We start from the raw sequence: 230,686 nt of genomic DNA, 5'->3' as shown, positions 1-230,686 counted from the left end.
CGCCTCGGCCGAGTCGTCATCACGGGTCTCGGTGTAGTCGTCTCGCATGGTGTCTCACCTCGTTCAAGTTCGTGCGCCGGCCCTCGGCCCGATCACGCGGCCTGGTCAGGTGGGGCCACCGCGCCGGGGCTCACCGTCGGTGAGCAGGCGACCGTGCGCTCGTACTCGGGGCCGAAGCGCCGCTTCAAACGGCGACGACGGTTCATGACGGCCAGGCCGATCCCGATCAGGACCAGCACTACCACCACCACGACGATGGCGATGATCACTCCTGTGGACATCGGGCCATCCAAGGTTCGGTGGCCTGCGCCGTGTCGCAGATCTGCGCTTCTCCGATGTCCCGAGATGGAAACGTCCCGTTCCGAGCGTCCGTCAGCAGGCCCGTGACCCGGCTCAGCCTCTCAGCGAGGTGAGGGCCTCCTCGACCAACGCCCTCGCCCGGGTCACCGTCGCCGTCAGCGACTCGCGGGTACGTGGCCGTCCGCCCCCGAAGGTCCGTCAGCTCGCCGGTCGGGTCAGCCAGTAACTGCCCGAGTCCCCGGCGCCGGTTCCGGGCCGGTCGCGAAGAGGGCCAACAGGCCCGAAATCTCCCGACCGGCCTCGGCGGAGTGCCGGAAGCGGCCGCCCGGCGGGATCTCGTAGTGGTTGCGCCGTCCCGTGCGCGAGCGCACCAGATACCCGGCGGTCTCCAGATCGGCCACGATCGCCTGCACCGTCCGCTCGGTCACCTCACATGCTGTGGCGACGTCGCGCAGCCGGATGCTGGGGTCCCGGGCGATCATGAGGAGCACCCGGGCGTGGTTGGTGAGGAAGGTCCACTCCGGTCGGCTCCGGTTGTCGTCGCGGCTCATACCTCCATCATGCGCCGCACACTTCGGGCGTTCAAAGACGCGAAAAGCTGTTCGCGAATCCCTTGACGTACGACGAACGCGGGGTCACGATCGAAGGGGTCCATCCCTGCCGTACACCCGTACGAGGGAGCCTTCATGCCCTCCCCCAGACAACGCAGCGACCCGGCCCGGGCCGCCATGCGGACCCCGCCGTCCACCGGGCCGCATCCGCCCACGCCGGGGACCACTCACCCGCTCGGGCTCCATGCCACCGCCGTGGTCCCGCCGCTGCCCACCACCACGGACGGGGCCGGCGCGGTCGTCGTCCGCGGCGAGATCGACCAGGACTGTGCGGGGGAACTGCGTGTGATCCTGCTGCGCGCCCTGCACGCTCATCCGGGCGGGCTCGAACTCGACCTCACCCAGGTCACGTTCCTCGACTGCGCCGGGCTCAACACCCTCCTCCGGGTGCGGCATGAGGCCCGCGAGGTCCTCGGCCGGCCGTTCACCGTCCGCGCCGCCAGCCCGCAGGCCGAGCGTCTGCTCCGGCTCACCGAGACCCGGGCCCTCTTCCTCGTCCCCACCCCTCCGAACGGGCGCGTGCCCACCCGTGCCCCCGGACTGCGACGCACCGGTTGAGCCACGGCCCTCCTTCGGTCCGGAGCCCACCGCGGTCAAGGATCCACCGGACCGGGACAGGGCCGCGGCGCGCCCGAACCCTCCCGGCGCGACGACGGTCCCGACCCCGCGTCCCCGGGACCTCTCACGCCGTTCCCGCTGCCCGCCAGGCGGGTGTTCCGAGGTTCGGCCTCCTGACCGCTTGGATATCCCTTGCCCGTGAGCAGGTCCCGCGTCGATGACGCTCTTCCGGAGTTGGAGGCCTTCGCCCGTGCCGCGCGGGCGCGAAGGCCCGACAGTGGCACCTGGTGCGAGGCGTGGACCGTCCGCGACATCGTCGCCCACCAGACGGGCACCGCCGAAGAACTGGCCCGGGTACTCGCGGCCCACATGGCCGGCACGCCCGTCGAGACGAGGGGCTTCCACCGCGAGGCCCCCTACCGGGCCATGTCCGACTCCGAGCTCTGGTCGGCCTTCCTCGCCCGCTGTGAACAGCTCGTCGAGACCGCGGCGGCCGCTGCGGGCGACCTGTCGCCGGAGACCGAGGTGACCTGGACCGGCCGGACCGTGACGCCCGCCTTCTTCGCGGAACACATGCGCGAAGAGCTGGTGCTCCACCGCTGGGACCTGACCGGTGACGACAGCACGGCCGTGCGGGCACTGAACGAGTCGTGGATCACGGAGCACAGCGTGACCACCGTGGGTGTGCCGCTGCTGGCCCGGGGCTTCTCCGGCCTCGAACTCGGCCCTGACGGCCGGGTGGAGGGACGACTGCGCGTCCCGGGCACCGACGACGTCCTGGTCACCGCGGACGCGGTCGGCACCAGCATCGGGTTCGCCACCCCCGAGGGACCGGCCACCGTGGAGAGCGACGCGGCCACCCGCCTCCTGCTTCTCTGGGGCCGACGCCCCGCGGATCCCTCGCGCTGGCACAGCGACGCCGGGCCCGAGACCCTCCGCCGCGTGCGGGCCCTTCTGAGCGGGTACTGATCGGGGCGGCGACCATCTCGGGGGAACCGGCCGGCCGTCACGCGGGGGGCAGGCCCGTGCACACCTTCCGCCGAAGCGGGGAGGTCGCGCCCGGGGCGCGGTGACATCGCCGGTCGTCGCGACGAGGTGGTCCCCGACCATGGTCGTTGGTCGGGGACCGTCCCCGTCGCCGTTCGTCAGGCGGGGGTCTCAGCGGTGGCGGTCAGGACCGCGCGGCCGAGGGTGTGGCCGGACATCGTGAAGCCGAGGAGGGCCGGGGTGGCTTCCGCCGGGACACCGATGGACTCGACATCGAGGGCGTGCACCACGACGAAGTAGCGGTGGGGGCCGTGCCCGGCCGGCGGAGCGGCGCCGATGAAGCGGGCCACGCGGGCGTCGTTGGGCAGCTGGTAGGCGCCCTCGGGCAGGCCCGAGCCGGTGTCGTCACCGGCGCCCTCGGGCAGCTCGGTGACGGTGGCGGGGATGTCGGCGACCGCCCAGTGCCAGAACCCGGACCCGGTGGGGGCGTCGGGGTCGTAGACCGTGACGGCGTAGCTCCTGGTGCCTTCCGGTGCGCCGCTCCAGGACAGCTGCGGGGAGAGGTCCTTGCCGCCGGGGACGCCGAAGATGCCGGAGAACTGCTCGGGCGACCAGGCGGCGCCGTCGCTGATGGTGGTGCTGGTAACGGTGAAGGAGACCGCCTCGGGGAGGCGGGCGAAGGGGTCGTTGGCGCTCGTCACGTCGTTCCTTTCAAGGCCGTGCTGTGGGGTGGCGGTGATGCGGCGGACGGAGGGCTCGCGGTGCCGCCTTCGTCCAGCAAGGTCGACCCTAACATCAATAATCGATTATTCATCGGATCGTCTATGATGGGGACATGGCCCGGACGACCCACACCTCGACCCCGTCGGGAAAGCAGATGCTCTCCGAGCAGGTCTACGCACACCTGCGGGAGGCGATCATGCGCGGGGACTTCGCACCCGGTGACGCCCTCAAACCGCAGGACCTCGCCGTGGAGCAGGGCGTGAGCCTGGCCGTCGTGCGCGAGGCGCTCGTGCGCGTGGTCGGCGATGGCCTCGCCGACCGGCTGCCCAACCGTGGCTTCGCCGTCCCGGCCTTCTCCGACCGCCGCTGGCAGGAGATCGCCGAGGCCCGCCGGACCATCGAACCGGTCGTGCTGCGGATGTCCGTCGAGCGCGGCGACCTCGACTGGGAGGCGCGCGTCCGGGCCGCCCATCACCGTCTGACCCGCACCCCGGCGTACGTGCCGGAGGAGGGCGAGTACTACTGCGCCGCCTGGTCCGAAGCCCACCGGGCCTTCCACCGCACTCTGCTGGAGGGCTGCGGCAACCCCGTCCTGCTGGAGACCTTCGACCGGATGTGGACCGCGAGCGAGCTGGCTCGCCGCTGGTCGGCGCACGGCAATCCCCACCGGGACGGCGTTGGCGAGCACCGCCGGCTGGAGGAGGCGGCGCTGGCCCGCGACGCCGACACCGCGGCCGAAGTACTGGCCCAGCACCTCACCCTGACCGTGGCCGGACTGACCGGCCGCACCCACCACGAACCCACGGAGGAAGCCTGATGCGCCTCGCCAACCCGACCGAACGACCGCACCTGACCACCGACATCGGAGCCACGGCATGACTTCCCTCGAGGCGAGCGCGGGCCGCCACTGCCACAACGTCGTCAATCCCCTGCACTCATGCGTGTACTTCGCGCCGGAGCTGGAGGACGAACTCGCGGCGCTCGGGCTGGAGCGCGGAGCCATGGCCTACTTCGCGGGCCGCGCGGCCCCGCTCGGGGCAGTCGGCGCGGGCACCGTGACGGCGACGTTCTACAACTTCAACCACGCGCGTGTCGCGCGGTACATCCCCGCGGCGTGGGCCATCAGCACGCCGGAGGCGGTGCTCACGGCCCGGCTGCGCGGCGCGCACGGCACACTGCGGCGGCTGCTCGGGGAGCAGGCCCTCGCGTCGAAGGAGATGGCCGAGGCGGCCGGGCTGGCCCTGCGCGCCACCGAAGCGTGCCGCCGAGAGGCGCGGCCGCTGTACGCCGCCAACGCCGACCTCCCCGTGCCGGAGGAACCGCACCTGGCGCTGTGGCACGCCGCGACGCTGCTGCGCGAGCACCGGGGTGACGGTCACCTCGCCGCCCTGGCGGTCGCCGGCCTGTCCGGGATCGAGGCGCTGGTCCTGCACAACGCCACCGGCAAGGCACCGACGTCCGCGCTGTTCATGCGGACCCGCGGATGGTCCGCGGAGCAGTGGGCCGCCGCCCGGGAGCAGTTGCGCGAGCGCGGCCTGCTGGACGGGGCGGGGGATCTCACGGAGTCGGGCGCGGCCCTGCGCGACGAGACCGAGGTGCTCACCGACCGCCTCGACGCCGCCCCGTACGACCACCTCGGCCCGGTCGCCACCAAGCGCCTCACCGAGCTGGCCGAAGGCTTCACCAGAACCCTCAGGGCGGCGGGCGCCTTCCGCGCGGTGCACTTCGGCAAGGGCTGAGCACCGGGCCCACCAGAGCGTCCTTCGCGCCGTCGGGTACTCGGCGGGCAGCTCAACGAGTGCCACGCCGCACCGCCCGCGCCGCTGCCCCACCGCCAGAAGCTCCCGGACCAGCGGCCTGATCGGGGTCGTGACACCCGCCAGGTGGGCTGAGGTCGGGCCTGGACGGCGGACCGGCACCCGCGGACCGGGGCGGGCGGCCCGCCGGCTCCGGTCCGCGGGCGGTGTCGGCCAGCAGTCGGACCAGCTCGGTGGGAAGGTACAGCTGCCGGGCGATCCATCGCGTGTCGTATCCCTGGATCACGAAGACCCACGCGGTGTAGAGGGCGTTGAGGCTGGGGGCCTGCGGGCCGTGCAGCAGCGGGCGGACCGCCTCCACGGGGAAGCCCTCCAGGGTGCGGGCGGTGAACCAGGGCCCGTCCGTCACCCGTTCCGCTGCCCGCTCGGCTCGCGGCACCGGTTGCCGAGGACTTCGGAGCCGGTGCCGGATCAGTCCGAGCACGCCGAGGACCGAGGCGGCCGCGCCGACCAGCGCACCGCCGACCACCGGCCGTTCCCGCACCGGAACCGTGCTCAGCACAACCAGCTCCAGCACTGCCGCCGCGACGGCGACGACCGCAGCCGCACCCTCGCGGGTCCGCGGGCGCGGTACCGCCCTCAGCCGGGCCATGTCCTCCCCTTTCCGTACGTGCCGGCCCGGGTGCCGAGTGGCGGCAGGGGGCCGTGGCGAGAGCGTCAGTCGTGCGGCCGGGCGGCGGCCTCGGTGATGCGGCGCGCGGCGGACAGCGGCAGGTCGGCGTAGCGGGCGAGCCAGCTGGCGCGGTGGCCCTGACGGGCGAGGAGGTACGCGAGGTGTACCCGGGGGTCGTACGCGGAGGCCGGGGTGTTCTCCGTGCCGGACCGGGGACAGGTGCCGGGGTCGTCCAGCCGGTAGGCCCGTTCCAGGCCGTCGTGCAGGGCCAGGGTGACGCGCGGGCAGGTGTGCGCCGGCCTGCGTGCGGCGCGTGTCCGGTGCTGCGACCAAGGTTCTTGACGCATCGTCAGATTCATGGCTGGGTGTGCCCTTCCTTCCTCGGGTGAGGTGGTGAGGGGTTTCCGGTCGGGGGGCGGCAGCCGCCTGCCCTGCGCGCACACCGCGGCGGACCGCGATGGCGTCGGGCCATCCGGACACGTCAGGGGTGCGGAGGGGGAAGGTGGCTACCGCGAGCCCGCGGAAAGCGGGGAGAGGCGCGGGAGGGGCCGATGACGGCCCGGCGTACTGCAACTCGCATCCATGCCTCTCGCCTCCTCGCGGTCGGGGCGCACAGAGGTGTGCGCCGTAGCGACACGGCAAGGAGCGGACCGGTTCCCCTGCGACCGGTTCACCCCAACTCGTCAGAGCTTTGGCACTTCACGGCGTGATCCAACTCCGAAGGAGCGGAAGCCACTTGGGATCAACCCTTAATTCGGGAAGATCTGTCCTGAACCTGGGCGTCTCTCGACGTCGTGGGGTCAGTGGCCTGTGTCCGTGAAGACGCCTCACCGAACGAGGTGCCTTTCAAAACCTCGACAAGACTAGACCCTCTCCGGTCGCACGCTTGCCGTCTTTGCCGAATCTTGACACCAGTGGTCGCGCCGCACGATGCGGCACGGAGCTCCAACACGATGCGAAAGTGGCTGCTGGGAAGGGTGATTACCGGCGAACAGCAGTGCCCGCCACAGCTGTCCCTCCGCCCCGAGGACGGCGTGCAGGTCCGGCTTGACAGTGTGTGAAGAGCGTGCGCCATACTGTGCGACGCGACACCTCGTTCGGTGAGGCGTCTGCACGGATACAGGCCACTGACCCCACGACGTCGAGAGACGCCCAGGATCAGGACAGGTCTCCTCGGATTAAGGGGTGACCCCAAGTGGCTTCCCGCCCATGGAGGGTGGGGATACGCCGTGCAGTGCCGAAACTCTTACGTGAGGGGTGCCGTCCAAGGGGTAGCGCCGGCCGGGCTCGGTTTCGTGCTGCCCTGGACGGGTGGCGACTTCGCCACCCGTGTGGAGAGCGCACCACCGTGCGCGGTTTCAGGAGGAGGTGGTCGGGATGGAACCTGGCAGTAGTCCCAGTGCCCGATCCGCTTTCGCACAGGATGTCCCGCACGCCTGAGCGGTAACCGTCCAATCGGTCCAACTACCTGACTGATCAACCTGGTTCGACGTCCAGCGGCAGGCTGCCCGACTGCTCTTCGGGCCGGTCCGGCCTGCCCGGACGTCCCCTCATCCGTGCCGTTCCGCTTCGCGGTCGTCGTGGGTGCGGTCCCTGCTGCCCGCTCTCCCCTGTCGGTCCCCGTGGCCGCTGTCCGACGCGCCCGAACGCCGGGCGTGGCCCCAGCCTGCTCGCAGGCACGCTCAGATGAGGAAGTGACATGGCTTTCAACTCCACTCGCCAGGCCCCGGAGCGGGATCCCGGCCCCGGCGACACGTCAACGGCCGCCGTGGCCGGCTCGGCGGTGATGGACAGCGCGCACGTCGGTGACATCGTCGGCGCGCTCGGCACGATCAGGCAGGACGACACCGGTCGGCGCAGAACCTGGTGGGAGCGGCTGCGCACGCTGCTGGTGATCATGGGCCCCGGCCTGATCGTGATGGTCGGTGACAACGACGCGGGTGGCGTGGCCACCTACGCCCAGGCCGGTCAGAACTACGGCATGAAGCTGGTCTGGACGCTGGTCCTGCTGATCCCGGTGCTCTACGTCAACCAGGAGATGGTGGTCCGGCTCGGCGCGGTCTCCGGGGTGGGCCACGCCCGGCTGATCTTCGAACGGTTCGGCCGGTTCTGGGGCATGTTCAGTGTGGCCGACCTCTTCCTGGTCAACTCGCTCACCATCGTCACCGAGTTCATCGGCGTCGCCCTCGCGCTGAACTACTTCGGCATCCCCAAGTACGTCTCGGTCCCGCTGGCCGCGGTCCTGCTGTTCGCGGTGGTGGCGGGCGGCTCCTTCCGCCGCTGGGAGCGGTTCCTCTTCGCGCTCATCGCGCTCAACGTGGTCATGTTCCCGATGGCGCTGATGGCGCACCCCAAGGCGGGCGAGACCGCGGCCGGCTTCGTGCCGCAGTTCCCCGGCGGCCTCAACTCCACCCTCCTGCTCATCATCGTCGCGATCGTCGGCACCACCGTCGCCCCCTGGCAGCTGTTCTTCCAGCAGTCCAACGTGGTCGACAAGCGGATCACCCCGCGCTGGATCAAGTACGAGCGGGCCGACCTGTGGATCGGCATCGCCGTCGTGATGATCGGCGCCGTCGCGATCATGGCCACCGCGGCCTTCGTCTTCCAGGGCACCGACCTGTTCGGCCAGTTCAGCGACGCCGGTGGGGTCGCCGACGGCCTCAAGCAGCACGGCAGCCACGCACTCGGCGCGCTGTTCGCGATCGTCCTGCTGGACGCGGCCCTGGTCGGCGCCAACGCGGTCAGCCTCGCCACCACCTACACCCTCGGCGACACCTTCAAGCGGCGGCACTCGCTGCACTGGAAGATCTCCGAGGCGCCCGTCTTCTACGTCGGCTACGCCATCCTGATCGCCATCTCCGCCACGATCATGCTGGTCTCCGACGCCCACCTGCAGGGGTTGATCACCCAGGGGGTCCAGGCGCTCGCCGGCGTCCTGCTGCCCTCGGCCACCGTGTTCCTGGTGCTGCTCTGCAACGACCGCCCCGTGCTCGGCCCCTGGGTCAACACCGTCAAGCAGAACATCGTCGCCGGCGTCATCGTCTGGATCCTCGTCCTGCTCTCCCTCGCGCTGACCGCCGCGACCTTCTTCCCGGACCTGACCACCGCCCAACTGGAGATCGGCTTCGCCGTCGGCGCGGTCCTGGGCCTCATCGGCGGAGGACTGGTGGTGCTGCGCTCCCGCGGGTCCGCGGCGTCGGCCGAAGCCGCGTTCGCCGGAGTCGACCTGACCAACGTCGAGGAGCTCACCGCCCCCGCACTGACCAAGGCCGACCGCAGGGCACGGATCGAGGCCGAGAAGATGGCCTGGCGCACCCCCGCGCTGGAGAGCCTGACCAGGCCGCCGTTCTCCCCGCTGCGCAAGGCCGGGCTGCTCACCCTTCGCGGCTACCTGCTGATCGCCGTGATCCTGGTGATCGTCAAGGTCGTCCAGATGTACACCGCCTGACCCCGCCGGGGGCGGGGGGGGGGGGGGGGGGCCCCCCCCCCCCCCCCCCCCCGGCCCCGGCGGTGCCGACCAGTACTCGAATCTCGCTCCCCGTGGGAGGTAACCCATGGCCACCTCGGCCGCTCGGCGCCCATCGCCCGAACACCGGGTGCTCGTCCTGGTGGGCTTCAACGGCAGCCCCCGGGGAGAACGCGCGCTCGCGTACGCGGCCGGCCACGCCGCCCGGACCGGAGCCGAACTCCTGCTCCTGGCCGCGGACGAGGACCCGGCGCTGTGGCCCACCCACGCGCGGCAACGCGACCAACGGCTCCGAACCCTGGTGGGCCGGGCCGAGGCCGCCCTGGCCGGGCTGGACGTCAACTGGCGCATGCGGATCAGTGGTGCCGCTCCGAGCGCGGCGCTCCGCGAGTCCGCGCGGGAGTACCGGGCCGACCTGATCGTCGTCGGCGCCTCCACGACCCGCTGGCGCCGGCTGCTCTCCCGTCAGGTGGGCGCCACCCTCGCACGCGACGCCCCGGCGCCGCTCCTGGTCGTGCCCTGATCCGCGACCACCGACGCGACAACCGTGCCACCCGCGCACGCGGTGGCCCGCGCCGGGCAGTCACGACACGACACCGGGCGAGAGACCGCGGCCGGCCGCACGGCCCCTGCTCGCTGGCGTTCAGTGGCGGTGACTGTGGTCCGGCAAGCTGGGGTCGCCGGGGTGCTCGTAGCCGGGTGCGAGGTGGACGAGGGCCGCGCGCCGCCGCGCGAGCCAGTCGTCGAAGGCACTGCCGCGGGCGGCGGTGAGCAGGTCGGCCCGGATGGTGGCGCGGACGGCCCGGTAGGAGAGGGTGTGGGCCGGCTCGACGCGGTCGAGGATCGCGACGTGCCAGCCGAACACGGTACGCACCGGGCCGATCCGCTCCCCCGGTCCGACCGCGAAGACGGCGTCCTCGAAGGCGCCGGCGAACTGGCCGCGGCTGACGGTCTCCGGCGGGCCGAGAGCACCGGCGGCCACGGCCGCCGCCTGCCGGGAGGTGGGGCGCACGGCCTGCCGCAGGGTGCGGCTCTCCGGGCGGGTCCACCGGTCGGGGTTGGCGTGGTAGTAACGCCGCAGCTCGGTCTCCTCGACCGTGACACCGCTGGTGACGCGGGTGAACAGGTCGCGGGCGGCGCCGGCGAGGGTGTGCTGTGTGAACGGGTCGGCGCCCGACACCACCAACTGCCCCGCCTCGTGGCGGATGAGGGTTTCGGCGGCCAGGAGCCCGGCCACCCAGCGGCGCAGCCGGGTTGCGGCCGGGGTGCCGTCCTCGGGCAGCCTGGGGCCGAACGGTCCGCTGCGGAGCGCGTCGAGCCGCGCGTCCAGTTCGTCGGTGGTGATGGTGTGGTCGCCGACGGTGGCGACGATCGGCCGGGCGGTCATCGCGCGCCGCCCGTGGCGGTGGGCCGGGGCCGCGCGGGTGACGGACCGCGGTCCGGGCTGCCGGGGTCCGCGACGGTGATCGAGGCGGTCGGCGTGTAGCGGAGTCGGCCGAAGTACATCACCTTCACCAGGGCCCACCACTGCCCCGGGGCCGCGCCGGGTGGCGCGGTGATGCGGTAGCGGAGGGTGCGGTCGCCCCCCGCGGCCACGGCGAACGGCTGGGTCCAGGGCGTACTGAAGGGCCACAGGGCGTAGGGGCTGATGAGCTGGGCCTCGCCGTGGACGTCGCCGGCGGCCGGGTTGTGCAGGGACACGGTGAGTTCGCCGCCCTCGCCGGGGTGCAGCGTGAGTGCGGTGGTCAGCAGGGTGACCGTCAGTTCCGCTGCCCCGCCGGGCTGCGCGGGGCCGTCGACGGGTTGTTCGGGGAGGACGAGGCGGGCCTTGCGGGTGATCTTGTCGATGGACAGCGCCAGCGCCTGCTCGCGGGCCGTGTCCCGGATGGGGCGGTCCGGTTCCGAACCCGGCAGCGCCAGGTGCTCGGCCGACGAGGCGGCGCGGCCGACCGGGATGTGGTCGACGGTGACGATGTCCTCGTGCGCCTGCCCCTGGGTGTCGGTGGTGCGAACGGCGACGAAGTACCGCCCGCCGGGCCCGCTCGGTTGCAGGCGGACCGCGAAGCGCAGGTGTGCGCCGGGAGCGAGGGCGTACATCCGGGTGGGAGGGGTGGCGCTCCAGCCTGGAGGGACGGCGATCTCGACCGTTCCGGCGGATTCCTGGCGGGTCCGGGAGGAGGCGAGGGTGACCTCGATGTCGTACGGGCCGGCGCCGGTGACCGCGGTGGGCGAGGCCTGGATGGTCGTCATCTGGTAGCCCATCGGTGCCGCGCCCTTGTTGTGTTGCCAGTACGGCGCGTAGACCGGTTGGGCCGGCTCGGCGGCGGGTGCCAGGTCACGGGCCGGGCTGCTCGGCGAGGTACTGCCCGAGGGGTGGGGCAGCCCGGGAGCCGGGGTCGCGGCGACGGTGCGGATCTCGAAGGCACCGAGATCGAGGGCGAGTTGGCCGCCGCTGACGGCCACGGCCCGCCGCGCGGGACCGGTGTCCGGTGACGTGTCGGCTTCGAGGACGTCGGCGAGGGCGGCCCGGGAGAGCGGCCGGAAGAAGGCCAACCGTGCCCTGGTGGGACGGCCGTTGGATTCGTAGGCGCGGATCACGATGCCGTCCGCGGGGTCCTGCTCGGTGCCCGCCATCGACGCGATCGGGTTGCCGCGCGGTTTGAGCGCGGTCACCACCACGCTGTCGCCGTCGGCCGACAGCAGGTCGGCGCGCGGCGGGAGGGTACCCGGGTGCGGCGTCTCCTGCCGGGTGGTGAACGGGTTGTTGTAAGCGTGACCGCGCCGCGCCAGGCCCGCCCGCCGCCAGTCGCCGCGGTGGCCGACCAGGGCGTAGTGGAAGGTCTGGCTCCAGTGGTTGGTCTGGAAGTTCGCCCCGTCGGGCAGGTGGCGGCGTGGTGGGTCGATCCAGGTGCCCGACGGCCAGCCGGTGGAGGAGCGCAGCAGGCCCAGGTAGAGATCGCCCGAGGGGTCGACGGTGTAGCCGGGCAGACCGCGGTTGAGCAGGGCGAAGCCGTACGGCTCCACCTGGCCGGTGGTGCCGTCGAGTTCGCCGGGCTGGACGACCTCGATGCGGGGCGCGCGTCGCAGGTCGGCGGCGAGGTCGTGCAGGGCGGCCCGGGTGTCGGCGGGGGTGCGGCCGGCGACGATCAGGACCGGTAGGGCGCGCGGATCGCGCAGGTCGGCGTTGGGGATCCAGGTGTCGGCCAGGGCCTTGGCGGCCGGGACCCAGACCCGTGCGCCGCGGGCGCGGGCGAGCTGACGGGTCAGTTCGGCCCGGTAGCCGGGCCCGGCCGCGTCCAGGACGGCGGCGGTGAAGTGGTTCTCCTGCGGTGTTCCAAGGGCGATGCGCACGTCGGGGAGGTTGGAGTCCACGTCCAGACTGCCGTACCGGGGGCCGTCGTGGGTCGAGGTGGTGGCCGTGACGCCGGTCGCCACCAGCGCGGTGACCGCCTCCCGCGCCGGGGCGCCGTAGGCGGTGACGTCCGGCACGACGAGTTCGGCGACGCTGACCGCCCGCGCGGCGCGCGGCGCCGCGCCGGCGGCGCCGGCCAGCGTGACGGTGAGGGTGGTCCCGATCTCCACCCAGTTGTAGGCGGGGTAGTCGAGCGTCCAGGGCACCTGGGCGTAGTCGACGTTGGGGAAACCGAAGCCGCGTCCCACCACCGCGTCGCCGACCTCGGCGACCGGCATGCCACCGGTGACGGCCGGCTGGAAGCGGACCCGCAGCAGGCGGTTGGTGCCGGTGAAGCCGTCGATCCGGGTGCTGACGTCGATCCGGTCGATGCCGTCCCACAGGGTGATCCGCTGGGTGTAGCGGCACTGGTCGAAGTCGGCGCGCACGGTGATGCGCCGGCCGATCGGGCACTGCTCGGCCACGACGTCCGCGCGGTACCGCGCGCTGCGGGCGACCGGGCCGCCCTTGGGGACGGTCACCCAGGGACCGCCGGCGGGGGCGCCCGGACCGTCCTGGTACTCGTCGTAGGCCAGCAGTTCGTTGGCGTACCCGCCGGGGCGCAGCATCTGCTTGTCCGCCGTCTTGTCGTACAAGGAGCTGATCGCGCCGCCGTGTTCGGGATCCACGGCGAGGCGGTAGTACTCGTTCTCGATCTGCCGGCCGTCCAGTGGCGTCCAGTGCCCTTCGCGCGGCGCGGGCCGGGCGGCGGTGACGTGGTAGGTGGCGTAGCCGGTGGCGGGCACGTCGTGGGCGATGAACGACAGTCGGGCGGAGGCGATGGTGCCGTCCGGATGGCGGGTGAGCCGGTCGGTGTGGTGCGGCACCGGGTGCCCGGCCGGGTCGCACAGGGCGAGCCCGGCCGGGCCGGGGGCCGGGAAGCCCACGGTGGCCCGGGCGAGGTCGGTGCGCCGCCAGGCCATCGGGTTGAACACCAGGAGCGGTGTGCCGGGGCCGCGGGTGTCCGCGTGGGCGGCGATGAACGCCTGCGCGCCGGTCAGGGCGGTGCGGCCGAGTTCCAGGGCCTCGCGCCAGCCGCCGAGCAGGTCGAGGTAGACCTGGTCGCTCTCGGAGCCGGTGATCGCGTCATGGTGGGCGCCGAAGCAGAGTTGGCGCCAGGCCTTGTCGAGCGCCACGCCCGGGTACCGGGCGCCCAACAGGGCGGCGACGGTGGCGAACCGCTCGGCGGCGAGCAGGGTGTTCTCGGCCTCCCGCTGGGCCTGCTTGGTGTCGATGTAGGTGATGTCCTTGCCGGTGAAGATGGGGTTCATGTCCCGGGTCTGCGGCGAGAGCGCGGTGCCGGAGTCGGCCAGGTCGCGGCGGACCGCGTCGAAGAAGTCGCCGGCCACCGCGGTGACGAACTTCGGCCAGACGTACCTGGCGGCCCAGGAACGGTGGATGCGGGTGATCCAGCGGTTCGGCGGCGCGTAGTCGGTGCCGACCGGCAGCAGGCAGTTCTTGCTGGCGGCCACCGACTTGAGGTCGCGGAACAGCTCGTAGCTGGCGGCCTCGGCCGTCTCCAGGTCCTTGGCGGTGTCCATCCACCAGCCCGCCGAGTAGTGGTTGGGCATGTAGCTGGTCAGCAGGGACGTGCCGCTGGGGGCGATCCAGTCGAACTCACTGCGGAACTGCATCCGACGGTTGTCGCCGACGCTGGCCTTGGGACCCCACTCGTGGTAGGGGCCGCGGGCCCAGGAACTGGAGGTGTGGCCGGCGTCCGCCATGATCCCCGGGAACTGCGGGTCGTGCCCGAAGACGTCCAACTGCCAGGCGGTGCGGGGCGATCCGCCCAGGACGTCACGCTGGTAGCCCATCCCGTACACCGCGCTGCGAATGGTCAGCTCCACGCTGGTCAGGTTGGTGCTGGGCTCGTTGTAGAGGCCGCCGACGAACTCCAGCCGCCGCTCGGCCAGTAGCTGACGCACGTAGGCCCGGTCCTCCGGGCAGCTGTCCCAGAACGGCTTCAGGTAGTCCAGCTCGGCCAGCACGAACTTGTAGTCCGGGTCACGACGGGCCATGTCCAGATGCGCCCGCATCAACGTCAGGCCCGGCCGCTGGAACCCGGCGTTCTCCCAGGACTCGGTGATGGCGCCCTGGGTGTTCCACCACACCGGGTCGTAGTGGAAGTGCGAGACCATGTACATGGTCCAGCCGGGCTCGGCGGCCGTGATCCGCACCGACTGCGTGTCGACGACGTCCCCGGTCGCCGCCCTGACCTCGGCCCGCAGCACCGCACCGTCCGCCCGCGCCACGGAGTGCACCACGCCGACCTCGACGGTCTCCTGCCCGCCCGGCGGCAGGTCACGGACCAAGGCCGGCTGCGGCGTACGGATCCCGTCGCCGGCCAGGCTGACCGTGGCCGGCTCGCCCGCCCCGAGCGCCCGGGTGCCGATGTTGGCCACGCTCACGTGGACCACCTGACGCGGTGCCTCGGGCGGCCCCAGGAACAGTTCGGTGGACGCCACCGCGGTCACCTTCAACGCCGCGCCGACCACCGCCGGCTGGGCACTGACGGCGATCAGCTTCAGCGCCCGGTCGTCGGGCAGCACCAGCCCCCGCGCCTCCCGACCGGGATCGCACGGGATCACCTGGAGGAACAGCCGCACCCGTGGCGCGCAGTCGCCCGAGGCCTGGTGACGGTGCGTCGTCTCGACCGCCACCGCCTCCAGGAACCGCGGGGCATTGGCCCAGTCCGACAACCGCAACGGCACCTGGACTCCCCCGCCGTCCGCGTATCGCAGCTCGGCCATCGCGGCGGCATCGCCGCCCGAGGCCGCGCCGATCAGATACAGCAGCGCGTACCGTCCCGCCGGGAGCGCGATCGTCTGCCCCCGGGCGGCGAGGAAGTTCTTGCCACCCGCCCGGTAGGAGGGGAAGACGAACGGCACACCGGCGACCGACGTCCGCTCCGAGGGCAGTTCCTCGGCCGGATAGGACCAGCCGAATCCGTCGAAGTCCGCTGCCGCCCGGTCCCCGTCGTACGAAGCGCCCTCGATGTCGTACGCCAGCGGCACCGGTACCGCCTCGGGCACCGTGACATCCGCGTGCGCCGCGACGGTGGAGCCACCCTCCAGGCCGACCACGGCCGCCGACACCACCGCCAGTGACGACAGGAACCTCCGACGGCTCACCCGGGCCACCTCCCCGCTCAGTTGTCCGGTCACGACACCTCTCCCGGTCCGGCTCCGGCGGTCGGACCCGCCACTGCTCCGATGCTCCGAGCCAAGATGCCAGCCCGCGGTGCTGGTCACCGCCCTGGACATGGCCGATCCGATTAAGTAGGCCGATCCGACCTATGCGCGATCGTTGAGGGGCCGTCAGCTGTCGTGCGGACGTCCCCGGGGCGTCGGGACGGGGTTGCCAGGCCCCCGCGGGTGCTCGGCCCGGCCCGACCGGCCACCACCGTGCACGCCGATATCAGCTGAACCACGCTCCCCAGGTGGCAGGCTGGGTACATGTGCGGTCGCTTCGTCTCCACCACCGGGCCCCAGGACCTCGTCACCCTCTTCGGTGTGACCCGCTGGGATCCGGCCGACACCCTCGACCCCAGCTGGAACGCCGCGCCCACCGACCGGATCTGGGCGGTCCTGGAAAGGGTGGACCACGACAGCGGCGAACTCGCGCGCCAACTGCGGCCACTGCGCTGGGGCCTGGTGCCGTCCTGGGCGAAGGACCCCAGTGTCGGGGCGCGGATGATCAACGCGCGGGCCGAGACCGTCCACGAGAAGCCCGCCTTCCGCAAGGCCTTCACGACCCGGCGGTGCCTCCTGCCGGCCGACGGCTACTACGAGTGGGTCGCCGTCCCGGCCGCTGAGGGGAAGAAGGCGTACAAGCAGCCGTACTTCGTCGCGCCGGCCGACAGCAGCCTGATGGCGATGGCGGGGCTGTACGAGTTCTGGCGCGACCCCACCCGCCCCGACGACGACCCCCTCGCCTGGCTGACCAGCACCACGATCATCACCACCCAGGCCACCGACGACGCCGGACGCGTCCACGACCGCATGCCGCTCGCCATCGACAGCAGGGACTTCGACGCCTGGCTCGACCCCGACCTCACCGACCCCGCCCAGCTCCGCCCGCTCCTCCACACCCCCGCCGACGGCCACCTCACCGTCCGTCCGGTCTCGATCGCCGTCAACAGCGTCCGCAACAACGGCCCGGCACTGCTGACGGAGGATCCCGACGCGCCGCCCCTGACCTGACGCACCCGCTGGCGGCCCCGGCCGTCGTGGACCAGCACGACACGAACCCGCCCCCGGGCAGGCGCTGTGGACGTCGCCCTGTCGGAGTGCCGCACAAAGTCAGGACCGGCGGTGGCGGCCGGAGCTGGCCGCCACCGCCGGTCGTGGGTGGTTCGTCGGTGAGCGCCACGGGCACCCGGCGGTGCCCGTCCGGCTCCTGTCGCGACGCTGGATCACGCTTCGCCGGTCACGGGGAAGGTGGTGACCGAGCGCGTCCTCGATCCGTCGGAACGTCCATGGGCTGCGGCCCCTCGACCGCAGCCCATGGACGTCGGGACCATCACTGCTCCGGCCTTCCGGAGCAGGCTTGATCAGTCCTCGTAGTCCCCGTGGTCGTGGTCGCCCTCGTGGTCGCCCTCGTGGCCACCCTCGTAGCCACCCTCGCGGCCGCCCCCGTAGCCGCCCTCGTGGTCACGGCCCACCCGGAAGCTGGCCAGCACTCCGTTCTTGACGAAGACATCGCCGACGCAGTGCGGCTCCACGCCGTCGGCGGAGCTGTGGGGCCCGACGGTGGCGATCGGAGCGCCGTTGTCACAGACCGCCCCGTTGAAGACCTCGATGGTCCTGTGGCTGTCGTTGCGGATGTTCAGGCTTCTGGCACCGAGGCCGCTGACCACGGTGACGCAGTCGCCCGCGCGGGACGAGTACGACCGCTCGTTGATGTGGACCCGGCCCTCCTCGTGGTGCCGACGGTGGTGGCGGTGCTCGCCGCCACCACCCTCGTTGCCCTTGCCCTCGTTGCCCTTCCCGTCGTTGCCGAAGGGCGCCAGTGCGAACGGCTCCTGTGCAGGAGTGGCCGCCTGCTGGACGACCGGGGCGGCCTGGGCCGCCTGGGTCATCGGCTGGGAGGCAGCCGAGGAGTAGGTGAGGCCGGTCACGGCCAGGGCCGCGGCAGCGCCGACGGCCGCGGTGATGGCGGTGGCTCGGGTGATCTCCATGGAACTTCTCCTGTCTCTGTCGGCTGGGACCGCCGACCCGTGACTTGAACGTACTGAGGGCGGTCATATCGGGCATATCGAAGGACTGGCACCGGGGAGCCGAACGGGGCATCAGAGTGGGTTCTGTCGTATCTGATGAGTTGTCAGATTTATACGACCATAGGCACATTGACGGAGCATTGACCCGTCCAGGTGATTACTGACGCCTACTCATCCTTTCGGCAGCGGGCACCTGGAACTGCCGGGGCGATGAGATGGGTCGCCGTCAGAGGCCGGCGCACCCTGGCTTCGACGGGTCGGGGACGGAGCGCCGTGCGCCGTCCCCGACCTCCCGATGCGCCTCCGGTCGGGAGAGCCGCCGTCAGCACACGAACATCCGGCTCAACGCCTCCCGCACCAGAACCTCGGCGAGTGTCGCTCGCCGCCGGCGAGCGGAGACGGGCGCGCGGGCAGCCCCGCGTCGTCCTCGAGGTCGACCATCCCGGGCCGGGCCCCGAGCAGACGGCCACTCAGCTCGCGGCCTGCGCACCCTACCGGGATGCCACCGTGACCGGGTCGTCGGACCTCACCGCCCCGGGCTCCGGCACGGTGAGGCAGAGGCCGACGCAGGCCAGCCTGCCCAGCTGAGCACCGGGGCCCGGTGCTCACGCGCGACGGTGCGCATCAGGGCCGGGTCCGGCGGGCAGCGCACCGTGGGCCAGGGTGGGCACGACGCAGCACGGGGTCGGCACCTGACGCTCCAGCAGGCCGTACCGCGGCGGCTCGTCGCTGAACGTGACGGGACGGCCGAGCAGGGTCGACACCCGACATCGGCGAGCCGTCGTGGCCGGCGGGCAACGGGTTGTCCCTGGTGGGCCACTGGGCCACCGAGGTGTACTGGATGTACGTGCGGCCGCCGAACTCGGTGCAGTCGTTGGGGATCCGGCTCACCTCGACGCCGAACCCGTTGTTCGCGTTGTGCTGGTAGTCGAAGAGCTGGGCGGCCTGACCGCCGGTGGGCATGACCCATCGTGGTGGATTGTTCGAGTTCGACCGGACCTGGTTGACCGAGGCCGAACGTGACCGGTGTGGCGGGTGTGGTCCGCACTGACGCCGGCCCGGCGGATTCTGGATCGGGGGGGGGTGCTGGGTCAGCGACTTCCGGCGCGGACGGCGGTGACCGCCACCGTGGACTACCGCATGGTGAAGCTTCCGCCGGCCGCGTCCACGGCCGCGCCGATGCCGGCCAGCACCTCCGCCAGGGCGGACTGTCGGACCTGGGCGAGAGCGCCGCTGGTCGGCAGCAGGTCCAGCCACTCGTCCCGGGTGTACGGGTGCTCCCACTCGAAGCGCCACACCTCGGGCGGGCCGAAGGCACCGGCGGCCCGGATCCCGTCCTCGGCCCGGGCGCTCAGGCCCGTGTAGGCGTCCGGCCCTGGCGCCGCCGGGCGCTGGGCGAGCAGCGAGTCGGGGATCACCCGTCGGTAGACGGTGGCGAAGGCCTCGGCCAACTCGGTCGGCGGTTGGTCGATGTTCCAGAACGCGGCCAACCGGCCGTTGGGGCGCAGCACCTCGGCGGCCTTCGCGGCGCCCGCGACCGGATCGCCCAGTGCCAGGCCTGGGCAGCGGTCACCGCGTCGAAAGTCCGGCCGGCCGACTTCCAGCACTCGAAGGCGGAGACCTCGACGTCCACGCCGTGCTCGCGCGCCCAGCCGGCCATGCGCTCGTCGACCTCGACGCCGAGCACCGTGCAGCCGGCCGCCTGGAACTGGCGGGCGGCGATCCCGGTGCCGCAGCCGACGTCGAGGACCTCGGCACCCGGGTGGTCGGTGATGATCGCCGCGATGAGTTCCTGCGGGTAGCCGGGGCGGGCGCGGTCGTAGCGCCCGGCTGCGGCAGAGCCGCCCGCGCGGCGTCCCGCTGCTGACCGAGGCCACCGCCATGGTCTCCGGCGACCTGACCGCCGAACGCGAGCTCGGCCGGATCGCCCCCACTGCCGACCCGGCGACCCTCGCCCCCGCCCTGATCGGCGCCGGCCACCTCCTCTTCGCCGACCGCACCAGCACCCCACCGACGCCCGACGACGTCCAGCGCGTGGTGACGGCGGCCCTCGCGGGCGTGCTGCGGGAGGGGTAGCGGTCGGGCCGGCGCGGTGGTGGTGCGGTCGCGAGCAGGTCGCACCCGCCGGCTGCGGCACCTCGCCAGGTCGGCTACGTTGGTAAAGCACCTGGCCACGGGGGAACAACAAGCCGTAACCCACCGGGATGCTCCATGACCGGCCTGACCGTCATCCTGCTGCTCGTGGTCCTGGCCACGGCCGTGGCGACCGGTGCCCGCCGCTGGAGCCTGCCCGCCCCCTCGCTCCTCGTCATCGCCGGCCTCCTCGTCGGGCTGATGCCCTGGGTCCCCGAGGTCCGCCTGCCGCCGCACGTCATCAGCGTGCTGGTGCTGCCGCCGCTGCTCTACGCCTCGGCCGGGGAGATCTCCGTCCGCGACGTGCGCAGCGTGTGGCGGCCCGTGACCGGCCTGGTCTTCGGCCTGGTCCTCGCGTCGGCCATCACCGTCGGATACGTCGCGCGAGCGATCACTCCCCTCACCGCCGCGACCGCGTTCATCCTCGGCTCCGTCCTGGCCAGTACCGACCCCGTGGCCGTCACCGCGCTCGGCCGGCGCCTGTCCCTGCCACCGCGCGTGCAGGCCATGGTGCAGGCGGAGAGCCTGTTCAACGACGCCACGTCCCTGGTCCTGTACAAGGTCGCCGTGGCCACCGCGGTCTCCGGCAGCGCCATCACCGTGTCGGGGACCGTCGAGCAGTTCCTGATCCTCGCCGGCGGAGGAGCCCTCATCGGCGCGGCGGTCGCCGGGGTGGTGACGCTCATCCGCAGACGGACCGAGGACCCCGTGCTGGAGACCGTCATCGCCCTGATCACCCCCTACGCCTCGTACGTCATCGCGGAACAGTCACACACCTCCGGCGTGACCGCCGTCATCGTCGCCGGGGTCGTCCTCGGCAGCACCGGCCACAGGCTCAGCAACGCCCCCATCCGCCTCCAGATCCACGCCGTCTACGACACCGTGACCTTCGTACTGGAGAGCGTCGTCTTCGCCCTCATCGGCCTCGAACTCCCCTCCGCCATCCGCCACCTCGCACACGACGAGCGGGGCTGGCCGCTGTGGGTGCCACTGATCGCCTTCACCGTGCTGGCGATCCGGCTGCTGTGGATCTTCCCGCTGTCCGCCCTCATCCACCGCCGGCACAGGGAGGGCGACAGTCGCCTCTCCTGGCGGGTACCCGCCGTCCTGTCCTGGGCGGGCACCCGAGGCGTCATGCCGCTGGCCGCCGCGCTCTCCATCCCCCTGGTCACCAACACGGGGGCACCACTGCCCCATCGAGCGCTCATCCTCATGCTGACCACCGGGACCATCGCGCTCACCGTGATCTTCCAGGGCTTCACCCTCGCCCCCGTCGTCCGCCGCTCGGGCATCGCCCTCGAGCCGGAACACACCGCCCGCGAGGAATCCCAGACCCGCAGGCACATCGCCCACACCGCTCTCGAAGAGCTCAAACAGCTCGGTGACCTGGATCAACTCTCCGATCTGGGCGCCGCCGCCGAAGCCGCCCTGACACAGGCCCGCCGCCACCTGGAAGCCCGCATCCACCAGACCGAGGACGCCCACCACAACGACCCGGACGCCCGACCCGCCGACGCCTACCGCGAGATACGCCGGACACTCATCACCATCGAGGCGACCGAACTCCAGCACCTCTACGAGGCGAACAAGATCAGCAATGCCACCCGGCGCCGGATCCAGCGCGAACTCGACCTCGAGGAAGCCAGCCTCCGCGCCCGCGACTGACCCCGGACCCCGTCCTCGTGTCGTCGCTTCCCAGCGGTGTGCCGTTCCTCGGGCCGGCCCGAGGGCCGATCGGGTCAGGCTCCGCCCTCAGCGCAGGGTGCGGGCCTCGGCCTCGACGTCGTAGTCGTACATCCAGGGCATGCCGAGGATCGGGGCCTTGCCCGCGGCCATGAGTTCGACGTTGAACCGGGAGCCCTGCTGGAACCGGGCCGCACGATCGCGCCGCAGCGTCTGGTAGCGCACCAGGACGTGGGGCACGTCGACGGTCCTCACCCCCTCCAGCAGCGTGGCCAGTCCCATCCCGTCCTCAATGGCCTGGTTGGCGCCCTGGCCCATGTACGGCAGCATCGGGTGGGCCGCGTCGCCGAGCAGCGCCAACCGCCCTCGCGTCCACTGCCGCAGGGATTCCCGGTCGTAGATGCCCCACCGGAAGGTCGCGTCGACCTGCGAGACGACCTCGCCCGCCAGCGGATCCCAGCCGTCTCCGTAGCCGGCGGTCAGCTGCCGCGGGTCACCCGGTGCCGACCAGGACTCACGCATCTGCTCGTCGGCCACGCCGAATGCCACGAAGTTCAGCAGCTCACCCCTGCGTACGGGGTAGACCAGCAGGTTCCTGGTGCTGTCGCTCCAGAACCGCACGGCGCCGTCGGGCCAGTCGGGCACTCGCTCCGCGGGCATCACGCCACGGTAGGCCGCGAGACCGGAGAACACCGGGTCGCGGGGCTCCACGACGTACTGCTGCAGCACCGAATGGATGCCGTCGGCGCCGATCACGACATCGCCCTCGGCAGTCTCCCCGTTCTCGAAGGTCACCACGGCACGGTCGTCGTCCTGCGCGAACGCCACACACCGGTGATCGATGTGCAACGCGTCACCCGGAAGACCTGAGACAAGCAGGTTCACCATGTCCGCGCGGTACATGCCGAACATGGTGTACCCGTCGGCTCCGCCGAGTGGCACCGAGGAGACCTCGGTGCCGTCAGCACGGCAGACGGTGAACCCGGTGAAGTGCGCCCCGAACCGGGTGATCTCGTCGTGGAGCCCGAGCCGCTCGAGCACCCGCAGACTGTTGGGCGCGAGCATGAAGCCCGCCCCGACCTCGCTGAACCGTTGGGCCTGTTCGTACACATCCGCCTGGATGCCCTTGGCCCGGAGGGCCACCGCCGCGGCCAGACCGCCGATGCCACCGCCGACGATCACCACGCGCACTCCGGCCATCGGGACTCCTCGCACCTTCACCCAGGCTCGGCTACCTACCAGGACATGCTGAGCGACCGCTGCGCGGCAAGGCGCCATTGCGCCGGAGGCAGCATGTCGCCGACCGCGAGGCCCGCGCGTCGCCCCCGGCTCGGCGCCCCGCGGGCGGCGGGCCAGAGTCACCGGCACCGCAGCAGGACCGACTCCCCCGCGCTTCCCCGTCCACCACGACGTCCGCACGACCCCGCACCCGGACCTACGGCCTGCCGCCGGGGCATCCCGCCACTTTGACGCCACTCTGGTGTCGCGGGTCAGTCCGCAGCCGCGTCCTGCACCTCCCACCCCCTCCTGGAGTTCTCGATGTCCGAAGCGATCACCTTCTCCCGCTACGGCGGCCCGGACGTGCTCACCCTGACCGAGGTCGACACCCCCGAGCCGGGGTCCGGCCAGGTCCGGATCAGGGTCCGGGCCGTCGGCGTCAACCTGATCGACCTGAAGATCCGTTCCGGGACGATGGCCGACGTCAGACCGGTGGAGTTCCCGGTGCTGCCGGGCTGGGACGTGGCCGGCGTCGTCGACGAGGTCGGCGCGGACGCCACCGCCCTGGTCGGCGACGAGGTCTTCGGGGTGGCCTCCGTCGGCGGCTACAGCGAGTACGCGCTGCTGGAGCAGCCGGTCGCCAAGCCGCGGGAGGTCTCCTTCGAGACCGCGGCCGGCCTGGTGACCGTGGGCGAGACCGCCTACCGCGGCCTGCACCATCTGGGTGCCAAGGCGGGCGACACCCTGCTGATCCACGGCGCGGGCGGCAGCGTCGGCACCATCGCCGTCCAGCTGGCCGCCGCCCGGGGCATCACCGTGGTCGGCACCGTCGGGGCGCAGGAGATCGAGCGCGTCTCCGAACTCGGCGCCACCGCGGTCCGCTACGGCGAGGGCTGGGTGGAACGGGTCAGGACGGCCGCCCCGCAGGGAGTGGACTACGTCCTCGACTGCTCCGGCGCGGGGGTGCTGGCGGACTCCGTCACCCTGGTCGGCGACGCGGCCCGGGTGATCACCATCGCCGACACGGCCGCCGCGCAGCACGGAGTGCGTTTCACCGGCGACGATCCGACCGACCGGTTCTGGCAGGCCCTCCCGCAGCTGGCCGAGCTGATCGCCGCCGGCAGGCTCGAGATCCCGATCGCCGGGACCTACCCGCTGGCCGACGCCGCGCGGGCCCACGCCGACATCGAGGCCCGCCGTGCCCGCGGCAAGGTCATCCTGCTGCCCTGACTCCGGGCCACCTCCCCACCCGCGCCGAACGGGCGAGGAGGCTCGAAGGGCCCCGGCGGCCCCGGGGCGGCGCCCACCGGGACCGCAGCCGGCGCCCGTACCTCAGCCGAGTGACGCGGTGGCGAGCTTGGCGGCGAATCCGAGGAACAGCGACCCGACGCCGGCGGTCATCGACGCCGCCAGCCGCTTGCGCCGGCGGAACACCGCGGCCAGGCGGTCGCCACCGAGGATGAGCGCGCTCAGGTAGGCCAGGGAGAAGATCTGCACGATCGCCCCGAGCAGGGCGAACGCCTCGGCCGGGTGGGCGGCGTGCGGATCGACGAACTGGGTGAAGAACGCCAGGAAGAACAGGATCGCCTTCGGGTTGAGCAGGCTGACGATCAGGGCCTTGTGGAAGGGACGTTCGACGCCGGCCTCGGGCCGGGCCTCGGCCGGTAGTCCGGTGCGGCGGCTGCGCAGCGCGCGTATCGCCGAGCGCAGCATGCCGATGCCCAGGTAGGTGAGGTAGCCGGCGCCGAAATACTTGATCACGTCGAAGGCCGCGGGCGAGCGTGCCAGCAGCGAGGCCGCGCCGAGCGCGGTGACGGTGATCAGCGTCGTGTCGCCGAGGAACACCCCGAAGGCCGCCCGGTAGCCGACCCGCACCCCCCTGCGGGCCGCCACCGAGAGCACGTACAGCGAGTTCGGTCCTGGCAGCAGGACGATCAGCAGCGCACCCAGCGCGTACTCGGGGAGGTTGAGGGTGCCGAACATGTCGAGGCCTTTCGGGTCGCCGTCTTCTTGATCACCAAGTGTCACAGTGGCCCGGCGAAACCTGAAGGGGTGATCACGGGCGCTCCGGCCGCACCACCGGAAGTGCGGCGCACTTCGGTGGTGCGGGCGGCGTGCCGATCGGGCCGGCTCCCAGGACCTCGCACCGCGGTGCGAGGTCCTGGGGTACCCGACTCGTGGGCGAAGGGGCGGGAGCGGCAGGACTGCGGTCATCCGTGCTGGCCGGGCTGGTAGTCGCCGGCGGGCTGGCGGACCATGACGTTCCCGCGGTTGAAGGCGTTGATGAGGGCGATGGTGCACACCAGGGCCGCGAGCTGGTCCTCGTCGTAGTACCTGGCGGCGTTCGCCCAGGCCTCGTCCGTCACCCCGCCGGCCGCGTCGGCGAGGCGGGTGCCCTGCTCCGCCAGCTCCAGGGCGGCGCGCTCGGCGTCGGTGAACACCGTGGCCTCCCGCCAGGCGGCGACCAGGTTGAGGCGCGTCGAGGTCTCCCCGGCGTGCGCGGCGTCCTTGGTGTGCATGTCGACGCAGAAGCCGCAGCCGTTGATCTGACTGGCGCGCAGCTTCACCAGTTCCCGCGTCGCGACCGGCAGGGTCGACTCCGCGAGCACCTTGTCCGCCGCGACGAGGTGCTTGCCGAACCTGGCCGTGACCCGGTTGGTGAGGACGTTCAGTCGGGCTTCCATCGTGTGCTCCTTGTCGTTGTCCGCTGGTGCCCTCTAAGACAGGGCACCCCGGCAGGCTGTGACAGGAGTGGATGTGACGTGCGTCTCCCCGTCGGGTGCCGACAACCTGCTGACCGCGGCGGCACGGGCGGGCCCGCCTCCGCTACCCTGCTGAACGCCGTACGGATCTTCGGAGTTGACGAGGACGGAGCTCGGCCGGAAGTCTCGGTAAACGGGCTGGAGGGAGGGGTTCCATGCCGGAACCAGCAGGTGTGGCGGACGCGGCCGGCTACCGGCCGCTGCTGTTCTCCATCGCTTACGGGATGACCGGATCCGTGGGCGATGCCGAGGACATCGTCCAGGACGCCTTCCTCGGCCTGACCCGGGCGCACCAGGCGGGGACCGCGATCGCCGACCTGAAGGCGTACCTGACCACGACGGTGACGCGGCTGGGCATCAACCACCTGCGTTCGGCGCGGGTACGGCGGGAGACGTACGTGGGCGACTGGCTGCCCGAGCCGGTCGTCGTCTCCGGAGACCGGCCGGGACCGGCCGAGCACGCCGAGCTGACCGACTCGCTGTCGATGGCCTTCCTCGTGCTGCTGGAGGCCCTCTCCCCGGTGGAACGGGCCGTGTTCATGCTGCGCGAGGCCTTCGGGTACGGCTACCCGGACGTGGCAGGGATCACCGGCAAGTCCGAGGCGAACTGCCGGCAGATCTTCGCCCGCGCCAGGAAGCGCATCGCCCCCGGAGGGCGGCCGGTCGACGGCGCACCGGCGCGGCGGGCGGAGGGCGAGCAGCTCGCCCGTAGGTTCTTCGAGGCCAGCGCGGGCGGCGACCTGGGCGCGCTGCTCGGCATGCTCGCACCCGACGTGGTGTTCCACGGGGACGGCGGCGGCAAGGCCCGGGCGATCGGGAAGTCGCTGGCCGACCCGCGGCGCGTCGCACAGCTGCTGGTCGGCGGGTTCCGCCGGATCCGGATGCTCGGTGTCTCCCCCCGGCCGGCCTGGGTCAACGGCCGGCCGGGCGCAGTGATGTACGACGCGGAAGGGCGCGTGGCCAGCGTGCTCGAACTCGACATCGCTGACGGCCTGATCCGGGCGATCCGCTCCGTTTCCAACCCCGACAAGCTCGGCCACCTCGGACCGGTGTCCGAGGTGGCCCGGCTGCCGCAGAGGTGACCCGCCCTCACTTCGCCGTCAGTGGCTCCACAGAGGCCCGCACCGCTGGAGCCCGCAGTGGCAACGCGTTGCTCTCCGCACCTTCGCGCGCCTCCGCTCCCGGGGTGCCGGCCGGCGAGTTCCAGGCGACCCGGCCGGTTCCGTCCGCCGCATCGTTCAGCCGTCCCCTCGGGGTGGGCGGTGCTCGACATCGCGCAGGACCGGAATCGGCGGCCGCGCGGGCGGCGGCCCGGTTCAGGGGCGGGTGGTGTCCTGCCGCGTCACCAGCTCCAGGAACCGCGTGCCCGCCTCGGTGACGTCGGCCGGGGTCCACTCCAGCGCGGGGGCGCCGATGGTGACCTCGGCCATCGCCAGCCCGGGTGCGGCGTCCCGCCATCGCGAGACGAACCAGGTGCCCTCCTGCTCGGCCAGCGCGAGGTGGGCGGCGTTCAGGGCCTGTGCGGAGTGCGGGAGCCAGAGCTGGAACTCGTTGGTCTGCGGCCGCGCGGGATTGATCCGGGCGCCGGGCAGCGCGCCGAGAGCGGGGGCGAGCGACCTGGCCTGCCGCACGTAGTCGGGCAGCCGGGGCAGGACGGTGTCCAGACCGTACAGCGCGGCAACGGCGGCGGGCCACTGCTGGTAGAGGGTACCGCCGTGGCGGTGGCGCCAGGCACGGGCGTACCCGGCCAGCCCGGCGTCACCGACCAGCGCGGCACCACTGAGCCCGTGCAGGTCCTTGTAGAAGGACACGTACGTGCTGTCGGCCAGACCCGCGATGACGTCGAGTGGCTTGCCGAAGTGTTCTGTCGTGCTCCACAGCCGGGCACCGTCGACGTGCACCCGCGCGCCGGTCGCCCGCGCGGCAGCGGCCAGCTCGGCCAGCTCGTCCCAGGTCGGCAGCAGGTAACCGGCGTCCCGCAACGGGAGTTCGACCGTCAGTGTGCCGAACGGCTCGCCCAGGGAGGCAAGTTCGGCGGGTGTGGGGATGCGGTGCTCGGTGGTGGGCCACAGGCCGCGCAGGCCGGTCAGCTGGTTGTAGGCCTGCCGCTCGTGGACCTCCAGGTGGCTGAGCGGATGCAGGGCCACCGCACGGCGGCCGGTCAGCTCGGCGCCGTAGCGCAGCGCGACCTGCTGGGCCATCGTGCCGGTCGGGAAGAAGACCGCCTCCTCGGCGCCGAGCAGGCCGGCGACCCGTTCCTCCAGCCCGCGCACCGGGCCGTCCGTGCCGTAGACGTCGGGCTGGACGTCCAAGCCTTCCAGGTCGGCGAGTTGGGCCAGTCGCTCACGCATGGTGGCCATCCGCTCGCCGGAGAGCAGGCGCTGGCTGGTACGGCTGGCGGCGAACCGTCGCTCCGCCGTGGTCCGGGAGTTGTCCATCCGGCGATTCTCGGCGGACCGCTCCGCTGTGGCCAACCGGTTTTCGGGGCGACGGTCCGGACGCCGTCGTCGAGCGCGCCCAGGCGAGGGGCGGGCAGTGGTCAGCGGCTGGACGCCCGGTGCCCACGTGCCCGGCGGGCGGTGAGGCGGTGCGCAAAGGGCTCAGGGCGTTGATCTCCGGGAGGGGGAATGACCTGCTGGCGGCGGGCAGCGAGTCGAGGTCCGGTGACCCGTCACGCGGTCACCGCCCCCGGTGTCCCGGGAGGTGCGCCGGGCCGCCATCCGGCCGGCATGGCCCTCCGGTGTGCCACATCGCGAGCGCTACAAAAGGTGCCCATATGGATACTGAACGTATGCGCATCGAATATGACCCCGCCTCGATTCGGCCATCAGCTGGTCGCGGCGGACCTCCGCAACGGCCATTGCCTCGGGGTCGTCGAAGTCGCAGGCGAGGAAGGCAGCGATCTGGGCGATGGACCGGGCGTGCCGTACCGTCCACTCGAACTCCTCGCCACCCGAGCCGGGTTGGCCTTGCAGCGAGGCCAGGGCCTGCCGGGCACTGACCGCCGGGCACTGACCGCCGGCCACTGCCGCTCCGCCAACGGTCCGCCCATGTAACGGAGGGCGCATGTAACGGAAGGCGCACCCCGGCCACGGCTTCGGGACCTCGGCGGAGCCCAGGAGGGCTCACGGCGTGTCACACAGGAGCGGCGCGATACGAAGCAGCGCCCACCGCGCTACCGTCCCGCTACCGGAATTCGACCCGGCGCTACTCCACCGATACTCCGGAAAAGAAGAATGGCTGCCCGCCGGGACATTCCGGAGGGCAGCCGTTCTGGTATTTCCGCGGTCAGTGCGGTCTGCTCAGTCGCAGTTGAATCCGCGGGTGCCGGAGACGATGGTCGTCCCCTGCGGATTCTTCATGACGAAGGTCGCCTGACCGCATCCGCCGCGAGCCTGGTAGACCGGGCCGGCGTATTCCCTGTAATTCCCGTGGTCAGTGGTGCACGGAACGCCGATGTAGTTGGAGCAGAGGGTGATGCCCATGTACTTGGACTCCTGCGAGTAGCTGCCCTCGGCGAAGAGGATGCCGCAGGTGGGAGTGTCGGACGAGTACTGACTGCCCGGGCCGCCCTTGCTGTACAGGTACAGGGTGGCCATCGGGACGCCCTTGCTGTCCTTGAACTGCTCCGCTTCGCCGATGTTCGTGTAGCCACCGCAGAGGGTGGCCGCGTGGGCCGCCGCCGGGACGCCGATGACCGAACCGATCGCGATCACCAGCGGCGCGAGCATCTTGAGGATGCGAGTCTTCATTCTGTTGTTCCCCGTCTCTGAAGCCGTGTCACCCGGCGGATGACGGCTTGAGTTTGGCGACGTTGAAACTCGGTGTCAAGTGCGGGAAAAGTTCGACTGAGTACCGCTATTGTTTCCTCGCCCGGCGGCCGACCGCCGCGGCGTCGAATTGTCCCGTTCATGGGACCCAAATAGCCCTCAGAGGTATCAGTGCAACACATAGTGAGGGCGGGGCCACCGCCCCGCCGCTCCTCACGCCTGCGCCGCCGGACGTATCCGGTGCTCGCGCTGGCCGGCCTGCTCGCCTCCGTGCTGCCCGGCACGGTGGCGCGGGCCGATTCGCCGTCCATCACCGCGGCCGCCGGCGCGCCCGCCGGCGCGGTGCCCGCCGCCACCGACCGGGTGGCCGCGCCGGACAAGACACTGGCCAAGGGCTGGCAGACCTCCGCGGACCGCGCGGTCACGGTCTCCGGCGACGGGCAGGGCCTGCACGTACTGGCCGCCGACAGCAGCCAGGCCTACGCCTGGCGAACGGTGGCCACGCTCGAAGAGCCGGGCTTCGACACCGACCAGTGGATCGGCAACTCCTGCGTGACCGGTTCCGGTCAGCGCGCCGTGGTGGTCTACGCCCCGCGGGAGTTCACCAACGACCAGCAGCTGATGCGGCGCGGCGGCTTCGCCGCGATCGTGGACCTGACCAGTGGCCAGGTCACCAAGCTACCCGAGCAGGTCTCGCTGGCCTACTACGACCCGGGCTGTGGCACCGGCGAGAGCGCGGTGCTGAGCCAGAGCGACGACCACGACGCCCAGACCCGGCTGCTGACCGTCGACACCACGACGGGCAAGGTCACTCAACAGGTCACCGCGGCAGGGCAGTTCACCTCACCGGTGCCGGTCGGCGGCAGCATCGTGGCCGCCCAGGCCGGCACGCTCACCAAGTTCGACGCCGCGGGCCACGCCAGCAGCGTGGCCGCCACCACCGGCTCCGCGTTCGACCTGCACCCGGACTCCGCCGGTGGCCTCGACTACCTGGACGCGGCGGACGGCACCACCCGGGTGCACTCGTTGACCGCCGGCAAGCAGACCACCGTCGCCTCCGGCGCGCTGGGCACCGTCCAGCTCCACGCGGGCAGCGACGGCCGGGTGTTCCTCACCGGCAAGCCGCAACTGAAGACCAAGCTGCCCACGGGGATGACGCAGCTCCCGGTCGCCCCGGACGCCACCGTCTCGACGCACGGCGCGCTCGCCGTGGACACGGCCGTCTCCACCGACGTGCTGGCCCACACCCAGAACCCGCTCGCCCCCGAGCCGCGTGGCCAGCAGCCGGCCCAGGTGAAGATCCACACCGAGGTACCGGCCACCAAGCAGTCGGTGGACTTCAGCGTGGCCCCGAGCCCGGCCAAGGCGGGTGGCACCGACACACCGTCACCAGCACTGGCCGCGCCCTCCGCCACCGCCCCGGCGTCGTCCGCGGCGGCAGCGCCACGGGCCGCGACGGCACCGCGAAGCGCGGCAACGGCGGCGGTTCCCAGCGGCTCGCCGACCTCGACCATCGACGACGATCGGGGCTGCGCGATTCCGCGCAACGACCCGGCGGAGCAGGCACTGCAGCCCACGCCCAACCAGGTCGAGTGGGCGGCCGACATGGCCATCCGGGGCGACCTGACCAGCAACTGGCTGAACCAGGGCGGCTGGCGCAGCGCCGACGGCCTGGGCACGGTCAACCCCCAGGGCATGTTCCCACTGCCCGCGCTGACCGGCGGTGGCCGAATCCCCGCCCAGGTCCTGCTCGGCATCATGGCGCAGGAGTCCAACCTCTGGCAGGCCTCCTCGCACGCGGAACCCGGCGAGACCGGTAACCCGCTGGTCGGCAACTTCTACGGCAGCCTGCCGTACGACCCGAACTACCCCGATCTGGTGTGGCAGATCGACTGGAACACGGTCGACTGCGGTTACGGCATCGGCCAGCAGACCGACGGCATGCACTCCGGCAACTGGCTGCGCACCGGCGACAAGGTGTGGCCGGCCGCCCAGCAGAAGGCCGTCGCACTGGACTACGCCTCCAACATCGCGGTCGCGGCGCAGACGCTGGCCGACAAGTGGAACGAGCTGCACTCGCCCTCGCTGCCGGCACCGATCACGATCAACAACGACGACCCGTCCAAGATCGAGAACTGGTTCGCCGCGGCCTGGGACTACAACGAGGGCTTCAACTCCTACAGCGCCACCGGTCCTTGGGGGCTGGGCTGGGGCAACAACCCGGCCAACCCGATCTACGACCAGAACCGGCTGCCGTTCCTCGACAACAACCACTACGCGGACGCCGCCAGCCCGCAGAAGTGGCCGTACGAGGAGAAGGTGCTCGGCTGGGCCGCCTGGCCGATCAACACCGGGCTCTCGTTCGACGACACCGGCAAGCCCAACAACGGCAACACGGCGGGCTACTCGGCCGCGTGGTGGATCAACTCGGCGGACCGGGAGACCGTGAAGCCCCCGCTGTCGGCGTTCTGCAACAGCACCAACGGGTGCGACTCGACCAACCCGCCGAAGTGCACCGTGCTGAGCTGCTTCCAGAGCCTGTGGTACACCAAGGCGGCCACCTGGAAGGACTGCAGCACCGACTGCGGCAACGAGTACCTCACGTACAAGACCCTGCGGGTCGAACCGGGCAACGGCAGCATCGACCCACCGGACTGCGCCAGCTCGGGTCTGCCCAGCGGCTCCCTGGTCATCGACTCGGTGAGCGGCGCCGTACCACCGATGGCGGGGCCCTGCACGAAGTGGTGGACCGACGCCGGCACGCTCGGCTTCACCTTCCTGGCCGACTCGTCCAACCACTACGAGGCCAAGGAGGACCTGCACCAGATCGGCGGCGGCTTCGGCGCGCACTTCTGGTTCGCGCACACGCGCAACGATGACCACAACGGCGCCTGGATGCAGGTGAGCGGCGCCTACAAGCTCAACAGGAGCATCAACGCCTGGACCAGAGTGATGGTGCACGTGCCCGACACCGGTGCCACCACCGGCCAGGCGACCTACACCGTCCACCTGGGCAACGGCACGGTGGAGTCCCGCGTGGTCGACCAGCACTGGAACATGAACCGCTGGGTCGACCTCGGGGTGTTCGACTTCGTCCCGGGCTCGGACTTCCAGGGTGCGGTGCTCACCAACACCGCCGAGAACGGCACCGCCGACGACGACATCGCCTGGGACGCCATGGCGTTCAAGCCACTGCCCGCGAAGCCCAAGGACTTCGTGGTCGCGATGGGCGACTCGTACTCCTCGGGTGAGGGGACCGGCACCTACTATCTCAACACCGACGTCGACGGCGGCAAGACCTCGGCCGACCTCTGCCACCGCTCGCCGTACTCCTGGTCCCGCCAGTCCACGTTGGCCGACTCCAGCCAGACCATCGGCGCCCGCGCGGACGACCCGAACAACACGGACATGGACTACCAGTTCATCGCCTGCTCGGGAGCCCGTACCCAGAACCTGCTCTCCGTCTACTCTCCCAAGAACGCCTTCGGACTCGCCGGACAGGACGAGAACGGCGAACTGCCGCAGATGGACCAGGGCTACCTGGACGACAACACCACGCTGGTCACGCTCTCGGTCGGGGGCAACGACTCGCGCTTCGTCGGCGTCCTCGAGCAGTGCATCAAGAGCCTGGTCTACGACGACTGCTCCGACACGACGATGGACGGGGACACCTCCTCGCTGGCGACGGCGGAGCCCGCTCTGATCAACGGAAAGGTGCGGCAGTCGATCACCGAGGTGCTGAGCGAGATCCATGTGCGGGCGCCGAACGCCAAGATCCTCCTGATGGGCTACCCGCCACTCTTCTCCGCCCTGGGGACCTGCATCCTCCCCAAGATCACCACAGCCGTGATCGGCGCCTACGGCATCCCGGGCGTGGGTGGTGTCCTCGGGTCGGTCGCCACGGTCGCCGAGATCCTGGCGAGTCGGTACATCGTCCCCGACGCCGCCTGGATGGACCAGACGGGGACGACGCTCGACGCCTCGATGAAGGCCGCCGCGGCGACGGCGAGTGCGGACGGGATCAACGTCACCTTCTCCGATCCGTCGTCGGCCTTCGCCGGCCAGGCCGTCTGCGGGAGCCCGCAGACGATCAACGACCTGGTCACGTCGGACTCGCCGGGAGAGAACGGAAAGATCCCCTCCCAGCAGTCCTTCCACCCGACCGTCGCGGGGGCGGCCAACTACGCCAAGGCGGCGGACGCCACGCTCCGCACCATGAGGATGTGACGGTAGGAGAACAGGAGACCGGCGACTGCCGGAGACCCGCCGCCGCGGCGATCACCGGCCCTCAGGGGCCGATCGCCGCGGCGGTTCCCGTCACCCGCGTCACGCGACCAGGGCCGCCGGCCGGCTGGTGGAGGTAGCCGGCCATCTCCAACTTCCGTGCCACGTCGGGGTGGTGCTCGTGACGTGCGCCGATCCGGAGTCCTGACACCTTCGAGTCACGCCGGCTCAGCGGGCCGGTGCCGGCTCGGCCCGCGTTCCCACCGCGCTGCGGTCCAGGAGCAGCAGGGCGAGGTCGTCGGCCTGGCAACGGATCTCCGGGATGGCGGTGGTCTCCAGCAGCTTGCCGCGCCGGAGCGACCCCAGCGTCCACAGCGGTGCCGGCGCCCGGTCGCCCGCGGGGCGCAGCTGGCCGTGGGCGGTGGTGTCGAAGCCGCCGCCGACGGGGGCGGGCGTGCCGAGGCCGGCGTCGAGCAGGCCGGTGACCAGGGGGTCGTCGATCCGGGTGAGGTCGGCTTCGGAGCCGGTGCAGTTCAGCACCGCCCCCACCCGCAGCCGGCGGCCGTTGTCCAACCGGACCTCGACGACATCACCGGGGGTGCCGGTGGCAGTCTCGGCGTCGGCCACGGTGCCCCGGCCGATGCTGACCAGACCCGCGTCCACGGCGGTGCGCAGGGCCCTGGTGCTGACTGGCGGGATCCGGTGGCGGTGGGTCTCCCAGAGCCGGAGGTCCTGGGCCAGCAGCCGAGCCTGGTCGGCGGGTGGAAGCTGTTGCCACAGGGCGCTGGTGACAGGGCGGAGGCTGTCGACCCCCACCCGCCAGTCCCCGTGGACGCGGCGGCAGTGGGCGATCTGGCGCAGCACCGCCCGGCGCAGCCCGACCAGTCCCGAGCGGGCGTCGAGCTCCGGGGCGGCCGGGACGACGAGCGGGGTGGTGGCGTGCGGTTGGGGGACCAGGCCGTGCCGCGACAGCGCGTGCACGATTCGTCCGGGACGCTGCAGGCTGAGCGCCATGTCGACCATGGTCAGGCCGGTGCCGACGAGCAGGACGTCGCGGTCCTCGGGGACCGTGGTCAGGGCGCCGGGTGCCCAGGGGTCGGCCAGGAGCATCCCCGAGGCGCGCAGCGCCGGCGGTGCCCAGGCCAGACCGGGCGCGAAGTTGCCCAGGGCCAGCACCGCGGCGTCGACGTCGAGTGTCCGGCCGCCGCGGAGCCGCAGGCTCAGCGGCGCGGGGCCCGACTTCGGCCGGTGGGTGATGCCGACGACGCGGTCGGGCACCCGGACCAGGTCGGGGGTGTCACCGCGGTCGCTCGCCGCTTGAAGGCTCTCGGCGAGGTAGCGACCGAAGAGGCTCCGGGGCACGAAGTCGTGCTCGCCGCCGCGGTCGCCGAGCCAGCGCACGAAGTGGCCGGGGTCGTCCCGGTGGGCGCTCATCCCGCCGGCCGGGACGTTCAGCAGGTGGTGCGGAGCGTCGGTGCCGAACGCCAGTCCCCGGCCCGCGGGTTCGGGGTCGATGAGCCAGATCCGGGTCGGCCCCGGCCGGCCGGTGGCCATGTTGCGGAGTAGGCGCAGCACCGTCAGGGTGCCGGCGGCTCCCGCGCCCACCACTGCGATGTCGTGAGAGGTGCGGCTGTGGTTCACAGGGAGTGCGTCCTTGTCCAAGCGGCTGCCCGCGGCCGGAAGGGGGTTCACTGCTCGCCCTCGGGCGCGCGGTAGATTCGGCGGATGCTGGTGCCCAGCCGGGCGATGTCCGCGCCGTAGACGTGGATCGAGATCGCCTTGGTCGAACAGGAGTTGCGCACCCGGTGGATGTCGCCGGGCGGCGCGAAGGCGGCGACCGCGCCGGTGGGGTTCACCACCTCTTCGGTCGGGATCAACCGGGACGTCCGTCCGTCGGTCATCAGCCGGTAGCGGCGTTCGCGCTCCTGCCCCTCGTGGACACCGGTGACGCACCAGGAGACGTGGTCGTGGATCTGGGTCCGCTGGCCCGGCAGCCAGACCAGCGCGACGATCGAGAAGCTGCCGTCCGGCTCGGCGTGCAGCACGTGCTGCCGGTAGCTGTCGGGGTCGCCCTCGCGCTGCTCGGCGGTGAGCAGATCCGCGGTGCCGAGGACGGGGGCGAGTGACTCACCGACCAGATGGGCCGTCAACTCCGGTGGCAGGCCGCGCTGGATGACCTCACGGATCCCGACGACGAGGTCGTCGATCCGCGCCGTGACCCTGGCGACGACTGCGCCGGACGCAGTGGGAGACGTCATACCGCCAACATCGGGCCGACCGTGCTGTCATGTCCAACAATGAATCATGACCCCCTTGCCAAGCAGGGCTTATGAATCGGGTGGCGCGCTGGCGAGTTGACCGGGGAGCACGGCATTGGTCACACTCCGTCGCGAGTTCGGCACGTCCCGTTGCATAAGCAGAAGTTGGGCCCCGGAGAACCGGCCGGCATCCTCGGGACAGCGCGACGTCGCGCGCCCACCGATCGGAACTCGGACTCGCGGTGACGCGGATCAAAGGATGAACTGCTCGACCGCGTTCGCGAAACCCTCCTCCTCGTTGCTCGTCGTGACCCGCCGCGCCGCGCGCTGAACCTCGGGACTGGCGTTGCCCATCGCGATGGACAGTCCCGAGTGCGCGAACATCAGCACGTCGTTGGGCATGTCGCCGATGGTGGCGATCTGGTCGGAGGAGATCCGGAGCTTGGCGGACCAGTACTTGACGACACCGCCCTTGTTGGCCTGCGGATGGGTCACATCGAGGTAGTAGGGCTGGGAGCGGGCGGCCGAGACACGATCGCCGAACCGCGCGCGAGCCGCGACCGCGGCCGCCTCGACGACCTGGTGGTCGCCGCTGACCCCGACGATCTTGGCGACGTCCTGCTCGAGCCCGTCGAAGCCGGGAACGAGCGTGGGCGTGAACCGCACGGTCCAGCTCTCGCGGTCCACGTGCGGCCCCGTCACGTCGCGGACGTACCAGTCAGCGCCCCGGTAGATCCAGACGCTCAGGCCGAACGACTCCATCAGCGCGACGGCCGGGGGCACCACCTCGGCGGGAAGGACCCGCTGCTCGACGACGGTCATGTCCGGCTCGACGATGAGACCACCGTTGAAGGCGGCGAGTTCGGTGGTCAGGGCGAGCGGATCGACGAGCATGGACATGCCGCGTGGCGGCCTCCCGCTGGTCACCGCGAAGAGGATGCCAGCGCCGTGGAGCTTGTGGACCGCCTGGACGGCGCGGTCGGTCAGGACCTTGTCACCCGTGACCAGGGTGCCGTCGACGTCGGCGAGGAGCAGGCGGATCGTTGGGGTCGGCATGGCGCCTCCATGAACTCCGGTCGCGGCCGGCCCGGGCGGGGAGCGGCAACGACAGCGGGCGCGTGCCGCTTCATTATCCCCCGTGTTCCCTTCGCCGGCCCCGGATCACAGCCGGGCCCCTGTGCCGCGGGCCCGTCAGGCATCACCCACGGCATTCAGATCGACTGCAAACATGCAGCGGCTCCAAGTTTTTCGTGGGCCGGCCAGGGTCGAGGACAGGCCGAGGACATCGCGGCGACGATCGGCCACGCGGAAACGGGTGGACGGCGCGGACGCGAGAAGGCCGCCACCACGGCCACTCCCCCAACCGATCACCGACCCCGAGCAGACCACACGCCTCGACGTACGTCGCGTATCAGGCACCGCTGCAGGTTCACGATGTCCAGGGTCTGCTCCACCACCCACCGCTTCGGCTGGGGCACGAAGCCCGTGTCGGCCGCGTTCCGCTCGACGATCTCCACGTCGATGCCCAGCGAGGCGCTGTGGGAGACGACCGTGGTCCTGGAGCCCTGGTCGATCAGGGCCTTGCTGAGGTGGCCGCGCCGCGGCGCGGACCCCGGCCGTACGGTCAGGGCTGATCCGCGGTCAGACGGCTCGGCGGGCGGCCCGGAGCCTGCGAGCTGCGGATTGGGTCGCTCTGCCGCAGTGAGGGTACAGTCACAGGCAGTGCTGATCCTGGGGGGTGCGGTGACAGGGCTAGAGATCGCGGTGGGGTATCTGTTCGCGTGGGCGGTGCGCAAGTCCAAGCGGGTGGCCGGCCGGGCGGACGCGGAGGTCGACCGGGGGCTGGATGCGGGGATAGACAAGCTCCACGACCTGGTCAGTCGCAAGCTGGGGCAGGATCCGGCACTGCACAAACTGACCGAGGAAGCCGAAGCGGGCCAGGAGCAGCCCAGTGACCGCACCCGGCGGCGTGTGCAGCTCGCGCTGGAAGACGCAGCAGAGCAGGACCCCGGTTTCGCCGAAGCCCTGGAGCGGGCGGTGAGGCACCTGCAGGCCCAGACCCCCACCGCCGGTGGGGTGTCGGCGGGAGACGGCGGTCAGGCCGTGGGCGGGAACGTGAACATCCGCGCCGATCACGGCTCTGCTGCCGCGTGGACCATTGCGGGCAACGTCACCCTCGGTGGCCCGGCGCAGCCGGAGGCGGGAAACCCTACGCCGCCGGGTCCGCAACAGGGCTGAGCGCACCCGGCACCCCGCAGAGCCGTTCCGATCCTGGTCGAAGCACCAGCATCACCGCCGACCACGGCGGCATCGCTGCCGGTACCGCGCAGATCAACATCTACCCCGCGCCTCCGACTGGCGACAGGCACGGGAAGGTGGTGAGCGTGCCGCTTGGTGAAGTCACGGACGCGTATGCGGTCGAGCACCTCGGAGTGCGGCAAAGCACCGCCACAGCCAGCGACAACACCGGCGTGCTGCCGCCCTACATCCGCCGGAACCACGACGAGGTACTGGAAGGCGCCGTACAGGAGGCGCAGGCCAGCAGTGTCATGCGCGTGCTGGTCGGCGGTTCCGGCTGCGGCAAGACGCGCGCTCTCCTGATGTCGCTGCGCTCCCTGCGATCGGAGCCGGAGTGGCGGCTGTGGCACCCCCGCTCCGCCGAGCAACTCCGCGACACGCTCGCGCGGGACCAGGTGGCGCCGCACACCGTGATCTGGCTGAACGAGTCCGACCGCTACCTCCTCGCAGAACCGGGCGAGCAGGCCGGCGAAGAACTGCGCCGCCTTCTCGCCGAGGGCCCCAGGCCGGTACTCGTACTCGGGACCCTGCGGACCGACCACCACCACCAGCTGACCGCCCGCCCCGCTCCCGCGGCCCCTGACCCCCATGCCCAGGCCCGTGAACTGCTGGCCGGCCGGTGCATCACTGTTCCGGACGAATTCAGCGATGCCGACCTGCGGCGGGCAGCGGAGCCTGCCACCGATGACGGAAGGCTGGCCGAGGCACTGCGGCACGGTGGGCGGCGGATCACCCAGTACCTGGCCGGTGGCCCCACCGAAGCCTTGAACGAGCCCGTGCCGGAGCCGCCGTCGGACAGCGCGCCATGGCTGCGGGAAGCGGCCGAAGGACTTGCCGTAAAGGTGTATCAGCAGTGGAACGCCGAGTGGGAGCGGCGACGTCTGCACCTTTCCTCTTCCTCGCTTGCCGTGCGCTTCCACAACGCCGCCGCAGGTCGCTTCGACCACTGGGCCGAAATCCGCAAGGCCCCGCCCGGGATGGATCCACCGCCCCTCCAACTGGCCGACCAGTTGGAGAAGATCGTGGATGTGTACAAGTCCGTCCCGTCCGGTCGGCTGGTGGTGCTCGGTGAGGCAGGGGCGGGCAAGACGGTCCTGGCCCTTCGCTTCGTCCTCGGCTTGCTGCATCCCCCGAACCCCGACCGCGGCGACCACGTACCAGTGATCTTCAGCTTCGGTTCGTGGGACCCGACCACCACCTCGCTGCGCGAGTGGATGTGCAACCAACTGGTGCGCGACTACCCCGACCTGGCAGCTCCAACCGCGGACGGCAGGAGCCTGGCCCGCGCCCTGGTCGACGCGGACCGGATCCTGCCGGTACTCGACGGGTTCGACGAGATCGCACGCCATCTACGGGATGAGGCGCTCCAAGTACTCAACGACACGAGCATGCCGCTGCTGCTCACCAGCCGCCCCAAGGAGTACGGCAAGGCACGGACCGTGCTCAGCGCCGCCGCCGGCATTCAACTGGACGGCCTCGCCCCGCGCGACTTCGCCGACTACCTGCGCCGCACCAGCCAACCGGCCGCAGGCGGAGGCCTGCACAGCACCGTGTGGGAACCGGTCCTGGCCCAGCTGGGCGAACGGCCGCGCAGCCCGGGCGCGAAGAACGTCGCCCTGGCGCTGACCACTCCGCTGATGGTCACCCTGGCCCGCACCGTCTACAGCGACGCCCCCGGGGTCCACAGCGACACCCCCGGACCCGACCCGCAGGATCTACTGGACACCACCCGGTTCCCGACCCCCGAAGACGTGCAGAGCCATCTCCTGGCCGCATTCGTCCCCGCCGCCTACCGCCAACCACTGACCGGCTCAGGCACCGGCCGCCGCCGGCGCCGGCACTGGGACCCCGAACGGGCCGAGCACTGGCTCGGCTACCTCGCCCGGCACCTCGTCCAGCGGGACAAACACGACCTCGCCTGGTGGGAACTGGGCACCACCATGAGCCTGCCGTCGCGCACGCTCCTCATCGGGTTCCTCGGGGCACTTGCCTTCGGGGTCACGACCGCGATCGGGAACCTGCCCGTGGACCTGGTCGCGACCTCGCACGGGCTCGGGTTCGCGCTCGTGCGAGGACTCGTGGTCGGGCTCCTGCACGGCCTGGCGGCCGGAACGGTCTGCGGGCTCGCGCACTGGTTCGCATCCAGACGAGAGGACCTCAAACCGTCGCCGGTACGCCTGCGGATCCGCGGCGGGACCGGCAAGGCCCGGGGCAGGGTCCTGCGCGGGTTCGTGATCGGTCTGGGGGCCGGGCTCACGGCGGCGCTCGGACTGGTACTCATCGACCGGGTCGTGGTCGCCGCGCTCGGCCTCGACGACGGCCTCGGGGGCGGGGTCTCGGGCGTGCTCACGTTCGTTCCCGGTGTCGGTCTCGGGGCCGGGCTCGTGCTCGGGCTCATCGCCCTGCTGGAAGCTCCCATCGCGCCCGAATCCGCCGTCCGGCCCACCGACGTGCTGGACACGAACCGCAGGAACGTGGTCGGCCGTCTACTCGTGTGGGCGCTCGTGTTCGGCCCCGTGCCCGGGTTCATCGACGGGCTCACGCACGGGCCGGTGCGCGGAATCGAGTTCGGGCTCGTATTCGGGCTCGAGGGCGCGTTCGCCGGCGGGCTCGGGTACGGGCTCGTCCTGACCGCATGGGGCCAGTGGGCGGCCCTGTGCCGCATCTGGCTGCCGCTGACCGGGCGGCTGCCGTGGGCACTGGTCGCCTTCCTGGACGACGCCCACGAACGAGGAGTGCTGCGCCAGGCCGGCGCGATGTACCAGTTCCGCCACGCTCGGGTCGAGGGCCACCTGAGCCGCGCCTTCCAGGAACGTAACGAACCTCGCCGACCGGGTTCGCCAGACACGGCCGGTGCCGCACCTGGCCCGCGACCAGGGGACCGTCTCGCGCCCGGGGATACCCACCAGTCGTCTGCCACTGCGAATCACGACTGAAGAGCCGATGGAAGGTGGATCATGATTTCCAGGCGCAGCACGGGAAGGGCAAGGGCGCGGATCACCCTTGGGGTCGCGACGGCTGTCGGGGCCGCGGGCGGAATCGTGGGAGTCCTCGGAACCGGAACCGCGGCTGCGCAAACGGTTTCCCCCACACTGTCGTACACATGTGTGTTTCCGTACATCGGCGCCCAGCACCTCTCGGTGAGCATGAACGCGGACGTCCCGAGCTCGGTCACCGTCGGTGAGCCCAGCCCGAAATTCGGCATCTCAGCCGTGACGACGGCGCCCAACGGCCTCGCGCAGGGGCTCGGCTTCTTCGGGGTGAGGATCATCGAGGGCACGGGCCAAGCCAGCATCACCGTGACCGCGCCGCAGGGCGACATCCCCGTCAGCGTGCCGGCCACCATCGCCAAGACCGCCCTCCCGCCATCCGGTCCGTTCGACATCGCGGCATCCGGCACCGCGCCATCACTCACCTTCAGCCAGCCGGGCAACGGGAAGATCACCGTCGGCGGCATCTCCCTGCACCTCATCACCGAGGATGCGAGCGGCAACCCGACCTTCGTGGGCAGCATCGATGTGTCGTGCACGCTGGACGGCGGGCAGAACAACGTCGCAGCGTCGTTCGCCATCACGCAGCCCCTCCAGACGCCCGCCCCGCCCCCTCCGACGCCCCTCCCACCCGGCCCGACGCCCGGCCCCCACACCTCGACGCCCGGCCCGGGACCGGTGCCATCGCCCGCCCCGACGCAGAGCACCGCAGGGTCCTTGACGCCGACGCCCCCCAGGCCCACAACGGCCAGCCCGAGCAGCTCGACCAGCTCGACCAGCTCGACCGTGTCCGGACCCCCGACTGGTCCGACCTCCACCGACCCCGTGCCGGGTCCGACCAGACCCCCGATCCGCCCTACGCCCGGTGGCCTGGGCACGACGGCCATCGCCCTGCTGGTTACGGGCGTTCTCGTCGCGGGCGCCGCAGCCTTCCGCTTCGGCTCACGGCTGAGGAACCGTCGCCGCACCGGCGACAGCGGCTGAGCCGGCAGATGGCACCCGGTGCCCGTGCACCGGACAGGCGACCGGGCAGCCCAAATGAGACACCGTCCGCGCAGGTCGGTCCTCCCGACCGAGCAAGCTCACATGTGTTCGTTGGGGGCAACGCTGTTGCGTTCAGCGACGGAACGTGGAGCGAACCCGGTTTCGAACATCACGACATCGATGCGGAACGCAACAGGTCTGTGCGATGGCCGGGTGCTTGCCGGCGTTCGGGCCGTACGTGCTGGTCGGGTTCTTGCGGCTGCGGGCCTTGACGCGCAGTCTGCCGGGCGGGCAGAAGGTCACGAAGGACACCCGACTTCGACAGCGGTGGGCACACGGGGTTCGGCACACGGCTGACCTATGGCAATGTAGTTGACCTCGCACGGCCACACGAGGGCGGCGGTGCAGGTTTGCTGACAAAGGCTGCGCCGGTCCAGAGCTGCGCTGCGGGTCTCCAGGCGGCGGGTCAACCGCCGTACGTGACCAGGTCCGAGGTGACGGTCGGCAGGGCGTCGAGAAGTTCGCTCTGCTGGCCGGTCAGCTCGCCGTCGGCGCAGGCCTTGTCCTGCTTGCGTAGCCAGACCCCGGGCCGGAACACGGGATCCGCCTCGCCGCCGGTGCGGTTGGCCGCGCCGGTGACCAGACGGCTCGCCGCGGCGGAACGTGCTGTACCGGATCAGCGCGCCGAAGCGCTGACATCGTCGCGGGGCCGACGAAGGGAGGTCTGACTCACTTCCAGATGATCCCGTTGCTGCCGTCCTGGGTAAGGCTCTGGGGGATGACGTTGGCCGGGTAGGTCGGGTGTAGTTGGAAGTAGCCAACGATGCCCACTGGCGAGGTAGCGTCGCACACGCCGTCGGTGTGGATGCAGAACCGCTCGACCGGGATGCTGCCGAAGTTGACGGGGCCGGCACCGGGGGAGGTGAACCCGAGGGCACTCAAACCCTTTGGGATCTTGGCCCAGATGCCCGTGTCAGGCTGCATCGGGTCGGCGTAGAGCATGCCGTCGACCTGCGAGCTGGGGATGTCGGTGCCGTTCGCGATCGTCTGGAGCACCTCGTCCGCGACCTGCCCGCCCTGCGAGTAGCCGGTGATCGTCAGGCGCGCGTTCGGGTGGGCGTGGTAGGTGTCCTCCGCCACCCTCAACGCGTTCTGGTAGCCCTGCTGCACGCTGGAGTCGAAGCTCGGTGCGGCGATGCTGTCGAGGTGCAGGCCGTCGGTGCCGATGAGCGAGCCGTTGGTGCCGATGAACGGGCCGGCGGTGGCCGGATAGCACACCGGAACGTAGCTGCCAGCCGGGAGCTGACTGTTCACAGCGTCGTAGGAGGAGGTGCACCAGGGTGCGGGCAGTGCAGCACCGGTCCCGCCGATCTCGATGTAGTAGTGCTCCGCGCCGGCCGCGTGCGCGGCGGCGGGCGCCAGGACGGTGGTGAGCGTCATCGCCGCAGCCGACGCGGCGACGGCCGTGGCGCGGCGGATGAGGCTGGTTGCCTTCACGTGATCTGCTTCTCCACTCAGCTGTGTTGGAAACGGGCCGGGTTCACCAAATCGCTCGCCAAGTATGGCCAGTCAGAAGGTAGTTGTGGAAGCTCTTTCTAGAAAAAGAGTTCTGCTCCTGGCCTCGATTCGTCAACCACCGGTGCCCGGTGATTGTCTCGGCGGTTCGCCCGTGATGTCCCCGATGCCTTCGGGGCGGGCCGTCGCATGACGTTGCGGTGACGCCGGGGTTCCACGGACCCGGGACTGCTCTCCTTCCTGCCCGTCGAGGTGATGGTCGGCGGTCAGGTGACGGTGGGGGGCGGTGAGCCGCTGCCGTGCGAGAACGAACACGGTGACCCAGGGCCAGGTGCGTTCGATTCACAAGACTTCGGCCCGACACCCCCGGGGCGGCTGCTCCAGCCCACCCGCTGAACTCACTCTGACCAGCGCAAACAGATCTGGTTCCCTGCGAAGCCGCAGGGAACCAGAACACGTTCCGCAATGCGATGAGGCTGGTCAAACCGACATTCCGTCACGGCAGCTGTAGATCGTGACCTTAGCGGGTCTGCGCTGGTCGGCCGGGGTCGGAGTCCGTGGGGCGTCGGTGGCTGCCGTGATCATGACGGGTTGTGACGCGCGATCATGACACGGCGGCCTCGGCCACCACAGCGCCTGAGCGGTGCCGGGATCGGCTCGGGGATCTGATGGGGCGGGTGGCCGGCTGCTTCCCGCGGCGGGAGACCCGCGCGACGTTCCGCGAGCTGACCGAGGGTCTGCTGATGGAGTTGGAGGACGTGAACTGCTGGACCCTGGCGGAGGCGGTCGGGCACAGCGGGCCGCACCGGTTCCAGCACCTGCTGTCCCGAGCGTCCTGGGACGACCAGCAGGTCCTGGACCAAGCCGCCGCCTGGGCGGTCCAGGCTCTGGACGACGGCGAGGGGGTGCTGATCGCGGACGAGACCGGGGACGCGAAGTCCTCCACCGACGCGGTCGGGGCAGGTCCACAGTACTCCGGCTCCCTGGGCGGCGTCGGCCTATGCCAGGTGGCCGTCCACCTCTCCTTCGCCAGCGGCCTCGGGCACACGGTCGTCGACCGGGCCCTGCATCTGCCCCGGGGCTGGGCAGAGGACGACGAGCGCCGTGAACTGGCCGGCGTCCCCGACGAGGTGGCCTTCACCACCAAGCCCGCCCTGGCCGCCGCGATGCTCACCCGAGCCGTGGCCGAGCAGCAGGTACGGGCCGGCTTCTGTCACGCAGCGTGGCCGGTCACACAACCTGAGCCAGCCCCCCAAACCGGGATCTACAGGCCACGGGGGAAGGGGATCAGTGACAAAGCCTGTCAATGGACTCCCCCAACCGGCGGATCGCTGTGGTCGCTCCGTGGCTCAAGGTCCTATCATCCGGTATGTGCGAGTTGACCCCAGAAGGTTTGAGAGCCGTCTCCAAGGGTTCCTAGAGACGGCCGAAGACGGTGTCTATCTGATCGTCGCAACTCTACTGATTCTGCTCGCGGTACTGCTGACCGTGGGAGTCTTCACCGACCTCGTCCACGAACTCAGGAGTGTGGGTTCCTACGACGCAGCGACACTGTCCGCGCTGGACAGCAGCCTGGTGCTGTTCATCGTGGCGGAGCTGCTGCACACCGTCCGCCTCACCATCAGGAACCGCACACTCGACGCGGAACCCTTTCTCATCGTCGGCCTGATCGCCAGCATCCGCAAGGTACTGATTGTGACCGCCTCGCCAGATAAGACGTTCAACTGGAACGTTCAGGGAATCGAATTTCTGGTCCTGGCAGGGCTCCTGAGCGTCTTGGTACTGGCACTCTACTGCTGGCGGCGCGCCACGAGACCGGAAAGCTTTCGTACCCTCGAATGATCAGCTGGATCCACCTGTCGGTGACCCAGCATGAAGAGCTCCCAGAGGGCGTTTGATGTGAACGGATTGCCCTTTATGCCCTGGCAAGTTCCTCGCCAGGCCGGTGTGGCTTCGTCTGTTATGCGCTTGGCGAGATTCTCGATCGAGGCGATGTGGATCACGACTTCGAAGACTGGGAGAGTCTCGTAGTCGCGACGAGCCGGCGATGCATCGTGATCCATCCCAGACTTCGTTCGACTACCCAGCGCCTTTTCACGACATGGAAGCCGCGGACGTCGGATTTTCTTGTTTCACTGGCTCACGCCACAGGGTTGGCGCGAGGAGGCCGGAGGGTGGCGTTCCACCGCTCTTGGGCAGTTCTAATCAGTCCTGGCTTTCGCCCGGATGCGTGTCGTGGTGAATACGGCGAGGGCGACTGCGAACAGTGTGATGATGAGGCCGCCGAGGACAAGGCTGGAGCGGGCGCCTAGGGTTTGCGCGGTCCAGCCAGCTGTGAGGGAACCCAAGGGAGTGCCACCCAGCAGGGCGAGAAGGTACAGCGATAGGACACGGCCTCGCATCGTGGGAGAGGCATGGTATTGGATAAGGACGTTGGCAGTGGTGGTCATGATAGCTGCAGAGAAGCCGACGAGAACAAGCACCACCGCGAAGGCGCCTATGGTGGGCATGAGTCCGACGGCTGTTTCAAGGAGTCCGAACACTATGGTGCAGCGCAGCAGATCCTGGGTGGTGGGAACGGTGCGGCCGCGAGCCTTTTGCAGTGCGCCAAGAAGTCCGCCGAACCCAAATGCACTGACCAATGCCCCGAAAGTGGCGGCATCGGCGCGAAACACTTTCTCTGCCATAAGTGGAATGGTGACTTGGAAGTTGAGGCCGATGGTACCGACTACGCCGGCGATGATGACCGGCAAGAGCAGGCTCGGATTGATCCGGATATGATGCAAAGCTGCTCTGAGGGGTGTCGTTTCCGGCTGGGGGCGGGTCTCGTGGCGTCGCAGGGCGGCCAGTCCGGCCACGACCACGAGGTAGGTGGCGGCGTTGATCAGGAAGACGGGGCCGGTGTCGATTGCGACGATGGCTACGCCTGCGAGGGCGGGGCCCAGGATACGTGCGGTGTTGAACTGAGCAGAGTTGAGGGAGACTGCGGGCAAGATACGGTCACGGCCAACCAGTAAACCGATAAGGGCGTGGCGGGCTGGGCTGTCCAGGGCAGTGACCGTACCGAGGGCGAATGCGAGGGCGTAGACGTGCCATAGGTGTATCGATCCGGTTGCGGTCAGGATTCCCAATAGCAGTGCCTGCAAGCCCAGGAGGCTTTGTGTGATTAGCAGCAGTCGGTGTTTGGGATAGCGGTCGGCAAGGATTCCGCCATAGAGTCCGAGTAGAGTCTGTGGCAGAAACTGCAGGGCGGTCACGATGCCGAGAGCAACGCCGTTGTTATGGGTGAGGCGGAGGACCAACCAGCCCTGGGCGGTCCGCTGCATCCATGTACCTACGTTGGACACCAGTTGTCCGGTGAGGTAGCGGCGAAAGGCGCTGTTTCTCAGTACGTGCGTGGCATACGGCCCACACGAGGTTGCAGTGGGGTTGTCCGCATCCGCACTGGCCGGGGCCGGGACGGTGCCCCGGTTACGCGGCCGCGGCCGGCTTCTCACAGGGTTCCCTGTCCGGCGCGCGTGAGTCCGAGGGGGTGGGGCAGGGCGACGTAGGTGGCGTGACGGTCGGCTTGGCGTGCCCAGCGCAGCAGTAGGTTGGCTTTGGCGGGCAAAGGGGCCCCTGCGAGCAGAGCGCGGAGCTGCGGTGGGTTGCCCTCGTGCCGGGAGAATGCGTCGAGGTGATCGCGGACTTGTTCCCACAAGACCGGCTCCAGTCCAGGGTGCACGTCGGCCAGGGCCGCGAGCACCTCAGCCACATGGTTGACCAGTAGACAGTAGGCGACACGGTTCCAGCCTCGTGCAGTGTCGTAGGTGAGTGGCTCCCGGACGTCTGCGGGCATTTTGGCCAGGGCGCGTTGGTGGTGTTCGGGCAGTAGCTTGACTCCTTCTAAATCACGGAAGATCATCTGGGTCGGTGTGCCGTCTGCGCTCACTCCCACGACTACGTTTTGCAAGTGGGGTTCCAAAACGACGCCGTGGTGGAAGTAGGCGGCCAGGACAGGTGGCATCAGCAGGCCAAGGTAGGCGTCCCACCAGATTGAGAGGTCACCGTTGCCACGGGCCAACAGACTGGCGACCTGGGCGGTACTGGAGTGGTGTTCGTCGGCGACTGCGGCTGCGAGTAAGGGCGTCACGCCGGGCAGGAGGTGGGGGCGTAGGCCTTCTCTCACAATCACTCCGAAACCTTCCACGACGTCTGGATCACCCTGCAGGTTAAGGGTTCGGTAGCCGTGTTCGCCCAACAGCTCACAGCCGGGGTAGCGGAGGGCCAGTTCCGAGAAGACGGGCTGGAGGATCTGGTTCAGCGCGACTGCGCCAGATAGTTCGTAACGGGCGTTTTTGCGCACACAGTTGGTGATCCGGATATTGAGGCTGAACTTCAAGAACACGTCCAGGGTCGGCGTGTACAGCGTTCGCACCGAGGCCGTTGGCGTGAACCATGGGCCGTGGGTTCCCAGATCCACCAGTTCGCCTCGGTCTAACGCCCGACGCACCGACCGGTGTTCTCGCAGCATCTGGTACTGCCACGGATGCACGGGCAGGACGCAGGCATCCGTGCCTGGCGAGGGATGTAGGTGGTCCAGCAGCCGGTGATCCCCTTCCCCGGCTACCAGTTCCGGGCGTACCGCGAGATAGCGCAACGGAAACCGCCTTCCGGTCTCCGGCCCGAAGGCCAGCCACTGACGGGCATCTCCGATGCGGGCCTTGGGAGTGGGGTGGAATCGATGCCCGAAGATCAGTGACTGCTCGGAGTCCAGGTACGGATCCCTTGACGGCTTCAGCCGGAGGCGCTGGGTTGCAGCGATGTGGATCGCTTCTCGGCTACTGGCTACCTGGTCCAGGAACTCCTCGTTGACTACACCGGTGAGCAGTTCGAGCTCGTCACGGATGTAGCCAGCCAGTTCGCGCCAGCCGATCTGCGTCCACTGCACGCCGTCATGTCGCTGAACCGGTCCGAGGAAGCGGTGGGCGCCGATCATGGATACCCGGCGCACGGCCACACGCAACAGGACGTCACACCTGGGCAGGCGCACCGTCAAATGGTCGTCGGATACAGAGGTTTGAAGCTCGGGGGCACTCACTTCGCGCACCAGGCAGTTGAGCAGGGTGTGCGCAGTGACGAGATCCGCCGCTCTGGCGGGATCCATCGTGGTCGAGGCGGCGAGGTGCGGCCCGCTCACGTCACACCACTCTCGTCGCTCCGACCGTCAGGCATGGACGCCGTCCGCTTGACGGTGATCCTCGGCGAACAGGTTCTTGCCGGCCGCTGCTGCGCGTACACGGGGTTGGGGATATCGACCCACCGTGCGGGGCGTGGGTCGTCTGCCAGCCGCATCGCGGTGGTGGCTTTGAGCGGCCAGACGGCACCGAAGAACGCTTCGGCATCGCTGTTGGCAGGCAACGCGGCGAAAGCGCGGCGAGCCACCTTCGCGACCGCCGCCCACAATGTGCCGGGCTCGACGCCTCGCGTTCGTGCTAGCACGGTGACCAGTTCGCTGAATGTCCCGCTGAGCAGTGATCCGAAAAGCTTCGCCCGCAGGGCTGGCACGTCTTTGCCGACCCGGTCACCTGTCAATGTTGGCAACGCGATGCCATTGGCTGACAGACGGGCCGGATTCAGCCGCACCCCGTCAACATCACGGTACAGGACCCGGACCGGCCTCCCCCCGTGCAACACGACCAAAGTGTTCTGGCCATGTGCTTCCAACGCAATGCCCTGGGACATCAAAGTCAGCGCAGGTGGCAGCACCAACTCAGTTAGCTCCGTGAGCCAATGCACCGGGTCTTCAGTCACCCAAGCCGCGTCCGTGGCATAGACCGCGGTGAGCGGCACCACGGTCTCCCCCGCCGCAAGGTCCTGCTCGGTCGAGCGGCGCACCATGGCCGCCAGGCTCGCGCATGGCCGGCCGTCGATGCGCACCGCGCCGCCGCCCACCTCACTCAGCACACGCAACCGGTTACTGTAGCCCACCTTGTCGATGATCCCAGTCAGAAACTCGGACAGTACCGGCCCGTCGACGACCTCGGCTGGTGACAAGTTGCGTCGGCGGCTGGTGATCTGCACGTCCAAGGCTGTCTTGATGTGACAGCCTCGCAGGGTGTGCTTGGGAGCCAGGGTTCGTAGCGACAGCAACGGCCGGGCGGCAATCGTATGCCCCGTGACCACAAGTTCGGGATAGCCGCCCACAACATGATCACGCTGCCAGGGATGCACCGGGACCAGGACCGTTTCGCCTTCGCGCAACTCCTCTGGCCACACTCCGCTGCCCAGCCACTGGGAAACCGGCACGGCCAGCAAAGCAAGGTCAACGGTCGGATGATACTCGGGGGCGTATGCCAACACCTCCGCTACCGACATACCCATGCGAGTACGGCAGCAGGGATGTTGTGGATGACCGTCGCGGACGGCTTGCTCCGCGCCCACCGAGTCAGTGACGGACCCGCTGCTGTCCCCAGCGGTGCGTGCCAAGGCCAGGTTCACGACGCTGTTCTCCAGTTCCGCGGTCAGCCGTCGCGCCCCCGGAGTGCTCAGCCCCAGCGTCGCCAGCAACTGGGAGGGATGGCCCACGGGCCCATCCGGCCCCGCCAGCACAAACCCCGGGGGGACCTGGGCGAATCGCGCGGCAGCGCTCGCAGGCCCAGCCACCTGGCCACCGTCCGTGACCATCACCACCAACGTGTCCCCGAGATAATGACGCCCCTCGATCCCCGGCAACGGTTCCCGGGCGAACGCTCCCCACAAGCGAGCCAGCACAGCGGATCGAGCCACGTCGAGTGCGGCGTGGAAGGGCTCCACCAAGTCTGGACGGACGGCCCGCAGCTGCTCGACGGCACTCTGAGATGACATCGTCAGCGTCCTCTCACGTTCCCATGTTTCTCAGTCGCATGCCGCATTCCAGGAGTGCGATCCGTCCGACACCGACTACGTGTACACCTGGCGCGCCCAGGCCGATGGCATCCGCTGTGGATCTACTTGGAGGAGGCCAAGGCCGCCGTACTGGATCACGGCCGGGGGAGTCCGCGCGGACCGTACCAAGCAGCTGATTACCATGACCTACGGCTGCCGTGACAAGCCTGAGCCGGCCCGCTGCGGATCGCTCTGCCTACCTGACTCTTGCGGCCCAGCAGCATCCGCGTAGTCTCGTCGCAGGCGGGCACGGCCTCCTCCTGCCAGAAGGTCTGCTCTGCTGACTCCAGTCTGATCCTCGGACCGGCAACGCGCACAGCGGGCCTATGCGGGTCAGCCACCGGAAGACCTGGCGTCGGCAGGCGACAGCGCCGTCGAAGCGGCGCGCTCCTTGGAGCGTCCCGCGCTTCAGGGCTGCATGGAAGGACTCGCAGGCGGCGTTGTCCGCGCTGGTCCCGACGGCGCCCATGGACTGGGCCACTCCCAATTCGGCGCACAGTTCGGCGAATTCACAGGATCCGTATTGCTTGGACCCGTGGTCGCTGTGGAAGACCGCGCCAGCGAGGCTGCCGCGGGTGTCGGCCGCCATTTTCAGCGCGTCGCCGACCGGCGAGGTGCGCATGTGGTCGGCGATCGACCAGCCCGCGACACGGCGGGAGAAGCAGTCGATGACGGTGGCGAGGTAGAGATAGCGGCTCGTCACCAGGTCATCTCGGAGGCGAAAGACTTCGTCGCCTTCCGCAGGATGTCGCGCTCGGTAGCCAACGTCGCGTTGTCCTTGCGCACCGCCTTCAGGTCCGCTCGCAGGGTCGCCATCTCGGCCCGGAGCTCGTCCTGGGTCTGCGCGTCGTCCACCCGATGATCTTTCGCGGTCGTGCTGGTCGCGCCACCGGTCCGGTGGTCAGCGCGGATCCAGTTCCGCAGCGTCTCCGGATTCACGCCAAGATCGCGGGCGGCTTGCACGATCGTGAGGTCGGGATCCGAGTGATACAGCGCGACCGCGTCGGCCTTGAACTCGGACGAATAGACCTTCATCACCATAGGTGGATCCTTCACTCCGCCCCTCCTCGGGGCCGATCATAAGGTGTCTACTCACCAGGGGGAGGGCCCGTCGTTCAAGGCGGTCGCTGACGACTTGAACGTCAACCACGAGACGTTGCGCGCGTGGGTGCGTGAGGCCGAGGGGGCAGGCACCCCGGGCGGCGGGTCGCAGGCCGAGAGTGCGGAGGCGGAGCTGGCTCGGCTGCGCGCGGAGAACGCGCGTCTCCTCAAGCACGGCAACTGTAGATCGTGACCTTAGCGGGTCTGCGCTGGTCGGCCGGGGTCGGAGTCCGTGGGTGCCCGGGACTACGACTGGGCCATGCTGGAGGTGGTCGCCGACGACACTCCCGACGTAGAAGACAACGCCGGTGTCTCGGTCCTGCTGGCCCGCCGCCACCGCTACACCAGCACCGTGTCGTTCTTCCGCTGCTGGTCACCGGCCCCGGTCCCACTGGCGAAACTCGTGTGGGTGGTGTGCTGCAGATGGAAGATCGAGGAGGACTTCCAGACCGCCAAGACCACGACCGGCCTGGACAAGGGCCGAGTCACCACCTGGACCTCCTGGCACCGCTGCAGCAGCCGCACTGGTCGCCTACGCCTACCTCGCCGTCACCGCCGCCCTCGAACGTGACGCCCCGGACGGGCAAAGGCCCGACCTCATCCCCGTCACCTGCCACGAACTTCTGCACCTACTCAGACTGCTGATCCTGCCCGCACCCCGACGCGACACCGCACATGTCCTGCACTGGTCCACCTGGCGCAGACGCCACCAGCACCGAGCCCGCCAAGCCCACCAGCGATGGCACGCCTACGCGGACACGGCACCATGACCAGCAGGAACACCATCAACGTCACGATCTACAGCTGCCGTGTCCGTCGGGTTGACCAGCCTCATTCGGTCGGTTGACCTCACTGCCGCCGATGCGGCGGGAGCCCGACTCCCGCCGCATCCACGTCACCCGCTTCGGACCCTCGCCCTCCGCAGTCCACCCCTGGCGACCCGTCAGCCCTGGTGCTTGAACGACTCCAGGTATCCCAGGGTCGGCGAGCCGACACCGGAGACGTCGTTGTAGCCGGGCGTGGCCTTGAGCGTGTAGTCCGTTCCGAGGGTGAAGAGCCGGCCCTGCCGCACGCCGTTCTTGACGCCGTCGTCGTAGGCCACGGCCTTCGTCCGGCCGCCCGCATCGTCGGTGACCGTGTGGAAGGCCCGCTTGCCCAACGACTGGTACTTGGCGTAGATCTCCGGGTTCGCGAAGCCGATCGGGAAGCCCAGTGCCTGTTCGGCGTCGGTCTGTTCCCCGGCGAACAGCGGGCAGGCGATGCTGGTGCCGCCGTAGCCCTGCTCGGCGAAGCCGGTGGTGCCGTCGGGCAGTTTCTGCGTGAAGCCGACCATCGTCGTCAACAGCAGGTCGCCCTCCATGGCCACGTCCGGCACCTCGCGCATCGGCTGGCTCGCCGGCTGTCCGGTCAGCAACGTGTCGGCGAGCGAGTCCGGCACGACGCCCTTCTGGTACCACGGCTGGGCGAAGTAGTCACTGGTGCCGCCGCCACTGCCGAAGCTGAACGTGCCGGGCAGGCTCGACCAGGCGGTACCGTTCTGCAGCGTCGCTTCGGAGTCGCCCATGCCGGTCTCGAACTCGTAGTTCCGGCCCTTGCCGATCGCGATGGCCGTCGCACCGACCGCCGTCACCCACGGGATCGAGGGTTGGAAGGTGGTCTGCGGTTCGGAGGAGTAGGTGTCGCAGTTGACGCCGCTGCCCACGATCGCCGGGGCGTCGTCGGCGCAGTCGCCGGAGGCGAAGTAGAAGCCGATGCCCTCGGCCGCGCCCTCCTCGAACACCTGGACGTAGGCGTTGATGAGTGCCGGGGAGGTGTTGCCGTTGGTGTCGTAGAGGTCCTCGGTGTACGAGTCGGAGACGATGTCGGCGAGGTGGTTGTCGACGATGTCGGACTCGGCGGCGATGAAGTCGACGTCGTTGCAGGAGTTCGCGCCCACGTAGTCGATCTTCGCCTCGGGCGCCATGGTGTGCACCTCCTCGACGTCGAGCGACTCCTCGGGCGTCCAATCACCGCAGGCGGACTGGTCGTAGAAGTGGGCCGGGGTGCTCAGGTCGGTGAACTGTCCCGGCTTGAACTGCGGAAAGTCGTTGTACCTGTCGAACGTGTCCACATCGGACCCGATGGTCGGCGAGCCGTAGGCGTCCACGATGGCGACCGTGGCGCCCGCGCCGCTCAGGCCGCTCTGCGGGACCTGGTACGCGCCGCGCAGCTGGTTGGGCAGGTAGCCGCACATGGGGCTGGGCTGGTGGGCACCGTAGGCCTTGGGCAGGTCCTTCGGCGCGCTCTGGTCGTAGTAGGCCGTGCACGGCGTCACGCCGATGTACGGTGCGCCGTTCGGGCCCGTGACGAGCTTGGCGCCGGCGCTCGGGGCGACGGCCGGGGTCGAGGCCGGCTTGTTGACGTGTGGCGCGTCGTCGAGTCCTTCGACGCCGAGCACCGCGTCGGCCACGGAGTCCGGGACGATCGCCGGGTGCTGCGGCGCGTAGTAGGTGTGGCCGTCGACGCCGTAGTCGTGCAGCGGAGTGCCGAACGCCGCCGTCATCTGCGCGGCCGTACCGGTGGCGGCGACGTACTGTTCCGTGGACGAGGTGATCTTCAGCCCGGAACCGGTGAGCCAGGCGCGCACTGCGGCGGACTGCGCGGCGGACGGGCCGAAGCGGGCGCTCTGCTGAGCCGGTGTCAGGTAGTGGTGGTACTCCGGCCCGTTCGGGGACGAGACCGCCTGAGCGTAGGCGGCCAGGCCGCTCGGGTCCTGGCCGCTCAGCAGGACCTCGACGGAGATCCCGCTGCTCGCCGGGACGGCACCCTGGTCGGCCCGTGCCGTCGCCCAGGACGGCTGGCTGCCGGCCAGGACGGCGGGCCCAGGGTGTGCCGATGCGGCCGCGACGTGTGCTGCCGCGCCGCTCAGGGCGAGCGCCAACGCGGCGGACACGGCCGTGCGGCGGCGGCGCGCCATTCGGTGGGGCATGCTGCTCCTTCGCGCTGAAGTGGGGGGTGCCTTCCGTGCAGAACAGGGCCTTGCGCTGAGAGGGGCGGTGCCTTAAGACATGTGAAATATCACATGTGCGGCATGCTATTGTATGGGCCGCAAGGAGTCCAGGGTGCCGTCCAGCACCGGACGGGGCCGGGCGCGCGCAAGAGCCGGTCCTGTGCGACTCCGACGGTCGCGGCCACGCGGGTGCGGGAAGACCATGGGCGGCGGCATCATGGCCAGCACAAGGACCCGAGGAGGGTGCCGGGCCATGAACACCCCACTGACCACCGATCGACTCATCATCCGGGGCTGGACCGCCGAGGACGCCGAGGACGCGCTGACGATCTACGGCACCCGTGACGTCGCCCGCTGGCTCACCCCGGTGATGGAGCAGGTCGGGGACCTGGCCGCGATGCGCTCGGTGCTGCAGGCCTGGGCCGAGGCACAACCGAACCTGCCACCCCCGCGCGGCCGTTGGGCCGTCCAGCGCAAGGCGGACGGCACGGTCGTGGGCGGCCTCGGCATCCGGCTGCTGCCCCCGTACGAGGACGACCTGGAGATGAGCTGGCAGCTGGCCCCGGACGCGTGGGGCCAGGGCTACGGCACCGAGGCCGCCCACGCACTGGCCGCCTGGGCCTTCACCCAGGACACCGACGAGCTCTTCGCGGTCGCCCGGCCCGGCAACACCCGGGCCATCGCGATGGCCCGGCGGTTGGGCATGCAGTGGGTCGGCGAGACCAACAAGTACTACGGGCTGAGCCTGCAGGTGTACCGGCTGCGGCCGGGCGACCTCGCCGGCGGGCCGACCTAGCCGGACCCTTCGGGCAATCGCCTCGAACGACGGCCGAACTCGACCACTCGTACCGGCAACTGCCGTACGTGGAAGCGGACTTCGCCTGGCTATGCGCCTCGGCCGAGGAGTACCCACGACCAGTACGACGGCCGTGGGTCTGCCGCGCGGTGGCGTGCGACGGGATGCGTTCGCCGGACCGTCACGCTTCCGGGACGAGTTCCACCCGCCTTCACCCGGCGGGCGGATGCTCCGTGGAGGGCCTGCCCTTCCACGCCCTGCCGCGGGGCACCACCACGGCGCCGGCGCTCCACCCAGCGCGCCGTTCTCGTCCTCGGGTGCGCGTTCCCCGAGAATCGCGGATAGTGGAGGTGTGGGAGTGGTCCGCCTCTGGTGCACCAAGTGCACGGGGCAAAAGGATGGTCCGCTTCCACACGAACGGCATATTCGTGTTGCTGGTTCGAGCCTCGCCGATCCGGTGGATCGGTAGGCGGATCCGGCGGCATGGCGATGCGAGAAAGGACACCATGATGAGCGCTTATCGTGGAGGCTTCGGCCGTGGTGGCCGTGGCGGTGGCGGCGGCTACGGCGGCCGTGGCGGCGGCTACGGAGGCGGCTATGGAGGCTACGGAGGAGGCTACGGCTTCGGTCGTGGGTTCGGCCGTGGCTACGGCCGAGGATTCGGGCGCGGCGGCGGTTGGGGCTGGTGGTAGTAGCAGTACCAGCTGTACCTGTCTAGCCTGAATGGCTCCCAAATCTCCGGGGACCGGCGGTACGCCGCCGGCCCCTTCGCCTTGATCGGGGGATATCCGTGGAGGAAGCGCCGCCTTCGGATCCTTCGATGGACGGGCTCAGCGCCGAGGGACCGGTCACCGCGTCACCCACCGTCCCGTTGCGTGAGGCGTTCCGACGCTTCTGGCCGTGGGTACGCCCGGACGCGCGATGGCTGCCGGTCAGTGCGGGCCTGCTCGTCGCGGGCGCGTTCGGTGAGGTGGCGTCGGTCTGGCTGTTCAAGGACCTGATCGACGACGTCCTCGTCCCGCGACACCTCGCCGCCTTCTGGCCGCTCGCCACGGCCATGGTCGGCGTCACCGCCGTGGCCGCACTGTTCACCTTCACCGGCGGCTACACCGCCACCAGGATCGCCGAACGGTACATCCTGCGGCTGCGCACGGCCACCGTCGCCCACTTGCACACCCTGCCCCCGGACACCCTGGAGAGCCGCTGGCGCGGGGACCTGGTGGCCCGGCTCACCTCGGACATCTCCACCATCGAGCAGCTGGTCGCCTCCGGCCTGATCGAGGGGGGCGCGGCGCTGCTCAGTCTGGTGCTGTTCTCCGCGGCGGCGGTGTACCTGAGCTGGCCACTGACCCTCGCGGCCCTGGTCGTGGCTCCCCTGTTCTGGTTCTCCACGCGCTTCTTCGGGCGCCGGATCCTGCGGCGGGAACGGCAGGTCCAACGGCGGGCCGGCGGTGTCACGGCCCTGCTGGAGGAGACCCTGCGCAACTCCGTCATCACCCGCACCTGCGGCCAGGAGGTCCGCGAGGTCGAGCGCGTGCGCCGGGAGGGCGAGGCCCTGCTCGACTCCGAACTCGCCGCCGCGCGCGTGGCCGGCCTCTACCCCCCGTGGCTCAACCTCCTCCAGATGATCGCCGGACTGACCGTCGTGGGCGTCGGCGCGGTCGAACTGGACCGCGGAATGCTGAGCCTGGGCGGCCTGCTCGCCTTCGCCGCCTTCATGGCACAGCTGTTCGAGCCGGCCCAGCAGCTCTCCGGGCTCGCCCCGGTCGCCGGCGCTGCCGGCGCCTCGGCCGAACGCGTTCTGGAACTCCTGGACATGCGCAGCCCGGTCCATGAGAGCCCCACCGCGCACGACGCCGGCACTGTCCACGGACGGGTGTCCTTCGACGGCGTCCGCGCCAGCTATCCGGGCAGTCCCGACCGACCGGTACTGACCGACGTCACCTTCGACATCCGCCCCGGCGAGGTCCTGGCCGTCATGGGACCGAGCGGCTCGGGGAAGTCCACCCTCGCCAAGCTCCTGGTCCGCTTCCTCGACCCGGACATCGGCACCGTACGCCTCGACGGCCACGACCTCAGGGAGCTGACCCTCACCTCAGTGCGCCAGGCCGTCACCCTGCTGCCCCAGCAGGCGCCCCTCTTCCACGCCACGATCCGCGACAACATCGCCTACGGCAGGCCGGAGGCCTCCCAGGCCGAGATCGAGCGCGCCGCCCGCAACGCCGGCGCCCACGACTTCGTCATGGCACTGCCGCACGGCTACCACACCAGGATCGGCACCGACGGCTTCCAACTCTCCGGCGGACAGAGCCAGCGCATCGCCATCGCCCGCGCCTTCCTGCGCGGCACACCCGTCCTGGTCCTCGACGAACCCACCGCCGGCCTCGATCCCCAGGCCGCCGAACACGTGATCATCCCGCTGCGCCACCTCATGGCGGGACGCACCACCGTGCTGATCACCCACGACGAGGCCTTCGCCCGCATGGCCGACCACGTCCTCACCCTGAAACCGGCGAACACCGCACCGTGCCTGGACGGGGACACCGTCCCGCCCGGGACGTCCGGCGCGGACGGGGCGTGACACCGCACGCCATCACCGGGCGAGCCGCCACCACCGAGGGTGTCCGAAGGACCGCGTGGGTCCGAGGGCGCCTACGTGGGGAGGGGTTGTTCGGCCCAGATGGTCTTGCCGGTGCCGGTATGGCGCGACCCCCAGCGTTCGGTGAGCTGGGCGACCAGCATCAGGCCGCGTCCGCCCTCGTCGAAGATGCGGGCGCGGCGCAGGTGCGGCGCGGTGCTGCTGGCGTCGGAGACCTCGCAGATCAGGGCCCGTTCCTTGATCAGCCGCAGCTGGATGGGCTGGGCCGCGTAGCGGATCGCGTTGGTCACCAGTTCGCTGACCACGAGTTCGGTGACGAAGACCAGCTCCTCCAGGCCCCAGGCACGGAGTTGGGCCGCCGCCTGGGCGCGGGCCTTGGCGACGACGGCCGGATCGGGGCGGATGTCCCAGGCCGCCACATGACTGCTGCCCAGGGCGCGGGTCCGGGCGATGAGCAGCGCGACGTCGTCGGCGAGTTGATCATCGAGCAGCGCCTTCAGGATGTTGTCGCAGGTGGTTTCCAGTGAGGGGGCTGAGTCCGCGAGGGCCGTGCGCAGAGCGTGCCGGGCCGCGTCGACGTCGCGGTGGCGGGCATCGACCAGGCCGTTGGTGTACAGCGCCAGGAGGCTTCCCTCGGGGAGTTCGCGTTCCATGGACTCGAAGGGCACGCTGCCCAGGCCGAGGGGCGGGCCGGTGGGCAGGTCCAGGACTTCCACCTCGCCGTCGGGGGTGGCCAGGGCGGGAGGGGGGTGGCCGGCGCTGGCGAGCGAGCAGGTGCGGGAGATGGGGTCGTAGACCGCGTACAGGCAGGTGGCTCCGAGTTCTCCGAAGGGTGCCTCGGCTTCCGGTTCGGGTTCGGTGCTGAGCCGGGCGACCAGGTCGTCCAGGTGCGCGAGCAGTTCGTCCGGGGCCAGGTCGACGTCGGCGAGGGTGCGGACGGCGGTGCGCAGGCGTCCCATGGCGGCGGAGGCGTGGATGCCGTGGCCGACCACGTCGCCGACGACGAGGGCGACGCGGGCACCGGAGAGCGGGATCACGTCGAACCAGTCGCCGCCGATGCCGACCTTCGTGTCGGCGGGCAGGTAGCGACCGGCGACGTCGAGGGCGGCCTGTTCGAGGATCCGGTGCGGCAGCAGGCTGTGCTGGAGGGCCAGGGCCGTGGTGCGTTCGCGGGTGTAGCGACGGGCGTTGTCGATGCAGACCGCGGCGCGGGCCGCCAGTTCCTCGGCGGCCCGCAGGTCGTCCGGCCCGTACGGTGCCGCGAAGGGGGCGAGTCGGGTGAAGAGGACGACGCCGAGATTGGTGCCGCGGGCGTGCAGCGGCACCGCCATCAGTGAGTGCGGCTGGTGCTGGTTCACCCAGGCGGCGCGCTTCGAGTCGTGGGCCAGCCAGCGCACGACCTCCAGTCCGCTGACCCGGTCGACGATGCCGCGACCGGTGGCCAGGCAGCGGGCGACCGGCGAGAACTGCGCGTAGCGGCTCGTCTCACCGACCGCGACGATCTCCTCCGCGTCGGATCGGATGGCCGCACGGCGCAGTTCCAGCGGGCGGTCGAGCGGGATCGGCGGGGGCTCCTCACCGCGCAGTGTGGCGTCGAGCAGATCGACCGAGACGAAGTTCGCGACGGTGGGCACGGCCACGTCGGCCAGCTCCTGGGCGGTGCGGAGCACGTCCAGGGTGCTGCCGATCCGCTTGCTGGCCTCGTTGAGCAGCGCGAGGTGCTCGCGGGCCGTGTACTGCTCGGAGAAGTCGAGCGCGGCCAGTTGCACGCCGGTCACCGACCCGAGCGAGTCGGTCAGCGGGGTGAGGTGGACGATCCAGGCGTGCGCCCGCGGTTCTCCCGGAACCTTGACGTAGTTCACGAGGTACTCGGGCTCGCCGGTCGCCAGCACCCTGTCAACGCACCGCTCGGGCTCCTGGAAGGCCGGATCGGCCATGTGATCGGTGATCCGCAGCCCGCGCAGTTCCTGCTCGGAGGCGGCCATCTGCCTGGCCATGGCCTCGTTGACCCGCAGGAACCGACCCTCGGTGTCGAAGATCGCCAGGGCGAACGGTGACTTGTCGAACGACCGGTGGATCAGCGGGTCCGTCCCACGGTCCGCGGGCTCCCGCTCCGCTCGGACCTGCAAAAGCCAGTGGGCCGGCCCGTCACCCCAGGCCAGCGGCTGAGCCCGCAACGAGCACTTCACCGCACTGCCGTCCCGGTGGCGGAGCACCACCCGTCCGGCCCAGCCCTCCCGTCGGCCGAACCGCTCCCCGGCGGCCGGCGGGAGCGGCGAGGAGAGCAACTCCGCCGCGGGCCGGCCGACGACCTCGGCGGCGGAGTACCCGAGCAACTGCTCCGCCCCGGCGCCCCAGCCAGCCACCAGCCCGTCCGCGGTCGCCACGGCCACCACGGGGAAGGAGTCACCTCCGGGGCTGCTCGACGGCTCGCCCATGGTTCCACCTCGCCTTCGGGTACCCACTGGTTCAAGGATCTCTCGGGTGCACGGCCAGTTCGCGTCAGGCCCAGGGGGAACGGGTTCGCGGGCCCCGGGCGGCGGAGGTCACGGCTGGGGGTGCTCGGGGGCGACTGTGAGGGGCTGGGCGCGGGCGATGAGGAGGGCGACGTCGTCGGGGTCGGCGGGGCGGCGGAGTTCGTGGAGGAGCCGGTCGCAGGTCTGTTCCAGGGAGGGGTCGGGTGTGTCGAGCAGGTGGAGGAGGGTTTCCAGTCGTTCGTCGATGGCGTGGTGGCGGGTTTCGACCAGGCCGTCGGTGTAGAGGACCAGCTGGTCGCCGGGGTCCAGGCTGAAGGTGGTGGTCTCGAAGGGGACCTGGCCGACTCCGAGCGGGGTGCCGGTGGGCAGGTCGAGGAGTTCGGGGTGCCTGCCTCGGCGCACGAGGACGGGGGGCAGGTGGCCGGCGGTGGCGATGCGGCACTCGGCGCGGTGTGGGTCGTAGACGGCGTAGACGCAGGTGGCGATGTAGTGCTCCAGTCCTGAAGTGATCTTGTCGAGGTGCTGGAGCACCTGGGAGGGGTCGAGGTCGAGGTCGGCGAAGGCACTGGTGGCGGCGCGCAGGCGGCCCATGGTGGCGGCGGCGTCGATGCCGCTGCCCATCACGTCGCCCACGACGAGCGCGGTCCTGTCACCGTCGAGCGGGAGGACGTCGTACCAGTCGCCACCGACCTCGTAGCTGGCCTGTGCGGGCCGGTACCGGGAGGCGACCTCCAGACCGGGAAGGCGCGGTGGGTGGTCCGGGAGCAGGCTGCGCTGCAGGGTCTCGACGGCGTTGCGCACGCTCTGGTGGGAGCGGGCGTTGTCGATGCACACGGCGGCGCGGGCGGCCAGCTCGGTGGCGAGGGCGAGATCGTCCTCGTCGAAGGGCACCGGGTTGCGGGCACGGGTGAGACCGAGGAAGCCGAGGATGCGGCCGCGGGCGGTGAGCGGGACCAACACGTAGGAGTGCACGCCGGCGCGGGCCAGCACACGCGCGGTGTGCTCGTCGCGGGCGATGCGGACCAGGTCGGTGGCGTCCACGTGGGAGACCAGGATCGGGCGGCCGGTGCGCACGCACTGGGCGGCCAGGTGGTCGGCGTCGTAGGCCAGGATCCGGCCGGGTGGATCGGCCGCCTGGAGGGCTTCGGTGGGGTAGGCGGCCTTGACCGCGAGGGCGCGGAAGAGCGCGGGGCCCTCCGAGGGGGCCGGGGGATGCTCGTCCAGGACGGAGTCGAGGACGTCGACCGCGACCACGTCGGCGAGTTCGGGGACGGTGACCTCGGCCAGTTCCCGGGCGGTCTGGTCCACTTCCAGGGTAGTGCCGATACGGGCGGTGCCGTCGGCGATCACGGCCAGGCGCCGCCTGGCCCGGGCGGCCTCCATGGCCGCCTGGTGCCGGTCGGTGACGTCCACCACCAGGTCGGCCACCCCGAGGACACGTCCCTGGGGATCTTCCAGCCGGTAGAACGAGAGCGACCAGGCGTGTTCGTTGCCCGGATCGGTGGGGCTGCGGCCGACGACGGTGTACTGGTCGACCATCGGGACACCGGACCGGAGGACCCTCCACATGGCCGCCTCGGGCTCCTCGAACTTCGCGGCGGTCATGACCTCTCGGTAGTGCCGGCCGAGGTGCTCCCTCGCGGGGACGCCGTGCATCCGCTCCAGGGCCGGGTTGACGGACACGTATCGCAGCTCGGTGTCGAGGATCGCCAGCCCGATGGGGGACTGGGAGATCAGCCGGGTGGACAACGCGAGGTCCCGCTCGACCTCGCGCAGCGTCGGGGAGTCGGTGGCCAGCCCGAGGGCGTAGACGTCGCCGTGGTCGTCCAGCAACCGCATGTTGCGCAGCTCCACCTGCCGCGTGGTGCCGTCCTTGTGCCGGATGGGGAACGCGCCGCTCCAGCTCCGGCCGGTCTCGATGACCTCGGCGAACGCCTTGAGCACCAAGTCCCAGTCCTGTTCGTGGACGAGCAGTGGCGCCGCGTACTGGCCGAGCGCCTCCTCGGCGGTGTAGCCGTACAGATCCTCGGCCTGCGGGCTCCACAGGACGATCCGCCCACCGGCATCCAGCAGGACCGCGGCCACACCCAGGAGGTCCATCAACCCGCTCGGCTGCGCTGGTCTTCCTTCCGGCCGACCGGCGTCAGCCGGACGCCCTCCGGCTGCGCCCACCGCAGGCACTCCTTCCACCTGTCGGACCACGCTGGCTACCCCGCTCGCCCCGGATCCGTGGCCTGTCCACCTGTCTGTAGCTGCCCCTCGTCGAGTGAGTGCTCCGGCTTCCATAGTCCCCCTGGATCAGCCGACCGCACTGCGCGCGCCGAGTGTTCGGACAGGTCCGTGGGGACGGCTGATACGTTCGGCGCCCCGCTGCCGCCCCGGTCGGACCCCGCACTCGGGTCTCGGCGACGGTGGCGCCGAAGAGGATCCACTCCCCCACTCTCCCGGCGGTCGGCGGCGCGCGCAGCCCAGGCGGCGGACCGGTGACACCCGGGAGCCGTCGGTAACAGGCAGTCCGGGTTCGCCGGTGGGTGCGCTGTCCTCTCATCGGCGGAACGGGCGTGGCCGGGCCGGGCCGGTGAGGGCTGCCGGGCCGAGCGTTCCGGTGCCGTAGCGGGCGATGGCCTTGTCGAGGACCGGCTCCAAGCGGCGGCGGTCCTCGATGCCCCGGTCGAGGGTGAGCTGCACGTAGCCGCGGGCGGCGGGGGTGAGCTGGACGACCCGGGCGGTCACCGCGCGGACGCGCGCGCGTTGCAGGCCCAGGGCGGTGTGGATGCCGTAGAGGGCGTCCCGCAGGACAGGGGTGTGGCCGGTCGGCTCGGCCAAGGTCCGCGCGCGACTGGTGTGGGAGCGGTCGGCGTAGCTGACCTGCAGCTCGACCTGGCGCGCGACCTGGTGGGAGGCGCGCAGCCGGGTACCGAGGTCGGTGGCGAGGGCGAGCAGGGTGCGGCGCACGTCGTCGGGATCGAGGACGTCGTGGTCGAAGCGGTGGCCGGCGGCGATGCTGGCGGGCGGCCCGGTGGGGGTGATGCGGCGGGGGTCGGTGCCGTGGGCACGGTCGTGCAGGAGGCGGCCGGTCGAGGCGCCGGCGATCCGCTGGAGGGTGGCCGGCGGGAGGTCGCCGAGGTCGCCGATGGTGGTGATGCCGTAACGGGCCAGGGTGCGGGCGAGGACGGGGCCGACGCCGGGCAGCGCCTGGACGGGCCGGCCGCGGAGGAAGGCGGTGTCGGTGTCGGGATCGTCGCCGAGGATCAGTGTCTCGCCGGGTCGGCAGGTCTGGGCGGTGAGGGTGGCGAGCAGACGGGTGTCGCCCCCGCCGATCGCGGTGTGCAGGCCGTAGCGGGCCAGCAGGCGGGTCTGCAGCAGGTCGGCGAGTTCGGCCGGGGTGCGGCGGAAGTAGCGCTGGGCTCCCGTGACGTCCATGAGCGCCGAGTCGGGCGGAAGGGCCTGGACCACGGGCGAGACGTCTTCGAGCACGGTGAACAGCTCGCGGTAGGTCTCGAAGCTGGGCCTCGCGAAACGCAGGTACAGGATCGCGGTCACCCGGCGCTCCCCGGGCTCGCGTGCCAGAGCCGGCCGGCCCCCGAGCCGGTGGGTGCGCCGGCTGGTTCCTCGGAGCGACGGACCGGGGCCGGGCCGGCGGCGAGCAGGCGGCGGACGGCCGCGGTGCCGCCGGTGCGGTGCGCGTCGGCGACGTCGACGAGGTTCCAGGCGTGGGAGCCGACGAGGGTGACGGACTTGCCGCGTCGGGAGACGGTGCCGCGGGCGAGCAGCAGGAAGTGGTGGAAGAGCGGGTAGGCGGCCTGTTCGTGGCTGGTGTCGAAGTAGGCGAGGTCGATCTGGCCGCCGCGGCTGCCGTCGTCCAGGGAGACGAAGATCGTGCGTCGGCCGCTCTTCATCGGCGGGGTCTGGATCGCCACCTTGGCGCCGGCGACCAGCACGGTGTCCCCGGCGCGCTGCTTCTGCAGCAGGTGGGAGGGGGTGACGCCGAGTTCGGCGAGCAGCGGGTGGTAGGGCTCCATGAGGTGGCGGCTGGCGTCCATGCCGATCACCTCCAGCTCGGCCTGCGTCGTCTCCCGTTCGGTCATCTCGGGAAGCCCGGTGCCGCCGGGCAGTGCGGTGGGAGGCATCAGGGGCGGTTGCGTGGAGCCGGCGTGGGCGCGGTGCCGGCGGTGGAGTTCGTCGATCCGCAGGAGCAGTTCGCGCCGGTTGGCGCCGTCGGCGATGGGGTCGAGGGCGCCGATGCGGGCGAGGCGTTCGGCGATGGGGTGGGAGGGGTGGGCGCGGGTCCAGAAGTCGGCGAGGTCGGCGTAGGGGCGGCGGGTGGCGATGCGTCGGGCCTGTTCGGTGGTGATGCCGTGGACGTCGGCCAGGGAGATCCGCAGTCCGAAGCGGCCGTCGGGGAGGGGTTCGGTGCGGTAGTGGTCGGCGGAGTGCTGGACGTCGAGGCCGAGGATCGGCACGCCGCGGCGGCGGGCGTCGGCGAGGACGAGCCGCTTGGGGTACATGCCGGGGTCGTGCTCCAGGAGGCCGGCGTAGAAGGCGGCCGGGTGGTGGGCCTTCAGCCAGGCGGACTGCAGGGTGGGCAGGGCGAAGGCGACTGCGTGGCTCTTCGCGAAGCCGTAGGCGCCCATGTCCTTGAGCATCCGCCAGACCTCGTCGACCACCGCGGGTGAGTAGCCGGACGCGGCCGCGCGCCGGCGGTACCAGGCCTCCAGCGCCGGGAGCCGCTCCGGCTTGGCGAGGGCGCGGCGGGCCTCCTCCCCCATCGCGAGGTCGGAGCGGGTCATCGTCGCGAACAGGCCGATCACCTGCTCGTTGAAGATGACCACGCCGTAGGTGGGGCGCAGCCAGCCCTCCACGTCCGGGTGCGGGTAGCGGACCGGCTTCTCGCCGTGCCGACCCAGCAGGAACGGTTTGATCATGTCGGCCTGTACCGGCCCGGGGCGGAACAGGGAGATCTCGGCGATGAGGTCCTCGAAGCAGGTCGGCTGCAGCCGGCCGAGCAGGTCCTTCTGGCCGGGTGACTCCAGCTGGAAGACGCCGATCGACTCGCCTTCGCGCAGCAGTTCGTACGCCCGCGGGTCGGTGAGCGGGACCTGCTCGCGATCGTCGAGGTCGATGCGGTGGCCGGTGGTGCGCTCGATCTCCCCGACCGCGTAGGCCATCGAGGACTGCATGCGAACGCCGAGCACGTCGAGCTTGAGCAGGCCGAGGTCTTCGACGTCCTCCTTGTCGAACTGGGTCGCGGGGAAGCCCTCGCCGGCGGTCGGCACCACCGGGGTGCGCCGCAGGAGGGTGGCGTCGGAGAGGATCACGCCGCACGGGTGCATGGCGGTGCCGCGCGGGAGCGCGTCCAGGCCCTCCACCAGGTCCCACAGCGGCCCGTACCGGTGGGCCGCCGCGGCCACCTGTCGCAGCTCCGGCAGTTCGGCCAGCGCGGTCCTCACCGAGCGGGCGGTGATGTGCGGGAAGGCCTTGGCCAGGTTGCCGACCTCGTCCGGGGGCAGGCCGAGCGCGAGTCCGGCGTCGCGGATCGCCCAACGCACCCGGTAGGTCTCCGGCATGGACAGCGTGCACACGCGCTCGGTGCCGAACCGGTCGAGGATCCGGCGGTAGACGTCCAGGCGCCGGGCGGACTCCACGTCGATGTCGATGTCCGGCAGCGAGCGGCGGCGCAGGTTGAGGAACCGCTCCATGATCAGCCCGTGGTCCAGGGGGTTGGCGAAGCTGATCCCGAGCAGGTGCACCACGAGGGAGCCGGCGCCGGAGCCACGGGCCTGCACCCGGACCCCCATCTCGCGGACGTCGTCGACGACCTGGGCGACGGTCAGGAAGTAGGTGGGCCAGCCCAGGGTCTGGATGACCCGCAGCTCCTCCTCCAGCCGGGCCCGCATCGTCGGGCTGCGGTCGTAGCCGTGGCGGGCCATCGCCGCCTCGCACCGCTCGCGCAACACCCGGGCGCTGGTGCCGGGGGCGGCGCCGAGCTGGTCCTCCTCCGGGAAGTGCACCCGCCCCAGGCCCAGGTCGGCCTCCGGATCCAGACGGCACTCGCCCGCGGTGCGCGCGGTGGCGGCCAGCAGGTGCGCCGCTCCCCCGCTCTCCCGGCCGGCCGCCCGGGCGATCTCCTCCGCGAGCTCGGCCATCTCGGGCGCGTCCTTCAGCGAGCGCTCACCGTTGTCGACGTGTCCGGGCCGGATCGGCACCAGCAGACGGGCCGAGTCCAGGACGTCCGCGACCGGTGCCTGCCCGGGGTGGGTGTAGCGCACGGCGTTGGTGAGCACCGCGAGCAGATCCAGGTCGGCGGCCAGCCCGACCGTGCGGGCGGCCAGACGGAGCGAACCCGGGCCGGTGCCGGTACGGCGGTGGTGGACGGCCTCCAGGCGCAGGTGGGACCCGTAGATGTCGCGCCAGGGGCTGAGCAGGTCGGTGGCCCTGTCCGGGCGGCCCTGGGCGAGGGCGCGGACGGGTTCCGAGGCGGGGCCGAGCAGCGCGGTCAGGCCTTCGGCGTGCTGGTGGAGGGCCGGCCAGGGAACGATCGGCTGGCCGCCGCCGGCAGCGGCCCGAGCAGCCCAGCCGGCGGTGATCAGCGCGCACAGGTTCGCCCAGCCGGTCCGGTCACGGGCCAGCAGGGTGATCCGCGGGGCGGCCTCGTCCACGAACGCCCCGCCGCGCACCGGCGTCCGCGGCCGGGCTCCCGCTGCCGCGCCCGGCGGCAGCTGGAGGCGGGGCACGGCCAGGTCCGCGCCGAACACCGGCCGGATGCCCGCCTTCGCGCAGGCCTTCGCGAACCGCACCGCACCGGCAACGGTGTCACGGTCGGTGAGCGCCAGCGCGTCCAGGCCCAACTCCGCGGCTCGCGCGGCCAACTGCTCCGGCAGAGCGGCCCCGTAGCGCACCGAGTAGCCGGAAGCGACATGCAGGTGGGTAAACACGCAGGTCGTCTCCTCACTACCGCGCCCCCTCCGCCATGTCCGGTTCCCCTCCGTCCTTCCAGCGTAGCGCCTATTCGATAATGTGTTCGACTGGATTTCGATCACATAGCGTTCCCGACGACACGAACCGACAGCGGAAGGACGGGACGGGGAGGGGGGAGGTGGACGCAGCGCGGCGTCGATGGCGGCCGACTTCCCTCCGTCGGCCCGGTGGCTCCATCGGCGGTTCGCCTGAACGTGGAGCCCGGCTCCAACTCCGCTGTTGTGCCGGGTGCTCAGCCGGTGGAGGTGACCGGGCGCGTCGTCCCCGCGAGGTGCTGGGCCAGTCGTTCGAGCGCGGGCAGCACTCGCGGGCCCAGCGCGGCCACGGTCATCGCGGTGGCGACCCCGGCCCAGGCCACCGGCCCGAGGGGTGTGCAGCCGAAGAACTGGCTGACCAGCGGGGTCTCGATCAACCCGACCAGGACGGCCGCGGAGCCCAGGACCGTCACCAGCACGAGCGGGCTGTGCCGTCGCCCGGTCACCGTCTGGGTGAGCTGGGCACCCACCACTCCGCACAGGGCCATCGTGCTGGTCCGCCGTGCGGAGCCCGGGGTGAGCTTGCCGATCAGCCAGGCCGTGCTCCCACCGAGCGCGGTGACGACGCCGCGGTGGCGGATCTGCCGCGTCAGGGGATCGCCGAGGACCGCGACCCCCACGGGGACGCTGTCGGCCAGGGCCGACTCGCTGTTCGGGCCCTCCTCGGTGGTCTCCTCCCTGGGGGTGACCGCGACGGCCATCGCCGGAAACATGTCGGTGAGCAGGTTGACCAGCAGAATCTGCCGGGTGGACAGCGGCGAGGCCCCGGCCAGCAGGGTCCCGAGGACGGAGAAGCCGATCTCGCCCGCGTTGCCGCCGATCAGGACGCTGATCGCGTCCGCCACGCTGCGCCACAGGGCCCGGCCCTCGGCCACGGCGTCGACCAGCATCGACAGGTCTTCGCTGGTGATCACCAGGTCGGCCGCGTTCCGGGCCGCCGCCGAGCCGCGCACGGCGATGCCGACGCCGACATCGGCGGCGCGGATGGCGGCGGCGTCATTGGCGCCGTCCCCGACCATGGCCACCACCCGACCGGCCGCCTTCAGAGCCTCCACCACGTGCAGCTTCTGCTCCGGGGCTACCCTGGCCACCACCCCGCAGTCGCGCAGGAGGCGGGCCCGGCCGCCGCGGTCCTGGGCGGCCAGCTCATCGCCGGTGACCACCGCCGTGTCGGCCGGCCAGCCGAGTTGGACGGCCACCGCGCGGGCCGTCCGCGGGTGGTCGCCGGTGAGCATGACGGGCCGCACACCGGCGTCCCGGAGATGGGCCACCAGCGGAGCGGAGCTGGGGCGCGGGGTGTCGGCCAGCGCGACGTAGCCGAACAGGTCCAGGTCCATCGGCGGTCGGCCGAGTACGTCGGCGGCCTCCTCGGTGTCGGACAGGCGGCGGCCGGCCACCGCCAGCACCCGCAGGCCGTCCGCGGCCAGGGACTGCGCGAGGTCGTCGCCGGTGGCGCCCCTGCAGCCGGTCAGCACGACCTCGGGCGCGCCCTTCACCACGAGCTCGCGGCTCCCGTCCGGGTCGGCCCCGACGGCGGCGGCGTAGCCGCGGCTGGCTTCGAAGGGCTGCACCTCGACGGGAGTCCAGGGCGATCCGGGCGGCGTCGAGGCGATGATCGCCTCGTCGGTGGAGTGCGCATGGATGCCCGCCTCCTGCTCGGGAGTGCGGCAGCTCAGCGCGGCGGCCTGGAGCAGCGGGGCCGCATCGGCGGCGTCGGCCGGGTACTCCGTGCCGTCCGCGGCCGTCACGCGCACCACGTGCAGGCGGTTCTCGGTCAGTGTGCCGGTCTTGTCGAAGCAGACGGTGTCCATCCGGCCGAGCGCCTCCAGGGCGCGCGGCGTGCGCACCAGAACGCCGATCCGGCCGAGCCGCCGGGTCGCGGACAGCTGCGCGACGGTCGCCACCAGTGGCAGGCCCTCCGGAACGGCGGCCACCGCGACCGCGAGACCACCGCGGACCGCCTCCCGCACCGGTCGGCCGCGCAGCAGCGACAGACCGGTCACGGTGGCGCCGCCGAGCAGGGTGAACGGAAGCATCCGGCCGGTGAGTTCGTGCAGTCTGGCCTGGACGCCGGGCGCCGGGCGCGCGTGGGAGGCCAGATGCGCCGCCCGTCCCGCCTCGGTGTCGTCGCCGGTGCCCACCACGACGGCCTGGCCGTGGCCGGCCACCACTGTGGTGCCCTCGAAGACCATGCAGTGGCGGTCGGTCACGGGGGCCTGGGGGGTGGCGTCCACCTGCTTGGTGGTGGGCAGCGATTCGCCGGTCAGCGAGGACTCGTCCACCTCCAGGTCGTCGGAGAGCAGCAGCCGGGCGTCGGCGGGTACCACGTCGCCGGTGTAGAGCTCGATCACCTCGCCCGGGGCCAGCCGCCCTGCCTCCACCGTCCTGGTCCCACCCTCCTCGAAGTCGGCTACCTTGCGGGCTTTTTGACGCTGGCTCAGCCTCAGCCCGGAGAGCGCGTACTCGGCCCGCAGACGCTGGACCCCGCCGACGAGGGCGTTCACACCCATGGCACCGAGCACCATCAGCGCGTCCACGCTCGAGCCGAGCAGCGCGGAGGCGGTTGCGCCGACGAGGAGCAACGGCGTCAGCGGGTCACGGAGTTCGACGCGCACGGCGTTGAGCAGGCGCACGGCGAGGCGCTCGGGCGCGAAGACCGGATGCCGCACCACCTTCCCGACCGCCTCCCGGACACTCGCGAGTACGCTCGGCTCCGCGGCCCTGGCCTCGGCCCGCAATCGAGCCAGGGCCTCCTGCGGTTCCAGCGCGTGCCAGGGAACCCGGGCGGGCGGGTGCGGCGCGCGATCGGCACCGACCCGAAGTGCCGCCCGCCAGCCCGAGACGAGGGAGGCGGCAGCGGCGGCGTTGACCGGGCTGAGCCGGAACCCGAGCGGGAAGGTGAGGTGTTCGGAGCGCGCCCCGCGGGTCACCACCAACAACCCGGCGAGTGCCGCACCCGCCTCGGCGAAGACCTTCGCGTGCTCACCGACCTCACGGGCGGTGGGAATCGCCGCCAGCAGCCGCCACGCCCCGGCCAGCCCGTGCAGCAGCAGCACGTCCGCGCCCCACACCACCGCGCTGCTGTCGTCGGTGAGCGAGACGGCGATGTCGCTGCACAGCAGGCCGGCCAGCACCTCTCGGCTCTCCGCGCTGAGCTGCTGCTCCGTCGCGGCATGACCGCACGGAACATGGGCCACCGTCAGGACGGTCCGGCCGCGCCGCCGGAGTTCTCGAACCACATCGGCCAAGGACCGTTCCGCGCCCACGAGTTCGTCCGCGAGCGGCCCGAAGTCACCGAGCGTGCCGTCGTCCTGCACCACGACGTGGAGACCGGCCCGCCGGGCCGCGTCCAACGCCGCCTCGGCCAGCGGATCCAGCTCCCAGCCGACCAGGACGGTGCCGATGTCCCTGCCCCGCTCGGAGGCGACCATCAACCCGGTCTCCGAGCCGCGCTGGTCCGGCACCGGGCTCAGGCCGAGCCCCTCGCCGGACTCCAGGGCCGCGGTCGCGGCCTGCCACAACCGGTCGTGGTCCCAGTCGGGCCGGTTGGAGTTGACGTCCAGGACCGTACGCCGGGTGCTGCGCAACGCCGCGGGGTGGAGCAGCACCGTGTCGACGAGCTCCAACTGCCGCAACCGGTCGAGGTTGCGGACCAGGACACCCTCGCGGGCCAGCTCGGTGCCCAGGGCCGCGGCGAAGGCCGCCGGTCCGTAGCGGGCGGCCTTGGGGTTGCCGGCCATCAGCGCTTCCGCCGCCTCGTGCACGTCCCGGGAGAAGAGCAGCGTGCCGACGGCGCCGAGCAGCGCGCCGGTGACCGCCTGGCCCCGGAACTCCTCGGCCGGGTAGCGGCGGATCGCCGGGCGGGCGACCTGCCGGCCGGTCAGGCTCAGCCGCTCCGGCGCGCAAACCGTGTCGTGCGCGGCGTCGAAGGCGGCGGCCCGGGCGACGGCCTCGGCCAGTTGGCCGACCCGCAGCGCGGCGTCCAGGACCAGCGCGGTGGGGGACTGCCCGACGCCGTGGGCGGCCGCGTTGACGGCGGCCAGCACGAGATCGGTGGCCGACCGGCCGAGACGGCGCCGCAGCGCCATGCGAATCCGCGGGTCCTCGCGCAACAGCGTGACCCCCGCGGTCACCAGGTGCGGTGTGCTCCTCAGCTGGACGGCCCGCGCGGCAACCGCGGTGGTGACGCCCACCGCGTCACACGCCAGGGCCAGCGCCCCGGACCGGATGCCGCCCGTGTGGCCCGGGTGCGCGGGCTCCAGCACATCCTCGTCCGGTCGCTCCAGCTTCTGACCGGCCGCCAGCTCGGTCGCCCGCTCCACCACCCGGTCGGTGACCGCGTCCTGGGTCATCCGCACCACCAGCCGGGCCAATCCGCCGTCCCAGTAGGCGGCCAGCACATCCGGGCGCTGCGTCAGACCGGACGCCACGCGCCTGGCCGCCGCCTCGACGCTACGCACGGTCGTCCCCGGACTCGGACGCAGCGGGAGCTGCACCCGCGATCCGGCACGCCAGTAGCCCTGTGCGGGCGACATCGTGTTCAGCCCGACCCGGCCGACCCGCACCGCCGCCGTGGCGCCTCGCGCGGTGGTGCGGACACCCACGTGCGCGGCACCGACCGCCAGCCGCACGACGCTACCGGCCGTCGGGAGGACCCGGCGGGCCTGCGAGGGAACTCCCAGCGCGACACCCAGTCCCGCTGCGGGCAGCCTGCTCAGCAAGCGCAGCATCTCTCTCACCCTCGCGAATGTCGGGAATCCGCGTCCTCCCGCTGTCGCCGACGATCCAGCGGCGCCCGGCGACCCTTCGGTCGCCCGCCTCCCGGCCCAGCCCTCGGAGGCGGACCGACCGGCCCACCGGCCGTGCGCGCCCTGGCTCCACCAGTACCAGTGTCACCCGTTCCGCTCACCCGCGCCTGCGCCGGCCGGACCGTCCGCGGCGTTCCCCCGACCGTGGATGTGGCTGTGCGGCGCGGTGCGTCAGGTGTACAGGGCTGCGGTGCGCGGGTCGATGGGGATGTCGATGACGGTGGTGGTCCGCGTGGCGAGAGCGGTGCGGACGGCGTCGACCACGCTGTCGGGCCCGTCGGCGCGCAGGCCGGTGCAGCCGTATCCCCGGGCGTGGTGGGTGACGTCGATGCCGGGGAGGTCGTAGGAGGGTGGGTGGTGGGCGCCGAAGGTGAGGGAGAGGTCTTTCATCGCGGCGTACTCGCCGTTGTCGAGCACGATGACGATCAGCCGCAGGCCCAGCCGGGCGGCTGTCCAGAGGGCCTGGATCGAGTACTGGGCCGAGCCGTCGCCGAGGAGGCAGACCACGGGGCGGGAGGGGTCGGCCAGGGCGATGCCGACGGCGGCGGGCAGACCCCAGCCCAGACCACCGCTGGCCGCGTTGTAGTAGCCGCCGCCCCGCCGTACGGGCAGGTGCCGCCACCGCACTTCCCGGAAGGTCGGTGCCTCTTCGACGATCACGGTGTCCGGCGGCAGAACGTCCCCGAGCAGACGCAGGACGTACTCCCCTTGCATGGGTGCGGTCAGTTCGGGGGCGGGTCGGGGCGCCGGGTCGAGGAGCGAGCCGTCGAGGTGTTCGGGCAGGTGGCCAAGGAGTCCGGCGATCCCGTCACGCAGGCTGGTGCGGATGCCGGTGCCCGTGTCGGCCCGGGCGAGGGTGTCGGGGTCCTCGCTGAGCTGGAACAGCTCCGTCCCCTCCGGCACGCACGGGCCGTCGCTGGGCACGTGGTAGAGGAACACCGGAGCGCCGAGCACCACCACCAGGTCCGCGCCCGCCAGGGCTTCGCGGATGAGTTTCCGGGTGGGCTGGAGCTGTCCGCGGAAGCAGGGGTGCTCTTCGGGGAAGCTCGTCCGGTTGATGTGCGGGCTCGCCCACACGGTGGCACCGGTGCGCTCGGCCAGCTCGACGGCGAGCGCGGTGGCCCCCTCGCGTTCCACCTCCGGCCCCATCACCAGCACCGGGGACCGGGCCGCCGACAGCCTCTTCGCCGCATGGGCCAGCTCGCCGTCCCCGGCCGTGAACCGGTCACTGACGGTGCGCAGGGGAACCGCCGCGGCGGGGGTGTCCCAGTCGTCCATGGGCACGGAGAGGAAGACGGGACCGGCCGGCCGCTGGGCGGCGGTGTGAAAGGCCCGGGCGAACGCGAGCGGCACGTCCTGGGCGCGGGCCGGCTCGATGGCCCACTTCACGTACGGGCGCGGGAACAGTGTGGACTGCTCCGCGTACAGGTACGGGTCCGTCGGGTGCATCGAGCGCACCTGCTGCCCGGCGAGCACCACCACCGGGCTGCGGTTGCGGAACGCCGTGTACACGCTGCACAGCCCGTTGCCCAGCCCCGCCGCCGAGTGCAGGGTGACCAACGACGGTCGGCCCGTGGCCTGCGCGTAGCCGTCCGCCATGGCGACCGCCGACGCCTCCTGCAACGCCATCACCCACCGCACCCGCTCCGGCCAGTCCGCGAAGAACGGCAACTCCGTCGACCCCGGATTGCCGAACACCACCGACGTCCCGGTCGCCGCGAGATACTCCCAGACCCGGTCCCGCACCGATTCCGCCATAGGGCCATGATCGCCTTCAGCGGAGTGCCGAGAAGCCGCCACACCGCGCCGGACGACCACGGCGCGTCGAATGGACCACCGCGCTCGGGCAGGCGACGGCTCCGGAGCCTTGCGCGGGATCCGCAGACGATCGATCCGTCGGCGGACAGCCACGCGGGTGGGCGAGCGGAGTCCGCTCGCCCACCCGCGTCCCGCTCGCCTCTCAGCCGACCGTGTAGTGATAGGGAAGCGCGACGAGCTGGTCTCCCGTGGGCGTGTAGCCGTTCTGGCTGAGCGAGCTGGCGTCGTCGAGGTAGATGTCGCCGGACACCGTGCTTCCGGCGGGACCGCTCGGCGTGATGTTCAGGTACAACGTGGTGCTCTGCCCCGGCTGGACGACGACCGGGCTGAACGATGCGTTGGGGTGCAGGCCGAGCTCCCACAGGTCACCCGATGGTGAACTGGCCGACGGATCGAAGGCCCGGGTGATCGCGGTGAGCCCCAGGTTCGCCACCGACGACGGCACCGCGCCGGCCCCGGACGGCCCGGCGGGCTGCGGCACGATGTCCCAGTCGCCCTGCGTGAGATCCGGCATCGCGTAACTGCCATAGGCATTGTCGCCGTCGGCCGTCGAGGCGAGATCGGGCTCGCCGTTCGCGGGCGAGAAGTCGAACATGACGGGCGCCGTCGAGGTGGCCGTCGCCACGAGCTGCGAGGTGCCGGTCGGCACGATCCACTGCGGTTCGGGCGCGCTCGCGGCCAACGGCAACGTCAGGTTGCTCGACGGAGTGAACGAGCTGAGCGGCACGGTTGTCTGCTGGTCGAGCCGGGCGTCGAGGAAGTACGACTCGACGGCGGTCGAGTCGTTGTGCACGGTGACGCTGACCAGGTGTGACGTGCCGGCGGCCAACACTCCCCCGGTCGGCACGCCGGTCGTGCTCGCCACGACCGGCGCGAAGTCGACCGTACCGTCAAGCAGCGTCGACAACGCGCTCCCCGTCACCGGATTGCTGAAGCTGACGATCAGCGTCCACGAGCCCGCGGCCGGCGCGAGCACGTGCAACCGCGCGGCCGAGGTGCTGACGACGGTCTGGTTCGCGCCCGGCTGCCCCACCAGTACCTGATTGCCGGCGCGCGCCGGGTTCTGGCCGTCGGGTGAGACCAGGTACGCCGTGAACGGATCGGTGGCACCGCTGCCCAGCGCCAGCCGCACATCGAGCGCCGGCTGCCCCGCGGGCACGTTCACCTGGTAGAAGAGGGTCTGCGCCGGTACCCCTGCGCGGCCGTTCCCGCCGATCACGCCGGCGGTGAACCGGCCGACGCCGTCGCGTACCGGAATGACCGAACGCAGTGTCATCGGGACGGAACTCGGGCCCGCCTGCGGCGAGTCGATCGCCAACGACGCGCTCTCGTCGCCGGCCTGTGCGGAGAGCGGCGCGGTGACGCGCACCGTGGTCGAGGCGCCGGGTGCGAGGGTGACCCGCGACGGCGTCACCGTGCCGAAGGGGTGGAACGACGCGACGGTGGCGGCGAAGCTCACCGGCCCGGTGTAACCCGTCGGGCCGGAGGCGGGGTTGCCGAGGAAGTCGGTGATCACCGCCGTCCAGCTGCCCGGTGCCGGGGCACGCAGGTCGATGTGCCCGTGATTGCCGTCGCCCTGCGGCAGGCTGTAGCCGTTGAGCCGTCCACGCGGATCGAGCAGGGTCAGGTCGGCGGGTTGCTGGCTGCTGGTCCCCGGATACGCGATGTTCGCGTCGAGCCGGTCCGCGCCGGGAGGCACGGTGAAGGTGAACCGGGCCACGTTGTGGGTCAGTCCGGACGCGTCCTGGTAGCTGGGGCCGCCGTCGCTCAGCGTCGCGGTCCTGCTGGCGACCAGTCGGTTCGCGCCGAGCGTGCGACCCGCGAGTGACACGGTCTGCGCGTCGCGGCCGGTGTTGGTCAGCTGCAGCGAGAACGGCGCGGTGGTGCCGGGATCGCCCGTCGCGTCGAGCTGGTCGGTGCTGGTCAACAGTGTGTCGCCGACCGGCTGCGGGGCACCGTCGCCGGTGCGGACGGAACGCGCGGCCTCGACGGCCCGGTAGGCGTCGACCAGGCCGCTGCCCTGCTCCGAGCCGACGACGCCGAGGTCGTCGGCGGTGCCGGTGATGATCTGGTCCACCAGTTGTGGGGTCGGACCGGCGCCACCGTGCGCCTCCCGGTACGCCTGGATCACCAGCGCGGCCACGCCCGCCACCAGCGGTCCTGCCTCGCTGGTGCCGCCGGACTGGTACACGCCGGTCGGCTGGCCGCGGCCGTTCAGGCAGTCGGGCGCGATCGACGTGTTCGCCGTACAGATCGCCCAGTCCAGGTCGCCCGGCGCCACCACGTTGATGCTCCGCCCCTGCTCGCTCGCGCCACCGGACGACAGGGAGCTGATGTTGTCGCTGACCCAGCCGCGCGCGCCGATGTTGTCGTAGCCGGCCGAGTCGGCCTGGGCGTAGGAGCGGAAGGTGGTGGACGCGCCGACGGAGATCACGCCGGGCTGGGAGGCGGGCGACCAGATGGTGTTCTCGGGGCCGGCGTCGTAGGAGGGCACCGTGATGGTCACCCCGGCCGCCATGGCGTTGGCGTTGGCCTGCTTGATCAGGTCCGCGCTGGTGTCCGGCATCGGGAACGAGCCGGCCTCCTCGTTCAACACGTTCACGTGATCGACGCCGACCGCGTAGTCGATCGCTTCGAGGAAGGCGGAGGTGGTGGTGTAGTCGTTGGTGGCGTACACCTTGTAGGCGTCCAGCGTCACCTGCGGCGCGACGCCCTGGAGCCGGATCAGGCAGGGCTGCGCCAAGGGGTGTGTGGTGTAGTCGGCGAGGTCGTACACCTGCCGGCCCTGCGCGGCGATCATGCCGTCGTCGAGGAACGACTCCAGGTCCTCGGACTCCACCGAGCCGCCCTCGCCCGTGAAGTCCTTGTAGTCGGCGATGACGTGAGAGCCGTCGGCTCGGATCAGCTCCGGCGTGTTCACATCGATGCTGCCGGCGATGTCACCGACGATCACGCCCTTGCCAGTCGCGCCGAGCGAACGCGCGGTCTGCTCGCGCGGATTGTCGGAGGCCGCGTGCACCGCCTCGACCGCCTCGGGGTCGAGTTGCACACCGCCCGCCGGCGCGCAGGCTCCGGGTGGCGGGCTGACCGGCGGCTGGGACCCGCCCGGGGCGCCGTCGGCCGCGGCCGGCGGCGCGGGCGGCGCGGGCTGGTCGATCACCTTGACAGCGGCGTCGGGCACGACCTCGGCGACGCTCGAGTCGGACCGCAACGCGGCCTCCTCCCGCGTCGAGACCGTGGCGGCCACGGCGTTCAGCACGTCCATCGAGTGGACGTCCTTGGCACCGGCCGCGTGTAACGCCTTGATCACAGGGGCCTGTGACGCGGCCACCGCCGATTCGCGGACGGCCCCCTTGGCGCGTGTGTCCGGCAGGTTCTGGTGCTGATCCGTGAGCACCACTATCACCGGCCGGCTCGGTCCGGCGGGCGACGCGGTCGCTCCCGTCGACGCGACCGCGGCCGGCATCGATCCGAAAGCCAGCGCGGTGACTGCCAGAACGCTGACACCCACCCCGGTCCTCGGTTTCACACGCCTCATGAGTCCCCTCCATCTCCGCGCCACCTGAGTCGCGGCGCGGCGATTATCGTCGCCATGGACCTGCCAGAGCTAGAGGGAAAACCCCGGGTTTTCTTCGAAGTTGAGCACTGCGCGGATGCGCTCCGGTGCGAACGTGCCGGCCGGCCCATCGGGACGACTGGTACTCCGTCAGCGGCCACTTCCGCGCCCGGTAGCAGGCCCGGGCGATCCACGCCACGCCCTCGATCGCCGCCGGGTGAGCAGGACGTCGTTGGAGGTACCGGCACCCGCCGACGCGGGTCCGGGCCAGCGGTGGGCGCGGCGCCAGCCGCTGCCCGCCCGGCCCCTGACCCGGACGGCCCACACCCCGCGCCAGGCCACGCACTCCGCCGTAACCTGCCGCCATGAGGACCTACAACAGCCGCGTCACGGTTGTCTCCGGAGACGTGGAGTTTCCCGCCGACGCCGAACTCCATGCCGAGCACGCCGAGGGCGCACCGTCCGAGTGGCGCGGCACACTCACGGTCGCGGATCCCAAGGACCTGACCGAGCTCCTTGCCCGCCGCACTGGCATGCTGCTGTTCCCCACGGGCCAGGAGGGCGACTTCACGGTGGATCCGGGCGCGTCGCACGAGGCCGGGTCGACGCGGATTCAGATCCTGGGCATGGGTTCGGAGCCGTTCTGACGGTGCCGAGGCGCGGTGAGCCCCTGCCGCGGCGGGGGCTCTCCGTTGCCCGCGTTCCCCCGGGCGTACTCGCCGGCGGTGAGTGTCCCGTGACGGAGAAGTCCGAGCAGTGTCAGCGAAGTTCGAGTGCTGCCGGTCCCAGGGTGTCGGCCTGCCGAAACCGACCACGTCTACGCACACACCGGACGCCCCCGGTGGTTGCCGCGAGCGGTAGTCCTGACGCTGCGTCACATATCAGCAGGATCAGGCTGATCTCGCTGTGAATCGAGGAAGTGCCAGGCCGCTGTGCCCAGGCCCAGGAACTGTGCGGAGTGCACCATGACCGAACGCGTCACCACCTTGCTCACGGACCTGCCCGCGTTCAAACGCCGCCTGGGCCGCACCGGGGTATGGCTCGCGTCGTTGTCCGCGGTGACGGCGGACGAGGAGCGGCGTGCCGTCGCCGCCATCGAGGACCTCGGCTACGGGACGCTGTGGATCGACGAGCCCCCCACCGGGAAGGAGGCGTTGACCCATGCGGCCCTGGTGCTGTCCGCAAGCCGGCGCCTGATGGTCGCCACCGGGATCGCCACCATCTACGGACGCGACGCGACGGCCGCGGCCAACGGCGCCAGAACCCTGCACGAGGCATGGCAGGGCCGTTTCGTGCTCGGCCTCGGCGTCAGCCACCGGCCTCTCGTCCGCGGCCGCGGACACGACTCCAGCACACCGCTGTCCGACATGCGGGCCTACCTGGACGCGATGGACGCCACGCCCTTCGACGCATCGATCTTCGAGCCGGTGCCCCGCGTGCTCGCCGCGCTGCGCCCGAAGATGCTGAAGCTCGCCGCCACCCGGGCCCAGGGCGTTCACCCGTACTTCGTCACACCCGAACACACCCGCCGGGCCCGCGCAACGCTCGGCCCCGACCCGCTGCTCGCCCCCGAGCAGGCCGTGGTGCTCGACACCGACCCCGAACGAGCGCGCGCCACCGCCCGCGGCTACTCGGCCGTCTACCTGCGCCTGCCCAACTACCTCAACAGCCTGCGCGAACTGGGCTTCACGGACGCCGACTTCGACGACGGAGGCAGCGACAGACTCATCGACGCGGTCGTGCCCTGGGGCACCCCGGAGACGCTGGCCGAGCGCGTCCGGGAGCACTACCAGGCCGGTGCCGACCATGTCGCCGTGCAGCCCATCGCCGACACCCTGCAGCAGCAACTGCGGGACCTGCGCCTCCTCGCCCCCGCCCTGATGCCCAGCTGAAGCCGCCGAGCGGCCGCCCACCGGAGTGGTGCTCACACCCTCATTATTCGAGCATCTGTTCGACCGAATGGAGCATTGGGGCACTACCGGCTCTGACCAGCACGTTTGCGCCAATCTGCGACCACGGCCCGCAAGATCGGCGGGCAACTCCAGCGCCATGGCCGGGGTCCCGTTGCCGGCTGGCCGACCTGCTGCGCACGCTGGAGGGAACCGACAGGCCCACCGGGCCAGGAGGCGAGGTTCGTGATGAGCAGGCTCGAAGAGCAGATCGACATCGACGCGCCCGCGCGGAAGGTCTGGGACCGACTGCACGACGTCGAGTCCTATCCCGCGTTCATGAACGGCGTGCAGAGTGCCCATGCGCACGGCAGCAACCGTGCCCATCTCGACGTCCAGACCAAGAGCGCGCAGCAAGAGTTCGAGGCGGTCCTCTCCGATCGCGACGACGACCAGGTCATCGCCTGGCGGACGGAGGGCAGCCCGGCACTGAAGGGCGACCTCACGGTGCGATCGCTGGACCAGGACCACAGCCAGGTGCAGATCCGGATGGAGTACGAGCCGGAGGCCATCCACGACGCCTTCGGCGGCCCTCGAGGAATGGCCCAGATCCACCGGATCGAGAACACGGTCCGGGGCGACCTCGAGCAGCTCAAGAACCTGGTGGAGGGGGAAAGGTAACTCCCGACGTGGTGATCCACGCCGCCCGGTGTGGGCGGCGTGGATCCGTGCAACTCGGCGGCCGGGGTGTCGCCTCATGGCTGCGGAGGGTGCGGCGGTCGGTGTGTCAGGTGGTGATGGTGGCGACGGGTTCGAGGCCGTAGGTTCGGGCGTAGCCGTTCTCGGTACCGACGAGGAGGTCGATGACCTCGAAGTAGCGGTCCCAGAAAGGGGTTTCGCGCAGTGCGTCGATGAGGAGCTGGTAGGCGTGGTGGTCTTCGGCTTCCCACACCCAGACGTCGGTGACGCGCGCGGAGTAGAACTCCGTGTCGTAGAAGCGTGACCGAACCCCGGTGGTCCTGGCCTCGATCACGGGCAGCACCTGGGTGGTGAAGGCGTCCACGCGTTCCTGGACGGTCAGGGCGAGCCACTCGGGCGTGGTCTTGACGAGCATGAACGCCGTGACCGGCGGTTCGGACCTCTCAGCGGACATCAGGGTGCCTCCAAAGTGGCGGGTGGTCGCCGGGCTCTGTGTGTTCCGGCGCCGGGCGGTGAACCTCAGGAGAGGACGGCGGGCTTGAGGGTCCGGGCGCACCACTGCCCGAAGCCGGTGGGGGAAGCGGTGTCCGGAGTGCGGGCGACACCGGCATCCAGGCCCTGGTCCTTGGCCCGCTTCATCTCGACGATGCCCTGGACGAACGCCTCGGTGAGGCCGTAGCCGACGAGGGTGGTCCGCAGCTCGTCGAGCGGCTGGCGTTCGTAGCGGACGGGGCGGCCGAGCTGCTCGGTCATGATGCGGGCCAGGTCGTTGGGGGACAGGTCCTGCGGCCCGAGGACCGGGACGCTGTCGGCGCCGGTCCACGAGCGGTCCAGCAGCAGGCCGGCGGCGACGGCCGCGATGTCGGCGGCGGCGACGAGGGGGGCCCTGCGGTCGGCGTCGACGGAGTCGGTGAAGACGCCCTTCTCGCGGATCGAGTCGGACTCCTCCAGGAGGTTCTCGAAGAAGGACGGGTTGGCCAGGGCCCGGTAGGCGACACCGCTGTCGGCGATGAGGTCGTCCAGGGCGAGGGAGGCGGTGACGAGGCCGGCCCGGTCGGCGAGCGGGGTGCCGCGGCCGAGCGCGGAGACGCCGACGACATGGCCGACCCCGTGGGCGACGAGCGCCCTCACGGCGGGTTCGCTGAAGCCGCTGTAGGCGTCCTGCGGGGTCGGGGCGGGGACCGGGGGGACGAGCCAGAAGACGGCGTCCGCGCCCTCGAAGGCCCGGTCGACGACCTCGGCGTCCCCGTGCGAGCCGGTGACCACCTCGACGCGTCCGCGCGCCGGGTCCGGAAGCCGGGCGGGGTCGCGCACGATCACGCGCAGTTCCTCGCCCGCGGCGGGGGCGGACTCCAGGAGCCGGGAGAGCAGGTGACGGCCGATGTTCCCGGTGGGGGCAGTAATGACGATCATGAAAACCTCGTAGGTCGCGCTGTTCGGTACGCCCCTCATCCTGCTGAGGACCTCCGTGCTGCCACAATGGGAACTTCAGCACGGAATCATTGCCCGAAATGGAATAATGCTGGTGAACGACCCGAATCCGGTCATCGACGCCAATCTGGCCATCGCGCTGGATGCCCTGCTGGCCGAGCACAGCGTGACCCGCGCCGCCGCACGTCTGCACACCTCGCCCGCCGCCATGAGCCGCACCCTCGCCCGTCTGCGCCGCATCCTCCAGGACCCCCTCCTGGTCCGGGCCGGACAGGCCATGGTTCCCACCCCACGCGCCCAGGCCCTGCGCGAGGAGGCGGCAGCGGTGGTGCGCGGCCTCGGAGCGCTGCTCAGCCCCGGCGCGAGCGTCGACCCCGCCGGCCTCCGCAGCACCTTCACCCTCCAAGCCGCCGACCTGGTCGGCGCGGCACTGGCCTCGGGACTGCTGCAGCTGGCCCAGCGGGAGGCGCCGGGGGTCTCGTTCCGGATCCGGGCCGAAGAACTGGAGGCCGGCCCCGCCCTGCGCGACGGCCGGATCGACCTGGAGATCGGATCCATCGACCACGTGGACCCCGAAACCCGGGTCGAGGAACTGGTCAGCCTCCGCATGGTGGCGGCCGTCCGGCCCGGTCATCCGCTCACCGAAGGGCCGCTGACCCCGGCCCGGCTCGCCGCCGCCCAACACGTCGCGGTCAGTCGCCGCGGCCGGTTCACCGGCCCCCTCGACACCGCCCTGGCCGAGCGGAATCTCCACCGGCGGGTCGGCATCGTCCTCCCCAGTCACCTGGCCGCGATGACCCTTGCCGCCCGCAGCGACGTCGTCTGCCTGGTACCCGCCGCACCCCCCGGCGCCGCACCCTCGCCCCTCACCGACGACGCCGGCGCCCTCGGACTGCACCTCCTCGAGATCCCCCTGCCACTGCCACCCCTGACCATCGGCATGGCCTGGCACCCCCGACACACGGCCGACGGAGCCCACCGCTGGCTCCGCGACGCCGTCCGCCGGATTCTCCGCACACCGACAGCGGCTTCCGAGGTCGCCGTGGCGGACGCGATCGACCCCGAGTAGTACGAGACCGCCCGGCCCGTGCGGAGGCATGCCCGTTGACACTGGTGGCTGCGACCGGTGGGCAACTCACCGACGAACAGTGGAATCCGTCCGAATCGCCGTGCCGGGCCCGCTCCTTGTCCACGGTCCGGGCCACGATCTCCCTGGTCCGCCGCGGCCGCGTTCACGCGGGAGCCCTGGGATCTCCGGACTCCCGCGTGAACGACTGTGCGTGGTGTCAACGTGCGAACTTCGCGATGGCCGCTGGAGTGACGGGAGTGAAGAAGTTGACGAGGTTGCCGTCGGGGTCACGGAACAGCAGCGACCGGTTGCCCCAGGGCATCGTGGTGGGTTCGCTGACGAAGTCGGTGACGAAGCCGGTCAGGTCCTGGTGAACGCGGTCCACGTCGTCGACGAGGAACTCGGTGATCACGCTGTGGTTGTCCGCCGGGCGGGCGGAGCCCGGGGCGAACAGCGGGACGGTGCGGGTGCTGCCGATCGCGAGGGTTGCGCCCGCGGTCCTGAGTTCGGCGAAGTCCTCGTTGGCCCACGTCGCCCGAGCCCCCGTGGCTCGCTCGTAGAACGCGACGAGACGCGCCACGTCGCTGGTGATGATGCGGATCGAGACGAATTCCATGGGATCTCCTTGGCTCTGCTGAAGGCGTGCACTCCGCAGGCTAGGAGAAATAGTGGACAGAATCGGTCCTCTATTTGCGTTAGGTTGGGTGCATGCCTCGACCCACTGGCCGCGTGCTGACACTCCTGGAGCTGCTGCAGTCGGGCGGCACCCGGACCGTGGCCGAACTCGCCGACCGGCTCGGCGTCGAAGGGCGCACCGTGCGGCGGTATGTGGACCAGCTGATCGACCTCGACGTGCCGGTGGAGTCGGTGCGCGGCCGCTACGGCGGGTACCGGCTCGCCCCCGGGTACCGCCTGCCTCCGCTCATGCTCAGCGACGACGAGGCGCTGGCCGTGCTGCTCGGCCTGGTCGCCGGCCGCCGAGCAGGGTTGACGACGGCGGAGCGCTCGGCGAGCGAGACGGCATCGGCGAAGATCCGGCGGGTGCTGCCCAAGCGCATCGCGCATCGGCTCGACACGCTCCTGGAGGATCTCGCCTTCACGGACCAGCCCGGCGAGTTCGACCCCCCGGACGCCGGGATCCTGCTCACCGTTGCCGACGCGGTGCGCCACCGCCGACCGGTCTCGATCCGCTACACCGACCGCGACGGACGGCGCAGCGAACGCACGCTGCACGCGTACGGGATCGTCACCCATGCGGGCCGGTGGTACGTCACGGGCAGGGACGCCGAGATCGGCGAGGACCGGACCTTCCGGCTCGATCGCATCGCGGACGCGAGGACCCTGCCCGGCTCATTCGAAGCGCCCGCGGGTCCCGATCCGGCACAGCGCGTGTTGTCGGGATTCGCCACGGCCCAGTACCAGCACGAGGTGACCTTGCGGATCCACGGGACAGTCGAGCAGATCCGCGCCCGCCTCCCCGCCAGCGTCGCGAGCCTGGAGGAGCACGAGCCCACGGCAGGCCGGGACCAGGCGGCCGAGCGCTGGCTGCGCGTCGAACTACGGGCGGAGCGGCTCGACTGGTTGCCCCCGGTACTCGCCTCGCTCGACCGGCCGTTCGTCATCGAGCGCCCCGACGAACTGCGCGACCTCGTCATCGCGCTCGCCGATCGCCTCGCGTCCCACGCCCGCCAGGCCTGACAGCGGGGAACGCATGTCACGTTGCGAGCGTGGTCAGGCCCGCTTGCCGACGCGCTCCGGCAGCTTGGTGAACAGGCGCCTGGCGTTGGTGTGACCGATCTTGATTCGGTCGTTGTCGCTGATGGCGGCGGTGTCGAACCAGTCGGAGGCCTCGCGCATGGATTCGTAGGGGTAGTCGCTGGAGTACAGCACGCGGTCGGAGCCCATCTCGGCCATGGTCGCGTTGAGCGTCTGGGTGTGGAAGTTGCCGCTGGTCGTGACGTAGAAGTTGTTGAGCAGGTAGTGGGTCAGCGGCTTCTCGTACTTGATCAGGTCTCCCATCCTGGCCGCGCGGTGGTCGATGCGCCAGATGTTGAACGGCAGGGTCTCGCCCAGGTGGCCGAGGATGACCGTGAGCTTGGGGAAGCGGTCGAACAGGCCACTGGTCATCAGGCGCAGCGTGTGGGTGGCGGTTTCGACGGTGAAGGTCCAGACGGCCCCGAACAGTTCCGGGTGACCCTCGTAGGCGCCCTGGTTGCCCGGCAGCGGGTCGCGCGGGTGCAGGTAGGCCGGCACGCCGAGTGCCTCGACGCGCTCCCAGAACGGCAGGTAGCGCTCGTGGTCGTAGTACCAGCCGGTGTTGGCGTCGTTGATGTTGGTGAAGCCGTTGAGCATCGCACCGTGGAACCCGAGTTCGTTCACGCAGCGCTCCAGCTCGGTCGCGGCCGCGGCCGGGTCCTGCATGGGCAGGGCGGCGAATCCGCCGTAGCGGTCGGGGTTGGCGGCCACGAAGTCGGCCAGCTTGTCGTTGGCCTGCCGGGCACGGGTGACGGCACGCTGCGGGTCGGTCTCCCCCTGGATGCCGGGCGCGGTCAGCGACAGCAGCGAGTAGTCGATGCCGGCGGCGTCCATCTCCGCCAGCCGCTCAGCCCCCAGGTCGACCAGACGCCGGGCGATGTCCTTCATCATCTCGGGATTGACGTACTGCGGGAGTTCGTTGGTGAGCTCCGGGAAGTTGAAGTGTTCCTCGAGCGCGATCTTGCCGGACACGCGGCCGCTCCTTGTGGGTTCGAAGGCACCTGTCGGGGCCAGTTCGGGCATGGGCAGTAGCTGTCGTGGGCGTGGGCCTCGTCCTCCCCGGTCACCCCCTTGGCCATCGCACCACCATCGGAGCCGTCCGGGCGGGATCGAGCCCGCCCATCGGCCCCGCTGTCCCGTTACGTGGTGTCGAGTTTGAACAGCCGGACGGCGTTGTCGCGGCGGATCTTCCGCAGGTTGGCTTCGCCGAACTCGACCTGGTCGAACCAGCGGCCGGCTTCCTCCATGTCTTCCATGGGGTAGTCCGTGGCGAAGATGATCCGGTCCACGCCCATCTCCACGATGGCGTCGGCCAGTGTGGGGGTGCGGAAGTTGCCGCTGGTGGTGACGTAGAAGTTCTCGTGCAGGTAGTGCGCGAACGTGTGCCGCACCGAGAGGCCGCGCGGCAGCTTCTGGAGCCAGTGGTCGGTGCGCCAGATGTTGTACGGCAACAGTTCCCCGAGGTGGCCGAGGATGACCTGGACTCGCGGGTAGGCGTCGAACAGGCCGCTGCCCATCAGGCGCAGTGCGTGGGTGCCGGTCTCGTGGGAGAAGGCCCAGCAGGCGCCGAGGAGCCAGGGGTGGCCCTCGTAGATCTGCCGCTGCCCCTCGGCCGGGTCGCGGGGGTGGAGGTAGACCGGCACGTCCAGCCGCTGGGCGGTCTCCCAGAACGGCCAGTACTGCTTCTCGTCCAGGTAGTGGACCGAGTCCTTGTCCCCGACCTGGGAGAAGCCGTTGATCAGCGGGCCGAGGAAGCCGAGGTCGTTGACGCAGCGCTCCAGTTCGGCGCAGGCGGCGTCCGGGTCCTGCATGGGGACCGCGGCGAAGCCGGAGAACCGGTCGGGGTGCTTGGAGATCTGCTCGGCCAGCAGGTCGTTGGTGCGGCGGGCCCAGTCCACTGCCTGATCACGGTCGTAGAAGCTCTGGATGACCGGGGCGTTCAGCGAGATGATGCTGCGCTCGATGCCGCTGGCATCCATCTTCTTGAGCCGTATGTCGTTGAGGTCCAGCAGTTGCCGCCGGGCCTCGGGCCACTTGTTCGTGGCGAAGTACTCCTCGGACTGGCAGACGGTGTCGGGATCGTCCGTGGCGAAGTGTTCCTCGATGGCGATCTTGTCCCGCATGGGTTCCTCCGCAGGGGGGATGAGCATGGGCCGTCGCGAAGAGTGCGGCCGCCACGGGCGGGGATGCCGCCGTGGCGGCATCACGGGGAGCCTCGGCGGGTCGTCCCCGGGGGTGTGGCCGGATGCACTGCCCACCTTCACACGCTGCTCCCACGGCCGCCACTCAGAGGCGTCGGCGTCACGGGGGCACCCGGTCATCTGTTGTCGGCGTCGTGCGGTGCGACCTGCGGGCCGTGGAGGCCTCGCCGAACGCGCCCGCCACCAGCCCGGGTTGGGACGGCGGGAAGCGGATCCCGGCGCCCTCGCCGGCCGACGGCCCGCCGCGACCAGGGGGGGTGGGTGGACGCCGGACAGCACAACGCCCTTGTCAGGCACGGCGTCTGACCGCTGTCCCGGACAGAACCGGCCGATACCTTGGCCGACCACCGATGCCCGGCCACCCTCAAAGGTCGGCAGGGCTCCCGCACACGGAAGGTCGTCTCGGTCGACTTCCTTTCCGCGGCGGGAACCCTGCCCACCGGGACCGGCTTCGGGGCCTTCTGGTGCCGCTACCGGCCCGACCCCGGCTTGCTCCGCTACTCGGGCCCGTAGAGGGCCTGATGGAGCGCGTTGGTGGTTTCCGCGACCGCCTTCCCGTCGGCCTGGGTGCCCGCGAGCGCGTTGAGCATCATGAAGTCGTGGGTGACACCCGCGTAGTGCGAGGTGGTGACCGGGACGCCTGCGGCGTGCAGCTTGGCCGCGTAGGCGGTGGCCTCGTCGTCCAGGACGTCGGAGTCGGTGATCACCAAGGCCTTGGGCAGGCCACGCAGTTGGGCGACGCTGGCGCGCAGGGGTGAGGCGAGTGGCTGCCTGCGGACGCTGACGTCGGGCGCGTAGGCGTCCCAGAACCACTTCATGGCGGGCCGGGTGAGCCAGCAGTCCTCGGCGAACCGGTTGTAGGACGCCGTGTCGAAGCGGGCGTCGGTGACCGGGTACATCAGGACCTGCTGGCGGAAGTGCGGGCCGCCGCGCTGCTTGGCCAGCATGGTGACGGCGGCGGCCATGTCGCCGCCGACGGAGTCGCCGGCGATGGCCAGCCGGGACGGGTCGACGTCGATCGCGCGGCCGTTGGCGGCGACCCACTTGGCGACGGTGTAGGCCTGCTCGATCGGCACCGGGAAGTGCGCCTCGGGTGAGGGGGTGTAGTTGACGAAGACGACCTCGGCACGTGCCCCGTCGGCGATCTGGCGGACGAGGCGGTCGTGCGTCCGGGCGTCTCCGAGGATCCAGCCACCGCCGTGGAGGTAGATGATGCCGGGCAGCGGACCCTTCACCCCGGCGGGCCGGACGGTGCGGATGGAGACCGGCCCCGTGGGGCCGCCGGGAACGGTTCGTTCGCTGATGTCGGCGGCGGGCTTGGCGATCGGGCCGGCCTGGAGCTTGTCGAGCACCAAGCGGGCCGCGGCGTAGGGCTGGGTGTAGAGGGGCGGGCCGTCGGCGGCGGCCAGCTGGTTCAGGAAGGCCTGGTCCTGCTCCTCCAGGGTCACCGGAGGCTTGCCGCAGGGCGTGTTCTTCACCGTGGCACTGTCGGCGCCGGCCAGGGTGGGACGGTCCACGGCGGCGGAGGCTGAGGCGAGGGTGGCGGGTGTGACGCTCGCGCTGAGTGTGGCAAGCGTGGCCACCAGGCCATACAGGGCCTTGCGGCCCGAACGGAGGTGCGGGTCAGAGGTCATGGTCCTGCTCCGTCCGAAGGAGGCGGATTCCCCCAGCGCCCACTCTTTACGCTTGGCGGCCGATCGATCACTTCGGGGTACTCCGTTGGAGTGGCCCCGGACGGGCCGGGACGACGTCGGAACCAGCCCGCCTCGCGATGGGGCACCGCCGTCGGCGGTGCCCGCGCGCCGGTCACGCCCGACGACGCGTCAGCGGGCCCGTGCACGTCGACGACAGCGCTCGGGCCGGTCAGCCTCCGTCGGCCCTCCTCGGCAGCGGCTGCCCGCGAGCCGGGAAGAAGTGGGAGACCTGGAAGGGGTGCTCGGGGTCCAGCAGGGCGCGAGCCCGCTGCTCGGCATCACGGTCGAAGCCGGTCAGCCGGCCGCCGTGCTGGCGCAGGTGCTCGTCCCACGAAGCCACCAGGAAGGCCTCCAGGTAGACGTCGGGATGGGCCCCGTCCTGGTAGAGGCCCCAGTCCACTGCTCCGGTGCGTCTGCGGGACCGCCCCACCGGGCCCATCGCCGTGATGAACTCCTCGGCGCGGTCAGCCGGTACGTGGTACTCGACGGTGACCAGGACCGGCCCGTCGGACCCCGCGGGGTCGAGCAGGACGACCGGTGCGGGCCAGTGCAGGGAGGGCGTCCGGTCGAGCGGGGTGTCGGGGACTGCGAAGCGCCATCCGACCGCGGTGCCGACGGCCAGCACGGCTGCCGCCACCAGCAGCGCCCCGGCCGTGCCGGTCCAGTCGGCCACCACCCCCCACAGGGCCGAGCCGATCGCCATGCCGCCCTGGAAGACCGTCAGGTAGACGGCCAGCGCCCGGGCCCGGACCCAGACGGGCGCGGTGACCTGCATCTGGGCGTTGAGCATGGACAGCACGCCGACCCAGGCGACCCCGGTCGCCACCAGCGCCAGTCCCGCGATCCAGGGGACGCGTACCACGGCGAGCAGCGCGAGACCCACCGCGAAGATGGCGCCGCTGCCGGCCAGTGAGGTGTTGCTGGACCAGCGGCCACGGGCCCGCGGCAGCAGGACGGCACCCAGGACGGCCCCGACGCCGACCGCGCCGAGCAACAGTCCGTACCCGCCGGCGCCCAACCCCAGCCGCCGTTCGGCCACGACGGGTAGCAGGGCCCAGAGCGCGGCCCCGGCGGGGACGAACAGCAGCGCCCGGGCCAGGATCCGGCGGATGCGCGGTGAGCCGCACACGTACCGGTGGCCGGCTCGCAGCGCGGGGAGCATCCGCTCGCTTCCCAGGGCATCGGTCTCGGTCCGGGGACGCCAGCGGACCAGCGCCGCCGCGGTGACCAGGAAGGAGGCGGCGTTGATCGCGAACACCGCGGCCGTCCCCGCCAGGGCCACCACCAGGCCGCCCAGGGCCGGCCCGACCGCCCTGGCGAGGTTCATGTTCACGCCGCCGAGGGTCGCCGCGGCCGGGATCTCCTCCCGCGGCACCAACTCCGGCTGGATGGCCTGCCAGGCGGGGTTCATCAGTGCCGTTCCGCAGCCGAGGACGAAGGTCAGCAGCAGCACTCCGTAGGCGTTGACGCGCCCGGTCGCGGTGAGCAGGGCCAGCAGCCCCGCCGCCGCGAACATCAGGCCCTGAGCGAGCAGGAGCAGCCGACGCCGGTCGAGGATGTCGGCCAGCGCCCCCGCCGGTATGCCCAGCAGCAGGATCGGCAGACTGGCCGCGGTGGGGACGAGGGCGACCAGTCCGGCCGAGCCGGACCGCTCCGTGATCAGCCACTGGGCGCCGACGGTCTGCATCCAGCCGCCGATGTTGGACACGAACTGGGCCAGCCACAGGGTCCGGAACACGCCGCGGCGCAACGGCCCCCAGGACGACCCGGCCGGCCGTGGCGGCGGCACGGGTGGCCGGGAGCCGGGAAGCGCGTCGCCGTCCTCGGTTCTGTTCATGGCTACTCCCCTTGTCGGCCGCGGCCGGCAGCCACCGGGTGCGGCAGGTCAGCCGCCGCTGCCGCCGAACATGGCGTGCGCGTAGATCACGCCGAGCCCGTAGGCGCCCGCGTGCCGCTTGACGACCTCGGTCGTGGCGTCGTAGGTCTGGGTCCGGGCCCAGTCGCGCTGCCATTCGAGCAGGACGGTCAGCCAGGTCGTCGGGACGACGCCGTGCCCCACCATCCGGGTGACGGCGTTCTGGTGCGCCTCGGCGGACACCCCGCCGCAGGCGTCGGTGGGGACGTACACCTGGTAGCCCTGCTCCACCGCGGAGAGGGCCGCCGTGGAGACGCACACCTCGGTCCACAGGCCCGCCAGTACGATCCTGCGGCGGCCGGTGGCCTTGACGGCGTCCACGACGCGGGGGTCCTCCCAGCAGTTCATCGTGGTGCGGTCGATCGGCCGCGTCCCGGGGAAGAGTTCCGCCAGCGCGGGCAGGAGAGGTCCCGAGAAGGTGGTGGACGCCACCGTGGTCAGCACCACCGGCACATCGAAGACCTGGGCCGATCTGGCCAGTCCGAGGGTGGCGTTGATGATGCCGGCCCGGTCGGTGTTGGTGGTGCCGAAGAACATCTGCGGCTGGTGGTCCACCAGCACGACCACGCTGTCCTCGGGCGTGAGGAGCGCACTGCCGGGTACCGCCTGGACGTTCGCGATCTCCATGGGTCTGCCTTCCACTCGGTCGGGTTGTGCCGGTACCGCTTCGCGGTCAGAGGTCTCACAGCACGAAGCACGCGTCGAAGATCTCGTGGGCGGGAGCGTTGTCCGGGGCGAAGCCGCGGGTGATCCGCCACTGGCGGTGCTCCTCGGACTCGGCGGCGGCCTCGGCCACCGCTCGGCCCTGGCGCACTCCGTCGGACCCACCGGGCGGCGGAGTCCGGTGGAAACCGCCGTAGAAGGCCACCGGGCTCCAGGACGGCTCGATCGTGTGCAGGGGCACGGCGAGTCCCTCGAACTCCCCGGCGGCGTAGACGATCCGCCCGCCGACGACGGTCAGCAGCGACTCGATGTGGGAGATGTCCTCCTCGGGCACCGTGAAGAAGTCCTCGGACAACACGGCCAGATCTCCGTAGCAGCCCTCCCTGAGAACGCCCTTGAGCTCGCCCTCCCCGCTGAGCCGGGCTCCGGCGGCGGTGTACATGCGCAGCGCGGTCGCCCGGTCCACCCGGTTCTCCTCGGCTGCGAGCAGCCGCCCGCCGACGGTACGGCCGCGCACCAGCCACTCCAGCGACAGCCACGGGTTGTAGCTGGAGACCCGGGTGGCGTCGGTGCCCGCCGCGACCAGCAGTCCGCGCTCCAGCATCCGCCGGATCGGCGGCGCGTCGGCCGCCGCCGAGGGCCCGTAGCGTTCACTGAACGCGCTGCCCTGGAACATCATCCGGTTCTGGACGGACAGGGCTCCGCCCAGCGCGGCGATCCGGTCGAGACCGGCCGGGGAGACCGTCTCCGCGTGGTCGAAGAACCAGGGCACGCCCCGGGGGAAGCCGCCGTCCGCGGCGATGCGTTCGAAGACGTCGAGGTTGGCGCGGATCGTCTCGTCGTACGTGGCATGCAGCCGGAACCCCCACCCGCTGTCCAGCAACAGGCGAACGGCGGCTTCGAGTTCACCGTCGGCCTGGTTCGGCCGCAGCGGGCGCGGTTCGGTGAAGTTCTCGTAGTCGGCGGGCGACCAGGCCAGGTTCTCCCCGGCGCCGTTGAGCCGCAGCCACTCGTCACCGTCGCCCGGCCTGGTCGTCGCCGTCCAGCGCCTGAGGTCGTCCAGCTCCTGGCCGGCGGCCTGGGGGAAGAGGTGGTAGGCGATCCGGAGGGTGAGCTCGCCCCGTTCCGCCAGCTTCAGCACCGCCGCGTAGTTCTCCGGGAAGTTCTGGAAGCCGCCGCCGGCGTCGATCGCGCTGGTCAGGCCGAAGCGGTTGAGCTCGTGCAGGAAGTGCCTGGTGGAGCCGAGTTGTTGCTCCTCCGCGAGCGACGGTCCCTTGGCGAGCGTCGAGTAGAGCAGACCGGCGGCGGGCGCGGCCAGCAGGACGCCGGTGGGCTCACCGGAGTGGCCCCGGACGATCTCACCACCGGGTGGGGCCACGCTGTCCCTGCTGAAGCCGACCGCCCGTACGGCGGCCCGGTTGAGGATGGCCGACTGGTACAGGTGCAGCACGAACACCGGGGTGTCCGGAGCCGCGGCGTTGAGCTCGGAGACGGTCGGCAGCCGCCGCTCGGCGAACTGCTCGCCCGTCCAACCCCCCACCACACGGACCCACTGGCCCTCCGGGGTGCGCTTGGCCTGTTCGCGCAGCATCCACAGGGCGGTCCGCAGCGAGGGGACGCCGTCCCACCGGAGCTCCAGCAGGTAGTTCAGACCGCCACGGATCACGTGCAGGTGCGAGTCGTTCAGGCCGGGGACGACGCGCCGGTTGAGGGCGTCGACGACGCGGGTTCCGGGTCCCACGTGAGAGGGGAGGTCCTGGTCGTCACCGACCAGGGTGATCCGCCCGTCGCGGACGGCCACCACCGAGGCGGTCGGCCGGGCCGGGTCTCCCGTGTGCACACGGCCGTTGCGAACGACCAGGTCAGCCGGCTCCCGGGCCTCACCGTCCCGAGCAATACCGCCTACAGGCATCGTGTTGACCATGTGGACACTCCGTGGGTGGCGAAGCCGGAGCTGAACCGCTCCAGTCACTCTGATCACTCCGGCCGTCGGGGCCCCGGTCACCTTTCGTGAGCCGGGGCGACGCACCCCTCGGGGCCGTCGGCCGGACGTTGACTCCGGGGCGGCCTCAGCCAACGGCCGCGCACGGCTCCGGCGAACGATCCGGGCGGGTGGCACGAGACGCCCGCCCGGAGCCGGACTCCGCTGGGGTGTCCACGAGTGCTCCGCCACCGTCCGGAAGCGACGGGCGAGCGCCGGTGGAACCAGGCCGGTGGAACCAGTACGACGACATGCGGGCCGACAGTTGTACCGCCGAGCCTATCCCCGTCCGGGCGGCCGGCAACTCGGGTCAAGTCGCGGGCCGGGGGCCGGCGGCTGCACCTCGCGCCTGCCAACCGGTCACCGGCCGAGAGGACCGGGGCGTCCGACCAGACGCCAACACCGCTGGGGAGGACGGCTGGAGAGCACAGGCGCACGGAGGGCCCCGAACTGACGACCCGTCATGTCCTCGCGTGCCGTGACGTGAGGGCCGAGCGGGCGGCGCGAGCCCGGCTTCCGAGATGCGCCACCCGGTGTGTCCGACTAGCCTCGCTTAGTGTTCGACCGGCCACCGGCGGCTGGACCGTCGACCCGCGCCGCGCGCACCCCACCCGGCCGCACCGACCGTGAGAACCGTCCCCGAAGCGCCGCGCCGGCCCGAGGCGCCACCGAGCGCCCCAGCCGGCCACGATGTCCCGGCTCCCTGAAGGGAACCTCCGATGAGAACCCCCACTGTCAGGTGCCTGCTCCCCGCCGCCCTGGCGGCAACCCTGGTGAGCCTTCCGGTCTCCCCGCCGGAACACGCGGAGCGGGCCGCCGCCCGGAGTCCCGGCCAACGAATCGCCGTCGGCCCGCAGTACGACTCGACGCACGTCTACGTCGAGCCGGGCACCCTGGACGAGTTCACCAGGAGCTGGCTGGCGACTTTCGGCGGAACCCACACGACGCCCGCGGTGACCGACGTCACGCCCACGCCCAGCACGACCGCGTCGGAACTCATCCTGTCGCCGGTCGGCACCCTGTCGGTCTTCGACTTCCAGACGCCGATCCCCTACCCCTTCGGCACGGAGCGCACCGGCTGGCTCATGAGCAACTTCGACCAGGGCGTCAAAGCGGCCAAGGCGAGCGGCGCGGCCGTGCTCGTCGCGCCGTTCCCCGACCCGATCGGCCGCGACGCGGTCATCCAGTTCCCGGGCGGCATCAACGCGCAGCTCTACTGGCACACCGAACCGCCGTCCTACCCCGCACTGACGACCGTGCCGGAGAACCGGCTCTACGTCTCCCCCGACGCGGTCGACCACTTCCTGGCGAGCTACCTGAAGTTCAGCGGCGGCACGATCACGTCCGACAACCGGCATGCCGACGCCGGCGAGATCGGCCTCCCGAACCAGACGTACCGTCGGATCAGGATCACCTCGCCCTTCGGCGACACGGTCGTCACGGTGACCGACGGACACCTGCCGTACCCCTTCGGACGGGAGCTCACCGGCTACCGGGTGGCCAGTCTCGGAGCGACGCTCACCAAGGCCAGGGCCGCCGGTGCGACGGTACTGTGGGGCCCGCACACGTCCGCCGACCGCACCAGCGCCCTCGTGCGCTTCCCCGGCGGCTACATCGCCGAGATCCACGACCCGGTCCCCGGTGCGCCGACCCCGCTCGACACGTACTCGTCACCACCTGGGCACCGGTAGTGGCACGGTCATCGAGAGCGACCGGCCGCGGCCTCTCGACCCGCGCGGTCGGCCTTCGACGGCACGAACCGTCGTCGGCCGGTCTTCGTCACCGGCGGTCGCGCTGGGCGGCGATGACGTGCCGCATGGTCTTCCGGGCGCTCGCGGAGCGTTGGGTCGCGGCGGCCAGGGAGGGGAAGAGCGAGCCGAGCGCGCTGGCGAGGCGCAGTTCGAGGGGAGCGACGTTGACTTCGGCGCGGTTGCGCTCGATGGCGGCCAGGACCTGGTCGGCGACCCGCCGTGGGGACACGGTGCGGGCGCCGGTGACGGTGGCACCGGTGGCGGCGAACATGCCCGCCTCGCGGACGAAGCCCGGCTGGATCAGGGAGACGCCGACGCCGGTGCCGTGCAGGTCCTGACGCAGGGACAGGCTGAAGCCGCGCAGGCCGAACTTGGTGGCGTTGTAGAGGGAGGCCCCGGGCGAGGCCGTCCGTCCGGAGATGGACCCGATCATCGCCAGGTGTCCCCGGCCGGCCGCGACCATCGCCGGCGTGAGCAGTCGGGCGAGCAGGACGGGGGCGCGGAGGTTGACGTCCAGCGCGCGGTCGATCTGTTCCTCGGTGTAGTCGAGGAGTTCACCGCTGGAGGGCAGGGCGGCGTTCGCGACGAGGATGTCGACGGGGCCGGCCTCCTCGACCAGGCGCGCCAGGTCGGCGGGATCCGCGAGGTCGGCGGCGATGGCGCGGGCACCGGGAAGAGCCGCGAGCGGTTCGAGTGCCTCCGGGCGGCGGCCGGTGGCGATCACCCGGGCGCCGCGGCCGGCCAGCGCATGGGCGAGGGTGTGGCCGATGCCGCCGGTGGCACCGGTGAGCAGGACGGTTGATCCGGGGACTCTCATGTCGGTTACCTTCCGGTACTGTTCGTTCGAACGAACAGTACCGGAAGGTAACCACGGATCGCACTCTCCTTCGGCCGCGCCTTCGCCCTCGTCCCCGCACCCCCGCACCCCGAGGTCCGCACGGCAACCGTGCGGACCTCGGGGCGCGGGGCCCGGCAGGGCTGGCAGGACCTCTGGCCCCACCTGCGGCAACCCTGACCGGAGCCAGGGGTCCGCCCACGACGAGCGACGGACGGCCCCGCCCGGTGGCGATGGAAGAATGAGCCCGTGCCGAACAACCCTCCCGCCCGGGACCGCATCCTGCGCGCCGCACTGCGCATCATCGGGGACAGCGGCGTGTCCGCGGTGACCAACCGTCGCATCGCCGAGGAAGCCGGTGTCTCCCTGGGCTCCATCACCTACCACTTCGCCACCCAGCGCGATCTGCTGCGCGAGAGCCTCGCGCTGTTCGTCGAGAACGAGACCTGCCGCTTCGCCCAGCTCGCCACCCAGTACCAGGCCGACTCGATCAGCCCCGCGCTGGCCGGCCAGGTGGTCAGCCAGGCGGCTGCCGCCACCGCCTTCGACAGCGAGCACATCGCCTCCTTCGAGCTCTACATCCAGGCCGGCCGCGATCCCGAACTGCGCGGCGCCGCGGCCGCCTGCTTCGCCGCCTACGACCAGCTCGCCGCCTCGATCCTGCGCTCCCTCGGCATCGCCGACACCGACCGCGTCGCCCCCGCCGCCGTAGCCCTGATCACGGGCCTGCAACTGCGCCGCCTGGCCACCGGCGCCCCCGGCGACGACATCGCCGACGCCCTCCTGCTCCTGCTCGGCAACTCCGGCCGACCGACCTGACCCGCGCCCGGCGGCCCGGGACGGGCCACCGAACGCGTTCCCCGGCCGTGCGCGACCGGGCCCCGGGGCCCGTGGGGGACGTCGCAGACCGGGCGGGAGACGTCCGGCCGGCGCGGGTGGCCGTCCGGGTCCCTCGCACCCGGAGCACAGATCCGACCGGAAGGCAAGAGTCTGGCGTCCGAACGACTACACGTCTGTGTAGCGAATCCCGCCCGGCCGCGCGGACCGTCCCGCCACCATCGACGTGGGGGTCCATCGCGTCCCGACACCGGTACGCGCGAAGCGAAAGGCGCCAGGCTTCCATGGCACTCGACGATCCCGACGTCCCGCACACCGTTCCCGGCATCCCGCACGCCACCGCCGGACGCCTGCTGCGCCGACCCGGCCTGTGGGGCTTCCCCACGCTCATCATGATCATCGTGACCACGGTGCTGACGCTCGCCTACATGGGCGGGATCCTCAACCCCACGGGCAACCTGCACCACTTCCCGATGGCCGTGGTCAACCAGGACCAGAGCGTCCGGACCGGCGCCGGACCGCTGGACGCGGGTGAGCTGGACCTCGGCCCGCGGATAGCCCAGGGCATCGCGAGCATGCCCGATCCGGGCCAGCGCGTGCAGTGGCGGGTCATGAGCATGGACCAGGCACAGCGCGAGATGGACAAGGACGCGCTCTACGGCGCCGTGGTCATCCCCGCCGGCTTCAGCGCGGACACCGTCGCGCTGACCCGGACCGCCGACGGCGACGCCGCCCCGCGGCAGCCCGCCCTGGAGCTGCTGACCAATCCACGCTCCGGGAGCATGGCCACCTCCATCGCCCAGGGCATCGGGGACCAGGTGGCCCAGACGGTGTCGCAGCAGGTCGCAGCCACGCTGGCCCAGCACGCCGGGCCCGCCGGCCCCACCGTCCACCGCGTGCCGACCGCCGAGGCGATCCTGCTGGCCGACCCGGTCACCCTGCACACCGTCGAGCACCGTCCGCTCGGCAACCACTCGGGCTTCGGTCTGAGTTCCTTCTACGTCAGCCTGCTGCTGACGCTGACCGCCTATCTGACGGCCGGGTTCATGAGCAGCACCGTGGACTTCGCACTGGGCTACCAGTCCTCCGAGCGCGGGCGGCGCTGGGCCCTCCGGCTGCCCCTGCCGATCACCCGCACCCAGACCCTGCTCGCCAAGATGGCCATGTCGGTGGCCCTCGCACCGGTGACCGCGACCGTCGTGCTGGGCTCCTGCGCCGTGATCCTGCACATGGACACCAGTCACTTCGCACAGTTGTGGATCTACTCGGTGTGCGCCACGATCGCCATCGGCGTCAGCGCCCAGGCGGTGCTCTCGCTGCTCGGCGGCCTCGGCACGCTGGTCGGCATGCTCTTCTTCGTCGCACTGGCCGTGCCGTCCTCCGGTGGTAGCTTCCCGCTCCAGGCCGTTCCCGCCGCCTACCGGTGGCTGGCCGTGTTCGAGCCCATGCGGCAGATCAACGAGGGCGTCCGCTCGCTGCTGTACTTCGACGGCCGGGCCGACGCGGGACTGCTCCGGGCCTGGATCATGATCGCTGTGGGATGCGCCCTGGGCCTCCTGCTGGGGCTGGTCGTCGCCAAGGTCCGCGACCTCCGCGGCCACCAGCGGCTGACGGCCCGCCAGCTCACGGCCGTTCACTCGGCCGCCTCCGCGGCGCCGCTCAAGCCGGCCCGGTCCCACCGCCGGGTCCACCCGGGCCGCGGGCTCACGGCGGCGCTGAGCCTCCTCGTGAAGCCCGGCACGGGTCGGACCACCGGATAGCCCCCTCCGGACGGCCGGAGCCCGGCCGAGCGGCGCCGACGGCACGGGGCTGAGCCCAGCCCGCCAGCCCCTCCCCCGCCGCCACCCGGCCGGCCACCTCGCGGACGCCGCGGCTCGAGGTGGCCGGCCGCTCCCGTCAGAGGTACCCGAGTGCTCCGAACAGCGCCAGCGCCGCCGCGTCCACGCCGAGGATGACGCCGACCGTGAGCGCCTTGGTGCGCACGCGCTTCATGTCGTGGACCCAGAAGCAGACGAGGAAGAAGGGGAGGTACCCGATGAGCCAGATGAGGTAGGGGCAGGACGCCTGCCACCAGGACCAGTCCCAGGTCAGGGCGCCCGCGCGGTGCAGGAGCAGTTCCACCCCGACGCAGAGCGCGGCGTTGACCCCGGCGAGCAGCCAACGGTTGGGTATCCCGATGACGCGCACGGAGGGATCGCGCGGAAGCATCTTCGCGGCCGCGACTCCCATGATGGCGAACATGAAGCAGATCTCGATGTTGAGCCCGATCAGGATCTGGTAGGCCGTCGGCCCGGTGACCCCCCAGACGGGCGCGCGGCCGGTGACGTGGAACACCAGGGCGTTCCACGTCTCGTTGAACCAGTCCATGCCCCAGAACGCGAGCCCGGCGAAGAGGACGTTCCAGTCCCGCCGTTGGATCTCCGACGCGTAGACGTAGATCACCACGAGCAGCAGTGGCACCACGTACCACTGGAACTGGCCGGGGTCACGAAGGTGCTCCAACGCCTCGCGGGCGTGTTCGGTCACTGCCGCCTCCTGGGCTACTGGTCAGTAGCGGAGTATGGCGGCTGGACCGGCGCACGTCCATACGGCGGTCCAGCGAAGTTGGGGGACCGTCAGGTTCCGCCCGTGCGGCGGGAGCCCGGCCCGGCGGGCGCCACCCTGGGGGCGCTGGCGCGGCCGGAGGAGCGGGAGCAGGAGACCGCCGCGCAGGCCGAGACGGCCCGGGAGAGGATCGCGGAGCCGACCGCGCCGCTGGACGGGTTCGACAAGGCCGCCGAGGAGGTCCGGATCACCCACCAGAGGCTGCCGGAGCCGCCCGCTCCACGACCGCCCGTGACCAGGCCGCTTGCTCCCGCCGAAGGCAGAACGGGCGTCAACTCACTTACCCCCTGACGACCCTTGACGGGCACGACCAAGTGCATAACAAACGTTTGGTATGTAGAGTTGCGCGCAACGGACGACCAACCCCGGGACGAGCGGACCGCCGCGGCTCGGCCCGCCAGGCCCGAAGGAGAGCCCGCATGCCCGACCCGGACACCTCGCCACCGTTCACCGCCTCCTCGGACCGGCTGCGGCGGGCCCGCGAGCTGGCCGCCCGCGCCGGGATCGACGCCCTGCTGGTCTCGCCGGGCGCGGACCTGCACTACCTGACGGGCTATCGTGCCGCGCCACTGGAACGGCTCACCTGCCTGGTGCTCCCCGTCGAGGGCCGGCCCTTCCTGCTGGTGCCGGCCCTGGAGGAGCCGGCCGCGCAGACGTCGCCGGCCGCCGGCCTCGACCTGGAGATCGTCAGCTGGCAGGAGACCCAGGACCCGTACGCGCTCGCCGCCACCCGGCTGCCCGCGGTCGCGACGGTCGGCGTCGACAACCGGATGTGGGCCGAGAAGGCGATGGCGTTCCAGGCCGCCCTGCCCGGCAGCCGCCAGGTCCTCGCCGGGCCCGTACTGAGCGAGCTGCGGATGCGGAAGTCGCCGCAGGAGGTGCGGGCCCTGCGGCAGGCGGGCGGGGCGATCGACCGGGTACACGCCCGGATGGCCGAATGGTTGCGGGTGGGGCGCACCGAGCGCGAGATCGGACGGGACATCGCGGAGGCGATTCTCGCCGAGGGACACGTCCAGGTCGACTTCGTGATCGTCGGCTCCGGGCCGAACAGCGCCAGCCCGCACCACGAGCTGTCGGACCGGGTGGTCCGCGCCGGGGACCCGGTCGTCGTCGACATCGGCGGGACCACCGCGGCCGGCTACTGCTCCGACTCCACCCGCTGCTACGTTCTCGGTGAGCCCCCGGCCGAGTATCGCCGCCTGTACGAGGTACTGCTGCGGGCCCAGCGCGCCCAGACCGACGCCGTCCGGCCGGGCATCACCGCCGAGGAACTGGACGCCATCGGCCGGGACGTCATCACGACCGCCGGCTACGGCCCGCAGTTCCTCCACCGCACCGGCCACGGCATCGGCCTGGAGACCCACGAGGAGCCGTACATCGTGGCGGGTTCGGCCAGGCCGCTCGAACCGGGGATGGCGTTCTCGGTCGAACCGGGCATCTACCTGGCCGGACGCTACGGCGCCAGGATCGAGGACATCGTGGTGTGCACTTCCGATGGCGGCGAGCGGCTCAACCGGACATCCCGCGATCTCACCGTCCTCCCCGGCTGACCCAGCCCGGCCCGGGCTGGTGACGTCACCTCGAGGGTCTGCCCGGCCGTGCCGAGGGCGTCGAAGAGCACCGGTCAGGGTACCCCGGTGGCCGGGTCAGCCGAAGGTGAAGGAGTAGGCACTCAGCCCCGGCGAGAGCGTCACCTGAAGTGAACCCCGTTCGGGAGTCGAGCGGTTGAGCAGGGTGTAGATGTTCGGCGCGCCGGAGACGGGGTAGGTCGTGGTCTTCCCGTCGACCGTCGCGGTGATGGTGCCGGTGCCGCCGACGTCGAGGTAGATGTCGTCGGCTTGGTAGTTCAGGGTGATCCCCGCGTTCGCCTTCGCGGTCAGGGACTCGGCGCTCACCGACCAGGTGCCGGTGAGCGCGAACTGGTCGTCGGGGACGGTCGCGGGGTAGTGGAAGGTCGCCGTTCCCGGGGTGAGTGCGGCTTCGCCGGCGTAGGTGGTGGCGCGGGCGGATCCGAGATAGGTCTCCGGGGTCTGCGCGGTGTCGGTGGGCGTGCGGTCGGCGACCTGGGTGGGGACGGGCAGGGTGACACCGGGGTGTGCGGCGGTGAGGAGTTGGCGGATCAGGGACTCGGTGCCGGCGTAGTCGCCCTCGCCGATGGAGACGTAGCGCACCGTGCCCGTCGAGTCGATCAGGTACTCGGCCGGCCAGGACTCGTTGGCGTAGTTGTTCCACGTCGTGTAGTTGTCGTCGAGAGCCACCGGATACCCGATGCCGAGGCGCTTGGCGCCAGCCGCCACGTTCGCCGCGACGTGCTCGAAGGCGTACTCGGGAGTGTGCACCCCGATCACCTGGAGGCCGTCCGCCCGATAGGCGGCGTCCCAGGCCGTGACGTGGGCGATGGCACGCTGACAGTTGATGCAGGAATAGGCCCAGAAGTCGACCAGGACGACTTTTCCCTTCAGCCCGGCGATGGTGAGCGGGGCGCCCTGCGGCGTGTTCAGCCACTGGCTGATACCCGCGATCGGCGGCGCGGCACCGCAGTTCTGCAGGATCCCCGATCCCGCGTTCTGGCCGCACGCGGCCAGGGCGGAACTCTGCGCGGGCGCCGCCAAGACCTTGCTGACACTGCCCGAGTGGTCCACCGCCCGGTCCAGGGCCGCCGTGTAATCCGGGACGTCGCGTTGGAGCGCGTCGGTGACGTTGAAGGTGAGCGCGACGGCGAGCGCGATCACCACCGCCCCCGCGACGACCCGGATCCTGCGCTGGCGGCTGCGGAACACCCGCAGCCGCTCGGCCAGTCCACGTCCGGCCAGCGCGAACAGCAACAACGGCACGGCGGTGCCGACCGCGAAGGCCAGTGTCAGGACCAGCGTCCGCAGACCGACCCGCCCGGTGGCGCCGGCCACGGTGATGGCCGCGAGCACCGGCCCGGCACACGGCACGTACACCGCGCCGAGCGCGAGCCCGAGCACGAACCCACCCCGGTCGACACCGACCCGTCGCTGCGGGATCCGCGAGAACGGCCGCTCCAGCAAGGACTCCAGACGCGGCACCATCATGCCCAGCCCGAGCAGCACCAGCGCCACCAGGCCGGCCCACCGGAACAGATCCTGCGGCACCGGCAGCGCGCTGAGCACGAGCGTCCCCACCAGAGTGAACACCGAGAAGCTCAGGGTCAGCCCAGCCACCACCAGGTACGGCCGCCGGCCGCCCACGCCCGTACCATCCCGGGCGCCCTGCGCCCCGCCGGCCAAGAAGATCACCGGCAGGACCGGCAGGATGCAGGGCGAGATCCCCGTGATCAGACCTCCCACGAGCCCGATCAGAACGAGCGTGATCACAGAGGCCTCCGAGTGGCTGTGCCGAGCGGTGTCACCAGCGTCTGGTGCCGATCACCAGCGTAGATCCGCAGACTGGGAGCCTCCTCGGAATCGGCTCCCAGCTGCCTTACCGCCTTCTTACCGTCTCCTCCTGACGCCGGCGCTTCGGGGTGACGGTGGTGGCCGTACTGCCACGAGCAGCTCCCCGAGGCACCTGGCGCGTTGATCACCTGCGTCGCCACCGCAGCACTCGGGGCCGCCACGGCGATCCTCACCACCTCGAAGGCGGCGTACTCCTGCCTGCCCCGACGGCGCCCAGATCGGCGCGCCGGGCACCATCACCTCGCGATACGGCAACACGGTCGTCATCTCCACCGCCGACGGCTACCTCGACACCCCTTCGGGCACGAGGTCAGCGGCATCGCCGTACCGGACCTGACCGACACCGTGGCCAAGGCCCGGGCCAACGGCGCCCCGGTCCTCTGGGGCCCGTACGCCGGCCAGGGAGGACACAGCGCCATGGTCCGCTTCCCCGGAGGTTTCGTCACCGAGATCCACGACGGCACCCTGCGCTGACCCACGCACCGACCCGGGGCCGGCCCGAACCCCTCGGCGCCGGCCCGGCACCATCGCCCGCACGGCGGTACCCGACCCGCTTCGCGCAGCGTACGGCAGACGGCCTCGCCGCATGCGCGGAGCAACCCCGCCGTGCGGAAGGCCGAGCAACCCCTGTCCCGCATGGTCGCGTTGAGCCGTGCGGGATCGTTGACGAGTCACAACGCGTCCTTCGGCCCCGCCAACTGGACGCCGGCCCATCGCGGCGGTGCGGCCGTACCCGGCGCGTGGGCCAGGAAGCCACTGCGCTCCGAATCGTCGGCCACGACGGGGAACAGGCACCCCGCGCCGCACGGCGCCCACCGCACGCCTCCCGCCGAGGGCACGGAACGCACCGTCCCCGGGTGGAGGCGTGCTTGGCGCGCTCCGTTTCCAGTCCCCGGCCCTGGTCGTGAAGATCCCGGCCCGGAGGCCCGGGTCACCGGTGTGGCCTGCTCAGCCGTCGGTCTGTCGCTGGAGGCCACTGGGAGGTCCGGTCGGGTCCTGGCTGGTGAGGTGGGCACGGGCGTGGGTGCGGAAGGCCGCCACCAGGTGGTTGGGGTCGTGGGCGCGGGTGGCGAGCACGACGTGGCTGGGCTCGACGCCCTCCAGCGGGATCGCGGTGAGGTCCGGGCGCACGGGGTGGAAGGGGGCGATGAACACGGCCTGTCCGGCGGCGACGAGTTCGATCAGGTCCTCGAGCGCTTCGACCAGGGGGCCGTCCGGGGCCCGGCGTCCGTCGGGTCTGGGGTCGATGCGCCAGAAGGCGCTCACCATCGGGTCACAACTCCGCACCTTGGGCAGGGGTTCGTCGGCGATGTCGTCCAGGGTGACCGATTCCTTGCCGGCCAGCCGGTGGTCCAACGGCACCAGCAGGAGGCGGAGTTCGTCGTAGAGGGGGGTCACCTCCAGGCCGTCGGTAGCAAACGGCAGCCGGGTGACCACGGCGTCCACGCGGTGGTCCAGCAGGGCCTGGCGCCGGTCGTGCACGTTCAGGTGACGGGTCGCCACCTCGGCGACGGGGTGTTGGCGGCGCAGTTCGCGCACGGCCGGGGTGATGATGACCCCCGGTGTGTAGCCGATGGTGATGCGGTCGGGCCGTGCGGCGGCGCGGGTGCGTGCCGCGGCCTGGTCGGCACAGCGCAGCAGCGCGGTGGCGAGCGGGAGGAAGACCTCGCCTGCCTGGGTGAGGTGGTTGCCGTGCGGCGTGCGCTCGAACAGAGGGGTGCCGAGCTGCTGTTCAAGGCGGCGGATCTGCCGACTCAGGGACGGCTGGGTGGTGTACAGCACCTGGGCGGCGCGGCCGAAGTGCCGGTATTCGGCCACGACGGTGAAGCACCGCACCAGACGCAGGTCGAAGGGCACGCGAAATGGTGGTGATTCGTACATTGTTTCGATCTGATCCCCCGTTAGAGTTCTGATATTGCCTCAAGTACCCCTACGAACAGAGCGATACGCACGGCGCATCGGCCCATACAGAACAGTCAATAGACCTGACATGTTCCGTGGCCGCACAGTAGGACCGTCGTCCGGACGGTATCCGGAGCCACCGGCGGGCCGATCCTCGGACGGCCGGCGGCTGGCGCCGGCCCGGCCGCGCACTTCGAGTCGAGCGCACGGCGTTGCGTTTCGCAGCGGCCTGGAAGGAGACCCCGTGGCGCACCTGGCGGACCGGAGCACGGCCACTCCCCTCGCCACCCTGGCGACCGTCGGACCCGCGACGTCCGGCCCCGCTGGAATCGCGTCGACGGTGACCGCCGAGCCGAACATCAACGTGGCCACCCGCAACGGTGGTGACTGCCTCAGTCCTCGGGACGCCCCGTTGATCCTCCACCCCGGCATCGCACGCGGGGTGCCGCCCGTCCGCGGACGTGTCGGCATGGTGCACCACGCCGCGCGGGCGCCCGGCCGACGGGCACAACGCCGCCTGACAGCACCCCTGCCTGACGCCCGACGCGCAGGCCGGGCGGCACGGCTCCCGACCTGACCTCCGACGAGATCTCGGACAACGAGCCGGGCCGGGGGGGCTGCTCCGTTGTCTTCTCGGCGAGTGCCACCGGGGGGCCGGGCAAAAAGCCGAGGGATCCTCATGGATATGGACCAGGGTAAATCAGACGCCTCGGGAGAGATCGAAATGGGAAATGGGGCCGGCGGACCGGAAAATGGAGCTGATCGATCCGAATCGGAGGTGGTCGAGGCGGTCTCGCCGCCGAATTCCACGGGCGGGGTAACCCCGGATGTATTCACGCTTACCGGCGGGGCCGTCGAGGCGGCCGTCCGCGAGGCGCTGGCCCAGCTCTCACGTCAGGCCAAGGAACAGGCGACCAGGGTCGCGGCCACGACGCCCGCCCCCGAGGCGCCCGACACCGGCTCCCGGAGCTGCGGCTGCGTCACGTACATACGCGAGTTACCGACCATCAACCGGACCATCCAGGAGGCGCTGACCAACGCCCGGCAGGAGATCCTCACCGCCCAGCCGGACGGACCACGGCCGCGCGCGGTCCTGGACGACGCGCTGGAGTCGGTGCGGCGGCAGATCAGCGCCGGCGTCTCGATGCGCACGCTCTACCAGCACACCACCCGGTTCGACGAGGCCACCAAGGACTACGTCCGGACCGTGACCGGCTACGACGTCCAGGTGCGGACCCTGGCCGAGTTCTTCGACCGACTGATCGTCATCGACCGGGCCACCGCGTTCATCCCGGCGAACGACGACCGCACCGAGGCCGCGATGATCACCGAGCCGGCCGTCGTCCGGTTCCTCAGCGACGTCTTCGAGCGCTCCTGGGACCGCGCCGAGCCGTTCCCCTTCGTGCCGACCCACTCCGCCCAGGCCGCCCCCGAGGTGGTCCCGTCCATCCGGGAGTCCATCCAACGGCTGCTGGTGGAGGGCCTCCCGGACAAGGTCATCGCCCGCCGCCTGGGCATCAGCGAACGGACGCTCGAGGCCCACGTGGCACACATCAAGGACAGCCTGGGCGCCCGGAACCGGCTGCACCTGGGCTACCTGCTGGGCCGCAGCGAGACCGTCCTGGTGCTGTGAGACCCGTGCCGTGACAGCCGGCGCGGCGGTGAAGCGGTCCGGGATGCCGCCTTCGGCGGAGCCGAGCACGCGACCACACGGCGTGGCAGCGGGCGGACCCGTCACTCCGGCCGCGCGACCGCGCGCAGGTAGGCCTCGGCGAAGAGTTCGCAGACCTCGTTCACGGGTGGGAGGTCGACGCCCCGCACGGGGTCGAGGACGGGTCGCAGGAGGATGTGGGTGACGATCGGGCCCAGCAGGAGCTGGACCAGGACCGGGAGTGGCAGCCGTCGCATCCGGCCCGCCTCCACGTGCGGCATCAGGAGCCGGGCGAGGCTGTCGAACAGGCGCGGGAGGTACGCCCGCATCGCTCGCGCGGCGGGCCCGTCCGGCCGGCTGAAGAGGTCCGCGAAGATCGCCGGGAGCACGCGCGGCTCGCGGTCGAACGCCGTGATCATGGCTCGGCAGAGAGCCCGCACGGTGTCCTCCAGGTGCTCCGGCGGGTCGGCGGCCAGGGTCTCCAGGTCGAGCAGCGGGCCGTAAAGTTCGTAGACGGCGCCGAGCAGGCCGTCCCGGCCGTCGAAGACCGTGTGCAGGCTGGGGAGCGAACACGCGGCCCGCTCCGCGACGGCGTCCAGGGTCACCGCGCCGAGGCCCCGCTCGGCGACGAGCTGCGCCGCCGCCTCGATCGCGCGCTCGCGGACCGGCCGCCGGCCGCCGGGGTCGACGCCTGCCCGCCGGACCGCCTCGTCCAGCGCGGCCCGGGAGCCGCCCAGCCGGCGCAGCAGCGTGCTGCGGGAGACGCCGGCCGCCGCGGCGATCGCCGTCAGCGGGACGTCCGCGACGTCCCGGCCGCGTTCCCTCGCCGCCGTCAGGGCGGCGGCCACCAGGTCCCGCATCTGTTCGTGCTCCTGCATGTGCTACATGATACGGCTTGACACCTGAGACCGTTCCAAAGACTCTGTATATGAGAGTTCCAACAGGAACGAGGGGAGAGTGCCATGAGCGTCGTCATCTCCGGGGGTGGACCGGCCGGCATGATGCTGGGCCTGCTGCTGGCGCGGGCCGGAATCGAGGTGACCGTGCTGGAGAAGCACGGCGACTTCCTGCGCGACTTCCGCGGCGACACCGTCCACGCGTCCACCGTGCGGCTGATGGACGAGCTGGGTCTGGGCCGGAAGTTCGCCGCGCTGCCGCAGAGCAGGCTGGGCAACATGGAGGTGCCCACGGCGGACGGCGGCCGGGTGCGGCTGACCGACTTCGCGGCCCTGCCCGCGCCGTACAACTACATCGCGATGATCCCGCAGTGGGACCTGCTCAACCTGCTCGCCCAGGAGGCCCGGCGGGAGCCGTCGTTCACCCTGCGGATGAACACCGCGGCGACCGGGCTGATCCGGGAGGGCGGCAAGGTCGTCGGCGTCCGCTACCACACCCGGGACGGCGAGGAGGGCGAGATCCGCGCCACCCTCACCGTCGCGGCCGACGGCCGCCACTCCGCGCTGCGCCAGGACGCCGGTCTGGTGCCCCAGGAGTTCCCGGTCCCGTTCGACACCTGGTGGTTCCGGCTGCCCAGGCACCTCGCGGAGCAGACCCAGGAGCCCCGGCTGGTCCCCGCGTTCCGGGCCGGCGAGTTCGCGCTGAGCATCACCAGGACCGACTACTTCCAGATCGCCTACTTCACCACGAAGGGGTCCGACGCCCGCCTGCGCGCCGAAGGCGTCGAACGCTTCCGGGCGCGGATCGCCGACCTGATGCCGCAGTACGCGGACCGGGTCGACCAACTGCCGAGCATGGACGACGTCCACCTGCTCGACGTCCGACTCAACCGGCTTCCGCACTGGTACGCCGACGGCCTCCTGTTCATCGGCGACGCCGCCCACGCGATGTCCCCGGCCGGCGGAGTGGGGATCAACCTCGCCATCCAGGACGCGGTCGCGGCGGCCACGCTGCTCGCCGAACCGCTGCGCCGGGGCCGGCTGACCACCGCCGACCTGGCGAAGGTCCAACGGCGGCGGTGGCGGCCCGTGGTGATCCTGCAGCGCGTGCAACTGATGCTGCACGACGGGCTCTTCGCCCCGGTCCTCACCGGCCGCCGGATCGGCCCACCCACCTCGATGGTCCTGGCCACCCGGTACCTCCCCGGGTTCCGGCAACTCCCCTCCCGCCTGGTCGCGTTGGGCCCGCGCCCGGAGCACGCCCCGGCCTTCGCCCGGCGCTCCCCGGCGGAGCCGGCCAGGGCGTAGGCGCCGCCGGTCCCGCGAGCGCCGGGCCGGCCCGTGAACGTGGGCTTGCCGGTCCGGCGCACCGGTCGGTCCGGCCGTGGGGGCCCCGGGCGGGGGGGCCCCCCCCCCCCCGGGGGGGCGGGCGCCCCCCCCGGGGGCCCCCCGCGCGCGCGGGGGCGGTGGCCCCCCGGGGCCCCGGGGGTGTGGGGGGGGGGGGGGCCGGGCCGGGGGGGGGGGGGCGCGGGCCGGGGGGGGGGGGCGGGGGGCCCCCCCCGGGGGGCGGGGGGGGCGCCCCCGGGGGGGCCGCCCCCCCCCCCCCGCCGCGGTTCAGCCGGCCGCGACCTCGTGGGCACGCCAGGTCGCGCGGACGAGTTCCCGCTCGGCCGCCGTGAGATGGACGGCGGTCGCGAGCCAGCTCTCGGCGTACCGGTCGGCGCCGGCGTCACCGAGCCGTCCGAAGACGTCGCGCCGGCGCCGGTCAGCCTCGGCCGCGAGGGCGGTGGTGAGCTCGGCGGCGGTCTGGAAACCGGTGCGCCGCAGAGCCGTCGCGTCCGTACGGGCGCCGCCGCCGCGCTGCGACTCGGCGAGGGCGCGGCGCCCGCCGGCGAGGGCGAGCTCCACCTGGCGGCGCACCCGCCACAGCGGGGAGTCGCCCAGTGGGTCGGGCGCCGCCGCGATCACCGGCTGGTCCGGGGCACACTCCTCGGCGGCGGGCAGGTGCGTGCCCTGGAGCAGGTCGTAGCCGAGGTCCGCACGCCCCTGCCACTCGGGCGGCAGCCTGAGCGTGGCCGTGGCCCCCGGCAACGGTGCGAGCGCCAGCGGGCGCAGGGTGGCGGCCCGGTCGGCGTCCACCCGGGCGAGTGCCCGCACCCGCAGGCCCGGACGGGCCGCGAGCTTCGCGAGGTTGGCGGTGTGCGCCAGGTCCGGGTGGCGGTTGGCGGCGACCAGCCGGATCAGGGGGCCGCGCGCCCGCCCCGTCACCGGGTCGAGCTCGCGGGCGAGCACGCTGTCGGCGTCGGCACCGAGGACGACCAGGTCGCAGCCGACGGGCCGACGAACTCGCTCGGTCCGCTCCGGATCCGCGAGCGGGCCGTCGGCGAGGCGCTCGGCCACGGCCTCGGCCAGCGGTCTGGCGAACAGCGCCGCCAGGGGGCCCGAGCCCCAGTCCAGCCCCGCCACCGGGTTGGCGCGCACGCCACGGCCGGAGCCCAGCCGGCCGTCCGCCGAGACGGTCGCGCCCGAGATCAGCAGACCGCCCCGGGAGAGCTGCGCGTGGTCCAGCGCCGCCGCCCCCACCGAGACGGGGGCGGTGCCGGCGCCGCGGGCACGAGCCGCACCGCCCGGCTTGACGTCGGCGACCGACATCCACCGGCCGTCCTCGGTGACCAGATGGGTCACCACTCCCCCGTAGCCGGTGGCGGTCAGCACCGGCTCACGGCACACCCCGTACACCCGCAGGGCGCCGCCCGGCTGGTAGGCGCGGCGTGCGCCGCCGAGCAACGACCGGTCCACCGAGCCGGAGCGGAGCAGCGCGGTGACGAGCAGGAGCTCGCGCAGCGCGGCGGCCAGATCCGCGGTGCGGTGGCTGCTGTGGCGGGCGCGGGCGCCGCGCAGCCCGCGGACCGCGCGCAGGGCGGCGGCCTCCGCGCGGTGCAGATCGGCCAGCCGGGCGGTGTGGGCCGCGCGCAGCAGCTCGGCCTGCGCGACGGCCCCGGCCCCGGGCACGCCCGCGGCGAGGGCGGCCGCGGCGGCGGCCCACAGCTCGGCGGCGGCCGCGGTCTGGGCGGACGTCGGCTCGACGACGTCCGGCTCCGGCGCCTGCTCCCTGGCTGGCGCGGCGGTCACCTGGGCGGCCTCGAGCCGGCCACCGTCGGCCTGCGCGTCGTCGGGTGCGCCCGGTTCGCCCGGTGTGGCGCCGTCGGCGGCCGGTGGGTCGGCGATCGGGCAGCAGCCGAGCACCGCCGCCCGGTGCAGGCAGCGCGGCGCGAGCAGGCAACCGCACCGCGCCTGCCCCTCCTCGGTGACCACGCCGGTGGGGCCGGGCACCAGGGTGACCAGGGCGTCCTCGCCGCACCGGACGGTGACACCCGGGCCGTCGGGAGCGGGCTCGACGGGCAGCGCGGCGTACTGCCCGATCGCCGCGTCGAGCTTCCTGCGCAGCCGGGACGTCAGCAGCTCGACCGTGGCTGCCAACAGTTCGGGTGCGACGGGGGGCAGTTGGAGGTCATCGGTGGCGGTCATCGGGTTTCTCCACGCAGGCGCTCGCCCACCCAGCGGGCGAGGGCGAGGGGGCTGAGGGCGGCCACCGGCATGCCGGCGGCGACGAGCTGACGGGCGATCGGCACCGAGTAGCGCGGGGTGCCACGGTCGTCCAGCGCCGCGCAGCCCAGCAGGTGCACCCCGGAGGAGGCCAGCGCCCGGACCTCGCCGAGCAGGCCGCCCAGGGGGTAACCCTCCTCGAAGTCGCTGACGACCACCACGAGGGTCCGGCTGGGCACGGTGACCAGCGATCGGGCGTGGGCGAGCGCGGCGGCGATGTGGGTGCCGCCGCCGACCCGGACCTCCAGCAACAGCGACAGCGGGTCGCGGACCCGGTCGGTGAGGTCGGCGATCTGGGTCGAGAAGGCCAGGAAGTGCGTGGACAGGGTCGGCACGCCGCCCAGTACCGCCGCGGTGAGGGCGGACCAGATGACCGAGGCCTCCATCGATCCGGAGACGTCGACCACCAGGATCAGCCGCCAGTCGGCCTCCCGTCGCGAGCGGGTGCTGAACACCGGCTGCTCCGGCACGACGACCGTCCGGCCGTCCGTGAGGCGCCGGGTGTGGGCCAGGTTGGCCCGCAGGGTGCGCGGCAGGTCGATCCGGCCTCCCGGACGGCGGGTCGGCCGCGCGCTGGCCAGGCCGGTCAGGGCGGGGCGCAGCCTGGTGGCGAGCTCGCGGGCGAGTTCGTCGACCAGGCGGCGCACCAGTGGACGCAGCCGCTCGAGCTGGTGCTCGGGCATGCCGCCGGCCAGGTTGAGCACGGAGGTCAGCAGTTCCATCGAGGGGCGGACGGACGTCGGGTCGAGCTCGGCGAGCACGTCGGTGCGGCCCGAGTCCACGGCGGCGGCGAGCACTTCCTCACGGACGTCCGCGCCGAACAGCGCCTCGAGTTCCTTCGACCACTCGCGGGCGGTGGGGAAGGACTCCTGCTGACCGCCACCGGCGCCGGACCCGCCGCCGAGGTCGGCGGAGCCCTCGCCGCGGCCCGCGCCGTAGAGCTCGTCCAGGGCCTGCGCGTAGCGGCGGGCGCCCGCGGGCAGGCGCTCCGGTTCCCGGCCGAGCAGCAGTCGCCAGCGGTCGGCCGTCGGGAGTCGCCGCGGTGCGGCGGTACCCGCGGGCCAGGCCGGCTCGGCCGTGGCGAGTGGGGCGGGCGCGGCCTGGGTGGGCTCGGCCGCCGCCCCGGCTGCCGGGGCTCCGGTCCCGACCGGGGTGGTGCCCGGCAGACCGAGGGCCGCGAGGGCCTCGGCGGCGGCGCTGTCCGCCGCCGTCCACAGGGCGATCAACTCGGCCGGTGCCGCGAGCGTCAGATCGAGGCGCTCGCCGAGGTGTTCGGTGACGGTGTCCAGCAGCCGCCCGCGCCCGGTGGGGCTGAGCGCGTCGAAGCCGGCCCGCAGCGCGGGCAACCGCCGCAGGAACGCGCGGTCGGGCAGGACGTCGATCCGCTCGAGCAGCGGGCCGAGGGCACCGGGCGCGTACTGCAGCAGCGGGCCCGCGGCCGTCAGCAGCCCGGCCAGCAGCCGGGCGAGCCGGCGCCGGCCCTCGGGGTCGGCTGCCGAGTCGACCCAGCCCGCCGCCCGGGCGCCGAGCTGGTCGGCGGTGTCCAGGTCGAGCAGGACGCGGCACGCGAGGGCCGCGCCCTGGAGGAGCGGTGAGCCCGTCCGGGCCAGGGCGGCGAGCGCGTCCTCCATGCGCAGCCCGAGCCGGTCCTCGCCGGCCCGGGTGGCGAGGGCGACCAGGGCGGCGGCGTCCGCCGGGTCCTCGCTGCCGGCGAGGCCGGGCAGGCCGCGGACGGCCGCGTCCAGCAGGGTGCCGGCCAGTTCGGTGGCCCGGGCCCGGCTGTGCTCGGTGGTGCCGGGCAGGTGGGCGACCCGCAGTGCCTCCAACAGGTCCAGCGCGTCGAGGAGTTCGGGCAGGGTCGCCGAGACGGGCAGCAGCCTCTCGGCCTCGGCCAGGTACTCGGCCACCAGGGCCGGCAGGTCACAACGGGCGGCGGCGCGCAGCCCGTCGAGCAGCTGGACGCAGGTCGGCCCGCCGTCCGCGGCCTGGCCGCGCGCGGTCTGGCGCAGGGTGCCGGCGGCGGCGAGCTCGGCGGTGACCCCGCGCACGCCGGCCAGGTCGAGCCGGGCGGCCACGGACGGGGTCCAGGCCATCCGCCAACGGGTGGTCAGCGCGGAGGCGTCACCCGTGCCGGACACCTCCAGTGCCCTGCCGTAGCCGACACCCAGGACGGCGAGTCGCTGCAGCAGCACCTCGCGGCGCCCGTCCAGCGCGGAGCGCAGCGGGTCGAGCCGCAGCTCGCGGGAGTCGGGGTCGTCCGGGCTGGGCAGGCGCAGGGCCACGAGTTCGGACTCCATCGACGGGCCGAGGCCGGAGCGCGGGGTGCCGGGGGCGAGCCGGCCGCGGTCGGCGCCGACCAGCACGGTCCCGAGGGCCTTGGCGAGAGCCCGGCCGCGGCCGAGCGGCTCGCCCTGCCCGAGGACGGCCGCGACCGCCTCCAGGAGTTCGCCACGGCCGGGGGCCGGCAGGCCGCGCAGCCGGGCGAGATCGCAGGCCAGTCGCAGGGTCTCGGCGGCCTCGCCGGTGCCGGCCGGATGTCCGGCCGCGCGCAGCTCGCGGCATACCTCGGTGATCGCCCGGGCCGCCGCCTCGTGGAGCTGCCGCGGATCGCCCTGTGCGGTGAGCACGGCCTGCTGCCACCGCGGGTCGCGGATGCCCGCCGGGTAACCGGACCGGGCGTCGAGGAGATCGAAGGTGTACGGGACGAGGGAGGTGACCGGTCCGCCGTCGGCCGGCGCCGGCGCGGTGGACGGGACCTCGGCCGGCGGCTCCGCGCGGAGCGCGGGGGTGTGGAAGGCGCCGACGACCGCGGCGACGCGGGCCCCGCCGGCCGCTGCCCGGCCGATCACCCGGCGCATGTGCGCCTCGCGGGCGAGATCCTCGGCGGGCACTCCGGCCCGCCCGGCGGAGTCCCGGCGCAGCGCCCAGCCGACGGCCAGCGCGGCGCGGCGTACCGCCTCCGGGGTGCTGCCGGGGGCCCGCACCTCGACCGAGCGGTCCCACAGGTCGTCACCGTCGCGACCGGTGCCGGCAGCCCGGAGGGCGTCCGCGTACCCGGTGCCGGTGGGGCGTTCGCCGGCGTCGGTGTCCGGGCCCGGCGCGGTCCAGCCCTTGTCGGCGAGCGGCAGGTCGCAGCAGACCACCTCGACGCCGTGCTCGCGGGCCCAGCGGATCGCGGCGAGCTCGGGCGAGAAGTCGGCGAACGGGTAGAAGCCGAGCCGTCCGTCACCGTCCGCCCCGGCGAGGGCGACCGGGGCCAGTGTGCCGGGGTCGGCGAGGTGCGGGAGCCACCGCTGGAAGTCGGCCGGCAGTTCCACGCAGAGCACCCGTGGGGCGGCCTCGTCGAGCAGCGCCGGCAGCACGGCGGCCAGGGCCGGGCTGTGGTGCCGGACGCCGATCAGGTACGGCCGTGCGCAGGTGGCGAGCGACTCGACCGCCTGGCGCGGATCGGCCGGGTCCGGGGAGGTACGGAGGTCGGTCAACGCAGGTTCTCCCGCAGGTCCCACAGGCGGCGCCACAGGGCCGAGCCGTCCTCGGCGCGGCGGCGCACCGGTCCGTCCCAGTAGCCCAACAGGCGGGCGTGGTCGGCCGGGTCGTCCTTGCGGACCGCGCCGAGCAGGTGGCCGGGGACGAGGTCGAGGGCGTCGCCGCCGGGCAGGTAGGCGCGGGCCAGACCGAGCGAGGCGGCGACGTGGACGGCCTCGGCGGTGGACATCACCGTGCCGGGCCGCTCGACGTCCCAGCCCTCGGCCGAGCGGCCGGTGCGCAGGTCACGGAAGACGGTGACCAGGACGTCGAGCACCGCGTCGTCCACGCCGAAGGCGGCCCCCGCGCGCCGCACGGCAGCGGTGGCCTGGGTGCGGACCAGCCGCGTCTCGGCGTCCGCGTCGGCGATCGGGTGCACCGTCTCGAAGTTGAAGCGCCGCTTGAGGGCCGCGGACATCTCCGACACGCCGCGGTCGCGCAGGTTGGCGGTGGCGATCACGGTGAAGCCGGGTACGGCGGCGACCGTGGCCCCGGGGGTGCCGGCGAGCTCCGGCACGCTCACCCGCCGGTCGGAGAGGATCGACACCAGGGCGTCCTGCACCTCCGGCAGGCAGCGGGTGACCTCCTCGATCCGGGCGACCTTGCCGCTGCGCATCGCGGTCATCACGGGCGAGGCGACCAGCGCCTGCGGGGTGGGGCCCTGGGCGAGCAGCAGCGCGTAGTTCCAGCCGTAGCGGAAGGCGTCCTCGGTGGTGCCGGCGGTGCCCTGCACGGTCAGCTCGCTCGTGCCGCTCACCGCCACCGACAGCAGCTCGGAGAGCATCGACTTGGCGGTGCCGGGCTCACCGACCAGCAACAGGCCGCGTTCACCGGCCAGGGTGACCACGCAGCGCTCCACCAGGGCGCGCTCACCGACGAACTTCGGCGCGACGACCAGCTTCGCCGGCAGCGCGCCGGCCTTGCGGCGCTTGGGCGGCAGGGTGAGCGCCTCGCCGTCGCTGCCGCACACGAAGGTCACCACCGCGCTCGGGGTCAGCGCCCAGCCGGGCGGGCGGGGGCCGTCGTCGTACGCGGCGAGGAAGGCGAGTTCCGCCGCGTGGCGCTCCTCGGCCGGCGGGATCTGCCGGGCCTGCGGGGCTGTCTGATCGGTCGTGGGGCTCATGGTGTCGGTCCTTGGATCCGTCGGAGAAGGGGTCGGGGGCAACCGGGTGCGGCACGGCGACGTCGCGCCCCGGAGCGGTCGAGAAGGGGGCCCGGCTGGACGGCCGGGTGGAAGGCGGGGCAGGCCGGCGCCGGCCCGCCCCGGTCGTGGCGTCAGCGGCGCCGGCCGCGGCGGGCCCTGGGCGTCTTCAGCTCCTCGAAGCGCGGCAGGTCACCGTCGAGCACGCGCTGCCAGGCCCGGCGGTACAGCCCGGCCGCGCTCTCGGCGGGCAGCAGCACGCCCAGCGCGGTGCTGCCGCCGCCGAGCAGCGGGAGCTTCCAGGTCTCCAGCGGCAGGTGCGGGCCGCGCTGCTCGGTCCAGCCGCCGGGCAGGAAGAGCGTCCGCCCGGCCCGGGTGCGGGTGGCCCGCACGACCAGGTCGCTCGCCGCGAGCTCGGCCCGGGCGGCCTTGAGCCGGGCCGGCCGCCAGCCGGTCCAGCGGGCGGTGTTGCGGTCGGTCGGGTCGGGCATGGCCAGCAGCATCAGGTAGAGCGCGGCGGCGTCCGCGCCGAGCCCGTGCCGCTCGGAGGCGTCCGCGACCAGGTCGGGCACCGAACGCGACGGGTCCTGCGGCCACCAGGTGCCGTCCGGGCCGCGCTCGCCGGCCACCGGGTCGCCCGGGTCGCCGAGCAGTGCCTCGTAGCCGGGCGACCTGACCGCCTCGAGGGCGGCCTCGGCCGGGAAGGGCTCGGCCGCGTTCTCCCGCAGCGCGGGCAGGTACGGGTCCTCGCCGGCCGGACCCAGCAGGGCCGTGCGGATGGCGGGGGCGGGCCGGCTGTCATGGGTGGCCATGACGATCGCGCCGTACCGCTCGTAGCCCTCGCCGACCTCGCTCGGCGCGCCGGCCACCTTGCGGAAGTGCGGCAGGCTGACGTACCGGCCCAGGTCGAGCATCAGCCCGGGACGGGCGAGCCGGGCGCGGACGGCGGCCAGCGTGACGGGCAGTGAGGCGCGCAGCGGATCGCCCGCGGGCAGTCGGTGGGCGAGCCAACCGGCCATCGCCACCGCGCCGACCAGGCTGGCGGCGGTGAACCCGGTGCGCGACTCCACCGGCACCGCCCGGTCGCCGCGGACCGTCCAGTCCAGGTCCTCGGTCAGCTCCGGGGCGGCGGCCGGGTCCAGCACCGCGGTCAGCGCCGAGCGGGCCGGCCAGGAGGTGCGGACCGCGCGGACGGCCTCCGCCAGCAGCGCCTCCGGGACGGCGGTCCGGCGGCCCACCCGCTCGTTCCACACCCGCGCGGCCGCGGCCACGTCCGGGCCCTCGGTCCACAGCAGCGCCGCCTCGGCCGGCAGCAGCGCGGCGAGCAGCGTGCGACGGGTCTCGGCGTCGAGGTCGCGCAGCTCGTCCCGGGCGACGGCCGCGTCCGCGACCTTGAGCCCGAGCAGGGCCCGGGTCTGCGGCGGCAGGAAGTTGCGCTCCCGCCCGTCGACGTGCGGCATACCGGCGACCACCAGCGCGGCCATGGTGCCGGTGACGCCGGTGAGTTCGGCGAAGCGCGCGGCGGCCCGGGGGAACCACGGCGCCGGCTCGCGCCCGGCCGCGTACGCCAGCAGCGCGGCCGCCCGGTCGTCCGGCCCGGCGCCGGTGAGTGGTGCGCTGGACAGCAGGCTGTACAGCGCGGGCACCGTGAACTGCCCGGCCGGGTCGTGGAAGAGCGCGTGGGACTCGGTGTCGCCGTTGGCCGCCACCGTCCCGTCGAGGAACAGCAGGAACGCGCCGCCGCCGAGCGGCAGCAGCATGGTGCGGTCGCCGCGCCGTACCGTGCCGTCGCGGGCGGTGAGGTGACGGCCCGCCACCCGCAGCCGGACGCTGCGCCAGCGGGCGGTGCCCGCCGTACTGGTGAGCCCCAGCCCGGCCAGCACCTCGAACAGGCCCCGCAGTGCGGCCCGGGCCTCGGGCACGGTCGTGGCCGACACCGCCCGCAGCGCGGTCGCCTCGGGCAGCGCGGGCAGCAGCCGCCAGGAGACGCACTCGTGGGGCGGGTTGGTCGCGTCCAGGTGCACCGTGCCGGCCGGTGCGGCCTCGGTGGCGAGGTCGGCGGCGCGGGCGAGGAAGTGCAGCTGCCCGGCCGCCGAGCGGCTCTGCCGCCCGTAGTGCCAGGGGAGGACGCCGAGGCCGGCCAGCGCCGGACGCAACTGGACGTCGTCGGGGCCGGGCGCCTCCGCCTCGGGTGCGGCCCCGCCGGAGAGCTCCAGCTCCAGGCGCCGGGAGACGGCGGTCAGCTGCTCCCGGGGGCCGAGGGCGAAGCGCGCCACGCCGGCGATGCCGGCCACCAGGGCGTCCGCGGTGACCTGTGGCAGCAGCGCGCGGACCCGGGCGATCAGCTCCTCGGGGCGCCGCGGGTCGGTTTCGGCGGCGGCCTCGAGCAGGGCGGTGGCCGTCTCGCCGTCCAGCTGCCGCAGCGCCGCGGAGCCCTGCGGGTCGCGCGGCCGCAGGTGGTGCCAGTAGCGCAGTGGCGGCAGGATCAGCGTGCCCTCGGCGAACGCGCCGGGGACGCCGTCGGTGCGGGCGGTGGTGGTGGTCACGCCGTCCGGGTCGACCAGCCGGATGCCGTAGACGCCGTCCTGGACGACCGCGTGCGGCCGGTCCGCGCCGGGGAACTGCACGATCGCCAGCGGCCGGTTCTGGTGCGCGGGCAGGGTGACGCCGCGTCCACCGAGGTCCTCGACGCGCTTGGAGCCGTCGGGCAGCACGACCGTGCGCCAGCCGAGGACGCCGTCCACCGGCACGCCGGCCGGGGAGGGCACGGCGTCCGGCGCCGGCCTCACCCAGCCGCTCCCGAACGTGCTGCCCGCCGGGGCGTCGTGCAGCGCGTCGGCGAGGAAGGCCGGCAGGGACGCGCGGCCGACCGTGTCGGTCGCCGGGTCGTACTCCCTCCAGGTGTACGACCGCGAGCTGCCGTCCGAGTCGGCCCAGACCCAGTACGCACGGCCGTCGCCGATGACGCTGCGCTCGGCGGGCAGGGCGGTGTCCCCCACGTGCACGATGCCGTGGCCACCGGTGCGGCCGCCGCCGGGCAGCGGCAGGCCGTGGGTGGTCATCGAGCCCAGCCACGTCGTGCGGGTGCCGCGCCGGGCGGTGCCCTCCGGCATGGTGAACACCTGGTCGGCCGCGGTGTGCCAGTAGCCGAGGCAGCGTTGGGCGTTGGCCCGCGACCGCCACTGGACGAGCAGCGAGCCGTCCACGTAGTGGTAGCCGGCCTCGACCGCGTCGCCGGCGGGTATCCGCAGGTCGTGGGTGAGCACCGGGCCGTCGGCGCCGAGCACCCGGACCTGCGAGGGGCCGGCCGCGATCAGCTCCGGCCAGGCGTCCGCGACGACGATCTCGTCGACGTCCTTGCGGGGTACGAGCTCACCGGCGGCCGCCTCCCAGGCCGGCCAGGACAGCTCGTCGAGCAGGCCCGCCCGCAGCGTGCGCGTCATCACCTGCGCCACGTCGATGGCGGCCGCGGCCCGGACCTGCTCCTCGGCGAGCACCAGGACCTCGCCGGGCACCCAACCGAGCGTGCGGAACGCGCCCGTGCACTCGGGCAGGCCCGCGGCGAAGGACCGGCGGGCCACCTCGGCCATCCACTCGGCGAGCATCGGCCGGCCGCCGGGCGAGCGGGCGAGCGTCGCCAGGGCGTGCTTCCCCGCCGCGTCGTCGGAGAGCCGGTTGACGCCCCGCCCGAACGCGGGCCGGAACCGCGGATCGGCCTCCAACGCCACCAGGTCGCGCCGCTCCTCCTCCAGCGCCCACTGCTCCAACCGCAGCCCGGCGTTCGAGCCCGGGTCGGCGACCGGCACGCCCAGGGCGAGCAGTTGGTCCAGCAGGTCGACATCGGCCTCGGTGAAAGCCACCGCGCTGCCGGCCGCCTCGTGCTCGGCGCGCAGCCGCTCGGCCATCCGCTCGACGAGCGGGTGGAGCGCGGGGATACGGGCGCGGCCACCCCAACGGTTGCCGCGCCAGGCGAGGAAACGCTCGAACCAGCCGGCGGTGCCGTCGGCGGGACGCTCCTGCCGCGGCAGCGTCTCGTCCCACAGGCCCGCCAACGCCCCGGACTCCTCCAGGACCTCCAGCCAGAAGGCCGGCAGGTCCGCCTCGTGGGAGGACGGCATCAGCTCGAGCAGGCGGCCGCGCACGGCCGCATCGTGCCGGGCCAGCGTCACCAGGGCCGCGCGGTGGCGCTGCCACCAGCCGGCCGCGGCGCGCAGCGTGGCGGGCAGGGCGAGAAGCTCGGTGAGGTAGTCGCCCTCGGCGCTCCCCACGTCGGCTCCGGCGGCGCGGGCCAGGCGGCGCAGATCAGTGGCCATCACGGCGGACGGCTCCAGACCGCCCGCGGTGCGACGCACGCACAGCCGGCGGAACCGCTCGAACGCCTCCTCGGCCGGCACCCGTGCGCTCAGCTCCTTGGCGTACCCGGAGAGCACCTTGACGGGCAGTGCGCCGGCCAGGGCGAACTCGAGGAAGACCGCGTCGAGCCGCTGTTCGTCCAGCGCGAGGCCGTGCTGGGCCTCGGCCTTGCGGGCCCGGGTGAACATCTGTGCGGCGAACTGGGCGTTCTCGACGCCGAGGAACACCCGGCCGGCCTGCTCGTAGAAGGTCGGCAGGAAGTGCGGCACGGCGGCGGCCAGCCGCTCGGCGATCGCCTGGTAGGCCTCCAGGGCGGCCTTCGGCTTCGAGGCGGCCTGCCGCGCGACGCGCTCCAGCTCCGGCAGGATGCCCAGGGCGTGGTGGCCGTCCTCCGGATGGTGGGCGAGCACCCACTCGGGGAAGCCCAGGGCCTGGCGCAGTCCGAGGCCGACCTCGACCGGTTCGGCGTCCGGCCGCAGGCCGAGGAAGCCGGCCACCTGGTCCTCGGCGGCGCCCAGCTCGGCTGGCACGAGGCGCACCACGACCCGTCCTTCCAGGCCGGGGTGGCGGTAGGTGCGGGCGGTCAGCGGGACGGCGCGCTCGCCGCCGCCCTTCGTCCCCGGTGCCAGCACGGCGCCGGCCCGCAGCAGCTGCGCGGCCCGATCCTCGGTCATCGTCGTTCCCATCCCGGTGTCCTTGCACTCGCTCATGCGCTCTTGCTCTCCTCGACCGTGCGGCCCGCGTACAGCGCGGCGGCCATGCGTATCCCCTCCGACCAGGCGACCGGGCCGACCTCACGCAGGGTCAGCAGTCGGCCCTCGCCGTCCCGCCAGCTCAGCGGGCCGGTCCGCGCGTCACCGTCCCAGTACGGCTCGCCGATCCACACCGTCGGTTCGACCGTCCGCCCGCCGTCCCGGACCCGTGCCGTGGCGTGGCTGCCGGAGACGCGGTAGCCGAGCGAGGTGGCGCGGGCGGCCAGAGCGAACCGCGAGGAGAACCGTCCGCCGGCGAACTCCTTCGTCTCGGTGGCCTTCTCCGGCAGGTCCGCCGGCTTGTGCCAGGTCGCCCGGTGGATCTGGTCCACGCCCTGCACGACGCCGAGTTCGGCGGCGAACTCCCGCAGGTCGTCCAGGTCCTCCAGCAGCACGGGGTGCGGCAGCGTCACCACGGTGGGGCGGACGCGGACCGTCTCGCCGTCCAGGTTCACCAGCCGCAGTTCGCCGTCGACGGTCGCGTCGCGCAGGAGGCCCACCTCCTGCTCGCCCCCGTCCTCGCCCCCGCCGACGACCACCAGGTCACGCAGCGCGGCCTGCCAGGCCTCGTCCGGCCATACCCGGGCCAGCAGACCGGTCGGCACCGGCAGCGAGGACACCATCCAGGCGTCCACCTGCTCCCGGCAGGACACCGCGTGACGATCCAGCCAGGCCGCGAAGCGGCGCAGCCGGTCCGTCTCGGGATGCTCCCGCACCGCCTTCGGCAGGGACTTCAACTGCCTGCCGGCGGAGCGGCCGGCCGTCGACCGGGCCGTCACCCTGCCCTCCACCAAGGCGACCTCGTACCCGTCGCCCGCCGCCAGCCAACCCATAACGGCTCCCACCTCGTGCTCTACATGCCGTCAGAAAACGCGCAGCCCAAAGGGGTACGAACACCCTCCGTCTGCGGTGATGTCGGAAACCTAGCGGCCCCCACGGACAGCTCCGTCCCGCCGCCCGCTGCCAGGGGTCACCGGCAGGCCCGTGCGCCGCGTTGCCGGAGGTGCCCCCGGACCGGGACCGGACCGCGTCACCCGGAGTCGCCCGGGGTGCCCCGGGCCCGGCGCACATGCCTCGTCGCTGCACGTACCAGACCCGGGCGGCGCCACGGCTGGGCACCACGGGCCGGCCCGATGGTGTGTCGCATCTCACGTCACCGCAGCGGCACGGCCGGTTCCCGCGGGGTCGCGGACCTCCCCCGGCGCGGGCCGGACGGAGTCGTCGGGAGCGGGAAAGACCGAGCCGGTGGTCACCCCCGTGGGGCGACCACCGGCGAACGGTGCGGTTCTCGGACTTCAGCCGGGGAGCGGCTCAGGGCACCGTCACGCCCCGCAGGACGACCGGACCGAGAGTCGGGTCGAGCTCCTTGGCCTGGGAGACACCGGGCGGGGTGATCGTGTCCAGCACCTTCGGCACGGAGTTCGGGTCGACCGAGCAGATCGCCGCGGTGTCCCCGCTCGGGCACACGCCGAAGGTGTAGGGCTGCGCCGTCGCGGTGAACGCCCGTGCCTGGTCCGGGCTGTAGCCGTCCTGGCCGGTCAGCGCGAGGGTGAAGGTCCACCCGCTGGTCGGCGTGCCGAACGTCGACCGGGGCAGCGCGACGGTGATCGTGTCGTCGGCGGGCGAGGCGACCACGGCGGTCGGCGTGCCGATCCGGTTGCCACCCGCGTCGACCCACACCGGTGGGGCGAAGCCCTGCACCTCCAGGCGCTCGCTCCAGGCGTCGGCCGGTGCGATGGAGTAGTTGCGGGAGGCGTACGCCGGGGCCGTCGAGGTGGAGCCGGCGGCGGGGTCGTGCACGTAGACGTCGAGCAGTTGCAGGCCCATGGCGCTGCCGAACTCCGGGGTCAGCGACTTCAGCGTGGTGCGCAGGTAGACCGTGCCGCCATCGGTGATCACCTGGAAGCGTGTCAGGTCGAAGGAGCCCGGCACGAACGACGCGGCGGTCGGGTACTGGTAGCCGCCCGGCCCGTTGTCGTCGCCGGTCGGGTCGGCGACGTCGAGCACGGTCGTCCCGCCGACGACGTCGCCGAGCACCGAGGTCTGCGCGTAGCCGGTCGCGCCGGCGGCCGTGGTCGCGCCGACGGTGATCTCGTTCGTGCCGAACCCGGTGCCGACCCGGGCCGAGAACGCGCCGGTGGGACCGGCCTGCGTGGTCACCGTGGCCGCGGCCGCGCCCGTGGCGGTGTCGTCGGAGCCGACCACGACGGTCGCGCCCGGCGTGGTGGTGCCGGTGACCGTGGTCGTCGCGCCGGTGACGGTCGTGCCGCCGGTCGGTGCGGTCAGCGTGACGGAGGCTGCCGCCGGGGCCTGGTGGGTGACGTAGCGGGAGGTGGTGAGCGACGGCCGGTCGAGCGTCCGGTTGGCGCCCAGGTCCGTGATCAGGCGCAGTTCCTGTGCCTGCGCCCAGGTCAGTGGCGATGCCGAGCCGGCTGCCCGGCCGTCGGTGAAGCCGATGGACGCGGTGCTCGGGCCACTGCCGTAGGGGGACGCGGGCAGGTCGGGGTCCTCCCAGACCTGTTCCGGGACCAGGCCCACACCCGAAGCGGACCCGATCATGGAGGAGAGCAGCGCGGCGGCGGTCGCCTCGTCACCGGCGGCGATGGCGGACTCGGCGCGCTCCCCGGAGAGCACCGGCCACAGGTGCCCGGTTCCGGTGTCGGTGGTCGGCCAGGGCTGCCCCGCGGTCGAGCAGGGGATCTGGCTGTGGGAGGTGGAGCAGTCACCGTAGCCGTCCGCGCTGCCCGCGCTCGCGGCGTTGCCGTAGCGGTAGTAGCCGACACCGGAGGGGGTCCGCACCGCCAGCTGCCGGTCCAGCACGCCCAGCGAGTTGGTGAACACGGGGTCGCTCGGCGGGAGTTCACCGAGCCGGACCAGCTCCTGGAAACCCCCGTCGACGACCGTGCGCTGGTCCAGGGTCGGCCCGCCGTTGCCCAGGTTGTAGCTGATCGCGGCGTTCGGGTCACCGGTCTTCGACAGCCGGATGAAGTACGGGGACGTGCTGTCCGGGCCGCTCGAGGTGACGGTCCAGTCCTTGACGTCGCGTTGGAAGTCGTCCGCGGTGGCCTGGTAGAGCTGGGCGTCGGCGTGGTCGCCGTGCCGCTGGGCGATCGCCGAGGCAGCGGTCAGGCCCGCGATCTCGGCGGCGATGGTCGAGGGTGAGTACCCCGGCTGCTCCTCCCAGCGTTCGACGCCGTAGGACGGGCCGTGCGAGACCAGGAAGTCGGCGGCGGGCTTGATGTGCTGGGACCACAGCGCGTTGTCGGCGGTGAGGCCGCTGAGGTAGGCCATCAGGATCGGGTAGGCGGTCTCGTCGAGCTGGTCGCCACCCGTGTCCGGCGCGGGCTCTCCGTTGACCAGCGAGTTGCGTGGCAGCTCACCGGTGGGCAGCTGCTGCCGGTCGAACAGGAACAGCGTCGCCGCTCGGGCGGTGGCGGTGTCGCCGTCCGCCAGCAGGCCGGTGAACGCCTCGTACAGGTCGCGGCCGAACACCTCGCGGTAGGAGCCGTAGTAGACCGGCTTCCCGCCGACCAGGGTGCCCGCGTCCACGGCCTGGCCCCACGGGGAGGCCAGCGAGGCGACGATGGCACCCGGATACGTCTTGTCCTCACTGGACTTGATGACGTTGGCGTCGAGGTAGTAGGTCGAGCGGACGGTGGCGGCGGGGATGCCCGGCACCGACGCCGGCGGGCGCTTCAGCGTGTCGTCGTACGCCTGCCAGGTACCGGCGTAGGCGTCGCGCACGGCGGCGAACGGCGTGCGGAGGGACGCGGCTGCCGTGCGCACGGCCTGGGCCTGGGTCCGGCCGAAGCCGAGGGAGAGGGTGAAGTCCTGCCCGTGCCTGGGAGTGACGTCCTCGGTCGCGACGATGTGGCCGTTCGGCGCGGAGGCGCCCGGGGTCAGGGAGTGCACGGTGTCGAGGCTGGTGAGCCCGTCCCCGCTGGTGCCCGCGTAGCCGACGGCGGCCTTGCCCGCGGAGGTGGCGGTCAACGCCATGAAGGTCGGGACGGCGTAGCCGCGGTTGGCCGCCTCGGTCGTGGTGTTGGTGCTGTAGACGACCGGGGTTCCGGAGTTCGCGTCCACGACGCCGGTGTTCGCGCCCGCGTTGTCGGTGCCCCCTCCGCCGTCGCCGTTCACGTGGGCGTCGAGCCGCGCGTACACCCGCAGCGCGTGCACGTCGGTGGAGCTGCCCGGAAGCGCGCTGAGCCGGGTGTTCATCAGCACGGTGTCGCGCGCGGGGTCGGTGAGGTAGGTGGTCTGCAGCTGGAAGCCGTGCTTGGCGTCGGTGGAGGTGACCACGCAGGTCATGCCCGAGTCCTCGGCCCGCACGGTGTAGCTCATGTCGCGGGTCTGCGCGTCGGTGAAGGACGAGCCGTCGGTGACGAGGTACTGCAGTGTCCGCACGTCGGTGTTGTCGACGGTCGGCTCGTACACGTCGGACAGCACGCCGTCGGCGACGGTGTACCAGACCTTGGACGTGGTGTTGCGGGCGGTGCCCAGGCAGTCCTTGCGTGCCAGGTCGAAGGTGGAGGCGGTGCCCGGCCGTCCGGACGCGCCGCCGGTGCCGGCGCGGGCGGCCCCGGCACCGGTGGCGAGCAGCGCACAGACCATCGCCGAGGCGAGCGTCGCGGTGCGCCAAGAGGGTCGTGCCTGTCGGACCAGGGGTGATCTCGACGTCCCGCTCCCGGGATCGCCGCGCCGTAACCGTGCTGACGGCCGGGTCCGGGGTTGGGGCCGGGCGAGCGCCGGTACCGTCGCGGAGGCGCGACGCGGCGCACGTAGCTTGAACACCATGAGCTCCTGCGGGGCGTGGTGAACGGTGGGGCGGCGCTCCCTGGCCCCGGCAAGGGCGCGGCGACCGCCATGGCTTGACGGTGTGCAGTAATGTGGCAGCAAGCGCGGCTTAACCTAGTTGACACAGATGGCACCTGACTAGCCTTGAGCGACCACTTCTTGGCCGCATGTCGGCTGCGCCGCCAATCGCAGAAGTGGGCCAGGAGGCCAGCACGGTCCGTCCGACGGCCATCGAGCCGCGGCGGAGTGGTTTCGAGAAGTGAACTGAGTGACCCCGGGATGGCTCCTCCCCGCGAGGCCCATTGCCAGGACCCGAATGGAGCACGCCCCACGGGGAGCGGCCACTCGCGCCCGGGACCTCGGGGACCCGAGCGGACGAACACCGGGTGGCGGCGGGAAGTGACCTTCGTAGGCTGTTGACGTCAGCCAACGGGCCTGCTGTTCCGAAGCCCGGTCCCCTGTGCTCTCAAAGGAGAGATGCCATGACCGCTTCCGCTGCCTCCGGGGCCTCCCGACGTTCCGGGACCGATGTCGCCGGGTTCACGGCCTCGCCGCAGCTCACCCGGGCCCTGCAGCAGATCGTGGTCGACCTGGTCGAACTGCACCTCCAGGGGAAGCAGGCCCACTGGAACGTGGTCGGCCACAACTTCCGGGACCTGCACCTGCAACTGGACCAGGTCGTCGACGACGCCCGGGAGGCCGCCGACACCATCGCCGAGCGCATGCGTGCTCTCGGGAGCTGCCCGGACGGCCGTTCCGACACCGTGACGGCGACCACGACCCTGCCCGGGTTCCCGGAGGGTGAGCAGAGCGTGAGCGCCGTCGTCGACCTCGTCACCGCACGCCTGCGCGTCACCGTCGACACCCTGCGCACCCACCACGACCAGGTCGACAGCGAGGATCCCTCCACGGCCGACCTGCTGCACGGGATCATCAACTCCCTGGAGAAGCACGCCTGGATGGTCAGCGCGGAGAACCGATCCGTCTGAGGCGGGCCGCTGGTCCGCCCCCGGTGGAGGTCCGTGCGGTCCTCGGTGCCGGCGGCGCCGTTGCGGCGGTTCGTCGAGCCGTCCCGGGAACTACCGGCGCAGGGCGGGCAGTTCGGCCGCGAACTCGGTGAGCAGGGCGGCGAACTCCGCCGGCCTCTCCTCCTGCGGGGCGTGGCCCGAGCCGTCGATCAGCTGGACCGCGCCGCGCCACAGCCGCGGGAGTTCGAGCGAGCGCAGGTACGCCAGGTTGACCAGTTGTTCCTCGCTGCCGTGCAGGATGGCCAGGGGCTGCGGCATGGCGCGGGCAATCGCCAGCTCGTCCGCGAACGCGCCGGCCGCCAGGCTCGCCGCCAGCCCGGCGCGGGCGGCGGGGGCGGTGGCCAGGATGTCCTGTGCCGCCGCGTCGAGCGGCAACGCCGACCCCGGTGCGAGCTGACTCGCCGCATAGGCCCGTGCCTCGTCGGGGCCCACCTGTTCGCTGAATCCCACGCTCATCGCCGGGTGCGGCAGGAACGCCTCGCCCATCGCGGCCGGCGTCGACATCGGCGGCGTGCCGAACACCGCGAGCCCGGCCGCGTCGGGCAGGAGCGGTGCGGCTTCCAGAGCGATGTGACCGCCGAGGCTCCAGCCCACCAGCAGGGCGCCCGTGGCGCCCACGGCCCGGGCGAAGCCGGCCAGCGCCCCTGCGTAGAACGGAAGTGAGTAGGCGTCGGCGGTGGCGGCGCGGGCGGAGGCTCCGTGACCGGGAAGATCCAGCGCCAGGCAACGGAAGCGCTTCCCGAACGGGCCGTCCAGCAGCTGTTGCCAGGTCCGCGAGGAGGCGGAGTTGCCGTGCACCAGGACGACCTGTCCCTCCTCTCCACTGCTCTGCCGGTAGGCGATCTCCAGGCCGTTGACCTCGACCAGGCGCTGCTGGGTCACGTGTGGGTACCTTTCCAGGAGCCTTCGGGCGGTGCTGCCAACACATGATCAGGATTTCACGCGTCCGAACGGCTCGGCAAGATCGACAAGTCCCGGGCGGCGGCCGGCGCGGCGTACCGGCCGGGCCCGGACCGGGTCAGGTCCGCAGGGACGGCGCCGGTACGACCATCACGGGGCAGTGAGCGTGGTGCAGGACGCCCTGGCTGACCGAGCCCAGCAGCATCCCGGCGAACCCACCACGGCCGCGGGTGCCGACCACCAGCGCCAGCGCGTGGGCGGACGCCTCGGACAGCACGGCGACCGGGTGACCGAGCACCACCTCGTGCGTCAACTCCACCTCGGGATAGGCCTCCAGCCGCCCGGCCGTCGCCTCCGCGAGCACCCGCCGGTACTCCTGCTCGGCGGCGTGCCGCCGCTCCGCCGTCGCCCGTCGCTCCGGCTGCCAGGCGAGGACCGCCCGCAACCCGGCCCCACGCCGCGCCGCCACGTCGAACGCGTGGTCCACGGCGAACTGCGCGCCCGGACTGCCGTCCACCCCGACGACCAGGTACGGCGGGTTCTGGGTGGCGTGCTCCGGATCACGCACCACGACCACCGGACACCTGGCGTGGGCGATCAGCGCGACGGCCGCCGACCCTGCGGAGAAGAGTTCCCGGACCGGGGTGAGCCGACGCGACCCCAGCACGACCTGGGCCGCGTCCTCCGCCTGGTCCCGCAGCACCTCGATCGGGTCCCCGTCCAACTGCCGGACCTCCACCGGCACACGGGGGCACCGCCCGGCGACGAACTGTGCCGCCTCGGCGAGCACCTGCTCCCCCGCCAGGTGGTCGAGCCGGTCCTGCTCGATCATGTCGGCGGCGGCCAGCGGCCAGGCGACGTCCCGGGTCATCAGCCGGGACGCCAGGACCAGACGCAGCGGCAGATCGCGGCGGTCCGCCTCGTCGGCGGCCCAGGCGAGCACCATCCGACTGGGGTTGTCGGGATCGACGCCGACCACGACCGGTGGAAGGCCCTCGGGGGTCATGACCCGCCCCCGCCGTTCCCGGCCACGTCCGAGCCCCCGTCGCGCGTTCGACCCGGGCCCGAGTCGCCCATGCTCGCTCTCATCACGGTCTCCTTGCTTCGAAGGTCCTCAGCTGCTCTTCAGGTCTGTGACCACGCGTTCCGCTGCCCGTTCGGGGACGACCGGGTCGGCCGGCACGCGGCCCCTGACGTGCTCGTTGCACGCTCCGTGTCGGGACCGGTCGTTCCGGGTCATGACTCCTCCTCCGGCATCCGCCGCGCCGATCCCGCCGCCCGGGGGATCGTCGACCGGTTGCCGTCTCCTGCCAGCATCCCTCCCCCCGAGCTCGCCGGCACGGGGTCCGTGCCCGCCCGTGGCCGGTTCGCGCTGGTGAGCGGGCCGGACCGGCGGGCCGGCAGGTCCTGGCATCAACCGTGCCCCGGCTCGCAGGGAGCGGGGCTGAGGTGGCTCTGGAGCCGCGCGTGGCGGAACTGGTAGACGGCTCCGACCTGCCGCAGCACCCCTCGGTGGTACGCGTCGTCGAGGAAGGCGACCGTCGCCCAGGGCAGCCGTCCGGTCAGGGGCAGCCAGATGCGGGTGAAGAGCACCCACTGGCCCCAGGCGGTCAACGCGAGGGCGTAGCAGACGGCGCCGGCGAGGCCGGCAGTGACGCCGACCATGAGCCCGGAGAGCTGGTGCCAGCTGAGTGGGCCCAGCCAGCCCTGGAAGAGGTCCGTGATCAGTGGGCCGCCGACGGTGATCGCGATGGTGAGCATCGGCATGAAGAGCAGGGCCTGGCGGATCACCGTGCCGCGGTTGATCGCCAGCAGGTCTGCCGGGGTGGCGGCGGAGCCGAGATCGAGGGGTGACTCCAGGGCGGCCATGAGCCCGAGCACCAGCCCTCCCGCCACGCCGAAGAGGAGCCCGAACAGGAACGTGTTGACCAGCATTCCCTCGATCGCCGTCGCGTCGATCCGCAGCCTCCCGTGGAGCAGGGCCTGCCCCACCATGAGCGCGGGTCCGTAGCTGGCTCCCACCACGAATCCGCCCAGGAGTCCGGCGGAGACCGAGATGCGGACCCTGCGGAAGGACGCGCCGCCGGTCCGTCGGCCACCGCCTGGCAGTCGTGGCTGCACGCAGGACGGCTCGAACGCCCTTTCGCCGAACACGACCATGATCCCGTAGATCAGCCCGAAGGCGAGGCCGACCGTCGGGCCGAACAGGAACGCGTCCGAAAGACCGGAACGCAGCACGAACGGCCCGCCGTGATCGCCGATCAGGTTCACGACCGAGGAGACGAGCCAGTCGGACACGGCCGTGACCAGGGAGCAGGCGAGGACGACGGCGAGGAGGCGCGAGAACAGACTCAGCGAGCCGGACAGTTGCCACCACGCCAGGTCCTGGCGGTCGCGCTGCTCGGGCCGGTCGAGGTGACCGGCGAGGTAGCCCAGGTAGTGCCGGGCGCGCTGCGGGTCCCACGCGCGGTGCGGGCGCGGGCCACCGGCGCTCGGCGGGGTCGGGGGTCGCCGACGGTAGACGGTCGGTACGAAGCCGGCCAGCAGGTGTTCCTCGAGGGCTTCCGGTGTCGGGAAGCGAGCGGTGTCCAGCAGGACGGCCGCGTCCTGTCCCGGGGTGTCGCTGTAGAGGGTCCGGGCGAGCAGGACCATCAGCGGGGTGCTCAGCACCGTGGCGAGGTTGGTGCTGGACCGACTGGTCGGCTGGCCGCGCAGCCCGTCCAGGACGGGATCCCACACGGTCGCGACGCGTCCGGCCCGCTCCCCCGGCGCGGTCGGGCGCGCGGTGCGCGGCAGGTAGTGGAGCAGGTCGTCCGTGGTCAGGTCGGTCAGTTCGATGCCGGCGGCCTTCCGGAGCACGTCGATCGCGGCGGCGTCGGCGAACTGCTCGGTGCGGCTGGTCAGCAGCAGGGGCAGGGATATCGCGTTGAGTTCCCGCAGGGCGGCCCCGTGGAGCCCCTTGGCGATCTCGTCGAAGCCGTCGAGCACCGGCAGGATCCAGCCGGCGTCGACCAGGGCGGCCGCCAGGGAGAGGCGACCGGGGGCACGCGCGGCGAGGTTCGGATGGTCGCGCAGCAGCCGCTCGATGAGCCAGTCGCGCAGCGCGGTGACGGTCGGGTCCCACGATCCGATGCTGAAGACGACCGGCACGGGATCGCCGCCGGAGCGGGTGCCCAGGTAGTCGAGGACGAACCGCAGCATCAGGACGGTCTTGCCGGAACCGGCCCGGCCGAGCACCACCAGCCGCCCGGACCCGACACGCCGGTACACCTCGGTGACCTCGGCCAGCCCGCCGTCCAGGGACAGCGGGCTCGCGGTGGCCCCCGGAGGGGCACCGCTGATGTTGTCCCAGTGGTCCAACAGACCGGCAGGCGCCGACCGCCACCGCACGGGCAGCGGGAACGGGTCGTGGATCCGGCGCTGCTCCTCCTCACGTATCCAGCGGCTGTGCACGTCGCGCGCCAACGACTCGGCGACCTCGGCCAGAGCGCCCCTGGGTGGCGGCGCGGCGAGCCTGACCGGCTCGGGCACCGGCCCCGTCGACGGGTCGGGCGTCTCGGAAGCGTCCCCGACGGGGACAGGGCCGGAGCCTGCGGCCGCGGCGCCCTTGTCGTGGTGCGCGGCCAGCAGGCCCTGGAAGACGTCGTCGCGATCGCGCCCCAGGGCGTCGGCCAGGGCGTGGGCGACCTGCTTCACCGTTCCCATCCGGGCGTCGGTGGGCTTGCCGGTCTCCAGCCGGTGAATGGTCCGCACGCCCAGTCGGGACCCCTCGGCCAACTGCTCCTGCGTCAGCCCCGCCTCGAGCCGCAGCCCACGGAGCAGGGGACCGAACTGGCTGCTCACTTCGACGCCCTCGCTCCGGTCAAGCTTCTTCCGCTTACGTTCGGATCACTGTACTGGGGTGTCGGCCATATCTGGCCGGTCCGTGGCCGGTCCGTGGCCTGGCGCTCTGACCAGCCAGAACGCCAACATGATCATCAGCTGCCAGGACCGACAGCACACAGCAGGACGCTGACGGGCGAGCGGCCGGCTCGCGGAGGCCGAAGGACGAACTTCCGCCGGGGGAACCCGCTCTGACCCAGGAAAGTTGACTCGCATGTCCAGACCGAACCTGAACCCGAACAAGCCCGTCCGTCGCCGCGAGGACGCGCCCAGCGGCCTCGTCGAGCGGCACCCGCGCCACTGGCGGGGTGACAACGTCATGACGAACACCGTCGGCGACGGCGGCGGCAACGGGATCGTCCCGGTCCCCGCCGCCGACTGACCAGGGATCGGGCCACCGGTCATGGCCGGGTGACCGGCTGACCGGACCGCCGGACCGGGCCACCGAGCCCCGAACCGGCAACCGCACACGGTCGGCTTGACCGCACGAGGGGAGGGCCAAGCCGACCGTAGTCGCGACCGGGGACGGGCGTGCCGTCGCGCCGGCACCGTGCTCCGGTCGCCCGCCGGCGCGCCGCCCGGTCCCTCAGCCGGCCTCCGGCCGCAGCTCCACGCCCGCGCGGCGGGCCTGTTCCAGCACCAGGACCGCGTAGTCCTGCTCGGTGTAGCCGGCGCCCACCGCCGAGGCCACCAGTTGGGTGGCCTGCGCGGCGATCGGCATCGGGACCTCCAGTCGGCGCGCCTCGGCGAGGCCCAGCTCGAGGTCCTTGCGCAGCAGCGGCGGCGTGAACGTCGGCGTGAAGTCCAGGTTCACCAGCGTGTCCCGCTTGGACCTGGTGAACCCCGACCCCATCACCGAGTCGTTCAGGAAGTCCAGGAAGGCGGCCCGGCTCACCCCGCCCTTCTCCGCCAGGACCAGCACCTCCGCCAGCCCCTGCATGCTGATCCCGAGCAGCACGTTGTGGCAGATCTTCACCAGTCGCGCCGCCTCGCCCTCCCCCACCCAGGTCGCCGCGCGTCCGAGCGCCGCCAGCACCGGCCGCACCCGCTCGAGCGCCTCGCGCGGTCCCGAGACGGCCAGGCTGGCCGTCCCCGCCGCGACCGCGTGCGGGTTGCCGCTCACCGGTGCGGCCAGGAAGTGGCAGCCGCGTTCCCCCGCCATGGCGCGGACCTCGGCGGACGCCTCGGACGAGACCGTGGAGCAGTCGACCAGCACCCCCGGCACGGCGTCCTGGGCGAGCACGCCGGCCGCCCCGCCGACCACCTCCAGCAGGTCGGACGAGGCCGAGACCATGGTGAACACGATGTCGTGCCCGGCCAGGTCGGCCGGCCGGTCCGCGACCGCGGCGCCGAACTCCACCAGCGCCTCCGCCTTGGCGCGGGTCCGGTTGTACACGGTCACCGGGTGGCCGGCCGCCAGCAGCCGGCGCACCATCGCGCCGCCCATCCGGCCGGCGCCGATCCAGCCGATCCGCGCGCTGCCGTCCAACGTGCTCGCCGTGCCCGTCGTGTCGCTCATCGTGCTCCCTCTCAGGTCTGTCAGGCTCTTCTGACGCTACTTCGACTCTGCCGGGGCCCGAACCATCGTGTCCAACGATGATTGTCGATCCACTCGATCGCGTCATGCGATAGTTGACGCCGTGGAACTCAGACAGCTGGAGTACTTCCTCGCGGTCGCCGAGGAGCGGAGCTTCTCGCGCGGCGCCCGCCGGGTCCACATCGTCCAGTCGGCCGTCTCCGCCGCCATCGCCCGCCTGGAACGCGACCTGGACGTCGACCTCTTCGACCGTACGGGTCGCCGCATCGCCCTCACCCCTGCGGGTGAAGCGCTGCTCCCGCAGGCCCGGGCCACCCTGGAGGCCGCGCGGCGGGCCCGGGACAGCGTGGCCGCCGTGCGCGGGGCGCTGAACGGCAACGTGGTGATGGGCACGCCGCTGACCACCGGGCCGCTGGACCTGCCGGCCGTGCTGGGACGCTTCCACGCCGCGCACCCGGGCGTGGCGCTGCAACTGCGCCCGCCGGGGGCCGGGTCGGTCGGGCACCTGGCGGCGGTGGCGGACGGCGTGCTCGACCTGGCGCTGGTCTCGCTGCCCGATCCCGGACACCCCGGCGTGGAGTTGGACCCGCTGCTGGTGGAGCCGCTGCTGCTGGTCTGCCGGGCGGACCACGCGCTCGCCACGCGGGTCCCCGGGGCGGGGGCGGCGCTCGACGCGCTGGCAGGCGAGCCGTTCATCGACTTCGCGCCGGGCTGGGGCAGTCGGGCGGCCACCGACCGGGCGTTCGCGGCGGCCCGCCTGCGCCGGCGGGTGGCGTTCGAGGTCGCGGACTACGGGACGGCGGCCGGGTTGATAGAGCACCGCTTCGGCGTCGCGCTGATGCCCGCGACGGCGGCCCGGCGCACCGGGCTGCACACCGTGCCGGTGGCCGACCCGCTGCTCACCTGGACGCTCTCGCTGGCCCGGCGCGCCCCCTCACGCACCTCGCCGGCGGCGCTCGCCCTGGCGGCGGCGATCCGGGCCGAGGTCCGCCGAGAGCCTGCCTGACCGTCCGCGGCGCGCCGGTGCGCCGGGCCGGAGTACTGCGCCTCCAGCGACGTCTGGCCGGAGACGTAGAACGACAACGCGTCCGGCCCGTGCTCGGCCAGGATCGCCCGCAACCGCCCGGCGACGGCGGTGATCGCCGCGTCCACGTCCGTCTCCGCGGGTGCTGCGCCGCGCTCGGCCCGTCGGTGTGCGCGACCACCGGGCGGTGTCGGCGCGTTCACGTGAACGGGGGCCGCACACCTGCCCGGGGAGTGCCGCGACTCCGACACCCCGTCACCGCGGCGTGCCGACCGGGGCTCGCGGTGCGGCTGCCCGGTGCCGTCGGGTCGGACGACGCCGGCAGCCGTTCCTCGTCCGCCCGTTCGAGATGGCGGACAAAGACTGGGCGCTTCAAACCTGGTGTTCGTGAACGTTCACCCGATCGGGTGCAGACGACACTCGGGGGCGTCCGGGGTCGTGTCACCCCGCCTACCGTTGAGCGACGAGCTGGAGGGGGGCGCGCAGCGGAGCTCCCTCTCTCACCGTACGGGGCGACGACCCCTCACAACGTGCAGTCCTTCACAGAGGGAGGCCCTCCCATGTCCGTGGACACCAGGCCGGAGAGCGTGCGGATCGCGACGGTGCGGTCATGAACCGTACGGTCCTGGAGCAGATCCTCAGTGGCCCCAGCGGCCTGGGTACGGCAGGCCTGAACCTGGCGCGGCGCGAGGCACCTCCGAAGGCGGGCGACCCCGTCCCGGGCCTGTACCACCACCCGGTGCCCGAGCCCGATCCCGAGCGCGTGGCGGACGTCAGCCACCGGATCAAGACCTGGGCCCTGGAGGAGGTGCAGCTCTACCCGCCGGACTGGGAGGACCAGTTCGACGGCTTCGCGCTGGGCCGCTACATGGTCGCGTGCCATCCCGACGCACCCGACACCGACCACCTGATGATCGCCACCCGGCTGATGGCCGCCGAGAACGCGGTGGACGACTGCTACTGCGAGGACCACGGAGGCTCGCCCATCGGTCTCGGTGAACGCCTCCTGCTGGCGCACACCGCCCTCGACCCGCTGCACACGGTGCGGGAGTACCAACCGGCCTGGGAGGAGTCGCTCCACGCGGACGCCCCTCGGCGGGCGTACCGCTCGGCCATGGACTACCTCACGCGTGCGGCCACCCCCTCCCAGGCCGACCGCTTCCGGCACGACATGGCCCGCCTGCACCTGGGATACCTCGCCGAGGCCGCCTGGGCCCAGGCGGACCACGTCCCCGAGGTGTGGGAGTACCTGGCGATGCGCCAGTTCAACAACTTCCGTCCCTGCCCGACCATCACGGACACCGTCGGTGGCTACGAACTGCCCGCGGACCTCCACGCCCTGCCGGCCACGCAGCGCGTCATCGCGCTCGCCTCCAACGCCACCACGATCGTCAACGACCTGTACTCCTACACCAAGGAGCTGGCCAGTCCCGGCCGGCACCTGAACCTCCCCGTGGTGATCGCCGAGCGCGAGGAACGCGGAGACCGCGACGCATATCTGAAGGCGGTCGAGATCCACAACGACCTCATGCACGACTTCGAGGCCGAGGCCACCGCCCTGGCCGCCTCCTGCCCGGTCCCGACCCTGCTCCGCTTCCTGCGCGGCGTGGCCGCGTGGGTCGACGGTAACCACTACTGGCACCGGACCAACACCTACCGCTACAGCCTGCCCGATTTCTGGTAAGCAAGGAGCTGATCAATGACCACGATCGACATCACCCCGACAGGCAGCACCGCCGCCATCCCCGGTCCCGCGACGCCCTACCAGGGAGACATCGCCCGCTACTGGGACCACGAGGCTCGGCCGGTGAACCTGCGCCTCGGCGACGTCGACGGCCTCTACCACCACCACTACGGGATCGGGGACGTCGACCAGGCCGCGGTGGGAGCGCCGGGGGACAGCGAGCACGAGAAGAGGGTGATCGCCGAACTGCACCGGCTGGAGTCCGCGCAGGCCGACCTGCTGCTGGACCACCTGGGCGACATCCCCCGCGATGCCACGCTGGTGGACGCCGGATGCGGTCGCGGCGGCTCCATGGTCATGGCCCACCAGCGCTTCGGGTGCAAGGTCGAGGGCGTCACCCTGTCGGCCAAGCAGGCCGACTTCGCCAACCAGCGGGTCCGCGAGCTCGGCATCGAGGAGTCCGTCCGCACCCGGGTCTGCAACATGCTCGCCACCCCCTTCGGGACCGGAGAGGTCGCGGCTTCCTGGAACAACGAGTCCAGCATGTACGTCGACCTGCACGACCTCTTCGCCGAACACGCCCGCGTCCTGGCCGTCGGAGGCCGCTACGTCACCATCACCGGTTGCTGGAACCCCATCTACGGGCAGCCGTCGAAGTGGGTGTCCCAGATCAACGCGCACTTCGAGTGCAACATCCACTCCCGCCGGGAGTACCTGCGCGCCATGGCGGACAACCGCCTCGTGCCGCAGGCCGTCATCGACCTGACACCCGCCACCCTGCCGTACTGGGAGCTGCGCGCCACCTCCTCCCTCGTCACGGGAATCGAGGAGGCGTTCATCTCCTCCTACAAGGACGGTTCCTTCCAGTACGTCCTGATCGCGGCCGACCGGGTCTGACCGGACCCTCCGCTCGGCTGCCGCACGCCGCACCTCGCGGGCGTGCCGGCGATCTCGTGCAAGTGCCTTGGATCTGTCGGACGCCGAGCCGGTCCTCGAAGAGAGGTGAGGACCGGCTCGGCGTCCTTCCTCTTCCCGCGTGCGGCGACGGCCCATCGAGCTACACACCGTCAGCCCTTCCCCTTCACAACCGCCCCCGCCGCGCCGCCCGCACCCACGCCTGGAAGCGGGTCGTCGCGCCGAGCCGTGAGCGGCGCGGCGACCCGCCGCACCACCGGCCGGGTCCTGCGCACGGCCGGGAGCACCGTTCGCGACCGTTCCGGTGACGAACGCCCCAGCTTGGTGCGCCCCGTCACTGGTGTGGGCCGCGAATATGATGGGCAGTGAAGATCCGTGAGAGATCGAGAGAAGATGGCGTTTGTCCTGTGGGAGCTACTTTGAGCGTGTGTGTGATAGGCGCGGGTCTGTCGGGGCTGGCAGCCGCACACGCGCTCAAGGAGAGGGGAATCGAGTTCGTCTGCCTGGAGAAGGCCTCGGATGTGGGCGGCATCTGGCGCATGCCGGGAGCCGGTGAACCGAGCCCGGCCTACCTGGCACTGCATCTGAACAGCGCCAAGCAGCTGACCGGCTACGACGACTTCCCGATGCCGTCCGAGCTGCCCCTCTACCCCCGGCACAGCGACGTCGCCGCCTACCTGCGGTCCTTCGCCGAGTGGGCCGGGCTGCTCCCCCACATCGAACTGCGCACCGAAGTGGTCTCCGTCCGGCAGGAATCCGACGGGGGGTGGACGGTCACCAGCCGGGACGCCCAAGGGGCCGAGGCGGTACGCGGTTTCGACCAGGTGATCGTCGCTTCCGGGCACCATTCGGAGCCGGCTGTGCCGAATCCCCTTCCGCCGGGCTCCGGTTCCTTCACCGGAACCGTTCTCCACTCGATGGACTACCTGGACGGCAGGGACTTCGCCGGACAGCGCGTGGTCGTGGTGGGGCTCGGGGCGTCGGCGGTGGACATCGCCGCTGACCTGTCCCGGCATGCCGCGCGGACCGTGCTCTCCGTCCGCCGCGGGCTGCACATCGTGCCGAAGCAGCTCTGCGGTCTGTCCGTGGACCTGATCGCCGAAGCCCCGTGGTTCACCAGCAAGTCCCTGGACGAGCAACGTGACTTCGTCGAGCAGGCGCTGCTGGTGGCGCGCGGCAGGTTGTCGGACTACGGCCTGCCCGAGCCCGACCACCCGATCTTCTCCTCGGCCGTGACCATCTCGGACGAGATCCTCAGCCGGATACGGCACGGCGCGGTGATTCCGAAGCCCGCGATCGACTCCCTGGACGGCGACCGGGTGTCCTTCACCGACGGAACCTCGGTCGAGGTGGACACCGTCATCTACTGCACCGGCTTCCGCATGGCCTTCTCCTTCCTGCCCGCCGGATGCCCGGCGAATCCCCAGGGGCCGGTCGAGCTGTACCGGCGGATCGTCGCGCCTGATCGGCCCGGTCTGCTCTTCGTCGGCCTGATCCGCCCCGTGGGCTCGATCACGCGGCTCGTGGAAGCCCAGGCGCGGTGGGTGGCGCGGATCGTCGACGGCGACGTCGCGCTACCGCCTGCGGATGTCATGCACAAGGAGATCGACGCGTACCTGAGCGGCATCGCGGAGCGCTACGGGTTGAGCGAGGGCTCCTCCATCCAGGTGGACGTCGGCCCGTACCTGGGAGAGCTGCAGGACGCATAGCCCTCGTGGGCGTCGGGTCCGTGAGGCCCCCGTGGCCCGTCGGGCGAATTCCACGGGGGCCTCACGCTCCTACGGCGTCTCTCAGTGAACGGCTTCGGCCCGCGGGGACGGCACAGCCGGCGGCCTCACCCGATAGGCCTCGGAGGAGAGGTACACCATCACCCGTGGCGGACGGCCCCGTTGGTGGGCGAGCGCCAGGTAGGCGATGAGTCCCGCGCCTTCCTCCAGTCGCCGCGAGGTGACGGCTGCCAGGGAACCGAGCAGCTGGGCCGGATCGATGCCGTGACGACGCAGCAGGGCCACGGTCCGGTCGAGGGCCTCCCCGTCGTGCCCGATGTAGTCGCGCACCGGGACGTAGAGGGTGAAGCCACCGGGCAGGCCGGTCGCCGTCTCGGTGAAGGCGTGGCACGCCTGGACGGGCCGGCGGTCGAGCAGGGTGTCCTGGTCGTCCCCGATCCCGGCCGCCGCGCGGAAGAAGGCCTCGATCCCGGCCGGATCGGGTCCTCCCACCATGCGGGACAGGCCCCCGGCCGCCGCGGCCGAGAGGCCGTGGTGCGCGGTGTACACCTTCACCCGGGGTTCTTCCCAGTCGCCCAGGTCCAGAGCGAAGAACAGCAGGCGGTCGGCCTCCGGAAGCGCCGTGAACGCCTGCCGGTGGCCGAGTCGGCGCAGCGCCTCCCGCACGGTTTCGGCAGCGCGGGCCGCTCCCGACGCCGCGGGATTCAGGTACACCTTGACCTTGGGGACACCACCGGAACGCAGCTCCAGCGCGCACCACAGGGCCAGCGGGCCCTGCGGGGACGGCGGGAAGAAGAGGTCCTCCAACTCGTCGAGCCGGTCGGTGGCGAAGTCCCAGCGCCGCGCGAGCTCGCGGACGACCCGGAGTCCGTCACGCCCGCTCTGCGCCAGGCCGCCGACCCCGCTCCCCGGTTCCAACAGCACGCGCAGGGTCGGGGCCGCCCCCGCCGCGAAGGAGATCGAGAACTCCACCGGCGTGTGGTCGTCGGAGAGGAAGGAGCGGGTGGGGGGCGGCAGATCCAGTGAGCGCCCGGCGGCGGGGCCGAGCGCCGCGGTCAGTGTCCGCGCGTAGCCGGTGGCATCGGCCCCGCCCAGGCCCGCGGCCTCGCACAGCCGCAGCAACTGGCCCGCCGTGTGGCCGCCGAGCGTGCCGGGAGGTGCTGTCCGAATCACCTCGTCAGCCAGTTGAGGAACTGGCTCCACCGGCCGGCCCGTTCGGGCTTGGCGCTCGGCTGGGTGCCCTGCTGGCGCCCGGCCGGCTCGGGGCGGGCCTGCGGGGCGGGCCGCCGCACGGGCTCGACCGGGGTGAACCGGGAGGGCAGTGCGGCGAGACCCCGGTTGAAGGGGCCGGGCCGCCAGGTCAGGCTCTCCTCCGGCACGGCGAGTTCGACGTCGGGGAGCTGGTTGAGCAGGCTCTCGATGGCGGTCACCGCGATCTGCCGGGCCGGCTCCTTGGACGGGCAGGCGTGCGGGCCCGCGCTCCACGCCAGGTGGGCCCTGCTGCCCGTCTGCCGCGTCGCCGCGAGGACCGGGCTGGTGTTGGCGGCGGCGAAGCTGACCAGCACGAGTTCGCCCGCCTGCAGCCGCTGTCCGGCGAACTCCATGTCGGCCGCCGGGTAGTGCGGCGCGAGGTTGGACATGGGTGGGTTCTCCCACAGCGTGTCGTCGAGGGCCTCGTCGATCAGCCCGCCGCCGTGGGCGTACGCGTCATGGGTGAGCAGCCGGTGCAGGGTGTTCCCGATCAGGTTCCGCAGCGGTTCCGTGCCGGCCGCCAGCAGGAGGGAGAGCTGCTGGACCATCTCCTCGTCCGTCTGCTTCGCGTGGTGCTGCATCAGCCACGAGGTGACGTCGTCACCGGGCCTGCTCCGCTTGAGCGCCACCAGTTCGCCCACGGCGCCGAACAGCACCTCGGCCGCCTTCTCGGCGTTGACGCCGTCGAACATGCCGGAGATGCCGAAGAGCACCCGGTCACCGATGTCGGCGGGACAGCCGAAGAGTTCGTTGAACACGAACAGCGGCAGCTGCTTGGCGTAGTCACCGAGCAGGTCGGCCGAACCGCGCGAGCCGAACTGGGAGATGAGGTAGCTGGAGACCTGCTCGGTGCTGCGGGCCAACCGGCGCGAGTCGACCCGGGCCATGCTGTCGGTGACCGCCTGCCGCAGCCTCAGGTGCTCGGCGCCGTCGCTGAACATGCAGTTGGGCCGGTACGCCAGCAGGGGCACGACCGGACTGTCCGGCGCGACCTTCCCCTCGTTGAAGGCCCGCCAACGGCGCGCGTCCTTGCGGAAGGAGGCGGAGTCCTGGAGCAGTTGCAGCGCGGCCGAGTACTCGGTGACGAGGGTGGCCTCCACACCGGGTGCGAGCTCGACCGGCGCGGTCGGCCCGTAGTGGCGCAGGTAGGAGTAGTAGGCCTGCGGGTCTGCCGCGAACTCCGGCCCGTACAGCGGTACCCGGCCGCCGGTGCCGTGGGCCGGACACCCGGGCGGGGGCACCGGGGTGGTGGGTCGAGCGTCCATGTCTGCTTGTGGCTCCTAGCCGGCACGGTCCAGCAGAAAGCGGACCAGGGTGGTGAGTGCGGCGGCCGACGACTTCTCGTCGCGCGCGTCGCAGAAGACGACGGGGGTGTCGTCGAGGAGGTCGAGTGCCTCCCGCAGCGACGCCTCGGCGCGCAGCGGATTGCCATCGAAGTGGTTGACGGCGATCGCGTAGTCGAGGCCGTACTGCTCGATGAGGTCGATCACGGCGAAGGAGTCGGCGAGCCGCTCGGGGTCGACGAGGACCAGCGCGCCGAGGGCGCCACGGGCCATGTCCTCCCACAACTGCACGAACCGCAGCTGCCCGGGCGTGCCGAACAGGTACAGCACCACTCGGTCGCTGATGGTCAGACGGCCGAAGTCCATGGCGACCGTGGTGGTGGTCTTGCCCCGGACCCCCTTGAGGTCGTCCACCGCCTCCGCCGCCCGCGTCATCGTCTCCTCGGTGGACAGCGGCTCGATCTCGGAGATCGAGCCGATGAACGTGGTCTTGCCCACCGCGAAGTGCCCGACGACGAGGATCTTCACGGCCGTCTGCGTCGCTCCGCCGTGGACGTAGTCCCGCTCACCCAGGCTCGGTCGTTCACCCGAACTTGACCCGGAGACCATTGAGCACCTCCTCCAGGATCTCCTTGTCGGCAATGCGGGCACGGGCGACCGGCGGGCGGGTGATGAGGTAGCCGTCCTCGGTGAGTGCGGCCAGGACGATCCTCACCACGCCCAGCGGCAGCCCGGTGTGCCCGGCGATCTCGGCGACCGAGAGGTAACCGGCGGAGCAGAGGTCCAACAGCCGCTGCTCCTCCGGTGACAGCCGCTTGGGCCGCTGCCCCTCCTCGGGCGCCGCCGTGACCAGCGTGATCAGGGAGAGCTGCTCCTCGTCGGGCAGCTCGCGCCCCTTCGTGATGACGTACGCACGCACTAATTCGGTGGCCGCCAGCTCCCAGTCCTCGGGGCCGGTCACTGGCGCACCCCGAGGTTCTCGCGCGGCGGTGCCGCCAGCGCCTTGCCCAGCTGGCCGACGAGTTGCTGCATCCGGAAGGTGATGTCCTGCATGTCGACGTCCGGGGCGGCGGAGACGCCGAGGTAGGCGCCCTCACCGGCGGAGATCAGGAACACCCAGCCGCCGTCGAACTCGACCAGGGTCTGCCGCCACCGCTGGCCGGGGTCCTCGCAGAAGAACCCGAGCGAGCGGCTGAGCGACTGCACACCACTCATCGCGGCGGCGACCCGGTCCGCGTCGTCCTTGTCGAAGTCCTTGGTGCGGGCCATCAACAGACCGTCGGCGGAGATCAGGACCGCGTGCAGGGCCCCGGGAATCTCCAGGGCGCTGTCGAGCATCCATGACAGATCGTCGTTCACGAGAACTCATGTCCTTCACTGCTCGCACCACGTGTGTTGCTCGTCTGGTCCGCATCGTCCGGATGCGCGGCCCGGCCGGACCGGGTGCCCCGCTGGAAGGCGCCCATGATCGCCGCGGTCTCCGCACCGGAACGGGCCGAGGTGGCCGTGGCGGGCGCGGTGCCCGGCACGATCGCCATCGGCCGCTTGCGCCGCCGCAGGGGCAGTCCGTCGGCGGTCGAGGGGACGGCCCGCGCAGGCTCGGTCCCCTCCGCCGGCGGCTCGGAGGCGGACGGCGTGGACGGGGCCGGTGCCTTCTTCTCGGGCATGCCGGTGAGCAGTTCGTGCGGTAGCAGGACCACCGCGCGCACACCTCCGTAGGGGGACGAGGAGTCCACCGACACCTCGAAGCCGAACCGCTCGCACAGTACGCCGATCACCGCCAGACCGAACTGCGGCGGATTGCCGAGTTCCGCGACGCCGGAGACCCGCTCGCTGTTCAGCAGCTTCTCGGCCCGTGCCCGCTCCTCGTCGTTCATGCCGACACCGGCGTCGTCCACGACGATGACGACGCCCTTGGGCACGGTCCGGATGTTGATCTCGACGACGGTGTCCGGGCTGGAGTAGCTGGTGGCGTTGTCGAGCAACTCGGCGAGGGCCAGCGCAACCGGCTCCACGACCCTGCTGGCGACGCCGAAGTCCACCTGGGAGAGGATCTCCACGCGCCGGAAGTGCCGGACACGGCCCTGCGCGCTGCGGACCACGTCGTAGACCGAGGCGACCTCGCGGTGCCGGCCCAGCCAGCCGCCGCACAACACGGCGATGGACTGGGCACGTCGACCGAACTGCGAGTTGGTGTGGTCGACCTCCAACAGGTCCTGGAGGATGACCGACTCGCCGTACTTGCCCTGCAACCGAGAGAGGATCAACTGCTGCTCGGCCGCGAGGCCCTGCAAGGTCCGCATCGCGGACTTCAGCACGGTCTTCGTCGCTTCCCCGGCCTGTTCCTGGGCCGCCCGGACGGACTCCGTGTAGTGGCGCTCCAGATCGGAGTACTGCTCCCTGAGCCTGTCGATCTCCTGCCGCAAGGCCACAGCCGCCTTGCGTTGGCGAACGACGAGGGCGATCACGGCGAGCAGGACGACGACGAGAGCCCAGAGCGCTGGGTTCTCTGTGTATTCCGTCATAAGACTCTCTTAAGGCGACTGACAGCCGGCTGCTGAATCCCCGCTACGGCAGGGGAACCGCCCGCTCCGCAAGTTGATGTGATCGTATCATCGGCCGAACAGGCGACCGACGGGCCGGCCCGGCATGAGGATGCGTCTCATACCGGACGAACAGGCACAGTTGACGCAACGACGATGGCGGCGGACCGTTGCGCACGGCGGAGCTCGGTGGGCCGGTCGCGCCACCACTGCGACTTCGGCCTCCGTCGAGGACGCCCGGAGCCGTACCGACGACAGCATGTCCTCCACCCCCTGCCCCGCATCGCCGTTCGCGACATCCCGCCGAGCGGCGGCACGGCACCACAGGGGGCTGGCGCGTGTCGCCGTCGCGACAGCGAACCGGGATCCCGACAGGCTCAGGAGGGCGCCGGAGTAGGTGCTCCGCGCGGTCACGCCCGGCACACCCGCGCTGGACGGCCGACGACCAGCGGCACTACGACGAGCACCTCCCCCACCTCCCCTACTTCCCCCACCGCGCCCGCCTGTTCGTCGGATCCGGCCGGCCGGATCCGACGAGCAGCCGCCGGCACGCCGGCTTCCGGCTCAGGCCGGCGCGCGAAGCTCCCATCCGGTCGAGCACGCGGGACCCGTCGGGCTCCCGCTCTCCGGCCGGACCTCCGTCACGTCCTGCCGATGCTCTCCAGATGCCGGATGTTCTTCTGGTCGTCGTCCTCCTCGCTCGGATCGGTTCCGAACCACGCGTCCAGGATCTCCCCGAGCGTCGCGGTCGAAGTCAGCCGCAGGCCCAGGGCCAGGACGTTCGCGTCGTTCCAACGGCGGGCACCGCTGGCCGTGTAGGCGTCCGTGCACAGCGCGGCGCGCACGCCGGGAACCTTGTTCGCCGCGATGCTGGCACCGGTGCCGGTCCAGCAGCACACCACCGCCTGGTCGGCCCGCCCCTCGGCCACGTCCCGGGCCGCGGCCTCCGTACAGAACGCCCAGTCGGCCGTCTCCCCCGGCACCAGCACGCCGTGCGGGATCACCTCGTACCCGCGGCGATCCAGCTCCTCGACAAGTTGGCGGGCCACCCCCTTGTCCCAGTCGGCGGACACAGCGACGCGCAGCTTCGCCATCACACACTCCTTCCGGTCGTCCCTCGTACCTGCCTACAGAGAACCACCACCACTTGGCGACCGCGGACAGGCCGGGCGGAGCAGAGTCCGGAGACGGGGAGACCTCCGAGCAGCAGCCGTCACCTGGCGCCGTCCCATGAACCGGCGGACATCGCCTACCCTGCTCCGCATGCCCGACGACATCACGCACCCGGAGCGCGACGACACCCCCGACGAGTCCCGGCGAGTGCGCCTGCGCCGGACGTTCGACGAGGACGCGGAGCTGTACGACCGGGCCAGGCCCGGCTATCCGCCGGGACTGTACGACGACCTCGCCGGCCTCGCGGGTGCCGGCCCCGGCAGCCACGTGCTGGAAGTGGGCTGCGGGACCGGCCAGGCGACGGTGCCGCTGGCCGAACGCGGCTGCCGGATCACGGCCGTCGAGGCGGGACCGGAGATGGCCGCGGTCGCCCGCCGCAACCTGGCCGGGGTCGCGGCGGTGGAGGTGGTGACGGCGGAGTTCGAGAGCTGGCCGCTGCCGGCGGAGCCGTTCGACGCGGTCGTCTCGGCGACGGCGTTCCACTGGATCGACCCGGCGGTGCGAGTGGCCAAGGCCGCGGACGCGCTGCGGCCGGGCGGGGCGCTCGCCGTGGTGCGCACCCAGCACGTGATGGGCGGCACCGAGGAGTTCTTCGTCGAGGTCCAGCGCTGCTACGAGCGCTTCGACCCGGACACGCCGCCCCTGCTGCGGCCTCCGGCTGCCGCCGAGATCGACGGCTCGGACCATGCGGAGGAGGTCGCACGAAGCGGCCGGTTCGGCCCCACGGTCTTCCGCCGCCACGAGTGGGATCTGACGTACACCACGTCGGAGTATCTGGAGCTGCTGCGGACCTACTCCGGCACCCGGGCCCTTCCGGAAGCGGCCGGGAACGGGCTGCTCGAGTGCGTCGCGAACCTGATCGACGGGCGGTACGGCGGCCGGGTGACCAAGCGCTACCTCGTCGAGCTGGGGGTGTCGCACAGGCGGTGACGTCTGCCGGCGAGGCGCTGAACACCGAGCGTCGGGCCCGGCGGCCTCAGCGCACCGAGTGCACGAGGCCGTCAGGCAGTTGGGCGCGCACGTCCGGCACCCAGGCCGCGACGCGGGTGCCGGCGCCCACCGCGGAGCGCAGCTCCAGCGCGCCGCCGACCGTGCCGACCCGGTCGGCCATGTTCTGGAGCCCCGAGCCCGTGCCCGCACCCTCGACGCTGAAGCCGGGGCCCTGATCGGTCACGGTGAAGCAGAGGCGCCCGAGTGCCGGGTCCAGCGCGAGCGTGACCACGACCGGCCCGTCGGCGGCGTGCTTGGCGATGTTCTGCAGCGCCTCCGCGCAGCAGTAGTAGACGGCCGCCTCCACCATCGGATCGAATCGCACCCCGGCCAGCTTCGGGTCGAGGTCGAAGGTCGCCCGGCACCCGAGGGCCTCGGCCCGCCCCCGCAGGGCCGGTTCGAGGCCCCGCCCGACGAGGAGCCGCGGATCGAGACCGAGGAGGGTCCGGCGCAACTGGCCGAGGGCGTCGGTGATCCGCTCGCCGGCCTGGTCGAAGGCGCGGTCCACCGCCTCCCGGCTGCCGGACGCGGCCAGGTGTGCGAGCAGCCCGAGAGCCAGGCGTACCGCCGTCAGGCCCGGCTGTGCCTCGTCGTGCAGGTCGCGTTCGAGGTCCCGGCGCTCGGCGTCCTGGGCGGCGACGATGCGCCAGCGGGAGGCCCGGATCTCGGCGGACCGCGCTTCGATCGCGCGCAGCCGCGCCTGTAGTTCGGCCGTCAGGCCCGCGTTGTGCAGGAGCACTCCGGCACTGCGGGTGAGGTCCTCCAGCAGGCGGTGGCGGTCCGGAGAGAGATCGCGGTAGGCCTGCTCGGACAGGCCGATCGCACCGACCGGCTCACCGCCGTACCGGACCGGCACCCGGTGCCCCGGGGACGGCGACCGCGGGTCCTCGGGCCAGCGGTGCTCGGTGTGCGAGCCGTCGGGCAGCCGGACGTGGACGCCGACGGCCGGGACGGCCAGGCCCTCGGCGGTGATCCGGGCCAGCGACCGCAGCGTCCCGCCGGCCGGGCCGGTGGCCCGGGAGAGGGCGGACACCTCGGCCAGGACTTCGTACCTGGGCACGCGCCGGCCGTAGACCAGGCGCTCCGCCCACCTGGCCACGGTGTCGCGCACCGGTGCCAGCACGAGCGCGACCAGGCCGCTGGCCACGAGTTGCGGCGGCGCCATCCAGTCCGACGACAGACCGAACAGCGCGTCGATCCGCACCACTCCGACCACGTACGCCACGCCGATCAGGGCCAGCAGCACACCGTAGGTCAGAGCACGGCTGGACAGACGGGCCGGATCCCAGCGCGTGACGCTCGGCGCCGCCGGGCGGCCGGCCCGGCGGAGCGGGCTCATCGGACCGCCTCCTCACGCGCCGCCTCCGCCGTGCGGGGAAGCGTGATCACCACCGACAGGCCGGCCGGACCGGCCCGCTGCTCCAGTCGGCCGCCCAGGGCCGCGAGGCGGTCCAGCGCGGACTCGACCACCACCGCGTCCGGCAGATCCGCTCCGGTGCGCGGGACGGAGTCGCTGATGGTGACCGTCAGCTCCCGGTCAACCACCTTGGCCGTCACGGTGATCGGCTCGTCGTCACGGCTGTGCGGCCAGGCGCGCAGCAGGGCGGCGGTGCAGAAGTACCCGCCGGCCTCGATGCGGGCCGGCAGGCCCGGCAGTTCGCCCGCGTCCAGGACGGCCCGTCGCTCCTGGTCGGCCACCAGGTCGGCGAGTGCGGGGAGCAGACCGTGGTCGGTCAGCACCGACGGGTACACACCGTGCACCAGTCGACGGAACTGCCCGATGACGGTGTCGACCCGACGGGCCAACTCGGCCACGTCCGGCCCGTCCTCCGCTTCCGGGGGGTCCACCCGCTCGCGCAGCGAGCCCAGTTCGAGTGCGCAGCGTTCCAGGGGCTCGCAGACCACCGCCCGGATCTCCCGGCCCAGTTGCTCCCGCGCGGTGTCGCGGGCGACCACCAGCCGGCGCCGGGAGGTCCGGAGCTCCTCGGCCTGCTCGGACTCGAGCCGGATCCGCTCGCGCAGCCGGGCCTCCAGCTCGACGTTGCGCAGCAGCAGCCCGGCCGCGTTGGCGATGTCGGTGGCCAGCCGCAGGTCACGCCGCCCCAGTTCGCCGCCGTCCGCCCCGCCGAGGGCGAGCGCGCCCAGCAGTTCGCCCGTGTCGGTCACGGGCAGGACGTGCCGGACGCCCGGCCGGGAGCTCAGATCGTCCACGGTCGCCACCGGCCGGGTCGGCCGGTGGCGCAGGTCCGCCGCGAGGTGGAGCCCCCGCTCGCCGGTCAGCCAGAGCTCGACCGTGCGGGCGCCGGCGCCGTCCGCCACCAGACGCACCAGGCGCGGCAGCGCGTCCTCGACCGACCCGGTCGCCGCGGCATCCGCGACGAACGAGACCAGAGCGGTGTAGGGCTCGGTCGCGACGGCCGGCCAGCGGCGGGCCAGCAGCGCCCGCGCGCGGGTGCGGACCGCCTTCATGCCGACCCCGCAGATCGTCGCCGCCGCGATCCACAGCAGCAGGACCAGGTTGTCGGACGCCTGCGGCCAGAGGCGCACCACGCCGCCGACCACGGTCTCGTACACCACGGTGACGAACCCGGCGGCGGCGAGGGCCTCGATGCCGTACCCGGCCGCGGCGGGCCGGGAGAGCGGGATCCGGAACGGGAGGCGGTTCGGCATCTGAGCGGACTTCTCCAGTGCTCGGGGCGTGGTTCACTCGGGCCGATCGCCTGGTGGGGCCGGGCGCCCGGCCACTCGACGCGGGTGTCAGACTGGCACATCAGCAGGATTCGAAGCCAGGGGGACGGAGCAGTGCCGATCAGCGTCGTGCTCGCTGAGGACAACTATCTTCTGCGGGCCGGTACCGCCGCCCTGTTGGAGGCGTTGGCGGAGGTGGAGCTGCTGGCGGCCGTCGCCGACAAGGACCAACTGCTCGCCGCCGTCGAGGAGCACCGGCCGGACGTGGTGATCACCGACATCCGGATGCCCCCCGGCCACTCCACCGAGGGGCTGGCCGCCGCGGCCGAGATCCGGGAGCGCTTCCCGGGCACCGGAGTCATCGTGCTCACCCAACTCGCCGACCCGCAGTACGCCTACGAACTCCTGCGCGGCGGCGCGGCCGGAGTCGGCTACCTGCTCAAGGAGCGGGTCGGCGACATCGCCGAACTCGAACGCTCGCTGCACCAGGTGGCCGCCGGGGGCTCCGTGCTCGATCCGCAACTGGTGGAGGCCCTGGTCATCCGGAAGGAACGGACGGCCGGCTCGCCGCTGGCCGCGCTGAGCCCGCGCGAGCGCGAGGTCCTGGAGCTGATGGCCCAGGGCAGGAACAACGCGACCATCGCGGCCGCGTTGTTCCTGACCGAGCGGGCGGTGCAGAAGCACATCAACTCCCTGTTCGCCAAGCTGGGGCTGAGCGACAGCCCGGACCTCGACCGGCGGGTGGCGGCGGTGCTCACCCTGCTGGACTTCCGCGCCCGACAGGGCTGATCCCGCGCTACCGTCCGGCGGTCGCCGTGGCGCGCGGCGCGGTGCTCGTGCCGCCCTCGGGGGTCATCGCGGCCATCGAGGACGTCGACGGCGCCGCCGTCCCGGAGACTCCCGTCCCGGTCGGGATCGGGCCGAGGTCGGCGCAGAGCAGCGGACGGAAGGCCGGTGCGGGGGCACCGTTGCTCAGGATGCCGTTCATGTCGCCCTGGTGCAGGTTGAGGTACCAGCCGCTGGACGGCGGGGCCGAGGTCACTCCGGTCACCGCCCGGGTCTCGTTGGTGATGTCACCGTGGGAGTCGGCCTGGAAGTCGGCGAGCATGTACTTGACGCCCCCCTGGGACTGGCAGCTGCCGAGGTGGATGTGGGCGGCGTGGGCGCCCGGGGTCAGTCCGTGCGCGGTGACCGTGACGGTGAGGGTGTGGGCGGCCGGGTCGTAGACGGTCCTCTCGGTGCCGGACAGCGTGCCCTGGTCGTTGCCGTTGGCGTCGACCGAGACCGGGTGGAAGGCCAGCGTCCTGCTGCCCTCGATCCGGGTGGGCAGCTCGTCGGACTGTCCGATCAGCTCCATCGCGACCGGATCGCGGTTGGCGTCCCCGCCGAAGGTGCCCAGGTGGATGCCGAACCGGCTGCCGGCCGGCAGGGTGCCGGACTGCTGGGCGCTCAGCGTGGTGTGGGCCCGTCCGGTGGCGTCCGCGGTGAACGTGCCGAAGCGGACGGCCGGAGCGAGGACGTTGCCGCCCGGGGCCTCGATGGCCGCGACGTGCGCCGAGCCGGGGGTGAGACCGTAGACGTCGATCTCGGCCTGCAGCATCCCCTGCGAGTCCTCCCTCAGGGTCACCGATCCGGCCGGCATGCCCCGGAGTGCACCGGGCTGCGTCATGCCGCCGCCCACCGCCGCCCCGCTCGCGCCGGCGCGGGCGGACGGGCCCGACCCGTGGCCGGTCGTGGTGTTCGACTGGCAGGCGGCCAGCCCCAGTCCGATCACGGTCATGGTGACGGCGGTCCGCATCAGCCTGCGGTTCAACAACGTGGACATGGCTCTTCGGGTCCTCTTCGTGGAGCTGGTGGCCCGGGTTCGCCCCGGCTCCACCAGACTCCCGAAGACACCCCGGTCGCCACGAGGGTGCGTGCATGCCGAACCCGCCGGGGTGCCAGCACCCCCAGCACGGTTCGGCGATCGCCGACTCAGAGGCGGCCAGCACCCCGGCGACGACTTCGGCGACCGGTTCGAAGCAACTCACCGGTCTGCTCGGCGGCTCACCCCGGACGAGTGCGCCAAGGGCGTTCCTCCGCCCGGGCCCGTCATGCCGCGGGGCGTTCCGCGGTGACCGTGAAGTAGTCGAGGATGCCCTCACGGAAGGCCCGCAGGAAGTTGCGGGGCCAGCTGCCCGGCTCCCAGATCCCCGCCAACCAGCGGTCCCAGCCAGGCCACACCGACGCCCCGATCGAGGTGGCACGCACCTCGGCCAGGCCGGCCTGTTCGAGACCGCTGACCAGCGAGGGGATGGTGTGTGCGACGTCCAGGCCGGTGGCGAACGTGTCGAGCAGTTCGGCCAGCCGCCCGATTCCGGCCGGATCGGCACCGGGGACGAAGAAGCTGGCGACGACGGCGCGGCCACCGGGCCGCAGCACGCGTGCGGTCTCCCGCGCGAACGCGCCGAGGTCGCGGAAGTGCTGAGCGGCTTCGACACTGTACAGACAGTCGAACTCGCCGTCGCCGAACGGCATGTCCTCCGCCGCGCCGGCCACGAAGCGCAGCTGCTCGGGGCGGCGGGCCAGCAGGGCCGCGTTGACCTGCCCGGCCCGCTCGAGCTGCTGTGGATGGATGTCCATGCCGGTGACACCCGCGAAGCCGTACTCGTCGAGCGCCACCGCGGCGCCGACCCCCAGCCCGCAGCCGACCTCCAGGGCCCGCAGTCCCCCGGTGGGCGCCAAGGTGCCGAGCACGTGCCGGTACATCGCCTGCTGACTGCTGATCCGGTCGTGTTCGGTCAGCGGCTGGTCCAGTTCGATGCCCTGCCAGTAGCCGAAGTTGATGAACCCTCCGCCGAACAGGGACATCGAACTGAGATCGGCCGGACCGTACGCCTCCTGGACCGCGGGCGGGATCGGGTGCTGCTCCGCCCCGGGACACCGCGTCATCTGCGCCACCTCCGTGATGAAGAACGCGCCGCCGCTCGGCGGACCGCACGCCCAGGCATCGGCGCCTTCCGGCGCCAGCACAAGGCCCATGGCGGGTGAGGGTGCCACACGCCCGGGCCTACCGCTGGCAGGACGCCCGACGTTCATCCGTTGGTGGGGCATGGCGGCAGAGCCGTCGCACATCCACGCCCACCCCGTTAGAATCCCCGCTCCCAGGCCGTTGACAGCGGGAACGGCGAAGTCCGGCCGGAGTGCCGGAAGCCCCCGTGCTGATCGGTGGCTCCGACATCCACTCCGTCACCGACGGGACCTTTCCGGCTTCGCCCGCCCACGTCGGCGCCCACACCCGGCACCCCGGCAGGCTCACAGTTGAACGAGCAGGTGGCGGGGTCCGCGGAGCATGGCGTTCTGGCGGTAGGGGGGCGGGTCCTGGACCAGGCGTGCCGTGCCGAGGTGCGGGATCAGCGCGCCGAGCGCGGTCTCTGCTTCGATGCGGGCGAGTGGGGCGCCGTAGCACAGGTGGACACCGCTGCCGAAACCGAAGTGCTCGTTGTCCGGACGGGTGGGATCGAACCGGTCGGGCTCGTGGAACCGCCTGGGGTCGCGGTTGCCGGAGGCCAGCGCCAGTATGACCGACGTGCCCTGGGAGACCGTGGTGCCGGCGATGTCGAAGTCGGCGAGGGGGATGCGCTCGCGCATGTGGACCGGGGGTTCGTAGCGCAGCAGTTCCTCCACCGCCCGCGGCAGCAGGCCCGGTTCGCTCCGCAACCGCTCCAGCTGCTCGGGCTGGCGCAGCAGGGTGAGCACCCCGTTGGTGATCAGGTTCACCGTGGTCTCGTGTCCCGCGATGAGCAACAGCACGGCGGTCTCCGCGAGTTCCTCCCGGGTCAGCCGCAGGGCCGGGTCCGGCTCGTTGACGAAGGCGGAGAGCATGTCGTCGCTCGGACCGCCACGGCGCTTCTCGGCGAGGTCCACCAGGTACTGGCCCATCTCCCGCCGCGCCTGGTCGCCCGCCGCGCCCCGCTCGGTGGCATCCCCGGTGGCATCCTCCTCGGGCCTGACGTCGGCGGCGGTGACCACGGTGTCGGACCAGGCCCGGAAGAGCGGCTCGTCCTCACGCGGCACGCCGAGCAGACGGCAGATCACCGTGACGGGCAACGGGTAGGCGAAGTCGTCGACGATGTCGATCTGGCGGCCCGCCTGGAGGGACTCCGTCAGTTCCCCGGTGAGCTGGTCGATCTCGCCGCGCATGGCATCGACCCGGCCCGGGCTGTGCGGGGGGCCGAACGGCCGCATGGTCAAGGCACGCAGCCGGTGATGCTCCGGGTCGTCGAGTCGCAGGAACGGCGGCTTGAACGCCGTCGCACCACGGGTACGGGTGCGGGGATCGGCGCTCATCCGCGGATCGTGGAGCAGCGCGGCGATCTCGTGGTAGGTGCCGACCAGGTAGCTGCCGTCCGCCTGCCGTACCACGGGACCGGCCTCGCGGAGTTCCGCGTACAGCGGATAGGGGTTGGGACGGTTCGCGTAGTCGGTGATCCGTGCCAGCAAGGTCTCGGAGTCCATGGTGGCTCCTCGTCGTCGGACGGGACGTGGGTCAGGCCGTGGGCTGCACCACGGTCAGTCGGCGGTCGGGCAGGTACCCGGTGAGCGCCACGGTGGGGCCGTGGGACAGCCCCTTCGGGTCCGGCACGTCGGACGGAACCGGGACCTCCGCCGCGATCGCGCGGTCCGCCGCGCCGGGCGGGGGTGGGAACGGAGCGGCCGTCTCGATCAGGTGCCGGTAGTAGTCGAGCGACTTGGCCATGTCGACGGTGACCGCGGCGGTGACCCGCCCCTGGAAGCCGTAGACCATCGCCAACCGGCGCGCCTCCAGGGAGCCCTGGGCGATGACCACGTGGTCGGAGAGGGTGGGCACGCCCACCGACTTGATGTTGAGCCCGAACTGGGTCGACCAGAACGTCGGGATGGCGAGGTGCGGGCGTCGCAGCGGCCCCGGGCTGACCATGTTGTGGGCCGCGACCCCAGCCTGCTCGACCGCGTTTCCCCAGTGCTCCAGGGAGAGCATCTGGTACCCGAACAGCGGGTGGGGGAAGCGGGAGACATCACCGGCCACGAAGATGTCGTCGGTGACGATTCCGTACATGTTGAAGGCGCGGCACCCGGCGTCACAGGCGATTCCGCGCGGACCCGCCGCCAGCCCGGAGTCGGCCAGCCACTCGACGTTGCGCACCGCGCCCAACGCCACGACGCACACGTCCGCCTCGACCCGGCTGCCGTCGGAGAGCTCCGCACCGGTGAAGCGGCCGCCGCCGTCCCCGCGCAGCGCGGTGACCGTCACGCCGGTGCGCAGGTCCACGCCGTGGTTGCGCTGCATGACGGCGGCGAGTTTCGCCAGGGTGCCGCCGAGCGCGCCGACCAGGGGTGCGGGACCGCGTTCGGCAACGGTGACGTCCAGTCCGCGCTCCCGGCAGGCCGAGGCGATCTCCGAGCCGGTGAAGCCACCGCCGATCACCAGCACCCGCCGTGGCCCGGCGGCCAGCCGCTCGGCCAAGCCGCCGGCGTCCTCACGGGTGCGCAGGGTGAACACCCCGTCCAGGGCGGCCTCCACCGGGTTGTGCCAGGGGCGGGCCCGGGTCCCGGTGGCGATCAGCAACCGGTCGTACGGCAGCGAATCGCCGTCGGCCAGCAGCACCCGCCTCCCGAGGCCGTCCAGGCCGGTGGCACGTACGCCCAGCCGCCACTCGGCATCCGGATCCCGGCGCATCGGCAACCCGGTGGTGTCCGCCGCAGCCTGGCCCAGCAGCACCTGCTTGGACAGCGGAGGGCGGTCGTAGGGCGGATGGGGCTCGTCGCCGACCACGGTCAGTGAGCCGGTGAAGCCCTCGTCGCGCAGTGCCTCCGCGGCCCTCAACCCGGCCAGTGACGCGCCGATGATGACGATGCGGCCGTCCCGAAGGTCACCGGTCATCGGCGCTCACCTCCTCACCGAGGAGGATGGCCTGGACCGGGCACGCCGCCGCGGCCTGGCGCACCCGATCGACCTGGTCGTCGGGGACGGCCGGGGCGTACAGCAACCCCTCCTCGCCGTGCAGCTGGAACATCTTCGGTGCGAGGAACACGCACTGTGCGTAGCCCTGGCAGCGCGTGAGGTCCACAACGGTTCGCATCCCCACCACTCCCTCTGTCGCCGCGCCCCCTCCCCCCAGCATGGGACGAGGGTCGGACGCTCGCACGGCGACCGCTCGGGGCACTGCCGGGTCCGCCGTCAGCCCGGGGCGAGGTCGCGGTCGACGGCGACCGCCGCCTGTTCGATCCGCTCCTGGCGTGCAGGTCGGCGCGGCGGGGGCGTGGCAGGTCTCCGTGGTGGTCACAGACCCGTGTCACCCACGCCCGGCGGTTTCATCCCTGCTCGGGGGGACCCTGCGCGGCGGGCGACCGGAGTTCGGCCATGATGCGGTCCAGGGCGGCCAGGTCCTCGGAGCCGAGCGCGAGCAGGGTGTGCGGCGGGCGGGACAGGATGTGTTCGGCCTGTTCGGCGGCGGCCGTGCCGGCCGCGGTAAGGGTGACGATCTTGGAGCGGCGGTCGTCCGGATGGACGTTGCGCTCCACGAAGCCGCGCCGCTCCAACTCGTCCACGACCAGGGTGGTGTAGGGCTTGTCGGTGGACAGACGGGCAGTCAGCTCACGCATGGTCAGTGGGCCGGTCAGCAGCCGGCGCAGCGCCTTGACGCGGAAGAAGCTCATGCCGAGCGCCTCCTCGACCTCGGTGCGCCGGTTCTCCTGCTTCAGGACGAGGAAGGACATGGCAGCCCAGACGCGGGCCGCCGCCTCCGGGTCCGCCGGAGCGGACGCGGCGGCTCTCGTCGTGCTGCGGCCGGCCGGGGCGGCCATGGCCGGGGCGCGGCCGGTCGACCCCGTCGCGGCACCTTCGCCGGTGCCGCCCGTGGCCTCGTGTCCGATGCCGTTCGTGCTGTCGTTCATCTGCTGCTGCTGTCCACCCTCCTGGTTCAGCCAGGAACGAGCCGCTGCGCCGCGCGTGCGGCGGTCTGCCCGGCCCAGCGGCCGGTGGTGAGGATACCGATCGCCAGGACCGCGACGCCGCACCCCGTCCCGACCCACCAGCCTACGTGGCTGGCCTGCGCGAATCCGGTGTGCAGCGGCACGTGCACGGCGGAGGTGACCAGTGACCCGATCACCGCGACCCCGAGGGCCTGGCCGGTCTGGCGGCTGGTGGTGGCGACGGCGGCGGCGACCCCTGCCCGCGCACGCGGCATGCCGGAGACGGCGGTGTTGGTGATCGGCGCGTTCAGCATGCCGAAACCGGAACCGAACAACGCGTATGCGACGACGAGGTGCCAGGTGGCGGTGTGCGCGGTGAGGTCGGTCATGGCCAGGGTGCCCGCGGCCATGGCGCTCCCGGCCGCGAGCAGCGGCACGCGAGTCCCCCGAGCCGCCACCAGCCGACCGGCCAGCGGTGAGAACACCATGGTCAGCCCGGCCATCGGCAGCGTCAGCAGGCCCGCGTGGAACGGGGAGTAGCCGCGGACGTCCTGCAGGTAGAGCGTGTTGAGGAAGAGGAAGCCGCCGAGCGAGGCGAACCCGCAGATCGCGATGACCGTCGCCCCGGCGAACGGCGCGCTGAGGAACAGGCGCGGGTCGATCAGCGGCTGGGCGCGGCGCAGCTCGTACCGCACGAGGCAGGCCAGCGCGAGCGCGGCCGCCGCGCAGCAGCCCGTGGTCTGGACGGAGGCCCAGCCGGCGGAGGGCGCTTCGATGAGGCCGTAGGTCAGGCCGGCGAGCAGCACGGTGATCAGGAGCTGCCCCACCGGGTCGGCCGGTCGCGGTCGTTCGGCGCGGGACTCGGGGACGAACAGAGCGCACAGTACGAGCGCGGCCAGACCCACCGGGATGTTGATCCAGAAGATCGCGCGCCAGCCGACCGACCCGACCAGCGCGCCGCCGAGCAGCGGCCCGAGCGCCATGCTGACTCCCGCCACCGCGCCCCACAGACCGATCGCGCGCGCCCGCTCCCGGGGCTCGCGGAAGGTGTTGGTGATGATCGACATCGCGACCGGGTTGAGCATGGAGCCGCCGACCGCCTGGAGCGCGCGGGCCGCGACCAGCAGGCCCAGGTTCGGGGCGACCGAGCAGAGCAGCGATCCGAGCATGAACAGGACCAGCCCGGCCCGGAAGGTGCGGCGCCGCCCGATCCGGTCGCCGGTCGACCCGGCGAGCATCAACAGGCTGGCCAGCACCACCGTGTAGGCGGTGATGATCCACTGCAGCCCGGAGACGGAGGCGTGCAGGTCGCGCTGGATGGAGGGGAGCGCGACGTTCACGATCGTGTTGTCCACGCCGACGATGAACAGGCTCAGGCAGCAGGTCGCCAGCACGAGCATCCGCCCGCGGCGGCCGGGCGGGGGCTGGGCGGAGTCCTGGGCCGCCGGAGAGGGAGCCGCGGACGATCTAGTTATTGGCATACAACTATTATAGGCACACAACTAAAGGTCGATGCCACGTCCACCGCCGGTGGTTCACTCCCCCGCTCGCCCGGCCGAGGCCGAGCCGCGATCCGGCCGTGCTCGAACAGCCGGCCGTGTTCCGGAGCAAACGGCAGCGACCGGTCGACGATCGCCACGAACGCGGAGCGGCCGGTAGGGTGCCGGCATGCGAATCTTGATCACCGGCGGCAGCGGCTACATCGGGTCCCACACCACGCTCCAGCTCATCGCCGCGGGCCACGAAGTCGTGATCGCGGACAACTTCAGCCGGAGCAAGCCCTCGGTCATCGACCGCCTGGAGACGCTGTCCGACGCGGCGATCAAGCACCACGCCATCGACCTCACCGACCGGGAGGCGACCGACCGCCTCTTCGCCCAGGAGACGTTCGACGCGGTCGTCCACTTCGCCGGACTGAAGGCGGTCGGGGAGTCCGTCGCGATGCCCGTGGAGTACTACTCGAACAACCTCGGCTCGACCCTCTCCCTGCTGACCGCGATGCGCGCGCACGGCGTCAGGAAGCTGGTGTTCTCCTCCTCCGCCACCGTCTACGGCGAGCACGCGCCGGTGCCGATGCGGGAGTCCTTCCCCACCTCGGCGAACAACCCCTACGGCTGGACCAAGGTGATGCAAGAGCAGATCCTGCGCGACGTCGCCGCGGCCGACCCGGAGATGCGGATCGCACTGCTGCGCTACTTCAACCCGGTCGGCGCCCACCAGTCCGGCATGATCGGCGAGGACCCGCAGGGCGTGCCCAACAACCTGATGCCGCTGCTCGCCCAGGTCGCCGTCGGGCGACGGGACCACCTGCGCCTCTACGGCCAGGACTACCCCACCCCCGACGGCACCGCACGACGCGACTACCTGCACGTCGAGGACCTGGCCGCCGGCCACGTCGCCGCCCTGGACAAGCTCGGCGAGACGGCGGAGCCGGTCTCGACCTGGAACCTGGGCACCGGGACGCCGACCTCGGTCCGCGAACTGGTGGCGGCCTTCGCCGAGGCCAGCGGTCGGGAGATCCGGACCGTCGACGCACCGAGGCGTCCCGGCGACATCGCGGACTCCTACGCGGACCCGGCCCGCGCCGAGACCGAGCTGGGCTGGGTGGCCGCCCGCACCATCCACGACATGTGCGCGGACACCTGGCGGTGGCAGTCGCAGAACCCGGACGGCTTCCCGGACGCCTAGCCGTTCTGATCCGTGAGGTTGCGGACGCGGCCGGACCCGTGTCTCACGCCGGCCGGACTCGGGCCGCGATGGTGACCGGCACCGACGGCATCCCGGTCGGCGGAGGCCGGATCCCGTGATCACGCCGCGGTCGCGTCCCGCGAGGCGCCGACCTCACAGGCCCGCCTGGTTCGTCTACGTCCCGATGTGGTGAGATGTCCGCACACGGTCATGAGTCGCTGCTGGGGGGTCGATGTGCTGAGGAGTGGACGGCTGCTCGCACTGGACGAGGACGCGGTGGAGCTCGCCGCCGCGGGCCTGGTCCGGCTGGGTGTGCAGGAGTGGCTGGAAGGGGCCGCGGGGATCCCGGCATGGCGGATCCGCGCGGGCTCGTTCGCCCACGCGTGGCTGGCGTTCGGTGACCCGCCGGCGCCGGGCCTGCGGGTGCCGGCCGGGCCGGTCCTCCGGTCGCTCGTCCATCGGGCCGCGCAGCTGCTCCTGCAGGTCCACGACGGGGAGGGACCGGCCGTACTGGAATGGCTGGGCCTGCACTCGGCCGAGGTCCACGAACAGGCTCGCCGGACGGATGCGGCGCACCCGGCCGAACCCACCGCCCTCACCCTGGTCTGGCACGGCGTCCAGGCCCTCAACGCACGAGGCGAGCGTGACCACGACCGGCGCATCGATGAAAAGTGCGAGGCGTACATCCGCGAGCGACACCGCCGCCAGGACACCCTGGCACTGCTGCTGGCCTGCGCCCGACTGGCCGCCACCGCCCTGGTGGAGCTCAGTGACGGGGATCCGGGGCAGGCGGGCGACCGGCTCGAGGAACACGCGACCCGGCACATGCCGCTCGCCGGCCCCGCACCGCTGTGGGTGCCGGGACGGCCCCGGCAGCGGGCCGACTGAGCACCCGGTCTCGTAGATCATGTTCGAGTGGGCCGCCCGCGGGCGCACCTCGGCGGCGTCGGCCGGACCGCGGGCGTGCCGGCGTCCGTCCCCGCGGGTCAGTCCCCGCGGGTCAGTCCTGCGGACGCCATTTCCTGGTGAATCGTCGCGCACCGTAAGCGATCGGCGGCAACAGGAGGAGCCAGGCCCCCGAGTGGGTCAGGGCCGTGAGTCCCAGTGAGATCGCCCCGGACGCGGGGAAAAGCGCGTAGGCGGCCCGGGCTGCGCGCTCCTTCGGCCCCCTCGGGGCAGCGGAGCCAGCTGCTCCCTGGCCGACCAGGGCGGCCTCCGCCTCTGGTGCGGGCACCGTCTTACGCTCGAATTCCGGACCGGGCGCCGGCAAATCCTCGAACAGCGCCTGCAAGTCGGCACGCGCCACAGCGGCGTGCGCCAGATCCACTCGATCCTCGAACTCCCCCATGGAGAGCCGACCCGCCACCATGTGGACACTCAACGCCTCCACCGCGTTGTCCCGCTCGGCCGCGCCGACACGGACATCCGGAAGCACCTGCACGGATTCCCCCTCCACGTTTCGCGCCCCAGCCTACGGGCGGAGTTCCCGGAACGCACAGCTGGCACGGAGATCCGCACCGCGCCCGGCGCGCGGGCGAGGTGGCCGGCGCCGGCACGGCCGAAGGCGCGCTCAGCCGACGGCAGCGCCGAACCACTTCGGCAGCCGGCCGAGCAGATCCTGCTGGTCCTCGCCGACCCAGGCCACGTGGCCGTCCGGTCGCAGCAACACCGCGGGCACGTCCAGTTCCTCGCTGACGTCGACGACGTGATCGACCCGATCCGCCCAACCCTCCACCGAAAGCCGGCCGGTCTGGTCGAGCAGCAGTCCGCGGCCGCCGTGCGTCAGCTCGTAGAGGCGCCCCCGCTTCAGCCCCACGTCCCGCATCCGCCGGCCGAGCAGTTCATGCCCCTCGCCGAAGTCGTAGCGGACCCCGATCGCCGTGATCTTCTCGATCAGGTACCGGTTCACCTCCTCGAAGTCCATCAGTTCCGACACCAGCCGGCGCACCGCCCGGGCACCCGGCTCGTGGGACAGCAGCTCGGTCTGCGCGCGGGTGTTGTCCAGCACGGCTGCCGCCACCGGGTGCCGTTCCGTGTGGTAGCTGTCCAGCAGCCCCTCCGGCGCCCAGCCGTTGACCTCGGCGGCCAGTTTCCATCCGAGGTTGAACGCGTCCTGGACGCCGAGGTTGAGCCCCTGCCCGCCGGTCGGCGGGTGGATGTGCGCCGCGTCACCGGCCAGCAGCACCCGGCCGGTCCGGTAGCGCTCGGCCAGCCGGGTGGCGTCGCCGAAGCGGGAGAGCCAGCGCGGTGAGTGCGCGCCGAAGTCGGTGCCGGCGAACACCCGCAGCCGCTGCTTGAGCTCCTCGAGGGTCGGCGCGGTCGCACGGTCCTCGGCCACCCCTTCGGCCGGCACGATCACGCGGTACACCCCGTCCCCCATGGGGATGGCGCCGAACCGCAGATGGGTCTTGCGGACTTCGCCCACCACGGCGGCCAGCGTCTCCGGCGGCACGGCCACCTCCACCTCCCCCAGCAGCGTCTCCGCCCCGGCGGGCTCGCCGGGGAAGCCGACGCCGAGCAGCCTGCGCACCGTACTGCGGCCACCGTCGCAGCCGACGAGGTAGCGCGAGCGCAGCCGGGTGCCGTCGGCCAGCTCGGCGGTCACCCCGTCTTCGTCCTGGCTCAGCCCGACCAGTTCGCAGCCGCGCCGGATCTCGGTGCCGAGCTCGGTGGCATGCTCGGTCAGCAGGCGCTCGGTGACGCTCTGCGGGATGGCGAGGACGTACGAATGTGCGGTGTCCAGCCGGTCGGGCCACCGCTTGAGCATGCCGGCGAAGAAACCACCGGCCGCGACCTGCTTGCCGAGCGCGAGGAACCGCTCCAGCAGACCTCGCTGGTCCATCACCTCGATGCTGCGCACGTGCATGCCGAGCGCGCGGGACTGCCCGGTCGGCTCCGGCTCCTTCTCCAACACGAGCACCCGCACGCCGTGCAGCCGCAACTCGCCGGCCAGCATCAGGCCGGTCGGGCCGCCGCCGGCTACGATCACGTCGATCATGAAAACCCCAATTCCCCAGGTCCTGGCTTCGGCCGATGATTCTGCGGCACGACCCGGGCCTTGCCGCAAGCCCCCTGGTGCGCTATAAGTTGAGAGTGGCAAGGAGTGAGTGACCTCCTTGCCTTTCCTTTTCGTCCGCCTGCCACGCCGTCGTCCGGTGCGGACGGACACCCTCCTCACGGAGCGGCGTCGCGCCGCGTGCGGCGGTACGCCCGCTGACCGTCCCGAACGCCGCAACCATCACCGTCCCGGGTGGCCGTGCCGGGGGATGCCGGGGATGGTGGAACAAGGATCTTCGGCTGTTCGGTGAGGTGCGGCGGTGAGCGACAAGGCGAGTGTTCCGCGGATCGTGGTCGGGGTGGACGGTTCGGAGTCGTCCGAGGAAGCGCTGCGGTGGGCGGTCCGACAGGCCGCACTGGTCGGAGCCACGGTCGACGCGCTGATCGCCTGGGACTACCCCCGCGTCTACGGTTGGCCGGCCCCGACGGTCGAGACCTTCGACTACGAGGAGAACGCCCGCAAGGTGCTGGCCGAGACCATCAGCAAGGCCGTCGGCCCCGAACCTCCGGTCGAGATCAGCTCCCTGAGCATCCAGGGGGACCCGGCGACCGCGCTGCTGGACGCGGCACGCGGCGCGACCCTCCTGGTCGTGGGCAACCGAGGGCACGGCGGATTCACCGGGGCTCTCCTCGGATCCGTGAGCCAGCGCTGCGTCCACCACGCCCACTGTCCCGTCGTGATCGTCCGCGACACCAGCACCTGACGGACCCGTCCGGCGGGCCACACGGCGCACGGGCCTTCGGCACGACCGCCGTTGGGGCGTGGACGCGGAGGTCCCGTGCCGGGCCACGGACCCGGTGCGGGCTTCGACCGCCTCCGCCACCCCGGTTGACCGGCCCGCGCATCGGGGTAGTGAGCGTGCATGGACGAGATCCTGGTGGAAGAGAACTTCGCGCACATAGACGGCAGCGACATGAACGTCATCCTCGACCTGCTCGACGAGCTGAACCTCGAGGCCGAGCCCACCGCGCCACGCAGCAGCGGCAGGGGCCGCCGCTGGGAGCTGACCATGCACTGGCAGCCGGCCGGACCGATCCCGGAGAGCACCGACGCGGCGCTGCCCACCGCGGTCGCCAGGATCAGGGACCACTTCGTCACCACCGGGAAGCAGCCACCGTCAAGGGTTGCCGTGTACGACCGGGACGGACGGGTACTCCGGGCGTTCCAACTGGACGCCGGGTAACGGGTCCGCCACGGGACGGGGTGTTCGGGAAGCGTCAAGCGCGCGCAAGGGTTCCGTCAAGGCGAACGACGGCCGGGTCCCGCCCGGGAGCCCCCTGGCATAGCGTCAACGCCGGGCAGATGTTTCGTACAGGTGAACTGGCTGCCCAGTCCTCGCTGTTGACGTGTTGACAAGGGGGATCACGGTGACGACCTCACGCCTGTGCCCACCACCGCTCACCGGAGCGGTGGCCGCCGAGGCCGAGGACCTGCTGCGCCAACTCGCGGCCGAGGGGCACCTCCCGGCCGACGCCGCGGCGCAGCGGGTCAAGGAGATGACGGACGAGCTGACCGCGACGGGCACCTACCGGCAGAGCGCGGAGGAACTCCTCCACGGCGCCCGGATCGCCTGGCGGAACAATCCCCAGTGCGTCGGCAAGTTCTACTGGAAGGGGCTGGAGGTCCGGGACTGCCGCGAGGTCGGGGCCGACGGTGACGAGAGCGCCCTGTTCGAGGCTCTCGTGGACCACCTCCGACTCGCCTGGAACGGCGGCCGGGTCCGGCTGCTGCTGAGCGTCTTCGCACCGAGCAGGCCCGACCGGCCCGGCCCCCGGGTCTGGAACGGCCAGCTCATCCGCTACGCCGGCTACCGGCGGCACGACGGGTCCTTCGTGGGCGACCCCGAGACGGCGGACCTCACCGAGGCCGTCCGGCGGCTCGGTTGGCGCGGCGAGGGCACCGAGTACGACGTCCTGCCGCTGGTCATCCAGTGGCCGGGACGCGAACCCAGGTGGTTCGACCTGCCACCGGACGCCGTCCCCGAGGTGCGCGTCAGCCACCCCGACCACCCGTGGTTCGAACGGCTCGGCCTGCGCTGGCACGCCTTTCCCACCATCTCCGACCAGGTCCTGGAACTGGGCGGCCTGCGCTACCCCCTGGCACCGTTCAGCGCCTGGTACACCTGCACCGAGATCGGCGCCCGCAACCTGTCCGACACCAACCGCTACGACAAACTCCCCGCGGTCGCCCGAGGGATGGGCCTGGACACCGGCCGGGACCGCACCCTGTGGCGGGACCGCGCACTGCTGGAGCTCACCGCGGCCGTACTGCACTCCTACGACCAGGCCGGAGTCTCCATCATCGACCACCACTTCGCCACCAAGCAGTTCGTGCGGCACGAGGAGCGCGAGCACAGGAGTGGACGCGGCTGCCCGGCCGACTGGTCCGCCATCGTGCCGGCCACCAGCGGATCGACCACCCCGGTCTGGCAGCGACGGTACCTGCCCACCAGGGTGCTCCCCAACTTCTCCCCCCAGCCGGTGCCGTGGGCCTCCGGCGACGCCGAGGGGTGAGCGGATGCCGTTCGGCCCGTTCCCGGTACCGGCCCGGGCGGGCTGACAGTCGTCGGCGCGCCCTGCCCACCTCCCCGCGTGGGACCCGCTGTTGATCGATCCCGGGTGTTCGGCAACCACACCGGGCCCTCCACCCGCTCCACCCGCCAGTCGCGTGGGCGGGCCCGGCCCCCCTGCCGATCCAGAGGTCCAACCGGGGGCTGGGACTTCAGTCCGACACGCCCTGACGGTCCACCTCGCCCAACCATCGCGTCAGGGCCTCGCGCACCTCGTCCGGATCGGGGTCCTCGGCCGCCCACGCGGCATGACCGTCGGGCCGGACCAGTAGGGTCGGGCGCAGGCTGGTCGTCGGGGAGGCCGTCACCACTCGCCCCGCCCACGGCGCGGCAACCGCGGCGACATCGCGGCCCGCCAGCACGAACTTGCCCTCCCGCAACGCCTCGTAGAGCCGAGCCGGTTCCCCGGCCAGGCGGAGGTCCGGTACCCGGCGTCCCGTGAGCGGATGGGAGCCCCGGGGCGCGCGGTAGGCGATCCCGATGCCGGAGATGCCACGTGCCGCGCGCGCCTCCACCACCACCAACTGGTGCACGGCGGTGGCCAGCGCGGCCCGCAGCACGCGGACCAGGGACGACCCGCTGGTGACGGCCGTGAGGAGTGCGTGGCTGACGCGCAGGACCATGCGCCCCACCGGGTGGCGCTCCGCGTGGTAGCTGTCCAGCAGTGCGTCACCGGCCCAGCCGTGCAGGACGGCTGCCAGTTTCCAGCCCAGGTTGGCGGCGTCCTGGAGCCCGGTGTTCATGCCCATGCCACCGGCGGGCGAGTGGACGTGTGCGGCGTCGCCCGCGAGGAACACCCTTCCCTGCCGGTAGCGGGGCACCTGCCGCTCGTCGCTGTGGAAGCGGGAGAGCCAACGCGGATCGTGCATCCCCAGGTCTCTGCCGATCGTGCGCTTCGTGATGTCCCGGACGTCCTCCAGGGCGATCGGCGCATCGTCAGGCATCTGTCGGTGCCGGTCCCAGGCGATGATCCGGTACCAGCCGTCCCCGAACGGCGCGAAGAACGTGAAACCGTCTTCGTTCGAGCTGAAGTTGAAGACGGCGTCAGGGGCGCTGTCGAGCAGCACGTCGGCCAACATCACGGAGCTGATGGCCGCCTTGCCCGGGAACGGCATCCCCAGGCTCTGCCGGATCGTGCTGCGCGCCCCGTCCGCACCGACGACGTAACGGGCCCGGAGTGTGGCCGTGGTGCCGTCCGGATGGCGCACGTCCACGTCGACGCCGTCCGGGTCCTGTCGTAGCCCGGTGGCGCGAACCCCGCGGAGGATGGTGGTTCCCGCTTCCTCGGTCCGGCGCAGCAGGGCCCGCTCGACCTGCCACTGAGGAATGGTGAGGATGAAAGGAAAGCGCGTTCGGAGCCTGGAGAAGTCGATGCTGAGGCGGCCGAACGGGTGCAGCGCCCGGGTCGGCGTGCCGATGCGAAGCAGTTCGTCGGCCAGCCCCCGGGCGTCGAGCTGCTCCAGGCTCCGCGCGTGGAGGCTGAAAGCGCGGCTCAGGTCGGATTCGTGATCGCGTTGCTCCAACAGCGTGACATCGACTCCGGACTTGGCGAGGTCACCCGCAAGCAGGAGGCCGGTCGGACCGGCCCCGACCACCAGAACGTCCGTGTCCGGTGCCTCGTGTCGGCTCGGAGCGGCACTCGGTGACATGTCCGTTGTGCTCATGCCTTCGAGTGTCAACGTTGTTCGAGGGTGGTGCGCGGCGAGATGCCGCCGTCGGTGGAGGGCGGTCGCCGGTGCGCGAGCCGTGCGGCGAGCAGGTGTCGGACGGGGTCGGCGGACGTCCGGCCCGGCGGTGCTGCCGGGTCGTAGGCAGCGCCTGTGCGAGGCGGCACCCACCTCACGGCCACCCGGCCGCCGGTGGACGCGCTGCGCACCTGGATGGAACGCTTCATCGACTTCATGGCCGCCAAGCACCGCATGGCCGACGCGCTGGCCGTGGTGCTCACCGACGACAGCGAGAAGCTGCACACCCGCGCCCTGCTCGCCGACGCCGTCACCCACCTGCTCACCGCCGTGCGGGATCAGTCGGCGGCACGGCCAGGAGTCAACGCACAGGACGTACTGATGGCCCTCGGCGGGATCAGCCTCATGGCCGCCAGCGAGGAACAGTGCGACCTGGCCACCAGACTCATCGACCTGCTCCCGCACGGCATCGTGACGAGCTGATCGCACCTTCTCGGCCCCGTTCACGGCCACGACCGCCGCGGTCGTCGGGTCCGTACGGAACAGTGGCTCCCGCAGGATCTCCGCAGCGGGTGATCGCCGTGGGCTCCGGGGCCAGCCGAGCAGGACGCGCTGACGCAGGGGGCCGGCGCCTCGTCGACAGGTCGGCCCAGTCGGGCGTTCAGTCGGGCGGTTCAGTCGGGACGGGCCCCGGCTCCGGCGGCACCGGATCGGGCCGCTTCGGTCGGGGCGGTTCGGGCGGGGGCGTGGGAGTGCCAGGGGACGGCGGCGGGTCGGGCGGAACCGGTGCCCTGCGCGTCCCGGAAGGCTCCGGGGCCGCCGGGTCGGCAGGTGGCCGAGCCGCGCCCGGCCCTGCCGTCGGCGGGAAAGCCTGATCTGTCGTCATGCCTTCGCTCCTCTCGGTCGACGCGATTCGTCTGTCCGGAATCCGCTTCTCCACACCCGTTTGAGATGACGGATCGTGGTGAGACGTGGGGAGTGACCGCCTGGCCGCACGGTTCATCCCCCTGACCGTGTGGTCGTCCCCCCGGGACGGTCACGAGGCGGGCCCCGGAGCCGGTGCGACACGGCTCCGGGGCTGCCCCGGTGAGGACGACCGAGTGCCGGGCGAGGCGGTCAGCGCACGGTCACGGTGAACACGGGGGAGACGGTGTTTCCATTGACCATGCGCAGCTCGTTCACACCCTTCAGGCCGAGCTTCACGCCGAGCGAGTAGGCGCCGTTGCGGGCCGTGGGCGCGGAGGCGGGCAGCGCGACCCACTTGCCGTGCTGCTTCTGCTGCAGGGTGACCTTGCTGCCCGCCTTGAGGCCGGTGGTCGTGCCGGTGACGCGGAACTGCTGCCATGCCCGGACGGAAGACGCCGACGAGTGGGCGGTGATGCCGGCGTGGACGGCGGCGTGCTGCGTGGCGGGCGCGGGGTGGGCGGCCGGGGTGGCTGCCATGGCCGTGCCCGCCAGGCCGAGGGAGAGCACGCTGACGGTGGCCACGGCGGCGAGGCGCAGGGAGTTCTGCTTGGTGACGATCACGGGTGGACCCTTTCAGAGGAGGTGGTTGTCCGCCTCGAAGGCACGGTCGGCGCGATTCGGGCGGTGTCATGTGTAGGGACGCCCCGCCATGCGAATAGGTTGTGGGCGAATTGTCACTACCTCGTAACAGCCGGCACCGCCCCCGGACCTGATGCCCAGCTCGGTTCCGGCGCCCCGGCACGGCGGCCGGGCAGGGTGAGCACGCCGAGCAGAGCAGGGGGTACCAGCGGGGTGAGCGCGATCATCGCGCCACCTCCCGGGCGACGGGACCGGTCGGCGTTCAGCCACCCGTGTGCGACCTCGCCCGGCGGCGGGTGAGGCGCCAGATCCGATCCTCGCCGGTCTCGGCCGGGCGAGGCGCTCGGCGGGGCCGGGCGGGCTGCCGGTGCGGCTTCCGAGCGAGGTCGGTGCGGACGTGTTGGCGCCGTTCATCCGGCTCAGCGCAGGCCGAGGTAGGGCAGCCAGGCTCGTGAGGCGCCGTGGCCCGCGGTGAGCAGGGCGCACAGCGAGGCCGCCGCTCCTCGGATTTCCGCAATTCGTCCCACCTGAAAAACGGAGGGTTCAGGACTGCTGCCCGCCTGCGCCGTTGGGCGAAGCTCGCTGGTCGCTCCGCCCCCAGAAGGGCATGACGACGACCAGTCCCATCCTGCCGCACCGCCCGACCACCGAACTCACCACCGAGACAGCCGCGTTGATCGCGGACCGCGGCACGTTCCCGCTCCCCGTGTCCCACTTTCCGCAGGATCCCCGCACCTGCTGGCGCACATCGCACGGAGCTGGTGGATTTCTCGCTCCTTTCCGTCGCCCGGCGGTAGACCGGAGTCATTCCCCCTCCAGGCAAGGAAGGTGACACCCATGAACGTGATCGAGCGCCCCGTCGTGACCACCGAGTCGGGCAGCGTCCAGGGCACCGTCGAGGACGGCGTCGCCGCGTTCCGCGGCATCCCCTACGCGGCTTCGCCAGTGGAAGACCGGCGCTTCGCCGCCCCCGCGCGGCACCCGAAGTGGCCGGGCCTGCGCGACGCCGGCCGCCCCGGCCCCGCCGTCCCGCAGAACCCCTCCCGGCTCGAAGCGGTGATGGGACCCCGCACGCCCGACTGGAACGAGGACGGCTCGCTCACCCTGAACGTGTGGACCCCCCGCCAGCCGGCCGGCGGTTGCGCACCCCGCGCCCTGCCGGTCCTGGTGTGGTTCCACGGCGGCGGGTTCACCAGCGGATCGGGCAGCTGGGACTGGTACGACGGCCGCCACCTGGCCGCCGCCGGCGGCGGGATCGTCGTCGTCACCGCCAACTACCGCGTCGGCCCCCTCGGTTACCTCTACCTGCCGGAAATCGGCGTCGAGAACCTCGGCGTACGGGATCAGGCCGCCGTCCTCGCCTGGGTACGGCGCAACATCACCGCCTTCGGAGGGGACCCCGAGCACGTCACCGTCGGCGGCCAGTCCGCCGGGGCGTTCTCCGCCCTCTACCTCGCCGTCTCCCCGGTCACCGGTCCGCACATCGACCGCGTCATCACCCAGAGCGGCCCCTTCGGGCTCGCGCCGCAGACCCCCGAGGAGGCGGCCGACCACGCCCTGGCCTACCTCCGCCTCCTCGGCCTCGGTGGCAGCCGGGATCTCCGCACCGCGTTGCGCGCCGTCCCGGCCGGCCATCTCCTGGCCGCCTACCAGCAGCTCTCCCAGGACCTCTCCCGCCCGGGCAACGTCGCCCCACCGATGTACCCCGTCCTCGGCGCCGCCGGAATCCCCAGGACATGGCAACAGGCGCTCGCCGACGGCCGCCTGGACGGCAAACACCTGCTGACCGGCACGACCAGGAACGAGATGACCGCGTTCTTCGCGTTCGACCCGCGCATCCGCGCCATCACCACCGACCGGGCCCGCGCCCTCGTGGCCGGACAGCTCGACGGCGGCGCCGAGCGGTTCGACCGCGCCGCCACCCGGCTCCCGGGCGCGACACCGGGCGACGTCCTGACCGCACTCGAAACCGAGCTCGTCTTCCGGGACGGGACCCTCGCCATCGCCGACCACCACGCCGGGGCCGGCAACACGACCCACGTCTACCAGTTCGACTACGCCCCGGCCGACGACCCCGCACGCCTGGGTGCCACGCACTGCGTCGAACTCCCCTTCTTCTTCAACACCTTCACCGCCTACCCCGACAGCGCCATGCTCGGCGGGACCACCGCTGCCGTCCGCTCGCTCGGCGACGCCTTCTGCCGCGCGGCAGCGGCTTTCGTGGCCACCGGCCGACCGACCGCGGACCGGTGGCGCCCGTACGCGTCCGGCGACCCGACGACCGTCCGGCACTTCGCCTGACCCCCGCGCCGTCCCATCGCCCGCGCCCACGCCGACGGCTGCCACGACACCCGCCGCGTCCAAAAGCGCCTCGACCGGCTCAGCCGCGACGAGTAGCAGGCCGCGTACGAGGCCCAGCAGGCGGCCCCACTGCCCCGGTCAAGGCCAAGGGCGCCCGGGGCCAGGCCCGCCGCTGCTGCGGGCCCTCCCCCGAGGCGATCGCGGAGCTGACCGGTCTGCTCGCGCCGGGCCGCAGCCGACGCTGGGCACTGGCCCGATCCCGACCTCGAGGTCGGCCCGATCACGGCGGTCCACCATTCTCGCAACAGACCCTACTGCTGCCGCACCGCCTGCTCACGAAGGGCTTGGATGAGCGTCGTCACGTGGGGCCGGTCGCTCCGACTGATCGCGGCGACACCGATGTGCCGGATCGGTCCCGGTGGCCTGATCGGGACGGTGCGAAGGCCAGGGATCTCCGGGGCTAGCGCGATGGAGGGGATCAGGGAGATTCCCATGCCTGCGGCGACGAGCGAGCGGGCGAAGAAGTAGTCAGTGGTCGTGCCGCGCAATTCCGGAGCGAAGCCGGCGCGCTCAGCGTAGCGGCGCAGGTACGCCTCGGTCCTCAGGCAGCCGAGCACCCAGGGCTCGGCCGCCAGCTCGGCGAGGTCGAGCAGGTCGCTGCCGGCAAGCCGGTGGCTCTCCGGCAGGACGACGTACAGGGGGTCTTCCAGGAGTGGGGTCCACTCCAGGCCGGAGCTGGGGCCCGGCCCGACCGGCAGCGGGCCGTCGAAGTGGTAGGCGAGCGCGACGTCCACGGCGCCTTGGCGGACGAGCGGCAGGGTGTCCTCGGGCTCGCCCTCCCTGACGTGGAGCACGGTGCGGGGATTGGCCGCTAGGAGCCGGGGGAGGGCGCCGGGCAGCAGGAGCCGGCCGCCACTGGTGAAGGTGGCGACGGTGAGCTGTACGCGGCCCGAGCTGAGCTGGTCGACCTGTTGTCTTGCGTGTTCGAGCTCGGCGGCGACGGCCTCGGCGGCGCTGACCATGATCCGACCGGCCTGGGTGAGCGTGACGCCGCGGGTGCTGCGGGCGACGACCTGGGCGCCGAGGCTGCGCTCGAGGACGGCCACGTGCTGGGAAACGGCCGAGGGGGTGAGGTGCAGGGCAGCGGCGGCCTGGTTGAAGCTGCCGTGCTCCGCCACCGCCCGCAGGATGCGGAGCCGCTGCACATCGATCAACAGTTCACCTTGATGCGTATCCAGTAAGTCAGCACTTCTGCTGATGACGATAGGCCTCCAGGATCGGAGCATGCAAAGGATCTGCGTCATCGGCGGAAGCCGGTACTTTGGAAAGCTCCTGGTGAAGCGCCTTCAGACGGCGGGCCACCAGGTCACTGTGGTCAACCGCGGTTCCACCCAACCGCCCGCCGGTGTCGAGCACCTCGTCGTCAACCGCGATGACGAGGCCGCCCTGGCGACCGCGCTCGGCTCCCGCACCTTCGACGTGGTTGTCGATCAGGTCTGCTACACCCCGGTGCAGGCCGCTGTCGCCGCCCTCGCCTTCGCCGACCGCACCCGGCGCTACGTCATGACGTCCACGATCGAGGTCTACGACCCGGCGAGCGCCGCGCTGCCGGCTGTCCCGCCGGGCACGCCGGTGCCGGAGGAGATCGTGGATCCAGCCACCTGGCGGGTGGCCATGGACCTTCCCTGGCACGACGACGTGTACCGGGAGGCGCACTACGCCGAGGGCAAGCGTCAGGCGGAGGCCGTCCTCGCCAGCGCCGGCGGCTTCGAATTCGCCTCGGTGCGCAGCGCGCATGTACTGGGCGGCGGCCCGCAGGAGTTCACCGGCCGGCTCGCGCACTACGTCGAGCGCATCACCCGGGGCGAAGAGATCGCTGTGCACGCGAAGGCGCTGCCCACAGTGTTCATCCACTACCAGGAGCTGGCGGATCTGCTGCTGTGGGCGACCACGGCCAACTTCACCGGCCCGCTCAACGCCTGTTCCAACGACCCGCTCGACGTACACGGGCTCACCGCGATCATCGCCACGCAGGCCGGCCGGGAGCCCGTCCACCGGACCGTCCGAGCGGGCGAGGAGGCCTCGCCGTTCTCCTTCGACCGCCACTACGCCATGAGCAACGCCCGCGCCGAGGAGCTGGGCTTCTCCTTCTCCCGTACCACCGACTGGCTGCCCGGCGCCGTCGCCGAAGCCCTCACCGCCGAACCGTCACCCACCGTCTGAGGAAAGGAGCCATCATGCGGTACCGCACCATCGCGGGCACCACCGTCAGCGCCATCGGCTTGGGCGCCATGCCGCTGTCCATCGAGCACCGTCCGGACGAGAGGCGGGCCGTCGCCACCATCCACGCCGCCCTCGACGCGGGTGTCACATTCATCGACACCGCCGACAGCTACCACTGGCACGCCGGCGAAGTCGGCCACAACGAGCTGCTGATCGCCCGTGCCCTGGCCCACTACGGCGGCGACACTTCCGACATCCTGGTCGCCACCAAGGGCGGCCGCGGCCGCCCCGGCGACGGCGGCTGGACCGTCACCGCTACCCCGGCACATCTCAAGCAAGCTGCCGAGGCCTCCGCCAAGCGCCTGGCCGTCGACGCGATCGGCCTGTACCAGCTGCACAAGCCGGACCCCGCCGTGCCCTGGGCGGAATCCGTCGGCGCGCTGCGCGAGCTGCTCGACGCCGGCACGATCCGCGCCGCCGGCATCTCCAACGTCACCACCGACCAGATCCGCGAAGCACGTGCGATCCTCGGCGACGGACTCGTCTCCGTGCAGAACCAGTACTCGCCGGCGGTCCGCGACAGTGAGGCGGAGCTGCGGCTGAGCGCGGAGCTGGGTCTGGCGTTTCTGCCCTGGAGCCCGCTGGGCGGCATCTCGCGCAGCTCCCTCGACGGCCCCTCCGGCCCCACCTCCGTCAGCACCGCCTTCCACCGCGTTGCGGACGGCCGCGGCGTCAGCCCGCAGCAGGTCGCCCTGGCATGGCTGCTCGCCCGCTCCCCGGCAGTGATCCCGGTACCGGGAGCCAGCCGTCCGGCCTCCATCACCGACTCGGCCGCTGCCACGGACCTCGAGCTGAGCACGGAGGAGCTGACGCAGCTCGAGGACGGTCTACTCGGGTGACCGTCTCCAGCGGAACGTTCCGTAGGGGTTGATCTCCGACCAGAACAAGGCGGTCAGGCCGCTCCGGTCCTCGCCCGGGCCCGTGAGGGAGCCGTCATCGCCGTGGTGGAGCACGGTGTTCGCGCTGTTCCGGTTCTCCCCGACCGGGAGCCGGCCGTGGCTCTCGCGACACAAGCCCGGAGTGCACAGTAGCCCGGAAGTCCATGGCTTCACAGGACAGTTGACGCATCCCGAGCCCCCGGCGCGGTCGGCCCCGTCGGCCTGCTTCCCGCCGGCGTGACGCGTAGGCCGAGCAGGAAGCCGCGGTGCGCGAGGAGGGGCGGCTGTCCGACCAGGGCGCAGCATCCGTGGGCTGCGAGGTCGGTCCCAGGTGCGGGCTGCCGGCGTGCGGCAGCCCGCATCCGTTCACTTCGCGGCTTCCTTGAGCTTCGACCCGGCGCTGACCTTCGCGCTGTAGCCGGCCTCGATCTGGATCGGCTCACCGGTCTGCGGGTTGCGCGCGGTGCGGGCCGCCCGGTGGGTGCGCTCGATCGTCAGGAAGCCGGGGATCGTCAGCTTCTCGTCGCCCTTGAAGACGATCTCGCCGGCGATCTCGGCGAACGCCGTCAGGACGGCGTCGGCGTCCTTCCTCGCCACCTGGGCACGGTCGGCCAGAGCAACCAGAAGTTCACTGCGGTTCATTTCGCGCGCTTTCGGTCAAGGGACATGATGCTCCGCATGCTGCCAGACGAGTCCGCCATCGGTTCCATCAGACGCGGACGACGCGCCGTGGCTATCTCTCCCCGGTCGTCGGTGGTCGGGGTACCACAGCCGCGAAGCAGGACAGCCGCGGGGGCGCCCGCCGACCGCGGCCGGCAACCGGTCAGCCTTCCCGGGGTGCGCCCGCCGGGACGGTGTTCAGGCGCGCACCGCGAACTGACGCACCGTCAGCTCTGGCCGGTGCCGGGCGGCGCGTTCGCCATCGTCGGCGCCGGCCGGTGTCGGGACGTCCCTGCGCGCGGCGGGTTCGAACCGGCGCGGACGGCGCACTGGGGGGTGGACACGCCGTGGCAGTGACCCCTTCGGACTCCGCGCGCTCTACCGATGGCCACTGGCCGCAGCAATGATGAGCTGACCGCAGGTGATCCAGGCGACTGCGCGCACCTGCCCCCTGGCAGCTGGACATGCGGTGGAAGGAGTCCACGGTGTTGCTTCTCATCTCCCCGGACAGCGTCGAGGAGGCCCTCGACTGCGCGAAGGCGGCGGAGTACCTCGACATCGTCGATGTCAAGAAGCCCGACGAGGGCTCGCTCGGCGCGAACTTCCCGTGGGTCATCAAGGAGATCCGCAACGCGGTCCCGGCGGACAAGCCGGTGTCCGCCACCGTGGGAGACGTGCCGTACAAGCCCGGCACGGTGGCCCAGGCGGCGCTCGGTGCCGCCGTCTCCGGAGCCACGTACATCAAGGTCGGCCTCTACGGATGCACCACGCCCGACCAGGCCATCGAGGTCATGCGAGGGGTCGTCCGGGCGGTGAAGGACTACCGGCCGGACGCGTTGGTCGTCGCCTCGGGCTACGCGGACGCCCACCGGATCGGCTGCGTCAACCCACTCGCACTGCCCGACATCGCCCTCCGCTCGGGGTCCGACGCGGCCATGCTCGACACCGCGGTCAAGGACGGGACACGGCTGTTCGACCACGTTCCGCCGGACGTCTGCGCGGAGTTCGTCCGGCTGGCCCACGAGGCCGGTCTGCTCGCCGCCCTCGCGGGCAGTGTCAAGGTGGGAGACCTCGGCGCGCTGACCCGCATCGGCACGGACATCGTGGGGGTGCGCGGCGCGGTCTGTGAGGGCGGCGACCGCACCACCGGGCGGATTCAGCCACAGCTGGTGGCCGCCTTCCGGGCTGACATGGACCGGCACGCCCGCGAGTACGCGGCTGCCGTCGCCGCCGCGAGCTGACCGCCGGCATGGCGACACCTCAGCCCCGTCGCGTGCCCGGGAACCGCGGCGAGCACTTCGCCGTCCTCGATCCGGCCACGGGCGAAGCCTTCGGCGAGGCTCCCGACCAGCAACCGGAGGAGTTGGACGCCACCGTCGGCCGGGCCCAGGAGGCCTGGCACGGCTGGCGGGCCAACCCCGCCGCCCGCACCACCGCGCTGCTCGCGGCAGCCGACGCCGTGGAGGCGGCCGGGTCCGAGCTCGCTCCGCTGCTCACCCGTGAACAGGGCAAACCCCTGGCCGAGTCGTACGCGGAGATCGCCCGCACAGCGGCCCGCCTGCGCTACTTCGCTCGGCTGGACCCCTGCCCCCAGCCGATCAGCGACGGCCGGCCGGTGCGCGGCGAGGTCCGCTGGCGGCCGCTCGGGCCCGTCGCCGCGATCGTCCCGTGGAACTTTCCCCTCCAACTCGCGTCGGCGAAGTTCGCGCCCGCGCTCGCCGCGGGCAACACGATGGTGCTCAAGCCCTCGCCGTTCACCCCCCTCGCCACACGGCTGCTGGGGTCCGTCATCTCCACCGCGCTCCCCGAGCACGTACTGACGATCGTCACCGGTCACGAACCCCTCGGTGCCCGTCTCGCGTCCCATCCGGGGATCCGCCACGTCACCTTCACCGGTTCGGTTCCCACCGGGCGGGCCGTCGCGCGGGGCGCGGCGGCCTCGCTCGCCCGGGTCACCCTGGAGCTGGGTGGTAATGACGCCGCCATCCTGCTGGAGGACGTGGACGTGGAGCGGATCGCGGACCGGCTGTTCTGGGCGGCGTTCCGTAACTGCGGACAGGTCTGCATGGCGGTCAAGCGCGTCTACGCCCCGGCCCGGCTCTACTCCCAGGTGGTCGAGGCCCTCGCGCAGCGTGCGAAGACCACCGTCGTCGGAGCCGGGCTCGACCCGGGCTCGCAGCTGGGGCCGGTCAACAACGCCCCCCAGCTGGCCCGGGTCGAGCGCTACACGGCCCAGGCCCTGGCAGACGGCGCCCGAGCCGTGGCCGGCGGCCACCGGCTGGACCGACCGGGCTACTTCTTCGCCCCGACGATCCTGGCCGATGTCCCTCCCGACAGCCCGGTGGTGACGGAGGAGCAGTTCGGTCCGGTCCTGCCGGTGGTGCCGTACGGGAGCCTCGACGAGGCCGTCGCGGCGGCCAACGACACCGGCTTCGGGCTGGGCGGCTCGGTGTGGGGGACCGACCTCGACCGGGCCGAGGCGGCGGCCGACCGGCTGGAGTGCGGGACGGTGTGGATCAACCACCACGCCGAACTCTCCCTCGCCCAGCCCTTCGCCGGCACCAAGGAGAGCGGTGTCGGCGTCGCGGGCGGGCCGTGGGGCTTCTACGGGAACCTCAGGCCGTTCGTCGTGCACCGTCCGGAGGAAGCGTGACCATGAGGTTCGGCGCGGCGGTACTGCGCTCCCCCGAGGGCCGGTTCGCCGTCGAGGAGGTGCTCCTGCACGCGGGGCCGGCCGACGGCGAGATCCTGGTCAGGATCGCGGGCTGCGGGATGTGCCGGACTGACCTGGCGGTCCGGCGTTCGGCAGGCCGCTCCCCACTGCCGGCGGTGCTCGGCCACGAGGGGGCCGGGGTCGTAGTGGGGACGGGCGGTCCGGACACCGGCCTGTGCGTCGGTGACCACGTCGTACTGAGCTTCGACTCCTGCGGACACTGCCGGAACTGCATGGGCGCGGCTCCCGCCTACTGTGACTCCTTCGCCTCGCTCAACCTGTTCGGAGGGCGCGAGGAGAACGCGGCACGGTTCACCGACGCGGCCGGGGGCGAACTGGCCCCCCGGTGGTTCGGCCAGTCCTCGTTCGCCGAGTACGCGCTGGTCCCGGCCCGCAATGCCGTCCGGGTCGATCCCGCACTGCCCATCGACCTGCTCGGACCGCTCGGCTGCGGCTTCCTCACCGGCGCCGGGGCGGTCTTGAACGCCTTCGGCGCCGGCCCCGGTGACACCATCGCGGTCTTCGGCGCGGGAGCCGTGGGTCTGGCCGCGGTGATGGCGGCCACCGCCGCCGGGGCGGTGACCGTGGCCGTCGACCGGCACCCCGAACGACTGGACCTCGCCGAGCGGTTCCGCGCGATCCCGCTGCACGCCGGGTCGGCCGGCCTGCCCGACCGCATCCGGCGACTGACCGACGGCGGCGCGCAGTACACGCTGGACACCACGGGCTCCGCACCACTGATCAACGACGCACTCCGGGCCCTGCGCCCGACCGGCCACCTCGGCCTGGTGGCACGGCTCCACACCACGCTGCCGATCGAACCGGGGTCACTGGACCGGGGCCGGAGGATCTCCCACATCTGTGAGGGGGACGCGGTGCCAGGACTGCTGATTCCGCGGCTGACCGGGCTCTGGCAGGCCGGGCGGTTCCCCTTCGACCAGCTGATCCGTACGTACCCGCTCGCCGACATCAACGAGGCCGAGCGTGACTGCGAGGCGGGCCGCGTGGTCAAACCCGTCCTGGTTCCGGAGGAGTGGAGCCGTCGAGCGGAGCTCCCAACGCCGCCGCCCCTCTGATCGACCCCGGTCCGGGTGTTACGGCCGGGGCTTGTTCGCGAACACCCACCGGTTGCCCGCCAGCGCGTCGTTCTGTTCGGGCAGCGGGCCGCGTCCGTGCCGACGGGTGAAGTCGAAGGGGGTGTGGACCGACGTGGACCAGCCCTTGCTCGCCAGACCACCTGCGGAGTCGGGCCGCGGCTCGCGGACGAAGAGGTCGAGCAGGTCGATGCCGATCTGGTGTTTCGTCGAGGTGTAGAGCGGGCTGTCGCGGTGCTCCAGCAAGTCCCTGTCGAGCTTGACCTCGAACGCCAGAGCGCTTCCCGCCGTGCTCAACCGGTCCACCGTGTCGATGAGTTGCGTCTCGGCGGCGTTGGGCAGGTAGAACAGCAACCCCTCGGCCAGCCAGACGCTCGGTGCGGCCTTGTCGAAGCCGGCGTCGGTCAGCGCTCCGACCCAGTCGGCGCGCAGATCGACCGGGATCGGCACGCGCGCCGCCTTCGGAGTGGCCGACAGCCCACCGAGCACCTCGTGCTTGAACGCCAGCACGCCTTCCCTGTCGATCTCGAAGATCACGCAGCCGGGAGGCCAGTCGAGTCGGAACGCCCGCGTGTCCAACCCCGCCCCGAGCAGGACCACTTGGCGGGCACCCTCGTGCACCGACCGGAGGAGGAAGTCGTCGAGGACCCTCGTCCGCAGACCGAAGTACCGCGCGAATCGCCCCCACAGCGGGTTCGCGTCCCCGTCCGGAACCTGTTGCATGCGGACCGGCCAGCCCGCGGACGCCGGTGCGGCGCGCACGAAGTGCTCGGCGTAGACGTCCCGCGCCAGGCTGTCGTGGCGGTGGGTCTCGATCGCCCGTGCCGCGGCGACCAGGAGGGCGGTCAGACCGACGCCCCCTTCCACACCGTCCACACCGGTGTTCCGATGCGCCGTGCCGACCATGTGTCCTCCCTTGGAGCGAGTGGGGACCACGAACAGCGAGGAGTGCGAGTGGTGGATCCGCGGTGAACGCACGACGCCGATTCCGGCGAAGTGCGGTTCGGTGATCCGGCCCGAGACCCTTTTGAGCGGCGGGGCCCGTGTCCAGGCTGCCGTGCTCCCACCGAGGTGGTCACCCGGAATGCCTGCCGGACGTCCCGCAGCCTCCTCACTATCCAGCCGACGGTCGCCACCCGCGCGAAAAACCAACTCGGTTCCCCCGAACAGGTGAATCTCGCCGATATGCCCCGCCCAAAGCCACGAAGTGTGCCGCATCCGGCCTCGCGCTCGGCGTGCGGTGGATCAGCGTGCCTCCTCCAGGCGGCGGCCCGGGGGTGGCGCACTCGATGTCCCGCCACCCAAGTGCACCGCCCCAGGCCGGCGGCGGCAACGCTGCTGTGGACCGCTACGGGGTCCGATGGCCGAAAGAGCGCCGCGACGGCGATGACCCGTGGACATGACAAGGGGATCGGTGGGATGGTCGGCCCGGCGCCGGCTCGAAGCAGCGCCAAGTGGCCTACCCGGTGGACCGCTTCGTGCTTCCCACCCGTATCGGAGGAAGAACTCCATGACGTACCGTCTCCTGGCCGGCGCGGTGGCGGGAGCCGCCCTCACCGCGACCGTCCTGCTGGCAGCTCCGGCCGCACAGGCGGCTCCTGCCGCCACACCCCCGGTGAACTGCGGCAACGTCTACATCGGCACAGCCGGGAACCAGCAGTTCCTGCACGCGGCCTGTTCTCCCGTCACCGCACACAGCTGGTCCCTGGTCGTGCAGTGCTCGAACAACCTGACCTACAGCGCCGGCCCCTACACCACCTTCGAGGACGTCTCGGTGTACTGCCCGGCCGGCACCACGGTCACCAACGGCTGGTACACCTACTCGTAACGGCGAGCGCCAGCAGCCGGGCGCGATCTGCTCGCCGGCCGTCATGTCCCGTCTCGGGCCGTCCCCTGCGCCGCCGTGCGGCTCCGGCCGAGCAGCCCCGCCACCGACAGGGCTCCCCAGCCGATCGAGACCGCCAGTGCCGCCCGGCGGTGGCGGGCCGTGGGCAGGGTACGGGACAGCAACGCGGCGTCGCCGAAGTCCGCGGCGATCCGCAGCAGGGCGGCGGTGCGCAGGCTCCGGTCGTCGGGAGCCAGGGCCATGGCCGCACCGCAAGCGGCATCCCGCAGGCCGAGCGGCCGCAGCGCGGTCGCGACCTCCGGTGCGCCACCGTCGGGGCCGAGCAGGCCGGACGGCCGAGCGAGCAGGTCCGGGCGCACGGTGACGGCGATGCCGTAGAGGGCGGTGGCGGCTCCGGTCGCGCGTAGCAGCAGGCGGTTCACCGGTCTCCTTCGGGGTCGGTGGACTGGGGCCGTGCCGCTGCGGGCGGCACCCCGCCCAACCGGAACAGCGAATCGGACCACCAGTTGGCATCCACGGCCACAAGGTAGCCACCAGTGCCGCGTCAGGCACCGCTGACCCCGTGCGACGCGCCGTCCGGACGATGAGTGTTCTCCGGCAGTCGACCTCGACCGTTTGCCGCATGGCCGGGTGCCGGTGACCGCGCGCCACAGCGCGTGGTGCCCAGCGAGGTGGGCGGGTGCGGGTCCCGTGGCCTTCATGACTCTTCCGGGCGGGCGTTCAGCGGTGTGACGCTCATCGGTCAACGGCGTAGTCGCTCCGAGGTATCCGGCGTGCCCGGGTGTCACGCGAATCGCGGAGCGCGCGACGTTGGCGCGGACACGGGAACCTTGACCGCCGCGACCTGCGGGTTCCGCCCGTGGGCCTTGGCGTCGCACGGACGGTCGTTTCCGTGCACGGCGGGCCCCGGTTCGAGCGTGATGCGTCAGTAGGCGTCAACTGCCATGCGGCATAGTCCGGTTGAGGTGGGATGGCCTCTGGCAACCAGCACCGCACAACGCACTTGGGGTCGGCATGGGCAAGGGGCACAGAGCGACGATGGCCCGGGGCAGCGGCGGGGACGCCTCGCCGGCCGCCGAGGAGCGGTTCCGGGGGTTGCTGGAAGCGGCCCCGGACGCGATGGTCATCGTGGACGACACCGGAACGATGACGCTGGTGAACGCCCAGACCGAGGCGCTGTTCGGCTACCGGCGCGAGGAACTGCTGGGCCGGCCGGTGGAACTGCTGATCCCGAGCCGGTTCCGCGCACACCACGCCCGCCACCGCAACGACTACGCCGCCAACCGACAGGTACGACCCATGGGAGCAGGGCTGGACCTGCACGGACTGCGCAAGGACGGCACCGAGTTCCCCGTCGAGATCAGCCTCAGCCCCCTCGAAACCAGCGACGGCCTGCTCTTCTCCGCCGCCGTCCGCGACGTCAGCGACCGCAGAGCAGCCGAGGAGCGGTTCCGGGGGTTGCTGGAAGCGGCCCCGGACGCGATGGTCATCGTGGACGACACCGGAACGATGACGCTGGTGAACGCCCAGACCGAGGCGCTGTTCGGCTACCGGCGCGAGGAACTGCTGGGCCGGCCGGTGGAACTGCTGATCCCGAGCCGGTTCCGCGCACACCACGCCCGCCACCGCAACGACTACGCCGCCAACCGACAGGTACGACCCATGGGAGCGGGACTGGACCTGCACGGACTGCGCAAGGACGGCACCGAGTTCCCCGTCGAGATCAGCCTCAGCCCCCTCGAAACCAGCGACGGCCTGCTCTTCTCCGCCGCCGTCCGCGACGTCAGCGACCGCAAGGCAGCCGAGGCGGAGTTGACCGCGCTGTACGAGCAGCAACGGCACATCGCCCTCACCCTCCAGCGCAGCCTGATGGGGACCCCGCCGGCCATTCCGGGGCTCGCGGCCGCCCACCGTTACCAGCCCGCGACCCAGGGAGCCGGTGTCGGCGGCGACTGGTTCGATCTCATCCCCCTGGGCGCGGGCAGGGTCGGAATCCTCATCGGCGACGTCATGGGCCGCGGCCTGGAAGCCGCCGCCGTCATGGGGCAACTGCGCTCAGCCGCCCACGCCCTGGCCACCACCGGCATGGAGCCGCGAGCGCTGATGCAGTCGCTGGAAACGGTCGTCGGCGACCTGGGAGTCCCCGATCAGCTGGTCACCTGTTGCTACCTGGTCATCGCCCCCGAGACCAGGGAGGTGTCCGTCTGCTCGGCCGGGCATCTCCCGATCCTGGTCGCCGCCCCTGGCCACGGGGCGCACGTCCTGCCCGTGCCCGTGAGCGCGCCGCTGGGTGTGGGCGGCATCCCCCACCAGCAGACCTCCGTCGTCCTCGCACCCCACGCCCTGCTCGCCCTGTTCACCGACGGCCTGATCGAGTCCCCCGGCTGCGACATCGAGCACCGCCTGAAAGCGCTCATCGACACCATCGACAGCGCCCCCGACGGTGGCGACCTGGAAGCCGTGGCCGACCACATCCTGACCACGCTGCTCCCGCCCGGCCCCGGCTACGACGACGACGTCACGCTCCTGTTGGCCCAGGTCCCGGCGGCCCCGTATGCCACGGCCGCGCTCGAACTGCCCGCGGTTCCCACCTCCGCCTCGGAGGCACGCGCCTTCGTCGAGAAGGTCCTCACCGCCTGGGGCCACACCCACCTGGTCGACGACGCCCGGCTGCTGGCATCCGAGGTGCTCACCAACGCCGTCCAGCACGGCAAGGGCCCCGTGCGCCTGCGTCTGCGCTGCCATCCCACCGAACTGGCCGTCGAGGTCACCGATCAGAGCCCTCACCTGCCGCACCCCCGGCTCGCCGAAGCGGACGAGGAGTCCGGACGGGGGCTCACCCTGGTCGAGGCCCTCGCCCACCGCTGGGGCGCCCGCCCCACCGACACGGGCAAGACCACCTGGTTCACCCTGCCGCTGGACAAGGCCCCGCGGCCCGACACCAGATGACCTCGGGGGCGGTGACCCGGGCCCCGAACTGCCCGGTGTCGTCGCAACCGCCGATGCCGGCCTCGCGCCAGACCTGTCCGCCCAGGACCTCGCCGAGGCGACGGTCAGCACCCGGGTCCGTGCCCGGGCGATGCCACCGGAAGCCACCGGCCGCCTGCGCCGCTACCGCACGCAGCGGTGCGGCCAGCGAGCCTCCGGGCTGCGCCGGAGGGGATGGCTTCCTGGACAGCCGCGGGAGATGGTGATCGCCGTGTGAGCTTCGTCCGCGCCGAGCACCAGGCTTGCCGGCAAGGGAAGACGGCGACTCCCAGCGGCGGCAGCCGCCCACGCCACTCGGGTGCAGGCCCTCGACTCTGGCCCGGTCAAACGGGGCAGCCGGGGGCGCTGCCGGGCGGGGCGCAGTTGTCGGGGGTGTTGTGTCGTACCGGGACGGGGCCGCCGGGCCGGAACCGCTCCACCCCGACGATGTGCCGCACCTTGACCGGGCGCACGATCACCGCGACCCGCTGCTCCCCCGGCATGATCCACTCGAAGCGCTCGCCGCCCAGGTACTTGCGGGCCAGCCGGTCCATCCGGTCGCGCGCCTCCTCGCCCTCGATGAAGCGGGCCACCACACCGCTGATCTGCACTCGGTCGAAGGGATCGGCGGCGTCCGCGTGCGAGAGGTAGACGCGCGGGTCGCGACGCAGGTTCTCCTCCTTCACCCGACCCACCGAGGTGTTGAACGTCAGCTCCCCCTCCCCCTCCAGATCCACCCACATCGGGCTGACCTGCGGGGCCCCGTCGGCGAACACGGTACCGACGTACCAGATGTTGGGGGCTTGCAGCCGGGCGCGGACGACTTCGTCGAAGGTCGCGGTCATCCCGGAAGGCTAGCAACCGGATCGACGGGACGGCCCGGAGGAGCCGTGGACCTCCGACGAACGGTCTCGCGCCCACGCCGCTCGGCACGACTCCAATCTACGTGCACGGCGCACGCAGTTTGGGGTACTCTGCAGATGCGTGCTCGGCGCACGCAAATCGCGCAATCTCCGATCCGGGAACCCGTGTTCCCGGCCCCTGTGAGGACCGCCATGACCACCCCCACCTTCCACACCGACACCACCAGAACCCGCCCGCACCACAACCTGACGTTCGCCGTCCTGCTGCTCGGCGTCGGCGCGTACTCGCTGCTGCAGTCGCTGGTGGTCCCGGTCCTACCGACCCTGACGGAGCACCTGCACACCACCCAGTCCACCGCGACCTGGCTGATGACCGGCTACCTGCTGTCCGCCTCCGTGGCCACCCCGATCCTGGGCCGGATCGGCGACAAGGTCGGCAAGGAACGGATGCTGGTCGCCACCCTCGTGGCACTGGCCGCCGGATCCGCGATGGCCGGCGTCTCCCACTCCATCGGTCCGATGATCGTCGCACGGGTCGTCCAGGGCGCGGGCGGCGCCGTGGTGCCGCTGGCGTTCGGCATCATCCGTGACGAGTTCCCCGCCACGAAGGTCCGCGGCGCCGTCGGCGTCACGGCGGCACTGTCCGCCGTCGGCGTCGGGCTGGGGCTGATCCTGGCCGGACCGATCGTCGACCACCTGGACTACCACTGGCTGTTCTGGGTGCCGACGATCCTCGTCACCGCCGCCGCCGTCGCGACCTACCGGTTCGTCCCCGAGTCGCCGGTGCGCACCCCGGGCCGGATCAGCTGGGGTGCCGCACTGCTGCTCTCCGTCTGGCTGGTGGCCCTGCTGTTGGCCGCCAGCGAGGGGCCCAGCTGGGGCTGGGGCTCGCTGCGGATCACGGGCCTGTTCGCGGCAGCCGTGGTCTTCGCCGCCTACTGGATCGTGGTCGAGCTGCGCTCGGACGCCCCGCTGATCGACATGCGGATGATGCGCATCCCGGCGGTGTGGACCGCCAACCTGGTCGCCCTGCTCTTCGGCATCGGGATGTACACCACGATGACCTTCCTGCCGCAGCTCGTACAGACCCCGGAGCGGCTTGCCGGCTACGGCTTCAGCGCGGGCGTGACCCAGTCCGGGATCTACATGCTGCCGATGACCGCCGGCATGTTCGTCCTCGGCGTGCTGGCCGGGCCACTGGCCGCCCGCTTCGGCTCCAGGCGCGTGCTGGTCGCGGGCAGCCTGGTCACCATCGTCCCCTTCGCGATCCTGGCCGCGGCCCGCGACCGCGGCTGGGAGATCTACACCGCCTCGGCCCTGGTCGGCGTCGGCCTCGGTCTCGCCTTCTCCGCCATGTCCGCCATCGTCGTCGAGGCCGTCCCACCGGCCCAGACCGGAGCGGCCAGCGGCATGAACGCCAACATCCGCACCATCGGCGGCGCGATCGGCAGCGCGGTGACGGCCAGTATCCTGTCCCCCGGGGTCACGGCCCTCCACCCGTTCCCCCGCGACTCCGGTTACACCGGGACCTTCTGGTTCCTGGCCAGCAGCGCCGTGGTCGCCGCCGCCGCGGCCCTCGCCGTCCCGGCGATCCGGCACGACCGGAGCGACCGCGGCGCGGAATCGCCCCGGACCGGCACAGGACAGGGCAGTGGGCCCGGTACCGCCGACAGCGACGTCAACCAGCCTGCACCCGCACCCTGATGGCCCGGCGCGGCCGGCCGACGAGGGCGGCGCGCGCGGTGTCGGTGTCGGCGGGGACGCCGTTGGTGGCGATGTGCCGACGGAGTGCGCGTCGCCGACCCGGGAGCCCATCGCCGCGATGGCCGGAACGTCGGATCTCCGCCCCCGACCCGCGGAAACGTGCGGAACAGGCACGAGGTCACCGACCGGGGAACAGGCGGGGAATCACGCCCGCTGCCAAGGTACTTGACGGGCCGCCGGCGGGCGGAACGGGCGCCGGAGCCGGACCGTACCAGTGCCAGCGCCGATGCGGGAACCGGTGGATGACGGTTCCTCATATGGTTTCCGGCCAGGTTGATGATGTGTCCCTTTGGTGATGACCAGACGCATCCGCTCCCACTAGGGTCATTCCAGCTCCACAGACCGGCGCCGCACGGCCATCGTGCGGCGCTTCGTGGAATCGTCGATTGGACCGGTGTGAAGTGAACATCAAGTACCGTCATCTGCTGGGTCGTTCATTGGTGGCCGCGGTCCGGAGCCGGCTCGCCGCCGCGGTGGGGGTGGTCGCGTTGCTGGCGGCCGCCCTCATCGGCACGGCCGCCGGCGCGGCCAGTGCGGCGCCCCTGGCGGCGCCGGTCACCGCCGTCTCCCACGCGTCCGCCGGGTGGGTCTGTCCCGGCACGCCCATACCGCCGGGTTACGTGATCACCCTCCGCGCGCCGAACGGGTGCAACGGTGCCGGTTCCTGGTTCATGCAGCCCGTGAAGGACGGGATCTGGACCTGCGCCACCTCGCCGATCCCCCCGGGCTACGTGATCACCCTCCACAATGCCGTCGGCTGCAGCGGCATCGACGCCTGGTTCCTGCAGCTGGCCCGCGACGGCCAGTGGACCTGCGCCACCTCGCCGATCCCCGCGGGTTACGTGCTCACCGGCCACAACAACGCCGGTTGCGGCAACATCGGCTCGTGGTTCATGCAACTGGCCCGCGCCGGTGAGTACATGTGCCCCTACCAGCCAGTGCCGGCCGGCTTCCGCGCCGGTGCCGCCAACGCGAGCATGTGCAGCGGCCTCGGTGGCTGGCTCCTGGTCCGCGCCTGATCCGATCGGATCCGCCGGAAGGCACCGCGCACCACGTGGTGCCTTCCGGCGTCGCACACCCGTGTTGAACTCCGCCGGCTCCCGGCTACCACGGAGCCGCTTCTCCCTGGCTCCCTGCGGGCTCTTCGGGAACTCGCTGCCGCCAGTGACGGCCGTCCACGCCTTCACCAGCCACCGGCGGTCCCAGAGATCGTGACAGCCGCGGAACAACATACCGCGTGTCTGCCACGCTCCCCGTCCACCCGTCCGACGGGTCGTCACGGACCGGATGTCGCGCGACTGCGCCGATGCCCTGGAGGCGGGGCAACCTACACCATCGAGTGTGCGTAATAGCGGAGTTCTGCAATTCGTCGGTGCCATGGTTCGCCGATTCCCTAAGGTCCCCGTCATGGCAACCACGGACATAGCACTCAAACAGGCAATGGCGATCGACGGCGCGCTCGGCGTGGCCCTCGTGGACACGGGCAGCGGCATGATGCTGGGCAGCGAGGGCGGCGGCAGGGACCTGGACCTCACGGTGGCCGCCGCGGGGAACACGGACGTGGTCCGGGCGAAAACCCGCACCATGGAGATGTTGGGCCTGTCCGAGAAGATCGAGGACATCCTGATCACCCTCACCGGCCAGTACCACCTGATCCGTCCGCTGACCTCCCGCAGCGGTGGTGGCCTGTTCCTCTACCTGGCGCTGGACCGGAAGCGTGCCAACCTCGCCATGGCAAGGCACCAGCTGAACAAGGTCGAGTCGGCGTTGGAGGTCTGATGCACCCCCCGCTGTACCAGGTCAAGGCCGAGTTCTTCCGAATGCTGGGGCACCCGGTCCGCATCCGGGTCCTGGAACTCCTCCAGGGCGGCCCACTGCCGGTGCGCCACCTGCTGGCCGACATCGGCATCGAGCCCTCCAGCCTCTCCCAACAGCTCACCGTCCTGAAGCGCTCCGGCCTCGTCACCTCCACCCGGGAAGGCTCAACCGTCCTCTACGCGCTGGCCGGCGGGGACGTCGCCGACCTCCTGCGCTCGGCTCGACGCATCCTCACCGTCCTCCTCGCCGACCGCGAGGGAATCCTGGAGCAACTGCGCCAGACGGACACCACGTCGGTCCCCGGCTGAGAGCTGAGGGCCGGGGACCGGCACCGTGGCTGGTGCCGCGTTTCCAGTCCCCACCGGTCCAAGCTGTGCACGGCACTCTCCACACACGGGTCTCCGACGCCGTTCGCCAGTTGGCACGCGCCGTCACCCCGCACGCGCTACCGGTCAGGCGGTAGCGCCCGGAGTCGGCCCGGATCCACCGGGTGATCGCCGGCGGACCGGGGTGGACGAGGCAGTCCCGTCACCGTCCACGAAGGGACTCACCCATGGCGGGACGCCACGCCTCTCGCACCTGCGGCCTGACCGGTCCAGGGCGCCCGGGCCCTCATGGACGAATTCCCCATCCGGAGTTCAGTTGGCCCTCGATCAGGTGGAGTTGGTGTCGGGCCAGGGCAAGGTTGGCGCTCTTGCGATCCAGCGCGAGGTAGAGGAAGAGGTCGTTGCTGCTGGAGGATTTCAAGGGGCATATGAGTTGGTAGTAACTGGTGGTGGTGATCAGGATGTCTTCGATCGTGCCGGCCAGGCCCAGCATCCGCATGGTGCGCATCTTGGCGCGGAGCAGCTCGGAGTTCCCGGCCGCGGCGATGGTGAGGTCGAACTCCTCGCTGCCGCCCAGGGTGCCCAGAGTGGTGCCATTGCCGGCGTCCACGAGAGCCATGCCGATCGCCCCCTCGAACAGCAGCATGGCCTTCCTGAGTGCAACGTCTGTGTGTGCCATGACCATGGACGCTAGGCGATGGACCACCCCTGGAGTCGGTGACTTTCGGAGTTCTGCAATCCATCGATCTGGTGGTGCGGCTTGCCACCGGCCCTCGGGTCCGGCGCACCCGGCAGATCTGACCCGGATTACCGGGGCAGAGCGGTCACCGTGCAGAACGTGCTGCCGCCCGGGCCACCGACTTGCTCGTGATCGGCTTCTTCTTCTCCGGACGGGTAGCAGCTACGGTCTGATGCAAGGCCGGAGATCGGCTGGGGGGGTCGGCGACGGGCAGAGAGATCGCGGTCGGGTACGTGTTCGCGTGGGCGGTCCGCAGAGCGAAGCGGGTGGCCGGCCCGGCGGACGCGGAGGTCGACCACATCCTGGACGCCGGGATGGACCGGCTCCACGATCTGGTCAGCCGCAAGCTGGGCAAGGACCCCGCGCTCAAGAAGCCGGCCGAGGAGTCAGGTCCGGCGAGTTCGCGGGCAGCAGGGTTTGCCTTGCCTGCGGCATGGGTGCGCAGGCAAGGCACAACCGGGTACGCGAGCCGGGCCGCATGGCGATCAGCCTGACGAGCCGAAGTCAGTAACGGCCTCGCGCCCGGCCGCGTCGTCCACGATCCACGGCCTGCCGCTCACGTCAATCCGCACGGACGAGTCGTCACATCGGTCGCACCTCCACCAGCGGCGACCGACAGGATCGGGCTACCACTTCTTGTTGATGGTGGTGGGATCCACCGCGGTGTGGATGGTGACGTCGCCGCCACCGGTGACGCCGGCGGAGTTGGTGACGCACCGGGGTGCGTCCGGAGCGACGTCGACGGTGAGGTCGATGGGCGGATAGGCGGCTCCGGCGGCCAGGGCGTCGCTGCGGGTGCAGGTCAGTGTGGACACCGTGCAGGTCCAGCCGGCCCCGGAGATGCCAGTGGCGGTCAGCCCGCGGGGCAAGGTGTCCGAGACGGTGACGGCCGTGCCGTTGGTGGGACCCGCGCCGGTGGTGTTCGCCACGGTGAGGGTGTATCTGGCTCCTCGTTCTCCCTGGCGGAACTCTCCGTGATGGGTCTTGGTGATCGTCAGGGCGGGCGACCCGAAGCAGACACCCGTCGGCTGGCTCTTGGCTCCGATGTTGCCCACCCAGTTGTTCGCCGTGCCCGCCGTGCCGGACCCGGTGGTCTCATCCTGGCAGTCGAAGACGGCACTGTCGCGGGCCGTGTTGTGGGTGATCTGGAGTCCGCTGTTCCCGGCGTCGATCAGGATTCCGTCGTTGCTGCTGCCGGTGACGGAGTTCGTGTCGATCGTCCCGGAGGTCTCACCGCCGCTGATCCGTACGCCGTTGAGGCGTGACGTGATGGTGTTTCGGGTGATGCTCAGATCCGTGCTCGGCGCGCCGAAGTCGTTGGTCACCCTGACGCCGGTCGCGGCACCGCCGGAGATGGTGTTCCCGTCGATTTGCAACCCGCTGGTGTTACCACCGACGAAGACGGCGCTGCCAGCGGTCGGATCGTTCGGGTTCGTGTGCGTCGCCACGTTGCCCTCGACCTGGGAGGCGGTTGCGTTGACCACCACGGCGAACGAGGCGTCATCGGTGCTCGTGTTGTCGGTGATGAGCAGGTCACTGGAGAAGTTCGCCGAACTTCCGGTGGTGTTGACCGCGGCGGAGCTGTGACCGGAGAAGCTGTTCTCGGTGATGGTGGTTTCGTTGGCGGGGCCGTTCGAGACGAAGACTCCTGCGCCCCCGGCGGCTCCCGTCTGGTTGTTGCTCACGAAGCGGTTGTGCTTCACCAGCGTCGGGATCGTCCCGTTGGACTGGAAGTTGATGCCGTACGTGTTGTTGGTGATGATGTTGTCGAGGAAGGAGAAGCCGCTGCCGCCGCCCAGGAAGGCATCGATGCCGTCGGCGTTCTGCACGGGCGTACCGGCGTCGCGGACCGTGAAACCGTCGATGGTCACACTTCCGACCCCGGCTTGGATTTGGAAACCGCCGGTGCTCGAATCGACGATCGACTCCTCGCTCGCCACCGTGCGGCCGGTGCGGGCGTCGACGCCCGCCTGAGCTCCGAGGAACGTCAGCGGCTTGTCCACCGTGACGGTCTCCGGGTACGTACCGGCGCACACGCTGATCGTCGCGCCCGGGGTGGCGGCAGCCACGGCCGCCTGGATCGTCGGATACTGCGGGTTCGTGCACGTCGGGCCGGCGGTTCCCACCACCAGGACGGCCTGCGCCGCGGCGGGGGTGGGAACAGAGGCGCTGGTCACCGAGAAGGCAGCCGCCACGGCGACGCCGAGAACCGACCTGGTGCAAGATTTCGTGGTCATGTCTCTCCTTTTTTGGGGTGATGAGACCATGGTTTTCGTCCCCCGTCAGCCGCCGGAACGCCGTGGCCGGCGGGATCCGCTCCTTCGGAGCAGAGAGACATCCCCCTGACCCCGGACCGGGACGGGCGGACCTGACAGACACCCCCACGACTCCAGGTGCCGGAACCAGCGATCGCTACAAGCCCCCGGTGCGGCCAGGTGGCCAACACCGTCGACGACCTGGCCACCACCCAGGGGTCCCGATTCCGGCGAAGTCGACCGCCGCCCGCTTGAACGACGCCAGCCCCCCGACACGCGTCCGTGTCCCGTCCGTGCACCGGCAAGCGGCGGACGTCGGCCTCTCCACCACCGACCGGTGATCCTCCCGGGTGACGGAGTCCCACAGGGTCACCGCCGGCGGGACCGGGCCGGCGTGGCGGCGGTGAGCCCGGGCCACGGCGCGCCCATGACGATCGGCCCCGCGCCTGCCCGGCGCGCCAAGGCCTGCGACACGTCCTTCAGGGCCCCTCTCGTTCCGGGGCCTTTCCTGGGACGCGACAGTCCTCGCCTCCGATCAGTGGCTGGCCGAGAAGACCTCGTGCTTCGACACCGCGGAATCCGCGGCAGGGATGACCTCTTCCCCCCTGAGTCCGGCTCCAGCGGGGGCGCCGGCGCTGCGTTGGGTCGCCTGCACCTGATTCCCCCTGGTCGAACGTGGTGCGGAAAGTCCGCCCGGGTTGTAGCCGGCCGAGGCGACATGACCGTCCGGGCGCACCAGAACGGAGTCCACCCCGTCCCACCCGTGGTGCATCGCCATGGCACGTGCTCTGGCGACGTGAAGACGGTCCGCGCCTCCGGCGAACGTCACCGCGGCGGCGAAGTGATGCGCGGATGCCGTATCCGCGAAGTGGAGGAGAGTGAAGCGGCCGTCATCCATGAGCGAGTAGAGGCTCGATGCGGTCGCCCCGTCGAGGTCCACGTCGGGAACGCGGGTTCCCACGAGAGGGTCACCGTCCCCGGCTGGATAGACGACGTCCAGGCCCGAGACCTGGCCGGCCAATTCCCTGGTGACTTCGGGGTGTCTGGAGAGGATCCTGCTCAGGGCGGTGCGCAATGCCCGGATATCCGGAGTGTGGACGGCGCCCAGGGCCGTCTGGGCCTGGGTGTTCTCCAAAAGGGACGCACCCACGGGGTGTCGTTCCTCGTGGTAGGTGTCCAACAGATCGGCCGGGGCGCGGCCGTGGCAGACCGAGGCGAGTTTCCAGCCGAGGTTGAAGGCGTCCTGCAGGCCGACGTTGAGTCCTTGCCCACCGAAGGGCATGTGCATGTGGGCGGCGTCCCCGGCGAGGAGGACGCGCCCCTTGCGGTACTGGGCGGCCTGTCTCGCGGCATTGCCGTACCGGGACAGCCAGCGGGGCTTGCGCAGCCCGAAGTCCGTGCCGGCCACGGCCATTACGGCCGTGCGGAGCTCTTCCAACGTGAACGGCTGGGAGGACGGAACGTGCACGAAATCCTGGTAGGTTCCCACGATCCGGTGGTAGCCGTCTCCGAGCGCGAAGATGTTGATGCCACCGTGCTCGTTGCTGTAGGGCCGGGACGCCGCGGGCTGCGGCAGATCGAGCCACACGTCTCCGAGGAATCCCGTCACCGTGGTCGAGCTGCCACGGAAGTCGATACCCGCGGAGGACCGTACGGTACTGCCGGCACCGTCGCAACCGACCACCCAGCCTGTCCGCAGGGTGTACGGCCCGTCGGGGCCCTCCACGTCGAGCTCGGCGCCGTCCGCGTCCTGGCGGACTCCGAGCACACCGTGCTGCCAGCTGATTCCACCTCCCAGTTCCCGCAGCCTTTCCTCCAGTAACTGTTCGGTGCGGCGCTGAGGGATGATCAGCGCGTACGGGAATCGGCTGTCGAGCAGGGACAGGTCCAGCCTGGTCTGCACTCCCCCGTACCCGGCGACGGGCAATTGGGAGCCCTCACGGGTGAACCGCTCCGCGATGCCCCGCATGGCGAGGACCTCCAGGCTGCGCGCATGGAGTGCGAGCGCCTTGGAATACGGGCTGCGCTCCGCGGCTCGCTCGAGGACCTTGACGGGCACCCCCGCCAGCCGCAGCTCGGCCGCCAGCAGCAGTCCGGTCGGTCCTGCGCCCACCACCACTACCTCATCCACGCGGCGTCTCCTCTCGTTCCACTGCTGAAGGGGCTGCGGGCAGGCCTTGCCGGACTGCTGGCAGACACCGGTGACCTCCTGGTTCCGGCACTCCCTCAGTGAACAGCAACGGCACTCGAATTGTTGATAGCACGGCTGGTTGTGGGTGTGTTGCAGAACCACAGCCCGTGAAGTCGCTCTCGATCCGTCAGCGTTTCGTGAGCGCGCTTGGACTGCCGAGCCGTTCGCGACAACTCGGGGAACGGGAAGGTCGCAGCACGACCGGCGCCAGGCGCGGCGTTTCACGGGCGAAGACCTGTGGAACGCCGCGTCGTCGATTCACGCCGCCCTGAACGAACCTCCGGGCTCGCCACCCGAGCCTGGCAGAGGCGGGCCTCGTTCCCGCCCGTCTCAGGTGTGGTCGCGGTGGTAGGCGGTGAGGAGGAAGAGCCAGATCTCGCTGACGGTCGGGAAGCAGGCGATAGCGTGTCTGAGCCGTTTGAGGGGGATCTCGCCGGCGACCGCGACGGTCGCCGAGTGCAGCAGCTCGCTGACTCCGGGGCCGACGAAGGTCACCCCGAGCAGAACCTCCCGGTCGAGGTCGACCACCATCCGCGCGTGGCCGCGGTAGTTGTCGGCGTACAGGTTGGCGCCCTGGACGGCGTCGAAGTCGAGGTCGACGGTCCTGACGCGGTGGCCGGCCTGGGCCGCCTGCTCGGCGGTCAGGCCCACGGAGGCCGCCTCGGGGTCGGTGAAGAAGACCTGGGGCACGGCGTGTTGGTCGGCGGTGGTGGCATGGTCCCCCCATGGGCCGTCGTCCACGGGGAGGCCTGCGGCGCGGGCGCCGATGGCGTCGCCGGCGGTCCGTGCCTGGTACTTGCCCTGGTGGGTGAGCAGGGCCCGGTGGTTGACGTCGCCGACGGCGTACAGCCATGCGCCGTCGACCCCCTGGACCAGGCACGTGGTGTCCACCTCCAGCCACCTGCCCGGAGTGAGGCCGACCGTGTCCAGGCCGATGTCGTCAGTGCTGGGGGTCCGACCGGTGGCGAACATGATCTCGTCGACCTGCAGGTCGGTGCCGTCGTCGAGGGTGAGGGTGACGGGCCCGCTGGGGTCCAGGCGGCGCATGGTGGTGACCTGGGTGCCGATCCGCACGTCCACGCCCGCCTCGGTGAGGTTGCGTGCGACGAGCTCGCCCGCGAAGGGTTCCATGCGGGGAATCAGGCGGCGGCGGGCGAGCAGGGTGACCTGGGAGCCCAGGCCCTGCCAGAGGGTGGCCATCTCGATGGCGACTCCGCCGCCTCCGACGATGGCGAGCCGGCCGGGGACCGTGCTGGAGTCGGTGCCGTCCCGGTTCGTCCAGGGCCGGGCCGCCTGGATGCCGGGGATGTCGGGCAGCAGCGGTCGACTGCCGGTGGCGATGGCCACCGCGTGCCGGGCGGTGAGGACGAGGCGTGCGCCGTCGTCCCTGGTGACCGTGACGTGGTGGGGGCCGTCGATGCGGCCGTGGCCACGGAACAGGTCGGCGCCGATGGACTTCACCCACTCGGCCTGCCCGGAGTCGTCCCAGTCGGTGACGTAGTGGTTGCGGCGGGCGAAGACCCGGTCGGTGTCGGGCCGGCCGGTGACGGCCTGCCGGGCACCGTCCACCCGGCGGGCGTCGGAGAGGGCGATGACCGGTCGCAGCAGGGCCTTGCTGGGGACGCAGGCCCAGTAGGAACACTCACCACCGACCAGTTCACGTTCCACGACGGCGACGGTGAGGCCGGCGGCGCGGGCGTGGTCGGCGACGTTCTGGCCGACCGGGCCGGCGCCCAGCACGACCACGTCGTAGGCGCTGCTCTCCTGGTTCTCGCGTGCTTCGTTCATTGCTCCCTCGCGTCTGATCGGGGCCGACGGGGCGACATCCCCAGCTCATGTAACCGGGCAGGGCAGGTACGGCCGCCATACCCCGGCCGTACGAGTCACCAACAGCCGCCATCCGTGCCCCTTATGGCCGCACCCACGCCGTGACCGGGCGGGTGCTGCCGTGCGGTGCGGGTGCGTTGGGCGTCAGTACGCCTCCGGGCGGCCCATGAGAGCCGGGTTGAGCCAGGCGCTGTCGATGTCGGCCTGGTCCGGGTGCATCTCGACCCGGTCGAAGCCGCCGACCGGGTCGGTGTAGAGGCGCACGGCGCAGCCGTCCGGTGTGCTCAGCTCGAGCAGCTGCCCGATGTAGCCGTTGATCACCGGCGAGTGTGCGATGCCGACGGTGTCCAGGTGTGCGGCCCAGGCCTCGAGCGCGGCACGGTCGGCCACGCCGAAGGTCACCGGGTCGTAGCCGGCCAAGGCCCGCGCGGCGGTGGGCGCCAGCCGCAGTTCCACCGGCGTCGTCAGCCCGGGCAGCATCACGATCACGGCGTAGAGCCGCCCTTGCTGGTCCCGGTGGTCCTGTGCGGCCACCCGGCGAGCGCCGAACGCGGATTCGAACCAGGTCAGGCTCGCGGACAGGTCGCTGACCGGGAACTTGAGGTGGTGCACGCCGGTCAGTGCGGGGGGTGTGGTGGCGGACTCCTTCATGACGACCTCTCAAAGAGAACCGATCGTTTTCGTTTAGAGCATAGCCCGACCCGTGGCCAAGAGCAAACGATCGTTTCCTTTTGAGGTAGACTCGGCGCATGCCGCGCATCTCGGAGGAGACCCGAACCCGCCGCCGTCGCCACGTGCTGACCAGCGCATGGAGCTGTTTCTCCCGCGACGGTTTCCACGCCACCTCAATGGACAAGATCATCGAGGCCGCCGGGATGTCGTCGAGTGCGGTCTACCGGTACTTCCGCAGCAAGGACGAGCTCATCGACGCCACCGTCGACGAAGCCCTCGCGCTGACCGAGGAGATGTTCGCGCGGCTGCTGGCGGCCGACCCCGTGCCGAGCCCGGCGCGGACCCTGGAGCTGCTCACGGACACGGTGCACAGCCGTGGCGAGAACGCGGACTACGACCTGTCGCGGCTGGCCATGCAGGCCTGGACGGAGGCGCTGCGCCGCCCACACCTGCGCGAACGCACGGCCCGCTACTACCGCACGGCGCGTGAGCACTTCGGTGAACTCGCCCGCCACTGGCAGCAGGCCGGCCATATCGCGCCGGACGCGGACCCCGAGGCCGTCGCCGCCCTACTGACCACACTCATGCCGGGCATCATCGTCGGCGAGCACCTGGTCGACGGCACCTCCGGCACCCAACTGCTCGACGGAATCAGCGCGTTCACCGCACCCCGGACGCACGGGTCGCACGACGACGAGTGACGGGCAGTCAGCGGCGACGCGTTTCAGTTCGCTACGACGGCCGCCCGCCGGAGCCGTCACCAACCCTCTGCGACGCACGCCCTCGACCCCGGGTCGGAGCGACGGGCGCAGCAGAAGCCCGGCGGCACGTCGAAGCTCCGCAGGGCACATCGGGCGTACGCCGGCGGTCAGGGATCGACCGCCGGCGTACGCCCTGATCCGTCGCAGCTCGCCGTCGTTGACGTCATCGATGGATGTCAACGCGCGAGACGAGAGGTCACTGCGGGTGGTGGGACTCGTGAAGGTGAGCCAGGGCCAGGCTGAAGGAGCCGCCTCCCGAGATGGCGCGCACACCGGCGAGGAAGCGGGTGCAGGGGGCCGTCCGACCGGGCGCACAGACGGATACCGGGGTGTCCCGGTTGGTGGTGGTGCCGTCACCCAGCCGACCGTTGGCGTTGTTCCCCCAGGCGAGGACGCGACCGTCCGCACGCAGCGCCAGGCTGTGGGACCCGCCGGCCGAGATCGCGTCCACGTGGGTGAGGAAGCGGGTGCAGATGGCTGTCCGACCGGGCGCACACACCGGCACCGGGGTGTTCCGGTTGGTGGTGGTGCCGTCCCCCAGCTGACCGGAGAAGTTGTTTCCCCAGGCGAGGACGGCGCCACCCCTGCGGAGCGCCAGGCTGTGGCTGCTGCCTGCCGAGATGGCGTGCACGCCGGTGAGGAAGCGGCTGCAGGGGGCCGTCCGACCGGGCGCACAGACGGATACCGGGGTGTCCCGGTTGGTGTTGCTGCCGTCACCCAGCTGGCCGAAGTTGTTGAATCCCCAGGCCAGGACGGCGCCGCCGCTGCCGAGTGCCAGGCTGTGGGCGAGGCCCGCTGAGATGGCGTGCACGCCGGTGAGGAAGCGGCTGCAGGGGGCCGTCTGACCGGGCGCGCACACGGGCGCCGGCCTGCTCCGGAAGTTGCCGTTGGTGCCGTCACCCAGCTGACCGAAGTTGTTGAGCCCCCAGGCGAAGACGCCGCCGTCCTTGCCGAGCGCCAGGCTGTGGCCACCGCCTGCCGCGATGGCCACCACGCCGCTGAGGAACTGGTTGCAGGGGGCCGTCTGACCGGGCGCGCACACGGGCACCGGCGTGTTCCGGTCGGTGCCGGGTTCGCCGTTCCCCAGCTGACCGAATTCGTTGAATCCCCAGGCCAGAACGGTGCCGTCGTTGCGCAGCGCCAGGCTGTGGCCACCGCCTGCCGCGATGGCCACCACGCCGCTGAGGAACTGGGTGCAGGGGGCCGTCTGACCGGGCGCGCACACGGGCACCGGCGTGCTCCGGTCGGTGTCGGTGCCGTCCCCCAGCTGACCGAAGCGGTTGCTTCCCCAGGCCAGGACGGTGCCGTCCTTGCGCAGCGCCAGGCTGTGGGAGCCGGTTGTCGCTGCCGAGATGGCCACCACATCGTGGAGGTCCGGGTTGCAGGGGGCTTTCTGACCTGGCGCACACACGGGCACCGGCGTGCTCCGGTCGGTGTTGGTGCCGTCCCCCAGCTGACCGAAGCCGTTGTCTCCCCAGGAGAGGACGGTGCTGACCGGCCTACCGCCGTCCGCCACGGCGGTCTGCCATGCGCCGGGGGAGAAGCCGAAGGCCATCAGGGCCGCCACGGCAACGGCGGTGACCCGTCTGCGTGGCGGTCTGACAAAGCATGCAAAGGCCATGATCAGCCCTTTCTGACAACTGAACGGGTGTGGGCCTCAGACCGCACCATCCGGCGACGCCAGCCCGACTAACGCCCCATCAGATCTGTATGCCACGCTTTCTGACGATTCCTTGACTCCGGTGGGCAATCCACCCGAATGCTTCCGCTGGATACGAGGGGCGCTCCCCAATCGGTGTCACCGTCTGTGAGCTGCTCAGCACGGCCCAGCAGGCGCGTCTCACGCTGTCAGCAGTTCCTGACCACCCGCCAGGCAGCGTCGGCGGAGGCGGGTGAAGGCGGTGGGGCTGGGGCGGTGCGGGAGGAACCCTTCCCGCAGTGCGACGGCCGCATCCTTCGGCCAATATGTGCGAAAGTACGCACATATTGGCTATGCTGATCCGGTCACCATCGCCGACCCGCGAGGACGGGACCGATGCTGTCCGTACTGCGCAACCGCACCTACCGCCACCTGTTCACCGCCCAGGTCGTCGCCCTGATCGGCACCGGACTGGCAACGGTCGCCCTGTCCCTGCTGGCGTACAAGATCGCGGGGAAGAACGCCTCGGCGGTGCTCGGCACCGCGCTGGCGATCAAGATGGTCGCCTACGTGGCGATAGCGCCGATCGCCGGCGCCCTAGCCGGCCGGATCCCCCGGCGGGCCCTGATGGTCACCATGGACCTCACCCGGGCCGGGGTCGCGCTGGCCCTGCCGTTCGTCACCCAGGTCTGGCAGATCTACCTGGCGGTCCTGCTGCTGCAGGCCGCCTCCGCCGCCTTCACCCCGACCTTCCAGGCCACCATCCCCGAAGTGCTGCCCGCCGAACGGGACTACACTCAGGCCCTGTCCATGTCGCGGCTCGCCTACGACCTGGAGTCCCTGTTCTCCCCGGGCCTGGCCGCGCTGCTGCTGACCGTGATCTCCGCCAACTGGCTGTTCACCGGCACCGTGATCGGCTTCCTGGCCTCCGCCGCCCTGGTCGTCTCCGCCGTCCTGCCCAAGCCGCGTCCGGTCGAGCGCGCCGACGGCTTCTACTCGAAGGCGGTGTTCGGCTCCCGGCTGTACTGGGCCACCCCGCGGCTGCGCGCACTGCTCGCGCTCGACCTCGCGGTCGCCGCGGCCGGCGCGATCGTCTTCGTCAACACCGTCGTCGTGGTCCAGGCGCACTTCCACCGCTCCGCCGGCGACGTCTCGGTCGCGCTCGGCGCCTACGGGGCCGGTTCCATGATCACCGCCCTGCTGATGCCCCGCCTGCTGCACAAGGTGAACGACCGGACGGTCATGCTGCCCGCCGCGTTCGCGCTGCCCGTCGTGCTCGCCGCCACCGCGGCGCTCACCGCCGCCACCCCCGGCCCCTGGAGCTGGCCCGCCCTGCTGCTCGCCTGGGCACTGGTCGGCTCGGGCAGCTCGGCGGTCCTCACCCCGGGCGGCCGAGTGGTCCGCCGCTCCGCCGCCGATCCGGACCTGCCCGCCGCCTTCGCCGCCCAGTTCTCCCTCTCCCACTCGTGCTGGCTGCTCACCTACCCGCTGGCCGGCTGGGTCGCGGCCGGAGCCGGCCTACCGGTCACCGCCGTCGTGCTCGGCGTCATCGCACTCGCGTCGGCCACCGGCGCCACGCTGCTCTGGCCGCGCCGCGACCCCGACACGCTGGACCACGTGCACACCGACCTGCCCGTCGGCCACCCCCACCTCGCCGACGCCCACCGCACCGGGACCGGCAGCTGGAGCCACGGCCACCACTACGTCATCGACCGGCACCATCACAGCTGGCCGCACCCCGCGGTGGGGCGCGTACCGGCTGCCGCCGCGACGAACTGAGCCCGTGCCGCTCGAGCAGTCATCGCCGCTGGCCAAACGGCGTAGTGGTACTCGCCGTCGGGGACGCCGAGGATCCGGCCGCACGGCATTTCCGCAGCTTTCGAGGCCTGTGTACGGTGGCGGGTTGTTCACGGGCGCCGGGCGGTGGCCGTCTGCGTCCAGCCGTACCCGGGGACGGGTGCGCGCCCCCGGCAGGGGGTCACGCGGAGGTGTGGCGGGTGATCAGATCCAGCAGGCGAAGTACGGCCGCGTCCGCTTCCGGACGGTGCACGGCAACCAGGGTGGTCTTCAAGTAGGGGGACGCTCCTCGTAGCGGGACGAAGGCGAGCCCGGGGATGGGGAAGTCGCGGAGGCGTTCCGGGAGGAGGCTGACACACAGACCGGAGGCGACGTAGCTGAACAGGCCGGTGAGGTCGTCGGCCACCGCGCGCTGGCGTGGGGTGAATCCCGCCTCCTGGCAGGCGAGTTGACCCTGCCGGGCGAGGGCCGGGAGGGCTGCGGGGTCGGGGAGGACGAAGTCCTCGTCCCGCAGGTCCGCCAGGCCGATCTCCTCGGCCCGGGCCAACGGGTGACCCAGCGGCAGCGCCGCGGCGATGCGCTCGACGGCGAAGTCCCGGCGGACGAGTTCGGGCGACAGCGACGAGGGGTCACGGAGGAACCCCAGGTCCAGTGCGCCGGAACGGACCATCTCCGCGGTGGCGGCAGTCGAGGCCTGGTGCAGGTGGATGCGCAGCCCCGGGAGCTCCTCGGCCGCAGCGCGCAGGAGCCCGGGCATGTACTGGTGGCTGAGGACGGTCACGTACCCCACCCGGACGTCCCCCTCCAGGCCGCTCGCGACCCGCCGGACGCGCTCGACGGCCGCGGACTGGACGTCCAGCATGCGGCGCGCGTCGACCGTGAACGCCTCACCCGCCGGGGTCAGGGAGACCCCACCCGGGCCCCGGTCGAACAGCCGCACCCCCAGGCCCCGCTCCAGACGCTGGATCGACTGGCTGAGCGGAGGCTGGCTCATGGAGAGCCGCTCCGCGGCGCGGCCGAAATGCTTCTCCTCCGCCACCACCAGGAACTGCTCCAACAGGCGTTTCGTCAGGTTGATATCCGAAGCCATATCGCTCATTACTGAATCATATATTGGACAGACATGCCTCGAGAGGCGTCCACTGGGTCGTGGGCGTTCCACGGAAGAGCGTGGCGCCCATCCCACTGAGAATCCGATGTGGGAGAGGTCGGCGCGATCCCATCGGCGCAGAGCCGCGGACCCAGCGGTCCGGGCCCGACCACTCCCTGGAGGCCAAGATGCACAAGGACGAAGTCGCGCGGCTCTTCACCACCCCGGTGGACTCCCCTGCCTACGCCCCCACCCGGTACCGGTTCCGCAATCGCGAGTACCTCAACATCCACTACCGCACCGACCCCGACGCGCTGCGCCGGATCGTCCCCGAGCCGCTGACCGTGACCGAGCCGATCGTCCGCTTCGAGATCATGCGGATGCCCGACACCACCGGTCTGGGCGACTACACCGAGGCGGGCCAGCTCATCGCCGTCGAACACGAGGGCGAGGCGGGCGAGTTCAACCTCGCGATGTACGTGGACAGCGTCCCGGCGATCTCCAGCGGCCGCGAGTTCAGCGCCTACCCGAAGAAGTCCGGTTCCCCCAAGCTCTACGTCGACTCCGACACCCTGGTCGGCACCCTCGACTACGGCACCCTGCGGGTGGCCACCGCCACCATGGGCTACAACCACTACGCCATGGACCCCGCCGAGGCCCGCGCGGAGATCTGCTCCCCCAACTTCATGGTCAAGACCGTCCCCAACTACGACGGCACCCTCCGCATCTGCGAGCTGGTCCGCACCCGGATCACCGACGTCACCATCAAGGGCGCCTTCACCGCCCCGGCGCGCCTGGAGCTCTTCGCCCACGTGATGGCCCCGCTGGCCGACCTGCCCGTCCTGGAGGTCGTCAGCGCCAGCCACATCGTCACCGACCTGAGCCTCAACCCGGTCGAGCCGGTCCACGACTACCTCGCCGCCTGAGACGGCCCCTCGTACGGAAAGGTCCGCGATCATGTCCATCACGTCCGCGCCCACGCTGGACTCCTACCAGCGCGCCGCGATCATCGGCGGCGGCGTCATCGGCGTCTCCTGGGCCGGTCTCTTCCTCGCCCGCGGGCTCGACGTCGTCATCAACGACCCGCGCCCCGACATCGAGGACCTCGTCCGGGCCGGCCTGGAGGAGATCACCCCCGCCCTGGCCGCGCTCGGCCTGCCCACCGGGAACCTCACCGACCGGCTCGGCTTCGAGGCCGACCTGGCCACCGCCGTCGCCGGCACCGACGTCGTGCAGGAGAACGGCCCCGAGCGCCTGGAGCTCAAGCAGCAGATCTGGCGGACCGTCGAGCAGGCCGCCCCCGCCCACGCACTGCTGGCCACCTCGACCTCCAGCATCCCGGCCACCGCCATCGCCGACGCCATGCGGCAGCCCGAGCGCCTCATCGTCGGCCACCCCTTCAACCCGCCGCACCTCGTGCCGCTGGTGGAGGTCGTGCCCGGCACGAAGACCTCCCCCCGGACCGTCCAGCAGGCCAAGGACTTCTACACCGCGCTCGGCAAGAAGCCGCAGGTGCTGCGGAAGGAGATCCCCGGCTTCGTCGCCAACCGCCTGCAGTCCGCACTCTTCCGCGAGTGCGTCAACCTCGTTGCCCAAGGCGTGGTGACCGAGCAGGAACTCGACGGCATCGTCACCGCCTCCATCGGCATGCGCTGGGCCGTCGCCGGCCCCTTCCGCACCTTCCACCTCGGCGGCGGCCCGGGCGGTCTGCCGCACTTCATCGAGCACCTCGGCCGCGCCATGGAAACCAGCATGTGGCCGGCCCTGGGCAATCCCACCTTCGACGAGGCCACCACCGCCCTGCTCATCGACCAGGCGCGCCAGGCCTTCGGCGACGGCACCATCGAGGAACTCGCCGCCGAACGCGACCGCGCGCAGATCGCCCTCATGCGCGCCCTGGGCGAAACGCCGGACTCCGGCATCTGATCCACCCACCGAGACCTGGGAAGCGAAGAAATCATGTCCCTCACCGAAAAGATCACCAAGGCGATCGCCGCCCCGGCCACCGACGACGCCTTCGACGTCCACGCCGAGGCGGCCGAGGTGCTCGCCGGCATCGGACTGAAGCCCGAGGACACCGGCGGAACGATCACCTTCGAGGGCGCCGACCCGGTCGTCCCCAGCACCCTGCGCCTGGGCGCGGCCTCCGGCATCAGCCTGGTCGCCAAGTCCGCCGCCATCGCCGCGCTGTGGAAGGACCGCACCGGCCGCGGCCAGGACATCCACATGGACCTGCGCGTCGGCCCGCACCGCCTCTGCCCCTTCTACGAGCAGAAGTGGGAACTGCTCAACGGCTACACCGGCGGCACCCCGTCCATCATCAACATGGCCTTCGCCAACAACTTCTACCGCACCGCCGACGGCCGCTGGATGATGCCGTTCAACATCTACCCGAACATCAAGGTCGCCGCGCAGAAGCTGCTCGGCGTCGGCGATGTCCCCGAGCAGGTCGCGGCCGCGATCTCCCGGTGGAACGCCCTCGAGCTGGAGCGGGCCGGCGCGGAGGCCGGGTGCGTGATGCCGATGGTGCGCACGCCCGGCGAGATCCTGGCCGAGCGCCAGTACACCGAGGTCCTGGCCAACCTGCCGCTGGTGGAGATCACCAAGGTCGGCGACAGCGAGCCCGAGCCGCTCCCCGCCAACCCCACCGCCCCGTTCGACGGCGTGCGCGCGCTCGGCATGGGCCACATCATCGCCGGCGCCGGCGCCGGCCGCGCCCTGGCCCTGCACGGCGCGGACGTGCTCAACCTCTGGCGGCCGTACGAGCTGGAGCACGACGTCACCTACCTCACCACCAGCGTGGGCGTGCGCTCCGCCACGGTGAGCCCGTACACGCCGGAGGGCCTGGCCAGGATCCACGAGCTCCAGGCCGGCGCCGACGTCTTCTACGCCAACCGCCGCCCCGGCTTCCTCGACTCCATCGGCCTGTCCGAGCAGGAGGCCATCGCCCGCCGCCCCGGCCTGATCTACACCACGGTCTCCCTCAACGGGCTGAGCGGCCCGTGGAAGGACTACTTGGGCTTCGACCAGACCGCAGGCGCACTCACCGGCCTGCTGCACCTGGAGGGCGACGGCGACCAGCCGGCCCTGCCGCCCATCACCGTCGTCAACGACTACCTGGTCTCCTGGTTCCTGACGGCCGGTATCGCCGAGGCGCTGCGCCGCCGGGCGGTGGACGGCGGCAGCTACCGCGTCCACGTCTCGCTCTCCCGGGTCGCCCTGTGGATCCTGTCCATGGGCGTCTTCGACCGGGCCTACGCGCAGCGGATCGCCGGCACCAGCGGGCCGCACGCCTACCCGGCCCCGGAGCTCTTCACCGCCGAGACCCCCCTCGGCCACTACCAGGGCATCACCGACCAGGTGCGGATGTCCGACACCCCCGGCGAGTACCGGCAGATCCTCGTTCCGCGTGGCTCCCAGCGCGCCGAGTGGCTGCCCACCGCCTGACCGTCCGCCCGGCAGCCTCCCCGCCGCCCGCGCCGCCCGCCCGACGAGCGGACCTGACGATCCGACAGAAAGCCGCTGTGCTCGTCCCCGGTGACCGGAGCCGGGCACAGCGGCTTCCCCCCTTGCGCAGCTCGAACGAGCGGCGCCGCACCCTCTCCACCTCGCGGTCGCCGTCCGCGAAGAGGACGTCCTCGACCTCCCCGCCCAACACCATCACGGCCGAGGTCGTCGACCACACCGACGGCGTCACCAGCTGGGGCATCAACAGCTGACCGACCGGGAGCGTGACACCAGCCGTAGTGTGACGATCCATCAGTTGACCTGACAGCGGCGGGAGTCAGCGGGAGTCAGGCAGGCGGCGAAGTCGTGCGACCACAGTGGGGCCGCGCCGCGTGGTGGGGAGCGGGCGGCCCGGCGGTCCGCCGTGCACGGTCGCGCTCCGCGCCGTCCAGAACGGCTTGGTGCACCGCGCGGGCGGGCCGGGCTCCCCCGGTCGGCCCGCGCGATCCGGGGGGGGTGCCGCGGCAGCCTGGAGCGCCGCCCCCGGGCATCGGCCGGCGCGGACGCGAGCGACGGCACTCCCCCGGCCGGCACGAGGCCCCGTGACCTGCTCGTTATCGCTGGGCCACGTTGGATTCCCCAAGGGGGCGCCATGTTAGGGTTCGGCGGTTGGAAACCCGCGGGATCACGCGGGTTTCCGGCAGCGCGCCAGGCAGCGAAGCCGGTGGGCCCGTACCATGCGGGCGAGTCCGGCGCTGCCCCGCAACTGTGAGGGCCCCTCCGCCGGGGCCCGAGCCAGGTCGCCTCCTGCCGCGCTACGACATCGACCCTCGTGGGATAGGGCGATCCGTCTCTGTCGGCGCGCCTCTGGCACGGTCGGTCACGGATCGGCCTCTTCCCGCCCTCACGGGAGGAAGTGGCGCATGGCGCCCCACCCTGACCGGCTTCGGCGCACGCCGCTCGTCCGCGCCCTGTCCACGGCGACCGCCGTCATCGCGGCCACGGCCGTGATAGCCGGCTGCGGCGGCTCCAAGAGTTCCGGCGGCGCCGCCTCGTCCGCTTCGTCCTCCGCGTCGTCGGCCGCCGCGTCGTTCCCGGTCACGGTGAGCCCCTCGAACGGCAGCGTCACCATCAAGAGCCAGCCGAAGCACATCGTCTCGCTCTCGCCGACGGCGACCGAGGACCTGTACGCCGTGGGGGCGGGCAAGCAGGTCGTCGCGGTGGACTCGACCTCCAACTACCCCGCCGGTGTGCCGACCTCCACCCTCAGCGGGCTGACCCCGAACATCGAGGCGATCGTCAAGTACAACCCGGACCTGGTCATCGCCTCGCAGGACTCCAACGGGCTGGTCGCCGGACTCACCAAGCTCGGCGTGCCGGTGCTGATCGAGCCCGCGGCGGCGACGCTCGACGACGCCTACCGGCAGATCGACCAGATCGGCCAGGCCTCGGGCCACACCGCGCAGGCCGCGCAGACGGTGTCCGACATGAAGTCGCAGATCGCCGCGACGGTCAAGCAGGCCGGCACCGACCACGCGAACCTGAACTACTACTGGGAGGTGAGCGCCAGTCCCTACTACTCGGCGACCTCCTCGACCTTCGTCGGACAGATCGCCTCCCTGTTCGGCCTGAAGAACATCGCCGACCAGGCGGACAAGGCCTCCGACGGCGGGTACCCCGAGCTGGCCCAGGAGTACATCGTCTCGGCGCAGCCGCAGCTGATCCTCCTCGCGGACAACGGGGCCTCCGACGGCGGGCAGACCCCCGCGATCGTCGCCGCCCGGCCCGGCTGGGCGGGCATCCCGGCGGTGAAGAACAGTCAGATCGTCGGCCTGAACGACGACGTCGCCTCCCGCTGGGGCCCGCGCCTGCCCGAGCTGGTCACGGAGATCGCGCAGGCGGTCGAGAAGGCCTCCGCCCGGTGACGCACGGCGGGCGGCAGTGGTGAGCGGGAGCCGGTCGCGCGCTCGCACCGTACGTGCCTACGGCATCGCGGTGGCCTTCCTGGCCGCCGCGGTGCTCGTCGGCGCCATGGCGGGGGCGGCGGACCTCAACCCGCTCGCGACGGCTGCCGCGCTGCTGGACCGGCTTCCGTTCGTACACCTGTCCTCGGGGCTCAGCCCGCTGGACCATGCGGTGCTCTTCCAGATCCGGCTGCCGCGGGTGGTGCTCGGGGCCCTGGTCGGCGGGGCGCTCTCGCTGGCCGGCGCGGGCTACCAGGGCGTGTTCCGCAATCCCCTGGTCGACTCCTCGCTGCTGGGCTCGTCGGCGGGGGCCGGCCTCGGTGCCACGATGGCCATCGTCTACCTGGGCGCCTCGGCGCCGGCGGCCGTACCGGTGGCCGCGTTCGTCGGGTCGCTGGCCGGAGTCGCCGTCGCCTACCTGGCCGGATCCGCGGGCGGGCCGGGCACCTCGACGCTGCTGCTGGGCGGGCTGGCGGTCTCGATGTTCCTGACCGCCGTCCAGACCTACGTGCTGCAGCGCTCCACCCAGGACATCCAACAGGTCTACTCCTGGCTGCTGGGTTCCCTGTCCGCCGCCACCTGGCACCAGACCGGGCAGGTCCTGCCCTACCTGGCGGTCGCCGTCACCGTCGTGCTGCTGCACGGGCGCCACCTCGACGTGCTGTCCGTCGGCGACGAGGAGGCCCGCTCGCTGGGCATGCACCCGGGCCGCACCAGGCTGATCGTCGTGGCCGGCTGCGCGCTGGCCGCCGCGAGCGCCGTGGCGGTGAGCGGGCTGATCGGCTTCGTCGGGATCATCGTGCCGCACGCGGTGCGCCGGCTGGCCGGGTCCTCCTACCGGCTGGTCCTGCCGCTGTCCCTGCTGTTCGGCGCCGGCTTCCTGGTGCTCGCCGACACGCTCGCCCGTACCGTGGTGGCACCGGCCGAGCTGCCCATCGGCGTCGTCACCGCGCTGATCGGCTCACCGGCGTTCGTCTGGATCCTGCGCTCCACCCGCTCGGTGCGCACATGAGCACCGGCACCGAGAACGGGCTCGACGTGGCCGGGCTCGACGTCGACCTGGACCGCACCCCCGTCGTGTGCTCGGTCTCCTGCGCCGTCACCCCGGGCGGCTGGCTGGCGCTGATCGGCCCCAACGGCGCCGGCAAGTCGACCCTGCTGCGCGCGATCGCCGGCCTCCTCCCCCACCGCGGCACGGTCCACGTCCACGGCACCGACGTCGGAGGCCTGCGCACCCGCGAGAGGGCCCGACTGATCGCCTACGTGCCACAGGCCCCCGTCCTGCCGCCGGACATGACGGTCCAGGAGTACGTGCTGCTGGGCCGCACCCCGCACCTCGGCTACCTCGCGACCCCCGGCGAGCACGACCGCCGGGCCACGGCGAGGACCCTGGGCGCCCTCGACCTCGGCCACTACGCCGACCGGCGCCTGGCCGCGCTCTCCGGCGGTGAACGGCAACGCGCCGCGCTCGCCCGGGCGCTGGCGCAGGAACCCCGGCTGCTGCTGCTCGACGAACCCACCTCCGCGCTGGACCTCGGACACCAGCAGCACGTCCTGGACCTCGTGGACGAGCTGCGCGGCACGCAGCGCCTGACCGTGGTCACCACCCTGCACGACCTGACCACCGCCGCCCAGTACGCCGACCGGCTGGTCCTGCTCGACAAGGGACGGGTCGAGGTGAGCGGCACGCCCGCCGAGGTCATCACCCAGGAGGTGATCGCCCGGGTCTACGCGGCCCGCGTCTCGGTGACCACGGACGCGGGCGGGCGCCCCGTGGTCACCCCGCTGCGCGGCGGCGAACGGACCTGACGCCGCCGACGCCCGCGCCCCGGGCCGGCCCACCGAGCGGTGGGACTCGTCCGGCCCGTGGGATGTCCCGTTCGGTGGTCGCGAAGCTCCGCGGCCGCTGGGGGACCTGTGCGCGTCCTTCGTGTCAGGTCGCCTGCCCGGCCAGCCGGCGCAGGGTCCGCGCGGCAGGTGATCCGGGGTCGGCCGTTATCAGGACGACCTCCTGGTCGTCCTCGGGCACGAGCAGGACGTCGCAGTTCAACCGCAGCGCTCCGGCCTCCGGATGGTCCAGGGTCTTGGTGCGGTGCCCGGGAGCGTGGACCGGACGCGCCTGCCAGATCTGCCGGAACTCCTCACTGCCGGCGTGCAGTTCGGCCAGCAGGGCGGCCAGCTGCGGGTCCTGCGGGTAGCGGTCCGCGGCCCGGCGCAGCCGCGCCACCACGATGTGCCCGAATTCCTCGGCGCTGGAGCTCTCGTACGTCCGCTCCTGGCCCAGGAAGCGGCGCCGGGCCAGGTTCGTCGGCCCGCCTCCGGGGTCGGCGCGGAGCAGTGCCCGGGCCTGGGGGTTCCAGGCGACGACGCCATAGGCCGCGTCAGTGACGATGGCACCGGTCTCCGGCAGCCGCTCCAGCATCCGGGCCACGTGCGGGCGCACCCGCCGCACGGCGCTGGTGCCGGGCGGCGCGCTCGAACCCGCCAGGCGGAACAGGTGGCTGCGTTCGGCCGGCGTGAGCCGTAGCGCACGGGCCAGCGCGTCCAGGATCCGGGCCGACGGCCGCGGCCCCCGGGCCTGCTCCAGCCGCGTGTAGTAGTCGACCGACATGTGGGCGAGCTCCGCCACCTCTTCGCGGCGCAGTCCCGGTGTCCGGCGGGCGCTGCCCGTCGCCGCCAGGCCGATCTCGTGCGGACTCAGGGCCGCCCGGCGGTCCCGCAGGTAGTGGGCCAGCTCCTGCCGCGCCACGTCGTCTCCTCCCGCTGCCTGGTACAGGCTGTCCCTGGCAGGGCATCCAGGACCGGGGAAGCATGGTTGCCATGAACGAACGCACAGCTCTGGTCACCGGTGCCAACAAGGGCATCGGCCAGCATATCGCCCGGCTGCTCGCCGCCGAGGGCCTCACCGTGTACGTGGGCTCCCGCGACCCCGGGCGCGGGCAGCGGGCCGTCGAGGAGATCGGCGCCGGGGCCCGCCCGCTGGTCCTCGACGTGACGGATCCCGACGGCATCGCACGGGCCGCGGCTCAGGTGGACCGCCTGGACGTGCTGGTCAACAACGCCGGCATCTCACCGTCACTCGCCTCGCCGGCCGACACCGCCGTCGAGGAGTACCGGCGCACGTACGAGACCAACGTGTTCGGGGTGGTGGCGGTGACCAATGCCTTCCTGCCCGCCCTGCGCCGGTCCCCGCGCCCGCGCATCGTCAACATCTCCAGTGGCACCGCGTCGCTGACCTGGAGTACCAACCCCAACCCCCAGTTCACGCCGGGAAGCGGTGCCGCCGCCGCGTACCGGTCGTCCAAGGCCGCCCTCAACGCCCTCACCGTCCTCTACGCCCAGACGCTGGCCGAGGACGGCTTCAAGGTCAACGCGCTCGCCCCCGGCCTGCGGGCCACCGATCTCAACCCCCGGGCCGCCGCTGCCGGCGGCGACCCGGCCGAGGCGGCGCGGGGTGCCCTCCGCCTGGCCCTGTTGCCGGACGACGGCCCCACCGGTGGCTTCTTCTCCTGGGACGGAACGCCCGTGCCCTGGTGATCGGTCACGGGTAGCGCCGGGGACGGGCGTCCCAGCGATCCGTGGTCCGGGCCCGGCGGATCGGACCACGGATCGTGGAGACCTGGCCATGGACCCGGAGGACGGATGCCGGGCCCGGTTCCTGGTCCGAGACCGACTCGACGCGTCTCAGGTGTGTCGGTCTCCTTCGTCCGGCTCGCCGGTGAGGGCGGGATGGTCGGGGGTCAGGTACTCGCCGGAGAGGTGGTCGGCGGCGCCGGCGGCGAGGAGGAGGGCGCCGTGGGTGCTCAGGTCGGTCGGAGTGGTTCGGCCCGCGGCGTGTTCGCGCAGGTACCAGCGTTGGATCCGCTCGTCCCAGGTGTCCGGTTCGGGGTGACCGTCGAGCTGGCGGGTGGCCATGCCGATGGTGAGCAGGCCCGGGTGGTACGCGAAGGCACGCACGCCGTGCGGGCGCAGTTCGGCGGCCAGGTTCTCGGTGAACTTGATCACCGCCGCCTTGGAGACCGAGTAGGCCGACATGTGCGGCCAGCGGTGCCGGCCGGCGTTGCTGGCGATGGTGATGATCCGTCCGCCGCGCTCGATCAGCTGCGGCGCGAAGGCGTGGCAGGTGAGGAAGGTGCCACGGACGTTGGCTTCCTGGGCGGACCACCACTCGTCGGGGTCGTTCTCCCAGGCGGGCCCGCACGGCCCGGGCGCTCCGGCGTTGGCCACCAGGACGTCCACGCCTCCCCAGTCGGAGCGCAGTCGTGCCGCCAGCTCACGCAGTGCGGTGTGGTCGGTGCTGTCGACGACGTCGGTGCGCAACTCGCCGCGCGGGGCCAGCGCGGTGTGCGCCTCGGCGAGCGCGGCCCGGTCGCGGCCGGTGACGGCGACCCGGGCGCCGTGCTCGAGGAAGGCCTCGGCCAGCGCCCGCCCCAGGCCGCGCGAGCCGCCGGTGACCAGCACGGTCCGCCCGGTGAGGTCGGGCCGCCGGTCGGCGGTCGGCCCCGGGCGCGGGACGGGCGGCATGGGCCCCGGCGTGAGGGCGGGTACGAGCAGGCGGCGCAGCGGCTTGCCGGAGGCGGTCCGCTCGATCCGCGGCACCTCCACCACCCGTCGCGGCTTCTTCTGGACGGGCAACCGGGCGGCGACGAACTCCTGTATCTCAGCGGCGAGTTCCGGCGTGAGCCGGATCCCGGTGGCCGGCACCACACAGGCCACCGGGAGCTGGCCGGCCCGCGGGTCGGGCACCGGGACCAGGGCGGCGTCGGCCACGGCCGGGTGGTCGCGCAGCACCGCCTCGACCTCGGTGGGGGAGATCTGGTGGCCGTTGTACTTGATGACGTCCTTCAGCCGGTCGACCACGTGGAGGCAGCCGTCCGCGTCGACCCGGGCCAGATCGCCGGTGGCCAACCAGCCCTCGGCGTCGGTGCTCCGGACCAGCCGGCCGCTCTCGTCCAGGTAGCCCTCGGCCACCTGCGGGCCGCGCAGCAGGAGTTCACCCACGCCCTCCGCCCAGCCGGCCGCTTCGCCGTGGCCCGACGGCCCGTCGGCCTGCCCGGTCGGCCGGACCACCCGGTACTCGGTGCCGGGCACCGGATGCCCGCTGGAGCCGGGGCGGGGAGCCGCGTCGCGCCGGGTGAAGTGGCAGGTGTTGACCTCGGTGAGGCCGTAGGCACCGTCCACCCGCACGCCGAGCGCCCGCTCGCAGCGCGCCGCGGTCCCGACCGCCAGCGGGGCGCCGCCGCTGAGCACCTGCTCGAGGCTGCCGAGCTCCCAGGGACCCCCGCCGGTCCGCTGCGCCCGCTCCGCGTGTTCGGCCAGGTCGTGCACCATCGGCGGCACGGCGTGCAGCAGGGTGATCCCGTACTCGCCCACCGCGCGCAGCGCCGCCGCGGCGTCCCAGCGCGGCAGCAGCACCACGCTCGCGCCGGACAGCAGCGCGTGGTTGAGGATGTACTGCATCCCGAAGAGGTGGCTGAACGGCAGCACCCCGAGCAGCACGTCGTCCGGTCGCAGCGGCTGGGCGGCGGCCAGCTGGACCAGGCCGGCCACCGCGTTGCGGTGGGTGACGGCGACCGGCTTGGGGCTGCCGGTGGTGCCCGAGGACCAGGGCAGCAGCGCGAGTCCGGCCGGTGTCGCCGGGACCTCGGCACGGGCGGCGTCGAGGTGTCCGAGCCGAGCCGCCGGGCCGGTCAGCAGCCGCCGGGCGCCGATCAGCGCGCCCTGCCGGGCGAGTTCGGGCTCGGGAGTGCGGTGACCGACCGGGCTGACCACGGCGCCCGCGGCGAGCAGCCCCAGCAGCCCGGCGGCGAAGTCGACGCCGTTGGGCAGGCTGAGCAGCACCCGCTCCCCCGGGGTCACCCCGGCGCGGCGGTACTCGGCCGCGGCGGTCAGGGCCCGCTCCCGGAGCTCCTGGTGGGTCCACCGCTCACCGGTGGCCGCGTCGACCAGCGCGGTGCGCTGCCCGGCGCCGGGTGGCAGCCGCAGCAGCAACTCGGCGAGCGTGAGATCGGGTATTTCGGGAATCTCGGGCGAGGGCGGGGCGGACGGCACGGCGGGCTCCGGGGTGACGGGCGGGCGGGTGGTCAGGCGCTGGGCTGCGAGGCGGCCGGCCGGCGCCGGGCCTGCAGCAGGCTGCCGTCCAGTGGCAGGCCGTGCACCGACACCAGGTCGAACCCGGCGGCGTCCAGCAGCTGTCGGTAGTGCTCGGCGGTGCGCTCCCGGCCGCCCACGTTGCACAGCATGTGCAGGTCCCAGGCGACCGCCAGGGCGGGCCGGCCGTCGCTCGGCAGCAGGCGCTCCACCAGCAGCAGCCGGGCGCCGGGGCGAATGCTCGACGCGCAGTGGCGCAGGATGGCCAGGCACCGCGCGTCGTCCCAGTCGTGCAGCACCCGGGAGAGCAGGTAGACGTCGCCACCGGTCGGTACGTCCCGGGTGAAGTCGCCGGCCGCCAGCTCGCAGCGGTCCGCGCAACCAGCCTCGGTCAGGTGCCTGCGGGCCCGGTCCAGCACGTGGGCGCGTTCGAGGAGGACGCCGCGCAGGTGGGGTGCGTGGTTCAGGACGCGGCCGAGCAACTCGCCGTTGCCGCCGGCGATGTCCACCACGACACGGGCCTCGCCGAGGTCCGCCAGTTCGGGGACGGGCTCGAACATCGGCGCGCTGGCGGCCATCGCCGTGTCGAACAGCTCGGCCAGGACCGGGCGTTCGGCGAAGTAGTCGAAGTGGCCCTGGCCGAAGAGGTGCGCGAAGCCCTCCTGCCCGGTGCGCACGGCGTGGGCCAGCGCGCCGAAGGACTGGTAGAACGGCCCGCCGTAGAGCAGGGCGAGCGGGCGCAGCGAGTGCGCGGCGGTGCGGCGCAGCGGTTCGCCGGTCGCGGTGAGGGTGTAGGCCTCGCCCGGGTGGCCGTCCGCCGCGCGGCCGCCCGCGGTGTCCTCGCTCGGCGCCACCACGCCCACGGCCGCGAGGTGGCGCAGCAGCCGGGCCAGCGCGTCGGGGTCGACGGCGAGTTGCTCGGCCAGCTCGCCGACCCGGCCGGGCAACCGGTCGGGCAGGCCCAGTTCGGCGGCCACCGCGATCGCCTGGGTGGTCCAGGCGCCGGTCATCAGCTCCAGCAGCCGCTTGGCCGGCTCGTCCGTGGCGTGCTCAGGCTCGTCCGTGGAGCGCTCCGGGTGCCCGAGGTGCGCGGCGAGCACTGCGTGGTGGTGACCGGGCACCCGCAGCTCCAGCCGGCGGTACCGGTCCAGGCGGGTCGCGCCGGCGCTGCGGAAGTACAGCACCGTGCAGTCCTCCAGCGCGTTGTGGCCGCCGCCGTCGGGGGTCAGCCCGCCCGGGCCGGTCAGCAGGGCGCCGAGTCCGGCCAGGAGCACGGCGTCCTGGGTGCCGACCTCCAGCGCCAGGTGCGGCTCGTTGCGCTCGGTCCGCTCCCGCTCGGCTATTCGCTCCAGCGGCGAGCCCGGTGGCACCGGCAGCACGAAGAGCTCGACCATCCGGGCGTCGCCCTCGCCCGCCGGGAGGCGGACGTGCACGATCGCCACGTCCAACTCCGCCGCGGGCACGCCGTGGCGCGCGCTCAGCCGGTCCCGGACCACCACGCTCGGAACCGGGCCGGCGACGGTCAGCCCCGCCGCCCGCAGGCCGGTGATCAGCTGTTCGCGCGAGGCCGGGAAGACCAGGGCGGCCGCATGGGCCAGGGCGCAGTGGGTGGATATCGAGGCCCGCTGGTGCTCGTCGAGCCCAGGGAGCAGGCCGGTCAGAACCGCGGCGGTGTCCGCGTGTTGGACGAAGGCGAGGGCCTCGTCGAGTGCCGCTTGATCGGCCTGGTCGAGCCCAGCGGTCCAGTCGAGCCGGACTGCCATGTCAACTCCCCTTGATCGACTGTCTTGCACAAGCGCTCATGACTGATGCTTGATCAGATAATCGATACTAGGTGCGACCTGACGTTCGAATGGTAGCCGGGTCGAAGTTCGGCCGATGAGGTTCGCCTTCCTGCCGGAAACCGACGGCCCTCCGTGGCCAGCTGTGGTCACCGCCGATCCGTTCCGCGGTGAGCCGACCTGGTCGGTGACGATGGACGACACCCCCAGCCGGGGTCGTCAGCGACTTCGCCACCGAGCGCGTCGCCGCCCAGGTCGAAGGCCAACGGCACTACCCGGCCGACACCCGTCCGTCAGCCTCGACGAGACCTACCGGCCGTCACCGGCGCTGGTCGGCCTGCTCCCGGACCGCGGCGGCCAGGCCCTGGGCCTGGCCGCGGCAAGACTGTCGAACGAGGCGTCGACCGGCCCGAGACGGGTTCTCCGCGTGGCGCTCCGGAGAGCCGGACGACGGCCGGCTCGCGCGGCTGGCCGGGGTACGGTCAGCCTTCGGCGTAGACGGGCGCCACTGCGGCGGTCAGCCTTTGACGGACCTGGCCGAGCCCCAGAGCGCGCCCTGGTTGACCCGGGTCGGGTGCAGCTCCAGCATGCCCCGGTACAGCTCCAGGGTGGTCGTGGTCGCCGTGCCCGTGGGTGGCGTAGATGTGGGCCAGTCGTCTGCCGTGGTGCTCGATCCAGTCGCCGACGGCGTGCACCTGCTCGCGGGTGAACGGCGGGTCGACCAGGACCGCGTCCGTCTCCCCGAGGATCAGGGTGCGGCCAGCGGCGAGGACACGATCGGGCCTCCGTCGGGCAGACGCATGGACCGTTCACGGCGCACCCCGTCGAAAACCAGCACCTCGTAGCGCAGCTCCGTCACGTCGGACCTCCTGGCTCTGCGACCGCACGCCACGCCTCCAGTGCCGACGGTGCTGAGGCGCGGGCCGCCGGACCGCGCCTCGCTACTTCCCGGGTACCAGGAACACCTTTCCCTGCCGGCCCTTCTGCTCCGCCTGGACGACGGCCTCACCGATCTCGTCGAGAGAGTACTTGCGCCCGGGAGAGGTTTCGATGGTTCCCTCTCGCATCAGCGCCACGATGTCCTCCCGCAGCTGCCGTCGTTCCGCGTCCGTGAGCCTCGGAAGCCAGTAGCCCAGCCAGAAGACCTCGACGATGCGGCGGCCCGCCAGGATGTAACGCGGGTCCTCACCGACCCGGATGGGCTCACCCGTCAGGGAGCCGTACACCAGCATCCGCCCATCCTCGTGGAGCGCCCTGAACATCTGCGTCCCGGTTTCTCCGACCACTGGATCGATGGCGTACTTCACACCCTCGGGCCCGACTGTCGCGCGGACCTGCTCGTCGATCGGCCCCTCGGTGGAAACGATGACGGCGTCGGCACCGAGGGCTTCCAACTCGGCCACCGATTCGCGCCTGCGGACGATGTTCACGGTGCGGAATCCATCGCGTTTGGCCAACCTGATGACCATGCGTCCCAGTTCGGAACCCGCCGCGGACTGGAGCAGCCACTCACCCCTGGGGACCGCCAGCAGACGGCGGACCATGAGGATCACGCTGGCCGGATTGATGACGAAGGAAGCCACCTGTTCGTCAGGGATCCCATCGGGCACCGGGAACAGGTCACCCGCGGGGACGACGGCGTACTCCGCCCAGTTTCCCCCCTGCCCGTTGACGACCGAGAGCCGCTGCCCACTGGTCAGGTCCTTCACCCCGGGCCCGAGGGCATCCACCACGCCGACGCCTTCGAAGCCCACCCGTGCCGGGAACCTGGCCTGGACGCCGGCATAGTATCCCCGCACGTACAGGAGGTCAGAGGGGTTCACGGGAGTCGCCAGAACGCGAACCCTCACCTGCCCCTCCGCAGGCTCCGGGACAGGCAGATCTTCGGTTTCCAGAACCCTGGACGGCTCACCGTGCTGAGCGAACCGGATAGCCTTCATCGCCTCAACCATCCTCTGTGCACCCCCATCACCCGGAAGCACGGCTGACCCGCCGGCCAACCTGCTCACCGTTGCGACCGAGAGGTGTCGCGGAGATCGACGCCCGACGTTTGGCAGCGCCGCCGCGCCATGGCGAACGGGCGCGAATGGGCCGCCTCGGAACGGCCCTACGCAGCGATCGTAACCCGCACGCCCGGGCGGCGCAGGACGGCGGCGCCCGTCACCATCCGTGGCCTGTCCGGACTCGGAGCCCACCAGGAACCGCCCCCCGCGACGAGACTCCGCGCCAGCGCCCAACGAAACCCCGGAGACCCGGACCGCCCGGACCACGAGCCCTGCCCTTTCGGGCTCATCTGCTTTCTTCCCCACCTCTCGCCAGCTTTTTCTGATCGAATAAAGAACGTCTGCCTCATGTCATGCCGGACGGGCTCCGCCACTCCATGCGAACGTATCGACACGGGAGGTCTCCTGGTGACGCACGACATCCGCTTCGTCGTGTTGGGGCGGATGGCGGCACATAACGAGACGGTCGCCATCCCTACTGGTTCCCCACAGCAACAGGCCATGCTGGCGGCCCTGTTGCTGCGCGGCGGGACGGCCGTACCGGCCGAGGAGTTGATCTACGCGCTCTGGGGCGAGGAGGTGCCCGACACCGCGGTGCGCGTCCTGCGCACCTACGCCTGGCGCTGGCGCAGGGCCCTGGAGCAGGCCGGGGCCGACGGGCGGGTGCTCCAGTCGGTCGGCGACGGGTACCAACTCGACCTGCCGGCGGAGAACCTGGACGCTTGGCAGGCCGAGCGGATCTCCGAGGCCGCGGCGCGAGCCCAGGAGGACGGGGACACGGCGAGCGCGGGGCGGCTGCTCGACGCGGCGATCGGCCTGTGGCGGGGCGAGCCGCTCGCGGGCATACCCGGGCCGTACGCGCAGCGCCAACGTGACCGGCTCAGCGAGCTGCGACTCGCCCTGCGGGAGCGGCAGTTCGACTGCGAACTGCAACTCGGCCGGTTCACCCTGATGGTGCCCGCGCTGGCCGAATTCACTACCGAAAACCCGACCCGCGAACGCCCGTACGCGATGCTGATGCGCGCGCTGTACGCAACGGGCCGCCAGGCCGACGCGCTGACGGTCTTCGACGGGGTGCGCCGGCTGCTCGGCGAGGAGTTGGGGGTCGTCCCCGGGCCCGAACTCCAGGCCCTCCATCGGCAGGTACTGGCGAACGACCCGCTTCTCGTGATGGAGTCCAAGTCCGTCTCCCCGACCGCACCGGCGGCCGACCTCGGCTCGCCGGGTGACCGCGGCCCAACCGACGTACTGCTGGCCGACGGCACCGAACAGTCCGCTTCCGCACTGCCGATCCCAGCGCAACTCCCATCGGACATCGTCGACTTCATCGGTCGCGAACGGGTGGTCACGGAGCTGTGCGAGGCGCTGGCCAGGCCCGTCACGGAGGGGCTGCGCACCGCCGTACTGATCGGCATGGGAGGCGTGGGCAAGACCACGGCGGCGCTGCGGGTCGCGCACCGCGTCCGCGGCAACTTCCCGGACGGCCAGCTCTACGCTGATCTCGGTGGCGACGAGGCTCGGGCGGCCGGGCCGGGCGAAGTGCTGGCGAGCTTCCTGGCCGCCCTCGGCATCACGGGTCCCGCGCTGCCGAAGACACTGGCGGACCGGGCCCGCCTCTACCGCTCGCTGCTCGACGGGCGGCGAGTCCTGGTGGTGCTCGACAACGCCCAGGACACCGCCCAGGTCAGCCCGTTGCTGCCCGGCTCCAAGAGCTGCGCGGTCATCTTGACCAGCCGCCGTCGACTCTTCGGCCTGCCGGCCGAGATCCAACTGGACCTGGAGGTCTTCGAGGCCGAGGAGGCGCTGGCGCTGCTCGCCAAGGTGGCTGGTCCCAGACGAGTGGCCGCCGATCCGCAGGCCGCGCGGGAGTTGGTCGCGGCCTGCGGTCAACTGCCGCTCGCCGTGCGCATCGTGGCTGCGCGGCTGGCTTCCCGGCCGGCCTGGACCGTGGCCAGGCTGGCCGGGAAGCTGGCCGACGAACGTCGCCGGATGGCGGAGCTGGTGGTCGGCGATCTGGCCGTGGCCAGCACCTTCGAGTGGGGCTACCGACAGCTGAAGCCGGAGCAGGCCAGAGCCTTTCGCCTGATCGCCAGTACCGCCCGGCCCGACATCGGTCTGCCGGCCACCGCCGCGGTCCTGGGGATCTCGGAGGAGACCGCCGAGCACCTCCTGGAATCCCTGGTCGATGCCGGCATGTTGATCACCCGCAGCGCCGACCGGTACGGCTGCCACGACCTGCTCCGGGCCTTCGCGCTGGAACAGTTGACCCGCGACCCGGGGGGCACCGAGCGGATCACCGCGGTCGGCCGGTTACTGAACTTCCTGCTGGCCACCGCCTCGTCGGCGTTCCAGGCGATGGTGCCGGGCGACCCCGTCGCCAGCACGCTCTCCGTGGCACCGGCCGACGGCGCCTGGTTCAGCGATGCCGGCGCGGCCCGGGCCTGGGTCGCCGCCGAGGCGGAAGGCGCGGTGGCCGCGGTGCTGGCGGCCACCGCGGAGCTGCCCGAGCTCGGTGCGACGATGCTGCGCACCGCGGCCGACATGCTGATCGCGCTGAGCCCGTTCGGCCGGGACGTGCCGTACGAGCAACTCGCCACCGCCGCCTCGGCCGTGGCGGAGATCGCGGTCCTCACCGGCGATCAGCTGTCGCAGGGGCGCGCCCAGTTCATCCTGGGCAACGTCGCGCTGCAGGCCACCCGGCTGACCGAGGCCGAACAGCACAGTCGACGTGCCGTCGAGTCCTGCCGGGCAACCCACGACACGGTGATCCTCCGTCAGGCGCTCAACGACCTGGGCCTGATCGCCCAGTACCAGCACCGATTCGCGCAGGCCGGCGACTACTACGACGAGTCCGCCGCGCTGGCCCGGGAGTTGGGGCACCGGTCGGGCGAGCTGACGACCGTCCTCAACGCCGCGCTGGCCCGGGCCAGGAGCGGCCGGGCGGAGGAGGCGGTCGCCGCCTGTCAAGCCACCTTGTCGGCGCTGCACGCGGTGGGTGACCGCCACGGTGCCGCGTACGCGCTCTACGTCCTCGGCTTCGCCCAGCACGAGGCGGGCCGTTTCGAGTCGGCGGTGGCCGCCTTCCACGACTGCCTCGACCTCTGCACCGAAGTGAACCTCCCGGTCCGGGCCGTACCCGCCCGCTACCGACTCGCCGACTCGCTCCGTGCCCTCGGCCGGTCGGCGGAGGCCGTCCTGGAAGCCGAGCGAGCGGTGACGGACTGCGCGCACCTGGGCGCCGAGCGGGACCGCGGCTACGCGCTGCGCATCCTGGCGCAGGCGCTGATGGAGCTGGGCGACCCGGAGACGGCCGGGCTACGGCTGTACGAGGCCCATGCCGTCTTCACCCGGTTGGGGCTGCCGGACCGGGAGGAGACCGCACGACTGCTGGCACTGGCCTGGCCCACCGTGCCCGTCGAGTAGTGGGCCGGCGCTCGATCAGGATCCGGTGCTGTTCCACTCCTTGATCTCGGCACCGCCGGAGCCGTACTGGGTCGGGGCGCCGTTGCTGGTCGTGACGAGGGCGGCGGCGTGCGTCGCCCCGCCCTGGGTGGCCGTCACCGCCATCGGGAGCACGGCGGCCAGCGCACAGACCGAGACAGCACCCAGGGCGGCACGGGTGGGCAGGAAGGGCACAGCTCGCTTCATATCCAATACCTCTGGTTCAAGTTGATCAGCTTGTGGCTGCTTCGGTCAGAAGTTTGGCGGACACCGATCAACGAACGATCAACGGGCTTCACCGCGCTGTCGGCTCGCACGCTTCATCGCCTGGGGTGGCTGCTGGTCCCGTGCCGGATGCCTCGGGTGGCGGCCGGCAAGTGACCCGTGCCAGCACGAGTTCGAGCCTCGCCAGGCCGGGCCAGGCCCAGCAGCCGCCGGTAGCCACCGCCCGGGCCGTAGATCGGCCGTAGATTTGACGTCTATCGCCGCTTGCGAGCGTTCAACGCGTCACTCGGGGAACGGCACCGGCTCCGTGACGGTGCCGGTGCCGCCGTCCGCCCGCTCAGCCTGGGCCCGCCCGCCCGCCGTCGCGGCCAGGATCTGTCCCCCGCCTCCCCGTCCTTCAGTCCGGTCCGCCGCGTGCCGCGCAGCGGCCGGACCACCACGCGCTGTCCAGCCCGCCCAGAAAGAGGTCGTTCCGATGAGCCAGGAGAACGCGATCGCGATCATCGGGATGTCCTGCCGGCTGCCCGGCGCCCGGGACGTCGCCGAGTTCTGGGCGAACCTGCGGACGGGCGCGGACGGCCTGCGCCGTTTCACACCCGCCGAACTGCTGGCGGCCGGGGTGGACCCGGCGCTGATCGAACACCCCGACTACGTGCCGGTTCGAGGCGTTCTCCCCGACGCCGACCACTTCGACTGGGAGCACTTCGGCTACAGCGCGGCCGAGGCCGAGGGGATCGACCCCCAGCAACGAGTGTTCCTGGAGTGCGCGGCGCAGGCGCTGGACGACGCCGGTGTCGACCCCGCGCGCACCGACGGCTGGATCGGTGTCTACGCGGGCTGCGACACCGCCGCACCGCCCGCCTTCAGCGGCGCCGACCCGACCCGGGCCACCATGCGGATCATCGGCTACGAGAAGGACTTCCTGGCCACCCGGGTCGCCTACAAGCTGGGGCTGCGCGGACCGGCCGTCAGCGTCCAGACCGCCTGCTCGACCTCGCTGGTCGCCGTGCACCAAGCCTGTCGCGCCCTCCTCGGGTACGAGTGCGACACCGCGTTGGCCGGTGGGGTGACGGTCCGGCTGCCCGAGGCCGGCGGCTACCTCTACCAGGAGGGCAACATCCTCGCCAAGGACGGTCGTTGCCGAGCCTTCGACGCGGCGGCCACCGGCACGGTGAGCAGCAGCGGAGTCGGTGTGGTGGTGCTCAAACGGCTGGCCGACGCCCTGGAGCACGGTGACCGCGTCATCGCGGTGATCCACGGTTCGGCGATCAACAACGACGGTGGCGAGAAGATCGGCTACACCGCGCCCTCGGTGACCGGTCAGCGCGACGTGATCCAGCTCGCACTGGCCCAAGCCGGCGTCGAGGCGGACGACATCGGCTACGTGGAGGCGCACGGCACCGGAACCCGGGTCGGCGACCCCGTCGAGCTGGCCGCGCTCACCGCGGCCTACCGGGCGAGCACCGACCGCACCGGCTACTGCCTGCTCGGTGCCGCGAAGGCCAACCTCGGTCACACCGGGGCCGCGTCGGGCGTGGCCGGGCTGATCAAGACGGCGTTGATGCTCCAGCACCGGGAGTTCGTGCCGACCCCGCACTTCGAGCGCCCCAACCCCGACCTCAAGCTCGATGACACGCCGTTCCGGATCAGCACGACGTTGCACCCATGGCCCAGCGCGGGTCCCCGGTTGGCCGGGGTGAGCTCGTTCGGGATCGGTGGCACCAACGCGCACGTGGTACTGGGGGAGGCCCCGCCGCCCGCGTCCGAGGCGACGAGCGGGCAGGGAGCCGCCGAGCCGGTGGTGCTCTGTCTGTCGACGACCTCCCCGCAGACCCTGGGCACCCTGCGCGACCAGCTCGCCGATCGGCTCGCCGCACCGGATGCCCCCGCCTTGGTCGACACCGCCCGCACCCTGGCCGACCGGCGCCGCTTCCGCCACCGCGTGACGGTGCTGGTCGACGATCCGGCCCGAGCCGCCCAGCAGGTGCGCGAGGCCGAGCGGGTCACCCTCGCGCTGCGCACTCCCGAACCGGCCTTCCTCTTCCCCGGTCAGGGCGCCTTGCGGGCCGGCTACGGACGGGGTGCCCACGGGCTGCTCCCGGTCTTCCGTGACGTCTTCGAGGACTGCCGGGCGCAGGTCCGGCGACGGTTCGGCGTGGAGCTCGCCGCGATGCTGGACCCGACCACCGCGGCGTCCTGGTTCGCCGACACCCGGCACCAACAGCTCGGCCTGTTCGTCCTGGGCTACGGCCTGGCACGGCAGTTGGAAGCCTGGGAGGTGCACCCGACGGCCCTGTTCGGGCACAGCGTCGGCGAGTACACCGGCGCCGCGGTGGCCGGCCTCTGGGAGCTGCCGGACGCGCTCGGCCTAGTCTGGCAGCGCGCGCAGGCCATGCACGACGCCGCCCCCGGCCGGATGGTGGCACTGCGGATCGGCGCGGACCAGGCCGGCTCGCTGCTCGACCACGAGGTGACGCTCGCGGTGGCGGGCGGTGATCACGTGGTGCTCTCCGGTCCGGTGGCCCGGATCAGCGCGCTGGCCAGGGAGCAGCGCGAACAGGGCGTCCAGGTCCGCCTGTTGGAGACCGAACACGCCTTCCACTCACCACTGATGGCCCCCGCCGCCGAGGCGCTGCGCCGGGCGGTGGCGACTACCGCGCACCAGAAGCCGCGGATCCCACTCGTCTCCAACCTCACCGGCGGCTGGGCCGACCCGGCCGGCCTGGGCGATCCCGACTACTGGGCCGGCCAACTGCTGGGCACCGTCCGCCTTGACCGGGGGCTGCGCACCCTGGTCGGCGGTGGCGCCAACGTGCTGATCGAACTCGGCCCCGGCAACGGCCTGAGCCGGCAGGCCGTGGTCGGGGCGCGCGGCGCCCAGGTGCCGGGCGCGGTGGCGCTCCTCGGGCGCGACCCCGGGCAGGAGGCCGCTGCCGTGCTGCGCGGACTGGGCCGGCTCTGGGAGCAGGGGGTGGCGGTGCCCTGGGAGGAGCTGCGCCCGGCCGGGCGGGGCCAGTTGGTCTCGCTGCCACCGCATCCGATGGCGGGCACCCGCTGCCGTCCGGCCTCGCCACCGGCCCCGCAGCCGATGCGGCAGCCGGCACAGGACAGCCCGGCACGGGGGACGCGGCCGCCACACCCCACACGGGGAACCCAGGTGATCGGCCGGGACGGCTCCCCCGATGCCCGGCTGGAGCGGCTGTCGGCCCTGTGGTGCGCCGCACTGGGCGTGGGTAGCGCGGTCGCCGGTGACGACTTCTACGAACTCGGCGGTTCGTCCCTGATGATCGTGGGTCTGCTCGCCCAGGTCCGGGCGGAGACCGGGACACAGATCCCGGCCGCCGCCGTGGCGACCACCCTGACCTTCCGTCGCCTGGTCGAGCTGGCCAGGCCGCGGACACCGGCAGGCGAAAGCGCGACGAGGGCCCGGACCGCTTCCGCCCCCCGCGGTGCGCTACCGGACGTCCCCGGACTCACGCTGCTGCGTGACGGCGGTCCGCGCGAGCCGCTCTTCCTCCTCGCGCCGGCGGGCGGCAGCACGTTGAGCTACCGGCACCTGGCGGCGGCGATGGACGACTCCCGTCCCGTCTACGGCATCGAGTCACCGGGGATGCACGACCGACGGCGCACCCTGTACCGGTTGGAGCAGATCGCCGCTCACCAGGTGAGCGTGCTGCGCCGGGCCCGGCCGAACGGTCCCTACCTGCTGGGTGGTTGGTCGTTCGGTGCGATGGTGGCGCACGAGATGACTCGGCAACTCGCCGCCGAGGGCGCCGAGGTGGGGCTGTTGCTGGCGATCGACGGCTACCTGCCGAACACCGGCGGTCGCCCGGTCGCGGCGCTCCCCCGCTGGCTGAGGCAGGCGCTGGCGTTCCAGGTGGAGGCGGTGGTCAAGCGCGGCCGCTCGAAGCTGCTGGGTGCCGGGCCCGGCCGCGAGGGTGGCACACGGCCCAACGGGTTGAACCGGATCGGTGACCTCGCCGCGCAGCGGACAGCCGGGGTACCCGACTTCGTCCGGGTGCACAACGCCAACCTCACCGCGATGCTCCGTCACCGTCCGCAACCCGCGCCGTGCGGGCTGGTGTTGTTCAAGGCGGCGGCCGACGAGGCGCGCTGTGCGGCGCTGGGTCGCCAGCTCGCCCCGCTCTACCGGGACGCGGTCCAGGTCAGCCCGATCCCTGGCGACCACTGGTCGGCCCTGGGCCCCGAGCACGCCGCCACGCTCGCGGCCGGCCTGCGGTCACACCTCGATCGGCTGGACTGACCCACACCTCCGGCACCGACCCGCACCGCCGACACGGCGGTCCCCAGCAACGACCTCTTCGCCCACCATCCGTTCCACTCCCCCGTCGACCGGCCCGACCGGCCGCCAGTCAAAGGATTCCCGTGTCAGAAGCCGACCGAGCGAGCTGCCCGTACCCCGCGGGCGCCGCCGAGACCGTCCATCAGCTCGACGCCGATTTCACCCAGAACCCGTTCCCCGAACTGGAACGGCTGCTCGAGGCCGGCCCGGTGCACCGGGTGCGGTTGCCGAACGGCGTCGAGCGCTGGCTGATCACCCGCTACGACGAGGTGATGGCAGCGCTGGCCGACCCCCGGCTCAGCAACGAACTGGGCCGCGGCCTCCAGCAGGTGCTACCGCCCGAGCCGCTGCCGCCGCGCTGGCAGGTGACACTGCGCACCAGCAAGCTGCTCGGCCGGGCGATGGCCAACCTCGACCCGCCGGACCACGACCGCCTGCGCAAGCTGGTGGTGCGGGCCTTCAGCGCCAAGCGGATCGAGGGCATGCGCCCGCGGATCCAGGAGATCACCGACGAGCTGTTCGACGCGCTCGACGGACGCGCCGAGTTCGACCTGGTGGAGGCGGTCTCCAACCAGCTGCCGATCACGGTGATCTGCGAGCTGCTCGGTGTCTCCGCCGCCGACGCGGACCTGTTCCGCACCGCGGCCAGTGTCCTCGGCGGCATGCAGGCGGACGACGAGGCCGCCCGCCGGACCATCGAGGCGCTGGACGCCTTCGACACGTACGTGCGCGGGCTCGTCGTGGCCCGGCGTGCCGCTCCCGGCCCAGACCTGTTCAGCGAGCTGACCAAGGTGAGCGCCGACGGCCAGTCGCTGACCGACGACGAGTTGGTCAGCATGGCCGGGCTGCTGCTGTTCGGCGGCTACGAGACCTCCGCGCAGCTGATCAGCAGCGCGGTGCTCTCGCTGCTGCGCGAGCCCGAGCAGTTGGCACTGGTGCGGGCCGATCCCGCGCTGCTCCCCGACGTCGTCGACGAGGTGATGCGGCACGAGGGCCCGGTCAACCCGGGGCTGAACCGGTACGCGCTGGAGGACATCGAGATCGGCGGTGTGACGATCCCGCAGGGCTCCTACGTCGTCCTCGGCGTGGCCACCGCCAACCGCGACCCCCGCCACTGGCCGGATCCCGATCGCTTCGACGTCACCCGGGCGGCGACCGCCAAGCAACTGGGCTTCGGCTACGGCCTGCACTACTGCATCGGCGCCCGGCTGGCTCAGCTGGAGGTCGAGATCACCCTGGGCACCGCGCTGCGCCGGTACCCGAAGCTGCGCCTCGCGGTGCCGGCCGACCAGCTCAGCTGGCGCGCCGGATCGGTGCGCGGCGTGCGCGAGTTGCCGCTGCGCGTCGACTGACCGAGGCTCCCCGGGCCCACCGGCGTGCGCCCGCCACTCCCTCCTTCCGACCATCGAAAGGCACTGCTATGTCCGGGATCGCCGGCTGGGTCGATCGCGGCCGTGACCTGACCCGTGAGGGTCTGGCCACGGCCACGATGACGGCTCGACTCACCTCACGCGGCCGCCACGGCGAACGGCTGTGGTCCAGCCGTTCCGCCGTGCTCGGGCATCGTGCCGACGCGCTGGACGCGGTGGACGCGCAGCCCACCCTGGTCCAGGACCACGACGGACCGCTCGCGGTGATCACCTTCGACGGGGTGCTCTACAACGCGGCCGAGCTGCGCTCGCTGCTCGCCGATGACGGCCGGCGGGGCCCGCTGACCACCGACGCCGAGGTGGTGCTGCGCGGCTACCTGCGCTGGGGCTGCGCGGTCGCGGAGAGGTTGGAGGGGCTGTTCGCGTTCGCCGTCTGGGACGTCCGGAGCTCCGAACTGGTCCTGTGCCGGGACCGGTTCGGAGTCAAGCCGCTGAGCTACCTGGTGCTGCCGGACGGTGTGCTGTTCGCCTCGGAGGTGGCCGCGCTGACCGCGCACCCGCTGGTGCGGGCCGAGTTGGACGCCGAGAGCCTGTGCTCGGTGCTGGCCCAGGTGCGCCGGCCCGGCCACGCGGGGCTGCGCGGGCTGCGCGAGGTGCGGCCCGCGCACCTGACCCGGTTCCGGACCGACGGGGTCGTCGAGCAGCGGTACTGGTCACTGGAGGCCCGGCCGCACACCCAGGAGCTGGCGCCGACCATGGAGACCGCCCGCGGCCTGCTCGACGACGCGATCGCGCGACAGCGCGGGGCCGGCACGCCGACGGTGCTGCTCTCCGGTGGGCTGGACTCCAGTGCGCTCACCGGCTTGGCCTCCGAGGTCGCGGGCTGCGCGCCGAACACCTTCACGGTCTCCTTCGGCCACAGCGCCGCCGCGGTGCCCGACCGGCCGTTCGCCCAGGCCGTGGTGGACCGGCTGGGCTGTGACCATCACGAGGTCCTGGTCGAACCGAGCGAGCTGATCGACCCGTTGACCCTGGACGCGGCGCTGGAGGCCAAGGACTATCCCTCGCCGTTCGGCGACAAGAACCTCACCCCGTACCTGTTCTACCGCCGGGTCGCCGAGCACGCGCCGCTGGCCCTGAGCGGGGAGGCCGCCGACGCCGTGTTCGGGGGGCTGCTCAGCGAACAGGAGCGGACGTCGTCCGGGCACCAGACCTTCAGCTGGATCGAGCGGGCCCGCACCTTCGGGATGACGCACGGCATCGGCAACGGCCTGTTCGACGAGGAGTTGCTGCGCGAGGTGGACTACACCGCCTTCTGCGCGGCGCGCTACCAGGAGGCCAGGGAGGAGGTACCGCACCTGGCGGGCTCGAGTGCGCAGGACCAGCGCGCCCGTGAGATCGACTACCTGAACATGACCCGGCTGTTCGAGCAGGCGGTGAACCACTCCGAGCGGCTGGGCGCCGCCGCCGGGCTCCAGATCCGCTTCCCGTTCGCCGACCACCGGCTGTTCGGCTACCTCTACAACGTCCCGTGGCGGATGAAGTCCTTCGACGGCCGGGAGAAGAGCCTGCTCCGGGCGATCGCCAAGGACCTGCTGCCCGCCTCGGTCCTGGAACGGCCGAAGGTACCTTTCCCGATCACCTACCACGCCGGGTACAAGCAGTCGCTGGTCAGCAGGCTTCGCGAGGTGCTGGAGGACCCGGGCGCACCGGTGCTGCCGCTGCTCGACCTGCCCGCGGTCGCCAAGGTGGTGGACGATCCGAGGCTGCTGGACCGCGGCGGCTGGCTGGGACGGGCCGACACCGAGATGGTGCTCCAGCTCGACAGCTGGCTGCGCCGGCGCGACGTCCGGCTGGCGCTGTGAGCGGCGCGCCCGGCCAGTCCACCAGCGAGGCCAAGACCCCCGTGCCGAACCCGACTCCAGCTGAGGCCCAGCCATGACCGACATCGTCCAGCGCGACCTGCCCGTCCTCCAGGCGACCGAGCACCGACCGCCCGCGGGCACCGCGGCGGCCGGCTCGCCGCCGCTGCACGAACTCTTCGATGTCCAGGCCGCCCAGGTCCCCGACCGGGTCGCGGTCAGCGATGCCGACGGTTCCCTGACCTACACCCAACTCGCGCTCCGATCCGCCTGGTTGGCGGCCGAGCTGCACGACCGCCTCCCGCAGCCCGGGGCGCGGATCGGGCTGCACCTCGACCGTGGGGTCGACGTGGTCGTGGCGATGCTCGCAGTGCTCAGGAGTGGACACACCTACGTACCGCTCGACCCCGGGTACCCGGCGGAGCGATTGCTCTTCACCGCCCGGGATGCCGAGCTGTCGCTGGTCATCTCCGACCAGCCAGTACCGGCCGAACTCGCGCGGTTGCCGCTGGTGCGGCTGGACGACCTCGAGCAGCCACCGGCACCAGTGCGAGCGCCCCAGCTCGCGGTGGACCCGGACGCGCCCGCGTACGTCATCTACACCTCGGGCTCCACCGGGCGCCCCAAGGGCGTGCAGGTGCCGCACCGCAACGTGGCGGCACTGGTCAGCGCCTGCGTCCAGCGCTACGAGCTGAGCCACCAGGACGTGTGGACGCTCTTCCACTCCTACTCGTTCGACTTCTCGGTCTGGGAGATCTGGGGCGCGCTGCTGACCGGCGGCACCCTGGTCGTGGTGCCGCAGCAGGTCGCGGCCTCGCCACGGGCGATGCTGGAGCTGCTGCACCGCGAGGGCATCACCGTCCTCAACGTGGTGCCCTCGGTCTTCCGGCACCTGACCCGGGCGGCCCGGCGCGCCGGCAGCACGCCGCCGGCCCTGCGCTACGTGATCTTCGGTGGCGAGTCCGTCGACATCCGCGACCCGCGCGCCTGGCGGGCGCTGGCCCCCCGGCGGACCCGGTTCGTCAACACCTACGGCATCACCGAAGCCACCGTCTTCGTCACCTACCGGCTCTTCACCGAGGAGGAGTTGGACCGGGCACCGGAGGCACCCGGGGGGTCGGCCTTCGCGCTGGACATCGGCGAGCCGCTGGCCGGCTGGGAGGTTCTGGTGGTCGGCGAGGACGGCGCGCCGATCGGCCCCGGCGAGGTCGGCGAGATCCTGGTGGCGGGCTGCGGGGTCGCCCTCGGCTATCTCCACCGGCCCGAACTGACCGCCGAGCGGTTCCCCGACCTGCCCGCGCCCGGTGGCGGCAGCCGGCGTTACTACCGCAGCGGCGACCTGGCCAGGCTGCTGCCGGACGGCATGTTCTGTTACGCCGGTCGGGCCGACGACCAGGTGAAGATCAACGGCTTCCGGATCGAGCTCGGCGAAGTGACGGCCCGCCTCCAGGACGCGCCCGGCGTACGGGAGTTGGAGGTGGTCAGGACGGTGAGCCGGATCGGCGAGCCGATGCTCACCGCGTTCTACACCACGCCCGACGCCGCCCCGCCCACCGGGACCCCAACCGCCGGGAGCCCAACCGCCGGGACCTCGCCGACCGAGCAGGAGCACGCGGAGCAGTTGGCCGCCCACGCGCGCCAGGTGCTGCCGGCGCACCTCGTTCCCGCCCGCTTCGTCCGGCTCACCGAGCTGCCGGCCAACCCGTCCGGCAAGACCGATCGCAAGGCGCTCTCCGCGTGGCCATGGCAGTCCCCTCCGACCCCGCCCTTCAGCTGACGGAACGTCACACTGCCAACCCCCACACCCGAAGGACTCCGATGGCTGCAAGCACCCGTAACCTCGCCAGCGACCCCGACCGACCCAGCTTCCTGGAGGAGCTGTACCAGGGCCGGTTCCGCTGGGACCTGATCCATCCCTTCCCCACCCAGCGGCCGGACGACCGCGAACGCGGCGACGCGGCCGTGGCCGCGCTCGGCGCCTTCCTGCGCGAGCGCATCGACCCCACCGAGGTCGACGTCGACGGCGCCCTGCCGGACGGCTTCCTGACGGAGTTGGGCCAGCACGGCTACCTCAGGCTCCAGGCCGGCGCGGACCTCGGCGGCCACGGCCTGTCCTCGCTCAACACCTTCCGGGTGATCGAGGAGGCCGCCTCCTGGTGCCTGCCGGTCGCGGTGCTGCTGGGCATCGAGAACGCCCTGGGGGCCGGCGCCTTCCTGCCCGTCCTGCCGGCCGGCCCACTGGCCGACCGCGTCCGTGACCAGGTGCTGGCGGGGGCGCCGTCCGGCAGTGCGGACACCGAGCCGGCCGGGGCCGCCAACCAGGGGCGGACCACGACGGCCGTCCCGGTGGAGGACGGCGCGGCCTACCTGCTCAACGGGCGCAAGATCCAGGTGGTCAACGCGCCGACCGGGACCCTGTTCAGCGTCACCGCTTCGGTGCGGGCGCCGGACGGCACCGAGCGCAACCGGCTCTTCTTCGTCGACACCGACACACCCGGGGTGCGTCGAGGCGGCTCGCAGGAGCTGATGGGCCTGCGCGGCCTGCCGTTCGGCTGGCTCGACCTGGAGGACGTCCGGGTCCCCGCGGAGTTCGCGCTCGCCGAGCCGGACCCGGAGCACACCTCGCGACTGACGCCGGCGGTCTCCCTGCTGGTGGTCAGGGGCCGGCTGTACATCATCGCCGCGCCCTCGCTGGCCACCGCGAAGCTCTGCCTGCGCTGGGCGAGTGACTTCGTGGCGCGTCGTTCGGTGGATGGTCGGGGCCTCGGGGAGTACGAGGAGATCCAGCGCCAACTGGCCGAGTCGCGGGCCGAGACCTTCGCCCTGGAGAGCACGGCGCACTGGAGCCTGCTCGGCGAGGACCAGGACACGGACATCAACCTCAAGTTCGAGCAGAACGCCTCGAAGAACATCTGCTCGGTGTTGGGTTGGCGGATCGCCGAGCGGACCCTGTCCATGCTGGGCGGCGAGGGCTACGAGAGCGCGCAGAGCAAGCAGCGCCGGCAGGTGCCGCCGGCCCCGCTGGAGCGGGCCTTCCGTGACGTCCGCGGCCTGCGGATCACCGGGGGCGTCGACTTCCTGCTCGACTGCTGGAGCGGCGGGCGCACGCTGCTCTCGTACTACTACCCCGAGCCCGACCACGCGGCCGAGTTGGCGGCGGAGCACGCCCCGCCGGCAGACTTCGGCGACCACGCGCTCTCGACGCGCAACCTGGCGCACCTGCGCTTCGTGCGTCAGGAGGTACACCGGTTCGGCCGCGACTGCCTCGAATTGACCCGTCGCCACCCGCAGCGCTCCGAACTAGCCTCCCGGCAGCGGCTGTTGATCCTGCTCAATCGGACCGCCACCGAGCTGATGACGATGTCACTCACCCTGGCGCGCGCCGCGAGCCTGGCCACCGCCGGGCAGCAGGACCCGCAGGACCTCGCCGACGTGTACTGCACCACCGCCCGGGCCCGGCTGGCCGATCTGCGGCACCAGCGCGACCAGGAGGACGAACCCGCGGCCGCCCGGGCCGCGTTCGCGCGCCTCGGTTCCCCCCTGCCGAGCCGGCCCGAGCCCGGCCAGGACGCGCCGCCCTCCGACGTGACGACCGCCGATGCCCTCGGGGCCGGCCGACGAGCGAGGAACTGACGATGACCAACAACTACCGGACGGCCCAGCCGGGTACCGATCCGATCTGCGAACTCCCGCTCTCCGTCGGCCAGGAGGCCATGTGGGTCTCCTGGCGGCTCGACCCCCAGCAGTGGACCCACATCATTCCGACCCCGTTCCGGATCGAGGGCACCCTTGATCCGCGGCGGCTGCGACAGGCGATCGCCGCGCTGGGCGAGGCCTACCCGCAGCTGCGGGCCCGGGTGGTCAACGGCCCGGCCGGCCCACGGCTCAGCTGGGCGGACGCGCCACCGATCCCGGTGGCGGAGCACACCGTGACGGGCAGCCTGGAGCAGGCCGTCCGACGCACCTGGCAGCGGCCGTTCGACCTGACCAGCGGACCGCTGGCCAGGGTCGACGTGCTGCACGGCGGCGAGGGCAGCGTGCTGCTGATCGCCGTACACCACCTGGTGTACGACGGCGCCTCCGTCCTGACGCTGCTGAGCGCACTGCGGGACGCCTACGCCGGGCAGGCCGTGACCCCGGCCGACCACCTCGGCCCGCTGACCGCGTTCGCCCGGCGTTCGCGCGAGCTGGCCGACACCCCCGCCGGTGATCCGCAGCGGGCCCACTGGCGCGCGGCGCTGGGGACCGGGACGGACTTCGAGCTGCCCGCCACCGTGGACGAGCCCGGCTACACGGTGCTCAGCACCGAGGTGCCGGCCGCGCTGGTGCCGCAACTGCGGGCGCGGGCCGACGAGCTGGGGGTGTCGTACTTCACCGTGCTGCTCGGTGGGTACTTCGCGCTGCTGCGGCGCTTCGCGGGAGAGGACGACCTGCTCGCCTCGATCCCGTTCCACGGCCGTTCGATGGCCGAACTCCGCGACAAGGTCGGCTACTTCGTCAACGCCCTGCCCATGCGTCACCAGCTGCGCGGCACCGACAGCTACGCGAGCCTGATCCGCGCCCTGCGGGGCGAGGTGCGGGCCGCGATGGCGCACGGCGACCTGCCGCTGCCGGCGATCCTGCGTGAGGTCGGCCTCACCGGTTGGCAGGCGCACGCGCGCAGCCACCAGACGGTCTTCCAGTACTGGCACGCCGGGCTGCACCAGGAGGTCGACGTACAGCGGCTGGACCTGCACGCCGAGGGCGCCTCGTGCCGGCTGAGCCTGCTCGACATGGAGAGCAGCGCCGACTACACCCTGGCGGTGATGGTCCGCGAGGACAGCGGCGGCACCCACGTGCTGTGGAAGGACCCCGCCGGGGTGGTCGGTCCCACGCTGCTGACCGCGATGGCGGAGCACTACACGGCGGTGCTGGCCGCCATCGCGGCCGACCCCGACGAGCCGGTCGGCCCGCTCGGCGAGCGGGTCGACACGCCGACGGGCACCGTGCACACCCGCGAGGTGGCCGCGCTGCTCGAGGAGCATCCCTCGATCACGCGGGCGGTGGTGACGCCGACCGGTGGCGACGCCGACCTCGCGGTGCGGCTGACCGTGGACGGGGCCGTCGGCGGGCCACAGGTGCCGGCGGCGGCGCTGACGCTGCTGCGCGAGCACTTCGGGGACCGGGTCCCGCGGGTCCGGTTCAGCCAGGCAGCTCAGACGGACGCCGGCACCGACCGCCGTTCCGCGGGGGCGGCCGGTGCCACCGTGGCGGCGCTGGTGGAACTCTGGCAAGAGGTCCTGGGCATCGAAGACATCACCACCGAAGACTCCTTCTTCGAACTCGGCGGACACTCCCTGCTCGCCGCCGAACTCGTCGACCTCACCAGCGAACGCTTCGGCGTCCGAACCGCCGTCCGCGCCCTCTTCGAACACCCCCGACTGGGCGACTTCGCCACCCACCTCGACGAACTGCGCGGCCCCCAACCCACAGCGCACACCACCAGCACGGCGGCCGATGCCACCGTGGCCGCGCTGGTGGAACTCTGGCAAGAGGTCCTGGGCATCGAAGACATCACCACCGAAGACTCCTTCTTCGAACTCGGCGGACACTCCCTGCTCGCCGC

General features: G+C 72.1%; 169 protein-coding genes, 4 pseudogenes and 3 riboswitches (1 of these 176 only partly in view). Of the genes and pseudogenes, 77 read left to right on the top strand and 96 right to left on the bottom strand.

Annotated elements, in window-relative coordinates:
- The 3 genes from ACIGXM_RS15725 to ACIGXM_RS15715 form a co-directional block, all read right to left on the bottom strand.
- Positions 1-48 carry the 5' end (the start) of a hypothetical protein gene (locus tag ACIGXM_RS15725; protein ID WP_396561038.1) on the bottom strand. It extends 474 nt beyond the left edge of the window, so 48 of the gene's 522 nt are visible here — the first part of the coding sequence; its start codon is at positions 46-48; its stop codon lies beyond the left edge, outside the window.
- Positions 49-92: 44 nt separating this feature from the next.
- Positions 93-281, bottom strand: a complete 189-nt coding sequence (locus tag ACIGXM_RS15720; protein ID WP_396561036.1) for a hypothetical protein — start codon at positions 279-281, stop codon at positions 93-95.
- A gap of 234 nt (positions 282-515) precedes the next feature.
- Positions 516-851 carry a helix-turn-helix transcriptional regulator gene (locus ACIGXM_RS15715; RefSeq protein WP_396561034.1) on the bottom strand — a complete coding sequence of 112 codons (336 nt, stop codon included), beginning with the start codon at positions 849-851 and terminating at the stop codon, positions 516-518.
- A 135-nt stretch (positions 852-986) separates the two neighbouring features.
- Here ACIGXM_RS15715 and ACIGXM_RS15710 point away from each other — a divergent pair, with 135 nt between their 5' ends.
- The gene (locus ACIGXM_RS15710; protein ID WP_396561032.1) at positions 987-1,469 is read left to right on the top strand and encodes an STAS domain-containing protein; all 483 of its coding nucleotides are present in this window, start codon (positions 987-989) and stop codon (positions 1,467-1,469) included.
- Positions 1,470-1,667: 198 nt separating this feature from the next.
- Positions 1,668-2,438 (top strand): maleylpyruvate isomerase N-terminal domain-containing protein, encoded by a 771-nt coding sequence (locus ACIGXM_RS15705; protein ID WP_396561031.1) that lies wholly within the window; start codon positions 1,668-1,670, stop codon positions 2,436-2,438.
- Between the two features lie 176 nt (positions 2,439-2,614).
- Here the strand turns inward: ACIGXM_RS15705 and ACIGXM_RS15700 are convergent, their stop codons facing one another.
- Entirely contained in the window at positions 2,615-3,157 is a 543-nt protein-coding gene (locus ACIGXM_RS15700) for a YbhB/YbcL family Raf kinase inhibitor-like protein (protein ID WP_396561029.1), read from the bottom strand.
- Between the two features lie 134 nt (positions 3,158-3,291).
- Here ACIGXM_RS15700 and ACIGXM_RS15695 point away from each other — a divergent pair, with 134 nt between their 5' ends.
- The gene (locus ACIGXM_RS15695; protein ID WP_396561027.1) at positions 3,292-3,996 is read left to right on the top strand and encodes a GntR family transcriptional regulator; all 705 of its coding nucleotides are present in this window, start codon (positions 3,292-3,294) and stop codon (positions 3,994-3,996) included.
- Between the two features lie 58 nt (positions 3,997-4,054).
- Entirely contained in the window at positions 4,055-4,918 is an 864-nt protein-coding gene (locus ACIGXM_RS15690; RefSeq protein ID WP_396561025.1) for a hypothetical protein, read from the top strand.
- 52 nt (positions 4,919-4,970) lie between these two features.
- On the opposite strand, the gene ACIGXM_RS15685 is transcribed toward ACIGXM_RS15690, so the two are convergent.
- Positions 4,971-5,588 (bottom strand): hypothetical protein, encoded by a 618-nt coding sequence (locus ACIGXM_RS15685; protein WP_396561023.1) that lies wholly within the window; start codon positions 5,586-5,588, stop codon positions 4,971-4,973.
- 65 nt (positions 5,589-5,653) lie between these two features.
- Positions 5,654-5,956 (bottom strand): hypothetical protein, encoded by a 303-nt coding sequence (locus tag ACIGXM_RS15680; RefSeq protein WP_396561021.1) that lies wholly within the window; start codon positions 5,954-5,956, stop codon positions 5,654-5,656.
- Between the two features lie 320 nt (positions 5,957-6,276).
- A riboswitch (M-box (ykoK) riboswitch) is annotated at positions 6,277-6,455 on the bottom strand.
- Between the two features lie 239 nt (positions 6,456-6,694).
- Positions 6,695-6,873, top strand: a riboswitch (M-box (ykoK) riboswitch).
- A gap of 435 nt (positions 6,874-7,308) precedes the next feature.
- Here ACIGXM_RS15680 and ACIGXM_RS15675 point away from each other — a divergent pair.
- Positions 7,309-9,057, top strand: coding sequence for an NRAMP family divalent metal transporter (locus ACIGXM_RS15675; protein ID WP_396561019.1), 1,749 nt, complete (start codon positions 7,309-7,311; stop codon positions 9,055-9,057).
- 106 nt (positions 9,058-9,163) lie between these two features.
- Positions 9,164-9,598 (top strand): universal stress protein, encoded by a 435-nt coding sequence (locus tag ACIGXM_RS15670; RefSeq protein ID WP_396561017.1) that lies wholly within the window; start codon positions 9,164-9,166, stop codon positions 9,596-9,598.
- Between the two features lie 120 nt (positions 9,599-9,718).
- On the opposite strand, the gene ACIGXM_RS15665 is transcribed toward ACIGXM_RS15670, so the two are convergent.
- Together ACIGXM_RS15665 and ACIGXM_RS15660 are read right to left on the bottom strand one after the other, a co-directional pair.
- Positions 9,719-10,462 (bottom strand): peptidylprolyl isomerase, encoded by a 744-nt coding sequence (locus tag ACIGXM_RS15665; RefSeq protein ID WP_396561015.1) that lies wholly within the window; start codon positions 10,460-10,462, stop codon positions 9,719-9,721.
- Entirely contained in the window at positions 10,459-15,690 is a 5,232-nt protein-coding gene (locus ACIGXM_RS15660; protein ID WP_396561013.1) for a glycoside hydrolase family 38 C-terminal domain-containing protein, read from the bottom strand. The genes ACIGXM_RS15665 and ACIGXM_RS15660 overlap by 4 nt, the downstream gene beginning before the upstream one ends.
- A gap of 291 nt (positions 15,691-15,981) precedes the next feature.
- Here ACIGXM_RS15660 and ACIGXM_RS15655 point away from each other — a divergent pair, with 291 nt between their 5' ends.
- On the top strand, positions 15,982-16,728 hold the full coding sequence (locus tag ACIGXM_RS15655; RefSeq protein ID WP_396561011.1) for an SOS response-associated peptidase: 747 nt from the start codon (positions 15,982-15,984) through the stop codon (positions 16,726-16,728).
- A 350-nt stretch (positions 16,729-17,078) separates the two neighbouring features.
- On the opposite strand, the gene ACIGXM_RS15650 is transcribed toward ACIGXM_RS15655, so the two are convergent.
- The 3 genes and pseudogenes from ACIGXM_RS15650 to ACIGXM_RS15640 form a co-directional block, all read right to left on the bottom strand.
- The gene (locus tag ACIGXM_RS15650; RefSeq protein ID WP_396561009.1) at positions 17,079-17,705 is read right to left on the bottom strand and encodes a hypothetical protein; all 627 of its coding nucleotides are present in this window, start codon (positions 17,703-17,705) and stop codon (positions 17,079-17,081) included.
- Positions 17,706-18,368: 663 nt separating this feature from the next.
- Positions 18,369-18,707, bottom strand: a complete 339-nt coding sequence (locus ACIGXM_RS15645; RefSeq protein ID WP_396561007.1) for a hypothetical protein — start codon at positions 18,705-18,707, stop codon at positions 18,369-18,371.
- A gap of 170 nt (positions 18,708-18,877) precedes the next feature.
- Positions 18,878-19,530, bottom strand: a pseudogene (locus ACIGXM_RS15640) (class I SAM-dependent methyltransferase).
- A gap of 95 nt (positions 19,531-19,625) precedes the next feature.
- On the opposite strand from ACIGXM_RS15640, the gene ACIGXM_RS15635 reads away from it, so the two are divergent.
- Entirely contained in the window at positions 19,626-19,820 is a 195-nt protein-coding gene (locus ACIGXM_RS15635; RefSeq protein WP_396561284.1) for a hypothetical protein, read from the top strand.
- A 135-nt stretch (positions 19,821-19,955) separates the two neighbouring features.
- The gene (locus ACIGXM_RS15630) at positions 19,956-21,542 is read left to right on the top strand and encodes a Na+/H+ antiporter (RefSeq protein WP_396561005.1); all 1,587 of its coding nucleotides are present in this window, start codon (positions 19,956-19,958) and stop codon (positions 21,540-21,542) included.
- An 87-nt stretch (positions 21,543-21,629) separates the two neighbouring features.
- Here ACIGXM_RS15630 and ACIGXM_RS15625 read toward each other — a convergent pair whose 3' ends face one another.
- Entirely contained in the window at positions 21,630-22,760 is a 1,131-nt protein-coding gene (locus ACIGXM_RS15625; protein WP_396561003.1) for an FAD-dependent monooxygenase, read from the bottom strand.
- 339 nt (positions 22,761-23,099) lie between these two features.
- Here ACIGXM_RS15625 and ACIGXM_RS15620 point away from each other — a divergent pair, with 339 nt between their 5' ends.
- Positions 23,100-24,008 (top strand): NADP-dependent oxidoreductase, encoded by a 909-nt coding sequence (locus tag ACIGXM_RS15620; RefSeq protein WP_396561001.1) that lies wholly within the window; start codon positions 23,100-23,102, stop codon positions 24,006-24,008.
- Positions 24,009-24,110: 102 nt separating this feature from the next.
- On the opposite strand, the gene leuE is transcribed toward ACIGXM_RS15620, so the two are convergent.
- A complete protein-coding gene (gene leuE, locus ACIGXM_RS15615; protein ID WP_396560999.1) occupies positions 24,111-24,761 on the bottom strand; it encodes a leucine efflux protein LeuE in 651 nt (216 codons plus the stop codon).
- Between the two features lie 227 nt (positions 24,762-24,988).
- Entirely contained in the window at positions 24,989-25,462 is a 474-nt protein-coding gene (locus tag ACIGXM_RS15610; protein WP_396560997.1) for a carboxymuconolactone decarboxylase family protein, read from the bottom strand.
- 233 nt (positions 25,463-25,695) lie between these two features.
- Here ACIGXM_RS15610 and sigJ point away from each other — a divergent pair, with 233 nt between their 5' ends.
- Positions 25,696-26,622, top strand: a complete 927-nt coding sequence (gene sigJ / locus ACIGXM_RS15605) for an RNA polymerase sigma factor SigJ (protein WP_396560995.1) — start codon at positions 25,696-25,698, stop codon at positions 26,620-26,622.
- Positions 26,623-26,856: 234 nt separating this feature from the next.
- Here the strand turns inward: sigJ and ACIGXM_RS15600 are convergent, their stop codons facing one another.
- Together ACIGXM_RS15600 and ACIGXM_RS15595 are read right to left on the bottom strand one after the other, a co-directional pair.
- Positions 26,857-27,978, bottom strand: a complete 1,122-nt coding sequence (locus ACIGXM_RS15600) for a threonine aldolase family protein (protein ID WP_396560993.1) — start codon at positions 27,976-27,978, stop codon at positions 26,857-26,859.
- An 864-nt stretch (positions 27,979-28,842) separates the two neighbouring features.
- Positions 28,843-29,292: a hypothetical protein gene (locus ACIGXM_RS15595; RefSeq protein ID WP_396560991.1), complete on the bottom strand. Its 450-nt coding sequence runs from the start codon at positions 29,290-29,292 to the stop codon at positions 28,843-28,845.
- Between the two features lie 258 nt (positions 29,293-29,550).
- On the opposite strand from ACIGXM_RS15595, the gene ACIGXM_RS15590 reads away from it, so the two are divergent.
- The gene (locus ACIGXM_RS15590) at positions 29,551-33,537 is read left to right on the top strand and encodes an SGNH/GDSL hydrolase family protein (protein ID WP_396560989.1); all 3,987 of its coding nucleotides are present in this window, start codon (positions 29,551-29,553) and stop codon (positions 33,535-33,537) included.
- 225 nt (positions 33,538-33,762) lie between these two features.
- Here the strand turns inward: ACIGXM_RS15590 and ACIGXM_RS15585 are convergent, their stop codons facing one another.
- The 3 genes from ACIGXM_RS15585 to ACIGXM_RS15575 all read right to left on the bottom strand — a co-directional run bounded on the left by ACIGXM_RS15585 (position 33,763) and on the right by ACIGXM_RS15575 (position 36,848).
- Positions 33,763-35,175, bottom strand: a complete 1,413-nt coding sequence (locus ACIGXM_RS15585) for an FAD/NAD(P)-binding protein (protein WP_396560987.1) — start codon at positions 35,173-35,175, stop codon at positions 33,763-33,765.
- Between the two features lie 47 nt (positions 35,176-35,222).
- Positions 35,223-35,792 carry a cysteine dioxygenase gene (locus ACIGXM_RS15580; protein ID WP_396560985.1) on the bottom strand — a complete coding sequence of 190 codons (570 nt, stop codon included), beginning with the start codon at positions 35,790-35,792 and terminating at the stop codon, positions 35,223-35,225.
- Positions 35,793-36,044: 252 nt separating this feature from the next.
- Complete coding sequence (locus ACIGXM_RS15575; protein WP_396560983.1) at positions 36,045-36,848, bottom strand: Cof-type HAD-IIB family hydrolase; 804 nt, start codon at positions 36,846-36,848, stop codon at positions 36,045-36,047.
- Between the two features lie 666 nt (positions 36,849-37,514).
- Here ACIGXM_RS15575 and ACIGXM_RS15570 point away from each other — a divergent pair.
- The 3 genes from ACIGXM_RS15570 (at position 37,515) to ACIGXM_RS15560 (ending at position 42,064) form a co-directional block, all read left to right on the top strand.
- On the top strand, positions 37,515-38,030 hold the full coding sequence (locus tag ACIGXM_RS15570; RefSeq protein WP_396560981.1) for a hypothetical protein: 516 nt from the start codon (positions 37,515-37,517) through the stop codon (positions 38,028-38,030).
- Between the two features lie 146 nt (positions 38,031-38,176).
- The gene (locus tag ACIGXM_RS15565) at positions 38,177-41,026 is read left to right on the top strand and encodes an NACHT domain-containing protein (protein WP_396560979.1); all 2,850 of its coding nucleotides are present in this window, start codon (positions 38,177-38,179) and stop codon (positions 41,024-41,026) included.
- A 21-nt stretch (positions 41,027-41,047) separates the two neighbouring features.
- Complete coding sequence (locus ACIGXM_RS15560) at positions 41,048-42,064, top strand: DUF6801 domain-containing protein (RefSeq protein WP_396560977.1); 1,017 nt, start codon at positions 41,048-41,050, stop codon at positions 42,062-42,064.
- Between the two features lie 466 nt (positions 42,065-42,530).
- On the opposite strand, the gene ACIGXM_RS15555 is transcribed toward ACIGXM_RS15560, so the two are convergent.
- Both ACIGXM_RS15555 and ACIGXM_RS15550 read right to left on the bottom strand, forming a co-directional pair.
- Positions 42,531-42,662 (bottom strand): hypothetical protein, encoded by a 132-nt coding sequence (locus ACIGXM_RS15555; RefSeq protein ID WP_396560975.1) that lies wholly within the window; start codon positions 42,660-42,662, stop codon positions 42,531-42,533.
- Between the two features lie 131 nt (positions 42,663-42,793).
- Entirely contained in the window at positions 42,794-43,561 is a 768-nt protein-coding gene (locus tag ACIGXM_RS15550; RefSeq protein WP_396560973.1) for a PE-PPE domain-containing protein, read from the bottom strand.
- A gap of 695 nt (positions 43,562-44,256) precedes the next feature.
- Between ACIGXM_RS15550 and ACIGXM_RS15545 the strand changes: the two genes are divergently transcribed.
- A complete protein-coding gene (locus ACIGXM_RS15545) occupies positions 44,257-44,961 on the top strand; it encodes a transposase (protein WP_396560971.1) in 705 nt (234 codons plus the stop codon).
- The gene (locus ACIGXM_RS15540) at positions 44,951-45,421 is read left to right on the top strand and encodes a phosphate-starvation-inducible PsiE family protein (protein WP_396560969.1); all 471 of its coding nucleotides are present in this window, start codon (positions 44,951-44,953) and stop codon (positions 45,419-45,421) included. Before ACIGXM_RS15545 ends, ACIGXM_RS15540 begins: the two co-directional genes overlap by 11 nt.
- A gap of 86 nt (positions 45,422-45,507) precedes the next feature.
- Here ACIGXM_RS15540 and ACIGXM_RS15535 read toward each other — a convergent pair.
- The 6 genes and pseudogenes from ACIGXM_RS15535 to ACIGXM_RS15510 all read right to left on the bottom strand — a co-directional run.
- Positions 45,508-45,707: pseudogene (locus ACIGXM_RS15535) on the bottom strand (IS5/IS1182 family transposase); the annotation flags it as partial.
- A gap of 73 nt (positions 45,708-45,780) precedes the next feature.
- Positions 45,781-46,968, bottom strand: a complete 1,188-nt coding sequence (locus ACIGXM_RS15530; protein WP_396561270.1) for an MFS transporter — start codon at positions 46,966-46,968, stop codon at positions 45,781-45,783.
- 104 nt (positions 46,969-47,072) lie between these two features.
- A complete protein-coding gene (locus ACIGXM_RS15525; RefSeq protein ID WP_396561268.1) occupies positions 47,073-48,725 on the bottom strand; it encodes an IucA/IucC family protein in 1,653 nt (550 codons plus the stop codon).
- A gap of 29 nt (positions 48,726-48,754) precedes the next feature.
- Positions 48,755-50,425, bottom strand: coding sequence for an IucA/IucC family protein (locus tag ACIGXM_RS15520; protein ID WP_396560967.1), 1,671 nt, complete (start codon positions 50,423-50,425; stop codon positions 48,755-48,757).
- 388 nt (positions 50,426-50,813) lie between these two features.
- Positions 50,814-51,173: pseudogene (locus ACIGXM_RS15515) on the bottom strand (transposase); the annotation flags it as partial.
- A gap of 11 nt (positions 51,174-51,184) precedes the next feature.
- Entirely contained in the window at positions 51,185-51,526 is a 342-nt protein-coding gene (locus tag ACIGXM_RS15510) for a transposase (RefSeq protein ID WP_396560965.1), read from the bottom strand.
- Positions 51,527-51,569: 43 nt separating this feature from the next.
- On the opposite strand from ACIGXM_RS15510, the gene ACIGXM_RS15505 reads away from it, so the two are divergent.
- Positions 51,570-51,779: a transposase gene (locus ACIGXM_RS15505; RefSeq protein WP_396560963.1), complete on the top strand. Its 210-nt coding sequence runs from the start codon at positions 51,570-51,572 to the stop codon at positions 51,777-51,779.
- Between the two features lie 39 nt (positions 51,780-51,818).
- A complete protein-coding gene (locus ACIGXM_RS15500; protein WP_396560961.1) occupies positions 51,819-52,157 on the top strand; it encodes a hypothetical protein in 339 nt (112 codons plus the stop codon).
- A 372-nt stretch (positions 52,158-52,529) separates the two neighbouring features.
- Here ACIGXM_RS15500 and ACIGXM_RS15495 read toward each other — a convergent pair whose 3' ends face one another.
- Complete coding sequence (locus ACIGXM_RS15495; RefSeq protein WP_396560959.1) at positions 52,530-54,554, bottom strand: protease pro-enzyme activation domain-containing protein; 2,025 nt, start codon at positions 54,552-54,554, stop codon at positions 52,530-52,532.
- 274 nt (positions 54,555-54,828) lie between these two features.
- Here ACIGXM_RS15495 and ACIGXM_RS15490 point away from each other — a divergent pair, with 274 nt between their 5' ends.
- Positions 54,829-55,371 (top strand): GNAT family N-acetyltransferase, encoded by a 543-nt coding sequence (locus tag ACIGXM_RS15490; protein ID WP_396560957.1) that lies wholly within the window; start codon positions 54,829-54,831, stop codon positions 55,369-55,371.
- An 820-nt stretch (positions 55,372-56,191) separates the two neighbouring features.
- Entirely contained in the window at positions 56,192-57,952 is a 1,761-nt protein-coding gene (locus tag ACIGXM_RS15485; RefSeq protein ID WP_396560955.1) for an ABC transporter ATP-binding protein, read from the top strand.
- A gap of 71 nt (positions 57,953-58,023) precedes the next feature.
- On the opposite strand, the gene ACIGXM_RS15480 is transcribed toward ACIGXM_RS15485, so the two are convergent.
- The 7 genes from ACIGXM_RS15480 to ACIGXM_RS15450 form a co-directional block, all read right to left on the bottom strand.
- Complete coding sequence (locus tag ACIGXM_RS15480) at positions 58,024-60,408, bottom strand: SpoIIE family protein phosphatase (RefSeq protein ID WP_396560953.1); 2,385 nt, start codon at positions 60,406-60,408, stop codon at positions 58,024-58,026.
- Positions 60,409-60,516: 108 nt separating this feature from the next.
- The gene (locus ACIGXM_RS15475; RefSeq protein ID WP_396560951.1) at positions 60,517-62,547 is read right to left on the bottom strand and encodes a SpoIIE family protein phosphatase; all 2,031 of its coding nucleotides are present in this window, start codon (positions 62,545-62,547) and stop codon (positions 60,517-60,519) included.
- 444 nt (positions 62,548-62,991) lie between these two features.
- On the bottom strand, positions 62,992-63,990 hold the full coding sequence (locus tag ACIGXM_RS15470; RefSeq protein ID WP_396560949.1) for a DNA polymerase thumb domain-containing protein: 999 nt from the start codon (positions 63,988-63,990) through the stop codon (positions 62,992-62,994).
- Complete coding sequence (locus ACIGXM_RS15465; RefSeq protein WP_396560947.1) at positions 63,987-67,382, bottom strand: DNA polymerase III subunit alpha; 3,396 nt, start codon at positions 67,380-67,382, stop codon at positions 63,987-63,989. Before ACIGXM_RS15465 ends, ACIGXM_RS15470 begins: the two co-directional genes overlap by 4 nt.
- Before the next feature lie 275 nt (positions 67,383-67,657).
- A complete protein-coding gene (locus ACIGXM_RS15460) occupies positions 67,658-72,190 on the bottom strand; it encodes an HAD-IC family P-type ATPase (protein WP_396560945.1) in 4,533 nt (1,510 codons plus the stop codon).
- A gap of 249 nt (positions 72,191-72,439) precedes the next feature.
- Positions 72,440-74,026, bottom strand: a complete 1,587-nt coding sequence (mdlC, locus tag ACIGXM_RS15455; protein ID WP_396560943.1) for a benzoylformate decarboxylase — start codon at positions 74,024-74,026, stop codon at positions 72,440-72,442.
- Positions 74,027-74,228: 202 nt separating this feature from the next.
- Positions 74,229-77,483, bottom strand: a complete 3,255-nt coding sequence (locus ACIGXM_RS15450; RefSeq protein ID WP_396560941.1) for a S8 family peptidase — start codon at positions 77,481-77,483, stop codon at positions 74,229-74,231.
- 524 nt (positions 77,484-78,007) lie between these two features.
- On the opposite strand from ACIGXM_RS15450, the gene ACIGXM_RS15445 reads away from it, so the two are divergent.
- From ACIGXM_RS15445 to ACIGXM_RS15435, 3 genes are all read left to right on the top strand, one after another.
- Complete coding sequence (locus ACIGXM_RS15445) at positions 78,008-78,289, top strand: hypothetical protein (protein ID WP_396560939.1); 282 nt, start codon at positions 78,008-78,010, stop codon at positions 78,287-78,289.
- 318 nt (positions 78,290-78,607) lie between these two features.
- The gene (locus ACIGXM_RS15440) at positions 78,608-79,534 is read left to right on the top strand and encodes a TIGR03620 family F420-dependent LLM class oxidoreductase (RefSeq protein WP_396560937.1); all 927 of its coding nucleotides are present in this window, start codon (positions 78,608-78,610) and stop codon (positions 79,532-79,534) included.
- 246 nt (positions 79,535-79,780) lie between these two features.
- The gene (locus ACIGXM_RS15435; RefSeq protein ID WP_396560936.1) at positions 79,781-80,212 is read left to right on the top strand and encodes an SRPBCC family protein; all 432 of its coding nucleotides are present in this window, start codon (positions 79,781-79,783) and stop codon (positions 80,210-80,212) included.
- A gap of 106 nt (positions 80,213-80,318) precedes the next feature.
- Here the strand turns inward: ACIGXM_RS15435 and ACIGXM_RS15430 are convergent, their stop codons facing one another.
- Positions 80,319-80,684, bottom strand: coding sequence for a darcynin family protein (locus ACIGXM_RS15430; protein WP_396560935.1), 366 nt, complete (start codon positions 80,682-80,684; stop codon positions 80,319-80,321).
- 65 nt (positions 80,685-80,749) lie between these two features.
- Positions 80,750-81,643, bottom strand: coding sequence for an NAD(P)H-binding protein (locus ACIGXM_RS15425; RefSeq protein ID WP_396560933.1), 894 nt, complete (start codon positions 81,641-81,643; stop codon positions 80,750-80,752).
- Between the two features lie 106 nt (positions 81,644-81,749).
- Between ACIGXM_RS15425 and ACIGXM_RS15420 the strand changes: the two genes are divergently transcribed.
- Positions 81,750-82,730 (top strand): LysR family transcriptional regulator, encoded by a 981-nt coding sequence (locus tag ACIGXM_RS15420; RefSeq protein ID WP_396560932.1) that lies wholly within the window; start codon positions 81,750-81,752, stop codon positions 82,728-82,730.
- A gap of 217 nt (positions 82,731-82,947) precedes the next feature.
- On the opposite strand, the gene ACIGXM_RS15415 is transcribed toward ACIGXM_RS15420, so the two are convergent.
- Complete coding sequence (locus ACIGXM_RS15415; protein WP_396560930.1) at positions 82,948-83,346, bottom strand: VOC family protein; 399 nt, start codon at positions 83,344-83,346, stop codon at positions 82,948-82,950.
- A gap of 92 nt (positions 83,347-83,438) precedes the next feature.
- On the opposite strand from ACIGXM_RS15415, the gene ACIGXM_RS15410 reads away from it, so the two are divergent.
- Positions 83,439-84,428: a helix-turn-helix transcriptional regulator gene (locus tag ACIGXM_RS15410; protein WP_396560928.1), complete on the top strand. Its 990-nt coding sequence runs from the start codon at positions 83,439-83,441 to the stop codon at positions 84,426-84,428.
- 33 nt (positions 84,429-84,461) lie between these two features.
- Here the strand turns inward: ACIGXM_RS15410 and ACIGXM_RS15405 are convergent, their stop codons facing one another.
- From ACIGXM_RS15405 to ACIGXM_RS15380, 6 genes are all read right to left on the bottom strand, one after another.
- Positions 84,462-85,457, bottom strand: coding sequence for an amidohydrolase family protein (locus ACIGXM_RS15405; protein WP_396560926.1), 996 nt, complete (start codon positions 85,455-85,457; stop codon positions 84,462-84,464).
- 167 nt (positions 85,458-85,624) lie between these two features.
- Complete coding sequence (locus ACIGXM_RS15400; RefSeq protein WP_396560924.1) at positions 85,625-86,608, bottom strand: amidohydrolase family protein; 984 nt, start codon at positions 86,606-86,608, stop codon at positions 85,625-85,627.
- A gap of 575 nt (positions 86,609-87,183) precedes the next feature.
- On the bottom strand, positions 87,184-88,320 hold the full coding sequence (locus tag ACIGXM_RS15395) for an alpha/beta hydrolase (RefSeq protein WP_396560922.1): 1,137 nt from the start codon (positions 88,318-88,320) through the stop codon (positions 87,184-87,186).
- 229 nt (positions 88,321-88,549) lie between these two features.
- Positions 88,550-90,217, bottom strand: coding sequence for an MFS transporter (locus ACIGXM_RS15390; protein WP_396560920.1), 1,668 nt, complete (start codon positions 90,215-90,217; stop codon positions 88,550-88,552).
- A 48-nt stretch (positions 90,218-90,265) separates the two neighbouring features.
- Positions 90,266-90,922, bottom strand: coding sequence for a hydrolase (locus tag ACIGXM_RS15385; protein WP_396560918.1), 657 nt, complete (start codon positions 90,920-90,922; stop codon positions 90,266-90,268).
- Positions 90,923-90,977: 55 nt separating this feature from the next.
- Positions 90,978-92,882 carry an amidohydrolase gene (locus ACIGXM_RS15380; RefSeq protein WP_396560917.1) on the bottom strand — a complete coding sequence of 635 codons (1,905 nt, stop codon included), beginning with the start codon at positions 92,880-92,882 and terminating at the stop codon, positions 90,978-90,980.
- 776 nt (positions 92,883-93,658) lie between these two features.
- Between ACIGXM_RS15380 and ACIGXM_RS15375 the strand changes: the two genes are divergently transcribed.
- On the top strand, positions 93,659-94,630 hold the full coding sequence (locus ACIGXM_RS15375) for a VOC family protein (protein WP_396560915.1): 972 nt from the start codon (positions 93,659-93,661) through the stop codon (positions 94,628-94,630).
- A gap of 88 nt (positions 94,631-94,718) precedes the next feature.
- Here ACIGXM_RS15375 and ACIGXM_RS15370 read toward each other — a convergent pair whose 3' ends face one another.
- Positions 94,719-95,507, bottom strand: coding sequence for an SDR family NAD(P)-dependent oxidoreductase (locus tag ACIGXM_RS15370; RefSeq protein ID WP_396560913.1), 789 nt, complete (start codon positions 95,505-95,507; stop codon positions 94,719-94,721).
- Positions 95,508-95,774: 267 nt separating this feature from the next.
- On the opposite strand from ACIGXM_RS15370, the gene ACIGXM_RS15365 reads away from it, so the two are divergent.
- Together ACIGXM_RS15365 and ACIGXM_RS15360 are read left to right on the top strand one after the other, a co-directional pair.
- Positions 95,775-96,344, top strand: coding sequence for a TetR/AcrR family transcriptional regulator (locus ACIGXM_RS15365; protein ID WP_396560911.1), 570 nt, complete (start codon positions 95,775-95,777; stop codon positions 96,342-96,344).
- 302 nt (positions 96,345-96,646) lie between these two features.
- Positions 96,647-98,122 carry a DUF3533 domain-containing protein gene (locus ACIGXM_RS15360; RefSeq protein ID WP_396560910.1) on the top strand — a complete coding sequence of 492 codons (1,476 nt, stop codon included), beginning with the start codon at positions 96,647-96,649 and terminating at the stop codon, positions 98,120-98,122.
- A 136-nt stretch (positions 98,123-98,258) separates the two neighbouring features.
- Here the strand turns inward: ACIGXM_RS15360 and ACIGXM_RS15355 are convergent, their stop codons facing one another.
- The gene (locus ACIGXM_RS15355; RefSeq protein ID WP_396560908.1) at positions 98,259-98,888 is read right to left on the bottom strand and encodes a hypothetical protein; all 630 of its coding nucleotides are present in this window, start codon (positions 98,886-98,888) and stop codon (positions 98,259-98,261) included.
- Positions 98,889-98,990: 102 nt separating this feature from the next.
- Here ACIGXM_RS15355 and ACIGXM_RS15350 point away from each other — a divergent pair, with 102 nt between their 5' ends.
- Both ACIGXM_RS15350 and ACIGXM_RS15345 read left to right on the top strand, forming a co-directional pair.
- Positions 98,991-99,257, top strand: coding sequence for a hypothetical protein (locus tag ACIGXM_RS15350; protein WP_396560906.1), 267 nt, complete (start codon positions 98,991-98,993; stop codon positions 99,255-99,257).
- Positions 99,258-99,385: 128 nt separating this feature from the next.
- Positions 99,386-100,516, top strand: coding sequence for a M24 family metallopeptidase (locus ACIGXM_RS15345; protein ID WP_396560904.1), 1,131 nt, complete (start codon positions 99,386-99,388; stop codon positions 100,514-100,516).
- A gap of 96 nt (positions 100,517-100,612) precedes the next feature.
- Here ACIGXM_RS15345 and ACIGXM_RS15340 read toward each other — a convergent pair whose 3' ends face one another.
- Complete coding sequence (locus ACIGXM_RS15340; RefSeq protein ID WP_396560903.1) at positions 100,613-102,307, bottom strand: cytochrome c biogenesis protein DipZ; 1,695 nt, start codon at positions 102,305-102,307, stop codon at positions 100,613-100,615.
- Positions 102,308-102,508: 201 nt separating this feature from the next.
- Between ACIGXM_RS15340 and ACIGXM_RS15335 the strand changes: the two genes are divergently transcribed.
- Positions 102,509-102,862 carry a VOC family protein gene (locus ACIGXM_RS15335; protein ID WP_396560901.1) on the top strand — a complete coding sequence of 118 codons (354 nt, stop codon included), beginning with the start codon at positions 102,509-102,511 and terminating at the stop codon, positions 102,860-102,862.
- A 474-nt stretch (positions 102,863-103,336) separates the two neighbouring features.
- Here ACIGXM_RS15335 and ACIGXM_RS15330 read toward each other — a convergent pair whose 3' ends face one another.
- Complete coding sequence (locus tag ACIGXM_RS15330; protein WP_396560899.1) at positions 103,337-104,269, bottom strand: LysR family transcriptional regulator; 933 nt, start codon at positions 104,267-104,269, stop codon at positions 103,337-103,339.
- A gap of 799 nt (positions 104,270-105,068) precedes the next feature.
- Between ACIGXM_RS15330 and ACIGXM_RS15325 the strand changes: the two genes are divergently transcribed.
- Positions 105,069-105,923, top strand: a complete 855-nt coding sequence (locus ACIGXM_RS15325; protein WP_396560897.1) for a LuxR C-terminal-related transcriptional regulator — start codon at positions 105,069-105,071, stop codon at positions 105,921-105,923.
- Between the two features lie 101 nt (positions 105,924-106,024).
- Here ACIGXM_RS15325 and ACIGXM_RS15320 read toward each other — a convergent pair whose 3' ends face one another.
- Positions 106,025-106,819, bottom strand: coding sequence for a TetR/AcrR family transcriptional regulator (locus ACIGXM_RS15320; RefSeq protein ID WP_396560895.1), 795 nt, complete (start codon positions 106,817-106,819; stop codon positions 106,025-106,027).
- An 84-nt stretch (positions 106,820-106,903) separates the two neighbouring features.
- Here ACIGXM_RS15320 and ACIGXM_RS15315 point away from each other — a divergent pair, with 84 nt between their 5' ends.
- On the top strand, positions 106,904-108,145 hold the full coding sequence (locus ACIGXM_RS15315) for an FAD-dependent oxidoreductase (RefSeq protein WP_396560893.1): 1,242 nt from the start codon (positions 106,904-106,906) through the stop codon (positions 108,143-108,145).
- A gap of 306 nt (positions 108,146-108,451) precedes the next feature.
- Here the strand turns inward: ACIGXM_RS15315 and ACIGXM_RS15310 are convergent, their stop codons facing one another.
- The 6 genes from ACIGXM_RS15310 to ACIGXM_RS15285 form a co-directional block, all read right to left on the bottom strand.
- Entirely contained in the window at positions 108,452-110,365 is a 1,914-nt protein-coding gene (locus ACIGXM_RS15310; protein ID WP_396560892.1) for a hypothetical protein, read from the bottom strand.
- Positions 110,362-113,925: a DUF5682 family protein gene (locus ACIGXM_RS15305; RefSeq protein WP_396560890.1), complete on the bottom strand. Its 3,564-nt coding sequence runs from the start codon at positions 113,923-113,925 to the stop codon at positions 110,362-110,364. Before ACIGXM_RS15305 ends, ACIGXM_RS15310 begins: the two co-directional genes overlap by 4 nt.
- The gene (locus ACIGXM_RS15300; RefSeq protein WP_396560888.1) at positions 113,922-115,091 is read right to left on the bottom strand and encodes an AAA family ATPase; all 1,170 of its coding nucleotides are present in this window, start codon (positions 115,089-115,091) and stop codon (positions 113,922-113,924) included. The genes ACIGXM_RS15305 and ACIGXM_RS15300 overlap by 4 nt, the downstream gene beginning before the upstream one ends.
- A gap of 152 nt (positions 115,092-115,243) precedes the next feature.
- Positions 115,244-120,172, bottom strand: coding sequence for a DNA-binding protein (locus ACIGXM_RS15295; protein ID WP_396560886.1), 4,929 nt, complete (start codon positions 120,170-120,172; stop codon positions 115,244-115,246).
- Complete coding sequence (locus tag ACIGXM_RS15290) at positions 120,169-121,047, bottom strand: DUF4132 domain-containing protein (RefSeq protein ID WP_396560884.1); 879 nt, start codon at positions 121,045-121,047, stop codon at positions 120,169-120,171. The genes ACIGXM_RS15295 and ACIGXM_RS15290 overlap by 4 nt, the downstream gene beginning before the upstream one ends.
- Positions 121,048-121,525: 478 nt before the next feature.
- Complete coding sequence (locus tag ACIGXM_RS15285; protein WP_396560882.1) at positions 121,526-124,825, bottom strand: glucodextranase DOMON-like domain-containing protein; 3,300 nt, start codon at positions 124,823-124,825, stop codon at positions 121,526-121,528.
- A gap of 665 nt (positions 124,826-125,490) precedes the next feature.
- On the opposite strand from ACIGXM_RS15285, the gene ACIGXM_RS15280 reads away from it, so the two are divergent.
- Positions 125,491-125,997, top strand: coding sequence for a Dps family protein (locus ACIGXM_RS15280; protein ID WP_396560880.1), 507 nt, complete (start codon positions 125,491-125,493; stop codon positions 125,995-125,997).
- A gap of 90 nt (positions 125,998-126,087) precedes the next feature.
- Here the strand turns inward: ACIGXM_RS15280 and ACIGXM_RS15275 are convergent, their stop codons facing one another.
- The 3 genes from ACIGXM_RS15275 to ACIGXM_RS15265 form a co-directional block, all read right to left on the bottom strand.
- Positions 126,088-126,918, bottom strand: coding sequence for an alpha/beta fold hydrolase (locus ACIGXM_RS15275; protein ID WP_396560879.1), 831 nt, complete (start codon positions 126,916-126,918; stop codon positions 126,088-126,090).
- A gap of 136 nt (positions 126,919-127,054) precedes the next feature.
- Positions 127,055-127,942 carry a universal stress protein gene (locus ACIGXM_RS15270; RefSeq protein ID WP_396560877.1) on the bottom strand — a complete coding sequence of 296 codons (888 nt, stop codon included), beginning with the start codon at positions 127,940-127,942 and terminating at the stop codon, positions 127,055-127,057.
- Positions 127,943-128,349: 407 nt separating this feature from the next.
- A complete protein-coding gene (locus ACIGXM_RS15265) occupies positions 128,350-130,779 on the bottom strand; it encodes a helix-turn-helix domain-containing protein (RefSeq protein WP_396560875.1) in 2,430 nt (809 codons plus the stop codon).
- A 253-nt stretch (positions 130,780-131,032) separates the two neighbouring features.
- Between ACIGXM_RS15265 and ACIGXM_RS15260 the strand changes: the two genes are divergently transcribed.
- Complete coding sequence (locus tag ACIGXM_RS15260) at positions 131,033-131,200, top strand: hypothetical protein (protein WP_396560874.1); 168 nt, start codon at positions 131,033-131,035, stop codon at positions 131,198-131,200.
- A gap of 204 nt (positions 131,201-131,404) precedes the next feature.
- Here the strand turns inward: ACIGXM_RS15260 and ACIGXM_RS15255 are convergent, their stop codons facing one another.
- Positions 131,405-132,337, bottom strand: a complete 933-nt coding sequence (locus ACIGXM_RS15255) for an NAD(P)-dependent oxidoreductase (protein WP_396560872.1) — start codon at positions 132,335-132,337, stop codon at positions 131,405-131,407.
- Between the two features lie 121 nt (positions 132,338-132,458).
- On the opposite strand from ACIGXM_RS15255, the gene ACIGXM_RS15250 reads away from it, so the two are divergent.
- The 4 genes and pseudogenes from ACIGXM_RS15250 to ACIGXM_RS15235 all read left to right on the top strand — a co-directional run bounded on the left by ACIGXM_RS15250 (position 132,459) and on the right by ACIGXM_RS15235 (position 137,687).
- The gene (locus ACIGXM_RS15250; RefSeq protein ID WP_396560870.1) at positions 132,459-133,361 is read left to right on the top strand and encodes a LysR family transcriptional regulator; all 903 of its coding nucleotides are present in this window, start codon (positions 132,459-132,461) and stop codon (positions 133,359-133,361) included.
- Between the two features lie 643 nt (positions 133,362-134,004).
- Positions 134,005-135,063 (top strand): annotated as a pseudogene (locus ACIGXM_RS15245) (family 2 encapsulin nanocompartment cargo protein terpene cyclase); the annotation flags it as partial.
- A gap of 15 nt (positions 135,064-135,078) precedes the next feature.
- Positions 135,079-135,960 (top strand): geranyl diphosphate 2-C-methyltransferase, encoded by an 882-nt coding sequence (locus ACIGXM_RS15240; RefSeq protein ID WP_396560868.1) that lies wholly within the window; start codon positions 135,079-135,081, stop codon positions 135,958-135,960.
- A gap of 437 nt (positions 135,961-136,397) precedes the next feature.
- Entirely contained in the window at positions 136,398-137,687 is a 1,290-nt protein-coding gene (locus ACIGXM_RS15235; protein WP_396561266.1) for a flavin-containing monooxygenase, read from the top strand.
- Between the two features lie 81 nt (positions 137,688-137,768).
- On the opposite strand, the gene ACIGXM_RS15230 is transcribed toward ACIGXM_RS15235, so the two are convergent.
- The 7 genes from ACIGXM_RS15230 to ACIGXM_RS15200 form a co-directional block, all read right to left on the bottom strand.
- Positions 137,769-138,878: a tryptophan dimethylallyltransferase family protein gene (locus ACIGXM_RS15230; RefSeq protein ID WP_396560866.1), complete on the bottom strand. Its 1,110-nt coding sequence runs from the start codon at positions 138,876-138,878 to the stop codon at positions 137,769-137,771.
- Positions 138,875-140,221: a cytochrome P450 gene (locus ACIGXM_RS15225; RefSeq protein ID WP_396560864.1), complete on the bottom strand. Its 1,347-nt coding sequence runs from the start codon at positions 140,219-140,221 to the stop codon at positions 138,875-138,877. Before ACIGXM_RS15225 ends, ACIGXM_RS15230 begins: the two co-directional genes overlap by 4 nt.
- Positions 140,222-140,236: 15 nt before the next feature.
- Complete coding sequence (locus ACIGXM_RS15220; RefSeq protein ID WP_396560862.1) at positions 140,237-140,848, bottom strand: GTP-binding protein; 612 nt, start codon at positions 140,846-140,848, stop codon at positions 140,237-140,239.
- A complete protein-coding gene (locus ACIGXM_RS15215; RefSeq protein WP_396560860.1) occupies positions 140,823-141,200 on the bottom strand; it encodes a DUF742 domain-containing protein in 378 nt (125 codons plus the stop codon). The genes ACIGXM_RS15220 and ACIGXM_RS15215 overlap by 26 nt, the downstream gene beginning before the upstream one ends.
- Positions 141,197-141,598 (bottom strand): roadblock/LC7 domain-containing protein, encoded by a 402-nt coding sequence (locus ACIGXM_RS15210; RefSeq protein ID WP_396560858.1) that lies wholly within the window; start codon positions 141,596-141,598, stop codon positions 141,197-141,199. Before ACIGXM_RS15210 ends, ACIGXM_RS15215 begins: the two co-directional genes overlap by 4 nt.
- On the bottom strand, positions 141,595-142,764 hold the full coding sequence (locus tag ACIGXM_RS15205; RefSeq protein WP_396560856.1) for an ATP-binding protein: 1,170 nt from the start codon (positions 142,762-142,764) through the stop codon (positions 141,595-141,597). The genes ACIGXM_RS15210 and ACIGXM_RS15205 overlap by 4 nt, the downstream gene beginning before the upstream one ends.
- A 659-nt stretch (positions 142,765-143,423) precedes the next feature.
- Positions 143,424-143,867: an RpiB/LacA/LacB family sugar-phosphate isomerase gene (locus ACIGXM_RS15200; RefSeq protein WP_396561264.1), complete on the bottom strand. Its 444-nt coding sequence runs from the start codon at positions 143,865-143,867 to the stop codon at positions 143,424-143,426.
- Positions 143,868-144,045: 178 nt separating this feature from the next.
- Between ACIGXM_RS15200 and ACIGXM_RS15195 the strand changes: the two genes are divergently transcribed.
- Positions 144,046-144,885, top strand: coding sequence for a class I SAM-dependent methyltransferase (locus ACIGXM_RS15195; protein ID WP_396560854.1), 840 nt, complete (start codon positions 144,046-144,048; stop codon positions 144,883-144,885).
- Positions 144,886-144,931: 46 nt separating this feature from the next.
- Here the strand turns inward: ACIGXM_RS15195 and ACIGXM_RS15190 are convergent, their stop codons facing one another.
- Positions 144,932-146,284, bottom strand: a complete 1,353-nt coding sequence (locus ACIGXM_RS15190) for a sensor histidine kinase (RefSeq protein ID WP_396560852.1) — start codon at positions 146,282-146,284, stop codon at positions 144,932-144,934.
- Complete coding sequence (locus tag ACIGXM_RS15185; protein WP_396560850.1) at positions 146,281-147,615, bottom strand: hypothetical protein; 1,335 nt, start codon at positions 147,613-147,615, stop codon at positions 146,281-146,283. The genes ACIGXM_RS15190 and ACIGXM_RS15185 overlap by 4 nt, the downstream gene beginning before the upstream one ends.
- Positions 147,616-147,747: 132 nt before the next feature.
- Here ACIGXM_RS15185 and ACIGXM_RS15180 point away from each other — a divergent pair, with 132 nt between their 5' ends.
- Positions 147,748-148,422, top strand: coding sequence for a response regulator (locus tag ACIGXM_RS15180; RefSeq protein ID WP_396560849.1), 675 nt, complete (start codon positions 147,748-147,750; stop codon positions 148,420-148,422).
- 7 nt (positions 148,423-148,429) lie between these two features.
- On the opposite strand, the gene ACIGXM_RS15175 is transcribed toward ACIGXM_RS15180, so the two are convergent.
- From ACIGXM_RS15175 to ACIGXM_RS15145, 7 genes are all read right to left on the bottom strand, one after another.
- Positions 148,430-149,458: a CHRD domain-containing protein gene (locus ACIGXM_RS15175; protein ID WP_396560847.1), complete on the bottom strand. Its 1,029-nt coding sequence runs from the start codon at positions 149,456-149,458 to the stop codon at positions 148,430-148,432.
- Positions 149,459-149,724: 266 nt separating this feature from the next.
- Positions 149,725-150,564: a class I SAM-dependent methyltransferase gene (locus ACIGXM_RS15170; RefSeq protein ID WP_396560845.1), complete on the bottom strand. Its 840-nt coding sequence runs from the start codon at positions 150,562-150,564 to the stop codon at positions 149,725-149,727.
- Between the two features lie 363 nt (positions 150,565-150,927).
- Entirely contained in the window at positions 150,928-152,130 is a 1,203-nt protein-coding gene (locus ACIGXM_RS15165) for a cytochrome P450 (protein ID WP_396560844.1), read from the bottom strand.
- Positions 152,131-152,161: 31 nt separating this feature from the next.
- Entirely contained in the window at positions 152,162-153,535 is a 1,374-nt protein-coding gene (locus ACIGXM_RS15160; protein ID WP_396560842.1) for an NAD(P)/FAD-dependent oxidoreductase, read from the bottom strand.
- Positions 153,525-153,734, bottom strand: coding sequence for a ferredoxin (locus ACIGXM_RS15155; RefSeq protein WP_396560840.1), 210 nt, complete (start codon positions 153,732-153,734; stop codon positions 153,525-153,527). Before ACIGXM_RS15155 ends, ACIGXM_RS15160 begins: the two co-directional genes overlap by 11 nt.
- Before the next feature lie 232 nt (positions 153,735-153,966).
- The gene (locus tag ACIGXM_RS15150) at positions 153,967-154,548 is read right to left on the bottom strand and encodes a MarR family winged helix-turn-helix transcriptional regulator (RefSeq protein ID WP_396560838.1); all 582 of its coding nucleotides are present in this window, start codon (positions 154,546-154,548) and stop codon (positions 153,967-153,969) included.
- Positions 154,549-154,574: 26 nt separating this feature from the next.
- Entirely contained in the window at positions 154,575-155,966 is a 1,392-nt protein-coding gene (locus tag ACIGXM_RS15145; protein WP_396561263.1) for an MFS transporter, read from the bottom strand.
- Between the two features lie 268 nt (positions 155,967-156,234).
- Between ACIGXM_RS15145 and galE the strand changes: the two genes are divergently transcribed.
- A complete protein-coding gene (galE, locus tag ACIGXM_RS15140) occupies positions 156,235-157,254 on the top strand; it encodes a UDP-glucose 4-epimerase GalE (RefSeq protein WP_396560836.1) in 1,020 nt (339 codons plus the stop codon).
- Between the two features lie 234 nt (positions 157,255-157,488).
- Positions 157,489-158,142: a hypothetical protein gene (locus ACIGXM_RS15135; RefSeq protein WP_396560834.1), complete on the top strand. Its 654-nt coding sequence runs from the start codon at positions 157,489-157,491 to the stop codon at positions 158,140-158,142.
- Positions 158,143-158,254: 112 nt separating this feature from the next.
- Here the strand turns inward: ACIGXM_RS15135 and ACIGXM_RS15130 are convergent, their stop codons facing one another.
- Together ACIGXM_RS15130 and rox are read right to left on the bottom strand one after the other, a co-directional pair.
- Positions 158,255-158,695, bottom strand: coding sequence for a DUF1707 domain-containing protein (locus tag ACIGXM_RS15130; protein WP_396560833.1), 441 nt, complete (start codon positions 158,693-158,695; stop codon positions 158,255-158,257).
- A 129-nt stretch (positions 158,696-158,824) separates the two neighbouring features.
- Entirely contained in the window at positions 158,825-160,252 is a 1,428-nt protein-coding gene (gene rox, locus ACIGXM_RS15125; protein WP_396560831.1) for a rifampin monooxygenase, read from the bottom strand.
- Between the two features lie 319 nt (positions 160,253-160,571).
- On the opposite strand from rox, the gene ACIGXM_RS15120 reads away from it, so the two are divergent.
- The 3 genes from ACIGXM_RS15120 to ACIGXM_RS15110 all read left to right on the top strand — a co-directional run bounded on the left by ACIGXM_RS15120 (position 160,572) and on the right by ACIGXM_RS15110 (position 162,825).
- On the top strand, positions 160,572-161,015 hold the full coding sequence (locus tag ACIGXM_RS15120; RefSeq protein WP_396560829.1) for a universal stress protein: 444 nt from the start codon (positions 160,572-160,574) through the stop codon (positions 161,013-161,015).
- Between the two features lie 159 nt (positions 161,016-161,174).
- Positions 161,175-161,495, top strand: coding sequence for a hypothetical protein (locus tag ACIGXM_RS15115; RefSeq protein ID WP_396560828.1), 321 nt, complete (start codon positions 161,175-161,177; stop codon positions 161,493-161,495).
- Between the two features lie 184 nt (positions 161,496-161,679).
- Positions 161,680-162,825 (top strand): nitric oxide synthase oxygenase, encoded by a 1,146-nt coding sequence (locus ACIGXM_RS15110; protein WP_396560826.1) that lies wholly within the window; start codon positions 161,680-161,682, stop codon positions 162,823-162,825.
- A gap of 208 nt (positions 162,826-163,033) precedes the next feature.
- Here the strand turns inward: ACIGXM_RS15110 and ACIGXM_RS15105 are convergent, their stop codons facing one another.
- Complete coding sequence (locus tag ACIGXM_RS15105; protein ID WP_396560824.1) at positions 163,034-164,545, bottom strand: FAD-dependent monooxygenase; 1,512 nt, start codon at positions 164,543-164,545, stop codon at positions 163,034-163,036.
- A 156-nt stretch (positions 164,546-164,701) separates the two neighbouring features.
- On the opposite strand from ACIGXM_RS15105, the gene ACIGXM_RS15100 reads away from it, so the two are divergent.
- Positions 164,702-165,049, top strand: a complete 348-nt coding sequence (locus ACIGXM_RS15100) for a hypothetical protein (protein WP_396560822.1) — start codon at positions 164,702-164,704, stop codon at positions 165,047-165,049.
- Between the two features lie 633 nt (positions 165,050-165,682).
- On the opposite strand, the gene ACIGXM_RS15095 is transcribed toward ACIGXM_RS15100, so the two are convergent.
- Positions 165,683-166,093 carry a hypothetical protein gene (locus tag ACIGXM_RS15095; RefSeq protein WP_396560820.1) on the bottom strand — a complete coding sequence of 137 codons (411 nt, stop codon included), beginning with the start codon at positions 166,091-166,093 and terminating at the stop codon, positions 165,683-165,685.
- An 855-nt stretch (positions 166,094-166,948) separates the two neighbouring features.
- On the opposite strand from ACIGXM_RS15095, the gene ACIGXM_RS15090 reads away from it, so the two are divergent.
- A complete protein-coding gene (locus ACIGXM_RS15090) occupies positions 166,949-168,412 on the top strand; it encodes a carboxylesterase/lipase family protein (protein WP_396560819.1) in 1,464 nt (487 codons plus the stop codon).
- A 311-nt stretch (positions 168,413-168,723) separates the two neighbouring features.
- Here ACIGXM_RS15090 and ACIGXM_RS15085 read toward each other — a convergent pair whose 3' ends face one another.
- Positions 168,724-169,626, bottom strand: a complete 903-nt coding sequence (locus tag ACIGXM_RS15085) for a LysR family transcriptional regulator (RefSeq protein WP_396560817.1) — start codon at positions 169,624-169,626, stop codon at positions 168,724-168,726.
- A 70-nt stretch (positions 169,627-169,696) separates the two neighbouring features.
- Here ACIGXM_RS15085 and ACIGXM_RS15080 point away from each other — a divergent pair, with 70 nt between their 5' ends.
- Both ACIGXM_RS15080 and ACIGXM_RS15075 read left to right on the top strand, forming a co-directional pair.
- Complete coding sequence (locus ACIGXM_RS15080) at positions 169,697-170,635, top strand: NAD-dependent epimerase/dehydratase family protein (RefSeq protein ID WP_396560815.1); 939 nt, start codon at positions 169,697-169,699, stop codon at positions 170,633-170,635.
- 14 nt (positions 170,636-170,649) lie between these two features.
- Positions 170,650-171,534, top strand: coding sequence for an aldo/keto reductase (locus ACIGXM_RS15075; RefSeq protein ID WP_396560813.1), 885 nt, complete (start codon positions 170,650-170,652; stop codon positions 171,532-171,534).
- Between the two features lie 405 nt (positions 171,535-171,939).
- Here ACIGXM_RS15075 and ACIGXM_RS15070 read toward each other — a convergent pair whose 3' ends face one another.
- Positions 171,940-172,215, bottom strand: a complete 276-nt coding sequence (locus tag ACIGXM_RS15070; protein ID WP_396560811.1) for an HU family DNA-binding protein — start codon at positions 172,213-172,215, stop codon at positions 171,940-171,942.
- A gap of 482 nt (positions 172,216-172,697) precedes the next feature.
- Between ACIGXM_RS15070 and ACIGXM_RS15065 the strand changes: the two genes are divergently transcribed.
- The 3 genes from ACIGXM_RS15065 to ACIGXM_RS15055 are packed head-to-tail and all read left to right on the top strand — an operon-like array spanning position 172,698 to position 176,022.
- Entirely contained in the window at positions 172,698-173,474 is a 777-nt protein-coding gene (locus ACIGXM_RS15065; RefSeq protein WP_396560809.1) for a (5-formylfuran-3-yl)methyl phosphate synthase, read from the top strand.
- An 8-nt stretch (positions 173,475-173,482) separates the two neighbouring features.
- Positions 173,483-174,886, top strand: coding sequence for an aldehyde dehydrogenase family protein (locus ACIGXM_RS15060; protein WP_396560807.1), 1,404 nt, complete (start codon positions 173,483-173,485; stop codon positions 174,884-174,886).
- 2 nt (positions 174,887-174,888) lie between these two features.
- Positions 174,889-176,022, top strand: coding sequence for an NAD(P)-dependent alcohol dehydrogenase (locus tag ACIGXM_RS15055; protein WP_396560805.1), 1,134 nt, complete (start codon positions 174,889-174,891; stop codon positions 176,020-176,022).
- A gap of 18 nt (positions 176,023-176,040) precedes the next feature.
- Here ACIGXM_RS15055 and ACIGXM_RS15050 read toward each other — a convergent pair whose 3' ends face one another.
- Complete coding sequence (locus ACIGXM_RS15050; RefSeq protein WP_396561261.1) at positions 176,041-176,946, bottom strand: class I SAM-dependent methyltransferase; 906 nt, start codon at positions 176,944-176,946, stop codon at positions 176,041-176,043.
- Between the two features lie 604 nt (positions 176,947-177,550).
- Here ACIGXM_RS15050 and ACIGXM_RS15045 point away from each other — a divergent pair.
- On the top strand, positions 177,551-177,868 hold the full coding sequence (locus ACIGXM_RS15045; RefSeq protein WP_396560803.1) for a hypothetical protein: 318 nt from the start codon (positions 177,551-177,553) through the stop codon (positions 177,866-177,868).
- A gap of 41 nt (positions 177,869-177,909) precedes the next feature.
- On the opposite strand, the gene ACIGXM_RS15040 is transcribed toward ACIGXM_RS15045, so the two are convergent.
- Positions 177,910-178,308, bottom strand: a complete 399-nt coding sequence (locus ACIGXM_RS15040; protein WP_396560802.1) for a hypothetical protein — start codon at positions 178,306-178,308, stop codon at positions 177,910-177,912.
- A 616-nt stretch (positions 178,309-178,924) separates the two neighbouring features.
- Between ACIGXM_RS15040 and ACIGXM_RS15035 the strand changes: the two genes are divergently transcribed.
- Positions 178,925-180,835 carry a PAS domain S-box protein gene (locus ACIGXM_RS15035; protein WP_396560800.1) on the top strand — a complete coding sequence of 637 codons (1,911 nt, stop codon included), beginning with the start codon at positions 178,925-178,927 and terminating at the stop codon, positions 180,833-180,835.
- A gap of 362 nt (positions 180,836-181,197) precedes the next feature.
- Here ACIGXM_RS15035 and ACIGXM_RS15030 read toward each other — a convergent pair whose 3' ends face one another.
- Positions 181,198-181,698, bottom strand: coding sequence for a TIGR03618 family F420-dependent PPOX class oxidoreductase (locus ACIGXM_RS15030; RefSeq protein ID WP_396560798.1), 501 nt, complete (start codon positions 181,696-181,698; stop codon positions 181,198-181,200).
- A gap of 210 nt (positions 181,699-181,908) precedes the next feature.
- Here ACIGXM_RS15030 and ACIGXM_RS15025 point away from each other — a divergent pair, with 210 nt between their 5' ends.
- From ACIGXM_RS15025 to ACIGXM_RS15010, 4 genes are all read left to right on the top strand, one after another.
- Positions 181,909-183,420, top strand: coding sequence for an MFS transporter (locus tag ACIGXM_RS15025; RefSeq protein WP_396560796.1), 1,512 nt, complete (start codon positions 181,909-181,911; stop codon positions 183,418-183,420).
- A gap of 461 nt (positions 183,421-183,881) precedes the next feature.
- The gene (locus tag ACIGXM_RS15020; RefSeq protein WP_396560794.1) at positions 183,882-184,499 is read left to right on the top strand and encodes a hypothetical protein; all 618 of its coding nucleotides are present in this window, start codon (positions 183,882-183,884) and stop codon (positions 184,497-184,499) included.
- 388 nt (positions 184,500-184,887) lie between these two features.
- Positions 184,888-185,259, top strand: a complete 372-nt coding sequence (locus tag ACIGXM_RS15015) for a hypothetical protein (RefSeq protein ID WP_396560793.1) — start codon at positions 184,888-184,890, stop codon at positions 185,257-185,259.
- Positions 185,259-185,606, top strand: coding sequence for an ArsR/SmtB family transcription factor (locus ACIGXM_RS15010; protein ID WP_396560791.1), 348 nt, complete (start codon positions 185,259-185,261; stop codon positions 185,604-185,606). Before ACIGXM_RS15015 ends, ACIGXM_RS15010 begins: the two co-directional genes overlap by 1 nt.
- Positions 185,607-185,910: 304 nt before the next feature.
- On the opposite strand, the gene ACIGXM_RS15005 is transcribed toward ACIGXM_RS15010, so the two are convergent.
- The 5 genes from ACIGXM_RS15005 to ACIGXM_RS14985 all read right to left on the bottom strand — a co-directional run bounded on the left by ACIGXM_RS15005 (position 185,911) and on the right by ACIGXM_RS14985 (position 193,287).
- Positions 185,911-186,303 (bottom strand): hypothetical protein, encoded by a 393-nt coding sequence (locus ACIGXM_RS15005; protein ID WP_396560789.1) that lies wholly within the window; start codon positions 186,301-186,303, stop codon positions 185,911-185,913.
- Positions 186,304-186,989: 686 nt separating this feature from the next.
- On the bottom strand, positions 186,990-188,630 hold the full coding sequence (locus tag ACIGXM_RS15000; RefSeq protein ID WP_396560787.1) for a right-handed parallel beta-helix repeat-containing protein: 1,641 nt from the start codon (positions 188,628-188,630) through the stop codon (positions 186,990-186,992).
- A gap of 523 nt (positions 188,631-189,153) precedes the next feature.
- Positions 189,154-190,749, bottom strand: coding sequence for an FAD-dependent monooxygenase (locus ACIGXM_RS14995; RefSeq protein WP_396560785.1), 1,596 nt, complete (start codon positions 190,747-190,749; stop codon positions 189,154-189,156).
- Between the two features lie 390 nt (positions 190,750-191,139).
- On the bottom strand, positions 191,140-192,597 hold the full coding sequence (locus ACIGXM_RS14990; protein ID WP_396560783.1) for a dihydrolipoyl dehydrogenase family protein: 1,458 nt from the start codon (positions 192,595-192,597) through the stop codon (positions 191,140-191,142).
- Between the two features lie 183 nt (positions 192,598-192,780).
- A complete protein-coding gene (locus tag ACIGXM_RS14985; RefSeq protein ID WP_396560782.1) occupies positions 192,781-193,287 on the bottom strand; it encodes a VOC family protein in 507 nt (168 codons plus the stop codon).
- A gap of 98 nt (positions 193,288-193,385) precedes the next feature.
- Here ACIGXM_RS14985 and ACIGXM_RS14980 point away from each other — a divergent pair, with 98 nt between their 5' ends.
- On the top strand, positions 193,386-194,009 hold the full coding sequence (locus ACIGXM_RS14980) for a TetR/AcrR family transcriptional regulator (RefSeq protein ID WP_396560780.1): 624 nt from the start codon (positions 193,386-193,388) through the stop codon (positions 194,007-194,009).
- Positions 194,010-194,265: 256 nt separating this feature from the next.
- Here ACIGXM_RS14980 and ACIGXM_RS14975 read toward each other — a convergent pair whose 3' ends face one another.
- Positions 194,266-195,636, bottom strand: coding sequence for an RCC1-like domain-containing protein (locus tag ACIGXM_RS14975; protein ID WP_396560778.1), 1,371 nt, complete (start codon positions 195,634-195,636; stop codon positions 194,266-194,268).
- Positions 195,637-196,104: 468 nt separating this feature from the next.
- Here ACIGXM_RS14975 and ACIGXM_RS14970 point away from each other — a divergent pair, with 468 nt between their 5' ends.
- Entirely contained in the window at positions 196,105-197,487 is a 1,383-nt protein-coding gene (locus tag ACIGXM_RS14970; RefSeq protein ID WP_396560776.1) for an MFS transporter, read from the top strand.
- Between the two features lie 199 nt (positions 197,488-197,686).
- Here ACIGXM_RS14970 and ACIGXM_RS14965 read toward each other — a convergent pair whose 3' ends face one another.
- On the bottom strand, positions 197,687-198,604 hold the full coding sequence (locus ACIGXM_RS14965; RefSeq protein ID WP_396560774.1) for a LysR family transcriptional regulator: 918 nt from the start codon (positions 198,602-198,604) through the stop codon (positions 197,687-197,689).
- Positions 198,605-198,783: 179 nt separating this feature from the next.
- On the opposite strand from ACIGXM_RS14965, the gene ACIGXM_RS14960 reads away from it, so the two are divergent.
- From ACIGXM_RS14960 to ACIGXM_RS14930, 7 genes are all read left to right on the top strand, one after another.
- Positions 198,784-199,521, top strand: a complete 738-nt coding sequence (locus tag ACIGXM_RS14960; RefSeq protein WP_396560772.1) for an acetoacetate decarboxylase — start codon at positions 198,784-198,786, stop codon at positions 199,519-199,521.
- Between the two features lie 31 nt (positions 199,522-199,552).
- Positions 199,553-200,521 (top strand): 3-hydroxyacyl-CoA dehydrogenase NAD-binding domain-containing protein, encoded by a 969-nt coding sequence (locus tag ACIGXM_RS14955; RefSeq protein WP_396560770.1) that lies wholly within the window; start codon positions 199,553-199,555, stop codon positions 200,519-200,521.
- A 33-nt stretch (positions 200,522-200,554) separates the two neighbouring features.
- Positions 200,555-202,042: a CoA transferase gene (locus tag ACIGXM_RS14950; protein WP_396560768.1), complete on the top strand. Its 1,488-nt coding sequence runs from the start codon at positions 200,555-200,557 to the stop codon at positions 202,040-202,042.
- Positions 202,043-202,164: 122 nt separating this feature from the next.
- Positions 202,165-202,314, top strand: a complete 150-nt coding sequence (locus tag ACIGXM_RS14945; protein ID WP_396560766.1) for a hypothetical protein — start codon at positions 202,165-202,167, stop codon at positions 202,312-202,314.
- A gap of 448 nt (positions 202,315-202,762) precedes the next feature.
- Positions 202,763-202,842, top strand: a riboswitch (cobalamin riboswitch).
- Positions 202,843-202,965: 123 nt separating this feature from the next.
- Positions 202,966-203,967, top strand: coding sequence for an ABC transporter substrate-binding protein (locus ACIGXM_RS14940; protein ID WP_396560764.1), 1,002 nt, complete (start codon positions 202,966-202,968; stop codon positions 203,965-203,967).
- A 19-nt stretch (positions 203,968-203,986) separates the two neighbouring features.
- Positions 203,987-205,018, top strand: a complete 1,032-nt coding sequence (locus tag ACIGXM_RS14935) for a FecCD family ABC transporter permease (RefSeq protein WP_396560762.1) — start codon at positions 203,987-203,989, stop codon at positions 205,016-205,018.
- Positions 205,015-205,815, top strand: coding sequence for an ABC transporter ATP-binding protein (locus ACIGXM_RS14930; RefSeq protein ID WP_396560760.1), 801 nt, complete (start codon positions 205,015-205,017; stop codon positions 205,813-205,815). The genes ACIGXM_RS14935 and ACIGXM_RS14930 overlap by 4 nt, the downstream gene beginning before the upstream one ends.
- A 124-nt stretch (positions 205,816-205,939) precedes the next feature.
- Here ACIGXM_RS14930 and ACIGXM_RS14925 read toward each other — a convergent pair whose 3' ends face one another.
- On the bottom strand, positions 205,940-206,755 hold the full coding sequence (locus ACIGXM_RS14925) for a helix-turn-helix transcriptional regulator (RefSeq protein WP_396560758.1): 816 nt from the start codon (positions 206,753-206,755) through the stop codon (positions 205,940-205,942).
- 71 nt (positions 206,756-206,826) lie between these two features.
- Between ACIGXM_RS14925 and ACIGXM_RS14920 the strand changes: the two genes are divergently transcribed.
- Entirely contained in the window at positions 206,827-207,543 is a 717-nt protein-coding gene (locus ACIGXM_RS14920) for an SDR family oxidoreductase (protein WP_396560757.1), read from the top strand.
- A 147-nt stretch (positions 207,544-207,690) separates the two neighbouring features.
- Here the strand turns inward: ACIGXM_RS14920 and ACIGXM_RS14915 are convergent, their stop codons facing one another.
- The 3 genes from ACIGXM_RS14915 to ACIGXM_RS14905 all read right to left on the bottom strand — a co-directional run bounded on the left by ACIGXM_RS14915 (position 207,691) and on the right by ACIGXM_RS14905 (position 213,829).
- Positions 207,691-210,057 carry an SDR family NAD(P)-dependent oxidoreductase gene (locus ACIGXM_RS14915; RefSeq protein ID WP_396560755.1) on the bottom strand — a complete coding sequence of 789 codons (2,367 nt, stop codon included), beginning with the start codon at positions 210,055-210,057 and terminating at the stop codon, positions 207,691-207,693.
- Between the two features lie 32 nt (positions 210,058-210,089).
- On the bottom strand, positions 210,090-211,859 hold the full coding sequence (locus ACIGXM_RS14910) for a methyltransferase (protein ID WP_396560753.1): 1,770 nt from the start codon (positions 211,857-211,859) through the stop codon (positions 210,090-210,092).
- Positions 211,860-212,818: 959 nt separating this feature from the next.
- A complete protein-coding gene (locus tag ACIGXM_RS14905; RefSeq protein ID WP_396560751.1) occupies positions 212,819-213,829 on the bottom strand; it encodes a zinc-dependent alcohol dehydrogenase family protein in 1,011 nt (336 codons plus the stop codon).
- A gap of 459 nt (positions 213,830-214,288) precedes the next feature.
- Between ACIGXM_RS14905 and ACIGXM_RS14900 the strand changes: the two genes are divergently transcribed.
- Complete coding sequence (locus ACIGXM_RS14900) at positions 214,289-217,303, top strand: AfsR/SARP family transcriptional regulator (protein WP_396560749.1); 3,015 nt, start codon at positions 214,289-214,291, stop codon at positions 217,301-217,303.
- A 15-nt stretch (positions 217,304-217,318) separates the two neighbouring features.
- Here ACIGXM_RS14900 and ACIGXM_RS14895 read toward each other — a convergent pair whose 3' ends face one another.
- Positions 217,319-217,528: a hypothetical protein gene (locus ACIGXM_RS14895; RefSeq protein ID WP_396560747.1), complete on the bottom strand. Its 210-nt coding sequence runs from the start codon at positions 217,526-217,528 to the stop codon at positions 217,319-217,321.
- 493 nt (positions 217,529-218,021) lie between these two features.
- On the opposite strand from ACIGXM_RS14895, the gene ACIGXM_RS14890 reads away from it, so the two are divergent.
- The 6 genes from ACIGXM_RS14890 to ACIGXM_RS14865 form a co-directional block, all read left to right on the top strand.
- Positions 218,022-221,810 carry a type I polyketide synthase gene (locus ACIGXM_RS14890; protein WP_396560745.1) on the top strand — a complete coding sequence of 1,263 codons (3,789 nt, stop codon included), beginning with the start codon at positions 218,022-218,024 and terminating at the stop codon, positions 221,808-221,810.
- A 122-nt stretch (positions 221,811-221,932) separates the two neighbouring features.
- Positions 221,933-223,201: a cytochrome P450 gene (locus ACIGXM_RS14885; protein ID WP_396560743.1), complete on the top strand. Its 1,269-nt coding sequence runs from the start codon at positions 221,933-221,935 to the stop codon at positions 223,199-223,201.
- Between the two features lie 68 nt (positions 223,202-223,269).
- On the top strand, positions 223,270-225,084 hold the full coding sequence (asnB, locus tag ACIGXM_RS14880; RefSeq protein ID WP_396560741.1) for an asparagine synthase (glutamine-hydrolyzing): 1,815 nt from the start codon (positions 223,270-223,272) through the stop codon (positions 225,082-225,084).
- A 73-nt stretch (positions 225,085-225,157) separates the two neighbouring features.
- Positions 225,158-226,858 carry an amino acid adenylation domain-containing protein gene (locus ACIGXM_RS14875; RefSeq protein WP_396560739.1) on the top strand — a complete coding sequence of 567 codons (1,701 nt, stop codon included), beginning with the start codon at positions 225,158-225,160 and terminating at the stop codon, positions 226,856-226,858.
- Between the two features lie 41 nt (positions 226,859-226,899).
- Positions 226,900-228,714, top strand: coding sequence for an acyl-CoA dehydrogenase family protein (locus tag ACIGXM_RS14870; protein ID WP_396560737.1), 1,815 nt, complete (start codon positions 226,900-226,902; stop codon positions 228,712-228,714).
- Positions 228,715-228,716: 2 nt separating this feature from the next.
- Positions 228,717-230,686 (top strand): condensation domain-containing protein (locus ACIGXM_RS14865; protein WP_396560735.1); only part of this gene is annotated, 1,970 nt, incomplete at its 3' end.

The sequence above is a fragment of the Kitasatospora sp. NPDC052896 genome (assembly GCF_044547075.1).
GTDB lineage: Bacteria > Actinomycetota > Actinomycetes > Streptomycetales > Streptomycetaceae > Kitasatospora.
This window is presented reverse-complemented; position numbering and strand designations above follow the sequence as displayed.

Excerpts from the sequence above, each read along its gene's own strand:
- ACIGXM_RS15720 (WP_396561036.1), bottom strand. The coding sequence starts at position 281 with ATGTCCACAGGAGTGATCATCGCCATCGTCGTGGTGGTGGTAGTGCTG.
- ACIGXM_RS15715 (WP_396561034.1), bottom strand. The coding sequence starts at position 851 with ATGAGCCGCGACGACAACCGGAGCCGACCGGAGTGGACCTTCCTCACC.
- ACIGXM_RS15710 (WP_396561032.1), top strand. The coding sequence starts at position 987 with ATGCCCTCCCCCAGACAACGCAGCGACCCGGCCCGGGCCGCCATGCGG.
- ACIGXM_RS15695 (WP_396561027.1), top strand. The coding sequence starts at position 3,292 with ATGGCCCGGACGACCCACACCTCGACCCCGTCGGGAAAGCAGATGCTC.
- ACIGXM_RS15690 (WP_396561025.1), top strand. The coding sequence starts at position 4,055 with ATGACTTCCCTCGAGGCGAGCGCGGGCCGCCACTGCCACAACGTCGTC.
- ACIGXM_RS15685 (WP_396561023.1), bottom strand. The coding sequence starts at position 5,588 with ATGGCCCGGCTGAGGGCGGTACCGCGCCCGCGGACCCGCGAGGGTGCG.
- ACIGXM_RS15680 (WP_396561021.1), bottom strand. The coding sequence starts at position 5,956 with ATGCGTCAAGAACCTTGGTCGCAGCACCGGACACGCGCCGCACGCAGG.
- ACIGXM_RS15675 (WP_396561019.1), top strand. The coding sequence starts at position 7,309 with ATGGCTTTCAACTCCACTCGCCAGGCCCCGGAGCGGGATCCCGGCCCC.
- ACIGXM_RS15670 (WP_396561017.1), top strand. The coding sequence starts at position 9,164 with ATGGCCACCTCGGCCGCTCGGCGCCCATCGCCCGAACACCGGGTGCTC.
- ACIGXM_RS15665 (WP_396561015.1), bottom strand. The coding sequence starts at position 10,462 with ATGACCGCCCGGCCGATCGTCGCCACCGTCGGCGACCACACCATCACC.
- ACIGXM_RS15655 (WP_396561011.1), top strand. The coding sequence starts at position 15,982 with ATGTGCGGTCGCTTCGTCTCCACCACCGGGCCCCAGGACCTCGTCACC.
- ACIGXM_RS15650 (WP_396561009.1), bottom strand. The coding sequence starts at position 17,705 with ATGGAGATCACCCGAGCCACCGCCATCACCGCGGCCGTCGGCGCTGCC.
- ACIGXM_RS15645 (WP_396561007.1), bottom strand. The coding sequence starts at position 18,707 with ATGCCCACCGGCGGTCAGGCCGCCCAGCTCTTCGACTACCAGCACAAC.
- ACIGXM_RS15635 (WP_396561284.1), top strand. The coding sequence starts at position 19,626 with ATGGTCTCCGGCGACCTGACCGCCGAACGCGAGCTCGGCCGGATCGCC.
- ACIGXM_RS15630 (WP_396561005.1), top strand. The coding sequence starts at position 19,956 with ATGACCGGCCTGACCGTCATCCTGCTGCTCGTGGTCCTGGCCACGGCC.
- ACIGXM_RS15625 (WP_396561003.1), bottom strand. The coding sequence starts at position 22,760 with ATGGCCGGAGTGCGCGTGGTGATCGTCGGCGGTGGCATCGGCGGTCTG.
- ACIGXM_RS15620 (WP_396561001.1), top strand. The coding sequence starts at position 23,100 with ATGTCCGAAGCGATCACCTTCTCCCGCTACGGCGGCCCGGACGTGCTC.
- leuE (WP_396560999.1), bottom strand. The coding sequence starts at position 24,761 with ATGTTCGGCACCCTCAACCTCCCCGAGTACGCGCTGGGTGCGCTGCTG.
- ACIGXM_RS15610 (WP_396560997.1), bottom strand. The coding sequence starts at position 25,462 with ATGGAAGCCCGACTGAACGTCCTCACCAACCGGGTCACGGCCAGGTTC.
- sigJ (WP_396560995.1), top strand. The coding sequence starts at position 25,696 with ATGCCGGAACCAGCAGGTGTGGCGGACGCGGCCGGCTACCGGCCGCTG.
- ACIGXM_RS15600 (WP_396560993.1), bottom strand. The coding sequence starts at position 27,978 with ATGGACAACTCCCGGACCACGGCGGAGCGACGGTTCGCCGCCAGCCGT.
- ACIGXM_RS15595 (WP_396560991.1), bottom strand. The coding sequence starts at position 29,292 with ATGAAGACTCGCATCCTCAAGATGCTCGCGCCGCTGGTGATCGCGATC.
- ACIGXM_RS15580 (WP_396560985.1), bottom strand. The coding sequence starts at position 35,792 with ATGACGTCTCCCACTGCGTCCGGCGCAGTCGTCGCCAGGGTCACGGCG.
- ACIGXM_RS15575 (WP_396560983.1), bottom strand. The coding sequence starts at position 36,848 with ATGCCGACCCCAACGATCCGCCTGCTCCTCGCCGACGTCGACGGCACC.
- ACIGXM_RS15560 (WP_396560977.1), top strand. The coding sequence starts at position 41,048 with ATGATTTCCAGGCGCAGCACGGGAAGGGCAAGGGCGCGGATCACCCTT.
- ACIGXM_RS15525 (WP_396561268.1), bottom strand. The coding sequence starts at position 48,725 with ATGGATCCCGCCAGAGCGGCGGATCTCGTCACTGCGCACACCCTGCTC.
- ACIGXM_RS15520 (WP_396560967.1), bottom strand. The coding sequence starts at position 50,425 with ATGTCATCTCAGAGTGCCGTCGAGCAGCTGCGGGCCGTCCGTCCAGAC.
- ACIGXM_RS15510 (WP_396560965.1), bottom strand. The coding sequence starts at position 51,526 with ATGGTGATGAAGGTCTATTCGTCCGAGTTCAAGGCCGACGCGGTCGCG.
- ACIGXM_RS15495 (WP_396560959.1), bottom strand. The coding sequence starts at position 54,554 with ATGCCCCACCGAATGGCGCGCCGCCGCCGCACGGCCGTGTCCGCCGCG.
- ACIGXM_RS15490 (WP_396560957.1), top strand. The coding sequence starts at position 54,829 with ATGAACACCCCACTGACCACCGATCGACTCATCATCCGGGGCTGGACC.
- ACIGXM_RS15485 (WP_396560955.1), top strand. The coding sequence starts at position 56,192 with ATGGACGGGCTCAGCGCCGAGGGACCGGTCACCGCGTCACCCACCGTC.
- ACIGXM_RS15480 (WP_396560953.1), bottom strand. The coding sequence starts at position 60,408 with ATGGGCGAGCCGTCGAGCAGCCCCGGAGGTGACTCCTTCCCCGTGGTG.
- ACIGXM_RS15475 (WP_396560951.1), bottom strand. The coding sequence starts at position 62,547 with ATGGACCTCCTGGGTGTGGCCGCGGTCCTGCTGGATGCCGGTGGGCGG.
- ACIGXM_RS15460 (WP_396560945.1), bottom strand. The coding sequence starts at position 72,190 with ATGCTGCGCTTGCTGAGCAGGCTGCCCGCAGCGGGACTGGGTGTCGCG.
- mdlC (WP_396560943.1), bottom strand. The coding sequence starts at position 74,026 with ATGGCGGAATCGGTGCGGGACCGGGTCTGGGAGTATCTCGCGGCGACC.
- ACIGXM_RS15445 (WP_396560939.1), top strand. The coding sequence starts at position 78,008 with ATGAGGACCTACAACAGCCGCGTCACGGTTGTCTCCGGAGACGTGGAG.
- ACIGXM_RS15440 (WP_396560937.1), top strand. The coding sequence starts at position 78,608 with ATGACCGAACGCGTCACCACCTTGCTCACGGACCTGCCCGCGTTCAAA.
- ACIGXM_RS15435 (WP_396560936.1), top strand. The coding sequence starts at position 79,781 with ATGAGCAGGCTCGAAGAGCAGATCGACATCGACGCGCCCGCGCGGAAG.
- ACIGXM_RS15430 (WP_396560935.1), bottom strand. The coding sequence starts at position 80,684 with ATGTCCGCTGAGAGGTCCGAACCGCCGGTCACGGCGTTCATGCTCGTC.
- ACIGXM_RS15425 (WP_396560933.1), bottom strand. The coding sequence starts at position 81,643 with ATGATCGTCATTACTGCCCCCACCGGGAACATCGGCCGTCACCTGCTC.
- ACIGXM_RS15420 (WP_396560932.1), top strand. The coding sequence starts at position 81,750 with ATGCTGGTGAACGACCCGAATCCGGTCATCGACGCCAATCTGGCCATC.
- ACIGXM_RS15415 (WP_396560930.1), bottom strand. The coding sequence starts at position 83,346 with ATGGAATTCGTCTCGATCCGCATCATCACCAGCGACGTGGCGCGTCTC.
- ACIGXM_RS15410 (WP_396560928.1), top strand. The coding sequence starts at position 83,439 with ATGCCTCGACCCACTGGCCGCGTGCTGACACTCCTGGAGCTGCTGCAG.
- ACIGXM_RS15400 (WP_396560924.1), bottom strand. The coding sequence starts at position 86,608 with ATGCGGGACAAGATCGCCATCGAGGAACACTTCGCCACGGACGATCCC.
- ACIGXM_RS15395 (WP_396560922.1), bottom strand. The coding sequence starts at position 88,320 with ATGACCTCTGACCCGCACCTCCGTTCGGGCCGCAAGGCCCTGTATGGC.
- ACIGXM_RS15390 (WP_396560920.1), bottom strand. The coding sequence starts at position 90,217 with ATGAACAGAACCGAGGACGGCGACGCGCTTCCCGGCTCCCGGCCACCC.
- ACIGXM_RS15385 (WP_396560918.1), bottom strand. The coding sequence starts at position 90,922 with ATGGAGATCGCGAACGTCCAGGCGGTACCCGGCAGTGCGCTCCTCACG.
- ACIGXM_RS15380 (WP_396560917.1), bottom strand. The coding sequence starts at position 92,882 with ATGGTCAACACGATGCCTGTAGGCGGTATTGCTCGGGACGGTGAGGCC.
- ACIGXM_RS15375 (WP_396560915.1), top strand. The coding sequence starts at position 93,659 with ATGAGAACCCCCACTGTCAGGTGCCTGCTCCCCGCCGCCCTGGCGGCA.
- ACIGXM_RS15370 (WP_396560913.1), bottom strand. The coding sequence starts at position 95,507 with ATGAGAGTCCCCGGATCAACCGTCCTGCTCACCGGTGCCACCGGCGGC.
- ACIGXM_RS15360 (WP_396560910.1), top strand. The coding sequence starts at position 96,647 with ATGGCACTCGACGATCCCGACGTCCCGCACACCGTTCCCGGCATCCCG.
- ACIGXM_RS15345 (WP_396560904.1), top strand. The coding sequence starts at position 99,386 with ATGCCCGACCCGGACACCTCGCCACCGTTCACCGCCTCCTCGGACCGG.
- ACIGXM_RS15330 (WP_396560899.1), bottom strand. The coding sequence starts at position 104,269 with ATGTACGAATCACCACCATTTCGCGTGCCCTTCGACCTGCGTCTGGTG.
- ACIGXM_RS15320 (WP_396560895.1), bottom strand. The coding sequence starts at position 106,819 with ATGCAGGAGCACGAACAGATGCGGGACCTGGTGGCCGCCGCCCTGACG.
- ACIGXM_RS15315 (WP_396560893.1), top strand. The coding sequence starts at position 106,904 with ATGAGCGTCGTCATCTCCGGGGGTGGACCGGCCGGCATGATGCTGGGC.
- ACIGXM_RS15310 (WP_396560892.1), bottom strand. The coding sequence starts at position 110,365 with ATGACCGCCACCGATGACCTCCAACTGCCCCCCGTCGCACCCGAACTG.
- ACIGXM_RS15300 (WP_396560888.1), bottom strand. The coding sequence starts at position 115,091 with ATGAGCCCCACGACCGATCAGACAGCCCCGCAGGCCCGGCAGATCCCG.
- ACIGXM_RS15295 (WP_396560886.1), bottom strand. The coding sequence starts at position 120,172 with ATGAGCGAGTGCAAGGACACCGGGATGGGAACGACGATGACCGAGGAT.
- ACIGXM_RS15290 (WP_396560884.1), bottom strand. The coding sequence starts at position 121,047 with ATGGGTTGGCTGGCGGCGGGCGACGGGTACGAGGTCGCCTTGGTGGAG.
- ACIGXM_RS15285 (WP_396560882.1), bottom strand. The coding sequence starts at position 124,825 with ATGGTCTGTGCGCTGCTCGCCACCGGTGCCGGGGCCGCCCGCGCCGGC.
- ACIGXM_RS15280 (WP_396560880.1), top strand. The coding sequence starts at position 125,491 with ATGACCGCTTCCGCTGCCTCCGGGGCCTCCCGACGTTCCGGGACCGAT.
- ACIGXM_RS15270 (WP_396560877.1), bottom strand. The coding sequence starts at position 127,942 with ATGACCCCCGAGGGCCTTCCACCGGTCGTGGTCGGCGTCGATCCCGAC.
- ACIGXM_RS15260 (WP_396560874.1), top strand. The coding sequence starts at position 131,033 with ATGTCCAGACCGAACCTGAACCCGAACAAGCCCGTCCGTCGCCGCGAG.
- ACIGXM_RS15255 (WP_396560872.1), bottom strand. The coding sequence starts at position 132,337 with ATGAGCGACACGACGGGCACGGCGAGCACGTTGGACGGCAGCGCGCGG.
- ACIGXM_RS15240 (WP_396560868.1), top strand. The coding sequence starts at position 135,079 with ATGACCACGATCGACATCACCCCGACAGGCAGCACCGCCGCCATCCCC.
- ACIGXM_RS15225 (WP_396560864.1), bottom strand. The coding sequence starts at position 140,221 with ATGGACGCTCGACCCACCACCCCGGTGCCCCCGCCCGGGTGTCCGGCC.
- ACIGXM_RS15220 (WP_396560862.1), bottom strand. The coding sequence starts at position 140,848 with ATGGTCTCCGGGTCAAGTTCGGGTGAACGACCGAGCCTGGGTGAGCGG.
- ACIGXM_RS15205 (WP_396560856.1), bottom strand. The coding sequence starts at position 142,764 with ATGACGGAATACACAGAGAACCCAGCGCTCTGGGCTCTCGTCGTCGTC.
- ACIGXM_RS15195 (WP_396560854.1), top strand. The coding sequence starts at position 144,046 with ATGCCCGACGACATCACGCACCCGGAGCGCGACGACACCCCCGACGAG.
- ACIGXM_RS15190 (WP_396560852.1), bottom strand. The coding sequence starts at position 146,284 with ATGAGCCCGCTCCGCCGGGCCGGCCGCCCGGCGGCGCCGAGCGTCACG.
- ACIGXM_RS15185 (WP_396560850.1), bottom strand. The coding sequence starts at position 147,615 with ATGCCGAACCGCCTCCCGTTCCGGATCCCGCTCTCCCGGCCCGCCGCG.
- ACIGXM_RS15175 (WP_396560847.1), bottom strand. The coding sequence starts at position 149,458 with ATGTCCACGTTGTTGAACCGCAGGCTGATGCGGACCGCCGTCACCATG.
- ACIGXM_RS15170 (WP_396560845.1), bottom strand. The coding sequence starts at position 150,564 with ATGACGCGGTGTCCCGGGGCGGAGCAGCACCCGATCCCGCCCGCGGTC.
- ACIGXM_RS15165 (WP_396560844.1), bottom strand. The coding sequence starts at position 152,130 with ATGGACTCCGAGACCTTGCTGGCACGGATCACCGACTACGCGAACCGT.
- ACIGXM_RS15160 (WP_396560842.1), bottom strand. The coding sequence starts at position 153,535 with ATGACCGGTGACCTTCGGGACGGCCGCATCGTCATCATCGGCGCGTCA.
- ACIGXM_RS15155 (WP_396560840.1), bottom strand. The coding sequence starts at position 153,734 with ATGCGAACCGTTGTGGACCTCACGCGCTGCCAGGGCTACGCACAGTGC.
- ACIGXM_RS15150 (WP_396560838.1), bottom strand. The coding sequence starts at position 154,548 with ATGAACGACAGCACGAACGGCATCGGACACGAGGCCACGGGCGGCACC.
- ACIGXM_RS15145 (WP_396561263.1), bottom strand. The coding sequence starts at position 155,966 with ATGCTCGTGCTGGCGACCTGCTGCCTGAGCCTGTTCATCGTCGGCGTG.
- galE (WP_396560836.1), top strand. The coding sequence starts at position 156,235 with ATGCGAATCTTGATCACCGGCGGCAGCGGCTACATCGGGTCCCACACC.
- rox (WP_396560831.1), bottom strand. The coding sequence starts at position 160,252 with ATGATCGACGTGATCGTAGCCGGCGGCGGCCCGACCGGCCTGATGCTG.
- ACIGXM_RS15115 (WP_396560828.1), top strand. The coding sequence starts at position 161,175 with ATGGACGAGATCCTGGTGGAAGAGAACTTCGCGCACATAGACGGCAGC.
- ACIGXM_RS15105 (WP_396560824.1), bottom strand. The coding sequence starts at position 164,545 with ATGAGCACAACGGACATGTCACCGAGTGCCGCTCCGAGCCGACACGAG.
- ACIGXM_RS15090 (WP_396560819.1), top strand. The coding sequence starts at position 166,949 with ATGAACGTGATCGAGCGCCCCGTCGTGACCACCGAGTCGGGCAGCGTC.
- ACIGXM_RS15080 (WP_396560815.1), top strand. The coding sequence starts at position 169,697 with ATGCAAAGGATCTGCGTCATCGGCGGAAGCCGGTACTTTGGAAAGCTC.
- ACIGXM_RS15075 (WP_396560813.1), top strand. The coding sequence starts at position 170,650 with ATGCGGTACCGCACCATCGCGGGCACCACCGTCAGCGCCATCGGCTTG.
- ACIGXM_RS15070 (WP_396560811.1), bottom strand. The coding sequence starts at position 172,215 with ATGAACCGCAGTGAACTTCTGGTTGCTCTGGCCGACCGTGCCCAGGTG.
- ACIGXM_RS15065 (WP_396560809.1), top strand. The coding sequence starts at position 172,698 with ATGCGGTGGAAGGAGTCCACGGTGTTGCTTCTCATCTCCCCGGACAGC.
- ACIGXM_RS15060 (WP_396560807.1), top strand. The coding sequence starts at position 173,483 with ATGGCGACACCTCAGCCCCGTCGCGTGCCCGGGAACCGCGGCGAGCAC.
- ACIGXM_RS15055 (WP_396560805.1), top strand. The coding sequence starts at position 174,889 with ATGAGGTTCGGCGCGGCGGTACTGCGCTCCCCCGAGGGCCGGTTCGCC.
- ACIGXM_RS15050 (WP_396561261.1), bottom strand. The coding sequence starts at position 176,946 with ATGGTCGGCACGGCGCATCGGAACACCGGTGTGGACGGTGTGGAAGGG.
- ACIGXM_RS15045 (WP_396560803.1), top strand. The coding sequence starts at position 177,551 with ATGACGTACCGTCTCCTGGCCGGCGCGGTGGCGGGAGCCGCCCTCACC.
- ACIGXM_RS15035 (WP_396560800.1), top strand. The coding sequence starts at position 178,925 with ATGGCCCGGGGCAGCGGCGGGGACGCCTCGCCGGCCGCCGAGGAGCGG.
- ACIGXM_RS15030 (WP_396560798.1), bottom strand. The coding sequence starts at position 181,698 with ATGACCGCGACCTTCGACGAAGTCGTCCGCGCCCGGCTGCAAGCCCCC.
- ACIGXM_RS15025 (WP_396560796.1), top strand. The coding sequence starts at position 181,909 with ATGACCACCCCCACCTTCCACACCGACACCACCAGAACCCGCCCGCAC.
- ACIGXM_RS15015 (WP_396560793.1), top strand. The coding sequence starts at position 184,888 with ATGGCAACCACGGACATAGCACTCAAACAGGCAATGGCGATCGACGGC.
- ACIGXM_RS15010 (WP_396560791.1), top strand. The coding sequence starts at position 185,259 with ATGCACCCCCCGCTGTACCAGGTCAAGGCCGAGTTCTTCCGAATGCTG.
- ACIGXM_RS15005 (WP_396560789.1), bottom strand. The coding sequence starts at position 186,303 with ATGGCACACACAGACGTTGCACTCAGGAAGGCCATGCTGCTGTTCGAG.
- ACIGXM_RS15000 (WP_396560787.1), bottom strand. The coding sequence starts at position 188,630 with ATGGTCTCATCACCCCAAAAAAGGAGAGACATGACCACGAAATCTTGC.
- ACIGXM_RS14990 (WP_396560783.1), bottom strand. The coding sequence starts at position 192,597 with ATGAACGAAGCACGCGAGAACCAGGAGAGCAGCGCCTACGACGTGGTC.
- ACIGXM_RS14985 (WP_396560782.1), bottom strand. The coding sequence starts at position 193,287 with ATGAAGGAGTCCGCCACCACACCCCCCGCACTGACCGGCGTGCACCAC.
- ACIGXM_RS14980 (WP_396560780.1), top strand. The coding sequence starts at position 193,386 with ATGCCGCGCATCTCGGAGGAGACCCGAACCCGCCGCCGTCGCCACGTG.
- ACIGXM_RS14970 (WP_396560776.1), top strand. The coding sequence starts at position 196,105 with ATGCTGTCCGTACTGCGCAACCGCACCTACCGCCACCTGTTCACCGCC.
- ACIGXM_RS14965 (WP_396560774.1), bottom strand. The coding sequence starts at position 198,604 with ATGAGCGATATGGCTTCGGATATCAACCTGACGAAACGCCTGTTGGAG.
- ACIGXM_RS14960 (WP_396560772.1), top strand. The coding sequence starts at position 198,784 with ATGCACAAGGACGAAGTCGCGCGGCTCTTCACCACCCCGGTGGACTCC.
- ACIGXM_RS14955 (WP_396560770.1), top strand. The coding sequence starts at position 199,553 with ATGTCCATCACGTCCGCGCCCACGCTGGACTCCTACCAGCGCGCCGCG.
- ACIGXM_RS14950 (WP_396560768.1), top strand. The coding sequence starts at position 200,555 with ATGTCCCTCACCGAAAAGATCACCAAGGCGATCGCCGCCCCGGCCACC.
- ACIGXM_RS14940 (WP_396560764.1), top strand. The coding sequence starts at position 202,966 with ATGGCGCCCCACCCTGACCGGCTTCGGCGCACGCCGCTCGTCCGCGCC.
- ACIGXM_RS14930 (WP_396560760.1), top strand. The coding sequence starts at position 205,015 with ATGAGCACCGGCACCGAGAACGGGCTCGACGTGGCCGGGCTCGACGTC.
- ACIGXM_RS14920 (WP_396560757.1), top strand. The coding sequence starts at position 206,827 with ATGAACGAACGCACAGCTCTGGTCACCGGTGCCAACAAGGGCATCGGC.
- ACIGXM_RS14910 (WP_396560753.1), bottom strand. The coding sequence starts at position 211,859 with ATGGCAGTCCGGCTCGACTGGACCGCTGGGCTCGACCAGGCCGATCAA.
- ACIGXM_RS14905 (WP_396560751.1), bottom strand. The coding sequence starts at position 213,829 with ATGGTTGAGGCGATGAAGGCTATCCGGTTCGCTCAGCACGGTGAGCCG.
- ACIGXM_RS14895 (WP_396560747.1), bottom strand. The coding sequence starts at position 217,528 with ATGAAGCGAGCTGTGCCCTTCCTGCCCACCCGTGCCGCCCTGGGTGCT.
- ACIGXM_RS14890 (WP_396560745.1), top strand. The coding sequence starts at position 218,022 with ATGAGCCAGGAGAACGCGATCGCGATCATCGGGATGTCCTGCCGGCTG.
- asnB (WP_396560741.1), top strand. The coding sequence starts at position 223,270 with ATGTCCGGGATCGCCGGCTGGGTCGATCGCGGCCGTGACCTGACCCGT.
- ACIGXM_RS14875 (WP_396560739.1), top strand. The coding sequence starts at position 225,158 with ATGACCGACATCGTCCAGCGCGACCTGCCCGTCCTCCAGGCGACCGAG.
- ACIGXM_RS14870 (WP_396560737.1), top strand. The coding sequence starts at position 226,900 with ATGGCTGCAAGCACCCGTAACCTCGCCAGCGACCCCGACCGACCCAGC.